Annotated in this window: 179 protein-coding genes, 1 tRNA gene, 2 pseudogenes, 1 CRISPR repeat array and 1 riboswitch (1 of these 184 cut by a window edge); of the genes and pseudogenes, 119 read left to right on the plus strand and 63 right to left on the minus strand. The window is 41.6% G+C overall.

The window, feature by feature from the left end; genetic code table 11:
* Window positions 1-635: the 5' portion of a DMT family transporter gene (locus F885_RS17865; protein WP_005312866.1), read on the minus strand. Its footprint begins 199 nt before the window's first position; 635 of the gene's 834 nt are visible here — the first part of the coding sequence; the start codon lies at window positions 633-635; the stop codon falls past the left edge of the window.
* 75 nt (window positions 636-710) lie between these two features.
* Window positions 711-1,691, minus strand: a complete 981-nt coding sequence (locus F885_RS17860; RefSeq protein WP_005312869.1) for a LysR family transcriptional regulator — start codon at window positions 1,689-1,691, stop codon at window positions 711-713.
* A gap of 100 nt (window positions 1,692-1,791) precedes the next feature.
* Here F885_RS17860 and F885_RS17855 point away from each other — a divergent pair, with 100 nt between their 5' ends.
* The 6 genes from F885_RS17855 to cntB all read left to right on the plus strand — a co-directional run bounded on the left by F885_RS17855 (window position 1,792) and on the right by cntB (window position 9,310).
* Window positions 1,792-2,904 (plus strand): tartrate dehydrogenase, encoded by a 1,113-nt coding sequence (locus tag F885_RS17855; RefSeq protein ID WP_005312872.1) that lies wholly within the window; start codon window positions 1,792-1,794, stop codon window positions 2,902-2,904.
* A gap of 39 nt (window positions 2,905-2,943) precedes the next feature.
* Entirely contained in the window at window positions 2,944-4,599 is a 1,656-nt protein-coding gene (locus F885_RS17850; RefSeq protein ID WP_171068188.1) for a BCCT family transporter, read from the plus strand.
* The gene (locus tag F885_RS17845) at window positions 4,596-5,549 is read left to right on the plus strand and encodes an alpha/beta hydrolase (RefSeq protein WP_005312878.1); all 954 of its coding nucleotides are present in this window, start codon (window positions 4,596-4,598) and stop codon (window positions 5,547-5,549) included. The genes F885_RS17850 and F885_RS17845 overlap by 4 nt, the downstream gene beginning before the upstream one ends.
* A gap of 64 nt (window positions 5,550-5,613) precedes the next feature.
* A complete protein-coding gene (gene cntA / locus F885_RS17840) occupies window positions 5,614-6,729 on the plus strand; it encodes a carnitine monooxygenase subunit alpha (RefSeq protein ID WP_005312881.1) in 1,116 nt (371 codons plus the stop codon).
* Between the two features lie 68 nt (window positions 6,730-6,797).
* Window positions 6,798-8,249, plus strand: a complete 1,452-nt coding sequence (locus F885_RS17835; RefSeq protein WP_005312883.1) for an NAD-dependent succinate-semialdehyde dehydrogenase — start codon at window positions 6,798-6,800, stop codon at window positions 8,247-8,249.
* Window positions 8,250-8,353: 104 nt separating this feature from the next.
* On the plus strand, window positions 8,354-9,310 hold the full coding sequence (gene cntB, locus F885_RS17830) for a carnitine monooxygenase, reductase subunit CntB (protein ID WP_005312886.1): 957 nt from the start codon (window positions 8,354-8,356) through the stop codon (window positions 9,308-9,310).
* Between the two features lie 76 nt (window positions 9,311-9,386).
* Here cntB and F885_RS17825 read toward each other — a convergent pair whose 3' ends face one another.
* Together F885_RS17825 and aspT are read right to left on the minus strand one after the other, a co-directional pair.
* Window positions 9,387-10,988 (minus strand): bifunctional aspartate transaminase/aspartate 4-decarboxylase, encoded by a 1,602-nt coding sequence (locus F885_RS17825; protein ID WP_005312889.1) that lies wholly within the window; start codon window positions 10,986-10,988, stop codon window positions 9,387-9,389.
* A 49-nt stretch (window positions 10,989-11,037) separates the two neighbouring features.
* The gene (aspT, locus tag F885_RS17820) at window positions 11,038-12,723 is read right to left on the minus strand and encodes an aspartate-alanine antiporter (RefSeq protein ID WP_005312891.1); all 1,686 of its coding nucleotides are present in this window, start codon (window positions 12,721-12,723) and stop codon (window positions 11,038-11,040) included.
* 530 nt (window positions 12,724-13,253) lie between these two features.
* On the opposite strand from aspT, the gene F885_RS21145 reads away from it, so the two are divergent.
* Window positions 13,254-21,617 (plus strand): ESPR-type extended signal peptide-containing protein, encoded by an 8,364-nt coding sequence (locus F885_RS21145; protein ID WP_005312893.1) that lies wholly within the window; start codon window positions 13,254-13,256, stop codon window positions 21,615-21,617.
* Between the two features lie 63 nt (window positions 21,618-21,680).
* Window positions 21,681-22,481, plus strand: a complete 801-nt coding sequence (tpgA, locus tag F885_RS17810; protein ID WP_005312895.1) for a trimeric autotransporter adhesin/peptidogylcan-associated protein TpgA — start codon at window positions 21,681-21,683, stop codon at window positions 22,479-22,481.
* A 182-nt stretch (window positions 22,482-22,663) separates the two neighbouring features.
* On the opposite strand, the gene pcaU is transcribed toward tpgA, so the two are convergent.
* Complete coding sequence (gene pcaU / locus F885_RS17805; protein WP_005312897.1) at window positions 22,664-23,488, minus strand: IclR family transcriptional regulator PcaU; 825 nt, start codon at window positions 23,486-23,488, stop codon at window positions 22,664-22,666.
* A gap of 249 nt (window positions 23,489-23,737) precedes the next feature.
* Here pcaU and F885_RS17800 point away from each other — a divergent pair, with 249 nt between their 5' ends.
* The 18 genes and pseudogenes from F885_RS17800 to F885_RS0120025 all read left to right on the plus strand — a co-directional run bounded on the left by F885_RS17800 (window position 23,738) and on the right by F885_RS0120025 (window position 43,551).
* Window positions 23,738-24,427, plus strand: coding sequence for a 3-oxoacid CoA-transferase subunit A (locus tag F885_RS17800; RefSeq protein WP_005312898.1), 690 nt, complete (start codon window positions 23,738-23,740; stop codon window positions 24,425-24,427).
* Entirely contained in the window at window positions 24,424-25,077 is a 654-nt protein-coding gene (locus tag F885_RS17795) for a 3-oxoacid CoA-transferase subunit B (protein ID WP_005312900.1), read from the plus strand. The genes F885_RS17800 and F885_RS17795 overlap by 4 nt, the downstream gene beginning before the upstream one ends.
* A gap of 105 nt (window positions 25,078-25,182) precedes the next feature.
* The gene (pcaF, locus tag F885_RS17790; protein ID WP_005312902.1) at window positions 25,183-26,391 is read left to right on the plus strand and encodes a 3-oxoadipyl-CoA thiolase; all 1,209 of its coding nucleotides are present in this window, start codon (window positions 25,183-25,185) and stop codon (window positions 26,389-26,391) included.
* Between the two features lie 8 nt (window positions 26,392-26,399).
* Window positions 26,400-27,749: a 3-carboxy-cis,cis-muconate cycloisomerase gene (locus tag F885_RS17785; protein WP_005312904.1), complete on the plus strand. Its 1,350-nt coding sequence runs from the start codon at window positions 26,400-26,402 to the stop codon at window positions 27,747-27,749.
* A gap of 4 nt (window positions 27,750-27,753) precedes the next feature.
* Entirely contained in the window at window positions 27,754-28,539 is a 786-nt protein-coding gene (pcaD, locus tag F885_RS17780) for a 3-oxoadipate enol-lactonase (protein ID WP_005213076.1), read from the plus strand.
* 41 nt (window positions 28,540-28,580) lie between these two features.
* Window positions 28,581-29,933, plus strand: coding sequence for a 4-hydroxybenzoate transporter PcaK (locus tag F885_RS17775; protein ID WP_005312906.1), 1,353 nt, complete (start codon window positions 28,581-28,583; stop codon window positions 29,931-29,933).
* A gap of 32 nt (window positions 29,934-29,965) precedes the next feature.
* Entirely contained in the window at window positions 29,966-30,379 is a 414-nt protein-coding gene (gene pcaC / locus F885_RS17770; RefSeq protein ID WP_005312910.1) for a 4-carboxymuconolactone decarboxylase, read from the plus strand.
* A gap of 10 nt (window positions 30,380-30,389) precedes the next feature.
* Entirely contained in the window at window positions 30,390-31,115 is a 726-nt protein-coding gene (gene pcaH, locus F885_RS17765) for a protocatechuate 3,4-dioxygenase subunit beta (protein ID WP_004806145.1), read from the plus strand.
* A gap of 12 nt (window positions 31,116-31,127) precedes the next feature.
* A complete protein-coding gene (gene pcaG, locus F885_RS17760; protein ID WP_005312913.1) occupies window positions 31,128-31,757 on the plus strand; it encodes a protocatechuate 3,4-dioxygenase subunit alpha in 630 nt (209 codons plus the stop codon).
* Between the two features lie 419 nt (window positions 31,758-32,176).
* A complete protein-coding gene (aroD, locus tag F885_RS17755; RefSeq protein ID WP_407636623.1) occupies window positions 32,177-32,965 on the plus strand; it encodes a type I 3-dehydroquinate dehydratase in 789 nt (262 codons plus the stop codon).
* Between the two features lie 20 nt (window positions 32,966-32,985).
* The gene (locus F885_RS17750) at window positions 32,986-34,446 is read left to right on the plus strand and encodes a right-handed parallel beta-helix repeat-containing protein (protein WP_005312918.1); all 1,461 of its coding nucleotides are present in this window, start codon (window positions 32,986-32,988) and stop codon (window positions 34,444-34,446) included.
* Window positions 34,447-34,464: 18 nt separating this feature from the next.
* On the plus strand, window positions 34,465-35,793 hold the full coding sequence (locus tag F885_RS17745; RefSeq protein ID WP_005312921.1) for a carbohydrate porin: 1,329 nt from the start codon (window positions 34,465-34,467) through the stop codon (window positions 35,791-35,793).
* Between the two features lie 16 nt (window positions 35,794-35,809).
* Window positions 35,810-38,233: a glucose/quinate/shikimate family membrane-bound PQQ-dependent dehydrogenase gene (locus F885_RS17740; RefSeq protein ID WP_005312925.1), complete on the plus strand. Its 2,424-nt coding sequence runs from the start codon at window positions 35,810-35,812 to the stop codon at window positions 38,231-38,233.
* 181 nt (window positions 38,234-38,414) lie between these two features.
* On the plus strand, window positions 38,415-38,915 hold the full coding sequence (gene uraD / locus F885_RS17735; RefSeq protein WP_005312928.1) for a 2-oxo-4-hydroxy-4-carboxy-5-ureidoimidazoline decarboxylase: 501 nt from the start codon (window positions 38,415-38,417) through the stop codon (window positions 38,913-38,915).
* Window positions 38,915-39,250 carry a hydroxyisourate hydrolase gene (uraH, locus tag F885_RS17730; protein ID WP_005312931.1) on the plus strand — a complete coding sequence of 112 codons (336 nt, stop codon included), beginning with the start codon at window positions 38,915-38,917 and terminating at the stop codon, window positions 39,248-39,250. The genes uraD and uraH overlap by 1 nt, the downstream gene beginning before the upstream one ends.
* A gap of 50 nt (window positions 39,251-39,300) precedes the next feature.
* Window positions 39,301-40,668 (plus strand): nucleobase:cation symporter-2 family protein, encoded by a 1,368-nt coding sequence (locus tag F885_RS17725; RefSeq protein ID WP_005312934.1) that lies wholly within the window; start codon window positions 39,301-39,303, stop codon window positions 40,666-40,668.
* A gap of 197 nt (window positions 40,669-40,865) precedes the next feature.
* Window positions 40,866-42,161 carry an OprD family outer membrane porin gene (locus F885_RS17720; RefSeq protein ID WP_005312936.1) on the plus strand — a complete coding sequence of 432 codons (1,296 nt, stop codon included), beginning with the start codon at window positions 40,866-40,868 and terminating at the stop codon, window positions 42,159-42,161.
* 17 nt (window positions 42,162-42,178) lie between these two features.
* Window positions 42,179-43,551, plus strand: a pseudogene (locus F885_RS0120025) (8-oxoguanine deaminase).
* A 58-nt stretch (window positions 43,552-43,609) separates the two neighbouring features.
* Here F885_RS0120025 and hpxO read toward each other — a convergent pair.
* A complete protein-coding gene (hpxO, locus tag F885_RS17715; protein WP_005312944.1) occupies window positions 43,610-44,767 on the minus strand; it encodes an FAD-dependent urate hydroxylase HpxO in 1,158 nt (385 codons plus the stop codon).
* A 182-nt stretch (window positions 44,768-44,949) separates the two neighbouring features.
* Window positions 44,950-45,666 carry a FadR/GntR family transcriptional regulator gene (locus F885_RS17710; protein WP_004806174.1) on the minus strand — a complete coding sequence of 239 codons (717 nt, stop codon included), beginning with the start codon at window positions 45,664-45,666 and terminating at the stop codon, window positions 44,950-44,952.
* A gap of 164 nt (window positions 45,667-45,830) precedes the next feature.
* On the opposite strand from F885_RS17710, the gene alc reads away from it, so the two are divergent.
* From alc to F885_RS17690, 4 genes are all read left to right on the plus strand, one after another.
* Window positions 45,831-46,835, plus strand: coding sequence for an allantoicase (gene alc, locus F885_RS17705; RefSeq protein WP_005312946.1), 1,005 nt, complete (start codon window positions 45,831-45,833; stop codon window positions 46,833-46,835).
* A 67-nt stretch (window positions 46,836-46,902) separates the two neighbouring features.
* Window positions 46,903-47,439, plus strand: a complete 537-nt coding sequence (locus F885_RS17700; RefSeq protein WP_005312949.1) for an ureidoglycolate lyase — start codon at window positions 46,903-46,905, stop codon at window positions 47,437-47,439.
* A 212-nt stretch (window positions 47,440-47,651) separates the two neighbouring features.
* On the plus strand, window positions 47,652-48,830 hold the full coding sequence (locus F885_RS17695; protein ID WP_005312952.1) for a DUF7832 domain-containing protein: 1,179 nt from the start codon (window positions 47,652-47,654) through the stop codon (window positions 48,828-48,830).
* 38 nt (window positions 48,831-48,868) lie between these two features.
* On the plus strand, window positions 48,869-49,468 hold the full coding sequence (locus F885_RS17690; RefSeq protein WP_005312955.1) for a hypothetical protein: 600 nt from the start codon (window positions 48,869-48,871) through the stop codon (window positions 49,466-49,468).
* Between the two features lie 45 nt (window positions 49,469-49,513).
* On the opposite strand, the pseudogene F885_RS20465 reads toward F885_RS17690, so the two are convergent.
* Window positions 49,514-49,731: pseudogene (locus F885_RS20465) on the minus strand (2OG-Fe(II) oxygenase family protein); the annotation flags it as partial.
* A 171-nt stretch (window positions 49,732-49,902) separates the two neighbouring features.
* Here F885_RS20465 and F885_RS17685 point away from each other — a divergent pair.
* The gene (locus tag F885_RS17685; protein ID WP_005312961.1) at window positions 49,903-50,694 is read left to right on the plus strand and encodes a hypothetical protein; all 792 of its coding nucleotides are present in this window, start codon (window positions 49,903-49,905) and stop codon (window positions 50,692-50,694) included.
* Window positions 50,695-50,746: 52 nt separating this feature from the next.
* On the opposite strand, the gene F885_RS17680 is transcribed toward F885_RS17685, so the two are convergent.
* The gene (locus F885_RS17680) at window positions 50,747-51,760 is read right to left on the minus strand and encodes an isopenicillin N synthase family dioxygenase (RefSeq protein ID WP_032858990.1); all 1,014 of its coding nucleotides are present in this window, start codon (window positions 51,758-51,760) and stop codon (window positions 50,747-50,749) included.
* Window positions 51,761-52,089: 329 nt separating this feature from the next.
* On the opposite strand from F885_RS17680, the gene F885_RS17675 reads away from it, so the two are divergent.
* The 5 genes from F885_RS17675 to F885_RS17655 all read left to right on the plus strand — a co-directional run bounded on the left by F885_RS17675 (window position 52,090) and on the right by F885_RS17655 (window position 57,099).
* The gene (locus tag F885_RS17675) at window positions 52,090-52,545 is read left to right on the plus strand and encodes a hypothetical protein (RefSeq protein WP_005312967.1); all 456 of its coding nucleotides are present in this window, start codon (window positions 52,090-52,092) and stop codon (window positions 52,543-52,545) included.
* 437 nt (window positions 52,546-52,982) lie between these two features.
* Window positions 52,983-53,975 (plus strand): ABC transporter substrate-binding protein, encoded by a 993-nt coding sequence (locus F885_RS17670; RefSeq protein ID WP_005312970.1) that lies wholly within the window; start codon window positions 52,983-52,985, stop codon window positions 53,973-53,975.
* Window positions 53,976-54,039: 64 nt separating this feature from the next.
* A complete protein-coding gene (locus F885_RS17665; RefSeq protein ID WP_005312973.1) occupies window positions 54,040-54,861 on the plus strand; it encodes an ABC transporter ATP-binding protein in 822 nt (273 codons plus the stop codon).
* Window positions 54,854-55,648 (plus strand): ABC transporter permease, encoded by a 795-nt coding sequence (locus tag F885_RS17660; protein WP_005312976.1) that lies wholly within the window; start codon window positions 54,854-54,856, stop codon window positions 55,646-55,648. Before F885_RS17665 ends, F885_RS17660 begins: the two co-directional genes overlap by 8 nt.
* Entirely contained in the window at window positions 55,645-57,099 is a 1,455-nt protein-coding gene (locus F885_RS17655) for an amidohydrolase family protein (RefSeq protein ID WP_005312978.1), read from the plus strand. Before F885_RS17660 ends, F885_RS17655 begins: the two co-directional genes overlap by 4 nt.
* A 266-nt stretch (window positions 57,100-57,365) precedes the next feature.
* Here the strand turns inward: F885_RS17655 and F885_RS17650 are convergent, their stop codons facing one another.
* The 5 genes from F885_RS17650 to F885_RS17635 form a co-directional block, all read right to left on the minus strand.
* Window positions 57,366-58,541, minus strand: a complete 1,176-nt coding sequence (locus F885_RS17650) for an OmpA family protein (RefSeq protein WP_005312981.1) — start codon at window positions 58,539-58,541, stop codon at window positions 57,366-57,368.
* A gap of 135 nt (window positions 58,542-58,676) precedes the next feature.
* On the minus strand, window positions 58,677-58,922 hold the full coding sequence (locus tag F885_RS20475; protein WP_005312984.1) for a zinc ribbon domain-containing protein: 246 nt from the start codon (window positions 58,920-58,922) through the stop codon (window positions 58,677-58,679).
* A gap of 226 nt (window positions 58,923-59,148) precedes the next feature.
* Window positions 59,149-59,709 (minus strand): dihydrofolate reductase family protein, encoded by a 561-nt coding sequence (locus tag F885_RS17645; RefSeq protein WP_005312986.1) that lies wholly within the window; start codon window positions 59,707-59,709, stop codon window positions 59,149-59,151.
* Window positions 59,710-59,809: 100 nt separating this feature from the next.
* Entirely contained in the window at window positions 59,810-60,760 is a 951-nt protein-coding gene (gene puuE, locus F885_RS17640; protein ID WP_005312989.1) for an allantoinase PuuE, read from the minus strand.
* A 128-nt stretch (window positions 60,761-60,888) separates the two neighbouring features.
* Window positions 60,889-61,821, minus strand: a complete 933-nt coding sequence (locus tag F885_RS17635; protein WP_004806236.1) for a LysR family transcriptional regulator — start codon at window positions 61,819-61,821, stop codon at window positions 60,889-60,891.
* 164 nt (window positions 61,822-61,985) lie between these two features.
* Between F885_RS17635 and F885_RS17630 the strand changes: the two genes are divergently transcribed.
* The 9 genes from F885_RS17630 to F885_RS17590 all read left to right on the plus strand — a co-directional run bounded on the left by F885_RS17630 (window position 61,986) and on the right by F885_RS17590 (window position 73,051).
* Window positions 61,986-63,041, plus strand: a complete 1,056-nt coding sequence (locus tag F885_RS17630) for an aromatic ring-hydroxylating oxygenase subunit alpha (protein WP_005312991.1) — start codon at window positions 61,986-61,988, stop codon at window positions 63,039-63,041.
* A gap of 148 nt (window positions 63,042-63,189) precedes the next feature.
* A complete protein-coding gene (hutC, locus tag F885_RS17625) occupies window positions 63,190-63,942 on the plus strand; it encodes a histidine utilization repressor (protein ID WP_004654214.1) in 753 nt (250 codons plus the stop codon).
* The gene (locus F885_RS17620; RefSeq protein ID WP_005312994.1) at window positions 63,939-64,520 is read left to right on the plus strand and encodes a HutD/Ves family protein; all 582 of its coding nucleotides are present in this window, start codon (window positions 63,939-63,941) and stop codon (window positions 64,518-64,520) included. Before hutC ends, F885_RS17620 begins: the two co-directional genes overlap by 4 nt.
* A 238-nt stretch (window positions 64,521-64,758) precedes the next feature.
* Window positions 64,759-66,435, plus strand: coding sequence for a urocanate hydratase (gene hutU, locus F885_RS17615; protein ID WP_004806244.1), 1,677 nt, complete (start codon window positions 64,759-64,761; stop codon window positions 66,433-66,435).
* Window positions 66,436-66,519: 84 nt separating this feature from the next.
* Window positions 66,520-68,058, plus strand: a complete 1,539-nt coding sequence (hutH, locus tag F885_RS17610; RefSeq protein ID WP_004806245.1) for a histidine ammonia-lyase — start codon at window positions 66,520-66,522, stop codon at window positions 68,056-68,058.
* Between the two features lie 64 nt (window positions 68,059-68,122).
* A complete protein-coding gene (locus F885_RS17605; protein ID WP_005204523.1) occupies window positions 68,123-69,535 on the plus strand; it encodes an amino acid permease in 1,413 nt (470 codons plus the stop codon).
* A 51-nt stretch (window positions 69,536-69,586) separates the two neighbouring features.
* On the plus strand, window positions 69,587-70,792 hold the full coding sequence (hutI, locus tag F885_RS17600) for an imidazolonepropionase (protein ID WP_005204520.1): 1,206 nt from the start codon (window positions 69,587-69,589) through the stop codon (window positions 70,790-70,792).
* Window positions 70,793-70,826: 34 nt separating this feature from the next.
* Window positions 70,827-71,747 carry a formimidoylglutamase gene (gene hutG / locus F885_RS17595; protein WP_005204519.1) on the plus strand — a complete coding sequence of 307 codons (921 nt, stop codon included), beginning with the start codon at window positions 70,827-70,829 and terminating at the stop codon, window positions 71,745-71,747.
* Between the two features lie 32 nt (window positions 71,748-71,779).
* A complete protein-coding gene (locus F885_RS17590; RefSeq protein ID WP_004654197.1) occupies window positions 71,780-73,051 on the plus strand; it encodes a Glu/Leu/Phe/Val family dehydrogenase in 1,272 nt (423 codons plus the stop codon).
* A gap of 82 nt (window positions 73,052-73,133) precedes the next feature.
* On the opposite strand, the gene F885_RS17585 is transcribed toward F885_RS17590, so the two are convergent.
* A complete protein-coding gene (locus F885_RS17585) occupies window positions 73,134-73,784 on the minus strand; it encodes a hypothetical protein (protein ID WP_005312999.1) in 651 nt (216 codons plus the stop codon).
* A 73-nt stretch (window positions 73,785-73,857) separates the two neighbouring features.
* On the opposite strand from F885_RS17585, the gene F885_RS17580 reads away from it, so the two are divergent.
* The 4 genes from F885_RS17580 (at window position 73,858) to F885_RS17565 (ending at window position 76,624) form a co-directional block, all read left to right on the plus strand.
* Window positions 73,858-74,217 (plus strand): hypothetical protein, encoded by a 360-nt coding sequence (locus F885_RS17580; protein WP_005313002.1) that lies wholly within the window; start codon window positions 73,858-73,860, stop codon window positions 74,215-74,217.
* Window position 74,218: 1 nt separating this feature from the next.
* Entirely contained in the window at window positions 74,219-75,631 is a 1,413-nt protein-coding gene (locus tag F885_RS17575) for a hypothetical protein (RefSeq protein WP_005313005.1), read from the plus strand.
* Window positions 75,628-76,062 carry a hypothetical protein gene (locus tag F885_RS17570; protein ID WP_005313008.1) on the plus strand — a complete coding sequence of 145 codons (435 nt, stop codon included), beginning with the start codon at window positions 75,628-75,630 and terminating at the stop codon, window positions 76,060-76,062. Before F885_RS17575 ends, F885_RS17570 begins: the two co-directional genes overlap by 4 nt.
* A 124-nt stretch (window positions 76,063-76,186) precedes the next feature.
* On the plus strand, window positions 76,187-76,624 hold the full coding sequence (locus tag F885_RS17565; RefSeq protein WP_005313011.1) for a hypothetical protein: 438 nt from the start codon (window positions 76,187-76,189) through the stop codon (window positions 76,622-76,624).
* 113 nt (window positions 76,625-76,737) lie between these two features.
* Here the strand turns inward: F885_RS17565 and F885_RS17560 are convergent, their stop codons facing one another.
* A complete protein-coding gene (locus tag F885_RS17560) occupies window positions 76,738-77,565 on the minus strand; it encodes an SDR family oxidoreductase (RefSeq protein WP_005313014.1) in 828 nt (275 codons plus the stop codon).
* Window positions 77,566-77,601: 36 nt separating this feature from the next.
* Window positions 77,602-78,318, minus strand: a complete 717-nt coding sequence (locus tag F885_RS17555) for an enoyl-CoA hydratase/isomerase family protein (protein ID WP_005313018.1) — start codon at window positions 78,316-78,318, stop codon at window positions 77,602-77,604.
* A 119-nt stretch (window positions 78,319-78,437) separates the two neighbouring features.
* Here F885_RS17555 and F885_RS17550 point away from each other — a divergent pair, with 119 nt between their 5' ends.
* Window positions 78,438-79,520: a helix-turn-helix transcriptional regulator gene (locus F885_RS17550; RefSeq protein ID WP_005313021.1), complete on the plus strand. Its 1,083-nt coding sequence runs from the start codon at window positions 78,438-78,440 to the stop codon at window positions 79,518-79,520.
* Here the strand turns inward: F885_RS17550 and F885_RS17545 are convergent.
* Genes F885_RS17545 through F885_RS17535 form a run of 4 tightly spaced genes read right to left on the minus strand, consistent with a single transcriptional unit; the run spans window position 79,481 to window position 83,550 of the window.
* The gene (locus tag F885_RS17545) at window positions 79,481-80,911 is read right to left on the minus strand and encodes an aminotransferase-like domain-containing protein (protein WP_032858906.1); all 1,431 of its coding nucleotides are present in this window, start codon (window positions 80,909-80,911) and stop codon (window positions 79,481-79,483) included. The genes F885_RS17550 and F885_RS17545 overlap by 40 nt on opposite strands.
* Before the next feature lie 60 nt (window positions 80,912-80,971).
* Complete coding sequence (locus F885_RS21330) at window positions 80,972-81,094, minus strand: hypothetical protein (protein WP_005154018.1); 123 nt, start codon at window positions 81,092-81,094, stop codon at window positions 80,972-80,974.
* Window positions 81,095-81,107: 13 nt separating this feature from the next.
* Window positions 81,108-82,112 carry a cytochrome d ubiquinol oxidase subunit II gene (cydB, locus tag F885_RS17540; RefSeq protein ID WP_005313028.1) on the minus strand — a complete coding sequence of 335 codons (1,005 nt, stop codon included), beginning with the start codon at window positions 82,110-82,112 and terminating at the stop codon, window positions 81,108-81,110.
* Complete coding sequence (locus F885_RS17535) at window positions 82,105-83,550, minus strand: cytochrome ubiquinol oxidase subunit I (RefSeq protein WP_005313030.1); 1,446 nt, start codon at window positions 83,548-83,550, stop codon at window positions 82,105-82,107. Before F885_RS17535 ends, cydB begins: the two co-directional genes overlap by 8 nt.
* Window positions 83,551-83,913: 363 nt before the next feature.
* Here F885_RS17535 and F885_RS17530 point away from each other — a divergent pair, with 363 nt between their 5' ends.
* The 5 genes from F885_RS17530 to F885_RS17515 all read left to right on the plus strand — a co-directional run bounded on the left by F885_RS17530 (window position 83,914) and on the right by F885_RS17515 (window position 89,424).
* The gene (locus F885_RS17530) at window positions 83,914-84,732 is read left to right on the plus strand and encodes a hypothetical protein (RefSeq protein WP_017402353.1); all 819 of its coding nucleotides are present in this window, start codon (window positions 83,914-83,916) and stop codon (window positions 84,730-84,732) included.
* A gap of 43 nt (window positions 84,733-84,775) precedes the next feature.
* Window positions 84,776-84,949, plus strand: a complete 174-nt coding sequence (locus tag F885_RS20985; RefSeq protein ID WP_005204510.1) for a cbb3-type cytochrome oxidase assembly protein — start codon at window positions 84,776-84,778, stop codon at window positions 84,947-84,949.
* A gap of 223 nt (window positions 84,950-85,172) precedes the next feature.
* Complete coding sequence (locus F885_RS17525; RefSeq protein WP_171068189.1) at window positions 85,173-87,581, plus strand: FdhF/YdeP family oxidoreductase; 2,409 nt, start codon at window positions 85,173-85,175, stop codon at window positions 87,579-87,581.
* A gap of 29 nt (window positions 87,582-87,610) precedes the next feature.
* Window positions 87,611-88,399, plus strand: a complete 789-nt coding sequence (fdhD, locus tag F885_RS17520; protein WP_032858907.1) for a formate dehydrogenase accessory sulfurtransferase FdhD — start codon at window positions 87,611-87,613, stop codon at window positions 88,397-88,399.
* A gap of 83 nt (window positions 88,400-88,482) precedes the next feature.
* Window positions 88,483-89,424 (plus strand): Dyp-type peroxidase, encoded by a 942-nt coding sequence (locus F885_RS17515; protein ID WP_005313041.1) that lies wholly within the window; start codon window positions 88,483-88,485, stop codon window positions 89,422-89,424.
* Between the two features lie 44 nt (window positions 89,425-89,468).
* Here the strand turns inward: F885_RS17515 and F885_RS17510 are convergent, their stop codons facing one another.
* The 4 genes from F885_RS17510 to F885_RS17495 form a co-directional block, all read right to left on the minus strand.
* Window positions 89,469-89,864 (minus strand): acyl-CoA thioesterase, encoded by a 396-nt coding sequence (locus F885_RS17510; protein WP_005204501.1) that lies wholly within the window; start codon window positions 89,862-89,864, stop codon window positions 89,469-89,471.
* 85 nt (window positions 89,865-89,949) lie between these two features.
* The gene (gene adeC, locus F885_RS17505) at window positions 89,950-91,350 is read right to left on the minus strand and encodes an AdeC/AdeK/OprM family multidrug efflux complex outer membrane factor (protein ID WP_005313045.1); all 1,401 of its coding nucleotides are present in this window, start codon (window positions 91,348-91,350) and stop codon (window positions 89,950-89,952) included.
* A 79-nt stretch (window positions 91,351-91,429) separates the two neighbouring features.
* The gene (locus tag F885_RS17500; RefSeq protein WP_005313048.1) at window positions 91,430-94,540 is read right to left on the minus strand and encodes an efflux RND transporter permease subunit; all 3,111 of its coding nucleotides are present in this window, start codon (window positions 94,538-94,540) and stop codon (window positions 91,430-91,432) included.
* The gene (locus F885_RS17495; RefSeq protein ID WP_005313051.1) at window positions 94,540-95,685 is read right to left on the minus strand and encodes an efflux RND transporter periplasmic adaptor subunit; all 1,146 of its coding nucleotides are present in this window, start codon (window positions 95,683-95,685) and stop codon (window positions 94,540-94,542) included. The genes F885_RS17500 and F885_RS17495 overlap by 1 nt, the downstream gene beginning before the upstream one ends.
* A 143-nt stretch (window positions 95,686-95,828) precedes the next feature.
* Here F885_RS17495 and adeR point away from each other — a divergent pair, with 143 nt between their 5' ends.
* A complete protein-coding gene (adeR, locus tag F885_RS17490; RefSeq protein ID WP_005313054.1) occupies window positions 95,829-96,557 on the plus strand; it encodes an efflux system response regulator transcription factor AdeR in 729 nt (242 codons plus the stop codon).
* Window positions 96,558-96,580: 23 nt separating this feature from the next.
* On the opposite strand, the gene F885_RS17485 is transcribed toward adeR, so the two are convergent.
* Window positions 96,581-96,853: a transporter suffix domain-containing protein gene (locus F885_RS17485; protein WP_005313056.1), complete on the minus strand. Its 273-nt coding sequence runs from the start codon at window positions 96,851-96,853 to the stop codon at window positions 96,581-96,583.
* 147 nt (window positions 96,854-97,000) lie between these two features.
* Between F885_RS17485 and adeS the strand changes: the two genes are divergently transcribed.
* From adeS to F885_RS17405, 16 genes are all read left to right on the plus strand, one after another.
* Window positions 97,001-98,071, plus strand: a complete 1,071-nt coding sequence (adeS, locus tag F885_RS17480; RefSeq protein WP_005313059.1) for a two-component sensor histidine kinase AdeS — start codon at window positions 97,001-97,003, stop codon at window positions 98,069-98,071.
* 238 nt (window positions 98,072-98,309) lie between these two features.
* Window positions 98,310-99,665, plus strand: a complete 1,356-nt coding sequence (locus F885_RS17475; RefSeq protein ID WP_004806291.1) for an LLM class flavin-dependent oxidoreductase — start codon at window positions 98,310-98,312, stop codon at window positions 99,663-99,665.
* A gap of 89 nt (window positions 99,666-99,754) precedes the next feature.
* A complete protein-coding gene (locus F885_RS17470; protein WP_005313063.1) occupies window positions 99,755-100,804 on the plus strand; it encodes an NADP(H)-dependent aldo-keto reductase in 1,050 nt (349 codons plus the stop codon).
* 459 nt (window positions 100,805-101,263) lie between these two features.
* Complete coding sequence (locus F885_RS17465; RefSeq protein WP_005313065.1) at window positions 101,264-102,763, plus strand: porin family protein; 1,500 nt, start codon at window positions 101,264-101,266, stop codon at window positions 102,761-102,763.
* Window positions 102,764-102,787: 24 nt separating this feature from the next.
* Window positions 102,788-103,855 carry an ABC transporter substrate-binding protein gene (locus F885_RS17460; RefSeq protein WP_004806296.1) on the plus strand — a complete coding sequence of 356 codons (1,068 nt, stop codon included), beginning with the start codon at window positions 102,788-102,790 and terminating at the stop codon, window positions 103,853-103,855.
* Window positions 103,856-103,932: 77 nt separating this feature from the next.
* Window positions 103,933-105,186: an MFS transporter gene (locus F885_RS17455; RefSeq protein WP_005313067.1), complete on the plus strand. Its 1,254-nt coding sequence runs from the start codon at window positions 103,933-103,935 to the stop codon at window positions 105,184-105,186.
* 1 nt (window position 105,187) lies between these two features.
* Window positions 105,188-106,027 carry an ABC transporter permease gene (locus tag F885_RS17450; protein WP_005313070.1) on the plus strand — a complete coding sequence of 280 codons (840 nt, stop codon included), beginning with the start codon at window positions 105,188-105,190 and terminating at the stop codon, window positions 106,025-106,027.
* A gap of 12 nt (window positions 106,028-106,039) precedes the next feature.
* Entirely contained in the window at window positions 106,040-106,828 is a 789-nt protein-coding gene (locus F885_RS17445) for an ABC transporter permease (protein ID WP_005313072.1), read from the plus strand.
* A gap of 12 nt (window positions 106,829-106,840) precedes the next feature.
* The gene (locus tag F885_RS17440) at window positions 106,841-107,926 is read left to right on the plus strand and encodes an ABC transporter substrate-binding protein (RefSeq protein ID WP_005313074.1); all 1,086 of its coding nucleotides are present in this window, start codon (window positions 106,841-106,843) and stop codon (window positions 107,924-107,926) included.
* Window positions 107,923-108,753, plus strand: coding sequence for an ABC transporter ATP-binding protein (locus F885_RS17435; RefSeq protein ID WP_005204473.1), 831 nt, complete (start codon window positions 107,923-107,925; stop codon window positions 108,751-108,753). The genes F885_RS17440 and F885_RS17435 overlap by 4 nt, the downstream gene beginning before the upstream one ends.
* Before the next feature lie 41 nt (window positions 108,754-108,794).
* Entirely contained in the window at window positions 108,795-109,652 is an 858-nt protein-coding gene (locus F885_RS17430) for an ABC transporter permease (protein ID WP_005313076.1), read from the plus strand.
* A 16-nt stretch (window positions 109,653-109,668) separates the two neighbouring features.
* A complete protein-coding gene (locus tag F885_RS17425) occupies window positions 109,669-110,691 on the plus strand; it encodes an ABC transporter substrate-binding protein (RefSeq protein WP_005313078.1) in 1,023 nt (340 codons plus the stop codon).
* 137 nt (window positions 110,692-110,828) lie between these two features.
* A complete protein-coding gene (locus tag F885_RS17420) occupies window positions 110,829-111,956 on the plus strand; it encodes a sigma-54 interaction domain-containing protein (protein ID WP_005313081.1) in 1,128 nt (375 codons plus the stop codon).
* Window positions 111,957-112,153: 197 nt separating this feature from the next.
* Window positions 112,154-112,369 carry a TOBE domain-containing protein gene (locus F885_RS17415; protein WP_004654121.1) on the plus strand — a complete coding sequence of 72 codons (216 nt, stop codon included), beginning with the start codon at window positions 112,154-112,156 and terminating at the stop codon, window positions 112,367-112,369.
* Between the two features lie 69 nt (window positions 112,370-112,438).
* Window positions 112,439-113,263 carry an ABC transporter ATP-binding protein gene (locus F885_RS17410; protein ID WP_005313084.1) on the plus strand — a complete coding sequence of 275 codons (825 nt, stop codon included), beginning with the start codon at window positions 112,439-112,441 and terminating at the stop codon, window positions 113,261-113,263.
* A 174-nt stretch (window positions 113,264-113,437) separates the two neighbouring features.
* Window positions 113,438-114,370 (plus strand): TauD/TfdA dioxygenase family protein, encoded by a 933-nt coding sequence (locus F885_RS17405; protein ID WP_005313087.1) that lies wholly within the window; start codon window positions 113,438-113,440, stop codon window positions 114,368-114,370.
* A 29-nt stretch (window positions 114,371-114,399) separates the two neighbouring features.
* Here the strand turns inward: F885_RS17405 and F885_RS17400 are convergent, their stop codons facing one another.
* Complete coding sequence (locus F885_RS17400) at window positions 114,400-115,017, minus strand: TetR/AcrR family transcriptional regulator (protein WP_004806319.1); 618 nt, start codon at window positions 115,015-115,017, stop codon at window positions 114,400-114,402.
* A gap of 487 nt (window positions 115,018-115,504) precedes the next feature.
* Here F885_RS17400 and F885_RS17395 point away from each other — a divergent pair, with 487 nt between their 5' ends.
* The 5 genes from F885_RS17395 to F885_RS17375 all read left to right on the plus strand — a co-directional run bounded on the left by F885_RS17395 (window position 115,505) and on the right by F885_RS17375 (window position 121,164).
* Window positions 115,505-116,464, plus strand: coding sequence for a metal-dependent hydrolase (locus F885_RS17395; RefSeq protein ID WP_005313090.1), 960 nt, complete (start codon window positions 115,505-115,507; stop codon window positions 116,462-116,464).
* Window positions 116,465-116,744: 280 nt separating this feature from the next.
* A complete protein-coding gene (locus F885_RS17390) occupies window positions 116,745-117,719 on the plus strand; it encodes a metal-dependent hydrolase (protein WP_004806323.1) in 975 nt (324 codons plus the stop codon).
* Between the two features lie 38 nt (window positions 117,720-117,757).
* Window positions 117,758-118,582 (plus strand): SDR family NAD(P)-dependent oxidoreductase, encoded by an 825-nt coding sequence (locus F885_RS17385; protein ID WP_005212933.1) that lies wholly within the window; start codon window positions 117,758-117,760, stop codon window positions 118,580-118,582.
* Window positions 118,583-118,675: 93 nt separating this feature from the next.
* Window positions 118,676-120,196, plus strand: a complete 1,521-nt coding sequence (locus F885_RS17380; RefSeq protein WP_005313092.1) for a flavin-containing monooxygenase — start codon at window positions 118,676-118,678, stop codon at window positions 120,194-120,196.
* Window positions 120,197-120,291: 95 nt separating this feature from the next.
* Entirely contained in the window at window positions 120,292-121,164 is an 873-nt protein-coding gene (locus F885_RS17375; RefSeq protein ID WP_005313095.1) for a class I SAM-dependent methyltransferase, read from the plus strand.
* 74 nt (window positions 121,165-121,238) lie between these two features.
* On the opposite strand, the gene F885_RS17370 is transcribed toward F885_RS17375, so the two are convergent.
* Both F885_RS17370 and crp read right to left on the minus strand, forming a co-directional pair.
* Window positions 121,239-122,015: a M48 family metallopeptidase gene (locus F885_RS17370; protein ID WP_004806331.1), complete on the minus strand. Its 777-nt coding sequence runs from the start codon at window positions 122,013-122,015 to the stop codon at window positions 121,239-121,241.
* Between the two features lie 200 nt (window positions 122,016-122,215).
* Window positions 122,216-122,923, minus strand: coding sequence for a cAMP-activated global transcriptional regulator CRP (gene crp / locus F885_RS17365; protein ID WP_004806333.1), 708 nt, complete (start codon window positions 122,921-122,923; stop codon window positions 122,216-122,218).
* A 148-nt stretch (window positions 122,924-123,071) separates the two neighbouring features.
* Here crp and F885_RS17360 point away from each other — a divergent pair, with 148 nt between their 5' ends.
* A complete protein-coding gene (locus F885_RS17360; RefSeq protein WP_005313099.1) occupies window positions 123,072-123,494 on the plus strand; it encodes an OsmC family protein in 423 nt (140 codons plus the stop codon).
* Between the two features lie 72 nt (window positions 123,495-123,566).
* Here the strand turns inward: F885_RS17360 and F885_RS17355 are convergent, their stop codons facing one another.
* Entirely contained in the window at window positions 123,567-124,367 is an 801-nt protein-coding gene (locus F885_RS17355) for a peptidoglycan DD-metalloendopeptidase family protein (RefSeq protein WP_005313104.1), read from the minus strand.
* A 263-nt stretch (window positions 124,368-124,630) separates the two neighbouring features.
* On the opposite strand from F885_RS17355, the gene clpB reads away from it, so the two are divergent.
* Genes clpB through F885_RS17345 form a run of 3 tightly spaced genes read left to right on the plus strand, consistent with a single transcriptional unit; the run spans window position 124,631 to window position 127,818 of the window.
* Window positions 124,631-127,210, plus strand: coding sequence for an ATP-dependent chaperone ClpB (clpB, locus tag F885_RS17350; protein ID WP_004806339.1), 2,580 nt, complete (start codon window positions 124,631-124,633; stop codon window positions 127,208-127,210).
* A gap of 27 nt (window positions 127,211-127,237) precedes the next feature.
* Window positions 127,238-127,417: a hypothetical protein gene (locus F885_RS20890; RefSeq protein WP_017402360.1), complete on the plus strand. Its 180-nt coding sequence runs from the start codon at window positions 127,238-127,240 to the stop codon at window positions 127,415-127,417.
* Window positions 127,378-127,818, plus strand: coding sequence for a hypothetical protein (locus F885_RS17345; protein ID WP_004806342.1), 441 nt, complete (start codon window positions 127,378-127,380; stop codon window positions 127,816-127,818). Before F885_RS20890 ends, F885_RS17345 begins: the two co-directional genes overlap by 40 nt.
* Here F885_RS17345 and rlmKL read toward each other — a convergent pair.
* Window positions 127,811-130,015: a bifunctional 23S rRNA (guanine(2069)-N(7))-methyltransferase RlmK/23S rRNA (guanine(2445)-N(2))-methyltransferase RlmL gene (gene rlmKL, locus F885_RS17340; protein WP_005204447.1), complete on the minus strand. Its 2,205-nt coding sequence runs from the start codon at window positions 130,013-130,015 to the stop codon at window positions 127,811-127,813. The genes F885_RS17345 and rlmKL overlap by 8 nt on opposite strands.
* Before the next feature lie 253 nt (window positions 130,016-130,268).
* On the opposite strand from rlmKL, the gene F885_RS17335 reads away from it, so the two are divergent.
* The 13 genes from F885_RS17335 to F885_RS17275 all read left to right on the plus strand — a co-directional run bounded on the left by F885_RS17335 (window position 130,269) and on the right by F885_RS17275 (window position 146,991).
* Entirely contained in the window at window positions 130,269-130,640 is a 372-nt protein-coding gene (locus tag F885_RS17335) for a hypothetical protein (RefSeq protein ID WP_004806346.1), read from the plus strand.
* A 236-nt stretch (window positions 130,641-130,876) separates the two neighbouring features.
* Window positions 130,877-131,893 (plus strand): aspartate carbamoyltransferase catalytic subunit, encoded by a 1,017-nt coding sequence (locus tag F885_RS17330; protein WP_004806347.1) that lies wholly within the window; start codon window positions 130,877-130,879, stop codon window positions 131,891-131,893.
* A gap of 12 nt (window positions 131,894-131,905) precedes the next feature.
* Window positions 131,906-133,138, plus strand: a complete 1,233-nt coding sequence (locus F885_RS17325) for a dihydroorotase (RefSeq protein ID WP_005313110.1) — start codon at window positions 131,906-131,908, stop codon at window positions 133,136-133,138.
* A 197-nt stretch (window positions 133,139-133,335) separates the two neighbouring features.
* Window positions 133,336-133,908: a hypothetical protein gene (locus F885_RS17320; RefSeq protein ID WP_005313113.1), complete on the plus strand. Its 573-nt coding sequence runs from the start codon at window positions 133,336-133,338 to the stop codon at window positions 133,906-133,908.
* A 247-nt stretch (window positions 133,909-134,155) separates the two neighbouring features.
* Window positions 134,156-135,580: an OmpA family protein gene (locus F885_RS17315; RefSeq protein WP_005313116.1), complete on the plus strand. Its 1,425-nt coding sequence runs from the start codon at window positions 134,156-134,158 to the stop codon at window positions 135,578-135,580.
* A gap of 181 nt (window positions 135,581-135,761) precedes the next feature.
* Window positions 135,762-136,808: a hypothetical protein gene (locus F885_RS17310; protein ID WP_005313118.1), complete on the plus strand. Its 1,047-nt coding sequence runs from the start codon at window positions 135,762-135,764 to the stop codon at window positions 136,806-136,808.
* A gap of 83 nt (window positions 136,809-136,891) precedes the next feature.
* Window positions 136,892-137,665, plus strand: a complete 774-nt coding sequence (locus F885_RS17305) for a Rossmann-like and DUF2520 domain-containing protein (protein WP_005313120.1) — start codon at window positions 136,892-136,894, stop codon at window positions 137,663-137,665.
* A gap of 87 nt (window positions 137,666-137,752) precedes the next feature.
* A complete protein-coding gene (locus F885_RS17300) occupies window positions 137,753-140,365 on the plus strand; it encodes a type VI secretion system Vgr family protein (RefSeq protein ID WP_005313122.1) in 2,613 nt (870 codons plus the stop codon).
* A 5-nt stretch (window positions 140,366-140,370) separates the two neighbouring features.
* Window positions 140,371-141,090, plus strand: a complete 720-nt coding sequence (locus F885_RS17295) for a DUF4123 domain-containing protein (RefSeq protein ID WP_005313125.1) — start codon at window positions 140,371-140,373, stop codon at window positions 141,088-141,090.
* The gene (locus tag F885_RS17290; protein ID WP_005313127.1) at window positions 141,080-143,578 is read left to right on the plus strand and encodes a T6SS effector BTH_I2691 family protein; all 2,499 of its coding nucleotides are present in this window, start codon (window positions 141,080-141,082) and stop codon (window positions 143,576-143,578) included. Before F885_RS17295 ends, F885_RS17290 begins: the two co-directional genes overlap by 11 nt.
* Window positions 143,579-143,594: 16 nt before the next feature.
* Window positions 143,595-144,830 (plus strand): DUF6708 domain-containing protein, encoded by a 1,236-nt coding sequence (locus F885_RS17285; RefSeq protein WP_005313129.1) that lies wholly within the window; start codon window positions 143,595-143,597, stop codon window positions 144,828-144,830.
* Between the two features lie 165 nt (window positions 144,831-144,995).
* Window positions 144,996-146,231: a DUF6708 domain-containing protein gene (locus tag F885_RS17280; RefSeq protein WP_005313130.1), complete on the plus strand. Its 1,236-nt coding sequence runs from the start codon at window positions 144,996-144,998 to the stop codon at window positions 146,229-146,231.
* A 73-nt stretch (window positions 146,232-146,304) separates the two neighbouring features.
* Complete coding sequence (locus F885_RS17275) at window positions 146,305-146,991, plus strand: hypothetical protein (protein ID WP_005313134.1); 687 nt, start codon at window positions 146,305-146,307, stop codon at window positions 146,989-146,991.
* 73 nt (window positions 146,992-147,064) lie between these two features.
* Here the strand turns inward: F885_RS17275 and trmB are convergent, their stop codons facing one another.
* Window positions 147,065-147,781 carry a tRNA (guanosine(46)-N7)-methyltransferase TrmB gene (gene trmB / locus F885_RS17270; protein ID WP_004654068.1) on the minus strand — a complete coding sequence of 239 codons (717 nt, stop codon included), beginning with the start codon at window positions 147,779-147,781 and terminating at the stop codon, window positions 147,065-147,067.
* A gap of 182 nt (window positions 147,782-147,963) precedes the next feature.
* Here trmB and F885_RS17265 point away from each other — a divergent pair, with 182 nt between their 5' ends.
* On the plus strand, window positions 147,964-150,402 hold the full coding sequence (locus F885_RS17265) for an ExeM/NucH family extracellular endonuclease (RefSeq protein ID WP_005313138.1): 2,439 nt from the start codon (window positions 147,964-147,966) through the stop codon (window positions 150,400-150,402).
* 207 nt (window positions 150,403-150,609) lie between these two features.
* Window positions 150,610-151,221: a glutathione binding-like protein gene (locus F885_RS17260; protein ID WP_004654065.1), complete on the plus strand. Its 612-nt coding sequence runs from the start codon at window positions 150,610-150,612 to the stop codon at window positions 151,219-151,221.
* Window positions 151,222-151,274: 53 nt separating this feature from the next.
* On the opposite strand, the gene F885_RS17255 is transcribed toward F885_RS17260, so the two are convergent.
* Together F885_RS17255 and ahpF are read right to left on the minus strand one after the other, a co-directional pair.
* Window positions 151,275-151,619, minus strand: coding sequence for a hypothetical protein (locus F885_RS17255; protein WP_004806359.1), 345 nt, complete (start codon window positions 151,617-151,619; stop codon window positions 151,275-151,277).
* A gap of 158 nt (window positions 151,620-151,777) precedes the next feature.
* Window positions 151,778-153,343 (minus strand): alkyl hydroperoxide reductase subunit F, encoded by a 1,566-nt coding sequence (ahpF, locus tag F885_RS17250; protein ID WP_005313143.1) that lies wholly within the window; start codon window positions 153,341-153,343, stop codon window positions 151,778-151,780.
* A 230-nt stretch (window positions 153,344-153,573) separates the two neighbouring features.
* Between ahpF and F885_RS17245 the strand changes: the two genes are divergently transcribed.
* Window positions 153,574-153,792: a DUF1653 domain-containing protein gene (locus F885_RS17245; RefSeq protein WP_005204420.1), complete on the plus strand. Its 219-nt coding sequence runs from the start codon at window positions 153,574-153,576 to the stop codon at window positions 153,790-153,792.
* 40 nt (window positions 153,793-153,832) lie between these two features.
* Window positions 153,833-154,420, plus strand: a complete 588-nt coding sequence (locus tag F885_RS17240) for an O-methyltransferase (RefSeq protein WP_005313146.1) — start codon at window positions 153,833-153,835, stop codon at window positions 154,418-154,420.
* Here F885_RS17240 and F885_RS17235 read toward each other — a convergent pair.
* Window positions 154,397-155,446: a helix-turn-helix domain-containing protein gene (locus F885_RS17235; RefSeq protein ID WP_005313149.1), complete on the minus strand. Its 1,050-nt coding sequence runs from the start codon at window positions 155,444-155,446 to the stop codon at window positions 154,397-154,399. The genes F885_RS17240 and F885_RS17235 overlap by 24 nt on opposite strands.
* Before the next feature lie 122 nt (window positions 155,447-155,568).
* On the opposite strand from F885_RS17235, the gene F885_RS17230 reads away from it, so the two are divergent.
* Window positions 155,569-156,762, plus strand: a complete 1,194-nt coding sequence (locus tag F885_RS17230) for an alkane 1-monooxygenase (protein WP_005313151.1) — start codon at window positions 155,569-155,571, stop codon at window positions 156,760-156,762.
* A gap of 53 nt (window positions 156,763-156,815) precedes the next feature.
* On the opposite strand, the gene F885_RS17225 is transcribed toward F885_RS17230, so the two are convergent.
* Both F885_RS17225 and ahpC read right to left on the minus strand, forming a co-directional pair.
* Window positions 156,816-157,025 carry a KTSC domain-containing protein gene (locus F885_RS17225; RefSeq protein WP_005204416.1) on the minus strand — a complete coding sequence of 70 codons (210 nt, stop codon included), beginning with the start codon at window positions 157,023-157,025 and terminating at the stop codon, window positions 156,816-156,818.
* A 253-nt stretch (window positions 157,026-157,278) separates the two neighbouring features.
* Complete coding sequence (ahpC, locus tag F885_RS17220) at window positions 157,279-157,842, minus strand: alkyl hydroperoxide reductase subunit C (RefSeq protein WP_004654049.1); 564 nt, start codon at window positions 157,840-157,842, stop codon at window positions 157,279-157,281.
* Between the two features lie 476 nt (window positions 157,843-158,318).
* Here ahpC and hrpA point away from each other — a divergent pair, with 476 nt between their 5' ends.
* The 3 genes from hrpA (at window position 158,319) to F885_RS17205 (ending at window position 164,014) form a co-directional block, all read left to right on the plus strand.
* Window positions 158,319-162,173 (plus strand): ATP-dependent RNA helicase HrpA, encoded by a 3,855-nt coding sequence (hrpA, locus tag F885_RS17215; RefSeq protein ID WP_005313155.1) that lies wholly within the window; start codon window positions 158,319-158,321, stop codon window positions 162,171-162,173.
* A gap of 45 nt (window positions 162,174-162,218) precedes the next feature.
* A complete protein-coding gene (locus F885_RS17210; RefSeq protein WP_005313160.1) occupies window positions 162,219-163,325 on the plus strand; it encodes a beta-ketoacyl-ACP synthase III in 1,107 nt (368 codons plus the stop codon).
* 62 nt (window positions 163,326-163,387) lie between these two features.
* A complete protein-coding gene (locus F885_RS17205; protein ID WP_005313163.1) occupies window positions 163,388-164,014 on the plus strand; it encodes a hypothetical protein in 627 nt (208 codons plus the stop codon).
* Between the two features lie 60 nt (window positions 164,015-164,074).
* On the opposite strand, the gene lipA is transcribed toward F885_RS17205, so the two are convergent.
* On the minus strand, window positions 164,075-165,088 hold the full coding sequence (gene lipA, locus F885_RS17200; protein WP_016539771.1) for a lipoyl synthase: 1,014 nt from the start codon (window positions 165,086-165,088) through the stop codon (window positions 164,075-164,077).
* A 189-nt stretch (window positions 165,089-165,277) separates the two neighbouring features.
* On the opposite strand from lipA, the gene sthA reads away from it, so the two are divergent.
* Both sthA and F885_RS17190 read left to right on the plus strand, forming a co-directional pair.
* The gene (gene sthA, locus F885_RS17195) at window positions 165,278-166,693 is read left to right on the plus strand and encodes a Si-specific NAD(P)(+) transhydrogenase (protein WP_004806376.1); all 1,416 of its coding nucleotides are present in this window, start codon (window positions 165,278-165,280) and stop codon (window positions 166,691-166,693) included.
* Between the two features lie 79 nt (window positions 166,694-166,772).
* Complete coding sequence (locus tag F885_RS17190; protein ID WP_005313170.1) at window positions 166,773-167,240, plus strand: DUF3465 domain-containing protein; 468 nt, start codon at window positions 166,773-166,775, stop codon at window positions 167,238-167,240.
* 40 nt (window positions 167,241-167,280) lie between these two features.
* Here F885_RS17190 and F885_RS17185 read toward each other — a convergent pair whose 3' ends face one another.
* From F885_RS17185 to F885_RS17135, 11 genes are all read right to left on the minus strand, one after another.
* The gene (locus F885_RS17185; RefSeq protein ID WP_005313173.1) at window positions 167,281-167,733 is read right to left on the minus strand and encodes an Mpo1 family 2-hydroxy fatty acid dioxygenase; all 453 of its coding nucleotides are present in this window, start codon (window positions 167,731-167,733) and stop codon (window positions 167,281-167,283) included.
* Window positions 167,734-167,868: 135 nt separating this feature from the next.
* Window positions 167,869-168,480, minus strand: coding sequence for a septal ring lytic transglycosylase RlpA family protein (locus tag F885_RS17180; protein WP_004806381.1), 612 nt, complete (start codon window positions 168,478-168,480; stop codon window positions 167,869-167,871).
* 289 nt (window positions 168,481-168,769) lie between these two features.
* Window positions 168,770-169,771 (minus strand): lytic murein transglycosylase B, encoded by a 1,002-nt coding sequence (gene mltB, locus F885_RS17175; RefSeq protein WP_005204399.1) that lies wholly within the window; start codon window positions 169,769-169,771, stop codon window positions 168,770-168,772.
* Between the two features lie 19 nt (window positions 169,772-169,790).
* Window positions 169,791-170,933: a rod shape-determining protein RodA gene (rodA, locus tag F885_RS17170; RefSeq protein WP_004806385.1), complete on the minus strand. Its 1,143-nt coding sequence runs from the start codon at window positions 170,931-170,933 to the stop codon at window positions 169,791-169,793.
* 154 nt (window positions 170,934-171,087) lie between these two features.
* Complete coding sequence (locus F885_RS17165) at window positions 171,088-171,747, minus strand: hypothetical protein (RefSeq protein ID WP_005204398.1); 660 nt, start codon at window positions 171,745-171,747, stop codon at window positions 171,088-171,090.
* A 33-nt stretch (window positions 171,748-171,780) separates the two neighbouring features.
* Complete coding sequence (gene queF, locus F885_RS17160; protein ID WP_005313178.1) at window positions 171,781-172,596, minus strand: NADPH-dependent 7-cyano-7-deazaguanine reductase QueF; 816 nt, start codon at window positions 172,594-172,596, stop codon at window positions 171,781-171,783.
* Complete coding sequence (locus tag F885_RS17155) at window positions 172,593-173,366, minus strand: ABC transporter permease (RefSeq protein ID WP_005313180.1); 774 nt, start codon at window positions 173,364-173,366, stop codon at window positions 172,593-172,595. Before F885_RS17155 ends, queF begins: the two co-directional genes overlap by 4 nt.
* Entirely contained in the window at window positions 173,363-174,298 is a 936-nt protein-coding gene (locus F885_RS17150) for an ABC transporter ATP-binding protein (protein ID WP_005313183.1), read from the minus strand. The genes F885_RS17155 and F885_RS17150 overlap by 4 nt, the downstream gene beginning before the upstream one ends.
* A gap of 139 nt (window positions 174,299-174,437) precedes the next feature.
* Window positions 174,438-174,513, minus strand: a tRNA-Arg gene (locus F885_RS17145).
* A gap of 125 nt (window positions 174,514-174,638) precedes the next feature.
* A complete protein-coding gene (locus F885_RS17140) occupies window positions 174,639-175,226 on the minus strand; it encodes a hypothetical protein (RefSeq protein WP_005313186.1) in 588 nt (195 codons plus the stop codon).
* Window positions 175,227-175,375: 149 nt separating this feature from the next.
* Window positions 175,376-176,059, minus strand: a complete 684-nt coding sequence (locus F885_RS17135; RefSeq protein WP_005313190.1) for a putative quorum-sensing-regulated virulence factor — start codon at window positions 176,057-176,059, stop codon at window positions 175,376-175,378.
* Window positions 176,060-176,301: 242 nt separating this feature from the next.
* On the opposite strand from F885_RS17135, the gene F885_RS17130 reads away from it, so the two are divergent.
* The 9 genes from F885_RS17130 to F885_RS17090 all read left to right on the plus strand — a co-directional run bounded on the left by F885_RS17130 (window position 176,302) and on the right by F885_RS17090 (window position 187,337).
* Complete coding sequence (locus F885_RS17130) at window positions 176,302-177,540, plus strand: alpha/beta hydrolase (protein WP_005313193.1); 1,239 nt, start codon at window positions 176,302-176,304, stop codon at window positions 177,538-177,540.
* 243 nt (window positions 177,541-177,783) lie between these two features.
* Window positions 177,784-179,037, plus strand: coding sequence for a serine hydroxymethyltransferase (gene glyA, locus F885_RS17125; RefSeq protein WP_005313196.1), 1,254 nt, complete (start codon window positions 177,784-177,786; stop codon window positions 179,035-179,037).
* Between the two features lie 38 nt (window positions 179,038-179,075).
* Complete coding sequence (locus F885_RS20895) at window positions 179,076-179,258, plus strand: hypothetical protein (RefSeq protein ID WP_005313199.1); 183 nt, start codon at window positions 179,076-179,078, stop codon at window positions 179,256-179,258.
* Window positions 179,244-179,345: riboswitch (guanidine-I (ykkC/yxkD leader) on the plus strand. (Overlaps the previous gene by 15 nt.)
* 46 nt (window positions 179,346-179,391) lie before the next feature.
* A complete protein-coding gene (locus tag F885_RS17115) occupies window positions 179,392-180,129 on the plus strand; it encodes an urea amidolyase associated protein UAAP1 (RefSeq protein ID WP_005313202.1) in 738 nt (245 codons plus the stop codon).
* Window positions 180,130-180,145: 16 nt separating this feature from the next.
* On the plus strand, window positions 180,146-180,790 hold the full coding sequence (locus F885_RS17110) for an urea amidolyase associated protein UAAP2 (protein WP_005313205.1): 645 nt from the start codon (window positions 180,146-180,148) through the stop codon (window positions 180,788-180,790).
* A 9-nt stretch (window positions 180,791-180,799) separates the two neighbouring features.
* Window positions 180,800-184,405: an urea carboxylase gene (gene uca / locus F885_RS17105; protein WP_005313208.1), complete on the plus strand. Its 3,606-nt coding sequence runs from the start codon at window positions 180,800-180,802 to the stop codon at window positions 184,403-184,405.
* 301 nt (window positions 184,406-184,706) lie between these two features.
* Entirely contained in the window at window positions 184,707-185,144 is a 438-nt protein-coding gene (locus F885_RS17100) for a CopG family ribbon-helix-helix protein (protein ID WP_004654007.1), read from the plus strand.
* Window positions 185,145-185,226: 82 nt separating this feature from the next.
* Window positions 185,227-186,258 carry an ABC transporter substrate-binding protein gene (locus tag F885_RS17095; protein ID WP_005313217.1) on the plus strand — a complete coding sequence of 344 codons (1,032 nt, stop codon included), beginning with the start codon at window positions 185,227-185,229 and terminating at the stop codon, window positions 186,256-186,258.
* A 56-nt stretch (window positions 186,259-186,314) separates the two neighbouring features.
* A complete protein-coding gene (locus F885_RS17090; protein ID WP_005313220.1) occupies window positions 186,315-187,337 on the plus strand; it encodes an ABC transporter substrate-binding protein in 1,023 nt (340 codons plus the stop codon).
* A 65-nt stretch (window positions 187,338-187,402) separates the two neighbouring features.
* Here the strand turns inward: F885_RS17090 and F885_RS17085 are convergent, their stop codons facing one another.
* The 8 genes from F885_RS17085 to yiaA form a co-directional block, all read right to left on the minus strand.
* Window positions 187,403-188,281: an NHL repeat-containing protein gene (locus F885_RS17085; RefSeq protein ID WP_005313223.1), complete on the minus strand. Its 879-nt coding sequence runs from the start codon at window positions 188,279-188,281 to the stop codon at window positions 187,403-187,405.
* A gap of 42 nt (window positions 188,282-188,323) precedes the next feature.
* Window positions 188,324-189,412 (minus strand): isopenicillin N synthase family dioxygenase, encoded by a 1,089-nt coding sequence (locus F885_RS17080; protein WP_005313225.1) that lies wholly within the window; start codon window positions 189,410-189,412, stop codon window positions 188,324-188,326.
* 90 nt (window positions 189,413-189,502) lie between these two features.
* Window positions 189,503-190,381, minus strand: coding sequence for an ABC transporter ATP-binding protein (locus tag F885_RS17075; RefSeq protein WP_005313227.1), 879 nt, complete (start codon window positions 190,379-190,381; stop codon window positions 189,503-189,505).
* Between the two features lie 2 nt (window positions 190,382-190,383).
* Window positions 190,384-191,319 (minus strand): ABC transporter permease, encoded by a 936-nt coding sequence (locus tag F885_RS17070; RefSeq protein ID WP_005313230.1) that lies wholly within the window; start codon window positions 191,317-191,319, stop codon window positions 190,384-190,386.
* 170 nt (window positions 191,320-191,489) lie between these two features.
* The gene (locus F885_RS0120030) at window positions 191,490-191,744 is read right to left on the minus strand and encodes a YfhL family 4Fe-4S dicluster ferredoxin (protein WP_032858912.1); all 255 of its coding nucleotides are present in this window, start codon (window positions 191,742-191,744) and stop codon (window positions 191,490-191,492) included.
* Window position 191,745: 1 nt separating this feature from the next.
* Entirely contained in the window at window positions 191,746-193,113 is a 1,368-nt protein-coding gene (gene trhP, locus F885_RS17065; protein ID WP_005313233.1) for a prephenate-dependent tRNA uridine(34) hydroxylase TrhP, read from the minus strand.
* 145 nt (window positions 193,114-193,258) lie between these two features.
* Entirely contained in the window at window positions 193,259-193,687 is a 429-nt protein-coding gene (locus F885_RS17060) for a hypothetical protein (protein WP_004806422.1), read from the minus strand.
* Window positions 193,688-193,923: 236 nt separating this feature from the next.
* Window positions 193,924-194,391, minus strand: a complete 468-nt coding sequence (gene yiaA, locus F885_RS17055; RefSeq protein ID WP_005313236.1) for an inner membrane protein YiaA — start codon at window positions 194,389-194,391, stop codon at window positions 193,924-193,926.
* 238 nt (window positions 194,392-194,629) lie between these two features.
* Here yiaA and prfA point away from each other — a divergent pair, with 238 nt between their 5' ends.
* On the plus strand, window positions 194,630-195,718 hold the full coding sequence (gene prfA / locus F885_RS17050; protein ID WP_004653992.1) for a peptide chain release factor 1: 1,089 nt from the start codon (window positions 194,630-194,632) through the stop codon (window positions 195,716-195,718).
* Complete coding sequence (gene prmC, locus F885_RS17045; RefSeq protein WP_005313241.1) at window positions 195,718-196,533, plus strand: peptide chain release factor N(5)-glutamine methyltransferase; 816 nt, start codon at window positions 195,718-195,720, stop codon at window positions 196,531-196,533. The genes prfA and prmC overlap by 1 nt, the downstream gene beginning before the upstream one ends.
* On the opposite strand, the gene F885_RS17040 is transcribed toward prmC, so the two are convergent.
* From F885_RS17040 to F885_RS17025, 4 genes are all read right to left on the minus strand, one after another.
* On the minus strand, window positions 196,530-197,375 hold the full coding sequence (locus F885_RS17040; protein WP_005313245.1) for an ABC transporter permease: 846 nt from the start codon (window positions 197,373-197,375) through the stop codon (window positions 196,530-196,532). The two genes, prmC and F885_RS17040, sit on opposite strands and share 4 nt — an antisense overlap.
* 3 nt (window positions 197,376-197,378) lie before the next feature.
* Window positions 197,379-198,353: an aliphatic sulfonate ABC transporter substrate-binding protein gene (locus tag F885_RS17035; protein WP_004806432.1), complete on the minus strand. Its 975-nt coding sequence runs from the start codon at window positions 198,351-198,353 to the stop codon at window positions 197,379-197,381.
* Between the two features lie 194 nt (window positions 198,354-198,547).
* Window positions 198,548-199,180 carry an FMN-binding negative transcriptional regulator gene (locus F885_RS17030; protein WP_004806434.1) on the minus strand — a complete coding sequence of 211 codons (633 nt, stop codon included), beginning with the start codon at window positions 199,178-199,180 and terminating at the stop codon, window positions 198,548-198,550.
* A 15-nt stretch (window positions 199,181-199,195) separates the two neighbouring features.
* Window positions 199,196-200,254: an AraC family transcriptional regulator gene (locus F885_RS17025; RefSeq protein WP_005313248.1), complete on the minus strand. Its 1,059-nt coding sequence runs from the start codon at window positions 200,252-200,254 to the stop codon at window positions 199,196-199,198.
* A 143-nt stretch (window positions 200,255-200,397) separates the two neighbouring features.
* Here F885_RS17025 and F885_RS17020 point away from each other — a divergent pair, with 143 nt between their 5' ends.
* Complete coding sequence (locus F885_RS17020) at window positions 200,398-201,168, plus strand: 3-hydroxyacyl-CoA dehydrogenase (protein WP_004806439.1); 771 nt, start codon at window positions 200,398-200,400, stop codon at window positions 201,166-201,168.
* A gap of 150 nt (window positions 201,169-201,318) precedes the next feature.
* Entirely contained in the window at window positions 201,319-201,891 is a 573-nt protein-coding gene (locus F885_RS17015) for a hypothetical protein (protein WP_005313252.1), read from the plus strand.
* A 39-nt stretch (window positions 201,892-201,930) separates the two neighbouring features.
* Here the strand turns inward: F885_RS17015 and F885_RS17010 are convergent, their stop codons facing one another.
* Both F885_RS17010 and F885_RS17005 read right to left on the minus strand, forming a co-directional pair.
* Window positions 201,931-202,506, minus strand: coding sequence for a flavin reductase family protein (locus F885_RS17010; RefSeq protein ID WP_032858922.1), 576 nt, complete (start codon window positions 202,504-202,506; stop codon window positions 201,931-201,933).
* A gap of 56 nt (window positions 202,507-202,562) precedes the next feature.
* Entirely contained in the window at window positions 202,563-203,582 is a 1,020-nt protein-coding gene (locus F885_RS17005) for a helix-turn-helix domain-containing protein (RefSeq protein ID WP_005313258.1), read from the minus strand.
* Between the two features lie 278 nt (window positions 203,583-203,860).
* On the opposite strand from F885_RS17005, the gene F885_RS17000 reads away from it, so the two are divergent.
* The gene (locus tag F885_RS17000; RefSeq protein ID WP_004806446.1) at window positions 203,861-204,877 is read left to right on the plus strand and encodes a lipase family alpha/beta hydrolase; all 1,017 of its coding nucleotides are present in this window, start codon (window positions 203,861-203,863) and stop codon (window positions 204,875-204,877) included.
* An 83-nt stretch (window positions 204,878-204,960) separates the two neighbouring features.
* On the plus strand, window positions 204,961-205,992 hold the full coding sequence (locus F885_RS16995; protein ID WP_005313261.1) for a lipase secretion chaperone: 1,032 nt from the start codon (window positions 204,961-204,963) through the stop codon (window positions 205,990-205,992).
* A gap of 499 nt (window positions 205,993-206,491) precedes the next feature.
* A CRISPR array of direct repeats spans window positions 206,492-207,239; the repeat unit is 28 nt; unit sequence TTTCTAAATGACGTATGCCGTCATGAAC.
* Window position 207,240: the final 1 nt, after the last annotated feature.

Genomic DNA, 207,240 nt, shown 5'->3' on the forward strand with positions numbered 1-207,240 from the left:
ATTCCACCGATTAAACCTAAATGCCAATTATGGCGAAAATACGAACCCATCTGTCGATATTGCATTTTCAGGGCAAACATAAAAAAGATCAGCCCTGAGAGCACGAAACTCCATAGGATATAGGCAATGGCTGATCCTGCAAGGCGAACGCCATGACCATCCAGCAAGGTATAACCCGCAATCAGCACGGCATTGACTAAGGCCAGACCGATACCTTTGCGTCCCGTTTTGGGCGCAGCCAAAATCATCGATAAAATGCCGACGGAAATGGTGATGATGCCTAGCCATGCATTGAATTGTAGTTGTTCGTGCAATAACAAGGTGCCTAAAACGGCCACAATCAATGGTGCAGTGCCGCGCATTAGCGGGTAGGTAAGTCCCATATCGGCGATGCGATAGATCTTAGCCACCATGCCAAAATACAGAATTTGTATTGCCGTTGAGGCCAAAATATAAGGCCAGCTCTCGCGTTGCGGTATCGGGAAAAAGGGCAGCAGTAGTGCGGCTAAAACTGCTGCGGATGCAGTGACCAGTACCGTGGTTAAAAACTTATTTGTACCCGCTTTTACAATGGCATTCCATGTGGCATGACATGTCGCTGCAAGTAAAATAAGGCCAAATATTGCCGTGCTCATAAGCTGCCTGTTAATTCATGATCTTGCTAATGTGCATGATGTGGATGAAAAAATAAAGCAGGCAGCTTAGCGCGATTATAGAAATACTTTCTCCGTATTAGGATTGATCGGCTCAATTGGTTGGATCAACTGACCACGGCTTAGATTCTGGATATGCTGTAAACGGTTAATTAGTTCATTTTGAATAAACAGGATACAGGTCTGTAATTTAGACGAGCTTTTTAAACGTGAAGGATAGACCGCCCATACATCAGCATCTTGCCAGTATTCAGGCAAGATATGCTGTAATTGACCGCTAATTAATTCATCTGCGACGTCCCAAATCGAACGTAAGATAATGCCTTGTCCCTCAATCGCCAACTGGTGAATAATCTCGCCATTATTGGAGATAAAACGTGGCGTGACATGTACCGAACGATCTTCTGAAGGATGACGTAATTTCCACAATACTGAAGACTGATCTCGTTCACTGATGGTGAGGCAATCGTGGTTGCGTAAATCTTCCAGACTTTCAGGCATCCCTTGTTGCAGTAAATAGCTGGGTGCAGCGCAGAAAATCCGGAAATTCGATACCAGTTTTTTGGCAATCATATTCGGGGCAATGTCGTTGCCAATGCGAATATCCAGATCAATGCTGTGTTGAATCAGGTCTTTGGTATTGTCGATGGTATCAAACTGAATTTCCAGTTTGGGGTACATGGTCATCAATTTAGACAGAATTGGTGCAACGTGTTTACGGCCAAAACCGAAGCTACTGACAATGTCGAGATGACCTGTGGGCGTACTTAAGGGGTTATTCACCAACTCACTGATTTCATCAAATTCATCCAAAATATTGGAGACCCGATCCAGAATCAGTTTGCCATCTTCGGTCAAACTGACATGACGGGTACTGCGATGGAACAGTTTACAGTTCAGATTGGTTTCTAAAATGTTGATGCGTTTACTGATAAATGCAGGTGAAGCACCCAGCTCCTCAGCTGAATCGACAAAACTCTTGCGTTTGGCGACTGTGCAAAAAACCTTTAAATCCGATAGGTTAGGTAGATTATTCACGATCCGTGTCCATTGGGGTGATAGTTTTCTTATTGATCATTGCTGTCGAAAACAGCATGTTTACAGCTAAGGATATTAACCAAAGGTGTAAGGGAGCGTTATGGCAAAAAAGTATAAAGTTGCCACGATTGCGGGTGATGGGATTGGTTTAGAAGTTCTACCAGAAGGCATCAAGGTTGTAAAGGCAGCAGCAGACAAATATGGCATTCAAGTTCAAATGGATAGCTTCGATTGGGCCAGCTGTGATTATTACCTTGAACACGGCAAAATGATGCCGGATAACTGGTTCGAAGTCTTACAGCAATATGATGCAATCTTCTTTGGTGCGGTGGGTTGGCCTGAAAAGGTACCTGATCACATTTCACTATGGGGATCATTGCTGCAGTTCCGTCGTCGTTTTGATCAGTATGTGAATTTACGCCCTGTTCGGTTAATGCCTGGGGTGAAATGTCCACTGGCTGGCAAACAACCGGGCGATATCGATTTTTATGTGGTGCGTGAAAACAGTGAAGGTGAATATTCTGCCATTGGTGGTAAAGCCTTTGAAGGCACCGATCGTGAGTTTGTGTTGCAGGAAGCGGTGTTTACCCGTCATGGTGTCGATCGTATTTTAAAATATGCCTTTGAATTTGCGGACCAGCGTGAGGCTAAAAAAATCACAGCTGCGACTAAATCAAATGGCATTGCAGTCAGCATGCCGTACTGGGATGAACGTGTCGATGAAATGGCAAAACACTACCCACAGATCAAGGCAGATAAACAGCATGTTGATATTTTAGCAGCACGTTTTGTTCTACAGCCTGAGCGCTTTGATGTGGTGGTGGCATCGAATTTATTTGGTGACATCTTATCGGATTTAGGACCTGCATGTACGGGCACCATTGGTTTGGCGGCTTCGGCTAACCTTAACCCCGAACGTAAATTCCCGTCTTTGTTTGAACCTGTACATGGTTCAGCACCAGATATTTACGGCCAGCAAATTGCCAACCCAATTGCGGCGATCTGGTCGGGTGCCATGATGCTAGATTTCTTGGCAGATGGAGATGAGCAGGTGATTCAGGCAGGACAAGAGATTATGCAGGCGATTGAGCATGTTTTGGTGCATGGCCCGAAAACGCCTGATATCGGTGGAACTGCCAAGACCTATGAAGTGGGTGATGCGATTGCATCCTGTGTGACTCAGCAAAAAATGGATTTATTCGCGATGGAGTAAGTACCCCTGAGGGAATAGTCACTATCCGAGATGGATTGAATAGATATGGATAATCAAATTACAAAGCCTTACACAGATAAGACGCTTGCGATCACCAGTCTTGCCGTTGTATTTACTTCGGTGGCTGGTCTGGCAATCTACTCATCTGAATCAATACAACTGGCTGCAAAATGGATGCAGTGGACTACGTCGGTGTTTACCACGCCAGTCCTGTTATTTGCTTTTTTATCAATTATTTTTACCTTCGGTTTGGCCTTTAGTAAATATGGCAAAATCAAGCTCGGCGAAGGTAAGCCCCAATACAGCACCATGTCATGGATTTTCATGTTCATATTGTCGGGGATTGGGTCATCTACCTTGTACTGGGGCTTTCTAGACTGGGCTTATTATTATCAAACGCCGGGTTTGAATTTAGCCCCTGAGTCGGCTGAAGCACTGAAATATAGCGTGGCCTATTCCTTCTTTCACTCTGGTTTGAGTGCATGGTCGATCTATGCTTTGGCATCGATTTCACTGTGCTATAGCTACCATGTCAGAAAGAATAAAGGCTTGAGCTTAGCGTCAATGGTGGAAGCGGTCACTGGCTTTAAAGCGACAGGACCTGTTGGACGTGTGGTCGACCTGATGTTCTTACTGTGTATGTTTGGCGCCCTGACCATTTCACTGGTTTTGACTGCGGTCACTTTTACCAACATTCTGTCGCAGCTGACGGGTATCCCGAATACCTTTATGACCAAGGTGATTATTATCTTGGCGGTATCCATTCTATTCGCACTGAGCTCTTATGTCGGTATGGATAAAGGCATGCAACGTTTGAGTCATATGGTGTGTTTGGGCGTGGTGCTGTTTGCGATCTATGTGCTGTGCTTTGGACCAACCCAATTCATTATGAATAATTCATTGATGAGTTTTGGTCTGATGGCGACTAACTTTGTCGATATGAGTCTGTTTACCGACCCGATGGGCGATGGAAAATTTACCCGTGAATGGACGGTGTTCTATTGGTTATGGTGGATTTCTTATGCACCGGGTGTAGCGTTGTTTGTGACCCGTGTATCTAAAGGACGCACCATTAAAGAAGTGATTCTTGCCATGGTCATCGGCGGTAGTGTTGGTTTATGGTTCATCTTTGGGGTATTTGAAAATTACAGTGTTCACAGCTTTATTCACGGCATGGTCAATGTGCCGCAAATCTTGAGCCAACAGGGCGGTGAAGTAGCGATTGGTCAACTGCTCGGTTTATTGCCAATGGGCAAACTGATGATGTGGTTGTTCCTTGGCATTATGGTGATTTTCCTTGCAGCACACATGGATGCGGTGGGCTATGCGGTTTCTGCAACCTGTACCCGTGGTTTAAGTGAAGGGCAAGACCCATCTCCGAATGCGCGTTTGTTTTGGTGTCTGATGTTAACCCTAGTGCCGATTGCGATGATTTTCTCTAAGGCGCCGTTAGACACCATGAAAACGGCCACCATTGTGACTGCCTTACCGTTTATTGTGATTATTTTGATACAGACCTATGGCTTGGTGAAATGGTTGATTGAGGATTATTCCAAAGTGCCATCGCATTTGATTGAACAGAGTAGCTTTAGTGACTTGGACGCGCTTGAGCATACTGACCCAAATCAACAGATGCAGATTGATATTGCGGCAACCGCACTGGCACATAAAAGCAGTCAAAAGGAATTGTCATGACAGCACAACCGAACATGCACTATGCGTTAAGTGAAGAAATGCAAAGTCTGGTGTACTGGAGCAGCATTTACTCAGCCGCTGATAACGATATTGATTCAATACGTGCAGCCTATGATGCAATGTGCATGCATTACACCTTGCCACGCGATGGGTCAGTCCATATTGAAGATAAAACCGTTACGCATGCCACTCATCCCGTCAATGTTCGGTTGTATTCACCATTGGGCCAAGCACCCGCAGAAGGTTGGCCTTGTGTGCTGTATCTGCATGGTGGAGGCTGGATGGTGGGGAATCTAGATTCACATGAATTTATCACCCGCTATTTATGTCGTGATCTGAATGTTGCCGTACTGAGTGTGGATTATCGTTTGGTGCCCGAACATCATTTTCCAGCCGCTTATGACGACTGTGAAACGGTCTATCACTGGCTCCGCGCGCATGGCGCAGACTGGAACATTGATCCAACGCAGCTGGTGTTAGCTGGCGACAGTGCAGGCGGCAATTTAGCCGCGGCACTGGCGGTTGAATTACAACATACAGGCAAGCAGGCTTGTGGTTTGGCTTTGATCTATCCATGTTTGGGCAGTAGTTTTGATACCGTGTCTTGTCAGCAGCACGCACGGGCGCCGTTATTGACGCTCGAGGAAATGCATTATTACCTGAAGGAATATGCACCGAATGCAAATGACTGGAAAGATACACGTTTAGCGCCATTAAATGCACAGGATTTTTCTGACATGCCGCGCAGTTTTGTTGCGGTGGCTGAATACGATCCACTGAGTGACGACGGGCGTATTTTTGTGGACCAGTTAAAACAAGCCAATATTGCCGCCGAGTTTTATCTCGGCAAAGGATTACTGCATGGCAGTTTACGTTTAGTACGTGATTGTCCTGTGGTGCAGGATTTATATCAGCACATGCTGAGTTCGTTAAAGCAAATGTTCAAGTGATTTGAACATCAGCCAATTTTGATAAAACGGTCGTTAGGACAAAAGAGTTTAATGGAGTAAAACCATGAATGCAGTTGAAAAATTACCAGAAGATTTCTGTTCAAACCCAAATATGGCGTGGACATTTCCAAAAGTGTTCTATACCTCATCTCAGGTATTTGAGCGTGAAAAAGAAGAAATTTTTGCGAAAAGCTGGATTTGCGTGGCACATGGCAGTGAAGTTGCCCAAGCCAATGACTATATTACCCGTAAGGTGATTGGTGAAAATATTATCGTGATTCGCGGCAAAGACAGCGTATTACGTGCATTTTATAATGTCTGCCCGCATCGTGGTCATGAGTTGTTAAGTGGTAGTGGCAAAGCGAAAAATGTCATTACCTGTCCGTATCATGCATGGACATTTAAGCTGGATGGTAGTTTGGCATTGGCGCGTAACTGTGATCATGTTGAGTCTTTCGACAAGCAAAACTCAAGCATGGTGCCGTTAAAAGTTGAAGAATATGGTGGTTTTGTCTTTATCAATATGGATGAAAATGCCACTTGTGTTGAAGATCAATTGCCTGAATTTGCACAGAAACTCAATGAAGCTTGTGCTGTGATCAAAGACTTGAAACTGGCTGCGCGTTTTGTAACGGAAACGCCTGCGAATTGGAAAGTAATCGTGGATAACTATTTAGAATGTTATCACTGTGGTCCAGCACACCCAGGTTTTGCTGATTCAGTACAGGTGGATAAATACTGGCATACCACCCATCAAAACTGGACGCTGCAATATGGTTATGCACGTTCTTCAGAGAAATCCTTCAAGCTTGATCCATCAGTCAAAGACCCGACATTTAGCGGTTTCTGGACATGGCCTTGCACCATGTTTAACGTGCCACCCGGTGCAAACTTCATGACTGTGATCTATGAGTTTCCGATGGATGCGGAAACCACTTTGCAGCACTACGATATTTTCTTTACCAATGAAGAGTTGACTCAAGATCAGAAAGACCTGATCGAATGGTATCGCAATGTCTTCCGTCCTGAAGACCTTGAACTGGTTGAAAGTGTACAACGTGGCTTGAAATCACGGGGTTATCGCGGTCAGGGCCGTATCATGACCGATAAGCAACGTTCAGGCATCAGTGAGCATGGTATCGCGTATTTCCAGAATCTTGTTGCACAGTACCACAAGTAATTTTGTTTCAGGCTCATTAAGGGTACGGTGAAAGACCGTACCTTGCTTTCAATCGATAGGATCATGACATGTCAAGTTTGCAAGGAAGTCAATTATTTCAACAACGCGGATTGATTAATGGCCAGTGGGTCAATGCGCAAACCAATGCCACCATTCCTGTGACCAATCCTGCAACAGGAGAAGAAATTGGCTTGATTCCGAATATGGGTGCTGCGGAAGCCACTGAAGCGGTTGAAGTGGCATATCAGGCTTTAGCATCGTGGAAAGGATTAACGGCACAAAAACGTGCAGATCTGTTATTGGCTTGGCATCAACTGGTTTTGAGTCATGCTGATGAACTGGCACGGATCATGACCATTGAGCAGGGGAAACCTTTAGCTGAAGCATTGGGTGAAGTGAAATATGCGGCTTCATTTATTCAATGGTTTGCGGAAGAAGGCAAACGCGTTTATGGCGATGTGATTCCGACCACCAATAGCCAACAGCGTTTTATTGTGACCAAAGAACCTGTTGGGGTGGTTGCTGCAATTACGCCGTGGAATTTCCCGATTGCGATGATTACCCGCAAAGCGGCGCCTGCTTTGGCGGCGGGTTGCACCATTGTGATCAAACCTGCCAATGAAACGCCGTATTGTGCACTTGCGATTGCCAAGCTGGCAGAAATGGCAGGTATTCCAGCAGGTGTCATCAATGTGGTTACAGGCAAATCGCAAGAAATTGGTTCGGTATTTACCAGCCATGAAAAAGTCAAAAAACTGACTTTTACAGGTTCTACGCCTGTCGGTCGTTTATTGATGCAGCAATGTTCAGATACCATCAAAAAACTGGCACTTGAATTGGGTGGCAACGCACCACTCATCATTTTTGATGATGCTGATCTGGATAAAGCGGTTCAAGGTGCAATCTTTGCCAAGTTCCGTAATGCAGGACAAACCTGTGTCTGTGCCAATCGAATTTATGTACATGACAAAATTTATCAGGCATTTACCGAGAAGTTTGTACAAGAAGTACAGAAATTCAAAATTGGTAATGGTTTGGAACAGAATGTACAGATTGGACCGTTAATCAATGACAAGGCCGTGCTTAAAGCTCAACAGTTAATTGATGATGCCTGTGGCAAAGGTGCGCAAGTGGCGTGCGGTGGTAAACAACATGCACTTGGACAAACCTTCTTTGAACCGACCGTGTTAACCGACGTATCGCGTGATATGGAAATTGTTCAGGAAGAAATCTTTGGCCCAGTCGCGCCTTTGATTCGCTTTACAGATGAAGCCGATGTGGTCGCGCAAGCCAATGATACGATTTTTGGTTTAGCGGCCTATGTTTATAGCGAAAACATTTCACGGATCTGGCGTGTGGCTGAACAGCTGGAATATGGCATGGTTGGGATGAATTCAACCGCGATTTCCAATGAAGTCGTGCCATTTGGTGGCGTTAAACAATCTGGTGTGGGGCGTGAAGGTTCTAAATATGGTTTGGAAGAATTTATGACTATTAAATATATGTGTTTAGGATTATAGCAACAATGCCTGTTGGGACTCTCTTCATCGAGGGTCAACAGGCAATATGCAGTTAAAATTAGAAAATGCTTAGATGAGCAGCATGCGGTAAAGAGGATTTAGACATGGCTAGTCATTATGAAATGTTTGCATCGGTGGTCACACGCGTAGAGCAACTGACTCCACTGATCAAACGGTTTACATTTAAACGTCAGGACGGACAAAATTTCCCTCAATTCAATGGTGGCAGTCATATCATTGTGAAAATGAATGATCAACTGTCCAATGCCTATTCATTGATGAGCTGTGCTCATGATCTATCGACTTACCAAGTCTGTGTCCGTAAAGATATTGAAGGTAAAGGTGGTTCAGTCTTTATGCATGATCAGTGCAATGAAGGCTGTGAAATTCTGATTTCTGAACCGAAGAATTTGTTTCCATTGGCGGCAGATGGTGAGAAACATATTTTAATTGCAGGCGGGATTGGGATTACACCGTTTGTACCACAAATGGATGAGTTGGCTGCACGTGGTGCCGACTTTGAATTGCATTATGCCTACCGTTCGCCAGAACATGCTGCATTGTTAGATGAACTCAAGCAAAAGCATGGCGAACATATTGTTAGCTATATTGATTCAGATGGAAAATATCTTGATCTCGATCAGTTGATTGGCGCTCAACCCAAAGGTACGCACGTCTATGTGTGTGGGCCTAAACCGATGATTGATGCAGTGATTGATCGTTGTAATTACCATCGTTACCGCGATGAATATATTCACTGGGAGCAATTTGCATCTACCGTACCAGAGGAAGGTGAAGCATTTACGGTTGTTCTGGCGAAATCCAATCAGCAAGTGGAAGTTCAAGGGAACCAGACGATCTTGCAAGCGATTGAACTCCTCAACATTGATGTGGAGTGTTTATGTCGTGAAGGGGTGTGTGGGACTTGTGAAACCATGATTCTGGAAGGTGAGGCAGAGCATTTCGATCAGTATCTGAGTGATGATGAAAAAGCCTCACAGCAGTCGATGATGATTTGTGTATCGCGTGCAAAAGGCAAAAAACTGGTACTTGATCTTTAATTTAAAGTTTTGAGTTTAAAAATATAAAAAAGCAGCCTAAGCTGCTTTTTTATTGATCAGGAACATTGATTCAGATTTATTTTTTGCCTTTCTTGGTTTTTAAGTATTCTTGATAAGATTCTTCGGCAAAGCGTCTTAAGGAATCCCCAATGGCAGCATATTGGTATTCATTCAGGTTGGCCAATGACGCACGTGCAGAAGGGTGCTGTACCCCAAAGCCTGAACCTGGTAACAGTACCACACCTGTTTCATCAGCAACGCGGAATAATAATTCGGTTGGGTTCTTATTCTTCATGACCCAATCTGCAAACTCGTCTCCATAAAGTGTTCGAGAGGTATTTTCCAAGTTGACCAAGGTATAGTAATCGACTGAGTTTGGATCTGCTGGAACTTCAACTCCTAATTGTCGATACAGCGCAGCATCACGTTCGCGCACTACAGATTTAACCGCCTTCTTATAGTTCTGTTGCGAATCCATCATATTGAATAGGGCAAACAGTACCATTTGCACTTGTTGAGGTGTAGAAAGACCTGCGGTGTGGTTCAGTGCTACATTGCGACTATCTGCGACCAGACGATCAATAAATTTGATCTTGGCTGGATCAGTGGTTAAAGAAGAATAGCGTTCTTCCAGTTCCTTCTTGTCTTTTTTAGACAGTGCAGCCAGTTTTTGATCCAGAATATTATTGTTGGAAAGGGCAATGACCCCGAGTCTCCACCCAGTTGCTCCAAAATATTTCGAGAATGAATACACCAAGATGGTATTGTCTGGACAGATTGCAAATAGTGATTTGAAATTGTCTGCAAAAGTACCGTACACATCATCGGTCAAAATAATCAGGTCAGGTCGTTTTTTCACGATATCAGCCAATATCGCCAAACCTTCATCGCTGAGTTTTACTGAGGGCGGGTTACTTGGATTCACCAGAAAGAAGGCTTTAATCGATGGGTCTTCCAGTTTCCGCAATTCAGATTCAGGGTATTGCCATCCGAGTTTTGGATCGGCCTCGATCAGGACTTCTTCAAGTTGATAGTCATTTAGTTTTGGAATTTCCAAATATGGTGTGAAAATAGGTGCACCAATCGCGATACGATCGCCATTGGCAATAATTTTATTCTCTTTTAAGGAGTTAAAAATATAGGCCATTGCTGCGGTTCCACCTTCGACCGCAAACAAGTCTAAGCCTTCTTTCGGCATGCCTTGGACGCCCATTTCACGTAGGATATATTCTTTGATAATCGATTCACTGATATGTAGCATGCGGTCAGGGACAGGGTAGTTACAACCTAAAATTCCCTCAACCATTTCCAGTAAAAAAGCATCTGGATCTAAACCGAGCTGATCTCGGACATAGGAAATGGCTTTGCCTAAAAATACTACACCGGGTTTATCCCGATTGTGCATAATGAAGTTATCGAAGCGAGATTGCAGACCAACTGGGCGAGGGAAGCCGCCTAAGCCTTCTGGCATATAAGAGAACGAAAACTCTGATTCCGTTGTTGAAAATAGCCCCAATTGGAAGAATGCCCGACGCGGAATCGTGGCTAAAAAGTTCGGATTTCCGCGGCCTGCATTTAGCATCATCCTGTCTGTTTTGCTTTGGGCAAGCTCAATTAAATTGTCTTTTAGTTCGAATGGGCTAAGTTTTGAGTATTTTGAATAATCAACGTTCCCCATGGGAAGTCTCCTTAATTATAGTGACGGCAATAAAATTTTGAATATGGATTTAAGCAAGGCCAACAATCAGTGGGCCAAGCAGAGTTAAGAATACGTTTGCCAAGGCATAGGTAATTGCAAAAGGCACGGTCGGAATTGAGTTTCCAGCTTTATCTAAAATTGCACCAAAGGCAGGGTTGGCACTACGAGAACCAGACAAGGCGCCTGCCATAACGGCAACGTTGTCATAACGCAGCACATAACGTGCAAAAAGCATGGAAAGAATCAGAGGAACTAATGTGACCACCACACCGATCATAAATAAGGACAGACCACTGTCTTTAATGGTTTGGATGGCTTGTAAGCCAGATTGCAAGCCAACCGCAGCTACGAATCCTGCAAGACCCAAATCTTTCAGGAGTTGCGATGCGGCTAAAGGCATGTTGCCATGGACTTGATTACGGCTGCGCAACCAACCAAACAGAAGACCTGACAGTAACGCACCACCACCTGCACCAAGTGTTAGAGGGACATCACCAATACGGACTACAAACAGACCAATTAATAAGCCAACGACCAAGCCTGCGCCGTGGAAAATCCAGTCGGTTTTTAAGCTTTCTGGCAGTGCTGTACCTGCTTCTTTGACTAAACGATCCAGATCACTTTTAGTGCCATAAACCGTAATAACATCCCCTTGATGTAAAACAGTGTCATCACTCAAGCTCTGCGTTTCATCGTTACGTTTAATCGCCAGCACGTAAATCCCATGCTTTAAATAGGCAGGCGTATTGCCTTTGATATCGCCGAGACTACGATTGATATACTTGGAATTTCTTAGGATGACATCGGTCGTATCCATAATCATTTCCATACCTTGTGAAGACTGCAGCTCAGTACCAATTTGGTCTGAAATAGCAACAACACTGGCACGACGGCCGACCAGCAATATCACATCATCTGTTTGTAAAGTTAGTTCTGGTGCAACATCAATCAATTGATCTTTACGCTTTAAGCGCTCAATGGTAATGCTACTTTGTTTGGATTCAAGTTCTGCAACAGTTTGTCCACTGGCATGTTTGACTTTATAAATGCGTCCGACAATTTCAGGCATCGCCAGTTCTTGACCAGGCGCTAATTCAAAAGCACCTTTGAGGCGTTCAGATTGGGCTTTCAAAGCATCATCATGAATTTCTTTGCCCATAAATTTAGGCAGAATATTCACACAGACAATGATGGCACCCAATGAACCAAAAATATAAGTGACGGCATATCCGATTGCGACATTGGCCTGTAGTTTTTGAATCTCAGCCAAGGGCAGGTCGAGTCGAGAAATCGCATCACCTGCAGTCCCAATAATTGCAGATTGGGTCATTCCACCAGCAGCGAGTCCTGCGGCTAAACCTTTGTCTAAATGGAATAACTTTGCCATGACCAAGACTGTGATTAAGCCGCTGACTGCCATGAAGACTGCTAATAGGATTTCTTTTATCGATTGTGGACCCAATGATTTGAAGAACTGTGGGCCACTTTCAAAACCAACTGCATAAATAAATAATGCAAATAGAATGGCTTTGACCCCATTATCGACGGGAACACCAATGAGACTGAGTACGACTGCAACAAGTAGGGAACCTGCTACACCACCGAACTGAAATTTTCCGAATTGAAACTGACCGATCCAGAAACCTATTGCTAAGGATAAGAACAATAATATTTCTGGGCTATGTTTTAATTCGCCTTGTAACCATTCAATCATTTTTCGATCTCACTTTTCTTATTCGATCTATCTTTAGGTTTGAAATTTATTTATTTTTCATGTTTTTTTAAAATACGCCTCAGAGCGATTCTGTGCAAATCTATTGATTTTATTGTGTTTTTATATTTCTAAAGTCTAAGTTGTTATAAAATCTAAATTTTTTTTCAAAGTGTTGTTATATAAAAATATATTTTAACTAAAGATAAAAATAAAGTTACACAAATAAACAAATTGGAATCTAAGTATTTACTAGTGTTTTATGTTTTTTTAATAAATTTTAAATAATAATTAATTTTTTATAATAAATATTTAATATTATGATTTTTAATGAAAAATGTTATTTTGAATTGTAATTATTAATCAGGTTTAAAATAATATTAAAGTAAGTTGTATTTTTGTAAATTACATTTAAAAAACAAAGTATAAATAAAGAGTTACTCTAAGTTACCAAGGGTTGAATAAGTTTCCGTTTATATTTTATTCAAAATAAACACTTTAAAAACATACATAAACGATAAGGTGAAATAATCATGAATAAAGTCTATAAGCTGGTGTGGAATGCTTCAACTGGTGTTTGGGTAGCGGTATCTGAGCTGGCTAAATCCAGAGTAAAATCAAAGACAATTAAGGTTTCAGCTGCTGTCATACTGGTTAATTTTAGTGTAGGGATTGGCGCAAGTTATGCAGATGAGGTAATTCAGGGAAATAATATACAAGTCGTTACAGATAATAGTGATCCGTTGAATATAAAGCACACAATTTCTACATCGGATAATGTTGCTTTTAAGAATGTCACCGTGGGGACGGTGGTGGTTGATAGTACAAGCAATAAAATCTCTGGATTGAGTGATGGGGTGAATAATGATGATGCTGCAACCTTTGGGCAATTAAAAACTGTTGATAATAAAGTCAGTCAAAATAGCTCAGATATTTCATCATTAAATTCTAGTGTTTCGAAAAATACAGGTGATATTTCGTCAATAAACTCGAGTGTATCTAAAAACACAGGTGATATTTCCTCACTAGCTAATCGAGTCACGGTGAATGAAGGAGATATTGCAAATTTACAGTCATCAGTTGGAGGAATATCGAATCAAACCTGGAAAATTCAAGCAAATGGTGATGCTGCAACATCAGTAAAATCTTCTGATACAGTTCAGTTTTCAGATGGTGCAAATATTGCGATTACCCGATCAGGAAATAATCTGACTGTTGCGACAAAGCCAGAGGTTAGTTTTGACAAAGTTACAGTCGATGGGGTTGTGATCGATAATGGCCAAATTACAGTGACTAAAAATGCCACTGTCGGTTCTGGATCTAAGGAAGTTGTGACTGGTGATCAACTGTATAAAGTTGAACAAGACTTATTAAATGCAGGGATTGAACGCGCTAAATATTTCCATGCAACTTCAGTTTTAGATGATTCTGTTGCTGATGGTACCGACTCAGTGGCGGTAGGGCCAAAGGCTGTGACCAATATAGCGGCTAAAGATGCGGTGGCGATTGGTAATAATGCCGTTGTCGGAACAGCAACCGTTGCGGGTACACCTGCTATCGATGGCATAGAGTCAATTGCGATTGGTAAAGACACTAAAGCACTAGGCAATAAAAATACCGTGATTGGGCAGGCAGCGACGACGGATACGATGGAAATTACCAGTTCGATTGCGATTGGTGATGCTGCAAAAATTAGTGGTACCAGCACCAAAAATGCCGTTTCTATAGGTTCTAACTCAATTTCAAGTGCCGAGAATGCGACTGCATTAGGGGCTGGTGCAGAAGCTTCTGCATCGAATGCCACCGCTATTGGTCAAGGAGCTAAAGCAGCTTCAGGTTCAGCAATAGCCTTGGGAGATAGTGCAATTGCGAGTGGAGCAAATTCTACTGCACTGGGTTCAGGCGCTCAGGCGAATAGTACCAGCGCCATTTCTTTAGGTGCAAATGCAGGTGTGGGTACGGTCAATAATGCAGGAAATAGCAATCAAAACCATATTGCAATTGGTACCAATGCAGGACAAAACATCAAAGGCAATGAAAATATCGCCATTGGTTTAGAAGCATCCAATGGTACATCGGGAAATTATAATATTGCGATTGGTTCGAAATCGGGTCAGGCTTCCGCGGGCGAGGAAAATGTCAGTATTGGTTATTTATCCAATCAAAATGCCAAAGAAACGGACCATACCACAGCGATTGGTGGACGTTCCATTTCAGGTCAAGCGGCTGTTGCTGTTGGTTATTTAGCAAGTGCAGACAATCAAGGTGCGGTTGCAATTGGGGCTGCTTCAAAAGTAGAAGGGATTGATGACGGCTCGGGTACAGGAACCAAGAAAAATGCAGATAATGGTGTTGCTGTCGGGATTAATGCGTGGTCTAAAGACAATAGTATCGCATTAGGTTCTAACTCAGTCGCTTCAAAAGATTTAGCCGAAACACAAACAGGTTATTTGACCTCATCTAAAACCAGTAATCAGGGTGTCATCTCAGTGGGTTCCGATGGTTCAGGCGGCGTAGCTGCATTTAAACGTCGAATCGCCCATGTGGATGATGGTGCAGAAGGTTATGATGCAGTTAACGTGAGACAGTTGAAAATTGCTCAAGAAAAAGTAGGTAATTTAATTGGTGGCGATGTTAGCGTAGATAACAACGGTAATTATTCGCAAATTACCTTAAAAGATAATAATGGCAAGGAATATAAATACAATACAGTGGTCGATGCTTTAGGTGCAATCTCAAGTGGCGCTGTACTGCCAAGTATTGATAATGCTGTGACTTATACAGATGCAACCTCTAAGCAAATTAATCTAAGACCCAATACGGTAATTAGTGGTTTGGCACCAGGTAAAGTGGGTACAGATGCGGTGAATCTGGCTCAAATGCAAGAAGCCGTTGAGGCAAGCCGAGTCAAATATATCAGTGTTAAATCTGAGGCGATTGGTAACAAAAATAATGAAGGTGCTTCTGGGGTAGATGCGGTTGCAATTGGGCCTGAAGCCATTGCCCAGAATAAAAATAGTACGGCAATAGGTTCGCAGGTCTATGCTCTTGGTGATAATGCGACCACGATTGGTTCAACAGGAACGATTGCATATGATGCAGCAGGTGTTGCGATTGGTCAGCATGCGATCAGCCGTGGTGAAAATAGTATTGTCATTGGTAAAGATGCGAAATCAGAGCCACAAACCAGCAATGATAAAGTCAATGATGCGGTTGCAATAGGGACAAATGCACTGGTGACTAACAGTAAAGGGATTGCGATTGGTAAAGAAACCATTGCACGAGGAGAGGAAAGTATTGCGCAAGGCTATGATGCTCGAGCCAGTGCCGATCGGGCGCTTGCCGTTGGGGTCAGCAGTCGTTCCTCAAGCACAGATGCACTGGCTTTAGGTACGCAAGCATCGGCATCTGGAACCAATGCGCTGGCGACTGGTAAACAAGCCAATGCTAATGCTCGTGACTCAATTGCAACAGGAACACAAGCCACAAGTTATGCAACCAATGCAATTGCACTAGGAAATAACTCTATTTCAGGGAAAGCCAATCCGACCAAAGATGAAATTGACAACAATCTCAATTCAAATACGATTGCCATTGGTACAGATAGTTTTGCTCAAATTCAAAGTGCAATTGCTCTAGGGAATACGGCTCGAGCGACTGAGGAAAATACCATTGCCGTGGGTAAAAACAGCAAAGTTGAGGCGAAAGATGCAATTGCGATTGGTCTAGATGCACAGACGACTGGAGCAAATGGAGTTGCTTTAGGTAAACAAGCCAAAGCAGACGGGGAAAATGCGTTGGCGCAAGGTGTTTCAGCTAAGGCATTAAATCTTAACTCCATTGCACAAGGGAACAATGCACAAGCTATTGCAGATAATGCCACTGCGATTGGTGCAAATGCTTTGGCGACAGGCAGCGCAGCAATTTCACAAGGTTTCAATGCCAAAGCGTTAAATACCAATACCATTGCTCAAGGTACCAATGCACAGGCAACAGCCGAAGGTGCGACTGCCATAGGTGCAAATACAGTTGTTAATCATAACAATGCTGTTGCCCTTGGTAATGGTTCGCAATCTGCCGATTATGTACAAACAACCAGTACGGTAATTAATGGCAAGACCTATAATTTTGCTGGTACACCTACCAATTCTTCAAGTGTAAGTGTGGGCAGTGCAGGGAATGAACGTACCATCGTCAATGTCGCAGCAGGTCGAATCAGCTCTACCAGTACGGATGCGATTAATGGTAGTCAGTTGCATCAAACTAATACTGCAATTGAAGATTTAGCCAATACAGCACTGACCTTTCAAGCAGATAGCGGTGCCAATGTACAGCGTAAACTTGGAGAAACACTAAATGTCGTTGGTGGCGTAACAGATGCGAGCAAATTGACAGATAACAATATTGGTGTTGTGGCTGATGGAAATAACAAGCTCACGGTTAAATTAGCCAAAGATCTGAACGTCGATAGTGTTAACGCAGCAGGCACATTGATCAATAGTAATGGCCTCAGCTTTGTGGATGGTAGTGGCAATGTAGTCACGAATAGCCCGAGTATTAGCAAGAACGGAATTAGTGCGGGCAATCAAAAGATCACCAACGTGGGCAAAGGTGATGTAAATGCGACTTCGACTGATGCTGTGAATGGCAGTCAATTGAATGAAGTTCAGCAAATTGCCAATAAGGGTTGGAATCTCACCACCAATAATAATGCAGTAAGCAAGAGCAATGTTGCACCTGACGGTACTGTGGATATTTCCAATGCAGACAGTAACCTTGTGATCAGCAACCAAGGCAATAATGTAGATATCCGTTTAGCCAATCAAGTCACGATTGGATCAGGCGCAGGCAGCAACCCTGTAACGGTGGATGGTGTGACAGGTCGAATCAATGGTTTAACCAATACCACATGGGACCCGAATGCAACTTATAACAGTAAACAAGCCGCGACCGAGGAGCAGTTAAAGTCAGTCAGCGATGTTGCACAGAACGCCAACAAGGGCTGGAATGTAAAATCAGACAGTAACTTGGCTGCGACACAAGTGAAGCCGACAGATACGGTAGATATTGGCTTAGCCACAGGTGAAAGCAATCTTAAATCGACTGCGGTGAATGATGGCAAAGGCACCACCACGATTGATTTTAGTTTAAGCAAGGATTTGAATATTGATACAGTCACTGCGGGTACGGGAACAAATAAAACCGTACTAAGTCAGACGGGCGTAAATATTGACAATGGAACGACTCAAACGCAGCTCGAAGCGGGTAAGGTGGTTGTTAAGAACACAGCGAATACCCTGACTTTAGATGCAGGCAAAGGCACACTTGAAGGTCTAAGCAATAAAGATATCAGCAGTGCCGACTTTGCCACTCAAGGTCGTGCAGCGACGGAAGAGCAATTAAAACAAATCCAGACAGGCTTAACAGACAGTGGCTTTGGTTTAACTGCGGCAGATGGTAATTCAGTTCAGAAGAAACTGGGACAAACGGTGGATGTGGTTGGCGCCGACAGCAACATCACCACGAAGGTGGATCAAGGTAAGCTTGCGATTGAACTCTCCAAAGACTTGGCAGTGAATAGCGTCAATGCCGCGGGGACATTGATCAATAGCAATGGCCTCAGCTTTGTGGATGCCAGTGGCAATGCAATCACAAATAGCCCAAGCATCAGTAAGAATGGAGTCAGTGCAGGCAATCAAAAGATCACCAATGTCGCGAAAGGTGATGTGAATGCGACGTCGACTGATGCGGTGAATGGCAGTCAATTGAATGAAGTTCAGCAAATTGCCAATAAAGGTTGGAATCTCACCACCAATAAGAATGCGGCCAACAAGAGCAATGTTGCACCTGACGGTACTGTAGATATTTCTAATGCAGACAGTAACCTTGTGATCAGCAACCAAGGCAATAATGTGGATATCCGTTTAGCCAATCAAGTCACGATTGGATCAGGCGCAGGCAGCAACCCTGTAACGGTGAATGGTGTGACAGGTCGAATCAATGGCTTGACCAATACCACATGGGACCCGAACGCAACTTATAACAGTAAACAAGCCGCGACCGAGGAACAGTTAAAGTCAGTCAGTGATGTTGCACAGAATGCCAACAAGGGCTGGAATGTAAAATCAGACAGTAACTTAGCTGCGACACAAGTGAAGCCGACAGATACGGTCGATATCGGCTTAGCCACAGGTGAAAGCAATCTTAAATCGACTGCGGTGAATGATGGCAAAGGCACTACCACCATTGATTTTAGTTTAAGCAAAGATCTGAAAGTCGATAGTGTCAACGCAGCAGGCACATTGATCAATAGCAATGGTCTTAGCTTTGTAGATGGTAGTGGCAATGCGATCGCGAATAGTCCAAGTATTAGCAAGAACGGAATTAGTGCAGGCAATCAAAAGATCACCAATGTCGCCAAAGGTGATGTGAATGCCACTTCGACTGATGCGGTGAATGGCAGCCAATTGAATGAAGTTCAGCAAATTGCCAATAAGGGTTGGAACCTCACCACCAATAATAATGCTGCAAGTAAGAGCAATGTTGCACCTGACGGTACTGTAGATATTTCCAATGCAGACAGTAACCTTGTGATCAGCAACCAAGGCAATAATGTGGATATCCGTCTCGCCAATCAAGTCACGATTGGATCAGGCGCAGGCAGCAACCCTGTAACGGTGAATGGTGTAACAGGTCGAATCAATGGTTTGACCAATACCACATGGGACCCGAACGCAACTTATAACAGTAAACAAGCCGCGACCGAGGAACAGTTAAAGTCAGTCAGTGATGTTGCACAGAATGCCAACAAGGGCTGGAATGTAAAATCAGACAGTAACTTAGCTGCGACACAAGTGAAGCCAACGGATACGGTCGATATCGGCTTAGCCACAGGTGAAAGCAATCTTAAATCGACTGCGGTGAATGATGGCAAAGGCACCACCACCATTGATTTTAGTTTAAGCAAAGACCTGAATATTGATACGGTCACTGCAGGTACAGGAACAAATAAAACTGTGCTGAGTCAGACGGGCGTGACTATTGACAATGGAACGACTCAAACGCAACTCGAAGCAGGTAAGGTGGTTGTTAAGAACACGGCAAATACCCTGACTTTAGATGCAGGCAAAGGGACACTTGAAGGTCTAAGCAATAAAGATATCAGTAGTGCGGACTTTGCCACTCAAGGTCGTGCAGCGACGGAAGAGCAATTAAAACAAATCCAGACAGGCTTAACAGACAGTGGCTTTGGTTTAACTGCGGCAGATGGTAATTCAGTTCAGAAGAAACTGGGACAAACGGTGGATGTGGTTGGCGCCGACAGCAACATCACCACGAAGGTAGATCAAGGTAAGCTTGCGATTGAACTCTCCAAAGACTTGGCAGTGAATAGTGTCAACGCAGCAGGAACATTGATCAATAGTAATGGTCTTAGCTTTGTGGATGGTAGTGGCAATGCAATCGCAAATAGCCCAAGCATCAGTAAGAATGGAGTCAGTGCAGGCAATCAAAAGATCACCAATGTCGCCAAAGGTGATGTAAATGCGACGTCGACTGATGCCGTGAATGGCAGTCAATTATTTGCAGTTGGAGATGGCGTGAAAAACATCATTGGTGGCACAACCACTTATGATCCAAACACAGGCACATTTATCAATAACAATATCGGGAACACTGGTGAAAGTACCATCCATGATGCGATTAAATCAGTGAATAATACTGTGCAAACGGTGAGCAGAGGTTGGAATTTAACCACCAATGGGCAAAATTCAAGCCAAGTAAAACCAACAGATACGGTTGATTTTGCAAATAAAGATGGAAATATTAAGGTCAATAATAGCGGCAATAATGTCACAGTTGATTTGGCTAAAGACATTAAGGTGGATAGTGTTCAAGCAGGAAATACCACGCTTAATAACAATGGTCTAACCATTAAAGATGGGCCGAGTGTCACCCAAAGTGGAATTGATGCTGGTAATAAAAAAATTACCAACGTTGCAGAGGGTAGCATCGCTAAGAACAGTAAAGATGCTGTGAATGGTAGTCAATTGCATGACATGTTGGGAGATGGTGCATTTGTTGGCGGCGATGGAAATACCATTACCAATATTGGTGGAACAGGTGCGACCAACATCAATGATGCCATTAGCTCAATTAACCAAAAAGCGGGACAGCATTCTACTGTAGTTGCAGGTCAAAATATGACGGTAACAGAAACTGTAAATAGTTCCGGTGGTAAAGAGTTCAAAGTTGCAACGACTGATGATGTCACTTTTAAAACCGTTACTTCGCAAAAAGTAACTGCGGATAATGTAACAGTTGGTGATGTTCAGATTACTAAAGCAGGTATTAATGCTGGCAACAAAGTTATTAGCAATGTTGCAGATGGAGCAGTCAATAGCACGTCGAAAGAGGCGGTGAATGGTTCACAATTGAATACATCGAACCAATACATTACCAACTCACTTGGTGGCGGTGCGAAGTATGAAAATGGCAAATTTACTGAACCAACCTACAATGTAAATAATGGATCCTATAACAATGTAGGAGATGCGCTTGGTGCATTGAATCAAGCTAATATTAATATGGGCAATCAAATTAATAACTTGGGTGATCGAATCGAGCAAGTCTTTTATGAAACCAATGGGCGCATTGACAATTTAGAAGAAAAAATGTCTGCGGGTATCGCTGCAAATGCAGCATTAGAACAAGCCCCATATGTAGCTGGTAAAGTCACCTTAGCCGTTGGTGCTGGTTATTATAATAATCAGAATGCTGTAGGTGTGACTCTCAGAAAAACAGCAGATAATGGTCGTTGGTCACTCACCAGTGGTGCTGCGCTTGGCAGTCAAGGTGGGGCGTTGGTGCGTGTCGGCGTGAGCACCGTGCTTGATTAAAATAATGAACAAAGGGAGAGCTAGACTCTCCCAACATAAATTTATAAGAATTTGGAGCAAGAAATGAGAAAAAATACATTATTGATGATCAGCGTGTTGGCGATAGGGTTTTCTTCAATCTACGCACAAGCCGATGATATGAAACAGGTTCAGCAGGAGGAAGTCACTTTTCCCAATGTCGATAAAAGCTATCTAAAGCAAGTGAAACGTTATGAATATGACAGCGTTGCACGTTTAGATACGGGTTTAACCAAAGATCAAATTCGTCATCTATTGGGAAATCCACAATTTAGTGAAGGGATTTTTTCTGTTAAAACATGGAATTATGTACTTGATATCCGTATCCCCAAAACACAAAAATATCAACGTTGTCAGCTAAGAGTTGATTTTGATAAACACTATATTGCCGAAAGACTTTCGTGGAAAGGAGAAGCATGTGAGGGTTTGGTTGCGTGGGGGGAAAATAATCAATTACCTGAGAAACCTGTCGTCGTTCCCCTAGCCGCAACGAAGGCAGCCAGTATCTTCTTTGCTTTTGATCGCTTTGATGAAACCGCGATTGAGACGGGTACAACCTCGATTGCGGATATTGCTCAAAGAATAAAAGTAGAAAGTTCAAATACTCCGATTATTGTCGCAGGCTTTACCGATCCTTTGGGTAAGTTCGCCTACAACTATCGTTTGTCTTCGCAGCGGGCCAATACAGTTGCGAAGTTATTGGTTGCTCAAGGTATTGATGGAAATCGTATTCAAACACAGGCCAATAGTAAAACTGATGTATATCAGCAATGTACAGGTGATCAGCATAATCAACAATTGATCGGTTGTCTTGCACCCAATCGACGTGTCAATGTGAGTTGGTAATTATGGGTTTGGTTAAAGCAATTTTCTTGATTCCTGTTTACATACAGAGACACAAAACATAATGATCGTTAAAAACTTTAATGTTCATTTAAGCAAGGGTGGTTAATTTAAAGATACGGACATAAGCCGTAGCAGCAATACACCTTTCGCCACATTTCCAGATGTGGCTTTTTTTTGTCTGATTAAATGATTTGGCGTAAATCGCGAGCCGTTTCTTGTAGTAAAGGTAAAATATGGGCAATTAAATAATCCTTGGTGGTGCGCATGGTTGGAGACACGATATTTAAGGCCGCAACAACGGCTGCATTGGAATCATATATCGGTACGGCCACAGCATGCACCCCCAATTCATGTTCTTCACAGGAATAGCACCAGTCTTGTTCTTTGATTTCATGCAGTAATTCTAAAAATAGATCAGTTTCAGTATGGGTATATTTGGTTAGACGTTTTAACGGGTATTTTTCTAACCATCGTTTTTGTTGTTCTGGCGTTAAATGTGCAAGCAGAATTTTGCCAGCAGAAGTTGCGTGTGCAGGGAGCCGATTGCCTAAATGTAAGCCATAAGGATTGACCCGATCGGTCTGTTGGTGAGCTGCACTACGGGCAATGGTAATCGCTTCATAACCATCCAAAACCATCACCGAATAAATCAACGAGGTTTGATTGGTTAAAAGATTTAACAAAGGCTGACATATTTTCGGCAGTGTGGAACCATCGAGATAAGCCCCTGAAAATTTAAGAATCTTGGGCGATAAATAATAATAATGCCCATCAAAATCTAAATAGCCTAAGTATTCTAAAGTGAGTAAATGGCGTCGTGCAGCCGCGCGGGTCATGCCCGTTTTTTCAGCGGCGGTACTCATATTCAAGCGATGTCGTTCGGGGCCAAAGCATTCCAAAATTGCTAAGCCTTTCGCGATTCCTGCAATAAAGTCTTCATGCCGAATGGTCTTTTTATTTTCGTTATGATGAATCAAACGCGGATTCTTTTCCTGATCATTTTCCATAATTTAGACATCCTTGCTAAAACGGGTTCTTTATAAAAACATTCTAAGCGAAAGATGACTATTTTACTTGGATAATGTTCGATGATCGAACATAAAAAATAATCATCGAACAAAATGCACTTCAACGTCTAGAAGTGAGCGCAGAATTTATCAAGAATGAATAGAAGAAATCCGAACAAAGCACTCGGCTTAATTTCATCGGTTTTCAGGATGAAAATACGAGTGATGCATCGTACAGGAAGTAGGTAGATGATTGATAAAAGTACGCTCACATTGACTGAGGCACTGTCACAGATCAAGGATGGTGCAACCATCATGATCGGTGGCTTTGGCACCGCAGGACAACCCGCTGAACTGATTGATGGACTGATCGAACTTGGCATCAAGGATCTGGTCATCGTCAATAACAATGCCGGTAATGGTGATTATGGCTTGGCCAAACTGCTTAAAACTGGTGCAGTACGTAAAATCATCTGTTCTTTCCCACGTCAGTCTGATTCATGGGTCTTCGATGAACTGTATCGTGCTGGCAAGATCGAACTGGAACTGGTACCACAAGGTAATCTGGCGTGCCGTATTCAAGCTGCGGGGATGGGCCTCGGTGCAGTATTTACCCCAACTGGCTTTGGTACTTTATTGGCTGAAGGTAAAGAAACCCGTCATATCGATGGTAAAGACTACGTGCTTGAGTATCCAATCAAAGCCGACTTTGCCTTAATCAAAGCCCATCAAGGCGATCGCTGGGGCAATCTGGTCTATAACAAATCTGCGCGTAACTTTGGCCCAATCATGGCGATGGCGGCGGACATCACCATTGCTCAAGTCTCTGAGCTGGTCGAACTCGGTCAGCTTGATCCTGAACACATCATTACTCCTGGGATTTTTGTCCAGCATGTGGTCGCTGTCGATGTAGCCAATGGTACAGGAGCAGAACAATGAGCTATCAAAAACTAAGCCGTGACCAGATTGCTGAGCGTGTGGCGCAAGATATTCCCGATGGTGCTTATGTCAATTTAGGCATTGGCCTACCAACCAAAATTTCCAATTATCTTCCAGCAGACAAAGATGTATTTCTGCATTCTGAAAATGGCTTGCTGGCATTCGGTCCACCGCCTGCCAAAGGTGAAGAAGATCCTGAACTGATCAATGCAGGTAAAGAATATGTGACCATGCTGACGGGTGGTAGCTTTTTCCATCACGGTGATTCCTTTGCCATGATGCGTGGTGGGCATTTAGATATTGCGGTACTCGGTGCTTTCCAAGTGGCAGCCAATGGCGATCTGGCCAACTGGCATACCGGTGCAGCAGATGCGATTCCTGCAGTGGGTGGTGCAATGGATTTGGCTGTCGGTGCGAAGAAAGTATTTATCACCACCGATCACAACACCAAGCAAGGTGAACCGAAGATTGTTGAAGCGCTTTCATATCCTGCAACAGGCTTGAAATGTGTTGATCGTATTTATACCGACCTGTGTGTGATTGATGTGACTGCTGAAGGTTTAAAAGTGATTGAGAAAGTGGAGGGTCTGAGCTTTGAGGAGTTGCAGGCTTTGACAGGTGCTCAGTTGATTGATGCGACTCAAGGATAATGAATCCCTCCCTTGCGGAACTTTAATCGTTCCTCACCCTTTTTAAAAGGGAGGAGTTCCCCTCTTTGTAAAGAGGGGTTAGGGGAGATTTTTAAGGAAAAACACATGAAAAACGCATATATCATTGATGCCATCCGTACCCCATTCGGTCGCTATGCAGGCGGCCTTGCACCTGTACGTGCTGACGATCTGGGGGCAGTTCCAATTCAAGCCTTGATGCAACGTAATCCCAGCGTGGATTGGCAGCAAGTCGATGATCTGATCTATGGCTGTGCCAACCAAGCAGGTGAAGATAACCGTAACGTTGGACGTATGTCAGCATTATTGGCAGGCTTACCTTATCAAGTGCCTGCCACCACAGTGAACCGTTTATGTGGTTCTTCTCTGGATGCAATTGCGATGGCGGCACGGGCGATTAAAGCCAATGAGGCTGACCTAATTATTGCGGGTGGTGTCGAAAGCATGAGCCGTGCGCCTTATGTAATGGGTAAATCGGATAGTGCATTCGGGCGTAGTCAAAAGATTGAAGACACCACCATGGGCTGGCGTTTTATCAATCCAAAACTGAAAGAAATGTATGGTGTAGATACCATGCCACAAACGGCTGAAAACGTGGCGGAACAATTTAAGATTAACCGTGCCGATCAAGACCAGTTTGCACTTAACAGCCAACAACGTACGGCAACGGCGCAAGCCAATGGCTTCTTTAAAAATGAAATTGTGCCTGTCAGCATTCCACAGCGTAAGGGTGATGCACTTGTGGTGGATACCGATGAGCATCCACGTGCCTCAACGACTTTAGATGCACTGAGTAAACTCAAAGGTGTGGTCAAAGCGGATGGTACGGTCACGGCAGGTAATGCTTCTGGAATTAACGATGGTGCAGCAGCATTGTTGATCGCTTCTGATGAAGCGGTAGAAAAATACCAGCTCAAGCCACGTGCCAAAATCATTGCGGCGACGACGGTCGGTGTTGAACCACGGATTATGGGTTTTGCACCTGCGCCTGCAATCAAAAAATTACTGAAACAAGCCAATCTTTCTCTAGCGCAGATGGATGTAATTGAGTTGAACGAAGCCTTTGCAGCACAAGCTTTAGCGGTAACTCGTGATTTAGGTTTGAGTGATGACGATGCACGAATCAACCCGAATGGTGGTGCAATTGCCTTGGGTCATCCACTGGGTGCTTCAGGTGCGCGTTTGGTGACAACGGCGTTGAATCAACTTGAACAGATCAAAGGTCAGTATGCCTTGTGTTCGATGTGCATTGGTGTTGGTCAAGGCATCGCCTTGATTATTCAACGTGTTGAGTGAGGTCTGCTATGAGCCAGTTATACGCCAGCTTATTTTATCAGCCTGAAGTCACGACCATTTTTAGTGACCAAGCTTTATTGAGCTATATGATTCAAGCCGAAATGGCTTTAGCCAAAGCTCAGGCACAGGTCAAAGTGATTCCTGATTCTGCCGCAAATATCATTGAACAGGTGGGTCAAAATGCTGTAGCACAAATCGATTTGCATGCACTGGCAACAGCAGTAGGGCTGGCAGGTAATGTTGCGATTCCATTGGTCAAACAATTCACTGCTTTGGTGAAACAGCATGATGAAGACGCTTCACGCTATGTGCATTGGGGCGCAACCAGTCAGGATATTATTGATACGGCAACGATTTTGCAGTGTCGTGATGCCTTGGCTTTGATCGAAAAGCAATTGCAACAGGCATATCAAATTTCCTTAAAGCAAGCGCAGCAATATCGCCATCAAGTCATGATTGGACGGACTTGGTTACAGCAAGCTTTGCCGATTACTTTGGGGCATAAATTTGCACGCTGGGCAGCAGCTTTGAAACGTGATCTTGATCGCTTACAGACAATGAAAACTCGCGTATTGACTGCACAACTCGGTGGTGCAGTTGGTTCACTGGCATCTTTACAAGATCAAGGTTCAGCGGTGGTCGAAGCTTTTGCAGCTCAACTCAATTTAACCGTTCCAGAATGTACATGGCATGGTGAACGCGACCGTATGGTTGAACTTGCCAGTATGCTTGCTTTGATTGTTGGAAATGTTGGCAAGATGGCAAAAGACTGGTCATTGCTGATGCAAACCGAAATCGCAGAAGTTTTTGAACCCACAGCAGAAGGGCGTGGTGGTTCATCAACCATGCCACATAAGCGTAATCCTGTAGCAGCAGCTTCAATTCTTGCCGCAGCTAATCGTGTACCCGCTTTAATGGCAAGTGTCTATCAAAGCATGGTGCAAGAACATGAGAGAGCTTTAGGGGCTTGGCATGCAGAATGGTTGGCAATCCCAGAAATTTTCCAGTTATGTGCAGGTGCTTTAGAACGCAGCTGCGATGTGCTTGAGCATATGCAAGTCAATGCAGAGGCGATGCAACGCAATCTTGAATGTACGCAGGGTTTGATCATGGCCGAAGCGGTGATGATGGCACTTGCATCTAAAATTGGCCGTATGAATGCACATCATCTGGTTGAGCAAGCATGTCAGCAAGCAGTTGCTCAACAGCAGCATTTAAAAATCATCTTGTCAGCGATGGATGAAGTCAACACACATTTTAATGATCAGGCTTTGGATGAGCTGTTCCAGCCAGCAACTTACCTCGGAAATATTCAGGCGCAAATTGATGCCGTGCTACAAGCAGCAAAAGGGGAGTAAGCACATGATCACGCATATTAATAATCGTCAAGGACATCCACTTGCAGTTCAAGTGCAAGGTCTAAAAGATGCGCCAGTCATCATGTTCTCCAACTCTTTGGGAACCGACCACGGTATGTGGCAGGCACAAGTTGCAGCTTTGGCTGATCATTATCAAATTATTAGCTATGACACACGTGGACATGGTGCAAGCGCAGTCATTGCCAATAGTACATTGCAAAATCTAGTTGAAGATGTGGTCGATATTCTAGATGCCTTAGCCATTGAAAAAGTTCATTTCTGTGGCATTTCAATGGGCGGGATTACCGCATTGGCTTTAGCGATCTATCATGCCGAACGTTTCCACAGTATTAGCGTCGCAAATTCAGCTGCAAAAATTGGTACTGCCGAAGCGTGGAATACTCGTGCAGATAGTGTTGAGCAAAACGGTTTAGCTGAAATTGTAAAGACCACGCATACACGTTGGTTTAGTGAACATTTTGATTATGCGCATGATGTTTTAGCGCAAAAGACCATTCAAAGTCTTGCAGTGACACCTGCACAAGGTTATGCCAATGCATGTCGTGCTTTAGCGGATGCAGATGTTCGAGATCAACTGCATCAAATTCAGATTCCAACGTTAATTATTGCAGGGCAATACGATCCTGTCACAACGGTTCAAGATGCAGAGTTTATGCATCAACTCATTGCAACCAGTCAGCTTGAAATCTTGGCAGCGTCGCATCTATCCAATATTGAACAGCCACAAGTGTTCAATCAGACATTGTCCAAGTTTATTCAAAACATATAACCATAAGGGTTAGAAAGGAATTCGCCTACAAGGAGGCAACTATGGCACAGGAATTTGCTGCCCAAAAAAACAGTATGGATGCACAGGCACTGATTAATGAGGCACCTGTGAGCAAGTATCAATGGATGATCGCAATTATTTGTTTTCTGATTGTGTTTGTTGATGGAATCGATACTGCCGCAATGGGTTTTATTGCACCTGCTTTAGCACAGGATTGGGGCATTGATCGCTCTCAACTTGGGCCAGTAATGAGTGCTGCACTCGGTGGCATGATCATTGGTGCACTGGTTTCAGGACCAACAGCGGATCGGTTTGGACGAAAAATTGTTTTAACCATCTCCATGTTGATCTTTGGTGGTTTTACCTTGGCTTCAGCATATGCACCGGACCTAAATAGTCTGGTGGTATTGCGCTTTTTAACGGGTATTGGTTTAGGCGCGGCGATGCCAAATGCGACCACCTTGTTTTCTGAATATTGCCCGCAGCGGAGTCGTTCTTTATTGGTGACTTGTATGTTCTGTGGCTACAACTTAGGTATGGCTACAGGTGGTTTTATCAGCAGCTGGCTGATTCCGACTTATGGTTGGCATAGTCTGTTTTTATTGGGTGGATGGACACCATTAATTTTGATGGTGTTGGTGATTTTCTTATTACCTGAGTCTTATCGCTTCCTGATCGTGAAAGGTCAAGACCCTGCAAAAGTCCGTAAAATTTTAAGCCATATTGCACCTGAAAAAGTTCAAACAGCTGAGCATTTTCATATTCCAGAAGAACAGTCTGCTGTTGCAGAAAAGAAAAATGTGTTTGGCATGCTGTTCTCCAAACAATATGCCAAAGGCACGGTTTTATTGTGGTCGACCTATTTTATGGGTTTGGTGGTGATTTATTTGCTGACCAGTTGGTTACCAACCTTGATGCGTGAAACGGGCGCAACCATGGAGCGTGCTGCATTTATCGGCGGATTGTTCCAATTCGGTGGTGTACTCAGTGCCTTGTTCATTGGTTGGGCAATGGATCGTTTTAATCCAAATCGCATTATTTCGGGCTTCTATTTTATTGCAGGTTTATTTGCAGTTGCTGTTGGGCAAAGCTTGAGCAATCCAACGTTATTGGCTGTGTTGGTGCTCTGTGCAGGGATTGCCATTAACGGTGCGCAATCGTCTATGCCAGCCTTAAGTGCGCGTTTCTATCCAACCCAATGTCGTGCAACTGGTATCGCGTGGATGACAGGGATCGGCCGTTTTGGTGCCGTGTTCGGTGCGTGGATTGGTGCCGTGTTATTGGGCAATGACTGGTCGTTTACCGCCATTCTCAGTTTATTGATGATTCCTGCTACGGCAGCGGCCATCGCAATTTTTGTTAAATCGCTAGTTGCTCATACCGATGCAACCTAAGGCTCATATTTTCAAGATGAGGAGCAACGTTCATGAATGATGAACAACGTTATCAACAAGGACTGAGAGTCCGTACCGAAGTGTTGGGTGAAAAACATGTCGGCCGCTCTTTAGCGAACCTCAATGATTTCAATCAGGATTTCCAGAACTTTATTAGTCGTTTTGCTTGGGGTGAAGTGTGGTCACGTGAAGGCTTGCCACGTCATACCCGTAGTTTGGTCACGATTGCCATTTTATTGGCTTTGGGGCGAGAAGATGAACTCAGAATGCATTTACGTGCTTGCTTCAACAATGGTGTCACCAAGGACGAACTAAAAGAACTGATTTTGCATAGTTCTTTATATGCAGGTTTGCCAGCAGCCAATGCGGCGATGCATATGGCCGAAGAAGTTTTTAAAGAACTTGGCATCGACGTGCAGCCCGTTGCAGCCCAACCACAGGATTAAGGAGACAGGCATGTTAAAGCATACATTAGGTGCATACCCACAACGTAATACTGATGATCATCCGCCAGCATATACACCCGGTTATAAGACCAGTGTATTACGCTCGCCCAAGAATGCATTGATCTCAATTAATGAAACCTTGACTGAAGTCACTTCACCGCATTTTTCACCGAGTATTTTTGGTCCTAAAGATAATGACCTGATCCTGAACTATGCCAAAGAAGGTCTACCTGTGGGTGAACGTATCATTGTGCATGGTTATGTGCGTGATCAGTTTGGTCGTCCTGTGAAAAATGCCTTATTAGAAGTGTGGCAGGCCAATGCATCTGGTCGTTATCGTCATCCAAATGACAAATTTATTGGTGCCATGGACCCAAATTTTGGTGGTTGTGGTCGTACCTTAACCGATGAAAATGGTTTTTATATTTTCCGTACCATCAAGCCAGGTCCGTATCCGTGGCGTAACCGCATTAATGAATGGCGTCCAGCGCATATTCATTTCTCCTTAATCGCAGATGGTTGGGCGCAGCGTCTGATTTCGCAGTTCTATTTTGAAGGCGATACCTTGATTGATACTTGCCCGATTTTAAAAACCATTCCATCTGAAGATCAGCGTCGTGCCTTGATTGCATTGGAAGATAAAAACAATTTCATTGAAGCAGATAGCCGTTGTTACCGCTTTGATATTCATCTTCGTGGTCGTCGTGCGACTTATTTTGAAAATGATTTGACTTAAGGGAGACATACGATGAATGCATGGAATTTTCAGGAATTGAAGGAAACCCCATCACAAACGGGTGGTCCTTATGTTCATATTGGCTTATTACCGCAACAAGCCAATATCGAAGTATTTGAGCATAACTTTGATAACCAGTTAGTCAATGAGCAAACTGAAGGACAACGGATTCGTCTGGAAGGTCAAGTCTTTGACGGGCTGGGTTTGCCATTAAGAGATGTATTGCTGGAAATCTGGCAGGCGGATGCCAATGGTGTTTATCCAAGTCAGGCAGACATTCAAGGCAAAACAGCTGATCCACATTTTCTTGGATGGGGCCGTACAGGAGCCAATTTTGAAACAGGCTTCTGGAGCTTTAATACGGTAAAACCGGGCGCTGTTGCTGGGCGTAAAGGTTCAATTCAAGCACCGCATATTGCTGTCGCAGTGTTTGCCCGCGGTATCAATATTGGTTTGCATACTCGTATTTATTTTGAAGATGAAGTGGATGCCAATGCCAATGATCCTGTTTTAAACAGCATTGAATGGGCGGTACGTCGCCAGACTTTAATCGCCAAACGCAGTGAAGTGGATGGTGAAGTGGTTTATCGCTTTGATATTCGTATTCAGGGCGATGATGAAACCGTGTTTTTTGATATTTAAGGGTTATGGCTAATAGCGGAGTCTTATTGAGTTTTCATCTTATTTTAGGATAAGCCGTCGGCTCGACCTGAGAAGCGTTTAAAGCTTCGTAAGTATTTCGGGATGAGGAGCGAAGCTACGCAAGGGCAACCATCTTGCGCAGCTAAATCGCTGCTCACCGCAAAACTCGTTCAAGACCAGCACGTCTCGATGCTATCGCAGAAAATGCATTTTATTGGTTTGGTCCTGACTCAAACAGTTGCGGATGACGTCTCCGAGTATCAGATATCACACAAGTGTTTATGTGGAAAACCTATTAAAGAGTTTGAAACACCATACTCTTTGGTTTCCATATCTATAAAGGGACATATTAAAAAAGGAAGATCTTCATGGATAGGAAAAAAATTGCAGCATTCATCTTTGCATTGAGCCCCTTATTGATGGTTCAAAGCGTACAAGCGCAAGATCATCAGCAAAAGCAGGTCGAGTTAGCTGGACTGGCAAAGCTGCCTGTGAAAACCATTGTACCCATTACTGCCAAAACCAAAGAGCAGGCAATTGCTCAGGCAAAAGTGATTGCAGCGAATGCTGATGCAGATCTCGCGGAGTTTCGGATTGATTTACTGAACTTTGCCAATGATAGCAAGCAAGTGATTGCCTTGGGCCAAGAGCTAAAACAGATTCTAGGCGCTAAGCCAATGATTGCCACCATTCGTACCCATAATGAAGGCGGGCAATTAACCATTAGCGATGCAGATTATGGCAAGACCTATCAAGCGTATTTACAGCAGCCATTTATGGACATGCTAGATGTGGAAATGTTCCGTGATCAGCAAATTGTGAAGAATACAGTCAAATTGGCGCATGCGAAAAAAGTGCTGATTGTGATGTCGAATCATGACTTTCAAAAAACACCACCTGAGACCGAAATCATCAAGCGCTTACTCAAGCAGGATGAGTTAGGGGCAGATATTCTTAAAATTGCAGTGATGCCGCAAAACAAACAAGACGTATTTACCCTCATGAATGCGACATTGAAAGTGAGTCAGCAATCTAAAAAGCCATTACTCACTATGTCGATGGGCAAACTCGGGACGATATCTCGGATTGCCACCGCCAACATGGGAGGGAGCTTTAGCTTTGGCATGATTGGTGAAGCATCTGCACCCGGTCAGATTGACGTGACTCAACTGAAACAGTTTTTAAAAACAGTGCAACCAACACAATAATTTAAAAGGATTTTTTAGACATGAAAACAACTTATGTACGTTTAAGTACTTTAGCCATCGCTATGGCAGTTTCGGGTTGGGCAGCAGCAGAAACTTATATTGTTGATCGTTATCAGGATGATGCTGATAAAGGTTCTTTGCGCTGGGAAATTCAACAAGCCAATAGCAAGCCGACAGAAAGCAGCGAGATTCTGATTCAGGCAGTCGGCAAAGCCCCTTATGCCATTAAGGTGAATAGTCCATTGCCTGAGATCAAAGCACCAGTAAAAATTATCGGAACGCAATGGGCAAAGACAGGTGAATTTATCGCGGTCGATGGGTCAAATTATATTAAGGGAACAGGGGTGGAAGCTTGCCCAGGTGCAGTCGAAGGACAATTCGGTACCAATGTTCGTACCACAACTTTGCCGGGCATCGTATTACATGACATTAATGGGGTCACCATCCAAGGCTTGGAAATTCGCCATTTCTGTATAGGGATCTTGATGAACCGTGCCAGCAATAACCTGATCCAAAACAACCGCATTATGCACAACTATGGTGGTGCAGGGGTGATGCTAACAGGCGATGATGGTAAGGGCAATCCAACAGCGACCACCACCAATAACAACAAAGTATTGAACAACTATTTTCAGGACAATGGCGATGGTCTTGAGCTGACTCGTGGTGCCGCATTTAACTTGGTAGCCAATAACCATTTTATTTCTACAGCAGCAAATCCTGAACCATCCCAAGGGATTGAGATTCTGTGGGGTAATGACAATGCCGTCATCGGCAACAAATTTGAAAACTATTCAGATGGCTTACAGATCAACTGGGGCAAGCGCAATTATATTGCCTATAACGAACTGACCAATAACTCCAATGGTTTTAACCTGACAGGTGATGGCAATATTTTTGACAGCAATAAAGTACATGGCAACCGGGTGGGAATCGCGATCCGTTCTGAAAAAGATGCCAATGCACACATTACCCTGACCAAAAACTTAATCTGGAATAATGGCAAAGACGTTAAACGTTGTGAGGCGGGTGGAAGTTGTGTACCGAATCAACGCGTCGGCGCGATTATCTTTGATATCCCGGGTTTAGAGCATGCACATTTCATTGGTTCACGCGGTCATGGGGTCAAGATTGATCCTGCTAACTTGCAAAAAACCTGCAACACACCCGATGAGCAAGGCTGTAATGCACAGCCCAACCAGAATATTCAGGCACCAAAATTAACCTTGTCTAAAGGACAAATTGCAGTCGAAGTCAAAGGCCAGCCGAACCAACGTTATCAGGTCGAGTTTTTTGGCAACTCATCAGCACATTCAAATGAAGCAGAGCTTTATTTAGATTCAGCGGTGGCTGCAACCAATGCACAAGGAACCGCAACGCTGACTTGGAAACCAACAGCGCAAGTGGCTTCAGTGACAGCAACGATCACTGACCGTGTCGGTGCGACATCTGAACTCAGTTCAGCTGTAAAACTGAAATAAATGGCAAGGAGGCCGAATATGAAGTCGAATGCATTATTGCTCAAAATGAACTGTCTGGCAGTTGCGGTATGTGCTGCTCAATTTAGTTTTGCCGATCAGCCATGGTCACAGGATCGCCAATGGTTACTCGGTGACTGGAATGGCCAGCGTCAGCAACTGGAAAAAGAAGGCTATAAATTTACGGCCTCGATCATGAGTCAAGCTGCGACCAATCTGGATGGCGGCTATAACGATGACAATGCTTTTAAAAATGCGGCACAACTGTCGCTAGGTGCTAATTTCGATTTAGAGAAAATTGCAGGCTGGAAAGATACCAGTGCCAGCCTTTTAATCACCAAACGTGATGGTAATGCCTTAACCTTGGATCGAATTAAAGATCCGCGTTCTAGTGCACTCGGCAATTCACAGGAAATCTACGGTCGCGGCAAAATCTGGCGCCTGAGTCAGGCATGGGTAAAAAAAGGCTTTGTTGATAACACGGTGCAGTTCAAGATTGGCCGTATGGGCATGTCAGAAGATTTTAATGGCTCGCAATGCGAATTCCAGAACCTGTTACTGTGTGGCGGTCAGCTTGGAAAATCGATTGGTTCAATTTGGTACAACTTACCGGTTGGATTGTGGGGCGCCAATGTTAAATATCAATTCGCACCTGAATGGACACTGGGTGTAGGTGTCTATGAGGTCAATCCAGACAATGTTAAAACTGATCGTAATCGTGATGGTTTTAATTTGGATATGGACCATGTCAAAGGGGCAACAATTCCTGTCGAACTGGCATGGCGACCAAACCTTGCTGCCTTCAATGACTTATCAGGCGAATATAAAATCGGGGCACTCTATTCAACAGCCGAAGCCAATGATATTGCGATGGTGGGCAAGGTACATAATGGTAAACATAGTTTCTGGCTCAATGCACAACAACAACTCAGCCAGAAAGGTGACGATCCAAAACGTGGTTTGTATGTCAGTTTTAATGCGGTGGTGAATGATAAAGCCACTACAGCAGTCAACAGTACGCAGCAACTGGCACTTTGGTACAAAGGACCTTTTGATGGTCGTCCAAATGACTCAATTGGTTTTGGTATTGCCAATTATATCGTCAATGATCGTTATAAAGATCGTCAAATTGCGCTCAATGAAACTCGCGGTTATCAGCAATACGATGCGTTTGCAGTCGATTATGTTCCTGTCCAGCGTGATGAGCTCAATGTCGAATTGAACTATAGCTATCAGTGGTCACCTGCGGTGATGTTAAGACCGAACCTGCAATATATCCATCAACCTGCGGGTGTTAAAGAAGTGGATGATGCATGGGTTGCAGGCCTGAGCATGCGTGTGAATTTCTAATACAGGAGTATGACAGATGTCTGAATCTTCAAGCTCACATACCATACTCAAAATATGGTGCTTTATTTTAGCGTTGGTTTTATTGCTTACAGGCCTGTTTTTTACAGTCGGTGGGTTTCAACTCGCGACGCTGGGTGGATCATGGTATTTCCTGATCTCAGGTATACTCACGCTGATCTCTGCTGTTTTTATTTTTAAGAAAAAAGCGCTGGGTATCTGGTTATTCAGTCTGGTTTTTGCAGGAACGATCATCTGGTCATTGATTGATGCAGGTTGGGAATTCTGGCCTCTATTTTCAAGACTGATGTTCCCCGCAGGCTTATTCGCCGCGCTGATGTTTACTTTACCTGCCATCCGTCGTTATCAATTTCAACCGAGTACAGATTTACCTGCTTATGGTTTGGGAATATTGACGGTTATCGGCATGGTAATCGGTTTTTATCAGATGTTCCAGCCACATCCAACGGTTGCGGCCTCTGGGCAGGCCTTGCCTTTGGTTCCAGTAAAAACCGATATGAAGCAGAGCAACTGGCAGCATTATGGTCAGGATGCAGGTGGAAGTCGTTTTGCTGCATTGGATCAAATTACACGGGACAATGTACATCAATTAAAAGAGGTTTGGCGTTTCCGTACGGGTGATTTCACCACAGGTTCGGGAAATGGTGCAGAAGATCAAATGACGCCGTTACAAGTGGGCAATAAGATTTTCCTATGTACCCCGCATAACAACATTTTCGCGTTGGAAGCGGACTCGGGGAAACAACTTTGGAAGGCGGAAGTCAATTCCAAGTCGGATGCATGGGAGCGTTGTCGTGGTGTTGCTTATTTTGATTCAACGCAAGCACTGGTTCAACCGACTCTAGCGGGGGCGACACCTGTAAAAGCGGTGGCAAACAACACCTCATGTCTGCGCCGTGTTTATACCAATACACCAGATGGTCGCTTAATCGCAGTCAATGCAGATACAGGTGAACGTTGTAAAGATTTTGGTGTAGAGGGAACAGTAGACCTACTCAAAGGTCTAGGTGAGGGTACAACTGCTCCACGTTTTGAGGTGACATCTGCGCCAACTATTGCGGGGACTGTAATTGTGGTGGGCAGTCGTATCGCGGATAACTTTGCTGCCGATATGCCGGGTGGGGTGATTCGTGCATACGATGTCATTACAGGTGAATTACGTTGGGCCTTTGATCCACGCAATCCAGATCCAAACTATGTGTTGAAGGATGGCGAAACCTATAAGCGCAGTTCTGCCAACTCTTGGGCAGCCATGTCTTATGATCCACAAATGAACACTGTATTCTTGCCAATGGGCAGCTCATCTGTCGATGTCTGGGGCGGTAATCGTCAACCTTTAGACCATAAATATAATTCTTCTGTTCTGGCTTTAGATGCAACTACAGGTAAGGAAAAGTGGGTCTATCAAACGGTTCATAATGACCTTTGGGATTTTGATTTGCCAATGCAACCCAGCTTGGTGGATTTCCCAATGCAAGATGGCAGCAATAAACCTGCTGTGGTGATTGGAACCAAATCAGGCCAGTTCTTTGTATTGGATCGTGTAACAGGCCAACCACTCACTAAAGTGATTGAGCAGCCGGTTAAGCCTGCCGATATCAAAGGTGAGCAATACAGCCCAACTCAACCACGTTCGGTGGAAATGCCTCAGATTGGCAATCAAACCTTAACTGAATCAGATATGTGGGGCGCAACGCCATTTGACCAGTTGATGTGCCGAATTAACTTTAAATCGATGCGTTATGAAGGTTTATTTACTGCTCCGGGTACCGATAAATCTTTAAGTTTTCCGGGTTCTTTGGGCGGCATGAACTGGGGCAGCATTGCCTTTGATCCAAGTCATCAATATATGTTCGTCAATGACATGCGTTTAGGACTGTGGATTCAATTGATTGAACAAACGCCAGAAGACTTGGCTGTTCAAGCCAATGGCGGAGAGAAAGTCAATACCGGGATGGGTGCAGTGCCGATGAAGGGTACACCCTATAAAGTCAACAAAGATCGTTTCTGGTCAAAGTTGAATATCCCATGCCAAAAACCACCGTATGGCACTATGACCGCAATTGATATGAAAACCCGTCAAATTGCTTGGCAGGTTCCAATGGGAACCGTGCAAGATACGGGCCCGATGGGCATCAAAATGGGGCTTAAAGCACCGATTGGAATGCCAACCATTGGTGGGCCAATGGCAACTCAAGGTGGGGTGGTATTCTTTGCTGCAACTCAGGATTATTACTTGCGTGCATTGGATTCATCTTCGGGCAAAGAGTTGTGGAAAGCGCGTTTACCTGTAGGCAGCCAAGCGACACCGATTAGCTATGTGTCTCCAAAAAATGGCAAGCAGTATGTGCTGATTACCGCGGGCGGTGCACGTCAATCGCCTGATCATGGTGATTATGTGATTGCATATAGCTTGAACTAAGTTCTTTTAAGTTTTTAAGATAAAAACGGTGACCCTTGTGGTTGCCGTTTTTTTTATTTCAATCTGAACCTTATAGCTTATTGATGATGTTTGTGGTCTAAGCACAAGAATTGGCATATTCATTGCTTAATTTATGATATCTGGTCTGACCAGTCAGACAATGCGTTAAATTGGAGCAGCGATGCAACTTGAAACATTCAATCAGCTCGATTCAGGTGAGGCCCAACGGGTCTTGCAAGGTTGTGTACACATTCCAACTTGGATTTCTGAATTGCTACAGCAACGTCCTTACAGCTCTAAAGAACAGCTTTATCATACTGCGCTTGCACAAGCTCAAACCTGGCAATGGCCCGAAATTTCTGCGGCCTTGGCGCAACATCCACGTATAGGCGAGAAAAAAGCGGCAGCGGTGTTGTCTGAAAAAGAGCAGCAGTTTTCTCAGCAAGAACAAGGGCAGATCCAAACCGATGCCGTGCTGCAACTGGCACTTTATCAGGGCAATTTAGATTATGAGCACAAATTTGGGCATATCTATCTGATTCGTGCAGCAGGTCGTTCAGGGCAACAGATACTGTCTGAGCTGCAACGCAGACTCAAAAACACAGCAGAACAAGAGCAAGCCGAAGTGAAGCAGCAATTAGGGGAAATTGCACTGCTTCGTTTAAATCAGGAGATTCAATAATGACGGGTATCAGCACACATATTTTAAATGCATCACTGGGTCAGCCTGCGTCAAAGGTTCTGGTGAAATTATTGCAGCAAGTGGATCAAGGCTATGTGTTATTAGATCAACAAGTTACCGATACCGATGGTCGTATTAAAACATTCAACATCGATGTATTTGTGCAGAGCAATTACCAATTAATTTTTGAAGTTGCCGATTATTTTCAAGCTTTGAATACCGACAGTTTTTATCCACGTGTGTGTATTGATTTTAAGGTAGCCGATATTCAACAGCACTATCACGTGCCGTTATTAATCAGTCCGTTTTCATATTCAACCTATCGTGGCAGCTAAACCAACTCAAGCAATGTGGACATTATGAATTTAATTTGAGGAATTAACCCATGCAGCAAGACAACTTAGACCGTGAGGCTCACGGATCAGCAGAACATCAGTATTTAGGCATGAACAAAAACCTCATTTATGGTTTGCAGCATGTCTTAACCATGTATGGCGGCATCATTGCACCACCGTTAATTATTAGCGCTGCGGCAGGTTTGCAAGCCTCTGAAATTGGATTGTTGGTGGCGGCTGCATTATTTGTTGGGGGAATTGCCACAGTTTTGCAAACCGTTGGTTTCAAGCATTTTGGGGCGAAGCTGCCGATTGTTCAGGGTGTATCTTTTGCAGGGGTCGCCACCATTCTTGCTATTGTGACCACTGGTGGTGGTTTGGCATCGGCGTTTGGTGCTGTGATTGTGGCTTCGATCATTGGTCTATTGCTCACCCCATTTTTCGCAAAAATCATTCGTTTTTTCCCACCCGTGGTAACAGGTTGTGTGATTACCATGATCGGTATTTCGCTGACACCTGTGGCAATCCGCTGGATTATGGGCGGCAACCCAAAAGCTGAAAACTGGGGGGATCCAGCCAATGTCGGTTTGGCATTAATGACCTTAGCGATTGTGATTATTTTTAGTATGTTACGCAGTCAAATCTTGCGACGGCTTGCGATTTTGATTGCCATTGTGTTGGGAACAATACTGGCTTATTTTGCAGGATTCACTGATTTTTCTAATGTGGGTTCAGGCTCTATTTTTGCTTTGCCGAGCTTTTTCCACTTCGGTTCTCCTGTCTTTGAGTTTTCTGCCATTCTTTCCATGGTGATTGTGACATTGGTGGTGATGACGGAAACCACCGCAGATATTATTGCGATTGGTGAAATCGTAGGCAGCAAAGTTGATTCCAAACGTATTGGAGATGGATTACGTGCTGACATGTTATCCAGTGCAATCTCACCGATCTTCGGCTCATTTATGCAAACGGCATTTGCACAGAATGTTGGACTGGTTGCGATAACTGGCATTAAGAGCCGATTCGTAGTGGCAACTGCTGGAGGAATTCTGATTGTTTTAGGTTTGCTGCCGATTGTGGGGCGTTTAGTCGCATCCATTCCGATGCCGGTATTAGGCGGAGCGGGGATTGTCCTGTTTGGAACGGTCGCTGCCAGTGGAATTCGCACTTTAGCGAAAGTGGATTATAACGAGCATAAGAACCTAATTATTGTCGCGACCTCATTGGCGATTGGCATGATTCCGATTGTAAATCATGAGTTTTATGCACAATTCCCTGTTTCTGTGCAGATGTTATTACATTCTGGGATCAGTTCGACCTGTATCACAGCAATTCTACTCAACATCATTTTCAATCATCTTCCATTCACTAAAAAATCAGTGGAAGTGGCAAGCTTGCCCTTAAATTCAGGGCATTGATCATCACGGATTCAGGCTTGAATGTTCAAACTGAATCCTGCTTTTTACCTGCACATCGTTAAAAGTCGCTTATTCAATTTTGAATAGGTCTGGGGGAGTTGTGGCTTTAAAAAGTGTAAAGCACGATTTTTAAAGTATCAGCAAGTCAGTTTTAAACGTTTTAAATCAATTTTAGATCAAATATCTAGGGGATAACTATGCAAAAAATTCACTTAACATCGGTTGCTTTCGCAGTCGCTATGGGGACAACACTACCTGCATGGGCTGCCGATACCAGCTTAAATGCTTTATTTAATCTGGAACAAGATTGTCAGCCTCAGGACAATTCAATTGAATCGATTTCCGCTGTATTTGCCTGTGGTAGCGTGCATGGTGTGGTCAAGTCTACGTATTATTCACTCAATAATGGTTATTTTGTGAATAATTTAAATCAAGATACCACGGTGATTGGCGGCTATATCAAATATGAAACAGCGCCTTTTTATGGAGTGCAGGCAGGAATTGGCTATGATATTCAACGCCGATTAGATGAAAAAAACAAAAATGATGAAGTCTCTGAATTAAAAGAAGATCGTGATGGTTTAGCAGAAGCTTATCTGACATGGAAAAATGATTTGGCTCGGGTGACCGTCGGGAATCAACGTCTCAATTTGCCGTTTATGGGGGATTATGCGGACCGCCGTGTTTTGATGTTCTTATATCAAGCTGCGGATGTACAGATCGGGAATAACAATAATTTTCTGCGCCTAACCAAAGTGAATAAATATAAAAGTTATGCGGAAGATGAGTTCACCAAAAGCTCACGTCAAAATTCAAACTTGGAAACTGATGGAGTTTGGTCGATTGGTGCTGGGAAACGCTTTGCACTAGCGGATGATAAGACCCTGAAAACACAACTGTGGTATCAGGATTATGATGATTATCTGCGTTTGATCTATACTCAAGCGGATCTGGCATTTCCAAAATTGAATTATGCTCCTGAGTTTTCACTGCAATATATGTCTGGCAAGGATCAGGGCAAGGCACTTGCAGGCGAGGTCAATAGTCAGGTTTGGGGTGTCCAAGCTGCGTTGAAAGTTTTACCCGCTGCCACTTTGAAGCTGGCCTATAACTATATTAAGCCCGATCAGAACAGCTATCTAAATGGTGCGCTGCTTATGCCTTATGCCAGTCAGACCTCGTCTGGTGAAATTTTTGCACAACCTTTTTTTACCAGTACCCAAGATTTAGGTGCGGGCAATGCCTTGATGGTGTCTTTGGAGGGCAAACTGACAGATCAAGTGATTGCAGGAGCACGTTATTCATTTATGGATTTAAAAGAGGCTGAAAATGTCGCCAGTCGAAACCAATCTGAATACATGCTGTTCGGCATTTATAACTTCACGGGTGCTTTGAAAGGTTTTAGTGTCAGTAATTTTGCAGGGATTCAGACTTCTCCGCGCTATGACAAGAATTTTTTACAAAACCGTTTTGCACTGAGCTACAAATTTTAAAGGACGAGGCAATGACAATGATGGCCAGCTTAAATAGCCGTTCAAGAATCTGGATTAAACAACCACTTGCAATTTATACCGCGAATCAACTCGATGCGAGTAATGGCTTGGTGATTGAAAATAATAAAATCATCGAGGTTTTGGCAAAGGACCAGCAGCCTAGTCTGCCATGTGATAACATATTCGATGCCAATGACTTGGTGGTGATTCCTGGGTTGGTGAATAGCCACCATCATTTTTATCAAACCTTGACTCGGGCTTGGGCACCTGTGGTTAATCTACCTTTATTTCCATGGTTGGTTAATCTGTACCCGGTATGGGCACGTCTAAATCCAGAACAGTTACATGTGGCGACTCAAGTGGCTTTGGCCGAGTTGTTGTTATCGGGCTGTACCTTTGCTGCGGATCATCATTATTTATTCCCGCAACAATTGACCGATGCGATTGATATTCAAGTCAATGCCGCACAGCAATTGGGAATGCGGGTGATGTTAACCCGTGGTTCGATGAGTCTCGGACAAGAACAGGGTGGTTTACCGCCACAGCATACTGTGCAAAGTATGGAGGTCATTTTAAGGGACAGTGAACGCTTGGTGCAGACATATCATCAACGGGGGGATAATGGCATGGTCATATTGCTTTGGCTCCATGCTCCCCCTTTTCGGTCACACAGGAGATTATGCGAGAAAGCGCGCAACTTGCCCAGACACTGGATGTTCGATTGCATACACACCTTGCCGAAACCTTGGATGAGGAAAGCTTTTGTCTGGAAAAGTTTGGTATGCGTACGGTGGATTATTTAGAACATGTGGGTTGGCTGAATGAACGGACTTGGTTGGCACATGGTATTCATTTTAATGCGGATGAAATTCAGCGTTTAGGGCAGGCGGGTGTAGGGATTTGTCATTGTCCCCATTCCAATATGCGCCTCGCCTCAGGGATTTGTCCAACTCTTGATTTAATGCAGGCAGGTGCCAAGGTCGGTTTGGGGGTTGATGGTTCTGCGTCTGGAGATGCTTCAAATTTAATTCTGGAAGTTCGTCAGGCCATGTATTTACAGCGTTTAAAATACGGTGCCGAAAGGATTACCCCTGAGTTGGCCTTGCATTGGGGAACCCATGATTCTGCGCAACTATTAGGGCGTGGGCAGCATTTAGGACAATTTGCACCTGATTATCAGGCCGATTTAGCCTGTTATAAACTCGATGAATTGAAATTCTCAGGTAGTCATGACCCGATTGCAGCCTTACTCTTGTGCGGTGCAGATAAAGCAGAACATGTGATGGTTGCAGGTCAGTGGCAAGTTAAACATGGTGAGATTCAGGGGCTTGATTTAGAGGAACTGAAAATGAAGCATCGTGCTGCAGCAAAAGCCTTATTGGCGGCATAATAAATAGCTGTTGATTTAAATTAAAAGGAGGGGGCTGATAAGTGCCCCCTTTAAGGATTTAATCCAGTGGATTGCCGATAATATTACTGATGATACCTTGCATGATATGTGAACCTTGTTCTTGATACAGCGATTGATACCATTCTTCAGTCACTTGTGGATCTTTCATATGGGTGATATCGCAACGCTTACGTGCTCGAAGTACCATTTCTTTAGTACGATCATTGCGCTTATTTTGATAACGTGCCAATGCATCCTCTAAACCAAAGGTATTGATTTGCAAGGCACGAGCAAGATAAATCGCATCTTCCATGGCTTGGCAGCCGCCTTGTCCGATATCTGGGGTGGTGCTATGCGCTGCATCACCGAGCAGCACCACACGTCCTTTATAAAAATCCATAAACGGTTCAATGTCATGAATTTCGACACGATTGGTTTTTTGCTCATCTAAAGCTCCAATCAGTTTTTGTACAGGCTCACACCAGCCGCTGAAATGGGATTTCAGGTCTTGCTTATATTGTTCACGTTGATTGGCCAGCCCAGCCGCTAACGGAACATCAAAGAAAAAATAAAAACGATTTTGGGCAACAGGCATCAGTGAGACACGTTTACCTTCACCGATATACGTCGTCCATTGCATGGCAGGTGCAATGGCTTCATCAATATCAACCAAACCATTCCAATTCACATAACCTGCATAGCGACGTTCAACCTGATAACCGAGGACAAATTTTCGGGTAAGCGAATGTGTGCCATCTGCACCAATCAGTAAATCGGCTTTAATTTGTGAGCCATCCTGAAAATGAAGGGTGACATCATCTTGATGGCTTTCAATCGCCATCATTTTCATGCCCAGTCTGATATCTTCCAGACCAAATTGCTGCATTAATAATTGTTGTAGATCGGCTCGGGCGACAGGGTAGGCCCGTTGCCCGACTTCTTTATATAAAGGTGATAAGCTAAATTGAGTCATGGTTTGTTGGCTCAGACCATCTACATAGGCCAAAGATTCCATTTGCCCACCAAGCGCCTGAATTTGATCGGTTAAGCCCAGATAATTGAGGCACTTAACCCCATTTGACCAAAGTGAAATAGCGGCCCCAACAGGTAAGATTTCGGCAGCTTGTTCATAGATTGTGACCTGATGACCAAATTTTTTTAAAGCGATACCAGCAGTCAAACCGCCCATACCTGCACCTACAATCGCAATATTCATCGTTCAGATCCTAAATATATAAATAAGTTTCTAAACAGTTCTAAGCGAGAAGTGTGCCAATTTTAGCAACTGGTTTTACTGGTCATACCAGATAATTTGCTTTATTAAAAAGCAAAAATAGAAAGGTTGCATTGATGTGGTTCAAAGCATGGGGCAAAGTGGTGCAGATTTAATTTTCGTGCTTAGATTGAGCTGTTATGCCGAGAAAAGTACACACCCGCCCGTTGCGCAGCACCAATAATATGCGCTTGCATGGCTTTTTCAGCCGCAGCTGCATCTTGCTTAAATAAGGCTTGCAGAATTAATTCATGTTCTTGAATGGTTTTAAATGCCAGATTAGGTTGAACGAAAGGCAGGATCTGGCTTTTTTTAATCCATTCAGTATGCATTTTAAGTGTTTGAATAATTGATTGATTGTGACTAAGTTCAATAATGTGCTGATGAAAAGCATAATCAAATTCAGAGGCTGCTTGCCAGTTCTGCTGTTTGATTGCACTGGCAAGTGATTGGTAGTGTTGCTGGAGGGTCGACTTATCCTCTTCGGTTAAGTATTCACATGCAAGCAGGGCACAGAAACCTTCCAATACATAACGTAATTGATAGAAATCTTTAAGCGAAACACGGTGTTCGCCATCCCATTGTTCTGCGGCTTGGCTATGCTGTGAAATCACATAAACCCCTTTACCCGCCTTGATTTCCAACAATCCTAAAGCGGCAAGACGGGTTAATGCCTCACGTAAAGAAGCACGGCTGATTCCCAACTGGAGGGCAAGATCACGCTGTGAGGGTAAGGCAGAACCAACTGCATAAGTATTTTGTTGAATGCGTTGATGAATCACTTCCACCGCTTGCTCAGTCACCTGAGAGGATTTTCCATTGAGCATAGCTTGTGGACTCATCAGCAACGCACCTTAAATATAAAAATAAACAGTTTGATTCTACACAAAATTTATCTTTTTGTTGGCGCTGTTGCTTAAAAATAGCTATATTTTTATTAACAGGTCAGACCAGTTGGACTGGATCTTGCATAATAGAATAGAAATGAAACCTTCAGGAATGATCAATGACAGTGCATGTTGCTAAAACCGTAGCTTTACCGACCCATTTGCAGGCGTTAACCAATCTTGCTGATGCCAGAATTGGTGCAACTATCATAAGTTGTTCCGATGAGTTTTTTGCAGAAGCTGCAAGAATGTTGCAAAGCACACCCGCTCAATTCATTGAAGGAAAATATGATGACAATGGCAAATGGATGGATGGATGGGAAACGCGACGTAAGCGTGAGTCTGGTTATGATTGGTGTATCGTTCGTTTAGGTGTGACAGGGCTTGTATTTGGATTTGATATTGATACCTCATTTTTTACAGGTAATTATCCAGCATCTGCTTCCATTGAAGGCTGCTATGCACCAGACAATCAACTCGAGGGCACGACATGGACTGCTCTATTAGAAAATTCAGTTTTATCTCCAGATCAGCATCATTTTTTCGACTGCGCTGCTCAGAAAATTACCCATATTCGGATCAATATTTTCCCTGATGGGGGCATCGCGCGTTTAAGAGTCTATGGTCGTGTGCTGCTCGAAAATGTCGATACAACCCAGCAGATGGATTTGATTGGTTTAAAAAATGGCGGGCGTATTGTGGCCTTTAGTGATGCGCATTTCGGCCATCCGAATAATCTGATCAGTCCTGATCGTGGCATAAATATGGGCGATGGTTGGGAGACCAAGCGTCGCCGTGCCCCTGGTTTTGATTGGTGCATTATTGCTTTGGGACAAACCGGGCAGATTGAAAAAATTGACGTCGATACCGCGTATTTTAAAGGGAATTTTCCTGCGTTTTGTTCGATTCAAGCTGCTTATGTTGAAGATGCAACCGATGCGCAACTTATTCCACAGAGTATGTTCTGGCCTTTTTTGTTGGAACAGCAGCCTTTGACCATGGACAATATTCATGAATATGTTGCAGAAGTGCTTCAACATCAAAAAGTGAATTATATCCGCGTCAATATGATTCCTGATGGCGGGATTAGTCGGATTCGTTTATGGGGGAAAGCGCTTAAATAATTTCTCATGAGTGAATAGCCTCATTGTGACCTAATGAGGCCGATAAGAAATTGAAGAGAATCAACCTATGCATGAAAAAAATATTGAAATTCGGCCTTTAACTCAAGACAGTTTTGCTGATTTTGGGGATGTGATTGAAAAGAGCAACAAAGACTTTATTCCGATTAATCAGGGACTCACTGAACGCTATCATGCCTTATCTCTGGCACAGGTGTCAGGCGATCAGGTCGCGGTAGGAATGAGTATTTTTCATAATCTGTTTGCAACTCCAATTCCATTTCAGATTGAGATGTTAGAACGACATCCGTATGGTTCACAGTCTTTTATTCCATTGCAGCAACAGAAGTTTATTGTTGTTGTGGCGTTGCCATTTGATCAAACGCGACCTGATGAGCAACGGATTCAAGCTTTTATCAGTAATGGGCAGCAGGGAATTACCTACCATCAAGGGGTATGGCATCATCCTTTAATTACTTTGGAAGCACATAGTGATTTTCTGGTCGTAGATCGGATTGGTGGTGGCAGTAATTGTGATGTCCATCATTTATCTCAACCGTGCTGGGTCACTGAGGCTTTAGTACAGTCAGAGATCGTCAATTTGTAACCATTAATCCATGCTTTTATATTTTCTTTTAAATGGCCTATTCTGCTCAGTAATCTGGTGCATTCAGAAGCTTTTTTAGGTTCTTTCCTTGATATAATTTTACACCTTAATATTTGAGTTTAGATACTTTAAAAAATTAATACGTTGATATTTATATATTTAAAAACATTAATCAGGTGTGTGAAATTCTAATATTTAAGGCGTAATTCATAATGGCATACGATAGAATTGACTGGCATTCTGGAGGAAACTTTCCGAAGGACTTAGCGGAAGAAAATGGTGGTATCCACATCGGCATGTTTTTGGCTTGGATGGCCGATCAAAACATGATCGGTGAATTTCATCACCAAGAGTCTCCAGATGAACTTAACCACCTGACGAATAGGGAAATTACAGGTCTTCAATTTCTGATTACTGCTTGTGACGGAAAATTTTGGGAGGAAGATTTGAATGATCAAGGTAATGCATTTGCTATAGATTACTACGATGAAAAATCGCCGTTCGCCAAACAGTATGCTAATTTTATGCAAGATTATTGCGATGTATTTAATCATCATGCTGAAGCAAATGGTTTTGAATACGAAAGCGTATATCATGTGGAAAATACATGGGAAAATTTTGATTGCTTAAAGCCAATACTTGATCAGCGTTTTAATCAATGGAAAGCTTGGGCTCTTGATTCCCATAACCAAAAACTTGATCCCAAAGTCCAATTTCTTCACGCTTGCCAAGAAGTTGGAAAATTTCTTTTATCACATGGTTTCAAATCCAACAAAGCCGGAACGGTTTGGAAAAAAACGGCAACTGACAAAGATACTGTATTTGAGGTCTCATTCTCTCCTGAACGCTACAACACACGAAGCGACGTGCGTATGACAGTGGATTTCTGTATCAGCAGTAAAACACTGAAAAAATGGCAGACGGAGATGGCAAGCGAAAAAGTGGATGAAGGTCATGTTTTATTTGGAGCATTGCGCCGACCTGACAAATATGCCCAAGTAATTGTTTGGCAAGTTGCTGGTTCAAACATGATATCTGCGGTCAATGATATCAACCAATTACTTAAGCTACGTATTTTTCCGCTTATTACATTATTTTCTAATCGTATTGATGCATTGGAGCATCTTGCACTGCATGGCAGTGGTTTTTTAGGTGTATGTGAGCCTGAAGCTACACCTTTAGCTTTTGTGTTATGTTTCGGTACGAAAGAGCAGGCACAGCGTTTTTTTACGAATTATTTGAATAGCCGTCCAGCTCCTTGGCGAGCAAATATTTATAAAACATTTGTAAAATTGCAGGCTGGGGAGCTTTGGCAAGGATCAGCTTATTCTCATGAAAGAGAAATAAAATTGGCTTTTAAATTTGGTTTGAAACTTCCGTATAAAAGTTAATGCTTAAGGATTAAGTTGGCAAAGGATTGATAAATATTATGTTATCTACAGTTAATATATTAGTGCAATTTGTCGAAGGCCATATGGAAACGCGCTTATTCGAAGATGCTTTATACAATGATCCTGATATTGAAAAATTATTATCTGCTGAGCTGGCTCCACAATACGCATCTTCTGCCCATACGCTTTATCATTATTTGATCACGCTAAATTATCGTAATCCGATAGATGTGTTGAATGCCGAATCCGTGATTGTAAAATATTTAAAAGAACAACAAGGGATTAACGTGCAAGTGTCTAGTGATAGGGCTGATATGGTTAAGCTTATCGCTGTAGTTCAACCAAAGTGGTTGGAACTTGATCCAAGTTATGTACAACAACTTATGCAAGAAGCCCCAGAAAAACTATCAAAAGATGAATTAAAAAAATGGCTACAATGCAGGATATTGGAACTCTTTCGCTATGCAAAGAAACCACCTAAATGGCTCCAAGCACCAGCTTGGCCGATGGGAGAGAAAAAACCATTAGTCTTTCTGGGGCAAATTACAATTCCAGATTATTTTCATGATGAGGCTGCTGCATACGTCTTTCACGATCCAGTAAGTCAACAATGCCAAACCATAGTTCAAGTATGTTAAAGACTAGATAGGGTTCGAAAATTACTTCAAACCCTATCTAAATAATTAGTATTTCCCTTTAAAATTCGCACTAATTCGTTGTTTTAGATATTCTTTGGCTGTATTGCTGGATATTTCTTTAGTGGGCTTTCAATCAGTACATCTTCATTCGCTTGGCAGAAGAAGGCTAGGCTATAACGTGCTACTTGATACTCATCTGCTTCTGGATTTTTGACTCGGTGGAAATTAGAAGGTAATTGATCACCACTCCAACGCATCAGTACAGTCAGAGATCGTGAATCTCTGACTGTATAAATTTTATAAAAGAAGATATGTACTTTAAAATATTGGAAGGTTGTTCATTTTAATTTAGAATTCTCGATCCTATGAATATTCGCGTATCTTTATTATTTTCTAATTAAGATTTTTATATAAAACATAAATATTGATTTTCTATGTCAACAAAACGTTATGTAGCAAGAGAATTGCTTGAGCAGCACACAAAGCAAAAGAAGCAAGAAAAATTAGAACAAAGACGTTTGGCGCTTGAACAACGAGCTAAAGAAAAAAGACAGGCGAAAATACATATTAGCCTTTTGATTATTGTATTTATTTTACCGTTATTTTTATTTCCAGCATATCCACGCAATCAGTGGCAGTATGAGATTTATCGTTATATCACAGAGCAGATGTTGATTACGGTAGGGACTAAAGGTCCATTGCCATTTTTTACTATTCTTTCAAGTATTTATTATACGATTGTAACCTCTGTTTTCGGAGGTTATTTGTGCTTCTTATTCATTAAGAGAGTCGGCGTGAGCAAGGCGTTTCAGGAAAAAATTTATAGTAAATTTTTTCAGGCCGAGTTTAAAGCATCGGAGAAATATCCATGGTTGGAAAAACCATTAATTAAAAAAACAATAGTTTCAGGTATATTTTTCTTATTCCTCTTAATCGGCATCCTACATTTTCTACATGATGAAATTTCCTTTCAGGATGGTAGCCGTAGAGGTGCACTCATCCAGTTAAGTTATAATTATCGGATTGGCGTAATTTTTTGGGAAGCATGTATTAGCACTATTACGATCTTTCCATTTTTCTATTTTGGTTTTTTACTCATTTATATTGTTAACTATTTTTTCAGAGGTTTAGGTACGGGAAAAATCATGATTCCCCAAAAAGTGATACCTAAAAGAACTAAGAAGAGATCACGGAAAAGATCAGAAACGAGAAAAATAAATCGATAATTGTCTAATAGCAGACAGAGACAATTTGCCTCTGTCTACAATGAATTAACGATTAGTATTTCCCTTTAAAATTCGCACTAATTCGTTGTTTTAAATATTCCTTCGCTGTAATTGCGGGATATTTCTTTTGTGGGCTTTCAATGATCACATCTTCATTGGCTTGGCAGAAGAAGGCGAGGCTATAACGTGCTCCTTGGTATTCATCTGCTTCTGGATTTTTGACTCGGTGGAAATTAGAAGGTAATTGATCATCACTCCAACGCATTAACATATCGCCGATATTACAAGTGATCACATCATCTCGTGGTTCGATACTGGTCCATTGTTGCTGTTCCATATCTTTACCTGGGCACACTTGCAGACCACCTTGACCGTTACGTTGAAACAACAAGGTTAAACAATCAAAATCGGTATGTGCGCCTGCACGCCAAAGACCCAATTGATCTTTTAAAGCAGGATCAATGGCATAGTAGTGCAGCATTCTTAAAGTGCTTTGATAGCTGTCTTGTTCAGGATCATGAGCAAGGCTAAAGAAATTATCAGCAAAACCCAGTTTATAAGCAAAGCAGGAGAGTATTTTCATACCCACGTGCCAACACGCCTGTTCAAATTCAAGCATGGTATTTTTAAAGTCAGGCAGCTCTTGCTCAGTTGGATAAAGCCCATCCATACGTGGGCGAGTGATTTGATAGGATTCTTTCTGGTCTGGGGTACTGGTTGATGGACGAACTTGAGCCTTACTTTCCCAACCTGCATTTCGGTTGAGCGGATAGCGTGCTTTGACAGGTTCTGGCAGAGCAAAAAACTGTCGTGTCATATCAAATGCAGTTTGGATTTGCTCAAGCGGAATACCATGCTGCGAGACCTGAAAAAAACCGATATTAGTAGCAGCGGCCCAAAGCTGCTCCGCGATTTCATACTTACGTTGTGCAAAGTCAGATAAATCAATCACCCGAACTTCGCGTTCAAAGGTTTCTTGACCCAAAGCTCCCATACGAGCTTCTTTTTGCAGTTCTTCTAAGCTGTAGTCTTGTTCAGCTAATGTAGTCATATTGGCGCTATTCATATTTTCAACCTCATCTTTTGGATAAACCGTGACCCAATCAAATAGATTGAAAGAGACGGGGTCACATTCAAAAAAGAGCCGCACTTTTTCCATAAGAAAAAGCTTATAAAAAAGTGAGCTGATTTCTGAGCAATGACCCACATAGCAGCCGATGTGACTGACTATGCTGAACGCTTCTACTCTGACAGAAAGAATGAAGCACTTTTTGTGCCAGCTTATAAAGTGAAATAGATTGATGCTAAGATTGGCCTGAATTTTGAGTTATGTTTAATGGTTTAATTCACACTGCGTAAAATCAATGGCTAAGCTATCTGCAATAAAGGACAGTAATGAGCGTATTTAATCGGCATACAGTGAATTGCCCACCATTTGGAATATTGAAATATGGCAGTGCACATTGGCTGGGGGAAGTTGAGCTTGATGCATTCGAAGGGATGCTTAGGGGTATTGTTCGAGCAAAACGTGACGGTCCAACAGATGCTCAGATTGCAGCAATGACTCGTTTACTTTCTGATGTTGCTACCATTAAGACATTGGCAAGTCAGGCCATGACTGATGTTTTTGAGGATTGTGAGCTTCTTCCAAGCGACTTTGGTTCCGATGTGCATCATATCTGGCAGTATCTTTCCCCTTGTGAAATAGAGGTCTCCGATGAAAATTATTTTGGCGGTGGTGATAATCGGATCAATATAATGATTATTTTTGAGTCACCACAATATTTGGATTTTTTACCCGCTATAGTGACGATTGATGGGTATTTTGAGGAATGCGTTTCGGGAACTTGAGGGCTACTTATTTTTTTATATCTAGTTTCAGAATGATTGTAGACATGTAACCTAGCTATTTAAAAGATTAATTTGTTCAGTCACATAGTTCATTTAGAGTGCATCTACACTTACTTAACGCACCATTAAACTGCATACAAAACCAAAGACTCAATGTATTTGATTCACCTAATAACAACTAATAATAAATCCAACCTAGAGAATTACTATAAAAAACAAGAGTAAATCAATCTTGGCACAGAGCTTGCTAAATCATGATTGAGTATAAGCGGTCAGTATGTTGCAAACATACGGGACATTGCTCTACAGCGTTTGCTGTTCCTCTTTTGGGGACAAAGCCAATTGATTTGGTTTTGAGAGAAATGTGTAGCTTATACATTGATTGACCCCCTAAAAAGAACAGCAAGATGAATCCATACAGATTTAGGGGTCTTAATATGAATATTCAGCACTATGTGGGCAAAGGGCGACGTACTGTTATCACGGGCGCGCTATTGGGACTAGGCACAGTTCTTAGCTCAACCAGTTTTGCAGCCGATAAACTTGTTTTACAAACCACATGGTTTGCACAAGCCGAGCAAGGGGGATATTACCAAGCACTGGCACAAGGAATTTATAAAAAATACGGGCTAGATGTTGATATTAAAATAGGTGGGCCACAGGTCAATAACATGACCTTATTATTATCAAAGCGTGCCGACATTATTATTAATTATGACCTACAGGTCTTAAAAGGCATCGAAAGCAATTTTCCAATCAAAGCGGTGGCAGCACCATTTCAATTTGATCCACAAGGCGTGCTCACTCACAGCGATGTAAAGTCTTTGGCCGATCTCAAAGGCAAAACCATTCTTGTTTCGACCAGCGGACAAGCAAGCTGGTGGCCTTGGTTAAAAGGTAAATATAAATTAGATGCTGCACAAGCACGCCCATATACCTTCAATATGCAGCCTTTTTTAGCAGGCAAAAATGTCGTGCAACAAGCTTATGCGACCTCTGAAGTCTTTCAGGCAAAAAAAGCAGAACCATCGAGCAATTTCTTTTTATTTGCTGATGCGGGTTATCCCGCTTATGGCGGTATTTTAGTGACCCGCAATGATGTCATTCAAAATAAACCTGATGTGCTGCGTCGTTTTGTCCAAGCATCGATGGAGGGATGGAAAAACTATCTAGCTGATCCACGTTTGGGCAATAGCATCATTAAAAAAGAAAACCCGAATATGAATGATGAACTACTGACTTTTGCGGTCGGGCAAATGCGCAAATTGAAATTGATTGATGGTGGAGATGCCAAGACCCAAGGCATTGGCGTGATGACAGATGCACGTTGGAAAGCAACGCGAGATTTTATGGTGAACTCAGGTTTACTCAAAGCTCAAACCAATTGGAAAACCGCTTATACCACGCAGTTTGTTAAAACTGCCAAATAGCCTGAGAAGGAAGTCATGGTGAAAGGGTTAACAAAATAGGGCACTCGCACGAAGGGGAAACCACATGAATTCTGCTTTACCAATTGATACGCCAATACATGAATCTTCAACCTTTATCACGCCGATGATTATGGCTAGAGGGGTTGAAAAAACCTATCCTAATGGCACCAATGCCTTACAGCGACTGGATTTAAATATTGCCCGCGGTGAAATTGTGTCATTACTGGGACCGTCAGGCTGCGGTAAAAGTACCTTGCTAAAGATGTTTGCCGATCTGGAACAGCCTTCAGCAGGTTTGGTGCGCTGGAATGGCAAGGCTGAAATGCAATCTCAATGCAAAATGGCCATGGTGTTTCAGGAAGCAACACTGATGCCGTGGGCCAATATCGAGGACAATGTGCGTTTACCTTTAGATTTACAGCATATTGCCAAATCAACCAGTACGCCCAAAGTCCAAGCTGCTTTAAAAGCCGTTGGTTTAGAAAAATTCAGCACAGCTTATCCTCGTGAACTTTCAGGCGGCATGCAAATGCGTGCCTCATTGGCCAGAGCCTTAGTGACAGAACCTGATCTATTGTTGATGGATGAACCCTTTGGTGCATTGGATGAGTTTACCCGCCATAAATTGGATAGTGATATTCGTCAATTATGGTCAGAACGAGATCTTACAGTGGTGTTTGTGACCCATAGTATTTATGAAGCGGTGTATCTGTCTTCACGGGTCATTGTGATGGGTGCACGACCAGGGCGTGTGGTGGTGGATCTGAAGATTAAAGGACCATACCAACGTGATGAGTCTTTCCGAAGCTCAGATGTCTTTATTCAACAATGTTCGAATCTATCGCAATTATTGGCTGAGGCGAGTGGAGGGCATGCTCATGATTAAACCATTGCTACAACATCCAACGGTACAACGTATTGCCGCGCCATTGGGGCTTGGTTTGATCTTCCTGTTGTTTTGGCAACTGAGTTTTCAACAACTGGAAGTGCCTGTATATGTCGTGCCAAAGCCCAGTGATATTGTCATGGCGCTGATTAATCAGTCCAGTGTGTTATTCGGTAGTTTATGGGTCACTCTAAAAATCACCTTATTGGCTTTTGTCTGGGCCGTAATGATTGGCACATTGATCGCTTTTGTATTTGTACAAAGTCGCGTGCTCGAAGCCTGTTTTATGCCGTATGCCATTTTGTTTCAGGTCACACCGATTGTTGCAATCGCACCTCTGGTCATCATCTGGATTCAAAATACCACTTTGGCGTTGGTGGTGTGTGCCATGTTAGTCGCAGTTTTTCCAATATTGACCAATACCACCTTGGGTCTGCGGAGCGTCAATAAAGGTTTGCTTAACCTTTTTCAAATCAATAAAGCCAGTCGCTGGCAGATTTTAATGCGTTTACGTGTGCCGAATGCCTTGCCTTATTTCTTTGGTGGCTTACGAATTTCCTGTGGCTTGGCGCTGATCGGTGCTGTGGTTTCCGAGTTTGTTGCAGGTGCGGGTGGCACCAGTGCGGGCTTGGCTTATCAAATCTTACAAGCAGGTTTTCAGTTGGATTTACCCTTGATGTTTGCTGCATTATTTCTGATTACTTGCACGGGTCTGGGCTTATTTGTTCTGATGTCTGTATTAAGTCAGTTCTTTTTAAGCAAATGGCATGAGAGTGAACAAGTATGAGTTCAAAGCAATTAAATCAAAGCTATTTAATTCAAAATGCCCATGCCATTTTAACCGGATTATCTGGTGACGAAGCACGTTGTTCATCCACTGATATCCGCATCCAATCAGGACAAATCACTGAAATAGGGCGGTTAAGCGCTCAACCGAATGAACAAGTTGTTAATGCTCAAGATTGTGTGATCTACCCAGCATGGGTAAATACTCATAACCATTTATTTCAATCTTTATTAAAGGGTGAGCCACAAGGTTTAAATCAAAACCTGACCTCATGGCTTGCCAGTACACCGTATCGGTTTCGTGGTGCATTTGATGAAGCGACTTTTCGGATTGCTGTACGTATTGGCTTGATTGAATTATTACGTTCAGGTTGTGCAACGGTAGCAGATCATCATTATTTATATTGGCCACAGATGCCGTTTGATGGTGCTGCAATTTTATTTGATGAAGCCGAAAAATTGGGCATGCGCTTTGTGCTGTGTCGTGGTGGTGCAACCTTAACGCGTGGTTTGGAAAGTGAGTTGCCTCAAGCCTTACGTCCTGAGAAATTTGAAGACTATATGGCGGATATTGAGCGTTTGGTGCAGCAATATCACCAGCCAGAATCAGATGCTTTCCGAAAAATCGTGATGGCACCGACTTCAACCTTGCACTCAACCACAGCGCAGCAATTACGCGAAAGTGCCAGAATTGCCAGACAATTGGGGATTCGGATGCATAGTCATTTATCCGAAACAGTGGATTATTTGGATGCAGCTAGAGCCAAGTTTGGTATGACCCCAGTCCAGTTTTGTGCCGAGCAGGACTGGATTGGTAATGATGTCTGGTTTGCCCATTTGGTAAAATTACTTCCTGAAGAAATTCAGTTGTTGGGACAAACTCAAACAGGCATTGCGCATTGTCCTCAGAGTAATGCACGTTTGGGCAGCGGTATTGCTGATCTTGTTGCTTTGGAACGGGCAGGCATGACCATTTCGATTGGAGTTGATGGTGCGGGTTCCAACGAAGCCGCAGATATGTTGTCTGAAACTCATGCTGCTTGGCTATTACAACGCGCCAGAAAGGGGATGTTGGCGACACCTCAATATGAGGGCGGACAATTTGAAGGTGGTGCCGACGCTGCCAGTATTGAGGATGTGATCCGTTGGGGAACGGTGGGTGGTGCGAAAATCTTGGGCCTTGATCAAGTCGGTACAATTGAGGTTGGGCAACAGGCAGACTTGGTCATTTATCAGTTAGATGATCCTCGTTATTTTGGCTTGCATGATATGGCGATTGGGCCTGTGGCAAGTGGCGGACGAGCGCATATTAAGGCGATGTTTGTAGCAGGGAAAATGGTGATGGAAAATGATCAGATTCCTGATCTGGATATGATGGAGTTGGCTTGGCAAGCCAAGCAAGCAGTAAAGCTATTACAACAGCGGAGTATGGATATGGCGAAAATAGCCTAAGCTAAAGTTGAGAGCTAGCAGCAAGTGATGCCCACTGTTTTTGCGGGCATCTTTATAGTGTCCATTCAGCCAACATGTTAGGCTCGTTGTTAGAGCACGTTCGACATAATTTTCTGCTGTTGAATGCCGTATTTAATCATGCTATGGGCGAGATCATGCACCAGATCGCGATCTATAAGACAATATCCAAGTTTTACCGTTCATCAAAGGCGCTTTGCAATGCGCATGCAGGCATAAAACGCGGCCATCGTTGCCCGCTGGCACCATCAAGTGCGCACGAAGATTTCCACGCGCCTGTTCAACTGTCGGCCAGCAGGGTTGTCTTGGCCGTTGACCTCGTTGGGCGCTACTGGCTGCGACTCTCCGTAACCACGCGTGCTGGCATCAGCTGCAGCACCACGCTGGCGCAAGGCCATGCCCACGGATTTGGCACGGTGCTCGGACAAATCCAGATTATAGGCGTCACTGCCCTTGGCATCGGTATGACCGCGAATTTCTATTGCCTTGGCTGGCACTTTCTGCAAGGCCATGGCCAAGGTGTCCAGCACCTTGGCTGCGTCAGGACGGATATCTGACTTGTCGAAATCGAACAACACCTGATCATTGAGAGTGATGATGAACCCGCATGGCGCGCCTGATGGAGCGAATTTTTTTAACGGCGGAAACTTGCCAGCTGGTGCGACCTTGGGAATTGGTACCATTTTCACTTGACGTGCTGGTGTGCCAATACTGCCATTGCCTTTACCGTCGTTGCTCACCAACCCATGCGGACCGTTCCATGTACCGCTGCCGTCAGCGTTGATGGTGACGATGCCTTGCGGACCATTCCAACTGCCTGAACCATCACCTTGGTTGCGAATCACCCCGTGGTCGCCGTTCCAAGTGCCACCGCCTTTGCCGTCCAGCACGATGATGCCGTACTTGCCGTTATACGTGCCCGAACCATCGGCCTCGACCGAGATGATTCCATCGTCAGTGCCACCGTCGCCATTGCCGTTGATTGTGCCACTGCCATCTGCGTTGACGACGATGACGCCGCCTTCGTAGTTGGCGGTACCACTGCCGTCTGCGTCGATATGGAAGATGCCTTCATCACCGTTGCGCAACAGATTGCCTTGCGCATCCATGCTGGTAATGCCCGCATCGTTGACTAATGCGCCGTCGGTGGCACAGTTGGCGGGCTTGACACTGATGCCAGCCACTGGGTCAATGATATCTTGCATCGATGTTTCCAACGCTCGCTGGGCTGGGCCAATACCGATGATCTCCGGCACAACGATCTGCGGGATTACTGGGAAGTCGACATCCCCAGCGGACTTCGCTGCTGATTTGGCTGTTTTCACCGTGGCATTATCCTTATCTTCGTCAGCCGAGGGTGACTTCGTGCAGGCGCACGCGAGCAATGCTATTCCCAACACCATGAATCTGTTCATTGAAAACATGTCTAATTACTCTACTTATATGTTGACCGCATTTTGTTTTAATTGAGTCGTGTTAAGTCCTTCGAATCCCTATCTTTGGCTACAAAAAACACGTGTACAACTAACAAGGCTATGTAGTTCTTTAATTAAGCTTATTCATTCGCTCTTAAGTGAAAGATAGGCAAATACCAGCACCGCTAGTCCGAAGAGGAGTCGCGCAATCCAAGGCGTGATCAGCCAAGCGCCGAGTGCCATGATGGTGCGGCTTAACACATGCGGTGATTGCAATGCTCTTGGCTCGGGTGTGTTATGTTGCGTCTGCAGAGGATAACCGCAATGCGGGCAGGAGTTGGCTTGGGTCGAAACCTGACGGCTGCATTCGGGGCATGAAATAAGCGCCATAAGCATTTTTCCTTTTTAATTTTTCCTATTTGGGCATTAAGAAATGTCGTATAAACGCATCTCCTCGATTCGCAATCAGGTCATAAAATTGTATCAGTTCAACGATTGGAAAATTCTTCCGAATAACCCATTTTATTTGACAGAATGGGCTAATTCGATTGAGTTGGGGGAGTTCTTTAATTGTTTTACCAGTATTTACAGGCTAGATAAGGCATTCAACATTTTACTAATTTTTTTTACGTTCAACGCTATAATGTAATTCAACCATACCTTCACCCATTTGATAAGCGGAGATCAATTTAAGTGTTGGAGCAAGTACTCTTCGGGGGAAAAGCGCTTTTCCTTTTGCAAGAGTAACCGAACCAATTTGTATAATGAGTTCATCAAGCAAATTTGCATCATAGAACTGACCCGCTAATTCGCCACCGCCTACAATCCAAATATTCTTATCCCCAATGATGGATTGTATTTCAGCATAAACAGGAGCGATGTCTCCTTGTACAAAATGGATATTTGCACCTTCAATCAAGGGCAGTTTACGGCTGGAAAATACCCAAGTTGGCTGAGTATAAGGCCAAGGGGAACCTGTTTCGGCTGCAACTTGATCTGCGTTATTCAATATCCATTCATAAGTTGCCGATCCCATCACCAAAGCACCAACATTTGCAATAAACGTGGGATAACTTGAGTTATCTAGTTCGCCTAATGCAAATAACCATTCTAAAGAATCGTCCTCGGTCGCAATAAATCCGTCTAGGCTACTCGCTGCAAAATATTGTACTTTCATCCTGATCATCTCCTTATTCTAAAGGAGTAGCTTAAAGCTTATTTTCTTTGGATAAATTGTTTAAATCGGATATACGACACATGATGACGCTTTAATAAACCTAAGCTTGAAAAGGATGATGTGTATACCAATGCTCGGCAATCTGCTGACGGGTACAAATCCAGACCCGATCATGATTTTGCACATAGTCTAGGAAACGCTGTAATGCTTTAAAGCGGGCAGGACGTCCTAAAATTCGGCAATGCATGCCAATCGAAAGCATCTTGGGTGAGGTTGCTCCTTCTGCATACAGGACATCAAAAGCATCTTTTAAATATTCAAAAAAATCCTCACTGCGATTAAAACCAGTTGGTGAGGCAAATTTCATATCATTGGTATCAAGTGTATAGGGAATAATTAAATGCGGACGGGTTACACCCGCTGCATTGCTGAGTGTTGTCCAAAAAGGTAAGTCATCACCGTAATAATCACTGTCATATTGCACCTGATCATATTCCGCCAATAATTGACGGGTATTCGGGCTATCACGGCCTGTGTACCAACCTGTCGGCATTTCACCAAACAAATCTTTAAGAATGTGCATGGCTTCATCCATATGTTGTTTCTCAATTTCAACATCCATATTTTGATAATGAATCCAGCGTAAGCCATGCGAGACCACATCATAATGGTGTTGTTTGATCGCTTCGACCACCAATGGATTCCGTTGCAAAGCCATCGCCACAGCAAAAATGGTCATGGGCAATTGGCGTTTGGCAAATTCCTGCTGAATGCGCCAAAAACCGACCCGTGAGCCATATTCATAAATCGAGTCCATCGAAAGATGGCGTGCAGGATAACTTTCTGCGCCACTAATTTCAGACAAAAACTGCTCTGACCCTTCGTCGCCATGCAGGATATGCTTTTCACCACCTTCTTCATAATTCAGCACAAATTGAACCGCGATTTTTGCTTGATTGGGCCATTGGGCATGGGGCGGTTGATCGGCATAACCGACCATATCTCGTGGATAATCTGCTGTTAAATGAGTGTCTGTATTGGGCCAAACCATAGCAATACCTAAATCGTGAAAAAGGTGAATCTTCACATCAACTTACCCGATTAAATCTTTGGGTGTCAAACACTATATTGATTTAAATCAATAGCTTGTGTGTTTTATTTTGGTGCAAAAATACCATGTTATTGATGAATATTCATTAGCATGCGCGATTTTAGTGCTTCCATCTCGATAATGATTTGATTCATCATGATTTGCGCAATCCGAGAAAGTTGCCGTTTTGGTGCAACACAAAGTGCGACCGTAATTGGATGTAGGCCATGGTCATTGATCGCTCTAAATTCAAATTCAGCATTTTCAATATAAGGGGCTGCATCCAGATAACTCATGATGCTGATACCTAAGTTTTGCCTAAGCAATGAAATCATCATATGGATATCGTTGCATTCGATGGTATGGCGTGGGTGAAAGTCCTGCTTTTTATATAAGGCCGTAACATGGTCATGAATAACCAAAGGCTCGGCAGGAATAATATGATTGAATTCCAGTGTATCGGAGAAGTAGATTTTTTCTTTATGGGCTAAAGGATGCTGTTTGGGAATCACGAAACCCAAGGGCATTTCAATAAAGGCGCTGATCTGCAATTGATGCTGATGTTTGGGATTCAGAATCAAGCCAAAGTCGAGTTCAGCATTGATCACCAGATCAGCGATACGATCACTGTCCAAGACACGAACCTTAAAATTAATCCACGGATATTGCTGAACAATAGACTGCATCACGGCACTGACAAAGCTTTCACTGAGTGCTGCAATCATCCCAAAATCAATTGAACCGCGTTGTATGCCTTGGATTTCATTCAAACGTTTCTGTGTGATTTGAAACTCTTTTTGCCAGCTGCGTAGATCGGCATAGAGTAATTCACCAGCCAAGGTCAGCTTGAGTCCACTGGGCAAACGTTCAAATAAAGCCACACCGAGTTCTTCTTCTGCCAAAACAATCTGCCGATGCACTGCGGAGACAGAAATAAAAAGTTGATCGGCCGCTTTTCTTAAACTACCTGTTTTGGCAACGGCAATAAAATAATCGGCAAAACGTGAAAATGGCAAGGCCATTGCAAACTCACTTGAGATAAAGCAGGTTTTAATACAAAAGCAATTTTAGTGCCTAGGCTGTTCTAATTTTTAGAATGATGCATATAAATCATTCTAATAGACGAGAATATTGATCTATTCCACACTGCTCTTGAAGAGAAAAATCTTAAAAATGAGCACAGGATATGAACGCAATTCCATTCATCAATCTTCCAAATAAGCCATGTCATAGCCAATTTGATGATCAGGATTGGCAGATTCTTGCACAACATTGGTATCCCGTTGCACGTATTGAAGATGTGAGCAGCAAACCGCAGCAAGTGACCTTATTGGATATAAATCTAGCTTTGTATAAGACCGAAACAGAGCAGATTCATTTAGCTCGAGATATTTGCCCGCATCGCGGTGTGCCTTTGAGTAAAGGCTGGGTTGAGGGAGATACTTTGATTTGTCCTTATCATGGACTTCATTTTAATGAAGATGGCAAATGCTCTAAAATCCCAGCTCAGCCTGATTTAACTAAAATCTCAGAGCGCTTTTCGCTGACCAAGTTTCCCGTAGTTTTAAAATATGGACTGGTCTGGACCAGCATTTTGGGCAGAGATGAAAGTTTGGCAAACTTCCCTGTATTAGACACATGGGCACAGGAGGAGCATCAAGCCATTTTACCGCCTTCTGTGGATATTGCCGGTTCAAGCGGTCGTCAATTGGAAGGTTTTATTGATGTGGCACACTTTGCTTGGGTGCATCATCAGGCCTTTGCCGATCGAGATAATCCTGTTGTACCTAAATATTCGACTGAACGTACTGAATATGGCTTGCATACAAACTACACCAGTAATGTCAGCAACTATCCGCATGGCATGCAACATTTAGCACCCGATGATTTTGTGTGGGAGCGGATCTTTGATGTTTATCCGCCATTTTCAGCAGTGCTAACCATTCACTTCCCGAATAACGGGGTACTTAAGATTTTAAATGCCTGCTGTCCCATCTCACATAATAAAACTCGCTTATTTGTACCGTTAACCCGTAATTTCGATACCACGGGAGATTTACAGGCCGTCTATGATTTTAATGCGCAGATTTTTGCCGAAGATCAAGAGATGGTAGAGGCACAAAAGCCAGAAGAATTACCCTTAGATATTGGTATGGAAGCACATTTTGAAGCAGACCGTTCTTCGACCATGTATCGCCGTATTTTGGCTGAATGGGGGTTAAGCAAACGCTATACGGTTTAGCTTGAATAAATTTGGGATATTTAAGAGATTAAATCGGAGTTGTTTATCTTCTATTAAGCCTAAATTGTTTATTTGTATAGGCTTGTATATACAATTTCACTAAATTCAATATACAATGACTTATAGTATTTAGTATGAGTTTTAGCCAATGTCAAGAGCGACAAAGCAAAACGATTTAGATTTGTCCCTAGAAGAAGACAGCCCTGTTCCTTTGTATTTGCGTGTGAAACAAATGATTTCGCAAAAAATCTATGAAGGAACATGGACCGTCAATAAAAAAATTCCATCAGAAAGTGAATTGGTTAATTTACTCGGCTGTAGTCGCATGACCGTGAATCGTGCCTTGCGCGAACTCACCAGTGAAGGTTTATTGGTGCGTATCCAAGGTGTTGGTTCTTTTGTTGCGGAAGGACAAGGGCGTACCGCTTTGTTTCATGTCAATAATATTGCCGAAGAAATCATTGCCCGAAATCATAAACATCATGCCGAAGTTTTGGTACTGGAACAGATTCAGGCCAATGCTGAACAAAGTATGCTGATGCAGATTCGTGAAGGACAAAAACTATTTCACTCGATCATCGTGCATTATGAAAATGATGTGCCTGTACAAATCGAAGATCGACTGGTTGATCCGATGTTGATTCCAGATTACTTGGCACAAGACTTTAAAAGCATTACACCCAATGCGTATTTAATGTCGAAAGCACCTGTGACCGAAGGTGAACATGTGGTGACCGCAATTCTTGCATCAGCACAAGAATGCAAATGGCTGAAAATCAATAAGACCGAACCATGTCTATTGATTCGTCGCAGGACATGGTCGAATAAACAACTCATTTCAAGTGCACGTTTGATTTATCCGGGTAGTCGTTATTATCTGGAAGGTAAGTTTACTCAATGATTCAACACTTAGACTTGGCTGACTATAAACAGATGCTGTGGAAGAATGGTGCAGGTTATACCATTGAGCTTGCCCGAAGTGACGGTGACAGTTTGGATACGTTTGATTGGCGTATATCCATGGCGGATGTCAAAACTTCGGGGGATTTTTCCAAGTTTAATGGCATGCAGCGCATCCTCACAGTATTGGAAGGTACTGGCATCGTATTGAATATTGACGATGATTCAGAGCATTTGAAAACCTTAGAATCCGCCCAATTCAGTGGGGACAGCACGACTAGTTGCGAACTAATCGATGGGCCAATTCGGGATTTTAATTTGATTTATAATCCTGAAAAATGGCATTCTCACTATCAATGGATTTTTGAGTCAGCAAGCGCTGAGATTTTCAGTTCAGCCGATCTGATTTTTATTTTTAATCAGAGTCTAGAACCATTAGAAATTGCAGTGGATCGGCAGGTTTTTTGTTTAGCACACCAGCAAAGTCTTAAAATCGAGCAGCAAAAATCATTGAAAAAACTGGTTTTAAAATCTGAGCGTTTTAAGCAAGCTTGTCTGATTGAACTCACAAAAATCTAATTTTTTCACTTTTTCTTAAAACACATATGACTACAGGTTGTATGTGTTTTTTATTGCCGATCAAAAAATAAATCTATTTATTTCATTAGTTTGTAATTTATTTTCATAAAAGAATTGAAAAGCATCTTTTCAATATAAAAGTTTTGTGTAGTATATGGATGTATATACAAGTTAATACATTGCTATACAGTAAAGCAGGTTAATTTGCTGATTCAAACTCAATGGAAGGAGTCCGATTGTGACAACAACGACAACAAAATTTCGTGATGTAGAAATTCGCGCACCACGTGGTACAAAGCTCAATGCAAAAAGCTGGTTAACAGAAGCGCCTTTACGCATGCTGATGAACAACCTTGACCCTGATGTTGCAGAGAATCCAAAAGAGCTTGTTGTTTACGGTGGTATCGGTCGTGCTGCACGTAACTGGGAATGTTTTGACAAGATCGTTGAAACGCTAAAGAATTTAGAAACTGATGAAACCTTGTTGGTTCAATCTGGTAAGCCTGTGGGTGTGTTTAAAACCCATAAAGATGCACCGCGTGTTTTGATTGCAAACTCGAATCTTGTTCCACATTGGGGAACGTGGGAGCATTTCAATGAATTGGATGCGAAAGGTTTGGCAATGTATGGTCAGATGACAGCGGGTTCTTGGATTTATATTGGTAGCCAAGGCATTGTACAAGGTACCTATGAAACTTTTGTAGAAGCAGGTCGCCAACACTATAACGGTGATTTGACAGGTCGTTGGGTCTTGACTGCTGGTTTAGGCGGTATGGGCGGTGCACAACCTTTAGCTGCAACATTGGCAGGCGCATGTTCACTCAATATCGAATGCCAACAAAGCAGTATCGATTTCCGTTTACGTACCCGTTATGTCGATGAGCAAGCAACTGATTTAGATGATGCTTTGGCGCGTATTGAAAAATATACCAAAGAAGGTAAGGCGGTTTCGATTGCGCTACATGGCAATGCTGCTGAGATTTTACCTGAGTTAGTTCGCCGTGGTGTACATCCAGATATGGTGACTGACCAAACCAGTGCACATGATCCATTGAATGGTTATTTGCCAATTGGCTGGACATGGGAAGAGTACCGTCAACGCGCTAAAACTGAGCCAGAAGTTGTGGTGAAAGCGGCGAAACAATCGATGGCACAGCACGTTCAAGCGATGCTGGATTTCCAAAAAATGGGTGTTCCAACCTTTGACTACGGCAACAACATCCGTCAAATGGCACAAGATGAAGGCGTAGCAAATGCCTTTGATTTCCCAGGCTTCGTTCCTGCCTATATCCGTCCATTGTTCTGTCGCGGTGTTGGTCCATTCCGTTGGGCTGCACTTTCAGGTGATCCAGAAGATATCTATAAGACAGATGCCAAAGTAAAAGAGCTCATTCCTGATGATGAACATTTACATCGTTGGTTAGATATGGCGCGTGAACGTATTAGCTTCCAAGGTTTACCAGCACGTATTTGCTGGGTCGGCTTAGGTTTACGTGCAAAACTTGGCTTGGCATTTAATGAAATGGTGCGTAGCGGTGAACTTTCAGCACCAATCGTGATTGGTCGTGATCATCTCGATTCAGGTTCTGTGTCTAGTCCAAACCGTGAAACAGAATCAATGAAAGATGGTTCAGATGCCGTATCTGACTGGCCGTTATTAAATGCCTTGCTCAATACTGCAGGTGGTGCGACTTGGGTGTCATTACATCACGGCGGTGGTGTAGGTATGGGCTTCTCGCAACACTCAGGTGTGGTGATCGTATGTGATGGTACAGATGAGGCAGCAGCACGTATTGCACGTGTATTGACCAATGACCCTGCAACAGGGGTAATGCGTCATGCTGATGCAGGTTATGACATTGCGATTGATTGTGCCAAAGAGCAAGGCTTGAACTTGCCGATGATCACACAATAAACAGACAAGGACATTACGATGCTTTTTGCAATTGTGTAAGCAGCATCGTAAGCGAACAATAGAGTGCAAAACAGGACGCCAATAATGGAACTTCTAATTCAACCCGGCAAACTTAGCTTAGCAGATCTGCGCCACGCTTATTTAAATCCAATCAAAGTGAAACTCGATGACAGCGCTTCTGCTGGCATCAATGCGAGTGTTGCTTGTGTCGAACAAATCGTCAATGAAGGCCGTACCGCTTACGGGATCAATACGGGTTTTGGTTTACTTGCATCAACTAAAATTGCACCAGAAGACCTAGAGCAATTACAGCGTTCTTTGGTGTTATCACACGCAGCTGGCGTGGGCGAGCCGCTTGATGATGCGATGGTGCGTCTGATTATGTTGCTCAAAGCAAATAGTTTGGCACGTGGCTTTTCGGGTATCCGCCGTAAAGTAATTGATGCCATTTTGGCGTTGATCAATGCAGAAGTTTATCCGCATATTCCATTAAAAGGTTCTGTTGGTGCTTCAGGCGACTTGGCACCATTAGCACATATGTCTTTGGTGTTATTAGGCGAAAGCAAAGCACGTTATAAAGGTGAATGGTTACCAGCGGTTGAAGCACTTAAAATTGCGGGTTTAGAGCCAATTTCTTTAGCTGCGAAAGAAGGTTTAGCACTTTTAAACGGGACACAAGTTTCTACAGCATACGCATTACGTGGTTTGTTTGAGGCAGAAGATTTATTTGCTGCTGCAACGGTGTGTGGTGGTTTAAGTGTTGAAGCCATGCTGGGTTCTCGGGCACCATTCGATGCACGTATTCATGAAGTTCGTGGTCAACGTGGCCAAATTGATGTTGCTGCTGCATATCGTGACTTACTGACTGAATCGAGTGAAATTTCACATTCACATGAGGACTGTAGCAAGGTTCAAGACCCATACTCACTGCGTTGCCAACCACAGGTGATGGGTGCTTGCTTGACTCAAATTCGTCAAGCTGCCGAAGTATTAGCAATTGAATCAAATGCGGTATCTGATAACCCATTGGTCTTTGCTGCTGAAGGTGATGTGATTTCAGGTGGTAACTTCCACGCTGAACCAGTGGCAATGGCTGCGGACAACCTTGCATTGGCAATTGCCGAAATTGGTTCACTGTCAGAACGCCGTATTTCGATGATGATGGACCGTCATATGTCACAGCTGCCGCCATTCTTGGTCGCCAATGGTGGAGTCAACTCAGGCTTCATGATTGCTCAAGTAACAGCCGCTGCGTTAGCAAGTGACAATAAAGCACTTGCACATCCTGCCAGTGTTGATAGTTTACCGACCTCTGCAAATCAGGAAGACCATGTTTCTATGGCGCCGAATGCGGGCAAACGTTTGTGGTATATGGCTGACAACGTTCGCGGCATTCTTGCAGTTGAGTGGTTAGGGGCATGTCAGGGTCTTGATTTCCGTGAAGGTTTGAAGAGTTCTCCAAAACTTGAGCGTGCGCGTAAAGTGCTGCGTGACCAAGTGCCTTATTACAGTGAAGATCGTTTCTTTGCGCCAGATATTGAGCAAGCGAGTGAATTGCTTGCAAGTGGCTGCTTGAACGAATTACTCATTCCACAGCTATTACCGAGTTTGTCTGAAGTGTGATCAATAAATCGGTCACATGGAGTGGCCGAATCTAACTAAATTTCCTCAAGGATTGGAGATTATAATGTCACAACACTCCACATTACAGCGGGGGTTAAACACCCGCCATATTCGTTTTTTGGCATTGGGTTCAGCCATTGGGACAGGACTCTTTTACGGTTCGGCAACAGCCATCAAAATGGCAGGTCCGTCTGTATTAATCGCATATATCGTTGCAGGGATTGCAATTTATATCGTGATGCGCGCATTGGGTGAGATGGCTGTACATAATCCAGTATCGGGTTCATTCAGTCACTATGCCTCACAATATATTGGTCCACTTGCAGGTTTTACTACAGGGTGGACCTACGTTTTTGAAATGATCATTGTAGCTTTGGCCGACGTCACTGCTTTCGGGATTTATATGGGGTTTTGGTACCCCGATGTGCCGCGCTGGATCTGGATTCTGTCACTGATCATGTTCCTTGGGGCAATTAACCTGATTCATGTCAAAGTCTTTGGTGAACTGGAATTCTGGCTTTCGATTGTCAAAGTGACGGCGATTGTTGCGATGATTGTCGGTGGTTTAGGTTTAATGTTCTATGGCTTCCATGCGGATCATAGTGGTTTTACCACAGGCATTCAAAACTTATGGATTCACGATGGCTTTATGCCAAATGGTATTGCCGGTTTAGTTGCTTGTTTATCTGTGGTGGTATTCGCGTTTGGTGGGATTGAAATTATCGGGATTACCGCAGGTGAGTCACAAGACCCGAAAACCTCGATTCCTAAAGCAATTAATGCGGTGCCAGTACGTATTCTGTTGTTCTATGTAATGACGATTTTTGTACTGATGTCGATTTTCCCATGGAATCAAATTGGTAGCCAAGGTAGCCCATTTGTACAGATCTTTGAAAATCTTGGGATTGGATCTGCGGCGACTGTTCTCAATATCGTAGTGATTACTGCGGCGATCTCTGCGATCAATAGTGATGTATTTGGTGCTGGGCGTATGCTGTATGGTATGTCGAATCGTGGACAAGCGCCGCAAGTATTCCAAAAAATCTCCAAAAATGGTGTGCCTTGGATGACGGTTGTGGTGATGGCAGGGGTGTTATTGATCGGCGTATTGCTGAACTATCTGATTCCTGAAAATGTATTCATTATCATTGCTTCAATTGCGACCTTTGCTACGGTTTGGGTGTGGTTGATGATTTTACTTGCTCAAGTTGCGATGCGTCGTAAGTTGTCTAAAGCAGAAATCAAAGCCCTCGATTTTCCAGTGATTGGCTGGCCATATGCCCCTGCATTTGCAATTGCATTCATGTTGTTTATTTTGGCGATGATGGGCTATTTCCCAGACTCACGACCTGCAATTTATGTTGGCGCAACCTGGTTAGTTTTACTTTGGATTGCTTATACCATTTGGGTGAAGCCCAAGCAAAACACGGTAAAAGAAAATCAAAGCATGCAACAAAATATCGAAATGGAAAGTTAAATATCAAGCTGCTCAGGTGTTATTCCGCCTGAGCAGTGAGAGGAACTGTGAATGAAAAAGCTTTGGAAAAACTGTCATATCGCCACCATGCAAAATGGGCAATATTCCAGTATTGAACATGCTGCGATGGTCACTTCAGGGCAGCATATCCACTGGATTGGAACATTTGAAGATCTTCCTGCCGATGCTTATTCCGAAACCATTGATTTGAATGGCGCATGGGTCACACCAGGTTTGATTGATTGTCATACCCATAGTGTATTTGGTGGCAACCGTAGTGTTGAGTTTGAAAAACGCCTGCAAGGTGTCAGCTATGCTGAGATCGCAGCCAGCGGTGGTGGGATCGCCAGTACGGTTCGTGCCACGCGTGAAGCCAGTGAACAAGAGTTGCTTGCATCAGCATTGAAACGAGTTCGCTGCTTGCTTAAAGATGGTGTCACTACCATTGAGATTAAGTCAGGTTACGGTCTGGATTATGCCAATGAACGAAAAATGCTGCGTGTGATTCGTCAAATTTCAGATACCTTGCCAATGACCGTTCGTAGTACTTGCTTGGCAGCGCATGCTTTGCCGCCTGAGTACAAAGATCAAAGTGATGCTTATATCGAGCATATCTGCAATGAGATGCTGCCTAAACTGCATCAAGAAGGTTTAGTTGATGCAGTGGATGCCTTTTGTGAATATTTGGCATTTTCGCCAGCTCAAGTCGAACGTCTATTTAAAACAGCCCAGTCTTTAAATCTTCCGATCAAGTTACATGCTGAGCAGCTATCTGCATTGGGTGGATCGAGTTTGGCGGCACGTTATCATGCCTTATCGGCAGATCATTTAGAGTTTATGACTGAGGATGATGTCAAGGCGATGGCCGCTGCTGGAACGGTGGCGGTGTTATTACCGGGCGCATTCTATTTCTTGAGAGAAACCAAATATCCACCTTTAGACAGTTTGCATCAACATGGCGTACGCATTGCGCTATCCAGTGACTTAAATCCAGGCACATCACCAGCCTTATCTTTACGGTTAATGATGAATATGGGGAGTACCTTATTCCGTCTAACACCTGAACAGACTTTGGCGGGTGTGACGACGCATGCGGCACATGCATTGGGTTTACAAGAGACTCACGGCACTTTAGAGACTGGTAAAGTTGCAGACTTTATTGCGTGGGATATTGAGCATCCATCCGAGATTGTTTACTGGTTGGGTGGCGATTTACCGAAGCGGATTATTCAGCATGGCAATGAAATCTCAATCTAACAGCGAAGCTCATTTTTAAAGGACGCTAGACATAATGAATCATTCATTTACATGGCAGGGGCGTAAAGATGGTGAGGGTGCTGAACACTTAAGGATTCACCAAGTCGTCAATACCACACCACGAGCTGATTATGCCTTGATTGGCTTTAGCTCGGATGAGGGCGTTAAGCGTAACAAAGGGCGCTTGGGTGCAGCAGATGCACCTGACAGTATTCGTGCGCAATTGGCTAATTTACCTGTGCATCAACCAGTCACGATTACCGATATTGGCACTGTGGTATGTGACGGCTCCAAACTGGAACAAGCACAGGCTGAATTGGCTGAACAAGTTGAAAGAAGCCTCAAACAGGGCATGAAGCCGATTGTGTTAGGCGGTGGCCATGAGGTGGCTTTTGGTAGCTTCTCAGGTCTGTTTCAATATCTGCAAAATCATGAGCCGAATAAGAAGATCGGCATCATCAATTTCGATGCACATTTCGACTTGCGTGAAGCTGAACAGGTGACTTCTGGCACACCTTTTTTAAATGCAGCAAAACTGTCTGAACAGCATCAACAAGAATTTAATTATTTGTGCATTGGCGTAGCGAAACATTCAAACACCAAGGTTTTATTTGAAACCGCAGATCGGCTGAATTGTACTTATATTTACGATTATGAGTTGCAGCAACAAAATGTTGAAACTTTAATCGAAAAGTTGACAGCTTTTACCGGAAAAGTTGACTATTTGTATATTACAGTTGATCTTGATGTATTTAGTGCTAGCATTGCGCCAGGTGTAAGCGCACCTGCGGTTAAAGGGATTGATTTATCTGTCTTTGACCCATTACTAGAGGCCATTAAGGAAACCGGAAAGATTAAAGTTTTTGATGTGGCGGAATGTAATCCACGGTTTGATTTGGATAGTAGAACTGCCAAATTAGCCGCTTATATAATTTTTAACTACATATTTGATTGATGGATCATGTGAATTCATCAAAAGGTTAAAACATGTCTAATTTATCTTATGTCTCTCAAAATGACGGTCCATGGGCAACTTATCTTGAACAGATCGAGCGTGTTGCTCCATATCTAGATGGTTTAGAAGACTATGTGGACACATTGAAGCGCCCAAAACGTGCTTTGATTGTCGACGTGCCAATTGTTATGGACGATGGCACAATTCGTCATTTTGAAGGTTATCGTGTACAACACAACTTGTCACGTGGTCCGGGTAAAGGCGGTATTCGCTATCACCCAGATGTAGATTTAAATGAAGTAATGGCTCTTTCAGCATGGATGACAATTAAAACTGCGGTGGTAAATTTACCATTCGGCGGTGCAAAAGGTGGCATCCGTGTTGACCCGCGTCAACTTTCACCACGTGAATTAGAACGTTTAACACGTCGCTATACCAGTGAAATCAGCCATATCATTGGCCCACAAAAAGATATTCCTGCACCAGACGTGGGTACTAATCCAAACGTGATGGGTTGGATCATGGATACCTATTCATCTGGTCAAGGTCATACAGTGACTGGTGTTGTAACAGGTAAACCGGTACACCTCGGTGGTTCTCTTGGTCGTATTAAAGCAACAGGCCGTGGTGTATTTATCACAGGTCAACAAGTTGCTGAAAAAATCAAATTACCTTTAGACGGTGCGAAAATTGCGGTTCAAGGTTTTGGTAACGTCGGTAGCGAAGCTGCATATTTGTTTGCAGACTCGAAATCGATCATTGTGACGATTCAAGATCACACCGGTACGATTTTCAACCCTGAAGGGATCGATCTTGCTGCATTAAAAACTCACATGGAAACTCATCAAGGTGTGGGGGGCTTTGCTGGTGCGCAAGTGATCAGTGATGAAGAGTTCTGGAATGTAGAGATGGACATTTTGATCCCTGCTGCATTGGAAAGCCAAATCACAGTTGAACGTGCTCAAAAATTAACTGCGAAGTTAGTGCTTGAAGGCGCGAACGGCCCAACATTCCCTGAAGCGGATGATGTTTTGGTTCAACGTGGTATCACTGTTGTTCCTGATGTGATCTGTAATGCAGGTGGTGTAACCGTATCTTACTTTGAATGGGTTCAAGATATGTCGAGCTACTTCTGGTCTGAAGAAGAAATTAATGAAAGACTGGATAAGTTGATGATTCAAGCCATTAACGATGTATGGCACAAATCAAGCGAAAAAGAATGTACTTTACGTACAGCAGCCTTCATTTTAGGTTGTGAGCGTATCTTAAAAGCACGTAAAGAGCGTGGTATTTTCCCAGGCTAATTTTAGCTGTGCTTTTGAAACGACCTTAAGGTGTAAACTTTAAGGTCGTTTTTTTATTGTTCAGTGCTTCTTTGATTTTAGATCATTCTTGATTCACTGATACTGTACTTGGAGTACTAATATATTCATGTAAATAATCATCCTTTGTTTGAAAAAATATATCAAAACTCGCACTCATCATCTGATCTATTTGGGCTTGTTTTTTAAATATTGTTTTTAACTGTTCGAGATAATAATTTATCCATTCATTTTTATTATTAAAATAGTAACAAGGTTTTAGATTGGCATATAATGTTTTTAATTCAGTCCTAATATGTAAAATATCTGGATTGAAGAACCATAATATAATTTCATTGACTTGGAATTTTTCTAAGCGATATTCATCATTCTTGTTTGGCTGTATTGTATAAAGCTGAGCCCCTGATGGTGTGCTCTTGGAATACATTATTTTTGTCGTTGTTATTTGGAAGTGTTTTGCTTCTAATTCTCTCATAAGCATTGATATTTTAAGACATTTTGGTAGGTCTTTGATATTCGATTTTGATAACTTTATAAAGAATTCAACTGCACGAGATATAACAGTCATTTCACCCGAACCCACTATAATCCCATTTTTCCATGCATATAGTTTAGGTGTTTGATCTGAATGAATTTTATAATCAACGGTTGAACTTCTATTATCTGTAGCAACAATAATACTGTCTTGTAATTGAATGGCTATAATAAAAGTCATACGATGAATTTTAACTGTGGTAGATAATATTATTGTATTATTTTGGAGAGTTGTGTCAAATAAAGGGATGTTTATGGCTGGTGGGTCTCAAATAATTATTAATACAGATGGAATTACTTTTATTACCCCTGCAAAATTTGAAGCAAAAGCAGGGCAACATAAATTCGTTGGTGGGCAGAAGGTTTCTGTTCAACTTCCCAGATTAGCTGTGGTGGATCAACCCTATATTCTTCAATATTTGGTGAAGAATAAAGACAACATTCCATTGGCAAATAAGCCGTATCTCATGATTGACCAAGCGGGAAATTTGCAAAAAGGTATCACAAGCGCCGAGGGTTTAATGAAACTCACGACAACACCGTCAGCTCAAAATTTGATTACGCATGTAATGGTGAGTGAAGTGGAAGAAGCACAAGAAGCGGGAGAAGAATAGTATGGCAACACATTATTCCCGATTGCAATTTAAGCTCAAGCCGCCCTTACAATTTAAAGATTTCAGCTTTCAGTTCTTGGTTGTGAACCGAGAACTTGGCAAGACTGTTTTTAAAGACGAGGGAAATTTTGACGATCATGGTTTTGGCAAATGGTTTCATATCTATCAACCCAATCGATTGTTGATGTATAAAATTAAATATCGTGGTGAGGTCATCAAAACTGTTACAGCCAAAGCATATCCTGAGCCCAATAAGTGGAGTCTATTTGAGTTTAAAACGACTGTTGAAGCAACAGTAAAAGCTAAGGAAAATATAAAAGAAATCCAGATTCATGATGGTGAAGTTGCATGGTATCTCATTAAAAAAGCTGAACCCGTGATGACGTGGTCACAGCGTATTTTTAAAAAACCATTGAGTGCAAAAGACTGGGAAATTTTAAAGGCAAATAACCCGCATTTATCTAACCTCGTTTCCATGGGGGTTTTACAGCCTGGGCAGGTGGTCATTATTGCGAATTCAACCACGGCGAAGGAATTATCTGAATATAAAAAACAGGCACAACAAGCCCAACAAAATCTGGAGCAAATGAAAAAGGATAAAGATTTTGATGCCGAATTTTTTGCTCAGAATTATGAATTTTTCTATGATGCACTATTACGCGAAAATACAAAAATTGTTGGAAAAAAAGTATTAAATGACAATGAACATCCTTTAACCATCTTATTTGATCAAGATGAAAAGAAGGACAGTTTTTTTGAGCAGAAAATGGCGGCTGATGCAGCTTTAGTGATGGTGGAAGGGCAAGCAACTCGAATATATCGAATTCATGGTGAACTTGCACAAAAATTTGCGGAAGAAAGAGCCAGCGGTTCAGGGCTTGCAAATCCGAAAAATTTTGCCAGATTCAAACAAAAATACGCCAGCCTATATAATCAGCTAGATCAGGAATCGGTAAAAAGGTTTTTAAGATGGGATCAATCGATTCGAACCAATAATATGCGTCGAATGCTGAGTCAATCTGCATTTGTAAGAGACAGTAGCTATCAAGGCGGGATTAAAGATTATGTGAAAAAAATGGGTGAAATTGGAAAATTTGCCAGTCAGTTGAAAATTGCAGGTTATATGTCGATTGCGGCGGATGTGGTTAGTTCTGGTGTTGCTGTTTATGAAGCAGCACCAGAGGATAAGGCGAGAACCACAGTTGTTGAGACAACTAAAGTTGGGGTTGGAATTGGTTTTGGGATTGGAACGGGAGTATTAATTGTAGGTTTAGCCACAGGAGGGGCTGGGTTAGTTGTTATTGGGATTGTTGCTGCTTCAGCGATGGTAGCAGGAAAAGCCACAACAGAACTTGCAGGTCATTTTGCTGGAAAATCCTATGATTTAATTGAGAGGACAATGGAAAATAAATGATAGATTTTATTGTCAAATTATATAAAGCTGAGCCATCAACGTTTGTGGGAATGATCGGTTTATTATTTTTTATCTTACTATGGGTGTTTTTTGTAAGTCTTTATGTTTATACAAATATTTATATAAAAGAAATATGTGGAATTGTATATAAGGATGAGAAAAAATTTAAAAGATTGATGGAGCCATTTGATTTTTTTTATCTAAGTATGTTACCCAGTGCATATTGGAGGGAAATATTAAATTTAAAGTTTGATACCTCATTTAAAGCTTTATATGGAAATAATGTATACCAAAGAATAGATGATTCCCAATTAATGGAATTGCTGAAAAACTATCCTTTTTTCTTTTTTCTTCACTATTTTTTTATATTATCAGGAATTTTAGGTACATTGCTTCTTTTTTTTGCTTACTTCTTAGAGAAATACTTGTAAGTATGAACTCTCAATCCTTTAGAAGTTACTAGATTTATTGTTCATAAAAGAAAGAGTACATGGAGGTGCTGGATGCAAGTGTAGGTGAAGCCTATGACTATATTGATGGCGTTAGGAATAAATAATGTTGGGAATTTTATTGTCCATGTCTAAAGATAGACCAGGTTTATTTATTAGCTTAATAGGTCTGTTTTTCTTTTTGTTATTATGGATATTCTTCATAAGTCTTTATATTTATAGCAACATTTATATAAAAGAAATATGTAAAATTGTATATAAGGATGAGAAAAAATTTAAAAGATTGATGGAGCCATTTGATTTTTTTTATTTAAGTATGTTACCTAGTGCATATTGGAGGGAAATACTAAATATAAAGTTTGATACCTCTTTTAAAGCCCGTTATGGAAATAATGTATATCAAAAAATAGGTGACTCTCAGTTAAATGAATTATTGAAGAGCTCTCCAGTGTTTTTCTACCTTCATTATTTGGTTATTTTGTCAGGAATTCTCGGTACATGTCTTCTACTCTTGGGTGTAGGATTAGAGAAGTATATTTTTTAAATAAATTTTAGAGTTCTTTCTATGAAGTTGCATTAGAGAATACTCACTTACTTTAGCTGTGCTTTTGAAACGACCTTAAGGTGTAAACTTTAAGGTCGTTTTTTATTGCTGAATCAATCCAGAAAGAAATCTTTTTGTAGCTGGGTGTTGCCACTGACACAGGCATACTGAGCGAAATCAGTGATCCCGATCCGTGCCAGTGCTTGTTCATCTGTGAGGCTTTGTCCCGTTAGTTCACCTTTGACCGTACTGTAAATTGCAAAAGCAGCGTCCGCCATGATCTCCGGTTTACGACTCAATTGACGCGTATTTTCCTCACCTAAGTTCTTCGACACTGCTGCTGTAGCGATATAGGTTTCAGGCCATAGCGTATTACATGAAATACCATAGTGACGAAATTCTTCTGCCATACCCAAAGTTAGGATTGTCATACCATATTTAGACAAGGCATAAGGCGAGAGCATCCCCAACCATTTTGGTGACATATTCACAGGTGGCGATAAGCTTAAAATATGCGGATGTTCAGCTTGTTTGAGATAGGGTAAGACAGCCTGCGTACAAATAAAGGTTGCACGGTGATTAATGCTTTGGATCAGGTCATATTGTTTTAATGAAGTGGCTTCGACACCCGTGAGCGCAATCGCACCTGCATTATTTATTAATACATCAATACCACCAAAGTTTTTGGCTGCTTGTTGCATGGCGGCATGGATCTGCTGTTCATCTCGTACATCTAACAGTAAGGGCAGTGCTTTGCCGCCAGCAGCTTCAATCTCTTCGGCGACGCTATAAATCGTGCCAGTTAATTTGGCTGTTTCCACTTCAGTTTTTGCCGCAATGACAACATTTGCCCCAGCTTGAGCTGCTTTCAGCGCAATGGCTCTGCCAATTCCGCGGCTGCCACCCGTAATAAAAATGGTTTTTCCTTGCATATTACTCATGTCGATGTCCTATATTTAATTTTTATCAATATGTCGTTAAATCATAAAAGGATGTGCAAATTTTTCTGGATTGTAGAGTTGTCGCTGTTTGGCAATCTCAACAATACGATGGCGCAACTGACGTTTGATCACGGCGTAGGTTAGACGATGCTTTTGTGACATTTCTTCTGCAAACTTAAAGACTTCAGCATTTAATGATTCGGCAGGATGAAGCTGGTGAACCACATGTGCGTCTAAGCACTCAATCCCAGTCATAGATTTGCCTGTTAAGGACATTTCCCAAATGGCATGTTGATTAGGAAGGAGTTGCACAATTTCTGCAATACAGTCGGTAAAAGGAATGGTCAGTTTGACTTCAGGAAAGCAAAAACGTCCTTTATCTGCTCGCATCAAGCGAAAATCACATGCAGATGCCAAGATTGCACCACCTGCATAAGCATTGCCATTAATTTCCGCAATGACAGGGAGGTTAAGCAAGGCCAAGCGTAGCAGCATATTTTCCAGTTGCGTGGTAAAAGCTTTTTTATCTTGCATGGATTGCTGCATTAACCAAGCGAGGTCTAAGCCATTGCAAAATGTTTTAGGATGGTCGCTTTGAATGACTAGGCAAGCATTATGCGAATGACGCTCGATTTCATCAAAGATCTCGATATATTCATTCAGCACATCTTGATTTAAGACATTGTCCTGATCGCCATTGGTTAAGGTGAGAACATAAATTGACTGCTGTTGATCAAGCGTCATGGTGGTCATTGAAGCGCTTCCTCATTCTGCGATGGTTGATTGATTGCAGTCATTATTTCGAATAAAACACTCGCACAATAGGTGTGACTATGCCATATTGATGATCATTTTAGGACAGTGGATGTGCGATGCGAGATCCTTTTGGATTGTTTCAAGAAACCATCTCGGTTTCTTATGCACATCTATTATTAGAAATTGTGCATGATTATGCGATTGATATTGAAACAGTTTTATCTGGCACAGGATTAGTGCTGACAGAAATGAAACAAGCCGATGCCAAAATGAGTGCCCATCAATGGTCAAAGCTGGTGGTCAATGCTTTAAGGCTGACGGGGAATCCACGGCTTGGGATTGAATATGGTTTTAAATTACGTCCCACTTCACATGGAGCCTTAGGTTTTGCATTTCTGAGCTGTACGGATGTTGAAACTGCATTAACGCTGTGCCAGCAGTATTTCTGTACACGAATCCAGAACTTCACCCCTGAATCGTACATAGATGCAGACTTTGTCTATGTCTATTTGGATGGTGTACATCCTGTTAAATTTGGCAATGAGCAGCAATCTGATCAATTACGGCAGTTTATGATTGAAAGTTTGTTATTTGGGGCGATTCATTTTTTAGCTTTGTTTTCTGAAAACATTGTTGAACGTTGTGAGGTCTTTGTTGATTGGGCTGATGCACAGAATTATAAAAGTATCGATTTATCTCAGATCAAGATTCATTTTAACCAGCAACGCAATGGCCTGCGTTTTCCCAAGCAATATCTGCATTGTAAAAATCCCAATGCTGATCAAGTCGCATTCCAGCAGGCATTATTGTATTGCGAAAATGACAAATTGAAATTACTCAAAGAATCGGCACGCGACCTGCAGAAAAGTATTCGTTCTGAGTTGCTGTATAAAGCTGGTAATACATATCCGACATTAGCGTTGATTGCACAGCGATTGAATATGTCTGAACGAACCATCAAGCGACATTTACAGGCACAAGGAACTACTTTTTTACAGATTTTGGCTGAGGTACGTTTTAGTCAAGCCAAAAAGTTACTGCAACAGCCACAATATAGTATTCAGGATGTTGCAGCTCTGGTGGGGTATGAAGAAGCCACTAATTTTATTCGCGCCTTTAAAAAAATGTTTGGGCAAACACCGAGTCAGTATCGGAAAAGCTATTTGTCCAAGGCCGATTCATCCGACATCGCCAACTGAACCGTTTCAATAAAGCGTTCTAGCGAATGCTGAATCTGTTCGGTCCATTCGAAGGAACAATTCATACGAATAAAATGTTGATGTGAGGGCAACACATTAAATAAAGGGCTTGGCGCAACTCCGATCTGATGTTGAATAAGCTGCTCATAGATTTGCATACTGCTGACTTTGTCTGGTAACTGAATCCAGAGAAAATAGCCACTTGGATAGTTATAGACCTTACAGTCTTTCGGTAGATGTTGTTTGAGATATTGAAAGAATTGTTTTTTATTCTTTTCCAGAGCCCGTCTAAGCGTTCTTAGATGCTTTTCATAATGATGATGGGAGAGAAACTCCACCAGCGCATTCTGGATCAGCGCATTGGCTGAAATGGTGCTCATCAATTGCAAATGCTGAATATGTTCGGAAAATTTGCCAGCATAGACCCATCCCATACGGAACCCTGAACCCAAGGTTTTGGAAAAAGAAGAGCAGTGCAACACCAGATTCTGTTGATCAAAATACTTCATGGGTAGCGGCTTTTGATTGCCATAAAACAGTTCTTCATAAACATCATCTTCAATCAAATGAATTTGATGTTCATGCAACAGCTTGGCAATTTTATATTTGATCTCATCGCTGACGGTAAAGCCAATCGGGTTATGTGCGTTCAACATAAACCAGCACACTTTGATCGGATAGTTTTTAATGACTTGTTCAAAAGCTTCGATATCAAAGCCATGTTGTGGATGTTCTGGGAGGGTAATCACCTTGAGCCCCAAACGTTCAGCTGCCTGCCATGCGCCATAGAAGATAGTTTGCTGCAATAAAATATAATCGCCTGGTTGAGTAATCGCTTGCAGGGAGAGATTTAAAGCTTCTAAACCACCAGATGTAATGACAATGTCATCTGCATCGGTTGGAATCCCTTGCATACAATAGCGTTGAGCAATGAGTTTTCTGAGTGCTAAATTCCCAGGCGGTAGGTTGGTGGTTTGATCATAACTATGGCGATTGCGGGAAAGTTGTCCCATGATCTGAATCAGTTTGGGTGGATAGAGTAACTGACTATCTGGAAATGCAGAGCCTAGTGGGCTGACCTGTTTGGATTGGATCGATTTCAGGTATTTAAACACCAAGGAGTTAATTTCAATTTTGGGGTTTAAAGAGACCACCGAATAAGCTTGTGGAATTTGGATATTATTTTGCTCTGCGACAAAATAACCTGACTTTTCTTTGGAATAAATCAATCCTTGCGCTTCCAGTTCTTGGTAAGCGTTCATCACGGTAATTAAGCTAAACCCTGATCGTTGTACTTGCTCACGTAAAGAAGGAAGTTTGCTGTGCGGCTGCCATGATCCATTTTCAATGAGAAGTTTCAGGTTGTGCGCTAATTGTTCTGATTTATACATAAAGTAAAGTGAATCCATCTTGATGGAACAGCTTGGTATGCAAGCTGCTCCATCTCTTTTTTAATAAGCAAACATCAATAGCAGTCTAAAGAGACCTGCAATGATGGCGAGTGCAAAAAAACCAACTAACCATAAGATTATAAACCATTGCGTTTGGCTTAAATGCAGAGATTTAATTTTCATGCAAAGCTGCTCCTTAGTGATAACCCGTATCTCCAACCCGTACTTTATCTCTAAACACCCAGTACGATAGGATGGTATAGGCGATAATGATCGGGATCAGAATTACCGCACCAACCAATGCAAATTTCTGACTAGAATGTGGTGCTGCTGCTTCCCAAATCGTGACCGATGGTGGAATGATATTCGGCCAGAGGCTGATCACAAATCCAGTAAAGGCCAAGAACACGAGTGCCAAGGTATAAATAAAAGGTTTAAAGTCCTGACGCTGTTTACATGCTTTTAAAATCAAGAATGTAAATAGCAGTACTAAGATGGGCACAGGGCTAAAATACAGCAGATTCGGCAAGGCAAACCAACGCGCTGCAATTTCAGGATGGGTCAGTGGGGTATAGAGACTGACACCTGCAAAAACCACAAATAGCAGCATGATCAGTTTAGGCATCAGTGCATACATCTGATCTCGTAGCTCATGGTCGGTTTTCATAATCAACCAGCCACAACCGAGCGCTGCATACATGGCAACCACACCCAGTCCGGTAAATAAGGCGAAAGGAGTGAACCAATCTAAACCTGAACCTGAAAAAATACCATTGGTGGTTTGGATGCCCTGAATATAAGCACCTAGAATTACGCCTTGCAGGAAGCTGGATAGAATTGAACCCCAGATAAAGGCTTGATCCCATAAATGTTTGGTGCGATTGGCCTTAAAACGAAACTCAAAGGCAACGCCACGGAAAATCAATGCAATCACCATCAAGGTAATCGGCATATATAAGGCTGAAAGAACGGTTGAATAGACCAATGGGAAGGCCGCAAACAAACCTGCACCACCAAGCACCATCCATGTTTCATTACCATCCCAGACCGGTGCGACAGTATTCATCATCACATCACGTTCTTCACGGCTTTTGATGAAAGGGAACAGAATGCCAATACCGAGATCAAAACCATCCAGAATGACATAGATCAGAACACCAAGACCGATAATACCGACCCAAATCAGAGATAAATCAATCATGGTGCTTCTCCTTGTTTGGGTCTTGCTGATCAATGCTTTCATCGACCGCACTTAAAGGACGCATTGGGGTTTTGAAGTGTCCATGGCCGGCTGGCTCAAGATCAATCGCTTCAATAAACTCAGGACCTTTTTTCAGTAGTTTCAGCATGTAATAAATACCGCTACCAAACACGATGGCATAGACCACCACGAAAATGATCAAACTGATACCGACTTGATCGGCAGTTACTGTATGCGACAAACCATCTTTGGTACGCATCACCCCATAAATTACCCAAGGTTGACGGCCAACTTCGGTGGTGACCCATCCCGCCAGTAAGGCGACATAGCCTGTAGGCCCCATGACAAAAGCGAATTTATGAAACCAAGATGAACCATAAAGCTTGCCTTTTTTACGCAGCCATAAGGCAATAAATGAAAGCAGTACCATTAACATGCCAAGTCCGACCATGACACGGAAACTCCAAAACACAATGGTTGAGTTTGGTCGGTCTTCTGGGGCGAAGTCTTTTAAGCCTTTGACTGTACCATCCATAGAATGAGTCAAAATCAGACTGCCTAGATTTGGAATAGCAATTGCATATTTGGTACGTTCTTCTTGCATATCTGGAATGCCAAATAAGTACAGTGGCATTCCTTCATCATAATTGGTCTCCCAATGACCTTCCATTGCGGCCAATTTTGCCGGCTGATGCTTCAAGGTATTTAAGCCATGATTATCACCAATCACCACTTGCAAGCAGGAAGTGACCAGCACCATCCAAAGCCCCATTGAAAATGATTTTTTGATCAGTTCATCACGACGGCCTTTGATCAGATGCCATGCAGCAGTACCCACCACCAGTAAGGAAGACACTAAAAATGCAGCAGCGGCCATATGCGCAAAGCGATAAGGGAAGGAGGGATTAAATACGATCGCCCACCAATCGGTTGGCACAATAATGCCATTCTCGATCGCAAAACCTTGCGGCGTCTGCATCCAACTGTTGGAGGATAGAATCCAGAACATGGAAATACAGGTGCCGATGGCAACCATCAAGGTGGCAAAGAAATGGGCTTTGGGGCTGACTCGTCCCCAACCAAACAGCATGATGCCCAAGAAGCCCGCTTCCAAGAAGAAAGCACTCAATACTTCATAAGTGAGCAAAGGGCCAGTCACGCTTCCCGCAATACGGGAAAATTCACTCCAGTTGGTACCAAACTGGTAGCTCATCACCACGCCAGATACCACACCCATCCCAAAGGCCACGGCAAAGATTTTGATCCAGAATTTGAATAAATCTTTATAAATGGGGTTTTGAGTACGCAGCCATTTCCATTCCAGCATGGCCAGAAAACAGGCGAGACCAATCGAGGTGGCGGGAAAGATAATGTGAAATGAAACAGTAAATGCAAACTGTATTCGGGCTAATTCTAAAGCAGTGAGACCGAGATCCATATATCCTCTCCTATAACAGACCAGCAAAAGCAGTCGCTAGGAAAATGTGAAAGAATGGACTTAAATGTTTGAAAATAAGCAGAACCTGAAAAAGCTGTGGCTTGAATATTTAAAAGCGATTTAAGTTTTATTCATCATCTAATCTTCTGTTGTATATGAGTAGGTACAATTTCTTTTTGTTTTTTTATAACAGATGGGGTGTCCATAAATGATCTGTTATATTTTTTTAGCGAAACTCTGTAGCTATTCAGTTGTTTGTACCTGATTCAAAATAGCATCAAGCAACGATGCAGTGTGTTAAATATTGATCAAGCATTGTAAGTCGTTTGAATGACACTAATTCGGACTGAATGGCGTATGACTATGTTTATCACTAAAGAACTTAATGCGTTGACTCAGCTTTTTCAAAGCAAAGTCCCTTCGCAAGCAGTACAACAACAGCTAAGTCTTGAATATGTAAATCTTGAAGCAACCTTATTAAGAGGCAAGGTACTGAGAGATTTTTCTAAGGAGAAGGTCGCTTATATTGCTCAAGCTGAAATAGTGGAAAATGACAATAATCTCGCCTATTTATTTGCACCATTTATGATTGCCAATTTAAATCAGCCGGTGATTTATACCACGCCAGTCTCGTCCTCTGTACTTAAGATATTGAATCAATACTATCAAGCCGATAAAAGCGTCAATCTTAAAATCGAAGATGTGATTCATAGCCTAAAACTGTATATCGAGCTGGTCGATGATGCAAAAGCAGAGCAAGATTTTCTGTTCCGTTGTTTAGTCAAGGCACTGTGTCGTACAGATGTTTTTCATATTTTTTTGGTCACGCATTTATCCTTAGATCAGCAACAGATTCAGATCCTAGAAGAGTATTTTGATGTAAAAATTGATGTGATTGATGCTGATCGTAGGCCAAGCATGCTCAATGATGAATTGATTAATACGCGCAAACTGCTATTTAAAAACAAAGATGAAGCACATAAAAACCTGTGTACTTTGTTTTCCAGTCTTAATGCAAATCTAGTCGCGAAGATTGGTCAGTTTAGCCCAGCCCAAGCGGCTCATTTAATCGAGGATATGTTCTATTCGGAACATATTTTTGAAAAGTTATCGGTCTATGCCGAATACATGCAAACCCGTATTCAAAATGGCGCTAGTTTTAAGGCTTTATCCACCATGTAATTGTTATGAATTAAGTTTTAGTCTTTCAATAGGAGCAGAGCTCATGTCTCAACAGCAATCAAAATTCCCATACCTTGCGGTTGGAATCAGTATTTTATTGGGTTGTTTATTCTTAGTCTTTTTCTTTCTGGCTGTGAGCAACCAACCTGATTATATGCCGTCGCAACAGAAGCAAAATGCTGCTCATGTACAATCAACAGTTCAATCAAATAAATAACTATTTTTTAATCCGAAGCTTGTTTTTTCTCTCTTACTGGTGATCTTGAGCACTTGCCAGTAAGTTTTTTTTGTTTTGGGCTTGGTTGTAATTGTTAAAATCAAGAGAGATTTTAACGCTCTAATTGATCGAATGAGACAAATCAAGAATAGAAAAGAAGCACAATTCATGTTAATCCTATCTGTAGCAAATGTTAAAAAATAGCTCAGATGAGGGCAACATGATGGATAACTCAGAACAAACCATTCATAAGCAAGAAAATACCAGTTTTGCCAGAATTGAACCCTATACCCAACCCGCAGGTGGATGGGGCGCATTACTGAGTGTCGCCCGAAACCTAAAAAGGCAAGATATTTTAAAAAAAGGTTCAATCACCTTACTCAATATTAATCAGCCGACTGGTTTTGACTGTCCGGGCTGTGCATGGCCTGAGAAGAAAGATGCGCATGCCTTTAACTTCTGTGAAAACGGTGCCAAGGCAGTGGCTTTCGAAGCAACCAGTAAAACGGTAACACCTGAATTTTTTGCACAGCATACCGTGAGCTGGCTCGCTGAACAGAATGATTTCTATCTGGAAGATTTGGGTCGTTTAACTGACCCGATGCGTTATGACCCAGTCTCGGATAAATATGTACCGATTTCTTGGGATGAAGCTTTTCAGTTGATTGCCAAACATCTACAGGCGCTTGATCATCCTGATCAAGCGGCATTTTATACCTCTGGTCGTGCCAGTAATGAAGCCGCTTTTTTGTACCAATTATTTGTCCGCAGTTTCGGCACCAATAATTTTCCAGACTGTTCCAATATGTGCCACGAAACCACCAGTGTTGGCTTAAAAGATGCGATTGGTTTAGGTAAGGGCACGGTTATTTTGGATGATTTTGATCAAGCAGATGCTATTTTTAGCTTTGGGCATAATCCAGGTACCAACCATCCACGGATGTTGGCAACCTTAAGAGAGGTTTCGCGTCGTGGTGGTAATATTGTTGCCATTAATCCTATTAAAGAGCGTGGTTTAGAGCGTTTTCAAGACCCACAAGCGCCGCTAGAAATGATGACCAATGGCAGTACTCCAATTAGTCGTTATTACTTCCAGCCCAAAATTGGAGGGGATTATGCCCTGATGTTTGGGGTGATGAAGCATTTACTGGAATGGGATAAAAAGGCGCTTGCGAAAGGAAAAGCAAGCGTTTTTGATCGTAACTTCATTGAAATGAATACCATTGGTTTTGATGAGATGCTGGCGGAGATAGATCGTACTGAATGGTCTGAAATTCATAAACATACTGGACTTTCACCTGAGCATTTAGAATCAATTGCCAAGATGTATCTGGATGCAAAAACTGCTATTTTTTGTTGGGGGATGGGTATTACCCAACACCGTCATGGTACAGCCAATATTCATATGTTGGCGAACTTGATGCTGGCACGAGGACATATTGGTCGTCCAGGGGCTGGTCTTTGTCCAGTGCGTGGACACAGTAATGTGCAAGGTGACCGAACCATGGGAATTAATGAAAACCCAAGTGAAGCCTTGCTAGATAGTATTGATCGGGTATTTGGCATCAAGTCACCGCGTAAACATGGTTTTGGTGTGGTGGATACCATTAAGGCGATGTATGAAGGTGATGTAAAAGTCTTTATTGGTTTGGGCGGAAACTTTGCGGTCGCAACGCCTGATACACCTTATACCCAAGAAGCATTACGCCGTTGTAATTTAACTGTCAACATTACCACCAAGTTGAATCGTAGCCATCTGGTCTGTGGCAAAGATGCGTTGATGCTACCTTGCTTAGGGCGTACTGAAGTAGATATGCAAGTGCATGGCGCACAAGCAATTTCGGTGGAAGATTCGATGTCGAATGTGCATCTTTCAGCAGGACGTAATCCACCGATTTCTGAAAATATCTTGTCTGAACCCGATATTGTGGCGCGTATGGCGGAAGCCGCTCTACCTGAGAGTAAGGTGAAATGGCGTTGGTATATCGAAAGTTATGACCGTATTCGTGATTCGATTGCCGAGGTTTTTGATGAATTTCATGATTTCAATCAACGAGTTTATCAACCAAGTGGTTTCCATTTAGAACATCCTGCCAATCAGCATGTCTGGAATACACCAAGTGGTAAAGCCCAGTTTTTGATTACACCACTGGCCGAAGTTTACGAAGACAAAGAAAACCAATATGCAGCCGCTTATAGTGAACAGCAGGTTTATACCTTGATGACCACTCGTTCGCATGACCAGTACAACACCACTTTATATGGTTTGGATGACCGTTATCGCGGTGTATTCGGGCAACGCCGTGTGTTGTTTATGAATCAAACAGATATTGATGCAGCGGGCTTTGAAGCAGACCAATGGGTTGATATTGAGAGTGTATTCTCGGATGGTGTGAAACGGATTGTACATAGTTTCCGTATTGTGCCATATAACATTCCACAAGGCAGTCTAGCGGCTTATTATCCAGAAACCAATCCATTGGTGGCTTTGGGTAGTCATGATAAATACGCCAAAATTCCAGCGTCTAAAAGCATACCTGTGATTTTGCATGCAGGTAATGCACCAGCACATTTTAATTTGAATGTTGAAGTTGACCCTGAGCATGCTAATGAACGCGTCAGTAGTGCATAGCTCGAATCAGTGATGCAAATGAGGTAAGTGTGGATACAAAAACACGAGGTTATGAAACGATGCAAGTGCATCGTTTCCATCGCGATGTCTCTGAAAATGAACTGGATTATATTGTCCAAGAGTATCCTGTTGCCTTAATTTATAATGGTATTTCACATGCCGTGATGATGGCAACACCATCGGATATTGAGGTCTTTGCCAAAGGTTTTAGTCTCTCGGAAGGGATATTACAAAGTTTAAGCGAGTTGTATTCACTCGATATTCGTCAAAATGAATTGGGGGTTGAAGTGGACATGACCATTTCATCCCGTGCTTTCATGGCTTTAAAAGAGCATCGACGTATGATGGTCGGGCGTACAGGTTGTGGCTTATGTGGTATTGAAAGTCTAAAGCAACTCTATGCAAATCTACCTGCGGTGAGTACCCACGTTTCTTCGACATGGTTAAGCCAAATTCCAAATGCGATTGCTCAATTAAAAGTCAGACAAAAAATCAGTGAACTCACTGGTGGAGCACACGCCGCAGCATGGGTCGTGAAAGGGCAAATCGTAGCGTTATTTGAAGATGTTGGTCGGCACAATGCCTTGGATAAATTATTAGGTTACTTGGCTGAACAGAAAATGAATGTTGCAGATGGTTTTGTGGTGATGACCAGCCGTGCCAGTTATGAGCTGATTCGTAAATGTGCGCAATACAATATTGGTCTATTGGCGACCATTTCGGCACCCACCAGTATGGCAATTGAGATGGCAAAACAATTAAATCTCACATTAGCCAGTTTTTGCCGTGGTGAGAGCTTTGTTTTATATACCGAATAATGGTAAAAATTTGTGATTTGTCTGATCTCTAATGCATTGATTTGTGTAGGATATGAGCATTAAGTTTTTTATTCCCAAATATTATGAATACACCTTTAAGACCTCAGCCTGTGATCAATAATCTTTCAGGTGAAAATGCTTTATTTATCGTACTCGGAATCAATAGCAATCCTGATCATTCAGGTGTAATTGATTTTCTTGCGAATTTTTCCGCATTGGTACGCAGTCTGACCAATCGTTTTCCGAATAGTCATTTTAGTGCTTCGGTGGGAATTGGCTCAAATGCTTGGGATTTACTTTTTCCTGATTTAAATAAGCCGAAAGAACTTGCGCCATTTCAAGAGATCAAAGGGCCACGGCATACTGCGGTCGCAACAACAGGCGATTTATTCTTTCATATTCGCGCCAATCAAATGGCAATTTGCTATGAACTTGCCTCAATTTTGCATGAGCAATTAAAAGAAGATACCTACCCAATTAGCGAGACCAAAGGTTTTAGATACTTTGATGGTCGTGCCATTCTTGGTTTTGTGGATGGTACAGAGAATCCTGAGCATGAAATTGCCAAAGAAATTGCCTATGTTGGTTCGGAAGATGCTGAATTTCTTGGCGGCAGTTATGTGTTTATCCAAAAATATCTGCATAACATGGAGATGTGGAAAGGGCTGACCACAGAACAGCAGGAGAAAGTGATTGGTCGTAAAAAGTATGATGATGTGGAGCTAGGGGATGATGTCAAGCCGCTCAATGCCCATAACGTTGTCAGTAAAGCCCATGATGCAGAGGGCAATGAGTTGAAAATTCTCAGAGCCAATATGCCGTTTTCAAATCCGTCCGAGGGGGAATACGGTACTTTCTTTATCGGTTATTCACGCTCTTTTAATATCACCAAAACCATGCTTGAAAATATGTTCCTTGGCAAGGAAAATGGTCATGTCGACCGCCTACTTGATTTTAGTACCGCTGTTTCAGGTAGCCTATTCTTTGTACCGACCTTTGATTTTCTCGAAGATTTAGGCGAATAAGTTTAATCCGCTGAAATCAATCGGTTTATTTCAGCGGAAAATCTTTATTGGCTTATCAGATATTGTTGCAACGGGTCACGGAATTGATCTGGAATACGACCTGATTTTTGCGTGCTGAAATCAAAATACACCTGAACCGCTTTGCCACGTGCAACGCAGTGCTCATTTTGCCAAGCTTCATGCGCCACAATAAAAGAAGAATTGCCGATATGCTCAATCCATGTTTTGATTTCGATATCCGCGCCGTAATAGATTTGTGCAACAAAATCAACTTCAACCCGAGCGAGAATCAAAGGTAGATTTTTGATTTCCATACTTGGGTTGAATAAGCGAAAAACAGGTTCACGTGCAGTTTCAAACCAGCCTGTAATGACAGTATTGTTGATATGTCCAAAAGCATCGGTTTCATAGAATCTGGGTGTAATCGAAAGTGTAAACATAGATCAACTGTTATTTTTCATTTAAAGCTCAATACTATAAGGGCTGAATATGTAAAAATCAGCCCCCAATAACAGACTTAAGCGTTTATGAATGCTGAGATAATCCACCGCCTAAAGCTTTATACAATTCAATCTGATTATTCAACTTGGTTTGTTCAAGCATCAGTAAGCCTTGTTGTGCTGCATAAGCAGAACGTTGTGCATCCAACACGGTCAGATAACTATCAATCCCCGCTCTAAATCGAGCCGTGGATAATTTATAAGTGGTTTCAGTGGCAGAGACCAAACGGCGTTGTGCCGCTAAACGCTCGTCAATATGGGCATGTGCAGCCAACGCATCATTGACCTCACGAAAAGCGGATTGAATGGCTTTTTCATAATCTGCCAGTGTAATTTGTTGTTCAGTTTCTGAAATTTTAATATTGGCTTTACGCGTCCCCCAATCGAAAATAGGCAGGTCGATACTTGGTCCAACTGACCAAGCAAAGCCACCTGATTTAAATAAATCTTTAAGTTCGGTTGAGGCATAGCCAGCTGAACCTGTCAGGCTAATCGTAGGGAACATACGTGCTTTGGCTGCGCCAATATTGGCTCCAGCAGCACGTAATTGATATTCAGTCGCTTTGAGGTCGGGGCGGTTATTCAGTAAATCACTACTTAAACCAGTTGCAAATGTGGTTTCAGTACTAATCATTTTTACAGCTTGATTCGGTAAGAGCTGCTGAGGAACATTTTGTCCAGCCAGTAAATTGAGTAAGTTTTGAGCCTGCGACACTTGGGTTTTATAGGCGGCAACATCATTTCGTGCAGTCTCAACTGAAATTTGTGCCTGACGCAGTGGAACCTCGCTATCAATACCGACATCAAAACGTTTTTTGTTCAGGTTATAGGAATCAAGTTGTGCTTTTAAGGTTTGTTCTGCAAGATTAAGGTTGGCCTGAGCAAAGGCATAATCCAACCAAGCTTGCGAGACTTGACTGACTAAACTGATCTGAGTGGCTTCTCTGGCACTTTGGGTCGCAAAGTAATTATTTAAGGCCGCATCTTTTAAACTTTGTACACGACCCCAAAAGTCTAACTCATAAGCCGTCATCCCTAGACCGACTTGAAAAGTTGAATAAGGATTGCTTGGGTTCGCAGATGGATTCACCTGTCGAACAGCACTGGCATTTGCCCCAATAGTAGGTAACTGGTCATTTTTGCTGATTTGATATTGCTGTTGGGCACGCTGAATATTCAGTGTTGCAGTACGTAAATCACGGTTGTGATTTAAACTGATTTCAATTACTTGTAATAAGCGCGGGTCAGAAAAAAATTGTTGATAACCTTGATTGGCAATCGAATTTCCAGTTGTGGTTTGAGAAAAATTTTGTGGAATATCCGATTTGATCACAGGTTTTGGTGCCTGCAGATTCATACATGCAGTTAAGGCAATCGAAAGCGTAGAGACTAGCAGGCCACGAGATAAGACAGTCGCTTTAGACATGGTCTTCTCCAAATAAGATGAGGATAGATACTGAGGAGGAGTCAGAGGAAACCCATTGATTCCCTCTGCTCTATGTCATTTAAGATGGATTTTTTTGTTTCGAGGAAAACAGCTTTTCAACTGCACCCAGAATGAAAATAAAGAACACTGGGACAAAGAAAATTGCCAGAATCGTCGCTGAAATCATGCCGCCAAATACACCTGTACCTAAGGCATGCTGGGTTTCTGAACTGGCACCAGAAGCGATGACCAATGGAATCACACCACAAGTAAAGGCAAGTGAGGTCATCAGGATCGGGCGTAAACGGAGTTTTGCTGCAGCAACAGTGGCTTCAATTAAACTCATACCTTCTTCTTTCAGCATCTTGGCAAATTCGACAATCAGGATCGCATTCTTGGCGGATAAACCAATAATGGTAATCAGACCAATTTTAAAGAATACATCGTTCATCATACCTCGGGACATAATCGCCACAATCGCACCGAAAATACCGAGTGGCACCACCAGCATCACGGAAAGGGGAATGGCCCAACTTTCATAAAGCGCTGCCAAGACCAAGAACACGACAAGCATTGATAACGCCAGCAGAAAGGCCATCTGAGATTCAGATTGTTTTTCCTGTAAGGAAATACCTGTCCATTCATAACCGATGCCTTTTGGCAATTTAGCAATCAGGTTTTCCATTTCACGCATAGCATCGCCTGATGAGGTATCGAAATTCGGAATCCCTGCAATACTCAACGATGGGCGACCGTTATAGCGGTTATATTGCTGTGGTGCTTTATTCCACTGAGGTGTCACCACCTCAGACAGAGAAACCAATTGCCCATTTGAACCCATCACTTTCAGATTCAAAATATCTTTGAGTTGCATCCGTGATTTGGCATCGACCTGTACGATCACTTGTTGCATACGTCCCTGATTTGGAAAATCGTTGATATACATTGAACCCATTGACGTTGAAATGATGTCAGAAACGTCAGAGAACTTCACACCCAGAACATTCAATTTTGCACGGTCAATTTTTAAAGAAATATTGTCGCCTTGCGGTAAGCCTTCATTCCATACCATATAGAACTTTTTGTTCTTGGCGGCCATTTCCATGAGCTGGTCTTGGGCAGCTAAAAGTGCAGGCATACCCAAGTTGGCACGGTCTTGTAAGCGTAAGCTAAAGCCCGAAAAAGTCCCAAGTTCATCAATGGCAGGAGGTAATACCGCCATTGTTGCACCTTCTTTACTGTGTGCCATCGTGGCATTAACCGCATTGGTCATTTCAGTTGCTGTCGACGTACGGTCTTTAAAGTCGGTTAATGTGGTAAAAGCCACAGCCACGTTTTGACCTGCACCACTAAAGCCCCAACCCATGATGGTCGTGTTACTTTTAACATTTGGATTGTCTTTTAGACTGTTTTCAAATTCATTGACCACGCCTCGCGTTCTTTCAGCAGTGGCATCTGATGGTAACTGAAAAGACGTCAGGAACCAGCCTTGGTCTTCTTCTGGCATAAATGCTGTAGGCCAATACTTCATACCTGCAAAGGTAAGGCCGGTAATCACTACAAAGATCACCATCATTGGAATGGTATGTTTAATCACTTTAAGTAGGATCAACTCATACTTTTTAGTGACTTTATCAAAGCTGCGATCAAACCATGCAAAAAAGCCTTTCTTCTGATGATGGCCATCAATTGGTTTAAGAATTGTGGCACACAGTGCAGGGGTCAGGATCAATGCCAATAATGCTGAAAACAGAATTGAGACTGACATGGTTAAGGTAAATTGTTGGTAGATAATGCCGACCGAACCACTGGCAAAGGCCATCGGTAAGAACACCGCTGCCAAGACCAAGGTAATTCCAATAATCGGACTGGTAATTTCTTTCATAGCCTTGGAAGTTGCTTCTTTTGGAGGAAGTCCTTCAGTCGCCATAATTCGTTCAACGTTTTCGACCACCACAATCGCATCATCGACGATGATACCAATCGCAAGCACCATACCAAACATGGTCAGGACGTTAATCGAGAAACCTGCCAGTAGCATCACCGCAAATGTACCGAGTAATGCAATCGGTGCAACAATGGCTGGAATCAGGGTATAGCGAACATTATGCAAGAATAAATACATCACAATGAAAACCAGTACCATGGCTTCAAGTAAGGTATGAATCACTTTTTCAATCGAAATTTTGACAAAAGGTGCGGTGTCATAAGGAATACTGAAGTGCATGCCTTCAGGTAAATTCAGGTTTAATTCCTCAATTTTTGCTCTTACACCTTCAGCGGTTTTGACGGCATTGGCGCCTGGACTAAGCTGGATTGCGGCAGCAGTAGCAGGTTTGCCATCTTCTAAAATGGCAAAGTTATAGGCCTGTGAACCCATTTCAACTTCAGCCACATCAGAAAGTTTAATCACGCTACCGCTGGTTTTACTTTTTAGGCTGATATTTTTAAATTGTTCAACATCGCCTAATTGACCTTGTGCCGATAGTGGGACGGTAATCAATTGACCTTTTGCTGCAGGGAGATCACCTAATCGTCCTGGTGCGATCTCGACGTTATTTTCACGGATGGCATTATTAACGTCACTGATCGATAAACCATATGACACCAATTTATTGGGATCAACCCAAATACGCATGGCTTTTTCAGCACCGAAGGATTGAACTTTACCAACGCCTTCAACACGTTTAAGTTCTTCGACTACGTTACGAACTAGATAATCACTGAGATCAACTTCGGAATACTTTCCATTGGGTGAATTGATTCCGACCAACATCAAGAATCCCGATGACGATGCCTCAACTTGCAAGCCTTGTTGACGAACCACTTGCGGTAACCGTGCTTCAATGGCTTTGATTTTGTTTTGTACATCAACCTGTGCCATATCCACATCTGTACCCGGTTTAAAGGTCGCAGAAATCTCCGCAGTACCTGAGGTATCCGTAGTTGAGCTATAATACAGCAGGTTTTTTACCCCTGACATTTCACGCTCAATTAAGGTAACTACGCTGTCATTAATGGTCTTGGGTGTAGCACCTGGATAAGTCGCACTAATATTGACTTGTGGTGGTGCAACACTTGGAAAGCGGGCAATCGGCAATTTCGGAATACTGAGTACCCCAAATAAAATAATGAAAATCGCAATCACCCATGCGAAAACAGGGCGGCGAATGAAGAATTGTGACATCATCATTGAGCTCCTTGTGGTGCAGGTATTTTCCAGGTGCTTATTTCAAGTTTTTGATTCGGCTGAATACGATCAACACCTTCCACAACGATTTTGTCGCCTGTTTTAAGACCTTTATTGGCGATGTAAAATTGATCATATTGTTGTCCCAATTCAATCGGGCGAATATCTGCAGAACCTTTGGCATTGATCACATAAACTTGCGGGTCACCATTGATATTGCGTTGAATTGCTTGAGCAGGGACAAGCAAAGCTTGAGGCACTGAAGCGCGGTCGATATTGACGCGGACATACATGCCTGGGAGAAGTTTTCGTTCCGGATTCTGAACTTCAATACGAATAGTGACATCACCTGTTTCAGGATCAACATTAATGTCTTCAAATAGCATTTTGGCGGTGACGTTATACGCTTGACCATGGCTATTAGAAATGCGCACGGTTTTTTCATTATTGGCAGACAACTCACCGCTTTGTAGCGCAGCCTGCAAACGTTCGTATTCACTAATTGACTGTTTTACATCGACATAGACTTTATCGATCTGCTGTACCGTTGCCATAGTATTGGCATCACCTTGGCTGACCAATGCACCTTCAGTCACAAAAGATTGCCCAATACGGCCCGAAATCGGGGCACGAACAGTGGCATATTGAAGGTTTAGGTTTTGACGGGTAAGCAAAGCTTTCATTTGCGCAACATCTGCTAAGGCCTGACGATATTGAGCTTGTGCATTACTGACTTCTTGCTTACTGATCGCATTACTTGGAAGCAATTGCTCATAGCGTTCTAATTGAACTTTTAAACGAACCACTTCAGCTTCGGCCTTATTCAGAGAGGCCTGATTACTATTCACATCAGCCTGAAAAGTTTCCGCGTTAATTTTATAAAGTGCTTGACCTGCTTTAACTTCACTGCCTTGTTTAAATAGCACTTTTTCAATAATGCCACCGACTTGTGGGCGAATTTCAGCAGTTCGGAAAGCCTGTACCCGTGCTGGCAAGTTTTCGCTAAAGTTCACCGATTGCGGCTGAATATTTAAAACGCTCACTTTCGCAGGGGGTGTTTCTGCTGGCTTTGTCTCCTCAGAACCACAGCCTTGTAGCACAAGTCCGATAGATAAAAATAATGGAAGTAATAGATGCTTTTGCATTCTGTCCAAACCTTGGGAGTTTTTGATGCTGGCATTATTTTCGAACTTTGTGTAACGATCATCGCTGAAGTGTGGAAAAAGTGTGGAGATCAACAGATAAATCAGCGTATGATGAATCGATTGTTTTATTGATTTAGATGGTTATGTTTGAGCACTCTTTTTCTTTCGATTGCCATGACAAACTTATTCTTGTGGTAGAGGATGAGTATGATATTGGGGACATCATTGAGCACTATCTTAAGCGTGAAGGGATGCGCGTGATTCGTGCCATGAATGGTAAACAGGCGATTGAAATCCATGCTGCACAAACAATCGACCTGATAGTGTTGGATATTAAATTACCTGAACTGAATGGCTGGGAAGTATTAAGCAAAATTCGGCAAAAGACGCAAACCCCCGTGATTATGCTCACCGCATTGGATCAGGAAATTGATAAAGTCATGGCATTACGGATCGGTGCCGATGATTTTGTCGTCAAACCATTCAATCCGAATGAGGTGGTGGCGCGTGTTCAAGCGGTGCTGCGACGCGCTCAGCAAAGCCAGCAGGCACCCAATAAAAATCTAAGTTATAAAAATATTGAAATTAATACCGATATTCATAGTGTCTATATTCATCAGCAGCATAAGAAGGTGGTGCTGAATTTAACCCTGACTGAATATAAAATCTTGCTACAAATGATTGATCATCCTCATAAAGTCTTTACCCGAAGTGAACTGCTGAATCATTGCCTACCTGATAGTGATGCTTTAGAGCGCACCGTTGATAGCCACGTTAGTAAGCTCAGAAAAAAACTGGAAGAACACGGCTTGCAACAGATGTTGATTAACGTGCGTGGGGTCGGTTATCGCCTCGATCATCCTGTGGAATGAGCGTTTTTTGAAAGTTGATGGCTTTAATTTAAGCCATCCGATTTTTTGTTCTGCGACCTGAAGAATCTAAACAAGCGTTTAAATCCATTTTTAATCTTTGCCCAATACTCTTTTCCCAATAAGGCAATCACGATTAACAGTAGAATTTCACCCCCAATCGCCATTGCCGTCATGATCAACGCTTTATGCGGGATGTCTAAGAATGGAACGATAGGAAAGGCAAGCCAGTAAGCGATGACTATGGCCAAAAGCACGAAGCCTATTTTCTTGCGTAGATTGAGTTTTGGTTTTTGCATTTTGGTCACATCAATAAAATGTTGATGCTGCTATTTTTGGAAAGGTTTGAGGAGCAATGATCTTGAATGTGTGGAAAAAGTGTGTAAATCACTAAAAAAATCAGCGTATCATGTGAGAAAGTTAGGGTAATTGATTGGAAAAAACCAATGAAAAATAAGTCAGGTATTAGCAAACAGTTGTTTATCGCATTAAGTATCGTGAACTTAAGCGTGACGCTGTTTTCTATTTTGCTTGGCTATTTTATTTATAACTATGCCATTGATGTGGGCTGGATCACTTTAAGTTCCTTGCAGGAAGATTGGACCGAGTTTCATTTTGTCGATTGGATTTGGCTATCTACGGTAATTTTTTGTGGTGGTGTCATTTCGATCATTATCGGGATGCATTTGGCCCAGCGTTTTATTAAGCCGATTAATTTCTTGGCAGACGCAGCAAAGAAAATCAGTCAGGGTGATCTTTCCGCACGGGCAGATGATAGTCAAATTCATTCCACTGAAATCGCTGAGTTGATGCAGAATTTTAATCATATGGCGCAGCAGCTGGAAAGTTCGGTTGAAAATGCACAGGTCTGGAATGCTGCAATCGCACACGAATTGAGAACCCCAATTACGATTTTGCAAGGCCGCTTACAAGGTATTTTAAATGGGGTGTTCCAACCTGATGAAGCATTATTTAAAAGCCTACTCAATCAGGTAGAAGGCTTATCACATTTGGTTGAAGACCTGCGGACACTCAGCTTGGTGGAAAATCAGCAGCTGAGATTAAATTATGAAAAGATTGATTTTAAATTGCATGCGGAGAAAGTTTTAAAACTGTTCGAAGATCGCTTGGCAAAAGCTCAACTTATTCCTGTATTGGAGGTCAGTGCCACATTTATAAGTTGTGATTGTCGGCGTATCGAGCAGGTTTTGATTGCTTTGATTGAAAATGCAATTCGCTATGCCAATGCAGGCACATTAAAAATTTCCTCAAAGCAAGTCTCGGATGAATGGATCTTACAAATCGAGGATGAAGGACCAGGTATTGCGGAGGATTATCAACAGGATTTATTCAATCCTTTCTTTAGATTGGAACAGTCTAGAAATAAAGAGTTTGGTGGGACTGGCTTAGGTTTAGCGGTTGTACATGCCATTGTGATTGCACATAAAGGTACAATTGAATATCGCAATCCGAATCATAATAGTGTGTTTCGTATCGCGCTACCTGTTCACTCTTAATCCAGTTTATTTACGCGATTCCAATCGTATTGCTGTTCTAAGCCAATATCTGCTGCAAATAAAAGAGCAGGTGTTGATTCTGCAACACCTGCTCAACAGAATAATGTTGTCGCTCAAGCAGCGCTGAAATACTTCATGATCTAAGTATTTAATATTTATAAATAAAAAAACTGGCATTCAATTTGTATTAACCACAGTGAAAGATAAATTGTGTTTAACAACAAATTTGGAGCAGAACATGAGTAGAAAAATTCGATTAGGTGCATTTATCCCTGCCACTGGACAACATGTTGCCGCATGGCGACATCCTGAATCGCAACCAAGCAAAGCAGTGGATTTTGATTTTATTAAAGAGCAGGTACAACTTGCGGAAAAAGGCTTATTTGATGCTTATTTCTTGGCAGATGGTCTCGCCGTTAATTTTGGACAAGCTGAGAAAACAGGGTATAGCGATAAAGTGGCGGGCTTTGAACCTGTCACACTATTTGCGGCTTTATCAACGGTGACCAAACATATTGGTTTTATTGCTACGGCATCAACCACCTATGAAGAACCGTATTTATTGGCGCGTAAGTTTGCTTCTTTGGACCATCTCAGTCATGGTCGAGCAGGATGGAATGTAGTGACCTCGGCTTCGGAAGCTGCCGCAGCTAACTTCGGTTATGAACAACAAATTCCACATGCAGAGCGTTATGAGCGCGCACAGGAATATGTTGATTTGATTAAAAAACTGTGGGACAGCTGGGAGGATGACGCCTTTATTCATGATAAGGCATCAGGTGTGTTTTATGATCCTGAGAAAGTTCATAATCCGAATCACAAAGGTAAATACTATGCGGTGAAAGGTGCCTTGAATGTGCCGCGTACACCACAAGGTTATCCAGTGATTGTACAAGCGGGACAGTCAGGGCCAGGACGTGATCTTGCAGCGCGTTATGCCGAAGTCATTTTTACCGCCAATCAAAAGCTGGAAGATGCGCAAGAGTTTTATCGTGATGTAAAAAGTCGTTTAGCCAAATATGGACGTTCAGCCGATGAACTTTTAATTTTACCGGGCGTTTCTGCGTTTGTAGGTCGTACTGAAGAAGAAGCGCGTGCCAAATACCAACAGCTTACGGACCTGATTCATCCAGAAGCAGGGCTTGCCTTGTTGAGTGGCTTAAGTGGCGGCTTTGATTTTTCAGGCTATGATTTGGATGGTCCATTTCCTGAATTGGGTGAAGGCCAAGGCATGGTCAGTCGTCCTGCGCTAATTGCAGATATTGCCAAGAAAAACAATTTCAGTATCCGTCAGTTGTATGAATGGGTGGCGGGTGCACGTGGACATTGGCAACTGATTGGCACACCTGAACAGATTGTAGATCAATTACAACAATGGTTTGAAAATGAAGCCGCGGATGGTTTTAATATTTTGCCACCAAGCACACCTGCTGGGTTAAACGATTTTGTTGAATTGATTGTGCCAGAGCTACAACGCCGTGGCCTATTCCGTACTGAATATGAAGGCACGACCTTACGTGAAAACCTAGGTTTGGCACGTCCAGAAAATCAATATGTCATTGCTCGACAGGCTGAAAAAAACAAAGCCAGTTAAAATCATGTTAAAACTAAATCATGAATCAAAGTAACAAGAGTGACTTTTAAGCGTCACTCTTGTGTCATCAAAATTGAATTGAGTGAAAAATGCAATATAGAAAATTAGGTCAAACTGATATTGATGTTAGTGTCATCGCCCTCGGTACCATGACTTGGGGCGAGCAGAATTCTGAATCTGAAGCGCATGAGCAGTTGGATTATGCAGTGGAGCGTGGCGTAAATCTGATTGATACGGCTGAAATGTATCCTGTACCACCGAAACCAGAGACCCAAGGCTTAACTGAACAATATATTGGCACATGGTTAAAGCAGTCACAGAAACGAGACCAAGTATTGATTGCAAGCAAAGTGGTGGGGCGTTCAGGGAAATTAACTCAGGCTTCGCATTTCCGTTCGGGTCAAACCAAGTTGGATCGAGCCAATATTGAAACGGCGTTACATGATAGTCTGAAACGTTTGCAAACGGATTATATTGATCTTTATCAACTGCATTGGCCTGATCGCAGTACCAATCATTTTGGTGAATTGGGCTATACCCATGTTGAAAATGAAGACACGGTTCCAATTGTAGAAACCTTGACAGTTTTGTCTGATTTGATTCGAGCAGGCAAGATCCGACATATTGGCTTATCCAATGAAACACCTTGGGGCGTGAGTCAGTTTTTAAAGTATTCCGAAACATTGGGTTTAGCGCGGGTCGTTTCTATCCAAAATCCATATAACTTATTGAACCGTAGTTTTGAAATTGGGAATGCCGAAATCGCCATACGAGAACAGGTGGGATTACTGGCTTATTCACCCTTGGCTTTTGGTGCTTTGACAGGAAAATACTTAGATGGTGCACAACCAGCAGGTGCACGTTTAAGCTTATGGGAACGCTTTGCCCGTTATAAAGGGCAAGCCTCTGAAGATGCAATTCGTCGTTATGTGGCATTGGCCAAACAATATGATTTAGATCCTGCCCAATTGGCTTTGGCCTATGTAAATAGTCGTCGTTTTGTCACCAGTAATATTATTGGTGCCACCAATCTCAATCAGCTTAAAACCAATATTGAAAGTATTGACCTGCAGTTAACTGATGAGGTCATCCAGGGAATCGAGCAAATCCATCAAGCCCATCCTAATCCCGCACCTTAAGGCATAGATCATCTTCTACAATTTAACTTTGGTTTTGTTCAGGACAGTTGAGTTAATCCAACTGTCTTTTTTTATTTTCAGAACAAAACCACTTAACCTATATATCTAAAAATAAGAAATAGAAACCTTGAAATGTGCTGTTTTAGCATAAGCAGGGTGTTGAATTTGCAACACCTGATCAACAGAAAAATAAGAAGTTAATTTATTAATATTGATATAAAACAATTGTTTATATTTTGGCATAAGGCTTGCAAAGATCAAGATAGATAAATCAAAGATTGATTTTATGCAGGCTGAGGAGCACAGGATGAAGATGTTGCGTTGTTGTATGGAAAGTTAATTTCTCTCTTATTTTTTAATTTATTTCGTTGGGATTTTTTTGAAGTGTGATTGCAGATTCAATCGCACACAGGATTTTTTGACTCAAATTTTAGCATTTTCGTTTTAGGGGTTTTATTGGTGAAAAAACATCATCTCTCTTTATCCATTGCTTTGAGCATGGCAACGCTTTTGGGAAGCGGCACAGCTCAGGCGGCAGAAGATATTGATACTACGTTAGCACAGTTACAGGCGCAATTGACGGCTTTGCAACAACAAGTCAATGCATTAAAGCAAAAGAAACAGGCTTCAACTGAGCTGGTTGAAACAGAAGCATTGAATGCACAACAGGAAACAACGGCAGGCATTCAGGAAGAAGAAAATACCGAACATAGCTTTGCGACTCAAAGCGAATTGGCCGGTTTCCGTAGCGATCTAGAAAACTATAAATATGATCAGTCTCGTCAATATGAGCGGACTTCGGTGAAGTCGACACGAGATGCGACTTTATATGGAACTGTACAAGTTCGGGCACAGGCTCAGAGTCAAGACACGGCCTCTGGAAATCCAGCGCCCGTTACCCCACGTCGCAATACTTTTGATGTACCAACCGCTTTATTCGGGGTCAGAGGAAATTTATATAAAGACTATAAGGAGGGGAAAAATCTCGATTACCAACTTTCTTTTAGTTATGGCAAACGTGTCGGGACAGCAGGCAGTGCCAGTGACCTGAATTTGGCAGATGCATTCTTGCGCTATAACTTCACCTCGACCAATGGGGGGCCAGAAGTTCCGCGTTTGAATGTGACCTTTGGTCAGCAATTGATTCCATTTGGTTTAGATCCACAATCTCCAGAGGATTTACGACCAACCATTAATGTTGCAACAGGATTGGCGCAATTGGGTCTATTCAATCGCCAGACTGGTCTGATTGTGCGTGGTGATGTCAAACCATTTGTTGATTATTCATCAAACTATCGCGCACCGTTATTTGAATATGCGCTGGGTGTCGTCAATGGCAATGGCACCAATAAAGTCGATGACAATGACAAGAAAGATTATATCGGACGAGTGGCTTTCACTTTACCTGTTGATTATGCCAGCTGGTTTCGTGAGTTGAAATTTGGTGCTTCGTATCTCAAAGGCAGTAAAAACGTTATTGCAGGCAGTAATGTTCTCGATGGTAACGGTCGCAATGATCGCTTGGGTTTTGATATTTACTACAACCATGCACCGTTTGGTGTGACTTATGAATATGTCAAAGGGCTCAGTGATTATGCCACTGCCACAGGTTCAACCTCAGAAGTAAAGTCTGAAGGACATACCGCAACCCTGTTTTATACCTTTGGCGATCAATTTTATAACAGCGTGAAATCCGTCGCCAAGTTTGATGATTTCTGGCCGAAATCAATTCAGAGCTTCTATCGCTATGACAGCTATAACCCAAATAAAGGCGCAGATGTGATTGGGATTGCAGGGCATGGATTCGGCAAAGTCGATATTCATACCTTGGGCCTAAATTTCTTCTTCGCACAAACCACCAAATTCCAATTAGGGCTGAATCGCTGGAGCTATGACCACGAGACAGCAGCGCAAAAAGACTTCTCGGAAGTGCAAGCGCAATTCCAATACACCTTTTAATTTTCCAATATGAGTAATGACACAATGAAATTTTTGACGAAACATTTATTTATTGGTGCAGCGGCAGGTTTGCTGGTTGCCACCAGTTTCTCAGCTTTTGCTGAAACCAATCCCACAGAAATCCGACTGGGGGTTCCCGGTGCAGGTGTAGGCGGAAAACCTAAAGTCGGAGGAAGTGCTTATGCAAGTGCCAATCTACGCGGCATTTTGGAAAAAGAATTTGCCAAAGATGGCATCAAGGTGAAATGGTCATTTTTTCCGGGTGCAGGACCCGCGCTAAATGAAGCTTTAGCCAATAAAAAGGTCGATTTTGGTATCGGGCATGGCGATCTACCTTCGATTGTCGGACGTTCAACGGGTTTGAAATCCAAACTTTTATTTGTGACGGGACGTTTTGGACCTGTGTATTTTGCAGTGCCATCAGATTCAGGTGCGAAAAGTCTGGCGGATTTAAAAGGTAAAACCATTTCTGTGTTTAAAGGCACCAATCAACAGCTAATTCTCGGTCGTTTATTACGGAAATATGGTTTCACTGAAAAAGATTTCCGTGTGATCAGTCAGGACTTTTATTCAGCTCAAACCTCGCTTTCCACGGGTGATATTGATGGTTTGATTACCAGTCCTTGGACATTAGAAGCACGTGGTGTGGCAAAGCGTATTTTAGAAGTACGTAAAGATCCAAATCTGAATGGTCCATTGGTGGCATGGGTGAGCGAGGATTTTGAGAAGAAATACCCACAAATTGTGCAGCGTGTGGTGACCACATTTATTAAAGATAACGTGTGGAGTTCCGATGAAAAGAATCGTGATACCCAGTACAAGTTATGGGCTCAAAGTGGCGTGCCTTATCTAGACTATAAAAAAGACTGGGATGATTACTCGCTGAAAGACCGTAACTCACCATATTTTGATGATTATGCAGTGAATTCTTTAAAGAAATCGGTTCAGCAATCAATTGATTACAAGCTGATTCGCCGTCCAGTGGATGTGGATTCTTGGATTGAACCGAAGTATCTCAATACCGCGATTCAAGAGCTCAAACTAGAAAACTTCTGGCCAAAATTTGATGTAAATGGCAACCGTAAAAAGTAATTGTGATTTGGGTTAGGCCAAGGGCGTGTATGCCTTTGGCTAGCCAGTTTATTTTTTCACCATTTTAGGAATGACCTATGCGTCAGGAATCGGTTGCTCAGGTCGAACTGGATCAGGGGCACTTTGTATTGGGCTTTATTGGCTTGGCCTTATGTGCAGGTTTGGGGATTGGAATTGCAAAAATTGTGACCTCTTTATATGCGGTGCAGTTACAAGCCAATGAGTTTGAAATGGGCTTGATTGCTGCAGTACAGAGTCTCGGAATTTTGCTTTTCGGATTGCCAATTGGTCTGTTAGTACAACGGCATGGGCCAAAGAAAATGTTTGTGCTTGGAAGTTTCCTCGCAGCGGTGGTGTATGTCACGGTGCCATTCTATCCAACGGTTTGGTATCTGATTTTCGCTACATTTTTGGTTGGGTTATGCATGCCAATGCGGTTTGTTTCACTCAACACGGTGTATATGCAGCATTTAAAAAGCATAGGTGCTGCTAAGGCGGGATGGTTTAGAGGCACGCATATGATGGGGTTCTTTCTGGTTGGCCCTTTACTGGCAGTAAGCTTGGTAAGTGTGGTGGGATTCTCAGGTGCGTTTTGGTGGATTGCTGGACTTTTTCTTTTACCGATATTGTTTGCACCCTTGGCCTTTGGCGCAGGCCCAACTGAAATTAATCAGGCAGAGCGGGACCAGGCATTTAGCCTTGCTGTTATTGCCAAGCAATTGGTTTTATTAAAGCAAGATCAGGCTTTACGCCGCACCAGTTTGATTGAAATGGCGAGCAATGCGGTGATGGCGTACTACGGCTTTTTCATTATTGTTATTGCAATCAAGGATTTTGGTTTGAGTGAAACGATTGCTGCCAGTTTGGTGACGCTACAGGGGGCTGTGTTTGTCGTAGCCTTATTTACGACGGGAGCTTTGCTGACACGATGGGGAATAAAACGCTTTTATCAAACGGGTTTTGCTTTTGTTGCGGTGGCATCTGTGATGTTGGGCATACCTAAAATTTCCGTGCTGCTTTGGGTGGGTGCTGTGATTCTGGGCTTGGGTCTCGCCATGCTGCATATCGTCAATTTCACCATGTTTGCCAATGTGGGTGAACGCTTGGGAATGGCAAAGGTGTCTGGATTAACCGCGATGGCAGGACCTGCAGGTGCGTTATTGGGAAGCATTGTGGGAGGTTGGTTAGGTCACTACTGGGGCTTACAGTCGATGTTTCTTATTTCAGCGGTTTTATTTGGCGGGCTGATCGGCTTTTCTCAGCAACTTACACAAGTTTTTATAGCACCGCCGCTAGAGATTGAAATGTATTCAGAAATAGAGGGTCAATAAAATGAGTAGTATCGAAACTCAATTAGAAAATGAACACACTTGGCAGCGAATCAATTTAGCCCCTTATTTCAAGCAAATCGGCATATGGGCAGTTCGTATTGTATTGGCTTTGGTTTTACCTGCGATTGCATTGGCGGTTTGGCATTATGCCTTTCAGAAGCAATGGTTACCTGAACAAATTTTGCCTAGCCCAGCCTTAGTTTGGCAAACCACGTTGGAGCTGATTGATACGCATGAGTTACAGGATAATTTATGGATCAGCTTAAAACGGGTTGCTTGGAGTGTCTTGGTCGGGGGTAGCGTCGGGTTGTTCTTAGGTTTCCTGATTGGATTATCACGTATCGCACACAAGTTTATTTATCCCACTTTTAATCTGATTGCGCAATTTCCAGTGATTGGCTGGATTCCATTACTGATGATTTTTTTAGGTATTGATGAAAGTCTAAAAATTGCAGCGATTTCACTGGCGGTATTTGTACCTGTGTTGGTTGCGACTTATCGAAGTGTCTTGAATGTACCTCCGCATTTATTAGAAGTCTCTCAGGTGTATCGCTTTAGTACATGGCAGCGATTTCGCCGTGTCATTTTGCCTTCTGCATTGCCGAATATTGTTAGTGGCTTACGTCAGGGGATTATGCAAGCGTGGTTGTCTCTGGTTTTTGTCGAGCTGTTAGCCAGTAGTGAAGGAATTGGCTATCTGATCGTGTGGGGACGGCAGTTGATCCAACCTGACATTATTTTTATGGCTGTCATTGTGATCGGGATTGTTGGTTTTGTTTTAGATCATATCTTGGGCTGGGTTGAACGCTGGTTTAGTCATTGGCAACGCAGTGCATTTTAAAGGGGATTGAATATGTCTATTAGGTCTACATCAAAAACAAGATTTAATTTCAGTTATTTAAATGTTTACGGCTTGGTGCTCCCGATTGCGTTCATTGTATTGTGGGCGATCGCATCCAAGTTGAATTGGGTCAATCCTAAACTCATTCCAGCACCATTTGAGGTGGTGCAGATTGCAATTCATCAATTTCAGCAGCAAGAGTTTTGGATAGGTTTAGGTGCAAGTCTGTTCCGTGATCTGACGGGTTTTGTCTTGGGCAGTATTCTAGCCATTACTTTTGGCATTGTCGTGGGGGTCTCACGCTGGGCCAATTATTTATTTTTACCTAGTTTTAATGTATTACGGCAGATTTCTTTGTTTGCTTGGTTACCGTTAATCACCACCTTTTTGGATTATGGCAATAGCGCAAAAATCTTATTTATCGTGCTTTCCGTCTTTTATCCCGTGGCCTTACATACCATCGATGGGGTAAGACAAATTCCATTGCATCAATACGAAGTTGCCAAAGTCTATCAATTCAATGCTTGGCAGACCTTGAGCAAACTGATTTTACCTGCGGCAGCCAGCCAAATCTTTTTGGGCTTACAACTCGGTTTAATTTTTGCTTGGGTGGCAACTATCGGGGCAGAGTTTCTGTTGGCTAACTATGGTGTTGGACTAGGAAATATTGTGATTCGTGGGCGGGCTGCTTTAGATGTTGGTCTGATTGTATTTGGCTTAATTGTGATTGGTTTTATCGGTGTGGCGTGGAATAGCTTCGCCAATTTAGCTGAGCGTCGTATTTTGGTTTGGCGACGTTAGGAGAATAATAAAATGAAACAACAGAATTTTCGGCAGTTTTTCAAACGTCGTTTTAAATCGCTTGGGCAGCTCAGTGTTTTAAGTTTAATGGCGCTCAGTCTTATTGCATGTAGTAAACAATCTGACACTCCAGCCAATCAGGTACATGAACTCCGCTATCAATCCTTAACCAGTGTGGTGTCATTGCCTGAGTTGGCTGAAGACTTGGGTTATTTAGGTGACTTAAAGTTGAAATATGTGGGGAGTGTGCAAGGTGGGCCGCAGGACTTACAAGCATTAACTACGGGCGATGTAGATGTGGCAACTGCTTTTGATGGTGCAATCATTAAGCTTGCTGCGGCAGGGATTAAGATCAAAGCAGTGGTTGCCTCTTATGGCAGTGACGACAAAAGCTGGGTCGGCTATTACGTCCCGAATAATAGTCAGATTCATTCAGCGCGTGATTTGATCGGCAAAAAAGTGGCAGTAAATACTTTGGGTGCACATTACGAGTTTGTTTTAAAAGACTATTTAGCTCGCCAAGGTTTAAGTAATGATGAAATCAACCAAGTTGAATTCGTAGTGTTGCCTCCCACCAATACCGAACAAGCTTTACGTGCTGGGCAGGTAGATGCTGCCGCACTGGTTTCTATTTTCCAAGACAAGGCCTTAGAACGCGGTGGTCTAAGAAAACTGGTCTCAGATACGGATCTGTATGGCAGTTTTACCGCAGGCAGTTATGTCTTTACCGAGAAATTTATTCAACAGCATCCAGAAGTGGTCAAGCAATTTGTCACAGGTGTGGCCAAAGCTGTGGAATGGACTAAGCAAACACCTCGTGAACAAGTCTTAGCCCGCTTTAAAAGCATTATTGAAAAAAGAAAACGCAATGAAAGCGATGTATTGATGCAGTACTGGCGCAGCTATGGCGTAGTGAGCCAAGGTGGATTGTTAAACGCAGCGCAATATCAACGTTGGATTGACCTATTTGAGAAACGTGGAGAGTTCAAACCTAATCAGGTCAAGGCAGATGCCTTATTTACCAACCAATTTAATCCCTATGCCAGTGAAAACAAAAATGTAGCTGACGATCAGCGCAGTAAGGAGCATACGCAATGAGCACAAAATTAAAAATTGAAAATGTTTATAAGTCTTTTGCCGCCAAAAAAGTCAAAGGAGCAAAAGTCCAAGCAGAAGATTTTGTAGCGGTTGAAAATCTGTCTTTAGACGTGAAGGCGGGTGAGTTTGTCGCCATTGTTGGTCCGAGTGGATGCGGAAAATCAACATTGCTGGATCTTCTGGCTGGTTTAACCACACCAAGCTCAGGCCAAATCACTATTGATGGGCAAGCGATTAAAAAACCGGGGTTGGATCGCGGTATCGTCTTTCAGCAATACGCTTTATTTCCGTGGTTAACGGCCCTAGAAAATATTGAGTTTGGCTTGGATGCAAAAGGTGTTGATAAACAACAGCGTTATCAAACGGCAAAGTACTTCTTAAATTTAGTGGGGCTTGCAGAGTTTGAACATCATTATCCCAATGAACTTTCAGGTGGTATGAAACAGCGAGTCGCAATTGCACGTAGTCTGGCCTATGACCCAGACATTCTATTGATGGATGAACCTTTTGCCGCACTTGATGCGCAGACCCGTGAAACCTTACAGGCTGAATTGGTCAAAATCTGGCAACAGACTCAGAAGACCATCATTTTTATCACCCATAGTATTGATGAAGCCATTTATTTGGGGCAGCGCATTGCCATCATGACCTCACGTCCAGGGCGAATCAAACAGGTGATTGAAGTTCCTGCTGAGCTACGAAGCGATCAGGAGGATGTACGTTCCAGTCCAGAGTTCAGCCAACTGCGCCATCAGATCTGGAGCTTATTACGTGAAGAAGTATTAAAAGCCCAAGAGCAGGAAAAACAGAAGCAGTTGGTTGCTTAAGCACAATGTATTTTAAAGATTAACAAGAAGTAGAGGTGATTATGTCGAGTACAAAAGAGACATTAACGTTTCCAAAAACAATTCAGTCTAGTTCAATTTCTTCTTCGCCAAAGGTGAGTTCCTTTAGGTCCGATCTCAATCTAAGCTGGTTTTCCACAAGTTTTAAACGATCAGCTGCGATTTTACTCTTTTTAGCCATCTGGGAAATCGTACCGCGTATTGGTTTGGTCGATTCCGCTTTCTTGCCAGCATTTTCTACCGTGTTGCTCAGTGGTTGGGGCTTGATTCAAAATGGCCAACTTTTGACGCATTTGCAAGCCAGTTTAATCCGTTCTCTCAGTGGTTTTATTTTTGCGATCATTGTCGCGATTCCTTTGGGACTGGCAATTGGTTGGTACACACGCTTTTCCGAGTTTCTGAGTCCTTTATTGGAAGTGTTCCGCAACACGGCTGCATTAGCTTTATTACCCGTGTTTATTCTTTTTCTTGGGATTGGTGAAAGTTCGAAAATTGCATTGGTGACCTATGCCTGCACATGGCCAATTTTGCTGAACACGATTAGTGGTGTTCGAAATGTCGATCCATTGTTGATCAAGTCTGCACGAACCATGGGGCTGAGTTCGATTCAGTTATTCCGTAAAGTGATTTTGCCTGCTGCAATTCCAACGATTTTTGTGGGGGTGCGTTTGGCAGGATCTTTTTCAGTATTGATGCTGATTGCGGCTGAGATGGTGGGGGCAAAAGCAGGTCTGGGTTATCTGATTAATTATGCGCAATATAACTTCCAGATTCCTGAAATGTTCTTTGGCATCATTAGTATTACCACGATTGGTCTATTGTTTAATTACAGTCTGCTTGCGATCGAAAAGCGTTTGACCGCTTGGAAAATTGAACGCTAGTCAGGAGTAGATTGACATGTTTAAGCAAGGCTGGGCAAAGCATCTATTTGATCTGAGTTGTATGGTGACAATGTCACTCATCTTGTTGGGATGTGTGAAACAAGAATCGAAACTGGACGCAGTGGATGGACTTGAATCTTTAGAATTTAAATATTTAGGTTCACCGGGCGTGGTTACACCATTGGAATTGGCTGAGGATTTAGGTTATCTCGTACCAATCAAATTAAGCTATCAGGGTGTTTCCACAGGCGGGCCACAAGGTATTCAATCTGCTTTGTCAGGTGATAGTGATATTAGTAGTCCAAGTTTTGCAGGTTCAGCGGTTAAAATGGTCGCCAGTGGCGTACCCGGCACTGTTGTGATTGCTGCCTATGGGACTTTCGATGATCCTTTTGCTGGCTATTATGTTCTTGAAAATAGTCCAATTCATTCAGCCAGAGACTTAATTGGTAAAAAGGTCGGCACTAATATTCTAGGCGCACAAGTGGAATATATGCTCAAGACGTACTTAAAAAAAGGAGGACTCAGCCCTGAGGAAATCAATCAGGTCACGCTGGTGGTATTGCCTCCAGGTTCTTCAGAGCAAGCACTAAGAAATGGTCATGTAGATTTAGCACCATTGACAGGCCCATCAATTGAACGAGGTGGTGTACGTCGTCTTTATCGTGATTATGACCTCGTTTGCGATCTGACGACTGGAACTTATGTTATGGCAAATCGCTATGTAGCTGAACATCCGAATACTACCCGTAAAGTGGTCACAGGCATTGCCAAAGCGATTGAATGGTCTAGGCAACAACCGAGGGATCAGGTGATCGCACGCTTCGAGCAGATTTTGGAGAGGCGTAAACGCCCTGAAAATAATGCCATGTTAAAATATTGGACACAGTGGGGAATTCCAAGTACTGCTGGAAAATTTAAAAATGATGATTTTAAAATATGGGTGGATAATTTAATTGAAGAAGGTCAGTTAAAACAAAATCAGATTGATTATAAAAAGATATATAGCAATCAATATAATGAATATAGCCAAAATTAATTATCTTTGTGGTTTGATTAACTGACGTTTGTTTCTATTTTAATAAATGGAAATAACAAAGGTGAATTACTGATTTCTATTTGAGCAAATAGTCATGCAAGATAACTTCTCTTTTAGAACAATAGGGAAGTAAATGCATGTCATTCATTACTTATCCACAAAATCAGACTTTATCGCGAACTGAGCGTGCCACAGCAATGGTTTTTGAAGATCAAAAATCAAGAGATTTGCTGGATCGTATCGAACAGATAGCACCAAGTGAGGCCAGCGTCCTGATTATTGGCAATACTGGGACCGGGAAAGAATTGGTTGCCCGTCAGGTACATATGATGAGCCAGCGTAGTCGTGGTCCTTTTGTGGCAGTAAATTGTGGTGCATTTACAGAATCATTGGCGGAAAGTGAACTTTTCGGACATGAAAAAGGTGCATTTACTGGTGCAATCAATAGCAAGGCGGGTTGGTTTGAAGCGGCCAATCATGGCACATTGTTTTTGGATGAAGTCGGTGATTTATCTCCTGCGATGCAGGTGAAATTGTTACGGGTCTTGCAAGAGCGTGAAATTGTTCGGGTGGGTTCACTCAAACCAATTAAGCTGAATGTCCGTGTCATTGCCGCAACCAATGTCCATCTGGATGAGGCAGTTCAAGCAGGTAAGTTTCGCGAAGATTTATTTTATCGACTAAATGTGGCGCTGCTTAAGGTTTCACCTTTGGCCGAACGTCCAGGGGACATTCTGCCGTTGGCTAATTTTTTTATTGCCCAATATTGTAAGCGTTTGGGTTATCCGATTGCGACACTGAGCCCAAGCGCAGTTCAGAAACTATTGACCTATGGCTATCCGGGTAATATTCGAGAATTGGAAAATGCTATTCATCATGCCTTACTGGTCTGCAAGAACCATCAAATCCAACCTACAGATTTTTGCTTTGCATCCTTATCCAGTAGCCTAAATTTACGACAAATTTCTGACTTGGAAAAAAGTACGCAAACCATTCCACGAACAGATTTATTGCCTAAACAAATGTTGCAGCATGCACTTCTGAATTTATTTGAGTCCTCCCATGCCTTGAAAAATGAAAATCTTGATCGCTTGATTGAGGAAGCCACGATTCGTATTGCTTATGAATATTGCCATCGTAATCAGGTGCAAACAGCAAAGCTTTTAGGGATTAGTCGCAATATCGTGCGTGCACGATTGGTCAAATACGGCTTAGTGGGAAACGATAAAGTAGTCAATATTATGTTGGAAGAGTTATTGGGCTAGTTGTATTAAATAATCAGGTGACAGAAGTTCACCTTTTTATTGGTTGGAAATTACTTTGCTAAAAAAATAATAATCAATGATTGAAAATAAATATAATTTTTTAATCAAAAAATATTCAAAAATAATAGTTCTAAATATTTATGCTTTGCCTAATATGGTAGTACACAATTTAATAAACAGATGCAAAGTGGTGAAAGATGAGTATTCCTCAAATTAATGTGCGTAATCAGTTTCGTGGTGTGGTTAAAGAGATTATTGAAGGAAGTGTAGTTTCTGAGGTGGATGTAGAAACACCTGCGGGAGTTTTTACTTCAGTGATTACGACACGATCAGTGAAAAATCTAAATTTAGAATTAGGTAGTGAAGTCATTGTTTTAATTAAGTCGACAGAAGTTGCTTTGGCAAAACTATAGAAAGTCATATCAAAAATATAGTGAAGATTGTTTTTATTATATTTTTTATTTCTATTTTAGGGGGCTAAAATGACATCATTAAATGTTGGTTCAGTAAAAATTAATCATCTCAATAAATCATATGGACAGTACCAAGAACATGCCTTAACTGTATTGGATGATATTTCTTTAGAGATTAAAGCGGGGGAATTTGTCAGTATCGTTGGCAGTAGTGGCTGCGGGAAATCAACTTTATTACGGTTACTCGTCGGCTTGGATGATCAATTTGAAGGTAAGATTTTAGTCGATGGACAACCGATTCAAGGCACCAGTCTAGAGCGAGGTATTGTCTTTCAAGATCATCGATTATTTCCTTGGTTGAATGTACAAGATAACATTCGGGTTGCATTGTTAAATCGTAAATTAACGGTTGCGGAACAGAATCAGTTGATTGATGAGCATATTGAGTTGGTTGGTTTGACTAAGTTTAAAGATGCTTATCCAGCACAGCTTTCAGGGGGCATGAGTCAACGTGTTGCGATTGCGAGAAGCCTGATTAATCGACCTAAAATATTGTTGCTAGACGAACCCTTTGGCGCACTAGATGCACTAACACGCGCCAATCTACAAAAGGAATTACAACGGATCTGGCAAACCGAAAAAATTACCATGATTATTGTGACGCATGATGTGGAGGAGGCGGTTTTCCTCGGTGATCGTGTGGTGGTGATGCAACCGAATCCAGGTCGAATCAAGCGGATTGTTCCTGTTCATTTGCCACACCCACGTGTTCGTGAAGATGTCCGACTTGCTGCGATTAGAAATGATATTTTGACTGATTTTAGTCATGCAGTCGAAGATCATTTAGTTATTCCTGTTGTTAACGATTTTCATCAATTTCAGTTTGCTTGGTAATCCCAGGTAAGCTGAATTTTATAATCATAAAAATAAATAAATTAATATAAAAATATTGGTTCTTATATTTCACGGTTTGCATATATTTAACTGAATCACTATTTTTGTGATTGGGGAATCATGAATAAAGCTCGATGCTTTGAAAAATATAATGAATGATCTATAGGAAACAAAATGACCGTACTCACACAGCTTTCAGCCGCGATCGAAAATGCACCGCGTTGGCATGAATACAAGAAACATAGTTTAGATACCGTACAAATCACACCAATCGAAGGCGCATTGGGAGCGATTGTAACTGGTTTAGATGCCAGCAAACCACAAAGCGGGGAAGTGATTCTCAAGCTGAAAAAGGCATTACATGAACATTTAATTCTGGTTTTCAAGGCGCAAGACTTGCAAGACAATGACTTACTTGCTTTTGCCAGTTACTTTGGCGGAATTTTCCGTCCACCAACAGATGTACCTGTATTGGCAACGCGCAACGATACCAATGCACCACCTGATATCGTGCCGGTATCCAATGCGGTTGGAGAAGGCGATTATACCGGTCATGGCGAACTCACCCCGCATAGTGACCATCACTGGACACCGCAGCCTTCTAGTGGATCCTTGCTTTACGCAATTGAACTTCCAAAAGATGGAGGCGCGACCAGTTGGTATAATACTGTTCAGGCCTATGAAGACCTAGATCAGGAAACCAAAGATGAGATCGAAGGGCTGCAACTGATTACGTATAATCCATTTTTACGCTTAAAGGATAAAAGCCCAATTCCAAAATATCGCTTTTCTGATCAACCGATATTAGGCGCTGCATTCCCGCATCCATTAGTTCGTACCCATTCTGAAAGTGGTCGTCGTGGTATCTATCTGGATGCGCAAACCGAAGTGGAAGTCGTAGGTTATGACGATCAAAAGGGTGCTGCATTGATCGACCGCTTAAGAGCCCATATTGTGCAACCTCAATATCGTTATGAACATCAGTGGGAAATTGGGGATATTGTCTATTGGGATAACCAACTGACCTTACATTCGCGCACAGCTTTTCCAGCCGAGCAACGTCGTTTATTGAAACGTGTTAGTTTGGCGGGTGCAAGACCATTCTAAAGTTAAACTGAGCCAGCGAAAGCTGGCTTTTAATTTCCTGCTTTTGCTAATTCTGCTTCGATATAACTAATAATCATGGTACTTAAACCTTTGACCATTTCATCAAAGCTAATTTGTGGATTGGGTAAGATCAAATGACGAGCGACATTGAAAATACTACTATTAATACTGATATAAGCTGTCACGCTAAGATTATTGACCTTTAGGTAACGAGGGTGGCGAATCATATACTTCATCAAGACTTCCATCAGTGCCATCTCAATTTGACCTATATATTTTTCATATTTGAGTTCTGTCGCATAGCGTAGGCAGATCAGATAGCGGTCATCATCGCGTGTCAGCAGATCACGGAAGGTATAGAAGATCATCTCAAATAAAGGTTCGAGTTCCTGCTCAATCATGATCGGTGTGAGTTCTTTCACCATATCCAAGACTTCTTTGACAAAAGTTCTGGCCATCGCATCATAAATTTCTTCTTTATTCTTAAAGTATTCGTACAGCGAGCCAACACTGACCCCTGCAATATCAGCAATATGCCGCGTGGTGGTCCCGCTGGTACCATTGGTTGCTACTGCAATAAAGCCTGCTTCAATAATGGTATCTACTGTGACTTTAGAACGTGACTGACGTGGTTTACGAGTTGCCATAAAATCTTATTATTAAAATCCGAACATAACTTCAGATTAACATGCGGTTGAAAGCAGGGGAAGTCAGAGTAAATTAATCCGAACAAATAAAATTACATGCTTTTTAATATTTGTATTTTATCTGTAATAAAATCTGTCTTCTTAAAGACAGATACGGATTTACATCAATAATATTTGTTTTTAATTTTAACTATCTATTTGATATTAAATATAAAAGTTAAAATTAAGTTTTACTTATTTCTGTTTTAAAAAATGAACAACGAACAACTTTTATGAAAAATCTACCTGTTAAAACGTCGAAAATTACCCGAATTGAATCCGAACATAAGATCGGTTTAAAGTAATTTCATATTAGGATCAGGTTCAAAAAAATCTCCCGAATATTTTTTCAGACTTCTCAAATGAGGAGAAGGATGAAAAGAGATGAACCCGATGCAACGCATGTCAAAGGGCAAATGACGCTCAAGTGAAGTAGGTAGGTGTAGCCATGATTAGCAGCACATTAAAGAAAGGTTTAAGTTTATTTAAATCTAACCCAATAACTGAGCAAATTGATTTTGCGAGTAAAAAAAGTATTCCAATTCGTCACTTGGCCATCGGATTTGAAGGCAAACAAGTTGATCTCTCATTCTATATGAATAATCAATTCGCCACGATTTTCTTCGCGACCCTGTCAGTATTTTTAACTTATGGCGAAGATTTGGTGATTGAAACAGCACGTCACCACCGTGATCAATTGAAAGACCCGATCTTAAGACAGCGTGTGACTTCATTAATTGGTCAGGAAGCAATTCACTCCAAACTACATAATGAGTTTAATGATGCAATTGTTGAACTGGATTATCCAGTAAGACTCTATCGTTTCTTGGGTGAACAATTTTTTGATCACATTTTCTTGAAATTCCCTCAACCTTTGAAGCTGTCATTAATGGCTGGGATTGAGCATTTTACTGCTGTACTGGCAGAGTACATGATGGCGCATGAGCAGAATTTCTATTTCTCTGATGATGCGAAAACACGTGCACTATGGATGTGGCATATGCTTGAAGAATCAGAGCATAAAGATGTTGCCTATGATGTCTATCAAACACTGAATGGTAACTATGCCTTACGGATCTCAGGTTTCTTGCTTGCTTATTTCACCATTCTTGGATTGATCCCATTTTCGGCAACCATGGTACCTATCTTACGTAAGCCACAAGAAATGTTGACTTCGAAATTCTGGAAAGATGCACGACGTGGTGTCAAGCTGATCTTTAGTCCGAAGGATGGCGTTTTTGGAAGTACTCAGGGCCGTATTTTTGATTATTTACGCACTGATTTTCATCCAAATGATCATGATGCGACAGCTTATTTTGAATACTACGAAAAGAAACTTTTATCCGAGGGCGGTGCATTGCATCCATTCTTTGTGAAAGAGTTTACGCCTAAGGTACAAGCGGCTTAATTGTTGAATCATAGGTAAGCAATATGTTGTGAAATAAAGGTAATGAGTTGGCAAAAAAGCTCAATGTCTTATGAGCAGTTTGGTTCTTGTTGCCGTTATTTTGCTCATGCACTATGCAAATAACCATTCTCAGCTGACCCGTGTATGGGGGCATCCCAACTTAAAGTTGAAGAATTGAAGTTGTTAACGTTGCAGAAATAATCTTATAGACAACTTTACGATTTTTGATGGATGCATTGCTGTCTGATTTTATTTTTACTCTCTCTATGGGAATTAAGACATGGTCGCTCAAGTTCTTCGAAATGTCTTCTCAGACAAACTCAGTACCAAATATCAGGGCATTATTCAAAATCTTGCGAATAAGTCACCGATTCCAATTCGCCATTTTGATTTCAAATTCAACCCAGCAGAATTGGATGAAAGGTTCTTTTTAAATAAAGAGCTTGCCACCTCTTATTTTCATGCTTTATCCATCTTTCTCACTTTTGGTGAAGATGTAGTAATTGATACTGCACGTCATCATCGTGACTTTATTGAAGATCCGATTTTAAAACAACGGCTCACATCTTTGATTGGACAAGAAGCGATTCATTCAAAAATCCACAATCAGTTTAATGATGAAGTCTTGAAAGAAAATGGTTATCCAGTTGAGCTACTTCGCGCAATTGCAGGAAAAGTTTTCGAATATGGCATCTATAAACTTCCACAATCGTTACAACTTTCATTGATGGCAGGCATTGAACATTATACCGCTGTACTTGCCGAATTCATGATGCAGCACGAAGAATACCTGTTAGGTTCTCAAGACGAAAGACAGCGTGCCATGTGGATGTGGCACATGTTGGAAGAGTCTGAGCATAAAGATATTGCGTACGATGTCTTTCTTGAGTTATCTGGTAATTATTGGCTCAGAATTACAGGTTTCTTGTTGGCAAGCTTAACCATCCTAGGTGGTGTGTCATTGGGTGGTTATCTAATGCCATTTGTCCGTAAGCCAAGCAACCTGATTAATCCTCGTTATATGAAAGATATTGTGGAAAGCACAGCTTTACTGTTCGGTAGCGAGCGTGGGGTATTTGGAAGTAGCTTTATGCACATTCTTGAATATTTACGTCCAAGTTTTCATCCCAATGACCATGATACCACCGCGTATATGGCGTATTACAAAGAACGTTTATTAAACCCTGAAACAGGTTTATTAAGTCCTTATTTCCTTAAAGAGTTTGTACCCCCTGTACGTGCAGCAACTGCATAACTTGGTCCATATCCATACGAAAAGATTGGAAAACAAAGATGAAATTATTCGGGAAAAAATCCAAGCCAAGCCAAAAAGCATTTGCTGTGGTAACTGGTGCAGGAAGTGGGATTGGTCGTAGTTTTGCACTTGAACTGGCAAAACGTGGCGGCACAGTGGTGTGTTCGGACATTAACCTTGATGCAGCAAAAGAAACAGTCAGTTTAGTTGAGGCACTTGGAGCCAAGGCCTTTGCTGTGCAATGTGATGTTGCCAAAGAAGAGCAAGTCAATCAGTTGGCTGAGCAGGCCCAACAATTGATGCAGAATCCAGTCACATTGGTGATTAATAATGCAGGGATTGGTCTAGGAGGCAAGTTTGATGAAATGTCTTCTGAAGATTGGCATTGGTGCATGAATATTAATTTATGGGGTGTGATCCACGGCTGCCGAGCTTTTGTACCGAAGTTTAAACAACTTGGGCATGGTGCAATTATTAATGTGGCATCAGCAGCGTCTTATACTGCAGCACCAGAAATGACCGTTTATAACGTATCTAAAGCAGGTGTTCGTGCCTTGTCAGAAACACTTTCGGCTGAACTGCGAAAATCGAATATCAAGGTCAATGTGCTTTGTCCAACTTTAGTACCGACCAATATCATTAAAAATGGCAAAGTCCCGCATAAAGGGCTTTTAGATTATGCCTTAACCAATTTGGCTTTTACTACCAGTGACAAGGTGGCCAAACTGACCTTGGATCGTTTGGATAAAGGTGAGCTTTATACCATTCCACAAATCGATGCTAAGTTGTTTTGGCTAATGAAACGTACTGCGCCAAATTTGTATGCAAAATTCTTAGGCACATCGTACCGATTCATGAAGTAATTGCCTCGGATAAAAGATTTTAAATACTGAGATAAGACGAAATTCGATTAGCGACAGGCTTATTTCAGTTGTATGAATAAAGGATATTTTTAAATGACAGCTCAAGCAAAAAAATTAAACTCAGCTGAAGGAAAGGCTTTACCACAACACATCTATGATAGTTTTATCGTAGGCGCGGGGATTTCGGGTATCGCAACTGCAATTCGTCTTGATCAAGTAGGTTATAGCAACTACAAGATCATTGAGAAAGCGACACGCGTAGGAGGAACTTGGCGCGAAAATACCTACCCAGGTTGTGGCTGTGATGTACCATCGGCGTTGTATTCATATTCATTTGCACCAAGCGCAAAATGGAGTCATTTGTTCGCTCGCCAGCCAGAGATTCTGAGCTATTTAGAAGAAGTGAGCGAAAACTTTAATGTCAGCTCAAAAATTGAATTTGGTACAGAGCTATTGAATGCAGCATGGGATAAAGAGCGTAATCTATGGGTGATTGATACCAATAAAGGTCAATACTTATCGAGAACTGTGGTTTTTGCAACGGGTCCAATTACCGAGGCGCAAATTCCAAAACTTGAAGGGTTGGAAACCTTTAAAGGTGAAATGTTCCATTCTGCGAAATGGAACCATGATTACGATCTAACTGGCAAGCGTATTGCTGTGATTGGAACAGGAGCTTCTGCGATTCAGTTTGTTCCTCAGATCCAGCCTTTGGCGAAAGAGTTGTATGTCTATCAACGTACAGCTCCTTGGGTGGTACCAAAGCCCGACACTGATTTAGGTGATGTTAGTAAAGCCCTGATTGAAAAATTTCCATTGATTCAAAAGACGTGGCGTCAAACAGTTGCTCAGTCTTTAAATGCGATCAATTTTGGTTTACGTAACCCAGCAGTGCTCAAGCCTGTTGGCGAATTGGCGAAATTGATTTTACGTTTCCAAATTGAAGATCCTGAGTTACGTAAAAATGTAACACCAAACTTTACTATCGGCTGTAAACGTCTGTTGTTCGCCAACAACTACTATCCAGCATTACAACAACCGAATACCAAACTGATTCCACATGGATTGGTAAAAGTAGAAGGTAATACGGTGGTGTCTGCGAATGGTGAACGTCATGAAGTGGACGTGATCATTTGGGGAACTGGCTTTGAAGTATCGCATCCACCGATTGGCAAACGTGTCTCAAATGAAAAAGGCGAATGCCTGAATGATCTTTGGAAAAGTAGTTCACCAGAAGCTTATTTGGGTACCAGCATTGAAAATGTCCCGAATGCTTTTTTGGTTTTAGGGCCAAATGTCTTAGTATATGACTCATTCATTGGTTTGGCTGAAGCACAGCTCGATTATATTGTGGATGGTCTACTCAAAATTAGAGACAAAGGCATCGCCAAGCTGAATATCAAGCCTGAAGTGATCAAACATCATAATGAACTGGTGCAAAAACATCTTAAAACTACCGTGTTTAATGCCGGTGGTTGTAAGAGTTACTACTTGGATGCCAATGGCCGTAACTTTGCTGCATGGCCGTGGTCATTGAAAAAGTTAAAGCAACGTTTGAAACGTATGGACTTAAATGATTATCAAGTGACGTATCAAACTGAAAAAACTAAATAATTTTTGATTTGGTCATTAATAAGCAGTAAATTTTGTCTAGCGATGGAATTTGCTGCTTATTTTTTGCAAGATAGTAATAAAAATGGGGAATCAAAATGAAAGAAGGACAATCGAGTCGTACAGCTGAAGCAGCTGCAGCATTACGTGCCAATCATTTTCAAAATGCTGAAAATCCAGTCTTTTCCGACCCTTTTGCTTTTGAGTTAACCAGTACGGGCTGGAAGAAACTGTTAACCACTTCGTTAACTGTGAAAGTGATGAATTCATCGGTGTTTAACCGTACTTTTGGCTTATTGACTGGACAGGTGGTTGGGCGTTCACGCTACGCCGAAGATCAACTCCACGCAGCGATTGAGCGGGGCGTAGTACAATATGTATTGGTCGGGGCGGGATTAGATTCATTTACCCTGCGACAAGCACAGCAGTATCCGCAGTTGAAGATTTATGAAGTTGACCATCCAGATACCCAAGCAGCAAAACAACGCAAATTACGCCAATATGGCGCACTTCCAGCGAATGTTGAATTTGTTGCGATTGATTTTGAAAAAGAATCGATTGCAGATGCTTTAACAAGAAGTACCTTTAAGCAGGATCAAGCTGCATTTTTCTCATGGTTGGGGACAACACATTATCTAGAACCAGCAACGACCTTAAATACTTTGGCAAGTATTTGTCAGATAGCAGCAAAGGGAAGTGAAGTGGTCTTGGATTACTCGGTTGACTATCGAGAGTTGGAGGGTATAGAGCGTTTAGGCACCTTGTTTGTGTCGCAATTTACTCGGTTTTTAAAAGAACCCTTAAAAGGGCAATTTAGACCAAAGACACTACATCAGGCTGTAGAAAAAATGGGGTATATCGTTACTGAGGATTTATCAGGTGATGGTTTAAGTGAGCGTTATTTTCATGCTCGGCCTGATCATATCCGTCATACCATCGCAACGCATATGTTGCACTTGCGATTAATGTGAGCTTGATTCAGTAATAAATGAGTTGATACGAAAAACCCCTTAAATCCGAACTTAAGAATTTAAGGGGCTGTTGATTAACGGCGTTGGTTATAAACAGCCAAAGCAGCTGGTAAGTTTTTACGCATATCACCAATACGTTGAGTATTTGATGGGTGAGTTGATAAGAATGAACCGCCACCAGCGCCATCTAAACGATTCATTTTTTCCCATAGACTGATTGCTGCATTTGGGTTATAGCCTGCTTTCGCCATGAGCATTAAACCACCATAATCGGCACGGCTCTCTAAATTACGTGAGTATGGTAAGCCGATCCCCACTTGACTGCCTAAATCGATTGCTGCGCTGCCTAGATCACCTATGCTGCTACCTGCATACGATTTACCAATGCCAATCGCAAGATTTGTTAAAGCTTGAGCACCAATTTTACTTTTGGCATGTTCTTCGAGCGCATGGGTCATTTCATGGCCCATTACCGCAGCAATTTCATCATTGGTTAAATTAAGCTTGTTCACAATCCCTGTATAGAAAACAACTTTACCACCTGGTGCTACATAGGCATTAACAGTATCCGATTTGAGTACTGCAAGTTGCCATTGAAAACGTTGACCAGTCTGGTTCATTTGATCAGCATACGGTTTTAAGCGATTAAATACAGTATTGATACGCTGATAAGTACTTGAACTACTATCCAGTTGGTTCTTAGCACGTGCTTCTTGCGTCATTTTTGCGAAGCTCTGTGCAGATTGAGCATTTAAAGTTGCGCTATCTGCGCCAGCCATGTCTGCGAAAGATGCGCAGCCAGAAATTGTCATTACGGTCATGGCACAAAGGCTTAAAGCTAATTTCTTCATACTTATTCTCTCCAAATCAGTATCTTATGAATATAGTCTTGATTAGGGTGGATTATAGAAAATGTTGGCAGCAGTTAATATTCTGAATATCTCTATAATCATTGTAATTATGTAATCAGTAAGGCTTATTCTTTGTTAAAAAATGAAAGCCAGTGACGAGCACTGGCTTTGTTTAAGAGTTAATTCGATCTTAGATCAAATTAGTCTTCGTCATCGTATTCTTCTTCTGTAAAATTATTTTCTTCTAAAGAAGCATCAAAAATTAAGATTGCTTTACCATCAGTTTGAATCATACCTTGATCTTCAAGTGTCTTGAGGACACGTCCAACCATTTCGCGAGAGCAACCCACGATACGACCAATCTCTTGGCGAGTGATACGAATCTGACGACCATTTGGCAAAATCATTGCTTCAGGTTGAGCCGATAAGTCAATTAAACAACGCGCAATACGACCTGACACATCAATGAAGGCTAGATCAGTGACTTTACGTGTAGTATTTTTAAGACGACGGACCAGTTGAGCAAACACAGCGTAACTTAGATCTGGGTATTGTTTACTTAACTCGTGGAAATTGTCGTAAGAGATTTCTGCAATTTCACAGACATCTCGTGTACGTACTTCTGCAGTACGTTGAGGGTTCTTTTCAAAAAGCCCCATTTCACCAAAAAAATCGCCTGGGTTTAGGTAGGCAACTACAATTTCACGTTCGTCATCTTCACGTAAGATAATTGACACTGAACCTTTTAATATTAAATACAGTGATTTTGATTCCGTTCCAGCGTCAACAATCGTGGTGCGTTTAGGGTATCTATTAATATGAGCACGTTTTAGCAAAGCTTTAACTGATTCAGGTAGTTGACCTGGAGATAAAGCATCAGTGCTAAGTTGTGAAAAATTTGAAGTCATGCTTAAAATTTCCGAATTTGGATAAAACCGATCGCACAGGCCCTTGGTAGAGCCTTTTCTACACAGAAGAGATGAAATTCCTTATCAACTCATTTTATGTTAGTGTACAAGAACAGAGTAAATTTATAACGTTTTTCGGGTAGTTGCAATGCAAACAAGTGTACATTGGTTAGAGAATGTTGCTTTTGAGGCAAAATCAGAAAGTGGCCACACTTTGGTGATGGATGGTTCTGCTGAATATGGGGGTGAAAACCGTGGTCCACGTCCTATGGAATTGATTTTAATGGGACTTGGTGGGTGTGCTTCGTTTGATATTGTGACCATTTTAAAGAAATCTCGCCAAGATGTGACGGATGTTGTATGTCACCTCAAAGCAGAAAGAGCAGACTCCATTCCTGCGGTGTTCACTAAAATCCATTTGCATTTCGTGGTGACAGGTAAAGCAGTGAAAAGTAAGCAAGTTGAAAAAGCTGTTGAACTCTCTGCAGAAAAATATTGTTCAGCCAGTAAAATGCTTTCAGATGGCGGTGTTGAAATTACTCATGATTTTGAAATTGTTGAAGCTGCTTAAACAATAAATTATTAAGTTTTTCTAAAAAGTGATCTATTTTTATAGATCACTTTTCTTTATAAGCTTTTCTTTTTATTTTAGAAATAATTGTGGGTCTACTCGCGCATTATTCAGGCTCATTCCCCAGTGTAAATGTGGTCCAGTGACTCGACCGGTTTTACCAACCAATCCCAGTGTTTCACCCTGATGAATCTGCTGTCCCTTTACGACATTAATTTTACTCAAATGACAGAACATACTGATTAAGCCTTGGCCATGATCAATCAGTACAGTATTGCCATTAAAGAAATAGTTTCCTGTTTGTACGACGACCCCATCAGCAGGCGCTACTACTTTTTGTCCAACAGGCGCAGGAATGTCTAAACCGGAGTGAGGAGCTCGTTCTTCGCCATTGAAAAAGCGTTTTCTGCCAAATGAATTACTAAATTTACCTGCCGTAGGTCGAATAAAGTTAGGAAACTGGGTCCAGTGGCTTTGGGAAAAAGAGCTATAAATATCATTTTGCTCTTTTGCTTCTTGAGCATAACGGTCGAGTTGATCTTGACTGGGATTGACATAGTCTTGGTTTTTAACCGTTAAACGTTGTTCGGCATATTGATAAGGCTTTACTTCGATTTGAATTGGTGTGGTATTGCTTGTTAAGGTCAAGCCACCTAAGGGAGCGGAAAGTGGAATGCCAAACACGGCATAGCGTTGTGTCCCTTGTTGTGTAATCAAGACGGGTTTTTGTTCATAAAAAACTTGTGTGGTGTTTGTTGGAAGCGGGATCACAGCAACACCACCAGCACGTCTTGAGTCCTGTGGTAGTTGTGCAAAAGTAGCATGAAGTGGAAGCAGGGAAGCAACACTGAGCAAAATTGTTTTTAGAGACATGATGGGCATTTTTAATTGAAGCAAAGGGTTAAACTAAAAGGTTCACCTTAAAATCACAATAAGGATTTTGTGCAAAACCGAATAGACAGAAAAATTATACAAAATATACTTGAAATGGATCGTTTATACACCCATATTAATACTGAGTTTTATTTCTTTAAATTTTTATAAAATATTGAAAAATATATAAATTTTATTTGAAATTTTAAAAAGCGTTCCCATCTAAGTGATAAGTTAAGAATTTGTTGTGAGGAATAACAAGAATGCGATTTGAAAAATTTACAAACCGTTTACAGCAAGCACTCTCAGACGCGCAATCATTGGCAATGGGTCAGGATCATACTGCGATTGCAGGGATTCATATTTTGTCGACTCTTTTGAAAGAACCTGCCAATCTGAGTTTATTGCAACAAGCGGGCGCACGTTTACCAGAGTTAAAGCAAAAACTTGAACAAGCGTTAGAGAATGCACCAACGTTGGCGAATCCTACTGGTGATATCAATTTGAATCCTGAAGCGGTAAAGGCACTGAATTTAGCTGACCGCTATGCACAAAAAGCAGGTGATGAATTTTTATCAACCGATTGGGTGTTGTTGGGGCTGACAGAAACAGGTGAAACCAAAAGCATTTTAAATAGTGTTGGTGTAACACCAGAAAGCTTACGCAAAGTAATTGAAAATATTCGAGGAAATGACAAAGTTATGAGCAATAATCACGAAGATCAACGTGACTCACTCAATAAATATACCATTGACTTAACTGAGCGTGCTTTAGCGGGCAAGCTCGATCCTGTGATTGGTCGTGATGATGAAATTCGTCGTACCATTCAGGTTTTATCACGTCGTACCAAAAACAATCCTGTCCTGATTGGTGAACCAGGGGTAGGTAAAACCGCAATTGTGGAAGGTTTAGCACAACGTATCGTCAATGGTGAAGTGCCTGAAGGCTTGAAGAATAAGCGTGTACTGTCATTAGACTTGGGCTCATTGCTTGCAGGTGCAAAATATCGTGGTGAGTTTGAAGAGCGTTTAAAAGCGGTTCTCAAAGACCTTGCTAAACATGAAGGTGAGATCATCCTGTTTATTGATGAGTTACATACTCTCGTCGGTGCTGGTAAGGGTGATGGCGCGATGGATGCAGGTAATATGTTGAAACCTGCTTTAGCGCGTGGTGAATTGCGCTGTGTAGGTGCAACGACATTGGATGAATATCGTCAATACATCGAGAAAGATGCGGCACTTGAACGCCGTTTCCAAAAAGTGCTCGTTGATGAGCCGAGTGTAGAAGACACGATTGCGATATTACGTGGTCTAAAAGAAAAATATGCAACCCATCATGGGGTGCAAATTTTAGACTCAGCCATTATTGCTGCGGCGAAAATGTCACATCGTTATATCACGGATCGTCAATTACCTGACAAGGCTATTGATCTGATTGATGAAGCAGCATCACGGATCAAAATGGAAATCGACTCGAAGCCTGAAGCTTTGGATAAACTTGATCGTCGATTAATCCAATTGAAAATGCAATTGGAAGCGGTGAAAAAAGATGAAGATGCTGGTAGTAAAGCCGAGGTCAATCATCTTGAACATCAAATTGCTGAAAAGCAAAAAGAGTACAACGATCTAGAAGAGATTTGGAAAGCCGAGAAAACGCTGGTTGAAGGTGATAAAAAAGCACAAGTTGAACTGGATCAAGCACGTGTTGCTTTAGAAAAAGCAAAACGAGAAGGTGATTTGGCGGAAGCTGCACGTTTGCAATATGGCGTGATTCCAGAGTTACAGAAACGCTTGGAACAAGCTGAGGTTGCTGAGGAAAATGAAGAGCCGAAACTGATTCGTACCAAAGTGACTGAGAATGAAATTGCTGAAGTGGTCAGTGCGGCAACAGGTATCCCAGTGGCGAAAATGTTGCAGGGTGAACGTGAAAAACTGCTGAATATGGAAGAGTTCTTGCATAACCGTGTGGTTGGACAAGATGAAGCAGTGGTTGCTGTTTCCAATGCAGTCCGTCGTTCACGTGCGGGCTTATCTGACCCGAATCGTCCAAGTGGCTCATTCTTGTTCCTTGGACCAACAGGTGTGGGTAAAACTGAGTTGACCAAAGCATTGGCGAACTTCTTGTTTGACAGTGATGATGCCATGATCCGCATTGATATGTCTGAGTTCATGGAAAAACACTCGGTCAGTCGTTTGGTCGGTGCGCCTCCGGGCTATGTTGGTTATGAAGAAGGTGGTGTACTCACTGAAGCTGTACGCCGTAAACCTTACAGTGTGGTGTTATTTGATGAGGTGGAAAAAGCGCATCCAGATGTATTTAACATCCTGCTACAGGTGTTAGATGATGGGCGCTTAACTGACTCACAAGGTCGTGTGATCGACTTTAAAAATACGGTGATTGTGATGACCTCGAACCTTGGTTCACAAGATGTGCGTGAACTGGGTGAAGGCGCAACCGATGACGAGGTTCGTGCTGTGGTCATGAATGCTGTTACACAGCATTTCCGTCCAGAGTTTATTAACCGTATTGATGAGTTGGTGGTTTTCCATTCACTGCAAAAGGCACAGATTCGTGGCATTGCGGATATTCAGTTAGATCGTTTACGTTCACGCTTGAGCGATCGTGATATGGGCTTAACTGTGGATGATAGCGCTTTTGATCTATTGATCGATGCTGGTTTTGACCCTGTATACGGTGCACGTCCATTAAAACGTGCGATTCAGCAACAAGTGGAGAATAACTTGGCTCAGAAAATCTTGTCTGGGGAATTCCAGCCGGGGGATAACATTTTAATCAAAGGTGAAAGTGGTCATCTGGTCTTTGATAAAATGAAACTGAGTTAAGCGAAATTTGAACGTTTGGCTAAAAAGATGGTGATGAAAATCACCATCTTTTTTTGTATCAGTGCAACTGGTCAGATTTTTGCAGGAATATTACCAATAACATTGCGACTTTGTGAAAAACTTGATAGTTTCGGAACAAATAAGAAAAAAATTCAGGATGAATTGCAATGGAAAAGAACAGACATCATTGCACAAATGCTTGTGTAATTTTGTTGATGACTGCCTTATCTTCAATGGTGCATGCCGCACAACCATTGAGTGAAGGGACGCTCGCCTTACAAACTGCTATGCTGAATAATGCACTTCCCAGTATTCTCATTAAAGCGCAACAAGATGCCTTAAAGCCTGAAGAAGAACGTTGGCGTTCGCAACGGATCTTGAGTGATAAATACTTGGGTGATATTCGTGTCAGTACGATCTTAGGAGGCGTTTTATCACCTCATGAAGAGCAGAAGAAAGTGTTGGCTGTTGATAATCGAGATAAGCGGGCTGCGACCATCAAACCACATGAACAGCCACCTGATCGCTACATGATTTATGAGTTCGAGTCAGGCAATGTTCATGTGACTTATAACGATGACGTAAAAGCCGAGCTAGTGATTAAATAGCAGGGTGTTGAATTTTCCAAGCACGATGAATTTTTTGATTCCGTTTAAAATCTGGACCAATTGTTTCAGAGGTGATCTCTTCAACCTGATACATCGCCTCAATTTCTTCATCTAACTCAAAACCACGATAGTTATTTGAGAAGTACAGGGTTCCATCACTGGTTAAGCGATTCATGGCACGTTTAAGAAGTGAAACGTGGTCACGCTGTACGTCAAAAGTTCCATAGAACTTCTTAGAGTTTGAGAAGGTTGGTGGGTCAATGAAAATCAAGTCATATTGCTCATGACCTTCTTTTAGCCATTCAAAGCAATCACTTGCAAAGAACATGTGCTGTTCATCTGCATGATCGACAGTCAAACCATTGAGTACAAAGTTTTCTTTCGACCAATTTAAGTAAGTATTGGATAAATCGACACTGGTCGTACTTGCTGCACCACCTAAAGCGGCATGTAGACTTGCTGTAGAAGTGTAGCTATAAAGATTTAAGAAATGCTTGCCTCGCGCTTCTTTGGCAATTCTTAAACGCATCTGACGATGGTCCAAGAATAACCCCGTATCCAAATAATCAGTCAAATTTACCAAGATACGTGCTTTGCCTTCCTGAACGATAAATCGTTTAGAGGCAGTACTCTGTTTCGTGTATTGGTTTGCACCCGCTTGTTTTGCACGTGTTTTAATAAAGATGGCATCACGACCTAAACCGGTCACAGCACGGATGGCAGCAAGAGCAAGGTTAAAACGTTTTTTTGCTTTTTCTGGATCAATGGTTTTTGGTGGCGCGTATTCTTGAACATGCAAACGATCGCCATATAAGTCGACTGCGACGTTAAAGTCAGGCAAATCGGCATCATATAAACGTAAACAGAAGACATTTTCTTTGACTGCCCATTTTTTCAATGTTTGCATATTTTTTTGCAAGCGATTGGTAAAGTCTTCGGCACCTTCAATTTTTTCAAACTGTTGTGGCTGCCAAGTGGCAAGGAAAGGTTGTGTCACTGTTGCAGGTTTAACGGTACCAAAACGGATATAAATTGGTAATTTACCATTCATTAAACGTAAGGTTTGGGGATCGTTAATAGCAAGTACATCTGCTTGTTCAATTTGTGCCGCAATGACAGCCACAGACTGATTTGGGAAATTCTTTTGTAACAGTCCAGATAAACCTAGATAAAATGCACGACTAGAGGCTTTATCACCTAAACGTTCGCCATAAGGAGGATTTGTAACGATAAATGCTTTTTTACCTTCGGCATGGAAGTTATCCCAATCGGCCAAGGTACGTTCTTCAATCTGAATTTGATCGAGTAATTTTTCGAAACCAGCCGCAATGATGTTTTGACGCGTTGCTTTTACGGCTTCCCAATCAGCATCATAAGCATAGAATTTAGGTAGTGGCTGTTCTAAAGCCTTTTCATGACGTTCAGCAGCTTCAGCTTTTAATCTTAACCAAAGTTCATGGTCATGACCATGCCAACCATTAAAGCCAAAACGACGCACTAAGCCTGGTGCACGGTCTGTTAAAATGAGTAGAGATTCGATAATAAATGTGCCTGAACCACACATTGGGTCAAGAATAATATCTGGTTGGTATTTTGATAATTGGGCTTTTTGTAGAATCGCTGCTGCCAAGTTTTCTTTAATGGGTGCATCGGTCATATAGCGTCGGTAGCCGCGCTTATGTAAAGAATCACCAGATAAGTCTAAGCAATAAGTATGTTCAGTTTTACCTGCTAGAGCGTATAGGGTAATTTCAGGCTGCTTGATATCAATGCTCGGACGCTTACCAACGGCTTCCATAAAGGAATCCACTACACCATCTTTAACTCGTAGGGTCGCGAACTGTGTATTAACCTTGATTTCACGTTCAACATGTAAGCGGACTGCAAAGGTACTTTGTGGTGCAAAAATCAGTGACCAGTCAAAGCTAATCGCGCCTTCATAGAGTTCTTCAGCGACATCACGTGCGTCATGGGTATGTTCAAGTTCGTGGGTATGAATCGGTAAAAGCACGCGAGAGGCAAGGCGTGACCACATACAAACCCGATATGCATTTTCAAGTGTGCCTTTAAACACTAGACGCCCAGCAAAACGTTGGATATTTTGAATGCCTAAATCTTCAAGCTCTTGTTGTAATAAGGTTTCAAGCCCGTCTGCACAGGTCACCCAATAGTCTGTTAGACGTTGTTTAGCATTCATTCAAATTTCCAAAAACATTTTTAGCAATCGCATATTTTAACTGATTTTTGCTTGCTCTGTCGGTGCATATTTGTGTGATTGTCAGCTTTATTCTGCATTAATCGATATTTTTTGAATAATTTTATCTGTGTTTGGGTGATTCAAAAATGTGATCAAGTGCATTTTTATTTTTTTATTTTAATAGTTGGTACAGCTTTTGCTTTTCTCTTGATGAATTATCAGTAAATATTTCTCCCAATGATGTGAGGACTTTATGAAAGAAAGCATGAATAACGAAGTATTGGTCAACGCTGAAGCTTTTACGATTGCAACTCAAATGTATGTCCGTTTAAGACGTGTCTGTGGTCGTGTGATCGATGTAATGTATCTCGTTAACAATAAAGATTATGCCAAGCATGTGCTGGATATCGCCTTAACAACTCAGGACCCAGAGTTGGAACGTTTTGTACATCGTTTAAGCCCATTGATTGATTTATATCCTGAGCCAAATCCATTGGTGGTGGAGACAAAAACTGCAACTGAGAAACAACCGGCTGAGATTTTGGAAACTTATTCCATGGAAGTTACCGATGAAGAAATTTATCAAGCACAGGTACATCATCACTATATTGGTGCATTAAGGTAAATTATAAGTCATTAAAAAATAGAATATTAAAAGGATGTAGAGATGATGCTTACATCCTTATCTTTATTTTGGAGTATTTGTATTGGATCAATATTCAGAATCTATGTTCTGATATTGAATAAAAATAAGATCATGGAAAAGATCTAAAAGATTTTTACTTAAGTGCTGAAAAGTTCAACTGCGAATGAAATCCAAAGTCTGTATAATGCGTTAACTTAACGTGTTAGGAATCTCTTATGCACTTGGCGGCATTGCATACTTTGAGTCAGATCCAGCTCAATCAACAAGGAAATCTCAAGCACTTTTTAACAATTGAAGGTCTTTCTAAAGAAACCTTAACCAAGATTCTAGATACAGCGCAAAGCTTCTTAGATGAAAATAATAACTTGATCAATCGTCCGTTGCTTGAAGGACTGACTGTGATGAATCTTTTCTTTGAAAACTCCACGCGTACCCGTACTACGTTTGAGGCTGCAGCAAAGCGTTTGTCTGCCAATGTCTTAAATATTGATATTGCACGTTCAAGTACCTCTAAGGGGGAAACTTTACGCGATACGCTTTGGAATTTGGAAGCCATGGCGGCGGATATCTTTGTGGTACGTCATTCATCTTCTGGTGCAGCACACTTTATTGCCAAAGATGTGTGCCCTAAAGTTGCCATTATCAATGCAGGTGATGGTCGTCATGCGCATCCTACCCAAGCCATGCTGGATATGTTGACCATCCGTCGTGAAACCCAAAAGCCTTTTGAAGAATTAACGGTTGCGATTATTGGTGATATCAAGCATTCACGCGTCGCACGCTCAAATGTAGCGGCATTGCAAACATTGGGTTGTAAAGACATTCGTGTGATTGCGCCAAATACCTTATTGCCAGTGGCCTTTGATGAATATGGCGAACATGTACGTCTGTTTAACAAAATGGATGAAGGCGTAAAAGACTGTGATGTGATTATTGCCTTACGTATTCAAAATGAACGTATTGATTCACCTGCATTATCTTCACAAGCTGAATTCTATAAAATGTACGGCTTAAACAAAGAGCGTTTGGCATTGGCTAAGCCTGATTGCATCGTGATGCATCCGGGGCCAATGAACCGTGGAGTTGAAATTGATTCAAGCGTTGCCGATGGTGATCAATCTGTTATTTTGAAGCAAGTCACCAATGGGATTGCAGTTCGTATGGCAGTGTTGGCACTTGCGATGCAAGGGCAGTTACAAGAACAAGGTTTAATTGAAGCGATTGCGCTGTAAAGGATAGATCACATGAGTATAGTAAAAATTGAAAATGTCCGTGTGCTCGATCCAATTCAAAAAACTGATCAAGTCAAAACGGTGTATATCGAAAATGGCAAGTTGGTTGATGCAGTAGATCAAGTCAATGAAACCATTGATGGTCAAGGCAAATGGTTAATGCCAACCATGGTTGATCTTTGTGCACGTCTACGTGAACCAGGGCAACAACAGCATGGAACCTTAAAGTCAGAAGGTAAAGCGGCGCGTGCCAATGGTATTTTGCATGTGATAACACCACCTGATTCAAAACCAATTGTTCAAGATAATGGCGCTTTAATTCATGGCTTGATTGAAAAAGCACAATTGGATGGTGGCATTTATCTACAAATTATCGGTGCGCAGACCCAAGGTCTGAATGGCAAACAACCTGCTAATATGGCGGGATTGAAGAAGGGTGGATGTACTGCGGTTTCAAATGCCAATGCAAGCTTTGAAAATGATGATGTGGTCATTCGTACTCTGGAATATGCAGCAGGTTTGGGCTTGACGGTCGTGTTCTATGCAGAAGAACCACAAATTGCCAAAGATGGGTGTGCACACGAAGGTTTTATTGCTTCTCGCCAAGGTTTACCCATGATTCCTGCGATTGCTGAAACTGTTGCGATTGCCAAATACTTGATCATGATTGAAGCAACAGGCGTGAAAGCACACTTTGGTCTACTGTCTTGTGGTGCTTCGGTTGATTTGATCCGTGCAGCAAAAGCCAAAGGTTTACCTGTCACTGCCGATGTTGCAATGCATCAGTTACATCTAACTGAGCAACTGACCGATGGTTTTAACTCACTTGCCCATGTACGCCCACCGTTACGTTCTGAGCAAGATAAAGCATTATTGCGCCAAGGTGTGAAAGAAGGCGTGATTGATGCAATCTGTACCCATCATGAACCCCTTAGTAGCTCAGCGAAAATGGCTCCATTTGCTGAAACACAGCCAGGGATTACTGCTTTTGATACCTATGTCGGTTTAGGTGTGCAGTTGATTCAAGAAGGTGTGTTTGAACCTTTGGAATGGGTGGAGAAAGTCACCTCTATTCCAGCACAAGTGGCCAATATGACGGATCGTTGGTTGCAAGAAGCCGGTTGGGTGTTGATTGATCCAGAACTACAGTGGACGGTGTCTAAAGACAGCATCCTGTCTCAAGGTAAAAATACGCCATTACTTGGTCAACAGCTGACAGGTAAGGTGATGACGACCTTCGCATAAATGATATGCAAACGGCAGAATAGGGCGATCAAGTCTTATTCTGCTTTGTAAAGTGTGATGTAGATATTGTATTTAAATTTTACAAAACTGATAAAAATAAAAAAATTAGATTAAAGTAAGAAAATAAATGAGATGTGCTTTACATAAAATTATAAAAAATGAGAATTAAACAATTGAAATAATTGGAGCTAAATCATATGGCTATTCACCCAATGGAGCTGCTTAAGCAAAAAGTATCCTCTATTATTGTCAATGATCAAACATGTCTAGTAAATGAAAAAAATGATGTTTTATCAAGATTTTATCCTATTTTTTTGCATCGTTTTTTACAGAAACCAGAACTTGTTGATCAGTTAAAAGAGAAGCTGACACCTTCTGTTTTTGACCTGATGGAAGAAAATGAAAAAGTAAAAAATGCATTACTGTTAAGGTTGGCAGCAGGTAAAGTTTCGGTTGCAGAGGTAGAAATCACATTAAATCGAGCGATCCCGAAGAGTCTAGCAGTACTTTCAAATGAAATCGGAAATGATGCAATCAGCATTATTCATTACCTTCGTGAACATCAAGAATCGATAAATGGACTGTTGCCAAATTGGTCGGAGGAGGTGCTTGCTCTATTAGATGATGTTCCAAGCGTAGCAGTGTCATTAGAAGAAATTACTGAGCCGGTTGAGATAGCGCCTGAAAAGAAATCTTATCGTTTATTTCCGTTTCTTACACTCATTTTTGCGAGTTTTTCCTTGCTGTTTCTATATCAATTAAGCAAGTAAAATGCCTTATTATGAAGATGAAATTATTCCTTATCGCACAATTTATAACTCAACTGAATGATGATCTAAAGCGATTTGGCTTTTACTCGGTTTTGTAAAGTGTGATGTAAGTATTGTATTTAAATGATATAAAAATGAATAAAAAACACACAAATGTTTAGAATGAAAAAGCATCAGTTTGCTTGTGCTTCGCATTTTTCTTAAGCGATCTGAATATTATAAATTTAATGTGTTGGAGAGAATAACAATGTCAATAAACCCAATAGAACTGCTAAAGCAGAAAGTGACTTCTGTGCTTGTGAATGGTCAAGACGGATTGGCGAACGAGAAAAGTGCGCTGTTATCTAAATTTTACCCGATTTTTCTTTCGATTTTAGCTGCAAAACCTGAATTGATTCAGAAACTAAAAGAGTCGATTTCACCTTCCTTATTCGATTTATTTGGTCATAATGATCAAGTTAAAAATGCATTATTATCCAATCTTACTGGCGGTCAGCTTCCCATAGCTGAAGCAGAGCAAACATTAAACCAAGCGCTTCCAGTCAGCCTTGCTGCTTTAACCAGTGAAGCGGGTAATGATACCCAAAGCATTGTTAATTATTTAAAACAGCATGCTGATTCAATTCGTGCGCTGTTACCTGCATGGGCGGTAGGTTTGCTTGCACCTTTAGGTCTCGTTTCGAGTGCTACAGCCTCCACAACCAGCTTCGCCAGCGCAACTGCGACGACAGGAAGTAAGTCACGTGCTTGGCTACCGATTGTAGCGCTGATTATTTTGGGATTGTTGGTCGCATGGTTGTGGAAGTCATGTCAACATAAACAAATGGAAGTGCCTGTAAGTAATGAGGATTCACCGGCATCACAAGTCGGTACGATGATTGCGCCGGCGAGCTTGGCATTAACCACCGATGCTAATGGTCATGTTGCACAGTGTCAGGTCATGGTTGGTGATCAAGGGTTCCTTGCCAGTATTCAGGCCAAGGTCAAAGAAGTTTTTTCTTCTAATCAGGACTGTACGGTAGATACAGCAGGTACGGCTGCAACACATGTAGGCTCGTTTACTGATCAAGCAGGACTAGCAGGTGTTTTGGGATTGCTTAAAGGGGTTCCAAATGTTTCCTTGGAATGGGTGGGTGATAAGATCACCTTAAAAGGTGCAGATGCAGCTAAACTCAATGAGTTGCTTGGCAAGATTAAAGGATTAGTACCAAATACCGAGGTGGTTGTCGAAGCGCCTGTTAGTGCTGCTGATTCGGTAAGTAATAGTCTAAATGCAGCACAGGATGCATTGGCAAGCATTGATGCCAATCAGGTTGATATTAATGCCGTAATTAAAGCACTTAATCTACAGATTATTAATTTCTCAACGGGATCCAACCAGATTCCAGATGAAAACAAAGCAATCTTGGATAAAGCCGCTGGCTTAATGAAAAATACCAAAGATGCAAAACTGACCGTTGCGGGTTATACCGATTCAACAGGTAATGCCAATAGCAATAAAACGCTATCACAAAAACGTGCACAGGCGGTGGTTGATTATTTAGTCAGTCAAGGGGTGGATGCGGCTCAACTCACAGCGGTGGGGCATGGTGCAGATAATCCTGTTGCAGATAATGCAACTGAAGAAGGACGTTTTAAAAATCGCCGTATTGAGTTTTCAATTACTCCTTAATTGATGGTTTGTTGAAGTTCTAAAGGAGTTATTGAGAAAATAACTCCTTTTATTTTAATTGTTTATTTGAGTGAATATGATTTTAAATGCGAACACCTAAATAAAGTCAAATAAAAGACTCGAAAGTATGGATTTAAATTGAGTAGAATACGCGCGAAAAACAAGATAACAGAGCACTAATATGAATAAGTTTTTTATATTCACAACATTAACCGCAGCAGTGTTATTAACAGGGTGTGATAAGTTCAAACCGAAAGATAAAGTTGAAAATACGGATGCGGCAGTCGCTGAGTGGAGTTGTACTAATCAAGATAACTTGAATAATATTCAAGCGGCACTCAAAAAAGATTATTTAAAACAAATCGAGCGTAGTCTAAGAGAAAGTCAGTATCAGGCAGACTATGATGTTCTGGACAAAATCAATAAAGGTCTGAAATTCGAAATTAAAAATGTGCGTACCTTAGATGCAGCAGAAGGCGAGCAAGCATCAAAAACACAATTGAGCTGTGAAAGTCAGTTAATTGTTCAATTCCCGAAAGGCTTACAAAAGCGTGCGGAGAATGCTTATGCTGAGCAGCAAAAAAATTGTGAAGAGTGTGAAGGCGATTATAGCGCCAGTACTTTAGCTGATTATTTTGCCGATAATGAATATTCTCTGACTTTAGAAGATGACAAGCTCAAAGGTAGCTTTTTCTATGACATCACTAAGACCGACAAAGATGGTTTAGTGTTTAATATTCCTGATCAAAATGCAGTGATTGATGGTGTGGTCTTTATGGCGACCAAAGCTGTGCAATATGTGGCTTATTTAAAAGAAAACCGCTTGATTGAACAAAGCAATGAGCAAGCTCAGCAGCAATATGATGCAGAAGAGTCGGCACAAATGGGCTTGGCTCAAAAAGCAATGGATATTCGCAAGAAAGAGTTGGATGCTGAAAAAGCACAGCAGGTTGAACGCTTAAATCAAACTTGGGACAAGTTTAGTCCAGAGCAAAAAGCACAGTTGCAGCAAGACCAGTCTGATTGGTTTGAAAAACGTGATGTTGATTGTAAGGTACTTGCTCAAAAGCATGTATCTGATATTCCTGAAAAAGACTTGGAAACTTATCAAAAGCAATCACGCTATTGGAATGATGCAATGCGTCAACAAGATCAAGAGATGCAGTACACCAAATGCTTTACCCAACGTACCATTGAGCGCATTGTCTATCTCAATAATGTCAATTAAGTAAGCAACAGCAAGAAGGACGAATTGATTCGTCCTTTTTTTATTGGCATGCTTAGCACAGCGATGGTTTTAAGATAAATATTATGCGAATTACATTGATTGGAGCAGGTCGTGTTGCAACCCATTTGGCCAAAGTATTGCAGTTGCAGCATCAGGTTGTACAAATCTTTAGTCGGAATCTACAACATGCTCAGACCCTTGCAGACCAAGTCAATGCCCAAGCAATTGACGATGTGCAACAGTTGGATACGCAAACCGATTTGGTGATTATTGCAGTCAGTGATCAGGCGATTCGCAACGTGATTGATTCGATTGCGCCCCATCTCGCTGAAAATCTGATTGTACATACTTCGGGAAGTACTGCTTTATCGATACTGGAACAAAGACATCCACGCGTGGGTGTGTTCTATCCTCTGCAAACCTTTAGTATGGAAAGGGATGTGAATTGGGCAGATACCCCTTTATTTGTGGAGGCAGTACAGCAACAGGACTTAACCTTATTAACCGAATTAGCCAACAGTTTAAGCCAACGTGTCTACCAATATAGTTCTACACAACGTTTGACCTTGCATTTAGCGGCGGTATTTGCTTGCAATTTTAGTAATTATTGTTATGACATGGCGAAGCAGATCGTTGATGCAGAGCAGGTTGATTTTAGTTTGCTCTACCCACTGATTTTAGAGACCGCAAATAAAGCCACAGCCAATAATCCCAAGGATATGCAGACAGGCCCTGCGATGCGAGGCGACCAAAATATATTAAGTATGCATAGCCAATTATTAGCAGATTCTAATCGGCCAGACTTGCAGAATATCTATGGTCTTATCAGTGAATCTATTTTAAAACGCCATCATTAAATCGATTTAACAATAATTATACAAAATAGACAAATCAGTCTGTTTTGTATACCATGCCTAAAATTTGATTTAATTTTATATAAAAAGATGTTGGTTAATATATTTCAAGCTTTAGACAATTTAGGTTTGACTGCACAAAAACGTGCAATTCATATTCAATTTTCCAATCAAAATTTAAATACTCAAGTCTTCCTACAACGTATTGATGGTCAGCATCAACTGAATGATGGATTTAAGGCAGAACTGATTTGCCTATCGACCAATGCGACCATTCCCCTGAAACAGTTCATCGGCAGCCAAGCAGCAATTGATAGCGTCACTGATCAAGGTCAACTCACCCGTGTCACAGGGATTATTACTCAAGCCTTACAAGGACAATCAGACGGCAGCCTCACTGTCTATAAACTGACTTTAGAAGATCCAACTGCACTGTGGAAACAACGCCGCAACAGCCGCGTGTTTATGAACAAGAGCGTGCGTGATGTGGTGGAAATTATCTTCAAAGAGTGGCAACAAAAAAGTCCCTTATTTGCATCAAGCTTAACGCTTGATTTAAGTGGACTGAGCCAAGATTACGATGTTCGTCCCTTTATCATGCAACATTCGGAAGTTGATTACGACTTCCTGACGCGTTTGCTACGGAGCGAATCGATTAACTGGCTCATTGATGAAGCTGAACGAACCGTCGCGCAAAGCAGTGCCGCGATTCAGCCGCAAAAACTACGTCTGATTGATGACAATAGCCAATACCAAGCACTCGATCGTCGTCAGATTCGTTACCACCGTAGTAGTGCCACTGAACAATATGACAGCATGACCAGTCTGGTCGGGCAACGCTCTCTACAGCCGAGCAGTGTGCATGTACAACGCTGGCAAGCCGATGCACTGGAACAAGAAGATGGTGCAGGCAGTGTACAAAGTACCCATAAACACAGTGAACAATATGACAATGCCAGCCTAGGACTAGAGCAGGCATGGCACTTTTCACCTGCATGGATGCAAGACCTGAATGGGGAAGATGGCGCAACCCCATCGGGCAATGCTCAAATTGAAAAGCTGAATCGGAACTTGGGTCAATACTACGACTTACAATCCAAACAATTTACAGCCCATACTACCGTGCGCGATACCCATGTCGGTTACTGGTTTGAATTGGCTGAACACCCTGAAATTGATCAGCATGATGGCAGTGATAAAGAATTCCTGATTACAGGCAAAAACTTCTATAACCAAAACAACTTGCCTAAAGATCTACATCAACAGATCAATCAATTATTAGCACAAAGCAACTGGCAACCGACTCAATCTAATAATGAAGAACGCCAAGCCAACCAGCTGATTCTGCAACGCCGAAATATCAAAACTGTTCCTGAATTTAATCCCTTACAACACCGTCCAACAGCTTCACCACAACGTGCCAAAGTGGTTGGGCCAAGCGGTGAAGAAATCTATGTAGATGAATGGGGACGAATTAAAGTCCGCTTCCTATTTACTCGCAATGACGATCACAGCCACGATGGTGGTGCGGGTGCCAATGACAACGACACCGATTCGGCTTGGGTGGATGTACTGACGCCTTGGGCTGGTGAAGGCTATGGTGCACGCTTCTTGCCACGTATTGATGAAATCGTAGTCATCGACTTCTTTGATGGCAATATCGACCGTCCCTTTGTAGTGGGAAGAATTCATGAAGGCCATCGTAGCCCAACCAAATTCGACCATGCAGGCAAGCTGCCTGACACCAAGAAACTGGCAGGAATTAAGTCCAAAGAATATCAGGGCGAAGGTTTTAACCAACTACGCTTTGATGACACCACAGGTCAGATCAGTGCTCAGTTGCAAAGCAGCCATGCTGCTAGCCAACTCAACCTTGGCAAGCTGAGTCACCCTAAAGCAACAGCAGAAAGTGAAGATCGCGGTGAAGGTTTTGAGCTGCGCACCGACCAGTGGGGTGCAGTACGTGCAGGTGAAGGTCTTCTCGTTTCCACGCATAAACAGGATCAAGCCCAAGGCGAACATCTGGATGCCCAAGTTGCTAAACAGCAACTCGAAGGCAATCAAAACAATGCCAAAGCCTTAAGTGAAGTTGCGAAGAATCAGCAGACCGATGAAATAGAATCGCTGGATCAGTTGAAAGCTTTTGCAGAAGAAATTGAATCTGATATTGCCAAGTTTAATAAAGCGATGCTGTTACTGAGCTCACCTGAGGGGATTGCTCTGAGTACCAATGAAGATATTCATTTATCGGCAGATGGACAGATCAATCAGTTTGCAGGCGACAGTATCAATCTAAGTACGCAAAAGAACATGATTAGTCATGCTCAAGACAGAATCAGCCTCTTTGCCGCACAGAATGGGATTAAACAGGTGGCGGCCAAAGGCAAGTATGAGGTGCAGGCACAGTCGGATGGAATAGATTTACTTGCTAAGCAAGGGATTCAAATCATTTCGACTGAAGATCGTATTGAGATTACCAGTCCGAAAGAGATTGTGATTACTTCGGGTGGTTCTCAAATTAAGCTGGATGGTTCGGGTATTTTTCCAATCACAGGCGGCAAGTTTGAGGTGAAGGCGGGGCAGCATTTGTTTATGGGCGGGCAAACTGCACAAATGAAAACAGTAGAATTAAAGTCATTAGATTGTGATATTCAAGCTCAAAATGCAGCAGAAAATGGATCTCCGCTGATAAAGGTTAGTTAATTGATATGGATGATATACCAAAAAACTTTGTTACTAAAATTGATGCGCCTGAGTCCATTATTTTTGAAGCGAATTATATTATTTTTGATGCTTCACTATGGGGCAGTGCACATTCAATATTAAAAGACCTAAACGTCGAACACCATTTTATTGGTTTAAATGTTTTTAGACGCCCAGAACTCACTCCCACATTGATAGATTTAAAGAATCTTTCCAATGAGAAAAAAGAACAACTATGGAACTTAGTTGGTAAAAAAACTCACACCAATGCTTTTAGTGGCTTTGATCAAATGAGCATGTTTCAAACCTATCTTTATTCAGATAAACAAATTGAAGAGATCAAAGATTTTTTAGCTGAGTTAATGGTTTATAAAAGAAAATCAGAAAAATTTGTATTTAGATTTTATGATCCAAGAGTTGCAATTCATCTCTCCCAGTTGAGTGCTTTGTTGAATATGTCAATTTATAAGAAATTACAAGATGATATTTCTAAATGGGTGGTTTCAATAAATCATCAATATTTTGAAGTCAATAAACAAAAAGTCGAAGCACCAGTTATAAATTTTGATGAGATTGACCTGATTAATTCAAAAATTAGAAGTGAATTAACCACAGACTACGATGACCTTGGAAATGAAATTTCTAAAGATTTTAACCAAAATATGAATGAACTAATTAATTTTATATATAAAGAAAAGTTAAGTGAGAAAGAAAATGGCGAGTAATAAAGGTTGTAATGTATGTGATAAACAGGGACTACCTATATTTGTGAGTCGTTTTGGATTTAGCTCAAATGTTTCTAATATAAAACCCTCTATTACAATTCCTAAAAACTACCCTAAATTATCTAGTAGTGGGATGACTTACGAAGTAACGCCAATTCGAAAAACGGGATATATTTATGTCTTTGATGAGTTGGATAACAGTTTTTATTATTTTGTGAAAGATCAATTTGGCACATTTGCAAAAAAAACAATTGGTACTTTTCTTAATGTAGAAACAACAACAAAGATGCATGAACCTTGCAAAAAAGAAATGCGGAAACTAATGAATGGGATGCTTATTACGATTCCGAAGGCGAATGTGTCTAGAAAAATTTGGTTAGCGTACAGCGCTCATTTATGGACTAGTCGGATCATACAGCTTCATAAAAAACCAGCATATAGAGCGGCTCATATGAGCCCCGTTATTGTCGGGCAAAGCAAGGGTGAATTTCACTGTCCAATTACAGAGTTGTCTAAAGTTAAAAATACGAATTTTAACAGCACTGTTACTCAATCGTTGATTAATGAAAGTGAACGGCTTGCTAAAGGCAAGGGCATTATTGTTGCTTTGCATGATCCAGTGGCATTAATGGTTGATATTCAAGTCGCCATTGAAGAAAAAGGGGCGAAGTTTGTAAATCAGGATGATGTAAAAAGAGCATTTTTTTCTGATGTGACATTATCCGCTTTACAAGCAGGGATTCCGCAGAGTCTCACCAAACAATCGATTGAAAATCGTGAATCAGAATTAAAAAGTATGCAGCAATTACGACTCCAACGGCAAGCTCGGTTTGGTTTTGATCCTGCACAAATGACCGAAAAAAAATTTGATGAACAACGGCAAAAAGAACTACGAGGAAATATTGAAAGTGAGTGGGCTAAATATGCAAAAAAGTTTAGTGCTACTCAAAGAACAGCGAAAATTACAGAAATAAAAAACAATCAAATGGCGTATGACAAAAGCCATATTTATCCTTTGGCGATTATGATAAAGCTATGGATAAACTTTGAAAGAACAATTTCATATTTTAAGTATCAATTTGATTCTAAAAATATTGACAGTGGTGTGTGTTATGCGCATGAAGCAACGCTAGCATTGGGGGGAAGCTGTGCTTTAGATCCTGTGAGAATTGAACTTGCAAAAAAACTCAGAGCACAAAAGTTTAGCGATGACAATTTTGTTTTAAATGCTTTGGCACTTAATTTTGATGTGGTTAAAAGCAAGATTATTGATAGTTTTTCAAAGTTAAAACCTGCTGTAGAAAATCCATTTAGAGATATTCCTTGGGATGCTCTATTTAGTGCATTTTCAGATAGTTTAGAAAAAAATGTTTCAAATACCACAGGAATCCATTTAGATAAACTGGGTGCAACCATTGCCTTAACATTTGGTCCTTTGTTTAATATGCTCTGCCAAGGTCTATTAAAGGCAACTCAAGGCGGGATTGCTGTACTGAGTATGGCAATGATGTATAACTTAAAACTTCGTGTATTAGATGTACGTGGGGTTCGAACCAAAAAAATGGCACGTGCAGTCGCAGGCCGAATGATTTCTTTAAGTCTACAACAAGGCGGAAGTTCAGCTGCATATTTACAACGACATCGAGCAGCATTAGAAGTCCAGTTAAAGTATAGAATAGATGATTTGGTCAACGAAACTGGATTAAGCAAAGCACAAATAAAAAGAGAGTTGGTTGTTGTTGAAAGTATTTTTAAAAAAGGTGTCAGTGTTTCAGATTTTGCAAAGAGTTTAGAGTCAGAAACATCTATTCAAAAATGGAATGATGACTGGAAAAACACCATGCAGACTAGAGTTAGTGGTGTTGGTGCGAGTGTAAAGTCCTCTTTTGCAATTGGTTCGTCAGCACTGGTTGGCGCATTTCAAGGCTGGGTATTGACCAAGTTGTATGACGACGCTTTTGGTGATACCACGATGAAAAATGATGAAACTGAAAATATGATTCGTTTTGGTCTTGGTGTTTCCGCTGTCGGTGCGGCAATTGCAACCACGATAGAAAAAAGTTTGGGTGTGTATCGAACACCAAATACCAACATAATTAGTTTACAAAGAAATGTAGGCCTCGTTGCTAGACTGTTAGGAGGTATTGCTGGTTTTGGGGTAGCGATTATAGATGGTTATGCAGGCTATAATGCCTATCAGGAAGGCAATAGGAGTTTATCTTATTTATATGGGGCAAATATGATTATTGGCTCAAGCTTAGCCGTCCTTGCTATTAGTAGTTTAAGTATCCCAATGCTTGGTTGGATTATTGCCATTGGTGCAGGTCTAATGATCTTGATTTCAATCGGTATTTCTAAACTGAAAGACAATGCACTACAAGATTGGGTTGAGCGTTGTAGTTTTGGTACATTATCAAAAGAAAGATATGGTACTTATAATCTGATGCAAAGTGAGTTTGAAAAAGCCATGAAAGCAATTGCTAAATAATTAGAGTAAATTAAGTATGCTACGTGTTAGTTACCAAGGTGTAATGGTTCCATATAACAATTATGTGGGAAAAAAATTCGATGAAATTGAAGAGAAAATAGAGCTAGATCAAAAGCAGAATACAGGTGTGGAACCTGTAGATGCAGATATCACTATTCAATTTAACTCGACCTATTTAGAAGTATTAGATAAGGCTTATAATTTAAGAGGTGGGGTTAACTTTTTTTCAATTGGATTGTCTATATTTTGTATGTTCGGAATTGCTTTAATGATTGCAGTTATACAAATAGATGGATTTGAACTAATTGATATTTTTGGTTTGTTATTAATTTCATGTTTTTCTGCTTTGTTATTTTTTTTATATAAAAAAATATTGAAGAATGATTTATTTGGTTACACACATTATCCGATTCGGTTTAACCGAAAAAATAGAAAAGTCTATGTCTTTAAAACTAAAGATGATATCCGCATATTTGACTGGGATCATCTTAAAGTTGCATTTACACGTATAGATACTGGGAGTTCTCGTAAGCGTGACTATGATATCCGTCTATCTCAACTTTCAGAAGATGGAACAATTGAGGATGCATTTAGTCTCTCTTATACAAATTTTGCAGAAACGATTGAATATACAGAAGCAGATGGTTATCAGTTTTCTTTTGGCGGCGAAGCTGCGCAATTTGCATCAAATTGGGAATATATTCGTTGTTATATGGAAGAGGATATCGAAGAAAGTTATAAAGCGGTAAGGAAATTGATTCCATTAGATAAAAAAAGAGAAAGCCTGCTACAAAGCATGAAGATGGCTTGGTATTTTAGTCCTAAAGACTATAGCTTTAAAGAAATAGAAACACCTCAAGGGACACGTTATTTCCTTGATATTCAAAAAACATATAGCGATGCATTTCTTTCTAATTTATTTAAAGGCCTATTTTTCTTTATTGTAATGATTTGTTTTATTGGCCGTCCGTTTGTGATGCATATAGCCAAAAGACCCAAATGGACTAAACAGGTTGAAGATGCGTGTGTAGTTGATACTAATGATCCATATAATTATGAAAAGCATCCAAATCAGGGGCATCCGAAAGCTAAGGAAACAGCTTTAGGAATAATCGTTAAAACCATCACCTTCTTTTTATGCTATTTCAGTATTTATGGTTTTTTATGGATATTTGATAAGGTTGCTGAAGTTAAAGGGAATGATTTACCCATTCGTTTTTCAGACTATTTAGCTTTTTGGAATTGGTTTTAAAAAGGGCTCTGCTTTTAATCATAGTAGCCATTTCTTATTATTCTTTGAAAATTCCCTCCTTTGATTAAGGAGGGATAAAACTGAATTGATCAATGTTGGCTTGTTTTAGACCAGATGAAAATGGAAACCACCTGATGCAAAAATACAGTATAAAATAGGTGTTATATGATTCAGGCGAATTATCAAGGTGTAATTATTCCGTATAGAAATTATATCGGGAAGAAATTCAATGAAATCGAAGAAAAAATAGAACTGGATCAAAAGCAGAGTACAGGGGTGGAACCTGTAGATGCAGATATCACCATTCAATTTAACTCAACTTATTTAGAGGTGCTAGACAAAGCCTATAATTGGAGAGGTGGGGTTAATTTCTTTTCTATTGGTCTATCGATTCTTTTTATATTGATGATCGTGTTAATGTTTTTTGTTATTGCTTTAGATGGATTTGAGCTGATTGATATTTTTGGTTTAATTTTGATTGCTGCTTTTTCTGGGCTTTTATTTTTTATATATAAAATATTATTAAAAAAAGATCTGTTTGGTTATACCCATTATCCGATTCGATTTAACCGAAAAAATAGAAAAGTTTATGTTTTTAAAACTAAAGATGATATTCGAGTATTTGATTGGGATTACCTTAAAGTGGCTTTTACACGTATTGATACAGGTAATCGTCGTAAACCTGAATATGACATCCGCTTTTCTAAAATCGCAGAGGATGGAACTATTGAGGATGCATTTTGTCTTCCTTTTGTAAAATTTGCACATACAATTGAGTATACAGAAGAAGATGGTTATCAATTTTCTTTGGATGCAGAAGCATTATGGTTTGCATCAAACTGGGAATATATTCGTTGTTATATGGAAGACGGTGTTGAGGAAAGTTATAAAGCAGTAAGGAAGTTGATTCCATTAGATAAGAAAAGAGAAAGCTTGCTACAAAGTATGAAAATGGCTTGGTATTTTACCGCTAAAGTATATAGCTTTAAAGAAACTAAAACCGCTCAAGGAACACGTTATATTGTTGATGTGCAAAAAACATACAATGAAACTGTTCTTGCTTTATTGGTGAACGGTATTGGTTTTTTTATTATCTTAATCTTTTTTATTGGCCGTCCATTTGTGATGCATATAGCCAAAAGACCCAAATGGTCTAAACAGGTTGAAGATGCGTGTGTAGTTGATACTAATGATCCATATAATTATGAAAAGCATCCAAATCAGGGGCATCCGAAAGCTAAGGAAACAGCTTTAGGAATAATCGTTAAAACCATCACCTTCTTTTTATGTTATTTCAGTATTTATGGTTTTTTATGGATATTTGATAAGGTTGCTGAAGTTAAAGGGAATGATTTACCCATTCGTTTTTCAGACTATTTAGCTTTTTGGAATTGGTTTTAAAAAAGATTCTGCTTTTAGTCATACTAGCCATTTTAAATTAGGCTGGTGCAGGATTTTTAAAGGTGTTTTTTTAATGTCGATAAAAATATCAGAATTTGATTATCAATATTTTGTGAAAAACCATTTTGTATTGAACTTCGCTCTAGGTGTACTTGCTTTTCTGAGTTTTATTACAATTTTTGATTTAAGTACATATTTTCTAAAATTTTTATTTATTTCTTCTTGTCTACTTTACTTCTTTTTTTGTATTTTTCTTTATAGACGTGCTAAGGCTAAACCTGATGCACTTTTATATGCGCAGCATCGTTTGCTTGGGGGATATTTGACCTCTTTCTCTTTTCTGTTGGTCACGCTTTCAGTTTCACTGAATGTTGGTGAAATATATTTTTGGAGCTATATCGTACTTTATATCTTATTTAATATCCTTATTCGATTTGAAATGAGTGCTATGCTAGATAGCAAGCAATATCTAAATGAGTTTACTAAAGGTCTTAACAAAAAAGAGGAAGTTGATTTATATGGTTTTATATTTTTATTGACTAGGTATGAGTGTAAGATAAATGGGTGGTTGATATTTTTCGGATTTATTTTAATTCAAATGGTCTGGATTGCTGTTCTGAAAGAGATATTAAAAATTTCAGCTCCTTATGAATTCTATATCATGCCAGGTATTTTTTTCTTTATCTCCAGTTTTACCTTATACAATATAGGCTTAAAGATGTATTTACCTTATAGTGTTCTGAAAGAGGAAGTGCAATAGAAGCATTATTTAAATTTAAATCTAATAAAAAAGCCACTAAAAATGAGTGGCTTCCTTCGAAAACTAAATCAGCTTATTTAATTTTCTTAAAGATAAAATCATTAATCTTATGACCAGATTCAAGACCACGACGCTCAAATTTAGTCACTGGACGCCATTCTGGGCGAGGGTAGCTATTGCCTTTACCTGCCAAGTTTTCCATATCTGGACGGTTATCTAGGATATCAAGCATCCACTCTGCATACGGTTCCCAGTCAGTTGCTGAATGGAAGGTACCACCAAGCTCTAACTTCTGTTCAACCAGTTGCATACGCTCATGAATCACAAAGCGGCGTTTAAAATGACGTTTCTTCTGCCAAGGATCTGGGAAGTAAAGCTGTACGCAGTTAATGCTGTTGTCTGGCATTTCACGTAACACTTGGATTGCATCGGCATCCAGTACAAACAGGTTCTTTAAGCCTGCCATACCTGCTTCATAGACACATTGTGCGATGCCAGGTACGTGAACTTCGATTCCAACAAAGTTACGTTCTGGATTAGCTTTCGCCATTAACACCAAAGAGCGACCCATACCAAAACCGATTTCAACCGTTAATGGACGCTCAGGATGTTCAAAGTGTTGACGTAAATCACCAACAGGATATTCCAAAATTAAATCACGATAATCTTCTAAAGCAGTACGTTGTGAAGTATTGAGCGGAGCTGAACGACGCATAAACGTCACAATTTCACGGTGCTCAGGCAAATTGTCGAGTTCCGTAATTTGCGTTTCTAACTGATCGTTTGACATGATTCTGGAGATATAAATATAGAAATGCCGTATTTTAAGTGTTCAGGTGGTCAAGTCAAACTTTAAGTGATTTTATTTAGCCAGTCATTTTTGAAATTGCTTAAAATTTGTCAAAAAAGCTTCATGTAGCTGTCACAGAAATTGCATAGCCTAATTACAATTTTAACACTAAGTAAAAAACGATGAACAATTTTAAATACCATTCGATCGCCATTTGCCTAGGTTTATTAGGCGCATCTTCAATCTTTTCTGCTGCGCATGCACAATTGATGTTTAGCCAATATGTCGATGGCAGCAGCAATAAAAAGGGACTGGAAATCTATAACCCCGATGCCACAACAGTGAATTTAGCCGATTATGAAATTCAGCAATTCAATAATGGTGGCACAGTTAAAACCGCGGCTTTTCCTTTACAAGGTAGCTTGGCCAGTAAACAAAAATTCCTGATTGGTCGTTCAGAATTACAGGCGCAGTTGGGCGATAAAGTTAATCAAGTTGCGGGATTATCTTTTAATGGTGATGATGCGATTGTGTTGCTTTATCGCGGTACGCCCGTAGATCGTTTTGGTCGTATTGGTGAGCGTCCAACGGCAGGTTGGGGTACAACGGTATTCAGTACTGCGAATAGCTTTAAACGCATTCAAACAGACAATCCTGTAGTGAGTGTTGATCCGACTAGTCCATTTGACCTCGACCAATCTTGGCAGGCATGGACAGATCGAAATGATTTTTCGAATTTAAGCGGTTCAACCACCACACCGCCTGTTGATGCCGTCAGCTGTAGCAGTAGTGATACACCGATTGCCAGTTTAGCCGAGTCGACTCAGAATCAAAACTATACCATTCGTGGTGTAATCACAGCGGATTATCGCTATAGCAATGGTTTCTCAGGTTTCTATGTGCAAACACCTGATAGCAAAGCCACGCCAAATGTCAGTAATGCGATTTTTGTTTATATTCCTGCAAGCAGTGCAGTCAAAGGTGGACAAATTGGTGATGAAGTCATCCTGCGTGGTCGTTTAACCAGTTATCAAAACCAACTTCAATTGGATCAGTTGCAGCAGGATATTAAGACCTGTAACCAGAACATGGCATCGCTGATCCAACCACTGGACTTGAACTTGCCATTTAGCAGTTTGACCGATACAGCAGGGAATTCACCTAAGCGTTACCAAGGGATGTTGGTGAAATTACCGCAAACGTTGACGGTAAGTGAAAACTATAATTTTGGTCGTTATGGCGAACTTTCTCTAAGCCTTGGTCGCTTATTTATTCCGACCAATCTTTATCCTGCACTTTCAAATGAAGCCAAGGCTTTAGCACAACAAAATTTACTTTCTAAGATTATCTTTGATGATGGCTATAACAATCAAAACCGTGCACCGTGGTTGCCACAAAACTTTAGTGCGTTGAATACGCTACGTTCGGGCTATCAGTTAAAGAACGCACAAGGTATTTTAGAATATCGTTTTAATGCTTGGCGTGTACAACCGATTGCAGGGGCAAATTTGCCAGAAGTAGTGACTACGACCAATCCGCGTCCAACAATTACTGCTAAACAAAGCAAACATATTCGTGCTGCGGCATTTAACGTGCTGAACTATGACAATGGCAAGAATGGTTTCCCAACGGAACGTGGTGCCAACAGTCAGGCTGAATTTGATAAGCAACATGCCAAAATCGTCAATGCATTAAAATCAATCGATGCAGATGTGTATGGTTTGATGGAAATTGCCAATAATGGTTATGGCAGTGATAGTGCAGTTGCTAACTTGACTAAAGCTTTAGGGCCAGACTGGAAATATGTGATTCCAGAAGGACTCAATCAGCTCGGTACTGATGTGATTGCGGTTGCCATTATCTATAACAGTAAACGTGTTCAGCCAGTGAATAAGCCTGCGGTATTGGATTTAGGGGATAAAAGCCGTTCGACCATCGCACAATCCTTCAAACCTGTACAGGGCGGACAAATCTTTACAGTGATTCCAAATCATCTTAAATCGAAGAGCTGTCGAGGTGTCGATGAAAACTCTCTGGATGCAGATCAACGCGATGGTCAGGGCTGCTGGAACCCGACCCGAGTGAAAGCGGTTGAGCAACTCACCCAATGGATTGCCAAGAATCCAACCCAAGTGAAGAATCCGAATATCTTACTGTTAGGTGATATGAACAGTTATGCCAAAGAAGATCCAATCTTAAGTTTTGAGAAAGCCAACTATAAAGTTTTGCTCAATGACAGCAAAGTCGGTGAGGGTAATAAAGGTTATAGCTATGTCTTTGGTGTGGCGAGTGATGCAGATGGTTATGGTGGTGCAGGTAACCTTGATCATGCCATTGCCGATGCCAATTTGTATAAACGTGTAATCAAGACTTTTGCATGGCATATCAATGCCGATGAACCAACAGTATTGGACTATAACGAAGAATATAAAACCGATGAGCAAAAGGCCTTGTTCTTCTCGGCAGATGCTTATCGTTCTTCAGACCATGACCCTGTAATTGTGGATTTGGATATGAAAAGCTCGGATTCTCAACTTGAGCCCAATAATCCGAAGAATATCATCGTTGAATTTTTAAACTCATTATTTGAATGGTTAGGCAAACTTTTTGGTCGAGCGTAATCTTGATTTCCGTGACATTGTTTGGTTTGTTTTTTCATAAATTAATCAATCGTCACGGAATATAACTTGCAAGGCAGAAAAAAATTCATTAATAGTAGTGGTGTAGATGTTCTTAGCATGAAAGCTATTATAAATTTTGGTTATTTCTGTTCTCGAGTTTCGTAGGAACGTTCTAGGGCATAAGTTGTTAGATAACAAGGATCAATTATGAAGTTGTATTATTCACCTGGTGCATGCTCATTGGCAGCCCATATTATTTTAAATGAAATAAATGTCGATTTTGATTTAGAACGAGTTGATCTAAAAACACATAAAACTTCAAAAGGTGCAGATTATTACGAGATTAATCCAAAAGGCTATGTACCTGCTTTGGAAATTAATCCAGGTCTAATTTTAACTGAGAATGTGGCAATTTTGCCGTTTTTAGCACAGCATGATCCAAAACAGGATTTAATCCCACCATCGGGGATGGGGCGTGCCAAAGTCCTAGAGTGGTTAGGCTATTTGAACTCAGAATTGCATGATGCCTATTCAGTATTCTTTAGCGGTAAACTCACTGATGATGAGAAAACCAAAGCATATGCAGAAGTTGATCGTTTGCTTAAATATATCGACAACTATTTAGCTGAATCGGATTGTGATTATTTGGTCGATGATAACTTTGGTCCTGCGGATGCCTATTTATTTGTTCTTACCAACTGGTCAAATCACATTGAGCATGACTTAACGCCTTATATCAATATTATTGCATTGCGTAATAAAGTGGCTGAACGTCAGTCTGTACAAATTGCAATGCGCGATGAAGGTTTATTAAGTTAATTCAGACCAATAAAAAAGCCTCTGTAAACAGAGGCTTTTTTATTTCAACTCAATTATTGTTGAGCTTTTTCTTTCACATCAGCAGCAGTTGATTCTACAGCGCCTGCAACTTTAGCTGTTGCATCACGTGCCGCAGCCTCAGTTTTAGCAGCAGCTTCAGCCGTTGCAGTTGCAGTGTGATCAGCAGCAGCATCAATTTGATCACCAGCAGTATCTACAGCAGTTGCAACATTGCTCGCAGCTGCATCAGCCGCATTTTGAACGTCTGCACCAGCTTGATCAGCAGCATGTTCTAAATGCTCACCCGTGGTTGCACCAGTTTCAGGTGCTTTATCTTTATTACAGCCTACAAGCGCAACAGTAGCAGCAAGACCTAATGCAACAAGTAATTTATTCATTGTCTATTTCCTTTTCTTTGTGGCATCCAATTGGATATGGATACCGAAAATATAAACATAAACTTGATGAATAATAAAGTTGAAAATTTGTTGATAACTTGTAAAAAACACGCACTTACATCGGAAAATGTAAGTGCGTGCACATGTTCTGAGTAGACTTATACGCCAGAACGGATCATATAATCAAAGGCAGACAGTGATGCTTTCGCACCTTCACCTGTGGCAATGATGATTTGCTTGTACGGCACGGTAGTACAGTCACCTGCGGCAAAGACACCTTTGACATTGGTTTCGTTGCGATCATTAATCACGATCTCACCACGGTTACTCAACTCAACCGCACTGTTCTTTAAGAAATCTGTGTTTGGTAATAAACCAATCTGTACGAAGATCCCTGCAAGTTCAACTGTGTGTTCAACATCAGTGGCACGGTCTTTGTATTTCAATGCCGTTACTTGTGCACCATCACCAACCACTTCAGTACTGAGTGCATTCAAGATTACCGTGGTATTTGGCAAGCTATTTAACTTGTCCTGCAATACTTGGTCCGCACGAAGTTTGGTATCAAATTCAACCAAAGTCACATGCTCAACAATCCCTGCAAGGTCAATCGCTGCTTCAACACCAGAGTTACCACCACCAATCACGGCAACACGTTTGCCTTTGAATAATGGACCATCACAGTGTGGGCAGTATGCGACACCACGAGTACGGTATTCAGCTTCACCCGGTACATTCATCTCTCTCCAACGTGCACCTGTAGACAGGATGATAGTTTTCGATTCAAGCTTGGCACCATTCTCTAGTTCAACCTCAACTAGACCATTGGCAGTTTGATCTGCACCAGTGATCTTGCTGACACGTTGCAAGTTCATGATATCGACACCGTATTCACGGACATGTGCTTCCATGTCTTGAGCGAACTGAGGACCCACAGTTTTTTGTACTGTGGTGAAGTTCTCAATGTCCATGGTATCCATCACTTGACCGCCAAAACGTTCAGCCACGATACCCGTTTTGATGCCTTTACGTGCTGCATAGATCGCCGCTGTACCACCTGCAGGCCCACCACCAATCACCAATACATCAAATGCATCTTTGGCATTGATTGCGGCTGCATCTTTCTCAGCTGAATTGCTATCCAACTTGGCAACGATTTCTTCCAAGGTCATACGGCCTTGACCAATATGCTGATTGTCTTGGAACACCATTGGCACAGCCAAGATTTTGCGTTCTTCAACTTCGTCTTTGAAGAAGGCACCATCAATCATGGTTGCCGTGGTATTTGGATTGTTAATCGCAATCAAGTTGAGTGCTTGAACCACATCCGGACAGTTATGGCAGCTAAGCGATACAAACACATCAAAGTTGGCAGTCAAGTTTAAGCCTTTGATCTGAGTGAGTACTTCATCAGAGACTTTAGGCGCATAACCTGATACTTGTAATAATGCCAAGATCAAAGAAGTAAACTCATGTCCCATCGGTAAGCCAGCAAAGAACACACGTGGTTGTTCACCAGCTTTGGCCACACCGAAACTAGGACGGCGAGCGTTTGAACCGTCAAAACGCGCCGTAACTTGGTCAGAAAGTTCAGCAATTTCAGTCACGAGTTCTTTAATTTTTTCTGCTTTGTCGGAGTCATCTAAAGCAGCAACCAACTCGATTGGACTTTCTAAACGTTCTAAGTAAGCTTTTAATTGAGTTTTAATATTTTGATCTAACATGTATTTCTCCAAACGCTAAGACTTTTAAATCAGCTAAATTCATTCAATGAGGCTATAGTACGCAAAAGTACTGAATAGGTAAAACAGTATGTTTTTATGAGTTTGATCGGTTTTTTGAATTTTTAATAAATTTACTATTTTTTGAACATTTCTTTCACAAAAAATTTGAGTACAATCAAAGTTGTTATATAACTGCAATCATTTCGTGGCATAAATAAAGGGTAAGTAATATGACCTTACAACGTGGCATTTATCAACACTATAAAGGTCAGCTGTATCAAGTGTTTAATGTGGCTCGTCATAGTGAAACCGAAGAGGAATTGGTGGTCTATCAATGCTTATATGGTGATTACTCAATGTGGGTACGTCCATTGGCAATGTTTAGCGAAACCGTTCAGCTCGATGATGGTCAAATTCTGCCACGCTTTAAACTAATACAAACGACTTAAATTCAATACACTTTGCATAAGCGTAGTTGGGGGATCAGATATGACCAGCACTGTATTTTTAAAACGTATCTCTGATTTATATGATGAGTTTAAACAACATGATGCTCGACAGTCTGATCGTTTAAGACGCTACCGAAATATTGAAGCTGAGTCAGCTAAGCTACTTGCGATGTTGGTTCGTACTCAACGATCAAAACGGATTCTAGAAATTGGGACATCTACAGGCTATTCAACACTTTGGTTGGCAGAAGCAGGTAAAAGCGTTGGTGGGGTTGTACAAACCCTAGAAATTAATGCCTTTCGCAGTGCGCAAGCAAAAAAATATGCTGAAGAATTTGGCTTAGAGCCGTTTATTGATTTTTGGGTGGGGGATGCTGCTGATTATCTGGCCCAAGCGACTGAACCTTATGATTTGATCTTACTTGATGCTGAACGTGGTAGTTATGTGAGCTACTGGCAAGACTTAAAGCGTTTATTGCAGTCTTCGGGAAGTACTTTAATTGTTGATAATGTGATTTCTCACGCCGCAGAGGTGAAAGAATTCCTCGAACTAATTAAAGATGATGAAGATTACATGAGCACCATTCTGCCGATTGGTGCAGGTTTATGTATGGTGGTGTTGAAGTGAATTGATTTTACTTTGATGGTGTAGTCGATATGCTTGAGGGCTACAGCCAATCACTTTATTAAATGCACGGGTGAAATTGGCAGGATTAGAATAACCCAGTTCATAGGCAATATGGGTAATGGTAAAGCTAGAATTTTCTAATAACTCAATCGCACGCTCAGTGCTGATCTGCTGCTTTAACGCTTGAAATTCCACACCTTGTTGCTGCAAATAGCGTTGCAAGGTTTTAGTGGAAATATTTAAGACTTTGGCACATTCCATGAGGGTTGGGACTTGATTGGCTTGTCGTAACATCATGCTGACCCATTCCACAATTTCGCCTTGATGATAGATCTTCTGGATTTGTTCCTGACAGCGTTGTTCAACTATTTTTAAACTATGTGCATCTGCCAAAGGTAAGGGGAGTGCTAATTGCTGCTGATCAATCACCACGCGGATACCTGAAAGCCAAGTATAGTTAAAGTGGAAATTGGCTTTTACTAAGGTTAAATAACGTTCTTGATAGCTTGGCTCTGGAACACTCAAATAGACTTGATAACGTTGTAATTGCTGACCTGCCAACTCTAATAGGCTGTAGTAGAACGCTACGGCAATCGCTTCAATATGAAAGGCCAAACATTGCTTATTCATCTGCAAAATTGGTTCAAATAATAGTTCAACTTTTTGTGAGCCTGTTGGAAACTGAATGCTGAGCTTAAAACTTGGCATAATCAGTCTAAAATATTGTGCAATCAGCCTAAGTGCATGTTCCAGATTAGGACTGGTCATGAGTGCATAACCGACGAGACTATGTGAGCTGAGCTTTATATTTTTACCCAGTTCAAAGGCCAAGTCTTGGGTATTGGGCAGACTTAAACCAATCTCAATGAATTGTTCAATTTGCCGAATCGATAATAATTCTGTTTTTGCCAGTTCTCGCTGCACAGCTATCAACAAATCATTATCGTATTGATGCGTACCGATTAAAATTTCAATCAGTCGTAAATAATAACGTGATGGAATAACTGGGATCTGCTGCTTTTGCACAAGAAAAACTCAGTAAAGTCTTAAAATGATAATAGCAAGTCTTAAAATGATAATATAGAGGACCGGTGAAGGGGCACAATCAATTCAAGCAAAACATTTTGTGTTTGATTGAGGAATTTCTAATGAATATGCATACTCAACTGGATGTCGAGCAAGCGACAACAACATTTAAGGATAAGAAACGTCATTTATGGCTATTAGGTTTGGCTGTACCGACCATTGCAATGGGTGGTTTGGCGGGCTATCAATTTGGCCCTAAAAAAACGAAAAAGTTCTTCGCTTCATTTGGGCCATTATTTATTCATGGCGTTATTCCAACATTAGATAAATTGATTGGTGAAGACACCGAAAACCCGCCATTAGATGCAATCGCGGATTTAGAAGCCGATCCGTATTACGCTCGAATTGTTAAACTTTTTATTCCATTACAATATGCAACCAATATTTATGGGGCTTATTTAGCCAGTCGTAAAGACACCCCAGTTGCAGATCAAGTCTTATTGGGAACTTTGGTGGGCATGGTCAATGGAATTGCGATTAATACTGCACATGAACTGAGCCATAAGAGCGGACGTTTAGAGCATTATCTTTCGCATTTGGCTTTAGCGCCATCGGGTTATAACCATTTCCGAATTGAACATCCTTATGGACATCATCGTCGCGTTGCAACACCTGAAGATCCTGCATCGTCACAATTTGGCGAAAGCTTTTGGAAATTTTTACCGCGTACTGTGATTGGTAGCTTCAAATCGGCGATCGAAATTGAGAAAAACCGTTTAGAACGTAAGAAACTACCTTTTTTCTGTAAGGAAAATGAGTTAATTCATGGTTGGGCAATGTCAGCTGTATATCATGCTGCCATGTTTAGCAAGTTTGGTATGCGTTCAGTACCATTCCAAGTCACGCAAGCTGCTTATGCAATTACCTTGTTTGAGTCTGTGAATTATATTGAACATTATGGTTTAAAGCGTGCAAAGAAAGAAAATGGCCAATATGAACGTACTTTGCCAGAGCATAGCTGGAACAATAATAATGTGGTGACCAATTTGTTCTTGTATCAATTACAACGTCATTCAGATCATCACGCCAATCCGACTCGAAGCTTCCAAACTTTGCGTCATTTTGAAGATGCGCCACAATTACCTGCTGGTTATGGTGCCATGATTCTGCCAGCATTTATTCCATCTTGGTGGTCAAAAATTATGGATGATCGAGTGGTGCAACACTATAAAGGTAATTTGGACAGAATAAATGTCCATCCTGAAGCCAAACAGAAGATGTTAGAGAAATATGCTGAACAGCAAGATGCTGCTTAAAGCTGAAGTGAGATACAACGAAAATCAGCCCAATCGGGCTGATTTTTTGTTTTTTAAGCTGAAATACAGAGTCGTTTAAAATGCAGATCAAATTCTAGATATTTATGCACAAAGGCAGTTTTATCATTGGTGCGAAGTAAATTATTGTAGATAAACTCTGGAACGGGATGATAAAGCTCACCTGAGCCATTGCTATAGAAAATTTTTAAATAGCGTGAAGAAACATCATATTTCCAAGAGGTTACAACAACTGGTTTTTCCATATATTTGTCCCCATTTTGATTTGATCTTTTAGTACATGGTTAATAACTCTGGTGTTCTATTCTTTGACAGTACTCCAACTGTAACCGTCTGACAATTCATAAATGAAGCTTGCTATAAATTTATAAGTATAAGAATTGTAAAAAAATAGCTATAAATTTTGGGTGTGAAATAGGGCTTGGATTGATAAAAATAATCAATAAAAAAACCACCCTAAAAAGGGTGGTTTCAAACCAATTGGTCTAATCTAAATAATTAGATTTTACCAACTAAGTCGATAGATGGAGCAAGCGTAGCTTCGCCTTCTTTCCATTTAGCTGGACAAACTTCACCTGGGTGAGCGTGAACATATTGAGCAGCTTTAACTTTACGAAGAAGTTCAGAAGCATCACGACCGATACCACCAGCGTTGATTTCAACGATTTGGATTTTGCCTTCTGGATCGATTACGAAAGTACCACGATCAGCAAGACCAGCAGCTTCGATTAATACGTCGAAGTTTTTAGAAAGTGTCCAAGTTGGGTCACCGATCAATGGGTATTGGATTTTACCAATAACTTCTGAAGTGTCGTGCCAAGCTTTGTGCGTGAAGTGAGTGTCAGTAGACACGCCATAGATTTCAACGCCTAATTTTTGGAATTCAGCATAGTTGTCAGCAAGGTCGCCTAACTCAGTTGGACATACGAAAGTGAAGTCAGCTGGGTAGAAGAATACAACAGACCATTTGCCTTTAAGATCAGCTTCAGATACGTCAACAAATTGACCGTTGTGGTACGCAGTTGCTTTAAATGGTTTAACTTCAGTATTAATTAAGCTCATCATTGTCTCCATGATTGAGGTTTTATTGAGAGGCTAACGCCTTACTTGTTTACGTGGTCAAGAATAAATAATTTTTAGTTATTGGGGAAATAGTATTTTTACATGACTAAAATCGGAAAATTGAATAACTCAATAAAAACGACTTTCACCCAAGAATATCTGTCCTATTTGACTGCATCGAGATGAAGCAAACATGACAAAAGATCCAAAACTAATGTGCATAACAACATGAAGTCTACGTCAGCAAAATTCAAGGGTAAAATTGAAAAAAGATAAAAATATATAAAAAACCAAGATATACGATTAAATTTTCTACATCGTATGTATGTGTAAAACGATCAGGGAATAAAAAGAGGTATGGGCTAAATAAGCTAAGTTTTGCATTCTGTCGCGAAGAGAATGAAAAGCTTTCTTTGCATAGCAAGGGCTTAAGGCGTAAAATAGCCGATTATTTTATTTTTCAGGAAAGCTGTTCAGTGCAGAGTCATTTAAATGTAGATCAATTGGTTATGGCACGTGACCGTCACCGTTTAAATCGACTGCGCAAAGATAAAAAAACAGAAACAGCAGAAATTGAAAAACTATTTGAACAGTCTAACCATAAAGTCAAACTACGCTTAGCGCGTATTCCCAAGATCAAGCTGAATCAAGACCTGCCTGTCACTCAATACGCAGATCGTTTAATTGCGGCAATTCAAAAGCATCAAGTCATTATTGTTGCTGGTGAAACCGGTTCGGGTAAAACCACACAGCTTCCACAAATCGCGATGCTGGCAGGGCGTGGACTCACTGGGATGATTGGTCATACTCAGCCACGTCGATTGGCGGCTCGAAGTGTCTCGCAACGTATTGCAGAAGAGGTGGGCGAAAAGCTTGGCGAATCAATTGGTTTTAAGATTCGTTTTAATGAGCAAGGCTCGCAAGACTCGATCGTCCGTTTGATGACCGATGGTATTTTGTTGGCTGAATTGACCAATGACCGTTTTCTTTCGAAATACGACACCATCATTATTGATGAAGCGCATGAACGCTCACTCAATATTGACTTCATCATGGGCTATCTCAAGCAGCTTTTGCCAAAACGTCCTGATTTAAAAGTCATCGTGACTTCGGCGACTCTGGATGTAAACCGTTTTAGCCAATATTTTTATGATGCGCCTATTTTTGAAGTAGAAGGCCGTAGCTTTCCGGTTGAACTGCGTTATCGTCCGATCTCTGAACTGAGTATTGTCGGTAGTGATGATGATGAATTTGATGATTTCGAAGAAAATTTACCGCGTGCTGTAGTACAAGCAGTAGAAGAGTGTTTTGCCGATGCTGAAGCAAAAGGTCATCCTGAATATGCGGATATTTTAATTTTTGCCAGTACAGAGCAGGAAATCCGTGAATTGCAGGAAACGCTGCAAAAATATGGTCCTCGTCATACTGAGGTGTTGCCTTTATATGCACGTTTAGCACTGGCTGAACAGCAAAAGATTTTTAGTCCAAGTGGCAAAGGTCGACGCATTATTATTGCGACCAACGTGGCTGAAACTGCATTGACGGTTCCGAATATTCGCTATGTGATTGACAGTGGTTTTGCTCGTATCTCGCGTTATAACTACCGTTCTCGGGTACAGCGCTTACCGATTGAAGCGATTTCACAAGCTGCAGCCAACCAGCGTAAAGGCCGCTGTGGTCGTATTGCTGCGGGTGTATGTATTCGTCTATACAGTGAAGAAGACTTTTTAAGTCGTCCTGAGTTTACTGAACCTGAAATTAAACGGACCAACTTAGCCTCTGTTATTTTGCAAATGCAAAGCTTAGGTTTGGGCAATCTAGAAGATTTTGATTTTATTGAGCCACCTGATTTCCGTTTGGTGAATGACGGACGTAAGCTCTTGGTTGAGTTAGGTGCATTAAATGAACGTAAGAATGATTTAACCAAAGTCGGTCAAATGATGGCGCGTATGCCAATTGACCCACGTTTAGCACGTATGTTGGTTGGCGGGGCTCATTTTGGTGTGCTCAAAGAAACCTTGATTATTGTCAGTGCTTTAGCCATTCAAGATCCGCGTGAGCGTCCTGCGGACAAGCAAATGCAGGCAGATCAAAAACATGCACTGTTTAAAGAAGCTGACTCAGACTTTTTATTTTATTTAAAACTTTGGAATACGCTGCAAACCAGTCCCGAAACACAAACTGAAAATAAGCGTCGTCAATTTGCACGCCAGCACTTTTTAAGTTGGTTACGCCTTCGTGAGTGGAAGCAAACCCATCAGCAATTGGTTGAATTGGCAGAGGGTTTAAAACTTAGTTTTAATGAAAAATCAGCCAACTATGAAAACCTACATCGTGCCTTACTCACGGGCTTACTTTCATTTATTGCAAATAAAACCGATGAACGTAATACCTTTATGGCAGTGCGCCAACAGAAGGCTAAAGTTTTTCCTGCCAGTACCTTACACAAGACCAATACCGCTTGGGTCATGGCATTTGAGATGGTGGAAACCTCACAAGTGTATTTACGGACTTTGGCAAAAATTGATCCTGAATGGATTCTATTGGCTGCGCGTGATTTATTGAAATATCACTATTTTGAACCTCATTGGTCGAAAAAAGCGGGCATTGTAAATGCCTATGCACAAATATCGCTATTCGGTTTAATCATTGAGCCAAAGCGAATGATTAACTTTGAAAAAGTGGATCAAGCTGCGGCACATGAAATCTTTTTACGTGATGGACTGACCACGGGCAATTTGGGTATTACACCGCCATTTTTAAAGCACAACTTACTCAAACTCGAAGAAGTCGAACGGGTTGAAGATAAATTACGTCGTCGTGATTTGGTGGTGGATGAAGAAACCATTTATCAGTTTTATGCAGAAAAAGTGCCTGAGGAAATTGCCAGTCGTCGCAGTTTTGAAGATTGGCGCGCAACAGTAGAACCAGAAAATCCGCGTTATCTCTTTGTGGAAGATGATGCATTGTGGATGAATGATCGACCAACCACGCAACAATTCCCTGATTATTTGCATAATGGACAACTGCGACTTGCTGCCAGCTATCGTTTTGACCCAAGTCATGACGAAGATGGTGCAACCGTCAAAATTCCCGTTCAAGCATTGCCACAAGTCGATGAAAAGCAGTGGTCATGGGGTATTCCGGGGTGGCGTCAGGATTTGATTGAGGCTTTGTTAAAGGCACTGCCTAAAGACAAGCGTCGTAATTTGGTGCCGATCCCAGATACTGCCAGAAAATTGATGCAAGGGATTGATGCGGTCCATTTGCGCGAGCATTTATTTAGTTACCTAGCTTTTGCATTACGCGGTGAGCAGATTACGGAAAAAGACTTTTCTTTTGAACGTATCGATCAGTATCTCATTCCTTTTATTAAGATTGTAGATGAGAAAGGCAAGTTAATTGCACAAGGGCGTGATTTAGACGAGTTAAAAGCACGTTGTCGCGTTGAAACCCATCGTCCAGTGAAACAGCAACAAGGTGAGTTCCAGACCTTCCCTGAAAATTTTGTATTCGAAGCATCGCAAAAAGTAACAGGTGTTGTGATCAAGCAATATCAGGCTTTGGTTCCAACTAAACTATTTGCTGAGCTTGAAGCCAAAGATGAATCTGGCGTGGTGATTCAAACCTTTAATGACCAAGATGAAGCGATTAAGCAACATCGAGAAGGGGTGATTCGCTTGGTGCATATGCAGTTGGGGGATTTAATCCGTCAATTGAAAAAACAGATTTCCAAGCCCTTGGCTTTGGCTTATTCACCATTAGGTGATCGAGCAAAACTGGAACAAATGCTGATCTATGCAACCTTGCAGGTTTCAATTCAAGATCTACCAAAAAATGCGGCTGAGTTTCAGCAGTTACTCACTGAAACTAAAAAGCAATTTTTAGCAAATGGTCAACAGACATTAAATGATTTAACTGAAATATTTACCCAATGGCAGCAGATCCGCCGTGAGTTATTGGTGTTGGATCAAAGCATCTTTGGTCGAAGTGTGGATGATATTGAAGATCAACTTGATTTAATGTCATTAGCAAACTTTGTTTATAGCCGTCCTGCTGAAATTTGGCAGGAATACCCGCGTTATTTAAAAGCGCTGCTATTGCGTTTAGATCGTTTGCCCAATAATCTACAACGAGACCTTGCTGCAATTGATGATGTCGATCCATGGATGGACAAAGTATTTAAATTTAAAAATGATCCTAAAATCAAAGAACTGTATTTGATGTTGGAAGAATTTAGAATTTCTTTGTTTTCTCAGCCGATGAAAACAAAGCTGCCTATTTCACCAACTAGATTACAAAAACTATGGGATCGATTAGCAATCGGTTAAACTGAGAAATATGAAAGTTAGAAGCATTCTTTACAGGAGTTTTACATGGGCATCCGTATAACAGGTACAGGTTTATTCCACCCAACCGAATCTATTTCCAATGAAGAATTGGTTGAAAGTTTAAATGCTTATGTAGAACAGTATAACCAAGATAACGCAGCGCAAATTGAAGCTGGCGAAATTGAAGCACTTCGTGGCTCAAGCCCTGAATTTATTGAGAAAGCATCGGGTATTCAACGCCGTTATGTGGCCGAAAAATCAGGTATTCTTGATCCGACACGTTTACGTCCGCGCTTGCAAGAGCGTAGTAATGATGAACTTTCACTTCAAGCAGAGTGGGGTGTTATTGCTGCTAAGCAGGCGATGGAAAATGCAGGTGTTACCGCACAAGATATCGACGTTGTAATTTTGGCATGTTCAAATATGCAACGTGCCTATCCAGCGGTTGCAATTGAAATCCAGTCAGCTTTGGGTATTCAAGGCTATGCCTATGACATGAATGTGGCATGTTCTGCTGCAACGTTTGGTTTGAAACAAGCCTACGATGCAGTGAAATGTGGCGCACGTCGTGTGTTATTGCTCAATGTTGAAATTACATCGGGTCATTTAGACTATCGTACACGTGATGCACACTTTATCTTTGGTGATGTTGCGACGGCATCAATTATTGAAGAAACTGAAACTAAATCGGGTTATGAAATCCTAGATATCCATTTGTTTACGCAGTTCTCAAATAATATCCGTAACAATTTTGGTTTCTTAAACCGTAGTGAAGATGCAGTTGTTGACGACAAGTTATTCCGTCAAGACGGTCGTAAAGTCTTTAAAGAAGTTTGTCCACTGGTTGCAAAAATCATTACTGCACAATTGGAAAAACTTGAATTAAGCGCTGAACAAATCAAGCGTTTCTGGTTGCACCAAGCCAATGCCAATATGAATGAACTGATTTTGAAATTGGTGGTCGGTAAAGAGGCTGATTTAGAGCGTGCACCGATCATTCTGGATGAGTTTGCCAATACCTCGTCTGCAGGTGTGATTATTGCGATGCATCGTACTGGTGAGCAGGTCAATGATGGTGAGTATGCCGTGATCTCTTCATTCGGTGCTGGTTATTCTGTCGGTTCGATTGTAGTGCAAAAGCATATTGCTTAAGTGTTTAGCATAATCAAAATTAAGGAGCAAGAATTTGCTCCTTTTTTGTATTAGGAAGATTGATGAATCAAGAAATTTTGGCTTTATTAACGGATATTCCTGATCACGCAGATTATGCATGTACTGCTGAAGAATTGGACTTGGTAGATATTTCTCAAGATCGAATTGATCGGGTTGTTGAGCTGCTTCTTCATACAGAAGATGTTGTGGTTTTTGATGCCGCTAAACTGTTAACCCATTGGGGGCAGGATGAGGGCTTTAATGCGCTGACACACTTATTTGATACAAATCAATTGAGTGGCTGGATAGACCATCGCTTACATGGTTATGATGATACTTTGCAGCATGTATTAAGTGCATTTGTCAGTTATTGGGCAGCAAAGTCGGATGCGGGTTTAGATGAGTTGGCGAGAGGGAAAATTTTTCCTTATGTTGCAAAAATTATTGAGCAATCGAATACTGCGCCTTTTGAAATTAATAGTATTTTTTGGGTGATCGAAAAGAAACAATATAGGGAATATATTCCCTTATTAAAGACGCATCTGGATAAAATGATGGATGACCCTAAATTATATTTTTGGAAAATTCATGATGCAATCAAGTTGATGCTTAAGTTCGATACTGATTTTGTCTATCATCTGTTGCAAGAAAAGGGAAAAAGTTTAGAGGATTTTAGGATTGAGTGTTAATTCTCAATGACTTGCTAAGAATGCAATCGAGGGGCGCACCGAAGTACGCCCATCTCAACATTAAGCTTCAATTGCTTGAACTGCAATTTTCTTGGCAGGATCAACTTTACGACGTACTGCTGGTACAGGTTCACCGTGGTATTGGCGATCAGCAAAGTAGCTTGAGCGAACCATTGGTGCAGACCAGATATTTCTAAAACCAAGTTTACGGCCATGCTCAGCATAACGCTCGAATTCTTCTGGTGTAACAAAGCGGTCAATCGGCGCATGTTGCTTAGATGGCTGTAGATATTGACCAATGGTAATGTAGTCAACATCATGTGCTCTAAGATCATCGAGTAGGGCAATCACTTCTTCTTCAGTTTCACCGATACCGACCATCAAACCACATTTGGTTGGGACATCAGGGCAGTATTCTTTAAACATTTTTAACAGCGTTAAAGAGTGCTGATAATCAGAACCTGGACGCATCGCTTTATATAAACGTGGCACAGTTTCAATGTTGTGGTTGAATACATCTGGCGGACATTCAGTCATGATGCGTAAGGCAATGTCCATACGACCACGGAAGTCAGGCACCAGAATTTCCAATAGGGTTTTTGGGCTTAATGCACGGGCTTCTTTGATACAATCAACGAAGTGTTGCGCACCACCATCCAAAAGGTCGTCACGGTCAACCGAGGTAATCACGGCATATTTGAGGCCAAGATTGGAAATGGTTTCTGCCATGTGGCGTGGTTCATCTGGATCTAAAGCATTTGGACGACCATGTGCAACGTCACAGAATGGACAGCGACGGGTACAGATATCACCCATGATCATGAAAGTTGCTGTACCACCACCGAAACATTCTGGTAGGTTGGGGCAAGCCGCTTCTTCACATACGGTATGCAGTTTTTGCGAGCGCAAGGTTGTTTTGATACGCTGAACTTCTTCTGGAGCGGTCATCTTGACTCGAATCCAGTCAGGTTTGCGAGGTACTTCAACCGTAGGGATAACTTTTACAGGAATTCTCGCGACTTTTTCCGCGCCACGAAGTTTTATACCCTGTTCAGGTTTACGGTGTTCAGACATATAATTTCTACAGCCTTTGACTTGAGATATCCCGTTATTATAGTCAAATTTACCGTAATAAAGCATGAAAAGTGGTATTCATTTTGAAAATGTAAATATATAAAAATATATAGTTGTGAAATACATCATCTGGCTGCATATTGGTTATCATATATATAGCAAAACGGTTAAGAGACAAAGGAGCTTTGAATGCCACGTAAGAAAGAGGTCGTTGGTGGGAATATTGTTAAATATGATGCAGTAATTCTCGGTTCTGGCCCAGCTGGCGAAGGCGCGGCAATGAAGCTTGCAAAAGCAGGTAAACGTGTTGCAATCGTTGATGTTCGTGATCAACTCGGTGGTAACTGTGCACACGTAGGCACAATTCCAAGTAAAGCTTTACGTCAAACAGTTTCAAGTATTATTCGTTATCAACGTGACCCAATGTTTCAAAAAGTAGGTGAGTGGAAACAATTCACCATGAAACAGGTACTACGCAATGCGCATAAAGTTATTCAACAGCAAGTTGATACGCATACACGTTTTTATGATCGCAATAAAATCGAAGTTTTCCATGGTCGTGCGTATATCCAAGATAAAAACACCGTACTGATTTTTGGTCAGGATGGCATCAAAGATACCATTATTTGCAAGCAAATCGTGATTGCAACAGGTAGCCGTCCATACCAACCGAAAGGTTTAGATTTCAATCATCCGCGCGTATTTGATTCGGACAAGATTCTTGATCTTGATTATTCAATCCAGAAAATCATTATTTATGGTGCAGGCGTAATTGGTTGTGAATACGCTTCTATTTTCATCGGACTTGATCATAAAGTTGATTTGATCAACACCCAGCAAAAGCTTTTAAGCTACCTTGATGATGAAATTGCCGATGCATTGTCATATCACTTACGTGAACAAGGTGTATTGATTCGTCACAATGAGCAAATTGATCGTTTAGAAACTTTTGATGATCATGTGGTCTTACATTTACTCAGCGGTAAGAAGATCAAGGCAGATGCAATCTTATGGTGTAATGGTCGTTCAGGTAATACCGATGGTCTAGGCTTGGAAAATGTGGGTCTAGTACCGAATGGTCGTGGTCAGTTGATGGTCAATGATCAATATCAAACTGAAGCTGAAAATATTTATGCGGCAGGTGATGTGATTGGTTGGCCTTCACTCGCTTCCGCTGCGTATGACCAAGGTCGTTGCGCAGGTGCAAACATGGTAGGCGAAAAGAATGTGAAGCCAATCCGTGATGTACCAACAGGTATTTATACCATTCCAGAGATTTCTTCAATTGGTAAAACTGAGCAAGAACTGACTGAAGAGAAAGTGCCTTACGAAGTTGGTCAGGCTTCTTTCCGTCATTTGGCACGTGCACAGATTACTGGTGATACCGTCGGTGAATTAAAGATTCTGTTCAATCGTGATACTTTAGAAGTCTTGGGTATTCACTGTTTTGGTAACAATGCAGCAGAGATTATTCACATTGGGCAAGTGGTGATGCACAGTCCAAATAATACCTTGAAGTATTTCGTGGAAACGACATTCAACTATCCAACCATGGCTGAAGCATATCGTGTTGCGGCTTTGAATGGTATGAACCGACTATTCTAAATGTGATAGACGTTGTATGATCAAAATGCCAATCAATTCGATTGGCATTTTGCTATTTTGTGTCTGATAAAAGGTAAATATGAAAACTCAAAAAAATAATCTGATCATTATTGCGATCATTGTGTTGATTGCAGCTTATTTCGGCTTTGACTTAAAGCAAAAACAAAATACAAGCAGTCAATCACCGACTACAAATAGCAATGTGTCTGTGGATGATCAGCATAAGATCATGCAAGCCTATCAGCAGCAGCGAAGTAATGTGCAAGTTCAAGCACAAGGTGTTGTAAAGGCGATTTTGCCAGATGACAATGAAGGTTCAAGACATCAGAAAATGATTCTTAAACTGGAGAATGGTTTAACCGTATTGATCGCACACAACATTGATTTAGCCCCAAGAATCGAAGGGTTGAAAAAGGGCGCTACGGTGGAGTTTTATGGTGAATATGAATACAGCCAAAAAGGTGGAGTGATTCACTGGACCCATCATGATCCGCGTGGAAAACACATTGACGGTTGGCTAAAATACCAAGGGAAAATCTATCAATAATAGTTTCCCTTGGTTGGTCGTTTGCAAGATGTACGCTAAATTAGCTTGTAAGCGCTGATTTTTGACGAATTTTCCATTTAGGTAGGACTTTAGCTAAATAAGCGTCCATGCACCATACAGGGCCAATCAGAAGGAATTGCAAGTCTTTAAAGAATGAAGGCTTCTTACCTTCAACTTTATGCCCATAAAATTGTCCGATCCACGCAATCACAAAAACACCGATATAGAACCCAATCCCCACAGGTAGGATCACAATTAGCCACGCCATGATGGCTAATAAAGCAGCCATTGCGATTGCAAGTACGATGTCCAGACGTGCATAAAACACCAAAGTTAAAATCAGCAATAGCGCGGTGAGTAGCGTACTAAAGTGCGCCAGAATACCGATAATCGAAAATAAGATTGCAGGAACACAGACCCAGTGGATTTTTTTGTTGGTTTGGTTTTGGTGACTGTCACTATATTCATCAAACCATTCGTCAATTGATTTCACAGCGCACTCCTTGCAGTATTCATTTTTCTTGATTCAATATACCGAAGAATAGGATGGGGCGTAAAGCATTAACAAATGTAATAGATAAAAATAAAAAAGCCGCAATAAGCGGCTTTTTAGTAATGGTCTTAATGATTAAGAATTAGGACCATCAACACGTTCAATGCTCACATTGCCCGTACCTGAACTAGACATACCAAGTTGCTTTGCAGCACCATAAGATAAATCTAGAACACGGTTACCATGGAATGGACCACGATCGTTAACTTTTACAACAACACTTTTGCCGTTGTCTTTGTTTGTTACACGGATATAACAGTTCAAAGGAAGGCTACGGTGTGCAGCAGTCATGGCATTCATATCGAATGTTTCACCGCTTGCTGTTTTGCGACCATGGAATTGACGACCATACCATGATGCAACGCCATTTTGGCTGAATTTACGAACGGTGTTCGAAGCAACAGTATTCAGTTTTTCAATCACTGAAGGCTCTTCTGCTGGGATATCGATCTTAGCAGCGATCGTTTGGCGACGTACTTTGTCACCTGAACTCTCAGTGATTGAAAGACTATTAACGTTTGAAAAACGAGAATTAAAATTTTGAGAATCTTTGCTTAGTACGCGGGCAGCCAAGTTAGAACCTTCCACATCATTGGTTAATGATGAAGACTGTACCATTTCAGCATGTAACGGGCTTAAACTTAAGCCTGCCGTCAGCGCTATAATATATTTTAGCGAAAACTGCATTGTATAAACTCCTAGAGAACATGCTTTTCTATTTCAATAAAAACACCTTGAAATATAGTGCACATGTCTAATTATTCACTTTTGCAATTACTTTATCTTGCGGCGATAATATTCATCACTTACGAAGTGTGTCTAGTCCTTAACGATAAATAGTTACAAAAAGGGCAAAAACTTACAGTTTCTGATTAAAAAATAACCAATATTGTAACAATTTATAAATTTTGCTGATTAAGTGTACTTTTTTAATAAAAAATTTATTGACTTTTCATAATGTTGTAAAAAAGCTAGCCTATCGGCTAGCTACTTCGGTGCCTAATAACCATACAGCAGTTGCATACATGCGGCTCTTGTTGTAGGTGGTAATGACTTGGAAATTTGGATAAGTAATATAGTAAATTGGACCAAATTGGTCTTGTAATTGAATAACATTGACTAAATCAAGATCATCAATTTTTACCAAAGGGTCAATTGGTGCGACTCCCAATTTTTTCAATTCACCATAAGGAACTGGCTGGGTCAAATCTTTAGCAATCACGCTATCTGGATTGTTACCTAAGTAGCGAGCAGGGAAGCCAATTGGACGATCTCGCTGCCAACCATGTTGAGCTAAATAGTTGGCAATTGAACCAATTGCATCAGCAGCAGAGTTTCTTAAATCGATATGTCCATTGCCATCGTAATCCACACCTAGTTTTTGAATATTACTTGGCATGAATTGCGGGTAACCAATAGCACCTGCATAGGAGCCCACGATACTATTGGTTGGATAGCCTTCTTTATATGTCCATGAAATTAATGCAGCCAATTCATCACTAAAGTAGTCAGCACGGCGAGGGTAACCAAAGGCAAGCGTTGCTAAGGCGTCTCTGGTGATGAAAGAACCTTTATTGGCACCATAGCCCGTTTCTACACCTAAAATGCCGAGAATCACCGATTTAGGTACACCATACTGCTGTTCAGCACGATTCAGTACGTCTTCATATTGGCTTTTAAAACGTGCACCACGTTGAATGGTACCTTCAACTAAAAACATTGAACGATATTGATACCAAGGTTTACTTTCACCAGGGCGAGTCATGATGTTCAAAATATTAGGTAAATTACGCGCACCACTCATCGCAGCATCGATTTGTTCGCTGCTTAAGCCATAGGTTGTCATTGCCTTTTGTTTGAAAGCAAAGTAATTGGGGTGATTGTAAAATTCATTTGCTTGTGCCCAATTACTGCTCAAGAATAAACCAGCACTTAAAGTTAAAAATTTAAAAGTTTTATTCAAAGTAGGAAGAAACATAAGTTTATAAAATTCCTCATTATCGATGTGTATGAATAGACATAACCAGTCCAAAAGTTGACATAAGGGTAATAATTGCAGTTCCGCCATAACTCATGAACGGCAAAGGCACACCTACTACAGGTAAAATACCACTGACCATGCCTGCATTTACAAATACATAAACAAAAAATGACAAACCAAAGGCACCAGCAACCAAACGACCATAGTTATGGAAGCTTTGTAGGCCAATCTGGAATGTTCTAAAAATAATTGCACAATAAAGCAAGATCAGCAGGGTAACGCCAATCAAGCCAAATTCTTCCGAATAGGCGGCAATAATAAAGTCAGTATGACCTTCAGGTAAAAAGTGCAGGTGGGATTGAGTTCCCTCTAAAAAGCCTTTACCTGAAAAGCCACCGGAACCAATCGCTGTTTTAGATTGAATAATGTTCCAACCTGTACCTAGAGCATCGGCTTCTGGGTTAAATAAAGTCAAAACACGTTGGCGCTGATAGTCATGTAGTAAAAATTCCCATGCGATCGGAATAATGACACCTGCTACACCCGCTGCACCTGCAATCAATTTCCATGATAAGCCACTGAGGAAAAGCACGAAAATCCCACTGGCGAGTACCAATAAGGAGGTGCCTAAGTCGGGTTGTTCAGCAATGAGGAGAAAAGGCACCACAATCAGCAATAAAGACAGAATGACTTGTGAGAAGCTTGGAGGCAGAGCTTTACGTGACAAGAACCACGCTACCATCATCGGCATACCAATTTTCATAAACTCACTGGGTTGCACGCTACCAAAGCCAGGGATGTCAATCCAACGCTGAGCACCCATACGAACTTCACCAAAAATCACCACTGCGAGCAGCGACAGCACCCCAAATACATAAAAGTAGGGAGAAAATGCTTGATACACTTTTGGTGGGATCTGGGCCAAACTAAACATGACCACAAAACCGATACCAAAGCTCATGGCTTGTTTACTTACAAGCCCAACGTCTTGTGCAGATGCACTATATAAGACTGTGAGCCCCAGTATGGCATTGAGAATCAGAAATAGACAAAGCCATGGGTCGATATGCAGTTGTTGCCAACGAGAAGGCTGATTGGCTGTGCTCAAGCCATCACGAGGTGCTTGACGTAAAAATTTGTATTGCGGGCTTGGAGACATGCGATTCTAAATCAGGTAAATCAACGCTTCGCGAATGCTAACATAAACGCTGATTTAGACAATGCAAATTTAGAAATTGTGACATTTATAAGAGATTAATTTGGCATAAAAAAAGCGACGATTTGACAATCGTCGCTTTCTCAGCATTCTAGGCTTATTTTTGTACCAAAAGTTGGTCGAAGTGTTTGGTAAAGACTTCAAGTTCCACTTGGCTTAAGCTCGGAATCAGTTTCTTAATCACGATATGAACAGCAGTTTCTACACCACTGGTCGCAACGCTGGCTACGCCACGTTTCACCATACCTAGACCAAGGGTTTTGTTGAATTCAGTCATAAAGTGATGGATGAGGGCATCAGCAAAAGATTTAAACTGCTTTGTTAAAGCATCACGTTGCTCTTTACCGTTTCCAGCAGCAACTTCTGCAAAGCTCTTTTTCATCTCTGCAACAAGGCTATCTGGTAATACAGTACCGATACGTTGTTTACCTTCATTATCAATGAATAAGCTCTTTTCCATGAATGCTAATGATTCAAGCACTTGTTCATTTGAAGCTTTACCTAATAGCTGCTTCATCAAGGTTTCAACAATGCCGCGAATTTTAATTGCAAGACCTTCAGTCGTATCACGTTTGTCACTTGGTGGAAATTGTTGAACCAAGTGAACCAACATAGTGTCAATTAACTCATCAGTTAGCTGTAGAGAAATTTTGTCACGTAAAGGGTATTGAGGCTCTTTACTGTCACGGTTGGCTTGTGCAAGTTGAATGTCCTGACTCAAACTTGCTGACGGAAGAATCCCGAAATAACTGGTCATTGAAGAACGTCCTCTATATCAAATTTATTCGTTTTATTGTCGTGCCAAGCGAATTGGCTCGGGCATCCATGACAAATCTGATACTCGGCATGGGTTAATGTCCAAGCCCCCGCGGCGAGTATAAGTTGCATAGACCATCAGTTTTTCTGGTTTTAGAAGTTGCCAAATATCCGCAAATATTTGCTCAACACATTGTTCATGGAAACCATTATGCTGACGGTACGAGATAATATAAGCTAAAACGCTGCGATAACAAGGTTTTTTACCTTGCAAACGAATAAAAACAGTGCCCCAGTCGGGCTGACCCGTCACTGGACAGTTGCTTCTCAATAAATGTGAATACAACTCGATTTCAACCTCATCTTCAGCGCTTGTATCTAACTGCAACAAAGTCGAATCAGGATGTTCTGATAAACGCTCAGGAATGAGATCGTCAATACAGATCCCTTGAGGTTTAGAAATCACTAAATCATCAACTTGAAACAGTTGCAGCTCGACTTTAGCACCCGCAGCATTAGATAAATCACCTTCAACGGTTTCAATAAAGGCTTGCTGAGACTCAAATTGGGTGAAGTTCATGCTGTTGAAATAAAGTTTAAGCGACTTTGATTCAATTAAATTGGGTGAATGGGCTGGTAATGTCAAACGGCCAATCGCAACTTGTGGTAAGCCAAGTTGGTTCAACCATGAAATTTCAAAAACATGCCACCAGTCTTTACCCTGCGTAATTCCGTCAACATGTAAATATTGCTGACGTGACTCGGCACGAGCAATCGGAAATAAAACATCGGGTTGATATTGAGTTGGGTATTGGGTGTCTTTACCCAATAAAGAATGTTCAACACTCATTCACGCATTCCTGAACCACGAGCTAATAAATGATAGGCAACTGCATAGAGGGCAACACAGCACAACGTCACGATGCCTAAAGAGAAAGATACATTGACATCGCTATGACCTAAGATACCGTAACGGAAGGCATTGACCATATATACAATTGGATTAACTAAAGAGACGTTTTGCCAAAATGGGCTGAGTGCACTAATGGCATAGAACACACCACCTAAATAGGTGAGTGGTGTCAATACGAAAGTCGGGATAATTGAAATATCATCGAAGGACTTGGCATAGACAGCATTGATGAAACCGCCCAATGAAAATAATAATGAAGTAATGATGACGGTATATATCGTCACAAATACATTATAAATTTCTAAGTGCGTAAAGAATAGGCTCATTATCGTGACGATCAAACCAACCAATACACCACGGCTAACACCACCGATCACATAACCCCATAAGATTAAGTGTAAGGGTACTGGGCTCATGATCAGTTCTTCAATACTTTTCTGGAATTTCGCACTAAAAAAGCTTGAAGAAACGTTAGCGTAGCTGTTGGTGATCACAGCCATCATAATCAAGCCAGGCACAATAAACTGCATATAGCTAAAGCCACCCATTTCACCAATACGTGAACCCACCAAGTTGCCAAAAATCACAAAGTACAAACTCATAGTGATAGCAGGTGGGAGTAAGGTCTGTGGCCAAATTCGCATAAAGCGACGAATTTCTTTAACAACTAAAGTCCAGAGCGCGGTTTGTAATTGACTGAAATTCATTGATCCGCTCCTGCAAGATTTTTCTCGACCATTTTCACGAACAATTCTTCCAAGCGATTCGATTTATTCCGCATACTGCTGACTTGGATATTCTGCGACTGTAATAACAAGAACAGATCATTCATGCTATGCGCTTTGTCCATAGTCACTTCTAAGGTCACTGAATCAATCAGATTGAATTTAAAACCAATAATATTTAGGTCAAAAGATTCGATTGGTTCTGCCAAATCAAAAATAAAAGTTTCTTCATTCAATTGATTGAGGAAGCCTTTCATCGAGGTATCTTCTTTAATCACACCGCGGTCAATGATTGCGATGCGACGACACAACATTTCTGCTTCTTCTAAATAGTGTGTGGTGAGAATGATGGATGTGCCATTTTCATTCATTTCGGTGAGAAAGTCCCACATCGAACGACGTAACTCAATATCAACGCCAGCCGTCGGTTCATCGAGGATCAGCAGTTTAGGTTCATGCATCATCGCACGTGCAATCATCAAACGACGTTTCATACCACCAGAGAGCATACGCGATTGAATATTACGTTTTTCCCATAAACCGAGCTTTTCTAAATAATGTTCAGCACGTTGTTCGGCTAATTTCTTCGGAATGCCGTAATAACCCGCTTGGGTCACTAAAATATCGAAAGTTTTTTCGAATTGACCAAAGTTAAATTCTTGAGGAACAACACCAAGACATTGTTTTGCATGTGAGGGATGGGTATCTAAGTTATGCCCAAAAATCTCAACTGAACCAGATGTTTTTTTGGTTAAAGAGCTGATGATACCAATCGTTGTCGATTTTCCTGCACCATTAGGTCCTAATAATGCATAGAATTCACCTTCAGGTACGGTAAGGTCGATCCCTTTTAACGCCTGAAAACCATTACGATAAGTTTTGGACAAACCGCTCAACACCAAAGCATCAGTCATAAACGTCTCACGTTGTTAAATAGAACGGGTATTTTGAGCGATATGAAAAAATAAACCAAGTAGAAAAATAGGTTTATGGCGTGTTAAAAACAGAACGATTATAAAAATAAGAGGGTATAGCGAAGGGAAGGAGATGCAATGGTGCGCTCAGCGGGACTCGAACCCACGCCACAGGCTTCGGAGACCTGTACTCTATCCAGTTGAGCTATGAGCGCATATATGCGTACCACATCATAGGCAAAAAATACAGGCAGGTAAATATATACCTTTCAATAAAGGTACTTCTTGTTTATTAAAACATCAATTTTATTCTCAACTTATCGAGATTCTGCATATTCAACTATAAGTGTTGCACTGAATAATTGATCAACTTTAAAGTTTGATTCAGTTGAGCCGGCGGAATCCGTGATTCTTGCAAGGACGTAATCCATTGCATTTGGCAGGCTTTGAGTTGTTGTAAAGAACTAATCGACTGAATTTTTTGTATCAATGGACGCGCCATCAAACCACAATAGGTCGTGAGTGTTTGAATCATGACTTGCTGGATTTCAACAAAAGGTAATTTTTCTAACTCAAGAATTTCAGGTTCGATTTCAGGTTTTAGTTCAACTTCAATCGGTCTTGGTGCGATTGCGAGCGTTTCTTGTGCTGTAACGGGCTCTGATAGTGTTTTGAGATCATTAACTTTTAATTCTGACGCTACATTTTCTTTTTGGACAATAGGTGTTGCTTGTTCAGCCAGGAGCCCCATATCAATCAGTTGTTGAACCAGTTCGGTCGGTGCAATCCTTTCCTTATAGTCTTGATCTAGTTCTTTAAAATCTTCATGATCAATTAAAAGTAATAGACGACGTTGACGTGCAGTCAATGCAATACTGCGTTCTTGTAGTGCAGTTTGCCCAAGCTCTGTTTTAAAAAAATGTGACATCTCTTAATCTCCCCCAAATCAAGATCTAGACGGAGATTAAGATAAGGTTAAAAAATGACAATAATGTTAACAATTTATTAAATATCATTGTCTTGTTTAAAGTAAGTGGCAAATAAGCTAAAAATTGAGAACTTTATCCTTTATTTCACTCATTTAGTTTCTAATGCTTTGCGCAAATATGGGTCAAGATCTTCCTGACGCATCAGCCACTGAATATAGTCAGCAGGCAAGTCTTGAATGGCAGTGCCTTTATGCTTGCCAAAGGTAATGCTTTTAGGAATACGGGCGTCTTCAGAAGCAAGATAAAGTTGCTCAATATTTTGAATGTTAAGTTGATGAATAATATGCATCAGAATGTTGGCGGTTAAGATAATGTCTGCATCGGCTCGATGTGCACCTTTCAACATTTCCCGTGCTTTATCACTACCTTTTGAAATCAAATAAATCAGAGCAGAAATATTATGTGCCTCTGCATCTTCCCAAACATGGCGGGCTAAAGCCAAGGTACAAATCGGTTTTAACTTTGAGGTGTCTACGCCACAACGTGCAATTGCGGCAATATCATAATCAACATTGTGGCCAATAATATAAGTGGTATGAGCAGGAAGTTGAAACTCATTATAAAATGGTTGGTCAATTAGATCTGATTCTAAAATATGGTGTACCGCCATCGCAGCAAATGAAATGGGCTGGCCAACTTGATAAAGCTGATCAAAAATTTGGTTTTTATCGAGACTGAGTTTGCCATTTTCAATTTCAATCGGGGCATAGGCAATTTCAATCGGCAAACCATTCAGTGTATGTGTTTCAGTATCTAAGATGATTGCTTGCATAAAACTAACCTAGCTTGAGTTGAGTGTGCGAATATCTTACAAGAAATTCATAGTCAGCAGTGCTGAATGAAGGGGATGCGATTTAATTTTCTAGTTATCAAAAAGAGTTTGAATAAATAAACAGCAAAATAAAAAAATACTTGAACAATTTGATATTAAGCGCATCCTTATGGAAGTAATTGCCTTAGTAAAAGAAATACTAAGCACTAAAATGAAAACGATAATAATCAGGGAAACATGACATGAACATGAAATTATTAACGGTTGCACTGCTGAGCTCAAGTGTGTTGCTTACAGCTTGTAATGATGATGACGACAATATTTCGTTTGTACCGAAGCCAGAAATTCCAGAAAATAATATTAAAAATCCTGTGGTGGGTATTCCTGTCGCTTATACCAAAACAGATTTTAGCGCTGTGGCTGCTGAAAGTTCGGTCATAACGTATAAAATGCTAGGACAAAATGGTAAAGAGACCATGGCAACCAGTTTATTGTTTGTCCCTGGTGGACCAACGCCAGCAGGTGGCTGGAAAATTGTTGTTTGGGCGCATGGTACAACAGGGGTTGCAGATCAATGTGCACCAAGTCGTAATGAGACTAATCCTGCTATTAAAGATATGATTAGCCAATTTCTGGCAGCAGGTTATGTGGTGGTTGCACCTGACTATGAGGGTTTAGGAGAGCCAAGTGGTCGCGAACTTCATCCTTTCTTGAATGTTAAAAGTGAGGCATATTCAATTACCGATGCGGTGGTTGCTGCACGCTATTATTTAGCAGGGCAAGGTAAACTGCTTTCACGTCAATGGATGACCGTTGGGCACTCTCAAGGTGGGCAAGCCGCATTAGGTGCAGCACAATATCAAAGTCGTGCTAAGCTTGACTATAAAGGGACAATTGCTGTTGCACCTGCCTCTAACCTAGGGGCAATTTTGGTGAATGGTAATGCCTCAGTTGCAAATGCACCAATTGAACAACAGATAGGGATGTATGCACAGCTAGATACGTTTACTGCATTGATCACGGCAGGATTAAGAAATCTTAACCCAAGTTTTAGTTATTCTAATGTTTTTAAAACGCCAACGGATACCATAGCGAGTCAAGCTGAATCAGATTGTTATGATGCGCTTGAGGATAAATTTACTGACAAAATGAAAGATTATGCGAGTAAAAACAATAATAGTTTAGCGAATTATCCAAGAACACAAACCAATTTTATGACGGTTCCATTGGTAAAAACATTCTTGGATACTGATTCGCAGCCAGCTCAGGTGAAATTGGATCAACCAGTAGTGATTTATCAAGGAGCAAAAGATACAACGGTTCCTAAAGCTGCAACGGATGCGTTGGTATTAACTGCACAAAACAAAGGGTCAAAAATCCAGTACATTACCAATACTGAATGGGATCATGGCACGGCGTATGTCTTGAATATAGGTGAGATTGTCAAGGATGTAAAAGCGGCGATGCCTGCCAATAATTAAGAGAAGAGAGTAGCCCGATTTTCCATTTTGCGAAGATTGGGCTTTTTCAATGCTAGTCTCTAAGATGTAAAAATGTATAAAAAATAGCTTGTTGATTTTGGCCTATCAAAACCCCTGCTAAGAATGAATAAATTTCACGAATAATTAAATAAATATCAATCTGTGAAACCATAAACTTCGTGCTACAATATGCACCAATCTTTAGCACGGCTTAAAAGCCCTAATTCATAGGACCCTCCGCTAATGTTTGCCAATATCTCTATTGCTGAATTTGATCCAGAATTAGCTCAAGCGATTGCTTCTGAAGGCGTACGCCAAGAAGCACATATCGAGTTAATCGCATCTGAAAACTATTGCTCACCAGCTGTAATGGAAGCACAAGGATCAAAACTTACGAATAAATATGCAGAAGGCTATCCTGGCAAACGCTATTATGGCGGTTGTGAATATGTGGATGTGATTGAACAACTTGCAATTGATCGTGCAAAAGAGTTGTTCGGTGCAGACTATGCAAACGTTCAGCCTCATGCGGGTTCACAAGCAAACTCTGCGGTTTACCTAGCGCTTCTTAACCCAGGTGATACCGTTCTTGGTATGAGCTTGGCTCACGGTGGTCACTTGACTCACGGTGCTAAAGTAAGCTTCTCTGGTAAAACCTATAACGCTGTTCAGTATGGTTTAAATACTGAAACTGGCGAAATTGATTATGAAGAAGTAGAGCGTTTAGCATTGGAACACAAGCCACGTATGATCGTTGCTGGTTTCTCTGCTTATAGCCAAATCGTTGATTGGCAGCGTTTCCGTGACATCGCAGACAAAGTGGGTGCATACCTTTTTGTTGATATGGCGCATGTTGCAGGTCTAGTTGCTGCGGGTGTATATCCTAACCCAGTTCAAATTGCAGACGTTACTACAACAACGACGCATAAAACACTTCGTGGCCCACGTTCTGGTTTAATCCTTGCGAAAGCAAACGAAGAAATCGAGAAGAAACTTCAATCAGCTGTATTCCCAGGCAACCAAGGTGGTCCTTTGATGCATGCGATTGCCGCTAAAGCAATCTGCTTCAAAGAAGCAATGTCTGATGAGTTTAAAACTTACCAACAACAAGTTGTGAAAAACGCGCAAGCAATGGCTGAAGTGTTGATTGCACGTGGTTATGATGTTGTTTCTGGTGGCACAGAAAACCATTTATTCTTATTGTCTTTGATCAAACAAGACGTAACGGGTAAAGAAGTTGATGCTTGGTTAGGCTCAGCGCATATCACTGTAAACAAAAATGCGGTTCCAAATGACCCACGTTCTCCATTCGTAACTTCTGGTATCCGTATTGGTACGCCAGCTGTGACGACTCGTGGTTTCGGCGAAGCTGAAGTACGTGAACTTGCAGGTTGGATCGCTGACGTGATCGATAGTAAAGGTGACGAGAAAGTTATCGCTGACGTAAAAGCTAAAGTTGAAGCTGTTTGTGCAAAATTCCCAGTATATGCAAACTAATTTGTATATATAAAAAAGCGCCGCAAGGCGCTTTTTTTATGGATAAAGAAAACCTAAAAATATCAATCATTCTAATTTCACAGCATCAAATTGGTGCTTTGTTTTTAAAAGCGCACCTAGAACAAGCTAAAAATGATTCTTTTGGTATTACAAATATGCAAAATCGTATTACTTATTTGGCATGTCTTTTGCTTCATAACAACATAGATAAAGTTGTCTAGGGTTCCGATGTGTCCGTATGGAGACATGACTGGTCCGAGAGATAACGGTTCGATAGAACTACACGGAGGGATAAAAGCCCGGGAGGACAGGCATATTGCCATAACGAGGTTAAGCATCCGCAAGAGGTTTGTTATGAATCAATCGTTCTATCACGACAATAAAATACTGTGGCAAGAAACACTACCCGGTGGGCATCACTGGTCTGGTCGCGTTCAACGTGGTGCAGTTTTGCAGCTTGAAGCACTGGGGCGGCAGGCCAATGTATCTTTGTTCTGTGTCAATGCCGATGACAAGCTGGAGCGTTTTAATATGCCCGATAGTCTGAAAGCCCAACATACTGCTTTTCTCTCGACAGGGCATGTTTTGTATTCTGATCTGGGCCGTGTAATGGCCTCCATTGTTCAAGATCAACATGGCTGGAATGATGTATTTTGCGGTCCAAGTACTGCACAGCACATTGCACAAAATTTTGGCAAAAAAAACTTTCAGGATGCACGTAATGACATGCATCAAAATGGTCTAGATAGTTTATTGGTGGAATTGACCAAGTTTGGTCTAGGCCAAGCGGATTTGAGTGCGACGGTAAATTTATTTTCAAAAGTCCAGCCTGATGATCATGGACGATTAAGTTATGTCTCAGACGATAATCAAAATCAAAAGATTGAACTGCGTTTTGAAATGGATTGTTTGGTCTTTCTTTCTGCAGCACCACATCCACTCGACTCATCCACACCTTATCAACCTGCCGATATCCAACTTCGCCTATTCAAAGCCAAGGCCTTAACTGAACAAGATGTTTGTCGGGATTCATGTGCCCAAAATCAGCGTGGTTTTGCCAATAACACACGCTATTACGCATTGTCGAATTAAGGTGGGGAGCGAGAAAATGACAGCATCTGCAAAAATTGAACAGATTGTTTTAGATGAGATTTGCCTTGCAGGCGAAGCGTGGATGGGTGAGGTTAAACAAGGTCAGTACTTCCGCATTATTGATCTGGAAGGCAACCAAGCCGTTGATACCTTGTTTCTCAGCGCTAACAATGCCGAAGAGCGTTATAGCGCAACAGATACTTTGGCGCAAAATCAGCAGCTTTATCTGGAAAAAGGCACAACCTTATTTAGTAATTTTGCCCGTCCTATTGCCAGCATTGTCGATGACAATTGCGGCAGACATGACACCTTAGGCGGTGCGTGTTCATGTGAAAGCAATACGGTACGTTATGCACACGATAAATATCCGATGCACAGTTGCCGTAATAATTTTATGTACGCCTTGGCACAGCACCCAATTGCCAAAAAGCATCAGCTCAATGTCCGTCATATTGGACCCAATATTAACTTTTTTATGAATGTACCTGTGACCGCTGAAGGCCACTTAAAGTTTGAAGATGGGGTGTCTGCACCGGGTAAATATGTGGAGATCAAAGCGGAAATGGATCTGATCATTCTGATTTCGAATTGTCCGCAATTGAATAATCCTTGTAATGCCTATAACCCGACCAAAATTCAACTTGTTATACGTGACGCGTGAGGTGACATAATGTTTAAAAAAGTACTCATTGCCAATCGTGGAGCGATAGCCTGTCGCGTCATTCGTAGTTTAAAGAAACTTGGGATTCAATCGGTTGCGGTCTATTCCGAAGCAGACCGAGATTCCTTGCATGTTAGTTTAGCTGATGAAGCGATTTTTATTGGTGATTCAGCTGCACAGCAAAGCTATCTTAATATTGAAAAAATTCTGGCTGCAGCACAGCACACTGGGGCCGAAGCGATTCATCCTGGTTATGGTTTTTTATCGGAAAATGCCGCATTTTGTGATTTGTGCGAGCAACAGGGGATTTCCTTTATTGGTCCGACCTCACAGCAAATGCGTGATTTTGGTCTAAAACATACCGCACGAGCATTGGCGATTCAAAACAATGTGCCTTTACTACCAGGCAGTCAGTTGCTCATCGACTTGGATGATGCACTGATTCAGGCTGATCAAATTGGCTATCCCGTGATGCTGAAAAGCACCGCAGGCGGTGGTGGTATTGGTATGCGTCTGGTGTGGAGTGAACAGGAATTAAAAGAAGCCTATCAAACTGTTTCTTATCTGGCACAAGCCAATTTTAAAGATGCAGGGCTTTATCTGGAAAAGTTTGTCGAAAATGCGCGTCATATTGAGGTACAAATTTTCGGTGATGGTCAGGGTCATGTCATTGCACTTGGTGAGCGTGATTGTTCCGTACAACGCCGTAATCAAAAGGTGATTGAGGAAACACCTGCACCGCATTTGAATGATGAGCAACGTACTTATATTCAAAAAGTTGCGATTCAATTGATGCAGTCGGTGCAATATCGTTCCGCGGGTACGGTGGAATTTGTGATGGATACCGATACACAACAGTTCTACTTTTTAGAAGTGAATACACGCTTGCAAGTGGAACATGGGGTGACGGAACAGGTTTATGACGTTGATCTGGTTGAATGGATGGTGAATTTGGCCAGTGGGGATTGGCAAGCACCGCAACAGATTGCGCCACCCAAAGGTCATTCGATTCAAGTGCGTTTATATGCCGAAGATCCGATTAAGAACTTTCAACCTAGCGCAGGCTTATTGACCAGTGTCAAATTTGACCCTCAATCACGGGTGGAAACCTGGGTGGAAACAGGCTCAAATGTTTCTTCATTCTATGACCCGATGATTGCAAAAATTATTGTCACGGCGACAGATCGCGAGCAGGCGATTGCTGCCATGCAAAATAGCCTAAGCAATACGGAAATTGCAGGGATTGAAACCAATCTCGAATACTTACAGGAAATCATTGCAGGAGAGGTGTTTCAGCAAGGCATACAGACCACGCGTTTCTTGAATCATTTTGAATGGAAAACCCAAAAAATAGAGGTGTTACAGGCAGGGATTCAAACTGCAGTGCAAGATGTAACAGGTCGCTTGGGCTATTGGGACGTCGGTGTTCCGCCTTCAGGCGCAATGGATGCATTGAGTCTGAATGTTGCCAATCAATTGTTGGGCAATACATTTAACAGTTCGGGACTAGAATGTACCTTGCTTGGACCGACTTTAAAATTTCATTGTGACACTAAGATTGCCATTACAGGCGGCGAGATGGAAGTCAGTTTGGATGGCCAACCGGTTGCGATGTGGTCAACGATCAATGTGCGTAAAGGGCAGGTGTTAAAATGTGGTCGTATCAGTACAGGTTGTCGCAGTTATATTGGGATTAAACATGGATTTAATCTGCCTGCTTATTTAGGCAGTTTAGCCACATTTACCTTAGGGCAATTTGGTGGTCATGCAGGGCGTAACTTATTGATTGGTGATATGTTGCCAATCACTGAGGCGAAAACCGAGCAAACAGTTGTATTAAAGCCTGAACAAATCCCTAGTTTTAAAACTGAATGGGAAATTGCGGTCATGTATGGCCCGCATGGTGCACCTGATTTCTTTACGCCAAATGATGTTGCCATGTTTTTTGATCAAGACTGGGAGATTCATTTTAATTCGAGTCGTACTGGTATTCGCTTGATTGGACCGAAGCCTAAATGGGCACGGATTGATGGAGGTGAGGCTGGTCTACATCCGTCGAATATCCATGACAATGCCTATGCGATTGGTGCAATTGATTTCACTGGGGATATGCCGATTATTTTAGGGCCTGATGGTCCGAGTTTAGGCGGCTTCGTTTGTCCTGCGGTGGTGATTAACTCAGAGTTATGGAAATTAGGACAGCTCAAAGCAGGCGATAAAGTCAGATTTATTCCTGTTAGTTATGCACAGGCGCAACAGTTAGAACAACGCTATCAATCGGCCTTGCAGGATGAAACCACATCACAGGTTAATTTTGAATCGATATTCAAAGCTGAGCCTATTACTTTAAAAAATGCGGTGTTGGCGACTTTGGATCAGGGCGCTGATAAACCCAAAGTGAGCTATCGTCCCGCAGGTAACCAATATCTGCTGGTGGAATATGGTGAACTGGTCTTGGATCTTAATTTACGTTTCCGTATTCATGCCTTGATGCAATGGGTACAACAACAAAATATTCAGGGCATCATTGATCTAACCCCAGGTATTCGTTCATTACAGATTCATTATAATTCAATGATTCTAGAGCAACTGGACTTACTGCGCTTGTTACAGGTGGCTGAAAGTGAATTACCCGATATTGAAAATATGCAGGTACCGTCTAGAACTGTGTATTTGCCTCTAGCTTGGGAAGATTCACAAACGCAGCTTGCAACCGAAAAATATACGCAATTGGTTCGTCCAGATGCGCCGTGGTGCCCCGATAATATCGAGTTCATTCGCCGTATTAATGGTCTTGCCTCGAAGCAAGCGGTAAAAGACGTGGTCTATGACACCGCATATTTGGTGATGGGTTTGGGTGATGTCTATCTGGGTGCACCTGTTGCCACACCGCTAGACCCAAGACATCGTTTGGTCACCACTAAATATAATCCTGCACGAACATGGACACCTGAAAATGCGGTTGGAATTGGCGGCGCCTACATGTGTGTTTATGGCATGGAGGGGCCGGGTGGCTATCAGTTTGTAGGACGTACCACACAGGTATGGAGTCGTTATCGTCAAAATCCGAATTTTGAACCGCACAAACCGTGGTTACTTAGATTCTTTGACCAGATCCGTTTCTATGAAGTATCTGAGCCTGAACTGTTGGAAATGCGGGAAGACTTTAAAGCAGGTCGTTTGCAATTAAGGATTGAAGAAGGAGTACTTAATCTCAAAGACTACAATGCTTTTCTGAAAGACAATGAAAGTAGTATTCAGGCCTTTAAACAGGTTCAGCAAAGCAATTTTGAAGACGAGCGCCGTCGATGGCATGAAGCGGGGTTGGCTGAATATGTTTCTGAAAATATGGATGCGGTACTGGACGATTCAGAGATCACAGTTCCGAACGGTGGCATGATCGTGGAGTCACATATGCCAGGGTCAGTCTGGAAAATTGAATGTACCGTAGGCGAGATTATCGAAGAAGGCGAAACTTTGGCGGTGATTGAAGCAATGAAAATTGAAATTCCAATCCTTGCACCTGCAAAAATGAAAGTCGACAGTATCTTGATTGATAAAGCGCAAACGGTAAAAACAGGACAGGCATTATTCACGCTTGCGCCTGCTGGATAGCGATTAAATTCATGATGCAGAAAAGGCCCTATGATGAAACATCGGGCTTTTTTTATGTGCATTTATTCAGCTATTCACACGGTTTTTTCTACTTTATTTGGCTAAAAAACTGGCATAGATACTGCATTAAATATTACGAATTATAAATTTGGTATTACTAAAGCTGAGGTGGTTATGAAAACGCAATCAATCCTAATTCAGTATTTCAAAGTTGCAGCGCGCTGTTTTGCTAATTTATTGAGCGTCCGAGCGGGGCTGTATGTAAAGCAAACTCAGCTTCCTAAATAGTCGTCTGCTCATTATGAATGCTCGTCCTAAACTGACTCGAATCAGTATTACCGTTCCTGAAAAGACGGTTGAAGCCTTAGATCAAACCATTGTCGAAGAGCATTATGAAAGTCGCTCTCAGGCGATTGTCGACATGATCAACAAGCATCTCATTGCTGAACAGGCACAGCAAAATGCAGTCATGGTCGGCACACTAACATTGTTGTATGACGCCAGTTGTATGCCGCTGCGTATGCAACTCTTAGACTTACAGCAGAAGTTTTTAGAACAGGTGATCAGTTCATTACATATTCAACTGGATCAACAAAAAATATTGGAAGTCATGCTGTTACAAGGGGGCAGTAATGACCTTAAACAGATTAGTCAGCAATTTACTGCCTTAAAAGGAGTCATTAAAGGGCATCTGGAACTCATGGATGCCGTGATGCCACCCTTACAGCAAAATGAATAGGAAGCGTCGGCATTGGTATTGTCGCAAAACGTGGGATTCACATGTTCTCTGGGCAAAATTTCAAAAAAGATATGGGGTGATTATGAAGCAAACAATAGTAACTTTATCCGTTTCTGTACTGTTGGGACTGGGTCTTACAGCGTGTGATAATTCGGCTAGGGTACCAACGGCGGAGAAGGCAACCGAGACCAAAGATGCGACATCAACGACTCCAATGACGATTGGGTATAGTGATTGGCCGGGTTGGGTGGCTTGGCAAGTGGCGATTGAAAAAGGCTGGTTAAAAGACGCAGGCTTAAATGTCGAATTTAAATGGTTTGATTATTCAGCCTCAATTTCTGCCTTTGCTGCCAATCAACTGGATGCGGTGTTTATTACCAATGGCGATAATTTGGTCAATGCCTCGGGCGGAAGCAAGGGCATGATTATTATGGTGACCGATTATTCTGCGGGTAATGATGTGATTATTGCCAAGAATGGCATCAACAGCATTCAGGATTTAAAAGGCAAATCCATTGCTACAGAAAAGGGCTTGGTTGATCACCTATTATTATCGACGGCTTTGACCGATGCCAAGATTCCTTTTTCAAATATTAAATTGGTCAATTCGGTGACCAATGAACTTCCTCAAGTGTTCGGCAGTCAGGATATTGCTGCGATTGCGGTTTGGCAACCCGTGGCTAATCAGGCCTTAAAAGCCGTTACAGGTTCCAAGGTTATTTATAGTTCCAAAGATAAACCAGGCTTGATTTACGATACCTTGGCGGTAAATCCAACTCATTTATCTGCGCATAAAGAGGATTGGAAAAAGCTGATCCAAGTGTGGGATAAAACGGTGAAATATATCCAAGACCCTGCCACCCACGCCGATGCAGTAAAAATCATGGCCAATCGTGTTGGTGTTGATCCTCAACAATATGAGCAATTTATTGAGGGGACGCATTTACTGGATATCGCAGCGAATAAGAAAGTGTTCCAGAAGGGAACAGGCTTTGATTCGATTTATGGTTCGACCTATCACGTCAATCAATTCAATGTCAGTAATGGTATTTATAAAACTGAAGTGGATGTGGATGGTTTGATCTATCCGGCTTTGGTGGATGAGTTGAAATAAAAGCTGTTTATAAATAAGGGGCTACTGTGATTTTAAAGTAATGATGGAGTTGTTGAATGTTAAGTAAGAGTTGTTTGCCTATATGCTTTTGTTCTGCGATTTTATTGGTGGCTTGCGATAATACTGCCAAGATTCCACAATCCAATAAAGACAGTATCACCCCTCAAAAAGATCAGCCGATTACGATTGCCTATAGTGAGTGGCCTGGTTCTTTGGCTTGGCAAATTGCTCAAGATAAAGGATGGTTTAAAGAGGCGGGTCTGAATGTTGAATTGAAATGGTTTGATTATTCGGCATCATTACAAGCATTTATGGCAAATAAACTTGATGCTGTTGTGGTAGCGAACGGGGATAACTTTATTCTGTCGACAGGTGGTGCTCGTCCTGCCATTATCATGGCGCATGATTATTCAGCAGGCAATGATGTCATTATCGCGAAATCAGGCATAACGTCATTACAGGATTTAAGCGGTAAAACGATTGCATTGGAAAAAGGTCTGGTCAGCGATTTACTCTTTACTACAGCGATGCAGGACGCGGGTCTTAATCCTAAGAATGTCAAAGTCATCAATGCCGCAACCAATGAGCTTCCACAAATTTTTAAATCTCCTGAGATTGCTGCGATCGCTTTATGGCAGCCGATCGCACATCAAGCTTTGGCCAGTGTACCCGATGCGAAAATTATCTATGACTCCAGTCAAAAGCCTGGACTGATTTACGATACTTTGTCTGTGAATCAAGTACATTTGCAACAACATAAAGAAGAGTGGAAGAAAATCATTCAGATATGGGATAGAACGGTGAATTATATTAATGATCCTGCTACCCATCAGGATGCGGTGAATCTCATGGCTAAACGGGCTTCTATGGATCCAGTTGCATACGAACGGATTATGAAAGGAACAAAACTACTTAATCTTGCTGAGAATAAACGTATTTTTCAGAAAAGATCGGGGCTTGATTCGATTTATGGTGCTTCTTACTACGTTAACCAATTTAATCTGCGACAGGGTCTATATGCTCAAAGTCCAGAGGTTGATCAGTTAATTCATCCGAATTTGATTGAGGCGTGGCCATAAAGTTTTCAGATTGGCGTTGAGTGCAAAAGCTGATTATTCAGCCTTTGCTTGTTGCTAAAAGAGGCTTAATTTATTGGAATGATCCAAAGCTTATCGATGTCATGTGCCGTGATCCATAATCGATGATCGCAAGTACAAATTGCACCGCTTCCTGCGGCTTGTCCATATTGAAAAACCCTTAAAATTTCTCCTGAGAGTTCATCTATTTCAATCAGTGGAATATGGGTGCTGCGAATCCAGATTTTGCCATGACTTGCATGTATATCGCCACCATCACCGCGTGCCAACGGAGGCAGTTGAATGGTTTTGATGCACAAGTTTGAATGAGGATCAATTTGGCTGACTGTGCCATATGTTTGATTCAGGGTCCAAATCGCTTGCTTACTGGCGCAGAGAAACCATGGTTGTTGGTCAACCTGAATACAGTGGCTGACTTGTTTAGTGAGTGGATTGATTCTTTGAACGCTATTCTGTTTGGGATTGGTGAGCCAGAGTGAATTAAAAGCATAGCAAAGATTATATGACTCGGCTAAGACTTCAATGTGTTGAGTAATCGTATTCGTGCGTGGGTCAATTTGGCAAATCAAACCATTGGCACAAGCAACCCAGACCCCATTAGGATCAGCAGCTAAGCTAAATTCACCACTTAAATCGGCTAAACCCGTTGCAATAACACTAAGTATTTGACCTGAATCCGCATCAATACGGTAAATCGACTGAGTGGATAGACTCGCGACCCAAATTGAATCAAAAGCAAAAATGGGGATACCAGCAGCAGTGGGTACTGCTGCTTGATAGATAGGGGAGAAACGATCAAAACAGAATTTCTGTAGGGTATTTTGATTGGTTGCCCAGACAAACTGGTGGTCTGTGGTTAAAAAGTCAATAAAACCAGAGATATCTCGACTTTGCTGAGCGATTTCTTCGATATCAATATATTGCATATAAACCTCAAAATTGAAAATAAACTTGCTCAATAACGCGGCTTAGTCATTATGGGAATGTTTACCAAAGTTTAGGTTTGGTCCTGTTAACGTGATCTCACCATTTTGAATCATCTTCTGCATATAACCAAAAACTTTGGCGCTGACTTCAAAAAGATGTTGACCTGCGATCACTGGAGGATATTTTTTTACAGCTTCAGGTGTCGCGAATTGAGGGAGGGGTTGAATGACAACATCATAGTCACAAGCAAAAAATAAAGGAAAAGCATAACGTTCTTCACTGACTTTTCTTACACGATGGGAGGTGGCAGTAAAACGTCCTCCGCTGAGTGCTTCGGTCATATCCCCAATATTAACCACAAATGCATTTTCAACTGGTGGTGCATCAATCCATTGTCCTTCCGAGTTGACCACTTCTAGTCCGGGTGCTGTTGGCAATAAAATGGTGAACAGTTCCATATCTGTATGCGCTCCAAAGCCAAGCACATCTTCTACATCAGAATTGTGTGCATAGTGCATTAAGCGTAATTGAGAGGTTGGCTTATTGACCAAACGATTTAGATCGTTTGTGTTGAGTCCTAATGCCAGTTCAAAACCTCGGAGTAAGGTGCGTCCCAACTGAATGATGGCTTGATAATAGGCATGAACATCTGTTTTAAAGTCTGGAAGATCTGCCCAGACATTGCTGCCATGCATTGGTTTTCCTGCAACGACATCAGGATCGTCTTCTGGGAGGTCCCAACTTAAATCAAAGGCTTCTTTATTATCGGTTTTATTGATGCTTCTATCGACCTCTACACTACCTTGCATTTCAGTACGTTCTTCACCGGGTGGGACATAGCCGCGATGTTTAATACCGAAATTTCCTGCATAGTATTTCATTTTCTCTGCTGTAGGCAGCGCAAAGAAAGCTTTTGCTTGGGACAGTAGCTTATCGATTTGTTCCTTTTGAATATGGTGTCCAGTAAGATAGAAAAAACCAACATGTTCTGCCGCATAACCGAGTTGGTTCGCAACTTGTTGCTGAACAATTGGATTGTCACTGTATAAACCCGTGATATCGATGACAGGAATATGCTCAAATGCTCGATGAGAAAGGAACAGTTTCTCATCTGTAATAACATCATTCATAGATATTGCTCACTTTTGAGATTGGTCGTCCAATCTTAGAATTTTAAGCTATTGATACAGGTCGTCCTGAAGCTTTTGGTTTTATCGCTATTATTCACTGTGACTAACAGGGGTCATACGTGGAATCTGAGGTAAATCTTGTAGTGCAGGGTCGAGTGCTTCCTCTTGGTGATGTACCAACAGATCAACACGCTGCCGTAGTTGTTTAAATTCAGGCGACTGCATCAATTCCATAGTTCGTGGACGTGGTAAATTGACCTCAATAATCTCTTTGACTTCACCCGGATTGGCTTTTAAAGCCACAATACGATCTGCCAGTAAAATGGCTTCATCCATGTCATGCGTGACAAATAAAATAGTGATATCAATGTTTTGCCATAAGTCCATGAGATGCTTTTGCATCTTTTGTCGGGTGTAGGGGTCGAGTGCGCCAAAAGGTTCATCCATGAGTAAAATCTTGGGTTCATTGACTAAGGCACGGGCAATGGCGACACGCTGTTTCATCCCACCAGAAAGCTCATGCGGGAACTGATTTTCATATTTTTCTAAGCCAATAATATTGATCCATTCACGCGCCATTTCTTCGGCACGGGTTTGACTGATACCTTTCATCAAAGGGCCAAACATCACATTTTCTTTGACGGTTTTCCATGGAAATAAGGTATAGCCTTGAAACACCATGCCACGTTCTGAACTTGGGCCTTTAATTTTTTGTCCTTCAACCAGAACCTCACCACTGTGGTAGTCATCTAGACCTGCAACCACACGGCTTAAAGTTGATTTTCCACAGCCCGAAGGACCAATCACACAGACAAATTCACGCTTATGAATACGTAAATCAATCTGGTTCAGTACGGTTCGTTCTGAATCACCATGCTGAAAAATTTGTGTTAGTTGCTTAGTTTCCAACATTAGGGGACGCGTATAAATATGCTCAAAATAGGCTTTGGCATCAAAATTATCCGTCATATTTATACTCCTTTTTTCCATTTAAACAGGGAGTTGCCGAGTTTCATTAAAATCAAATCACATAACAGTCCAATCACCCCGATAATCAAGATGGCGGCATAAACATTGTCAAAGTTCTGATAGCGTGCTTGTTGCGTAATGAACCAGGTGATCCCAGATGTTGCACCAATCAGTTCAGACACAATCAAATAGGTCCATGCCCAACCCAGCAACACTCGTTGATCTCGATAAATATCAGGCAGTGCCGCTGGGATTACCACATGGAACAGGCTTTTAAGCTTATTGGTACCTAGTGTATAACCAGCTTCAACCAAGCCGCGATCAACCATTCGAGTGGTATTGGCAATGATCAGAATTTGCTGAAATAAAGTACCAATCACGATAATGGCAATTTTCGGGGCATCATTAATACCTAAAATCGCCACTGCCAATGCCCCAAAGGCAGGTGCAGGCAAGTAGCGAAAGAACTCGACAAAGGGTTCGGTTAGCTTAGAAATGGTATTGGAAAAGCCACACAGAATACCGAGCGGAACACCGATCAATGAAGAGATAAAAAACGCCGTAAATACAATCTTGATACTGTGCCACAGGCTTTGATGTAACCAAGGTGCATCGGCCTGTTGCGGGGGCGTAGTAAACGAAGTGAAAAGTGCTTTCGCCACTTGATGCGGAGCAGGCAAATAAATTGGATTGACCAGAATACCTATAGGCGGGGTTTTGCCTTGATTGACGGCATCTTGAGCCTCTGCATAATAAGCCTGCTTATCTATTCGGGTGCCTGCCTGTAGATAAGTGGCTGAGCCTGCATCGGTAATTTGAACTTGTGGATGCCAGATAAAAGGTAAGTAACTGACACAGCTCCAGATTAAGATGGGAATCAGAAAAGATCCCAAACTCAAGTAAAGCTTTTTCCTTTTTGACAATACTGAATGATGCATAGGTGCACACCCGTAGTAATACTAATTGAATAAAACGTAATACTAGTTAGCAATTTTGATGCCAGTGCGGATGCTGAAGAGCAAAATCAGGATGAAGTGCAGTCAATGAAAAGCGAGATAGGCACTTTGTAATTTGATAGCGATGCTTGTGCCTATCTTTTAGTGAGTCCTTAATGTTTGAATAGATTCAAGTTATTGAATTTTATCAGCAGTTGATCAGGAGATTCCTGCCACGCTGGGTCAGGCTGAATACAATCGATGGGACAGACAGCAAGGCAGGTAGGTGCTGTATAGAAACCGATGCATTCAGTGCAACGTTGTGGGTCGATTTCATAGACTTTTGCACCTTCATTAATCGCTTGATTGGGACATTCAGGCAAGCACATATCACAATTGATACATGCGTTGGTAATGATGAGTGCCATATCAATCTGCCGAATAGGCAAGTGCAGCAGATTGCAACTCGGTTGTGGCGTGAGGCAAATTACGAATCAAGAGCGCATATTCAATATCGATCTCAGCGGAGAGTGGAATTTCGACGATATGACCTGAACCTTTGGCATTTTCAATGGCATTGCCTTTAAGATCGCGCATCTGTTCTAATTTGAAGTGGATATTACCTTTGGGGGTCATTAACTCAAGTGAATCACCAATCACAAAGCGGTTTTTAACCTCAATGCGAATATAGTCACCATGACGTGCAATCACTTCACCGCAAAATTGTTGATAGTCAAAATGTGATGAACCATCGGTATAATTTTGATAATCGCTATGCACATGGCGTCGCAAGAAGCCCTCGGTATAACCACGATTGGCCAATCCTTCCAGTTGAGTCATCAAGCTAGGATCAAATTCTTTACCCACTAGTGCATCATCAATGGCTTTGCGGTAAATCTGTGCAGTACGGGCACAATAAAAATAAGATTTGGTGCGGCCTTCAATCTTTAAAGAAGCAACACCCATTTGAGTCAGACGATCTACATGCTGTACCGCACGTAGGTCTTTGGAGTTCATGAAATAGGTGCCATGCTCATCTTCTTCGGCGGCAAACATGTCTTCATCATTACGCTGCACTAAAACAGTTTGCGCCATATTTGTGCTGTTTGAAGTCTGTGCGCAACATTGCTGTTCAGTAGTAACCTGCTGAACAGGAATCACATCACCATTGGCATCTTCTTGCGCTGAGTGGATTTTATAGTCCCAACGACAGGCATTGGTGCAGGCTCCCTGATTGGCATCACGTTTATTCATATAGCCCGATAACAAGCAACGACCTGAATAGGCCATACATAGTGCACCATGTACAAACACTTCTAGTTCAATTTCAGGGACATGTTTCTGGATTTCTTCTATTTCTTCGAGCGAAAGTTCTCGTGACAAGATCACGCGACTTAGACCATAGTCTTTCCAGAATTTTACAGTAGCCCAATTGATCGCATTGGCTTGTACCGACAGATGAATCTGCATCTCAGGGAAATGTTCACGTACTAACATAATCAAACCAGGGTCTGACATAATCAGCGCATCGGGTTGCATGGCAATAATAGGTTCGATATCTCGGATAAAGTTTTTGAGCTTACTGTTATGCGGCTGGATATTGACCACCACATAAAATTTTTTGCCTAGGGTGTGGGCTTCATCAATCCCGATTTTTAAATTGTCATGATCAAATTCATTGTTGCGTACGCGTAAGCTATAACGTGGCTGGCCTGCATAGACCGCATCGGCACCATAAGCAAAAGCATAACGCATATTTTTAAGTGAACCAGCAGGAGAGAGTAATTCAGTATTCATGATGCGGAATAAAAGGCATATAAAAAATAAGGAATTATTTTAGAAAGTTCAGCATAAGGATTCAACCTAGCATTTTGCTCAGGATTTTATAGATGTTTAGGGGAAATCTAGGCCATAAAAAAGCACCCGAAGGTGCTTTTTAGAATTAGTGATGACGGTGCTTTCTTTTCTTCTTGTATTTTTTAGACTGGTAATTGTCATAGTCACGGTCTTGACCGACTTTACGGCCTAGAGCAGAACCACCTGCCGCACCAGCAGCAGCACCGATATAACCGCCAGTCGTACCACCGAGGTTTTTACCTACAGTATAACCACCCACGCCGCCTAAACCACCACCAATAGCAGCTTCAGTACGGGTACGTTTGCTACTTGCAGCAGCTGCACCACCAGCACCACCGAGTGCAGAGCCAATCATTGCGCCGCTGTTTCCACCCATTTCTTTACCAATTGCAGTACCTACAACACTACCAAGCGCAGAAGTTGCAGCAACACGGGTTGCATTATCAGCATGAGCAGCAGTAACCAATGATGAGCTTGCAAAAACAGCAGCACATAACCAAGCATTTAATTTCATTTTTGACTCCGTGTCCGAAACATGACGGACCTCTTTTTCATGGCTGCAAATGTAACAAAGTTTGAGTATGAAAGTGTGGAGAAGCTTTTCTGAATTATTACTCTTTGGTGTCTGGATTGTAGTGTTTTGTTGCTGAGAATAGTAAGGAATGAGGGTTAAGTTTGATTAAACAATAAGATAGTTAATCACTGCACAAAAAAATGAAACCTTATTTTAAGGTTCCATTCATTTTTGAATTAATCTAATGGAGCATCTTTGCTGCTTTGTTCTTCAATTTTGAGCTGGCGAGGATTCAGTTCAGTTTGCAAACGTAGATAGTTTAAGTCACGGATATTCTTTTGGGTTGCGACCACGCCAAACAGACTTAATAAGAAGGACATGATGTAAAAGCCTTTTTCACTCATGGTCAGATCTGCATTCCATAAGCTCACCAATAAAAGACCGATACAAAGCGCCATTGAAGCCCAACAGAGCCCATAGTAAATCGCCGTAACGGGAATGTCTTCGAGTTGGTCACGGACTGTCTTCTGTAAAGAAGCTGCAGAAAAAAGTCCATAAAGCAAGATCACCAGATAATAGCCTTTTTCATGCAAGGGCATATTGGCATTCCATAGACCAATCATAAAGCCAACGCCACCTGCGAGTAAGGCCACCCAGCTCGCAGCGATAAAGGCTGAGGTGGGGCGGTTTATAAAATTATTCATAGATTATCCTGTTGTTTTATCTTTCTATTTGTCTTTCATTATTTATATATAAGCCTTGATCAGAGAACAAGCAATGAAAACTAAAACTGAACAATTTGTGATGAAATGGGTGAGGAATAGTAAGTTCCCCTGATTCTCTATGTCTTTTAAGCAGTATAGTCTGTAAACTATGCGCAATTTTTTGATTTTGCTCGTGCTTCATTGGCACTGAGTCTTTAGATTTTGAGATATTCCGCCCATGAAAGCATCACTCCGTTTAAGACTCGATCAACTTTGTGATCGTCACGAAGAGCTGACTGCATTACTCGCTGATGTAGAAGTAATTTCGGATAATAAACGTTTTCGTAAACTGTCCCGTGAACACAATGATTTAACTGAAATCACCGAGGTTTGGAGCAAATATCGTCAAGCGGAAGAAGATATCGAAACGGCTGAAATGATGAAATCAGATCCTGATTTCAAAGACATGGCCGAGGAAGAAATCAAAGAAAATAAAGCACTTTTGGTTGCGCTTGAAGAGCAGTTAAACGTGTTGATGATTCCGAAAGATCCAAATGATGCCAACGCAGCCTATCTTGAGGTGCGTGCGGGTACAGGTGGTGATGAAGCGGCGATTTTTTCGGGTGATCTATTCCGTATGTATAGCAAATACGCTGAAACACAAGGCTGGCGTATTGAAGTGCTTTCTGAAAACGAAGGCGAGCATGGCGGTTATAAAGAGATCATTTGCCGTATCGATGGCGAAGGCGTGTATGGTCGTTTGAAATTTGAGAGTGGTGCACACCGTGTACAACGTGTCCCTGCGACTGAATCACAGGGTCGTGTACACACTTCGGCTTGTACCGTTGCGATTCTGCCAGAAGTCGATGTAGATACCACCGTTGAAATCAATCCTGCCGATTTGCGTATTGATACTTACCGTGCATCAGGTGCGGGTGGTCAGCACATTAACAAAACCGATTCAGCGGTACGTATTACTCATATCCCATCGGGTGTAGTGGTGGAATGTCAGGAAGAACGTTCACAACATAAGAACAAAGCCAAAGCGATGGCTTTGTTAGTCTCACGTTTAGAAAATGCGAAACGTGCAGCAGCGGATGCAGCCACCTCAGAAATGCGCCGTGACTTGGTCGGTTCAGGTGACCGTTCAGAACGTATTCGTACGTATAACTACCCGCAAGGTCGTATGACCGATCACCGTATTAACCTGACTTTATATAAGTTGGATGCGATTATGGAAGGTGATTTAACTGAATTACTGGATAGCTTACACCGTGAATATCAAGCGGATCAGTTGGCGATGCTTGCACAGGAAAATGGCGGCTAATGAATATTGCTCAAGCCTTAGAGATCAAAGGTGAAATTGATAGCTATGAACGTCAAGAGGCGGCGTGGCTACTCGAACATATTTTGGTGATCAATGCTTTAGAACTCAAATTAAGACTTGAGCAAGAACTGACTGAAATGCAGGAGCAAGCTTATTTAGATGGGCTGGCTCGTATCGAACAAGGTGAACCGTTGGCCTATGTCACAGGTTCACAACCGTTTTGGACGCTTGATTTAAAAGTTACCCATGACACTTTGGTGCCGCGTCCCGATACCGAAATCCTTGTGGAAACGGTATTAAAACTGCCATTAAGTTCACATGCCAATATTGTTGATCTAGGTACAGGCGCGGGTGCAATTGCTTTGGCACTGGCGAGTGAGCGTCCACAATGGCAAGTGACTGCAACTGATATCTATGCACCGACTTTAGAAGTGGCACAGGACAATGCCGTTCGACATGGTCTCATGCAGGTCAAGTTTGCTTGTGGTGCTTGGTTTGAGGCTTTAGAACAGCAACAGTTTGATCTGATTGTATCGAATCCGCCATATATTGATCCTGATGATGTGCATATGCAAAAGCTCAAGTCTGAACCTGAGCGTGCATTGATTGCAGATAAGCAGGGTATGGCAGATATTGAAATCATCATAACCCAAGGTAAAGACTGGCTTAAACCGAATGGCTGGATTGTGCTTGAACATGGTTATGACCAAGGCCAAGCAGTACGTGATATTTTTGAGCAGCATCATTTTAGCCAGATTAAAACAATTCAGGACTACGGACAAAATGACCGCGTGACCTTGGCCTGTTGGATTTAAGCTTGTTTGTGAATGGTATCACGCCAACCTAATAATCTATTTTCCAGTAGTTTCATCAAACTATCAGATATTTTTCCAAGCAAAGCCAATAAAATAATGGCAATGATCACAATATCTGGGCGTGAAGTTTCTCGTCCATCACTGAGTAGATAACCAATTCCTTGAGTTGCGGCAATCAGTTCCGCTGCAATCATAAACATCCATGATAAGCTCAAGCTATTGCGTAAACCTGTCAGGATTCCTGAAGAAGCGGCAGGCAACACAATTGAGATAACCCGTTGCAATGCATTGAGGCGATAGACCTTTCCTACTTCAATCAGTTTTCGATCTACATTATGGATGGCAGCGACCGTATTGGTATAGGTCGGAAAAAAAGCACCTATCGCAATCAGTGTGATTTTAGAAGATTCATCAATCCCTAACCAAAGTAATAATAATGGAATCCATGCCAGGCTTGGAATGGATTTGAGTGCGGAAAAAGAGGGTTCTAAATAGGCTTCTACTTCTTTGCTTAAGCCAACCCAAATCGCAAAAATTAAAGCTAAACCACTACCGATTGCAAAACCGATGAGTACTCGCCAAGTACTGATGTAAATGTGCTGCAGTAAATCAGTTTGAGCCAAATCCCAAAAAGATTGCCACAAGCTACTGGGCGCAGGAAGCAGATATGCTTCGATATCGCCATTTCTAACTAAGAATTCACAGAGTATTAACAGCAGAGTAGGAAGTAGCAATGCTTTTAGCCAACGAATGAGGTTTGGGCTAAAACGCTTTTTATTAGTTTGTGTGCTTTGCTGAGCGAGAAAATCGGTTAGCTCAGCCTTGTGACTTGAATTGCTCATGGATTATTTCACAACTTTTTGAGCAAAGCGTGGATCAAGTAGCTGATCAATCACTTGATTGACATCAGTTCCTTTTCTAACCAAGTCTTCTTCTGTCAAGATTTTTCCTGATCGTTTCAGTGCTTGAGCTTGGGTAACTGAAGGAATGTTTTGGTCAAAGTTGGTACGGCTCAATTGTAATTGTGCCACTGGTAACGGGAGCTTAGCTTCACGTGCCAATAATGCTGCAACTTTATCTGGATTGGCTTTGGCCCATTTTCGTGCTTGTTCGTAGGCTTTAATTACCGCCTCAATCGCTTCTGGGCTTTGTTTACTAAACTCTTCTTTGACGTTCAAGACGCTATAACTATTAAACGCAACATTACGATAAAGCAATTTAGCCCCAGATTGGATTTGTGCAGATGCCATTAAGGGATCAAGTCCCGCCCATGCATCTACTTGACCGCGTTCTAATGCAGTTTTGCCGTCTGGGTGTTGTAAATGAACCAATTGAACATCACGTTTATTCAATCCGACTGTATCCAATGCCTGGAGCGTAAACAGGAAAGGATCTGTGCCTTTGGTTGCAGCAATTTTTTTGCCTTTGAGATCTTTTAAGTTTTTGATCGGTGAGTTTGCAGGAACAACCAATGCTGTCCATTCAGGTTGGCTTTGAATATAGACCGTCTTGATTGGGCTGCCATTTGCACGACTAAGCACTGCAGCCAAACCCGCGGTTGAAGCGAAATCAATACTATTGCTATTTAAATATTCTAGAGAACGGTTACTACCTTGGCTAAATACCCATTTAATTTCGGTATTGGGAAGGGCCTTTTCTAACAGTTTTTGATCTTTTACCACTAAGCTGGTTGGCGCATAGTAGGCATAGTCAAGTTTAAGTGTGGTGGGAATGGCAGCAAAACTGGAGGATATAAATACCGTAGAGAAGCCTAAAGCGAATAAAGTCTGAGAGAGAGGTAATTTAGAAAAGAAAGACATGAGCTAAATCAGCGCCGTATAATGAAATATCAGCGATCTTTACATGGATCACAGCGCATCCCAACTGAGTTATTTTGATTTAGAAATCATGATAATAGATAAAAATCAAATTGGTCTCAAAACACTGTTTTTATTCACGAACAATGTTGATTATTACGTTGGGCTGCTATTGAAAATATCGTGATATCCTCAGCTTAATCTTCGATATATTGCTGTACTGCATTGGCTAAACGACTTTCACCTTGTTGTTGTAGTCCATCCACCACGCCCAGAGCATCTGGCTTTTCCCGATTTTGGCTGAGTTTATACTTTCCCGTGATCTGTGAGATCGGAATTTCGATCCCGACAATGCCTTGCAGTTCTTGAGCAATATAGTCATCTGGTGCATCCGACATTTTCCAAGGCGTTGCTTGTTTGGCTTCATGGGTACGTGTCAGTCTGGCCAAGATGCCGCGTAGTGCTTTTTCATCATGTAAGAAATTGATGCTTCCTTTGACATGAACCACTTGATAGTTCCAGGTGGGTACATGTCGATGGTGTTGTTGCTTGCTAGGATACCAATTCGGTGAGATATAACCGTGTTCACCCTGAAAAATAATTAAAACCGCTGCGCCATTTTCAATTTGAGTGTGTAGTGGATTATTCTTGGCTATATGCGCAATCAGTGTCGCTGTTTGGCTGTGCTCATCACGCAATAAATGAAAGGGTAAATGATTGGCTTCTAAGCCTTCAGCACTATGACTTATCAGTGTGGCAAAAGGGTAGTCCTGAATCAGTCGGTATAATCTTTCAAGATCTGTTTCTTCAAATATTTCAGGCAAATACATTGCTTATTCCTTCGATTATTCTAAATGGCCCAAACGTTTCTTTTTATTGGGTGAAGACTTTCTATAGCTGCCCGGACTGACTCCCGTCCATTTTTTAAAGGCACGATGGAACGCACTTGGGTCATGGAAATGCAAATCATCACTGATGTTCTGGATTGAATCATTGCTTTTACTGAGTCGTTCAATGGCAATATCACAGCGGATATCATTTTTAAGCTGTTGATAGCTGACACCTTCTTGCTTAAGGCGACGTTGAATAGTTGCGGTTGACATATTTAGTTGCTGTGCAATCTCTTTCAGTTCATCCCATTGCGATGGTGGCTGTAGCAGCAGTTGACGGCGGATTTGCAAGCTTAACGAGTTCTCATTTTTAAAGCGTACAATCAGGTTATAAGGTGTATGTTTGAGAAAATCCTTGAGTGCTTGTTTATCTTTTTTGATTTTATGCTTGAGATAATGCGCGTCAAACTCGATTTGATTTTGCTCGGCATTAAATTGAATGTTCTCGCAAAACCGTACCCGATAATCTTGTATTTCCACAGGTGGATGACATCTAAAACTCATTTTTTGGAAACCAATGCGCTGATCACTCAACCAGCACATCAAACTATGCACCAACATTAAATAGGTTGAATAGGTAAACATCCGTTTCGGATGCTCACGATCATGCAAGATCAGATAGGCTTTACTGCCTTTTTGAATCAGTTCACCCCGAATATCATCCAGTACCAAACTTAAAAATTTTAAAATTTCTTGAATGGCTTGCTCAAGGGTTTCGGCATTAAAAGCTAATTTTGCTAATAGGCTAAAACTGCCTCGGCGCATGGGATGAGTATCCATACCAAGAAACTCATCATTCATACTTTCAGCAACTTCGACCCATAACTGCGCACATTGTGCCACAGGCACTCGTGCCTTGGAGGAAGTTAAGAGCTCTGCTGAAATACCTGCTCGATTGGCGATATTGACAATATTTAAACCACGACTTGCTGCGACACTTAATGCTTCACGGATTAAAGCATTTGAAATGGTGTCCTTAGCCGAATTAAGATCGAGGTTGAGGTTTTTGTTCATATATCAATAAAATACAGGAGAAAAATGAAATCGAATGCTCAAAAGCCGCAGCAAATTTGCTACTTTTTGAAATTGTATCGGAAAATACTTGCCTTTAGGCTTAGTTATAAAAATTTATATCTTTAATTTGATAGGAAACGTAAATGAAAATTCAGGGAAAACATTTTGTTATTACAGGTGGCGGTTCGGGCCTAGGTGCAGCAACAGCAGAATATTTAGTTGAAAAGGGGGCTTCCGTCACTTTGGTCGATATGAATATCGAAGCTGGAGAACAACAAGCACAGACCTTGGGCGCAGCAGCAGAATTTGTAAAACTGGATGTGACGGATGAAGCGGCAGCAGAACAGTTTTTTAAAGATGTATTGGCGAAACATGGCAGCGTTTATGGTCTGATCAACTGTGCCGGCATTGGTCCATCTGCAAAAGTCGTCGGTAAAGAAGGCGTGCATGATTTGGCGATGTTCTCTAAAACCTTGCACATCAACGTGACAGGTACATTCAATATGTTGCGTTTCGCAGCGGATGCCATGAGCAAAAATACTGTTGCTGAAGGTGATGAAGATCGTGGTGTGATCGTGAATACTGCATCAGTGGCGGCCTTTGATGGTCAGATTGGACAAGCGGCTTATTCAGCATCAAAAGGTGCTGTGGTGGCGATGACTTTACCGATTGCACGTGAGTTAGCACGGCATGGTATTCGTGTCATGACCATTGCTCCAGGGATTATGGAAACCCCAATGTTGAAAGGTTTGCCTCAAAATGTACAAGATGCCTTAGGACAAATGGTGCCTTATCCATCACGTTTAGGTCGCCCAGAAGAGTTCGCGCGTTTAGTGGCGCATATTGCTGAAAACTCTTATTTGAATGGTGAAGTGATCCGTTTGGATGGTGCAATCCGTATGGCAGCCAAGTAAGTTTTATTTTAATTCGGAGATTAAACTCTGATTTTATTTAAAGCCGTTGTGGATGTCACAACGGTTTTTACTTTGGTATTTGATATTGTATCCGAATCGATTTCATTTTAAGGTCGAATCAGAATATTGATCTGGATGATAATAACAACGATGAAAGCAATGATCTTTTTATCTGTAGCAATGACTGTGTCTTTAGCAGGTTGTGTGGGCAATATGAACCCGACGGGGGGTAACTCAAGACCGAATTATCCCTACTATGTGACACAGCAACCGATGTTGGTTAAAAAAATTCATGTTCCAGCAGGAACGACCTTGGTCTATAAGGAACAGTACTTCAAAAAAGGCAAACAAGACCAGATGATGTCAGAAAGTAAACTGACCGATATTCGATTGCCGATTGGTCAAAGCATTGATTGGGGTGGTGTGCCGGTCACCATGATTTCGCAGTTTTTTAATTCAGCTATGCGTGGTTATTCTGTCCATGCAAATTTTAAAAAACTAGATGCAGCTAAGCGAACCAGATTTTCTCAGTTATGGCAGAGTTGTGATGATGAGCTAGGCATCAGCATTAAGGACAGAAAGGATTGGTCATTTAATAAAGCCAATATTGCGGATGTTGAAAGCTGTAGTACCAACTATCAACGTTACTTTAAAAATGACCAAGAACAGCAGCAGTTCTTGGATCTTATGTATCATGAGTTGATGAAAATCAATGGTCAATAAAAGAGGCAAAGCTGATTTGGCCTTGCCTTATATCAAAGATTATTTGGCCTTAACCTCATCCCCAATCAGATAAAATGTACCGCCTGCAATGTAATGCAGGCTGCGCAACGCTTTACTGGCCTCTTGAAAGTGCCAATGTCCATCGCGGAATACCCGTGAATCAGCCCAAGCACCCACCACCGAGCCGATAAATAAATCATGCGCTTGTTGATTGTGTGGTTCTGGAATCACTTTACAGACCAGCCAAGCCAGACTACCTGCTACCAGTGGGACAGGAAAATCATCTTGGTAAAACAATTCTGTTTTGCATTCTTCTAACTTACTTGGATGATCAAACTGGCTGATGGTTCCGAGTTGATGCACCATATCAATTTGCGCATAACAAGGCACTTGCAAAGCAAAATAACCGCTTTGTTCCACCAATTGGCGAGTCTTGGTACTTTTATCTAAGACCACAGTGACCTTTGCAGGTGTTAACTCTAAAGCACAGGCCCAAGCTGCTGCCATGACATTGCGTTCTTGCCCGTACTGAGCAGAAACCAAAACTGTCGGGCCATGATTGAGCAGGCGATAGGCTTTAGAAAGTTCAACAGCGGTAATTTCTGACTGACTCATATAACATTCACAAGGTTGAGACATCGCTCCATTGTTACATAAACTTCAGCAAATTTTTATTCAATTTCCCAACGTTTATAGGCACGATTAAAACTTGAAAGAGAGGAATACCCCAGCTTTTTAGCAAGCTCATCTTTGGTCATAAAAGGATTTAGCATCAGTTTCTTGGCTTTCTCCTTTCGGACTTCATCGTACAACATTTGAAAGCTGATCATTTTTTCTTGCAACATCCGTTGTAAGGTTCTTTTGGTCAGGTTTAGCTTTTGAGCAACTTGATCAATACTCAGTAAGCCTTCTGTTTTATCATCAATTAGATATTTGACCCGTTGTAAAATATCTTGGGTTGCAAGTAGTTCATCCAGCTCTTTTTGGCACAGTAATTTAAATTTTTCTGCGGTGAGTGGATCGGCCATACTGAGTGGCGCGTCTAGAAAAGTTGCAGCGGCAATTAAGCGGGTATACGGCTGTTCATAACGTATTTCTTCAAAAGTCGATGCTAAGATCTCATCAAAACGAGAAAAATAATCAGGGTATTTACATTGTAGATCAACACTTGGCTTGAAATCTGGAATAAAGAAACGGACTAAATGCACAAAACCGGTCAGAAAGAAAATACAGCTAAATTCGTAGGCTTGTGTATCTGATTCATCATTAAAATTTAGTAAGGAACGATCATAGGCAATGTTGTAATAGGCGAGCTCATTTTCAACTTTAAAATTTAATTCGACAAATGAACATTGCAAGCTGACAAATTGATTAATGGTTTCAATTGCTTCTAAGGCATTTTTTGAAATGGCAACGGTGAAACCGAGTAAGCCATGCGAACTGATTTTTAATTGTGTACCTGCATAAAAACCGATGCCTTGTTCTTGTGTTAACTCAATGGTTCGGGCAATCACTTTTTTAAAAGCATTCAGACTGATCTTATCATTGAGATCAGATAGTTTTTCGATTTCAACACCAGTGCCCCAAAATAAGGTTTCAGCTGAAATATTCCATCGTGATACCACCTCACTCAGTAGGTGTGCATAAGAGCTGCTAATAAAATGCTGATTATGAAGACGGGGAATACTCATAGTGCGAAGTAAATTCCATGTTAAAGCTGATCCAATTCATTCTGAAATTAAAGCAGAGTGATGGATTTGAAAATGTACATTCATCGGAATTTTTTCAATCCAGCGTAATTTTGGCACGAATTGTTATGATTTTGGCACAGTTTGTTTTAGTCTAAAAATCACACAATATTTCGAAGGAGTATAATTTTTGCCAGTCGTTTGTATGCTCGGAATGATTCCAGATACGAAGAAAAAGACTAAATCGTTGTAATAAAAATGAAAAATGCTAGGAGCAAAACGTGAAGAAAAAATATTTAAATGTCATGGCGCTAATGGCGGGCATATTGGTGAGTAGTGGATCTGTGGTACATGCAGGTTTGTTCGATTTTTTTGCACCAAAAGCATCATGGCAAAACTGTAATGTGAACTCTTGTTCAGTCGGCGGTAGCACCAGTGTTACATCAAGCTATGCAAAAACCAAGTATCCAATTCTACTTGCGCACGGGATGGCAGGCTTCTCTGCTGTTGGCCCTTTGCAATATTGGAATGGCATTACTGAGGACTTGGTGGGTAATGGTGCGAATGTCTTTGTTGCACAGCAAGCTTCTTTTAATTCCTCGGAAGTACGCGGCGAGCAATTATTGCTACAGGCGAAACAAGTATTAGCGATTACAGGTGCGGAGAAAATTAACTTAATTGGCCATAGTCATGGCTCTCAATCGGTTCGTTATGTCGCAAGTTTGTTACCTAACAAAGTTGCTTCAGTCACAGCAGTGGGTGGTCCAACCAAAGGCTCAGATGTTGCAGATGTGGTTGACTCAGTGGTTAAATCACCTGTGGGCCCAGCACTTGCACCGATTATTGCGGCAGGGGTGAATGCCTTCTTCTCGTTGGTGGGGATTGGTTCAGGACATTATTATGATCAAGATGCACTGGCGGGCTTAAATTCATTAACCACTAGCGGTTCAGCAAACTTTAATCAACGTTTTCCAGCAGGTGTACCAACCACAGCTTGTGGTTCAGGAACAGAACTGGTCAATGGTGTGCGTTATTATTCATGGAGTGGAACCAGTCCGTTTACCAATGCTTTAGATCCAATGGATTATGCATTAACAGCAACTTCTTTACTGATTTCTGGTGAAAATGATGGCTTAGTGCCGCGTTGTTCGAGTCATTTGGGCACTGTGATTCGTGACAATTATGCATTCAACCATTTGGATGAAGTGAATCAGATCCTCGGTTTAGTTGGATTCTTACAGAACCCAGTAACCCCTTATCGTACTCAAGCAAATCGCTTAAAAAATCAAGGCTTATAATTCATTTACCAAAGGGGCAATCCGTTGCTCCTTTGGTTTTAACGGTTCAAACAAAGAAAGAATGATAAATAGAGCAAGGGATGATGAACGGTAAATTTTTGAATAATAAAACCATCAGTATAGTTTTAATCGCATGTTTATTGCTCTTATTGGCTTTAATTTATTGGATATTTAAGCCAGATCCTCAAAATAGCCAGCAAGCGCCAAATCAGCAGGCTCAATCACAGGTCTCCGAAAATGGCTTAGAGGCAAGTCCACAAAATAATCAAAAAGGCAAAATGCCTGAATTAGCCTCTTCATTGCGAGGTACTGAAATTGATTGTCCAATTCAGGTCGATGCCAATGGTAAATTGATTTTAACCGTTGGGATTCGCAGTTGTTTTGATTATTTCTTTTCTAGTTTAGGTGAAAAAACTGAAACGGAATTGATTGCCGATATTCGACAGTATCTCAGTGCGACTTTACCTGACACGGCTTCAAGTTATGCCAGTTATCTGCTAGATCAATATGTCGCTTATACTCACGCTTTGAAAAATATAAAACCGACGGGCAATTTTAAAACGGGTGATATTGATGGTTATCAAAAAGTAATTGAGCAGATGTACAAAGTACAACAGCAGTTTTTTAATGCCGCTGAGATCAATGCTTTATTTGGCAATGAACGTAATTTGAACCAGTTCAATATTGATCAAATGCGTATTCATGCCAATAAAACCCTGAGCGCTCAGCAAAAGGCGGCTGAGTTAGCGAAATTGATTGATCAACTTCCAACAACATTGGCTGATGGTGTTCGGGTTTCGATGCAATTTGCTGAGTTGCAGCAGTTGACTCAAGAAGTTAGGGAAAAGGGTGGTTCTGCACAAGAGCTTCGTAATATGCGTGAAAGTTTATTAGGGCCTGAAGCAGCGGACCGTTTGGAAAAGGTTGATCAAGAAGAAGCAGGATGGCAAACGCAGGTAAATGGATATTTGGCTGAACGTGACCAAATTTTAAAAAGTGATGCGAGTGATGCCAGTAAACAGCAGTCGATTAATCAATTACGCAATCAATCATTTGGAACTAAAGAAGATTTATTAAGAGCGCAGTCATATGAAATGATGCATGATCGAAAGTAGAGTCAAAGTAATAGATGGAAATATAATCGGTAATCATTTTATTAGGCAAAGTTGAATATGTATGTGGCTGATTATATTGGTTTAGCATTGATCCAAGATATGACAGATAAGTGTTTGCCTCAGTCTGAAGTGATGATTAAGGGGGAAAACACAGGGGTTATGGTTGAGGGTAAAGTGTTAGAAGGTGTGGTTTGTGTATATTCTCACTGCTATCTTCTTTTCCTTAGCCATGATTGTATCTTTGAAGAAACTTTAACTTTGGCCTTAGTCGATCTGGATAAAAATATATTGTTGGAGTCATTATGGATAGGGCTGGCTTATCAGACTGATATCTTTACTGGCCCTAGGATATGTGATGATAAAATCTTATTTGAATTTTTAGCTGAAAAAACATGGGTTCTTCACGTATTACAAACTGCCAGAATTCGATTTCCTATTTCTTTAAACGCTTTGATACATCGTGGTTTTCAGTTTAAATCTTATCTCCAGTTAGAACATTAATTTATGTGACGTATGCCGTCATGAACGAAGTGGTTCTTCAGGCCATGCAGGGTCGGCTTTTCTAAATGACGTATGCCGTCATGAACTACTCAACCACTACCATTGGAGGAAAGGGACATTTCTAAATGACGTATGCCGTCATGAACGGAATAGCCCACCTGTTTTAGATCGATTGCGCTTTCTAAATGACGTATGCCGTCATGAACCCATCGATAGTCAACTTGTAATAAGACCAGATTTTCTAAATGACGTATGCCGTCATGAACTATCCAACTACACCTTAACAACCTAAAGGGATTTTCTAAATGACGTATGCCGTCATGAACATACTGCGCTGACATGCGCTCATCTGTTAATTTTTCTAAATGACGTATGCCGTCATGAACAACTCCAAATCTTATAAAACATAGTAAAGCATTTTCTAAATGACGTATGCCGTCATGAACTTGAAAGACTGCTGAATTGGGTAGCGGCCTAATTTCTAAATGACGTATTCCGTCATGAACATAAAGTCAAATGCCCGAGTTGCGGCAATACTTTTCTAAATGACGTATGCCGTCATGAACTCATCGGCAGGCATGTGATGCATTGCTGAAATTTTCTAAATGACGTATGCCGTCATGAACAGCTATCTGCCTTTTCATCACTTAACTCCACTTTTCTAAATGACGTATGCCGTCATGAACCAGTCAAGCGAACAAGGTCTGATTAGTGGGGCTTTCTAAATGACGTATGCCGTCATGAACC

Origin of the sequence: Acinetobacter higginsii, assembly GCF_000369845.1 — a bacterium.
In the GTDB taxonomy this organism is placed as follows: domain Bacteria; phylum Pseudomonadota; class Gammaproteobacteria; order Pseudomonadales; family Moraxellaceae; genus Acinetobacter; species Acinetobacter higginsii.

What these genes read in the sequence shown, in the direction of transcription:
- queF (WP_005313178.1), bottom strand. Translation starts at nt 172,596, where the DNA reads ATGAGTGTTGAACATTCTTTATTGGGTAAAGACACCCAATACCCAACT.
- tpgA (WP_005312895.1), top strand. Translation starts at nt 21,681, where the DNA reads ATGAGAAAAAATACATTATTGATGATCAGCGTGTTGGCGATAGGGTTT.
- F885_RS17300 (WP_005313122.1), top strand. Translation starts at nt 137,753, where the DNA reads ATGTTGGTTAATATATTTCAAGCTTTAGACAATTTAGGTTTGACTGCA.
- F885_RS21330 (WP_005154018.1), bottom strand. Translation starts at nt 81,094, where the DNA reads ATGAAAATTAAATCTCTGCATTTAAGCCAAACGCAATGGTTTATAATC.
- F885_RS17165 (WP_005204398.1), bottom strand. Translation starts at nt 171,747, where the DNA reads ATGACCAGTTATTTCGGGATTCTTCCGTCAGCAAGTTTGAGTCAGGAC.
- F885_RS17010 (WP_032858922.1), bottom strand. Translation starts at nt 202,506, where the DNA reads ATGAGTCAGTCAGAAATTACCGCTGTTGAACTTTCTAAAGCCTATCGC.
- F885_RS17680 (WP_032858990.1), bottom strand. Translation starts at nt 51,760, where the DNA reads ATGAATAGCGCCAATATGACTACATTAGCTGAACAAGACTACAGCTTA.
- F885_RS20890 (WP_017402360.1), top strand. Translation starts at nt 127,238, where the DNA reads ATGGTGATGAAAATCACCATCTTTTTTTGTATCAGTGCAACTGGTCAG.
- F885_RS17130 (WP_005313193.1), top strand. Translation starts at nt 176,302, where the DNA reads ATGAACATGAAATTATTAACGGTTGCACTGCTGAGCTCAAGTGTGTTG.
- F885_RS17205 (WP_005313163.1), top strand. Translation starts at nt 163,388, where the DNA reads ATGAATCAAGAAATTTTGGCTTTATTAACGGATATTCCTGATCACGCA.
- F885_RS17645 (WP_005312986.1), bottom strand. Translation starts at nt 59,709, where the DNA reads ATGAAAGTACAATATTTTGCAGCGAGTAGCCTAGACGGATTTATTGCG.
- F885_RS17285 (WP_005313129.1), top strand. Translation starts at nt 143,595, where the DNA reads ATGCTACGTGTTAGTTACCAAGGTGTAATGGTTCCATATAACAATTAT.
- pcaD (WP_005213076.1), top strand. Translation starts at nt 27,754, where the DNA reads ATGATCACGCATATTAATAATCGTCAAGGACATCCACTTGCAGTTCAA.
- F885_RS17295 (WP_005313125.1), top strand. Translation starts at nt 140,371, where the DNA reads ATGGATGATATACCAAAAAACTTTGTTACTAAAATTGATGCGCCTGAG.
- F885_RS17060 (WP_004806422.1), bottom strand. Translation starts at nt 193,687, where the DNA reads ATGAAATTAAATGCTTGGTTATGTGCTGCTGTTTTTGCAAGCTCATCA.
- F885_RS17420 (WP_005313081.1), top strand. Translation starts at nt 110,829, where the DNA reads ATGTCATTCATTACTTATCCACAAAATCAGACTTTATCGCGAACTGAG.
- rodA (WP_004806385.1), bottom strand. Translation starts at nt 170,933, where the DNA reads ATGTCTCCAAGCCCGCAATACAAATTTTTACGTCAAGCACCTCGTGAT.
- pcaG (WP_005312913.1), top strand. Translation starts at nt 31,128, where the DNA reads ATGAATGCATGGAATTTTCAGGAATTGAAGGAAACCCCATCACAAACG.
- hutI (WP_005204520.1), top strand. Translation starts at nt 69,587, where the DNA reads ATGAAAAAGCTTTGGAAAAACTGTCATATCGCCACCATGCAAAATGGG.
- F885_RS17835 (WP_005312883.1), top strand. Translation starts at nt 6,798, where the DNA reads ATGTCAAGTTTGCAAGGAAGTCAATTATTTCAACAACGCGGATTGATT.
- F885_RS17100 (WP_004654007.1), top strand. Translation starts at nt 184,707, where the DNA reads ATGAATGCTCGTCCTAAACTGACTCGAATCAGTATTACCGTTCCTGAA.
- F885_RS17580 (WP_005313002.1), top strand. Translation starts at nt 73,858, where the DNA reads ATGGCTGGTGGGTCTCAAATAATTATTAATACAGATGGAATTACTTTT.
- rlmKL (WP_005204447.1), bottom strand. Translation starts at nt 130,015, where the DNA reads ATGAATGCTAAACAACGTCTAACAGACTATTGGGTGACCTGTGCAGAC.
- F885_RS17445 (WP_005313072.1), top strand. Translation starts at nt 106,040, where the DNA reads ATGTCTATTAGGTCTACATCAAAAACAAGATTTAATTTCAGTTATTTA.
- F885_RS17005 (WP_005313258.1), bottom strand. Translation starts at nt 203,582, where the DNA reads ATGAGTATTCCCCGTCTTCATAATCAGCATTTTATTAGCAGCTCTTAT.
- F885_RS17455 (WP_005313067.1), top strand. Translation starts at nt 103,933, where the DNA reads ATGCGTCAGGAATCGGTTGCTCAGGTCGAACTGGATCAGGGGCACTTT.
- crp (WP_004806333.1), bottom strand. Translation starts at nt 122,923, where the DNA reads ATGACTTCAAATTTTTCACAACTTAGCACTGATGCTTTATCTCCAGGT.
- F885_RS17785 (WP_005312904.1), top strand. Translation starts at nt 26,400, where the DNA reads ATGAGCCAGTTATACGCCAGCTTATTTTATCAGCCTGAAGTCACGACC.
- F885_RS17310 (WP_005313118.1), top strand. Translation starts at nt 135,762, where the DNA reads ATGAATAAGTTTTTTATATTCACAACATTAACCGCAGCAGTGTTATTA.
- hpxO (WP_005312944.1), bottom strand. Translation starts at nt 44,767, where the DNA reads ATGAATATTGCGATTGTAGGTGCAGGTATGGGCGGTTTGACTGCTGGT.
- F885_RS17570 (WP_005313008.1), top strand. Translation starts at nt 75,628, where the DNA reads ATGATAGATTTTATTGTCAAATTATATAAAGCTGAGCCATCAACGTTT.
- prfA (WP_004653992.1), top strand. Translation starts at nt 194,630, where the DNA reads ATGAAAGCATCACTCCGTTTAAGACTCGATCAACTTTGTGATCGTCAC.
- aspT (WP_005312891.1), bottom strand. Translation starts at nt 12,723, where the DNA reads ATGATTGAATGGTTACAAGGCGAATTAAAACATAGCCCAGAAATATTA.
- F885_RS17135 (WP_005313190.1), bottom strand. Translation starts at nt 176,059, where the DNA reads ATGCAAGCAATCATCTTAGATACTGAAACACATACACTGAATGGTTTG.
- F885_RS0120030 (WP_032858912.1), bottom strand. Translation starts at nt 191,744, where the DNA reads ATGGCACTCATCATTACCAACGCATGTATCAATTGTGATATGTGCTTG.
- F885_RS17585 (WP_005312999.1), bottom strand. Translation starts at nt 73,784, where the DNA reads ATGACTTTTATTATAGCCATTCAATTACAAGACAGTATTATTGTTGCT.
- F885_RS17155 (WP_005313180.1), bottom strand. Translation starts at nt 173,366, where the DNA reads ATGAATTTCAGTCAATTACAAACCGCGCTCTGGACTTTAGTTGTTAAA.
- F885_RS17660 (WP_005312976.1), top strand. Translation starts at nt 54,854, where the DNA reads ATGATTAAACCATTGCTACAACATCCAACGGTACAACGTATTGCCGCG.
- F885_RS17405 (WP_005313087.1), top strand. Translation starts at nt 113,438, where the DNA reads ATGACCGTACTCACACAGCTTTCAGCCGCGATCGAAAATGCACCGCGT.
- F885_RS17225 (WP_005204416.1), bottom strand. Translation starts at nt 157,025, where the DNA reads ATGGAAAAACCAGTTGTTGTAACCTCTTGGAAATATGATGTTTCTTCA.
- F885_RS17635 (WP_004806236.1), bottom strand. Translation starts at nt 61,821, where the DNA reads ATGGCCTTGCCATTTTCACGTTTTGCCGATTATTTTATTGCCGTTGCC.
- F885_RS17845 (WP_005312878.1), top strand. Translation starts at nt 4,596, where the DNA reads ATGACAGCACAACCGAACATGCACTATGCGTTAAGTGAAGAAATGCAA.
- F885_RS17485 (WP_005313056.1), bottom strand. Translation starts at nt 96,853, where the DNA reads ATGCAAAAACCAAAACTCAATCTACGCAAGAAAATAGGCTTCGTGCTT.
- F885_RS17025 (WP_005313248.1), bottom strand. Translation starts at nt 200,254, where the DNA reads ATGAACAAAAACCTCAACCTCGATCTTAATTCGGCTAAGGACACCATT.
- F885_RS17305 (WP_005313120.1), top strand. Translation starts at nt 136,892, where the DNA reads ATGCGAATTACATTGATTGGAGCAGGTCGTGTTGCAACCCATTTGGCC.
- F885_RS17745 (WP_005312921.1), top strand. Translation starts at nt 34,465, where the DNA reads ATGAAGTCGAATGCATTATTGCTCAAAATGAACTGTCTGGCAGTTGCG.
- F885_RS17345 (WP_004806342.1), top strand. Translation starts at nt 127,378, where the DNA reads ATGGAAAAGAACAGACATCATTGCACAAATGCTTGTGTAATTTTGTTG.
- F885_RS17265 (WP_005313138.1), top strand. Translation starts at nt 147,964, where the DNA reads ATGAACAATTTTAAATACCATTCGATCGCCATTTGCCTAGGTTTATTA.
- F885_RS17330 (WP_004806347.1), top strand. Translation starts at nt 130,877, where the DNA reads ATGCACTTGGCGGCATTGCATACTTTGAGTCAGATCCAGCTCAATCAA.
- F885_RS17675 (WP_005312967.1), top strand. Translation starts at nt 52,090, where the DNA reads ATGAGCGTATTTAATCGGCATACAGTGAATTGCCCACCATTTGGAATA.
- F885_RS17395 (WP_005313090.1), top strand. Translation starts at nt 115,505, where the DNA reads ATGATTAGCAGCACATTAAAGAAAGGTTTAAGTTTATTTAAATCTAAC.
- F885_RS17090 (WP_005313220.1), top strand. Translation starts at nt 186,315, where the DNA reads ATGTTAAGTAAGAGTTGTTTGCCTATATGCTTTTGTTCTGCGATTTTA.
- F885_RS17325 (WP_005313110.1), top strand. Translation starts at nt 131,906, where the DNA reads ATGAGTATAGTAAAAATTGAAAATGTCCGTGTGCTCGATCCAATTCAA.
- F885_RS17475 (WP_004806291.1), top strand. Translation starts at nt 98,310, where the DNA reads ATGAGTAGAAAAATTCGATTAGGTGCATTTATCCCTGCCACTGGACAA.
- F885_RS17115 (WP_005313202.1), top strand. Translation starts at nt 179,392, where the DNA reads ATGAATCAATCGTTCTATCACGACAATAAAATACTGTGGCAAGAAACA.
- F885_RS17370 (WP_004806331.1), bottom strand. Translation starts at nt 122,015, where the DNA reads ATGAAGAAATTAGCTTTAAGCCTTTGTGCCATGACCGTAATGACAATT.
- F885_RS17750 (WP_005312918.1), top strand. Translation starts at nt 32,986, where the DNA reads ATGAAAACAACTTATGTACGTTTAAGTACTTTAGCCATCGCTATGGCA.
- glyA (WP_005313196.1), top strand. Translation starts at nt 177,784, where the DNA reads ATGTTTGCCAATATCTCTATTGCTGAATTTGATCCAGAATTAGCTCAA.
- sthA (WP_004806376.1), top strand. Translation starts at nt 165,278, where the DNA reads ATGCCACGTAAGAAAGAGGTCGTTGGTGGGAATATTGTTAAATATGAT.
- F885_RS17690 (WP_005312955.1), top strand. Translation starts at nt 48,869, where the DNA reads ATGTTATCTACAGTTAATATATTAGTGCAATTTGTCGAAGGCCATATG.
- F885_RS17825 (WP_005312889.1), bottom strand. Translation starts at nt 10,988, where the DNA reads ATGGGGAACGTTGATTATTCAAAATACTCAAAACTTAGCCCATTCGAA.
- F885_RS17425 (WP_005313078.1), top strand. Translation starts at nt 109,669, where the DNA reads ATGTTTAAGCAAGGCTGGGCAAAGCATCTATTTGATCTGAGTTGTATG.
- ahpF (WP_005313143.1), bottom strand. Translation starts at nt 153,343, where the DNA reads ATGTTAGATCAAAATATTAAAACTCAATTAAAAGCTTACTTAGAACGT.
- F885_RS17435 (WP_005204473.1), top strand. Translation starts at nt 107,923, where the DNA reads ATGAGCACAAAATTAAAAATTGAAAATGTTTATAAGTCTTTTGCCGCC.
- F885_RS17080 (WP_005313225.1), bottom strand. Translation starts at nt 189,412, where the DNA reads ATGAATGATGTTATTACAGATGAGAAACTGTTCCTTTCTCATCGAGCA.
- adeS (WP_005313059.1), top strand. Translation starts at nt 97,001, where the DNA reads ATGAAAAATAAGTCAGGTATTAGCAAACAGTTGTTTATCGCATTAAGT.
- F885_RS17800 (WP_005312898.1), top strand. Translation starts at nt 23,738, where the DNA reads ATGATTGATAAAAGTACGCTCACATTGACTGAGGCACTGTCACAGATC.
- cntB (WP_005312886.1), top strand. Translation starts at nt 8,354, where the DNA reads ATGGCTAGTCATTATGAAATGTTTGCATCGGTGGTCACACGCGTAGAG.
- clpB (WP_004806339.1), top strand. Translation starts at nt 124,631, where the DNA reads ATGCGATTTGAAAAATTTACAAACCGTTTACAGCAAGCACTCTCAGAC.
- F885_RS17275 (WP_005313134.1), top strand. Translation starts at nt 146,305, where the DNA reads ATGTCGATAAAAATATCAGAATTTGATTATCAATATTTTGTGAAAAAC.
- F885_RS20985 (WP_005204510.1), top strand. Translation starts at nt 84,776, where the DNA reads ATGTCTCAACAGCAATCAAAATTCCCATACCTTGCGGTTGGAATCAGT.
- uca (WP_005313208.1), top strand. Translation starts at nt 180,800, where the DNA reads ATGTTTAAAAAAGTACTCATTGCCAATCGTGGAGCGATAGCCTGTCGC.
- F885_RS17315 (WP_005313116.1), top strand. Translation starts at nt 134,156, where the DNA reads ATGTCAATAAACCCAATAGAACTGCTAAAGCAGAAAGTGACTTCTGTG.
- hutH (WP_004806245.1), top strand. Translation starts at nt 66,520, where the DNA reads ATGGAACTTCTAATTCAACCCGGCAAACTTAGCTTAGCAGATCTGCGC.
- F885_RS17670 (WP_005312970.1), top strand. Translation starts at nt 52,983, where the DNA reads ATGAATATTCAGCACTATGTGGGCAAAGGGCGACGTACTGTTATCACG.
- F885_RS17695 (WP_005312952.1), top strand. Translation starts at nt 47,652, where the DNA reads ATGGCATACGATAGAATTGACTGGCATTCTGGAGGAAACTTTCCGAAG.
- F885_RS17560 (WP_005313014.1), bottom strand. Translation starts at nt 77,565, where the DNA reads ATGAGTAATATGCAAGGAAAAACCATTTTTATTACGGGTGGCAGCCGC.
- F885_RS17095 (WP_005313217.1), top strand. Translation starts at nt 185,227, where the DNA reads ATGAAGCAAACAATAGTAACTTTATCCGTTTCTGTACTGTTGGGACTG.
- F885_RS17415 (WP_004654121.1), top strand. Translation starts at nt 112,154, where the DNA reads ATGAGTATTCCTCAAATTAATGTGCGTAATCAGTTTCGTGGTGTGGTT.
- F885_RS17720 (WP_005312936.1), top strand. Translation starts at nt 40,866, where the DNA reads ATGCAAAAAATTCACTTAACATCGGTTGCTTTCGCAGTCGCTATGGGG.
- F885_RS17450 (WP_005313070.1), top strand. Translation starts at nt 105,188, where the DNA reads ATGAGTAGTATCGAAACTCAATTAGAAAATGAACACACTTGGCAGCGA.
- F885_RS17655 (WP_005312978.1), top strand. Translation starts at nt 55,645, where the DNA reads ATGAGTTCAAAGCAATTAAATCAAAGCTATTTAATTCAAAATGCCCAT.
- F885_RS17070 (WP_005313230.1), bottom strand. Translation starts at nt 191,319, where the DNA reads ATGCATCATTCAGTATTGTCAAAAAGGAAAAAGCTTTACTTGAGTTTG.
- F885_RS17470 (WP_005313063.1), top strand. Translation starts at nt 99,755, where the DNA reads ATGCAATATAGAAAATTAGGTCAAACTGATATTGATGTTAGTGTCATC.
- trmB (WP_004654068.1), bottom strand. Translation starts at nt 147,781, where the DNA reads ATGTCAAACGATCAGTTAGAAACGCAAATTACGGAACTCGACAATTTG.
- F885_RS17500 (WP_005313048.1), bottom strand. Translation starts at nt 94,540, where the DNA reads ATGATGTCACAATTCTTCATTCGCCGCCCTGTTTTCGCATGGGTGATT.
- F885_RS17550 (WP_005313021.1), top strand. Translation starts at nt 78,438, where the DNA reads ATGCGAGATCCTTTTGGATTGTTTCAAGAAACCATCTCGGTTTCTTAT.
- F885_RS20475 (WP_005312984.1), bottom strand. Translation starts at nt 58,922, where the DNA reads ATGGCGCTTATTTCATGCCCCGAATGCAGCCGTCAGGTTTCGACCCAA.
- F885_RS17360 (WP_005313099.1), top strand. Translation starts at nt 123,072, where the DNA reads ATGCAAACAAGTGTACATTGGTTAGAGAATGTTGCTTTTGAGGCAAAA.
- F885_RS17240 (WP_005313146.1), top strand. Translation starts at nt 153,833, where the DNA reads ATGACCAGCACTGTATTTTTAAAACGTATCTCTGATTTATATGATGAG.
- F885_RS17210 (WP_005313160.1), top strand. Translation starts at nt 162,219, where the DNA reads ATGGGCATCCGTATAACAGGTACAGGTTTATTCCACCCAACCGAATCT.
- F885_RS16995 (WP_005313261.1), top strand. Translation starts at nt 204,961, where the DNA reads ATGAACGGTAAATTTTTGAATAATAAAACCATCAGTATAGTTTTAATC.
- F885_RS17380 (WP_005313092.1), top strand. Translation starts at nt 118,676, where the DNA reads ATGACAGCTCAAGCAAAAAAATTAAACTCAGCTGAAGGAAAGGCTTTA.
- F885_RS17775 (WP_005312906.1), top strand. Translation starts at nt 28,581, where the DNA reads ATGGCACAGGAATTTGCTGCCCAAAAAAACAGTATGGATGCACAGGCA.
- puuE (WP_005312989.1), bottom strand. Translation starts at nt 60,760, where the DNA reads ATGGTTTGGCCCAATACAGACACTCATTTAACAGCAGATTATCCACGA.
- prmC (WP_005313241.1), top strand. Translation starts at nt 195,718, where the DNA reads ATGAATATTGCTCAAGCCTTAGAGATCAAAGGTGAAATTGATAGCTAT.
- F885_RS17460 (WP_004806296.1), top strand. Translation starts at nt 102,788, where the DNA reads ATGAAATTTTTGACGAAACATTTATTTATTGGTGCAGCGGCAGGTTTG.
- uraD (WP_005312928.1), top strand. Translation starts at nt 38,415, where the DNA reads ATGCAACTTGAAACATTCAATCAGCTCGATTCAGGTGAGGCCCAACGG.
- trhP (WP_005313233.1), bottom strand. Translation starts at nt 193,113, where the DNA reads ATGAATACTGAATTACTCTCTCCTGCTGGTTCACTTAAAAATATGCGT.
- F885_RS17075 (WP_005313227.1), bottom strand. Translation starts at nt 190,381, where the DNA reads ATGACGGATAATTTTGATGCCAAAGCCTATTTTGAGCATATTTATACG.
- F885_RS17390 (WP_004806323.1), top strand. Translation starts at nt 116,745, where the DNA reads ATGGTCGCTCAAGTTCTTCGAAATGTCTTCTCAGACAAACTCAGTACC.
- cntA (WP_005312881.1), top strand. Translation starts at nt 5,614, where the DNA reads ATGAATGCAGTTGAAAAATTACCAGAAGATTTCTGTTCAAACCCAAAT.
- F885_RS17565 (WP_005313011.1), top strand. Translation starts at nt 76,187, where the DNA reads ATGTTGGGAATTTTATTGTCCATGTCTAAAGATAGACCAGGTTTATTT.
- F885_RS17575 (WP_005313005.1), top strand. Translation starts at nt 74,219, where the DNA reads ATGGCAACACATTATTCCCGATTGCAATTTAAGCTCAAGCCGCCCTTA.
- F885_RS17710 (WP_004806174.1), bottom strand. Translation starts at nt 45,666, where the DNA reads ATGAGTCCACAAGCTATGCTCAATGGAAAATCCTCTCAGGTGACTGAG.
- uraH (WP_005312931.1), top strand. Translation starts at nt 38,915, where the DNA reads ATGACGGGTATCAGCACACATATTTTAAATGCATCACTGGGTCAGCCT.
- F885_RS17630 (WP_005312991.1), top strand. Translation starts at nt 61,986, where the DNA reads ATGAACGCAATTCCATTCATCAATCTTCCAAATAAGCCATGTCATAGC.
- F885_RS17385 (WP_005212933.1), top strand. Translation starts at nt 117,758, where the DNA reads ATGAAATTATTCGGGAAAAAATCCAAGCCAAGCCAAAAAGCATTTGCT.
- F885_RS17685 (WP_005312961.1), top strand. Translation starts at nt 49,903, where the DNA reads ATGTCAACAAAACGTTATGTAGCAAGAGAATTGCTTGAGCAGCACACA.
- F885_RS17180 (WP_004806381.1), bottom strand. Translation starts at nt 168,480, where the DNA reads ATGCAGTTTTCGCTAAAATATATTATAGCGCTGACGGCAGGCTTAAGT.
- F885_RS17545 (WP_032858906.1), bottom strand. Translation starts at nt 80,911, where the DNA reads ATGTATAAATCAGAACAATTAGCGCACAACCTGAAACTTCTCATTGAA.
- F885_RS17855 (WP_005312872.1), top strand. Translation starts at nt 1,792, where the DNA reads ATGGCAAAAAAGTATAAAGTTGCCACGATTGCGGGTGATGGGATTGGT.
- F885_RS17255 (WP_004806359.1), bottom strand. Translation starts at nt 151,619, where the DNA reads ATGAATAAATTACTTGTTGCATTAGGTCTTGCTGCTACTGTTGCGCTT.
- F885_RS17040 (WP_005313245.1), bottom strand. Translation starts at nt 197,375, where the DNA reads ATGAGCAATTCAAGTCACAAGGCTGAGCTAACCGATTTTCTCGCTCAG.
- F885_RS17510 (WP_005204501.1), bottom strand. Translation starts at nt 89,864, where the DNA reads ATGTTTACACTTTCGATTACACCCAGATTCTATGAAACCGATGCTTTT.
- ahpC (WP_004654049.1), bottom strand. Translation starts at nt 157,842, where the DNA reads ATGAGCTTAATTAATACTGAAGTTAAACCATTTAAAGCAACTGCGTAC.
- alc (WP_005312946.1), top strand. Translation starts at nt 45,831, where the DNA reads ATGACAGTGCATGTTGCTAAAACCGTAGCTTTACCGACCCATTTGCAG.
- pcaC (WP_005312910.1), top strand. Translation starts at nt 29,966, where the DNA reads ATGAATGATGAACAACGTTATCAACAAGGACTGAGAGTCCGTACCGAA.
- F885_RS17555 (WP_005313018.1), bottom strand. Translation starts at nt 78,318, where the DNA reads ATGACCACCATGACGCTTGATCAACAGCAGTCAATTTATGTTCTCACC.
- F885_RS17035 (WP_004806432.1), bottom strand. Translation starts at nt 198,353, where the DNA reads ATGTCTTTCTTTTCTAAATTACCTCTCTCTCAGACTTTATTCGCTTTA.
- F885_RS17665 (WP_005312973.1), top strand. Translation starts at nt 54,040, where the DNA reads ATGAATTCTGCTTTACCAATTGATACGCCAATACATGAATCTTCAACC.
- F885_RS17590 (WP_004654197.1), top strand. Translation starts at nt 71,780, where the DNA reads ATGTCTAATTTATCTTATGTCTCTCAAAATGACGGTCCATGGGCAACT.
- F885_RS17245 (WP_005204420.1), top strand. Translation starts at nt 153,574, where the DNA reads ATGACCTTACAACGTGGCATTTATCAACACTATAAAGGTCAGCTGTAT.
- cydB (WP_005313028.1), bottom strand. Translation starts at nt 82,112, where the DNA reads ATGATTGATTTATCTCTGATTTGGGTCGGTATTATCGGTCTTGGTGTT.
- hutG (WP_005204519.1), top strand. Translation starts at nt 70,827, where the DNA reads ATGAATCATTCATTTACATGGCAGGGGCGTAAAGATGGTGAGGGTGCT.
- F885_RS20895 (WP_005313199.1), top strand. Translation starts at nt 179,076, where the DNA reads ATGGATAAAGAAAACCTAAAAATATCAATCATTCTAATTTCACAGCAT.
- F885_RS17495 (WP_005313051.1), bottom strand. Translation starts at nt 95,685, where the DNA reads ATGCAAAAGCATCTATTACTTCCATTATTTTTATCTATCGGACTTGTG.
- F885_RS17525 (WP_171068189.1), top strand. Translation starts at nt 85,173, where the DNA reads ATGGATAACTCAGAACAAACCATTCATAAGCAAGAAAATACCAGTTTT.
- F885_RS17530 (WP_017402353.1), top strand. Translation starts at nt 83,914, where the DNA reads ATGTTTATCACTAAAGAACTTAATGCGTTGACTCAGCTTTTTCAAAGC.
- F885_RS17110 (WP_005313205.1), top strand. Translation starts at nt 180,146, where the DNA reads ATGACAGCATCTGCAAAAATTGAACAGATTGTTTTAGATGAGATTTGC.
- F885_RS17015 (WP_005313252.1), top strand. Translation starts at nt 201,319, where the DNA reads ATGAAAGCAATGATCTTTTTATCTGTAGCAATGACTGTGTCTTTAGCA.
- mltB (WP_005204399.1), bottom strand. Translation starts at nt 169,771, where the DNA reads ATGTTTCTTCCTACTTTGAATAAAACTTTTAAATTTTTAACTTTAAGT.
- aroD (WP_407636623.1), top strand. Translation starts at nt 32,177, where the DNA reads ATGGTTCAAAGCGTACAAGCGCAAGATCATCAGCAAAAGCAGGTCGAG.
- F885_RS17535 (WP_005313030.1), bottom strand. Translation starts at nt 83,550, where the DNA reads ATGGATCTCGGTCTCACTGCTTTAGAATTAGCCCGAATACAGTTTGCA.
- F885_RS17320 (WP_005313113.1), top strand. Translation starts at nt 133,336, where the DNA reads ATGGCTATTCACCCAATGGAGCTGCTTAAGCAAAAAGTATCCTCTATT.
- F885_RS17355 (WP_005313104.1), bottom strand. Translation starts at nt 124,367, where the DNA reads ATGTCTCTAAAAACAATTTTGCTCAGTGTTGCTTCCCTGCTTCCACTT.
- pcaH (WP_004806145.1), top strand. Translation starts at nt 30,390, where the DNA reads ATGTTAAAGCATACATTAGGTGCATACCCACAACGTAATACTGATGAT.
- F885_RS17725 (WP_005312934.1), top strand. Translation starts at nt 39,301, where the DNA reads ATGCAGCAAGACAACTTAGACCGTGAGGCTCACGGATCAGCAGAACAT.
- F885_RS17620 (WP_005312994.1), top strand. Translation starts at nt 63,939, where the DNA reads ATGATTCAACACTTAGACTTGGCTGACTATAAACAGATGCTGTGGAAG.
- F885_RS17400 (WP_004806319.1), bottom strand. Translation starts at nt 115,017, where the DNA reads ATGGCAACTCGTAAACCACGTCAGTCACGTTCTAAAGTCACAGTAGAT.
- F885_RS17515 (WP_005313041.1), top strand. Translation starts at nt 88,483, where the DNA reads ATGAATACACCTTTAAGACCTCAGCCTGTGATCAATAATCTTTCAGGT.
- F885_RS17375 (WP_005313095.1), top strand. Translation starts at nt 120,292, where the DNA reads ATGAAAGAAGGACAATCGAGTCGTACAGCTGAAGCAGCTGCAGCATTA.
- F885_RS17650 (WP_005312981.1), bottom strand. Translation starts at nt 58,541, where the DNA reads ATGTTTTCAATGAACAGATTCATGGTGTTGGGAATAGCATTGCTCGCG.
- F885_RS17030 (WP_004806434.1), bottom strand. Translation starts at nt 199,180, where the DNA reads ATGTATTTGCCTGAAATATTTGAAGAAACAGATCTTGAAAGATTATAC.
- hutC (WP_004654214.1), top strand. Translation starts at nt 63,190, where the DNA reads ATGTCAAGAGCGACAAAGCAAAACGATTTAGATTTGTCCCTAGAAGAA.
- adeC (WP_005313045.1), bottom strand. Translation starts at nt 91,350, where the DNA reads ATGTCTAAAGCGACTGTCTTATCTCGTGGCCTGCTAGTCTCTACGCTT.
- F885_RS21145 (WP_005312893.1), top strand. Translation starts at nt 13,254, where the DNA reads ATGAATAAAGTCTATAAGCTGGTGTGGAATGCTTCAACTGGTGTTTGG.
- F885_RS17020 (WP_004806439.1), top strand. Translation starts at nt 200,398, where the DNA reads ATGAAAATTCAGGGAAAACATTTTGTTATTACAGGTGGCGGTTCGGGC.
- F885_RS17440 (WP_005313074.1), top strand. Translation starts at nt 106,841, where the DNA reads ATGAAACAACAGAATTTTCGGCAGTTTTTCAAACGTCGTTTTAAATCG.
- F885_RS17230 (WP_005313151.1), top strand. Translation starts at nt 155,569, where the DNA reads ATGAATATGCATACTCAACTGGATGTCGAGCAAGCGACAACAACATTT.
- pcaU (WP_005312897.1), bottom strand. Translation starts at nt 23,488, where the DNA reads ATGGAAAATGATCAGGAAAAGAATCCGCGTTTGATTCATCATAACGAA.
- F885_RS17150 (WP_005313183.1), bottom strand. Translation starts at nt 174,298, where the DNA reads ATGACTGATGCTTTGGTGTTGAGCGGTTTGTCCAAAACTTATCGTAAT.
- F885_RS17140 (WP_005313186.1), bottom strand. Translation starts at nt 175,226, where the DNA reads ATGTCACATTTTTTTAAAACAGAGCTTGGGCAAACTGCACTACAAGAA.
- F885_RS17740 (WP_005312925.1), top strand. Translation starts at nt 35,810, where the DNA reads ATGTCTGAATCTTCAAGCTCACATACCATACTCAAAATATGGTGCTTT.
- F885_RS17260 (WP_004654065.1), top strand. Translation starts at nt 150,610, where the DNA reads ATGAAGTTGTATTATTCACCTGGTGCATGCTCATTGGCAGCCCATATT.
- F885_RS17795 (WP_005312900.1), top strand. Translation starts at nt 24,424, where the DNA reads ATGAGCTATCAAAAACTAAGCCGTGACCAGATTGCTGAGCGTGTGGCG.
- lipA (WP_016539771.1), bottom strand. Translation starts at nt 165,088, where the DNA reads ATGTCTGAACACCGTAAACCTGAACAGGGTATAAAACTTCGTGGCGCG.
- F885_RS17280 (WP_005313130.1), top strand. Translation starts at nt 144,996, where the DNA reads ATGATTCAGGCGAATTATCAAGGTGTAATTATTCCGTATAGAAATTAT.
- F885_RS17085 (WP_005313223.1), bottom strand. Translation starts at nt 188,281, where the DNA reads ATGCAATATATTGATATCGAAGAAATCGCTCAGCAAAGTCGAGATATC.
- F885_RS17605 (WP_005204523.1), top strand. Translation starts at nt 68,123, where the DNA reads ATGTCACAACACTCCACATTACAGCGGGGGTTAAACACCCGCCATATT.
- adeR (WP_005313054.1), top strand. Translation starts at nt 95,829, where the DNA reads ATGTTTGAGCACTCTTTTTCTTTCGATTGCCATGACAAACTTATTCTT.
- F885_RS17410 (WP_005313084.1), top strand. Translation starts at nt 112,439, where the DNA reads ATGACATCATTAAATGTTGGTTCAGTAAAAATTAATCATCTCAATAAA.
- F885_RS17335 (WP_004806346.1), top strand. Translation starts at nt 130,269, where the DNA reads ATGAAAGAAAGCATGAATAACGAAGTATTGGTCAACGCTGAAGCTTTT.
- yiaA (WP_005313236.1), bottom strand. Translation starts at nt 194,391, where the DNA reads ATGAATAATTTTATAAACCGCCCCACCTCAGCCTTTATCGCTGCGAGC.
- F885_RS17190 (WP_005313170.1), top strand. Translation starts at nt 166,773, where the DNA reads ATGAAAACTCAAAAAAATAATCTGATCATTATTGCGATCATTGTGTTG.
- pcaF (WP_005312902.1), top strand. Translation starts at nt 25,183, where the DNA reads ATGAAAAACGCATATATCATTGATGCCATCCGTACCCCATTCGGTCGC.
- F885_RS17430 (WP_005313076.1), top strand. Translation starts at nt 108,795, where the DNA reads ATGTCGAGTACAAAAGAGACATTAACGTTTCCAAAAACAATTCAGTCT.
- F885_RS17290 (WP_005313127.1), top strand. Translation starts at nt 141,080, where the DNA reads ATGGCGAGTAATAAAGGTTGTAATGTATGTGATAAACAGGGACTACCT.
- F885_RS17700 (WP_005312949.1), top strand. Translation starts at nt 46,903, where the DNA reads ATGCATGAAAAAAATATTGAAATTCGGCCTTTAACTCAAGACAGTTTT.